Source organism: Segatella copri, from assembly GCF_026015625.1.
In the GTDB taxonomy this organism is placed as follows: Bacteria; Bacteroidota; Bacteroidia; order Bacteroidales; family Bacteroidaceae; genus Prevotella; species Prevotella copri_H.
In genome coordinates this window covers 1499462-1730147 of the sequence record NZ_JAPDVG010000001.1, presented here as the reverse complement: position 1 = coordinate 1730147, position 230686 = coordinate 1499462, and the positions used below count along the sequence as shown (strand labels likewise).

The 230686-nt window shown below is 46.2% G+C and carries 181 protein-coding genes, 1 tRNA gene and 2 pseudogenes (2 of these 184 cut by a window edge); 111 read left to right on the top strand and 73 right to left on the bottom strand.

Annotated elements, in window-relative coordinates; all coding sequences use genetic code 11:
• The 6 genes from ONT19_RS07680 to ONT19_RS07655 form a co-directional block, all read right to left on the bottom strand.
• Positions 1-353, bottom strand: the 5' portion of a protein-coding gene (locus ONT19_RS07680) for a GxxExxY protein (RefSeq protein WP_264952804.1). Its footprint begins 49 nt before the window's first position; only the first 353 of its 402 coding nucleotides appear in the window; it begins with the start codon at positions 351-353; its stop codon lies beyond the left edge, outside the window.
• Positions 354-423: 70 nt separating this feature from the next.
• Positions 424-1572, bottom strand: a complete 1149-nt coding sequence (locus ONT19_RS07675; protein ID WP_264953092.1) for an AIR synthase-related protein — start codon at positions 1570-1572, stop codon at positions 424-426.
• Positions 1573-1631: 59 nt separating this feature from the next.
• On the bottom strand, positions 1632-2378 hold the full coding sequence (locus tag ONT19_RS07670; RefSeq protein ID WP_006847236.1) for a shikimate dehydrogenase family protein: 747 nt from the start codon (positions 2376-2378) through the stop codon (positions 1632-1634).
• Positions 2379-2390: 12 nt separating this feature from the next.
• Positions 2391-3125 carry a bifunctional demethylmenaquinone methyltransferase/2-methoxy-6-polyprenyl-1,4-benzoquinol methylase UbiE gene (gene ubiE / locus ONT19_RS07665; protein WP_118078682.1) on the bottom strand — a complete coding sequence of 245 codons (735 nt, stop codon included), beginning with the start codon at positions 3123-3125 and terminating at the stop codon, positions 2391-2393.
• Positions 3126-3136: 11 nt separating this feature from the next.
• Positions 3137-4087: a phosphoribosylaminoimidazolesuccinocarboxamide synthase gene (locus ONT19_RS07660; protein WP_264952805.1), complete on the bottom strand. Its 951-nt coding sequence runs from the start codon at positions 4085-4087 to the stop codon at positions 3137-3139.
• A 114-nt stretch (positions 4088-4201) separates the two neighbouring features.
• Complete coding sequence (locus ONT19_RS07655) at positions 4202-5188, bottom strand: PhoH family protein (RefSeq protein WP_022120453.1); 987 nt, start codon at positions 5186-5188, stop codon at positions 4202-4204.
• A gap of 232 nt (positions 5189-5420) precedes the next feature.
• Here ONT19_RS07655 and ONT19_RS07650 point away from each other — a divergent pair, with 232 nt between their 5' ends.
• Positions 5421-6296, top strand: a complete 876-nt coding sequence (locus tag ONT19_RS07650) for a DUF5715 family protein (RefSeq protein WP_118189797.1) — start codon at positions 5421-5423, stop codon at positions 6294-6296.
• An 11-nt stretch (positions 6297-6307) separates the two neighbouring features.
• On the opposite strand, the gene ONT19_RS07645 is transcribed toward ONT19_RS07650, so the two are convergent.
• The 3 genes from ONT19_RS07645 to ONT19_RS07635 all read right to left on the bottom strand — a co-directional run bounded on the left by ONT19_RS07645 (position 6308) and on the right by ONT19_RS07635 (position 9952).
• A complete protein-coding gene (locus ONT19_RS07645; RefSeq protein ID WP_117727576.1) occupies positions 6308-8563 on the bottom strand; it encodes a cation:proton antiporter domain-containing protein in 2256 nt (751 codons plus the stop codon).
• Between the two features lie 57 nt (positions 8564-8620).
• Positions 8621-9844, bottom strand: a complete 1224-nt coding sequence (pepT, locus tag ONT19_RS07640; RefSeq protein WP_118064651.1) for a peptidase T — start codon at positions 9842-9844, stop codon at positions 8621-8623.
• A 34-nt stretch (positions 9845-9878) separates the two neighbouring features.
• Positions 9879-9952 (bottom strand) — tRNA-Arg (locus ONT19_RS07635).
• Between the two features lie 258 nt (positions 9953-10210).
• Between ONT19_RS07635 and asnA the strand changes: the two genes are divergently transcribed.
• Positions 10211-11248: an aspartate--ammonia ligase gene (gene asnA / locus ONT19_RS07630; RefSeq protein ID WP_264952806.1), complete on the top strand. Its 1038-nt coding sequence runs from the start codon at positions 10211-10213 to the stop codon at positions 11246-11248.
• Between the two features lie 681 nt (positions 11249-11929).
• Here asnA and ONT19_RS07625 read toward each other — a convergent pair.
• Positions 11930-13846 carry a DNA polymerase III subunit gamma/tau gene (locus ONT19_RS07625; protein ID WP_264952807.1) on the bottom strand — a complete coding sequence of 639 codons (1917 nt, stop codon included), beginning with the start codon at positions 13844-13846 and terminating at the stop codon, positions 11930-11932.
• A gap of 68 nt (positions 13847-13914) precedes the next feature.
• Between ONT19_RS07625 and ONT19_RS07620 the strand changes: the two genes are divergently transcribed.
• The 10 genes from ONT19_RS07620 to ONT19_RS07575 all read left to right on the top strand — a co-directional run bounded on the left by ONT19_RS07620 (position 13915) and on the right by ONT19_RS07575 (position 25960).
• Positions 13915-14262 carry an FtsB family cell division protein gene (locus ONT19_RS07620; protein ID WP_117691582.1) on the top strand — a complete coding sequence of 116 codons (348 nt, stop codon included), beginning with the start codon at positions 13915-13917 and terminating at the stop codon, positions 14260-14262.
• Positions 14246-14671, top strand: coding sequence for a hypothetical protein (locus ONT19_RS07615; protein WP_264952808.1), 426 nt, complete (start codon positions 14246-14248; stop codon positions 14669-14671). The genes ONT19_RS07620 and ONT19_RS07615 overlap by 17 nt, the downstream gene beginning before the upstream one ends.
• Positions 14672-14821: 150 nt before the next feature.
• Positions 14822-15646 (top strand): DUF4369 domain-containing protein, encoded by an 825-nt coding sequence (locus ONT19_RS07610; RefSeq protein ID WP_022120844.1) that lies wholly within the window; start codon positions 14822-14824, stop codon positions 15644-15646.
• Between the two features lie 69 nt (positions 15647-15715).
• The gene (locus tag ONT19_RS07605; RefSeq protein ID WP_264952809.1) at positions 15716-17050 is read left to right on the top strand and encodes a dihydroorotase; all 1335 of its coding nucleotides are present in this window, start codon (positions 15716-15718) and stop codon (positions 17048-17050) included.
• Between the two features lie 45 nt (positions 17051-17095).
• Positions 17096-17917, top strand: coding sequence for a vitamin B12 dependent-methionine synthase activation domain-containing protein (locus ONT19_RS07600; protein WP_264952810.1), 822 nt, complete (start codon positions 17096-17098; stop codon positions 17915-17917).
• Positions 17914-19131, top strand: a complete 1218-nt coding sequence (locus tag ONT19_RS07595) for a metallophosphoesterase (protein ID WP_264952811.1) — start codon at positions 17914-17916, stop codon at positions 19129-19131. Before ONT19_RS07600 ends, ONT19_RS07595 begins: the two co-directional genes overlap by 4 nt.
• Positions 19132-19183: 52 nt before the next feature.
• The gene (locus tag ONT19_RS07590) at positions 19184-19942 is read left to right on the top strand and encodes a lysophospholipid acyltransferase family protein (protein WP_118067259.1); all 759 of its coding nucleotides are present in this window, start codon (positions 19184-19186) and stop codon (positions 19940-19942) included.
• A 94-nt stretch (positions 19943-20036) separates the two neighbouring features.
• Complete coding sequence (locus tag ONT19_RS07585) at positions 20037-20777, top strand: polyprenol monophosphomannose synthase (protein WP_006847253.1); 741 nt, start codon at positions 20037-20039, stop codon at positions 20775-20777.
• Positions 20778-20819: 42 nt separating this feature from the next.
• Positions 20820-24230 (top strand): transcription-repair coupling factor, encoded by a 3411-nt coding sequence (gene mfd / locus ONT19_RS07580; protein ID WP_264952812.1) that lies wholly within the window; start codon positions 20820-20822, stop codon positions 24228-24230.
• A 368-nt stretch (positions 24231-24598) separates the two neighbouring features.
• Positions 24599-25960 (top strand): TrpB-like pyridoxal phosphate-dependent enzyme, encoded by a 1362-nt coding sequence (locus ONT19_RS07575; protein ID WP_118415633.1) that lies wholly within the window; start codon positions 24599-24601, stop codon positions 25958-25960.
• Positions 25961-26145: 185 nt separating this feature from the next.
• Here the strand turns inward: ONT19_RS07575 and ONT19_RS07570 are convergent, their stop codons facing one another.
• The 3 genes from ONT19_RS07570 to ONT19_RS07560 form a co-directional block, all read right to left on the bottom strand.
• The gene (locus ONT19_RS07570; protein WP_006847257.1) at positions 26146-26700 is read right to left on the bottom strand and encodes a glutathione peroxidase; all 555 of its coding nucleotides are present in this window, start codon (positions 26698-26700) and stop codon (positions 26146-26148) included.
• Between the two features lie 733 nt (positions 26701-27433).
• On the bottom strand, positions 27434-31432 hold the full coding sequence (locus ONT19_RS07565; protein ID WP_264952813.1) for a hybrid sensor histidine kinase/response regulator transcription factor: 3999 nt from the start codon (positions 31430-31432) through the stop codon (positions 27434-27436).
• 237 nt (positions 31433-31669) lie between these two features.
• Positions 31670-32878 (bottom strand): hypothetical protein, encoded by a 1209-nt coding sequence (locus ONT19_RS07560; protein ID WP_264952814.1) that lies wholly within the window; start codon positions 32876-32878, stop codon positions 31670-31672.
• Positions 32879-33297: 419 nt separating this feature from the next.
• Between ONT19_RS07560 and ONT19_RS07555 the strand changes: the two genes are divergently transcribed.
• Positions 33298-33909 (top strand): hypothetical protein, encoded by a 612-nt coding sequence (locus ONT19_RS07555; RefSeq protein WP_264952815.1) that lies wholly within the window; start codon positions 33298-33300, stop codon positions 33907-33909.
• Positions 33910-33947: 38 nt separating this feature from the next.
• Complete coding sequence (locus ONT19_RS07550; protein WP_264952816.1) at positions 33948-34646, top strand: hypothetical protein; 699 nt, start codon at positions 33948-33950, stop codon at positions 34644-34646.
• 73 nt (positions 34647-34719) lie between these two features.
• On the opposite strand, the gene ONT19_RS07545 is transcribed toward ONT19_RS07550, so the two are convergent.
• The 5 genes from ONT19_RS07545 to ONT19_RS07525 form a co-directional block, all read right to left on the bottom strand.
• Complete coding sequence (locus tag ONT19_RS07545) at positions 34720-35787, bottom strand: DNA/RNA non-specific endonuclease (RefSeq protein ID WP_264952817.1); 1068 nt, start codon at positions 35785-35787, stop codon at positions 34720-34722.
• 182 nt (positions 35788-35969) lie between these two features.
• Positions 35970-36221, bottom strand: a complete 252-nt coding sequence (locus ONT19_RS07540; protein ID WP_006847266.1) for a type B 50S ribosomal protein L31 — start codon at positions 36219-36221, stop codon at positions 35970-35972.
• A 321-nt stretch (positions 36222-36542) separates the two neighbouring features.
• A complete protein-coding gene (locus tag ONT19_RS07535) occupies positions 36543-38021 on the bottom strand; it encodes a hypothetical protein (protein WP_264952818.1) in 1479 nt (492 codons plus the stop codon).
• 53 nt (positions 38022-38074) lie between these two features.
• A complete protein-coding gene (locus ONT19_RS07530; RefSeq protein ID WP_264952819.1) occupies positions 38075-39409 on the bottom strand; it encodes a DUF5689 domain-containing protein in 1335 nt (444 codons plus the stop codon).
• Between the two features lie 212 nt (positions 39410-39621).
• Complete coding sequence (locus tag ONT19_RS07525; protein WP_264952820.1) at positions 39622-42222, bottom strand: TonB-dependent receptor; 2601 nt, start codon at positions 42220-42222, stop codon at positions 39622-39624.
• A gap of 344 nt (positions 42223-42566) precedes the next feature.
• Here ONT19_RS07525 and ONT19_RS07520 point away from each other — a divergent pair, with 344 nt between their 5' ends.
• Genes ONT19_RS07520 through udk form a run of 3 tightly spaced genes read left to right on the top strand, consistent with a single transcriptional unit; the run spans position 42567 to position 44883 of the window.
• Positions 42567-43637 (top strand): endonuclease/exonuclease/phosphatase family protein, encoded by a 1071-nt coding sequence (locus tag ONT19_RS07520; protein WP_118189779.1) that lies wholly within the window; start codon positions 42567-42569, stop codon positions 43635-43637.
• A gap of 37 nt (positions 43638-43674) precedes the next feature.
• Positions 43675-44244, top strand: coding sequence for a uracil-DNA glycosylase family protein (locus ONT19_RS07515; protein WP_118064619.1), 570 nt, complete (start codon positions 43675-43677; stop codon positions 44242-44244).
• Between the two features lie 15 nt (positions 44245-44259).
• A complete protein-coding gene (udk, locus tag ONT19_RS07510; protein ID WP_117691549.1) occupies positions 44260-44883 on the top strand; it encodes a uridine kinase in 624 nt (207 codons plus the stop codon).
• A 186-nt stretch (positions 44884-45069) separates the two neighbouring features.
• Here the strand turns inward: udk and ONT19_RS07505 are convergent, their stop codons facing one another.
• Positions 45070-46344, bottom strand: coding sequence for a hypothetical protein (locus tag ONT19_RS07505; RefSeq protein WP_117691547.1), 1275 nt, complete (start codon positions 46342-46344; stop codon positions 45070-45072).
• 224 nt (positions 46345-46568) lie between these two features.
• Here ONT19_RS07505 and ONT19_RS07500 point away from each other — a divergent pair, with 224 nt between their 5' ends.
• From ONT19_RS07500 to ONT19_RS07485, 4 genes are all read left to right on the top strand, one after another.
• Positions 46569-47417 (top strand): hypothetical protein, encoded by an 849-nt coding sequence (locus tag ONT19_RS07500; RefSeq protein ID WP_233338368.1) that lies wholly within the window; start codon positions 46569-46571, stop codon positions 47415-47417.
• Positions 47418-47533: 116 nt separating this feature from the next.
• On the top strand, positions 47534-49309 hold the full coding sequence (locus ONT19_RS07495; RefSeq protein ID WP_118153152.1) for a biotin/lipoyl-binding protein: 1776 nt from the start codon (positions 47534-47536) through the stop codon (positions 49307-49309).
• A gap of 11 nt (positions 49310-49320) precedes the next feature.
• Positions 49321-49857, top strand: a complete 537-nt coding sequence (locus tag ONT19_RS07490; protein WP_006847274.1) for an HDIG domain-containing metalloprotein — start codon at positions 49321-49323, stop codon at positions 49855-49857.
• Positions 49858-49873: 16 nt separating this feature from the next.
• Positions 49874-52738, top strand: a complete 2865-nt coding sequence (locus tag ONT19_RS07485; protein ID WP_118189778.1) for a putative LPS assembly protein LptD — start codon at positions 49874-49876, stop codon at positions 52736-52738.
• Between the two features lie 106 nt (positions 52739-52844).
• Here the strand turns inward: ONT19_RS07485 and ONT19_RS07480 are convergent, their stop codons facing one another.
• The 3 genes from ONT19_RS07480 to ONT19_RS07470 form a co-directional block, all read right to left on the bottom strand.
• Positions 52845-54581, bottom strand: a complete 1737-nt coding sequence (locus tag ONT19_RS07480; protein ID WP_118189777.1) for an AAA family ATPase — start codon at positions 54579-54581, stop codon at positions 52845-52847.
• A 107-nt stretch (positions 54582-54688) separates the two neighbouring features.
• The gene (locus ONT19_RS07475; protein ID WP_118189776.1) at positions 54689-57238 is read right to left on the bottom strand and encodes a transglycosylase domain-containing protein; all 2550 of its coding nucleotides are present in this window, start codon (positions 57236-57238) and stop codon (positions 54689-54691) included.
• Positions 57239-57265: 27 nt separating this feature from the next.
• Positions 57266-57919 (bottom strand): DUF308 domain-containing protein, encoded by a 654-nt coding sequence (locus tag ONT19_RS07470; protein ID WP_118189775.1) that lies wholly within the window; start codon positions 57917-57919, stop codon positions 57266-57268.
• 282 nt (positions 57920-58201) lie between these two features.
• Here ONT19_RS07470 and ONT19_RS07465 point away from each other — a divergent pair, with 282 nt between their 5' ends.
• The gene (locus ONT19_RS07465) at positions 58202-58708 is read left to right on the top strand and encodes a histidine phosphatase family protein (RefSeq protein WP_153080801.1); all 507 of its coding nucleotides are present in this window, start codon (positions 58202-58204) and stop codon (positions 58706-58708) included.
• Between the two features lie 86 nt (positions 58709-58794).
• On the top strand, positions 58795-59550 hold the full coding sequence (locus ONT19_RS07460; RefSeq protein ID WP_117587184.1) for an SDR family oxidoreductase: 756 nt from the start codon (positions 58795-58797) through the stop codon (positions 59548-59550).
• 91 nt (positions 59551-59641) lie between these two features.
• Here the strand turns inward: ONT19_RS07460 and ONT19_RS07455 are convergent, their stop codons facing one another.
• From ONT19_RS07455 to ONT19_RS07445, 3 genes are all read right to left on the bottom strand, one after another.
• Complete coding sequence (locus ONT19_RS07455; RefSeq protein WP_264953093.1) at positions 59642-60349, bottom strand: DUF6377 domain-containing protein; 708 nt, start codon at positions 60347-60349, stop codon at positions 59642-59644.
• Positions 60350-60480: 131 nt separating this feature from the next.
• Complete coding sequence (locus ONT19_RS07450; protein ID WP_117729106.1) at positions 60481-61941, bottom strand: IS1182 family transposase; 1461 nt, start codon at positions 61939-61941, stop codon at positions 60481-60483.
• A gap of 80 nt (positions 61942-62021) precedes the next feature.
• Positions 62022-63062, bottom strand: coding sequence for a DUF6377 domain-containing protein (locus ONT19_RS07445; RefSeq protein ID WP_264952821.1), 1041 nt, complete (start codon positions 63060-63062; stop codon positions 62022-62024).
• A 703-nt stretch (positions 63063-63765) separates the two neighbouring features.
• Here ONT19_RS07445 and rfbD point away from each other — a divergent pair.
• The 8 genes from rfbD to ONT19_RS07405 all read left to right on the top strand — a co-directional run bounded on the left by rfbD (position 63766) and on the right by ONT19_RS07405 (position 73872).
• The gene (gene rfbD, locus ONT19_RS07440; RefSeq protein ID WP_264952822.1) at positions 63766-64638 is read left to right on the top strand and encodes a dTDP-4-dehydrorhamnose reductase; all 873 of its coding nucleotides are present in this window, start codon (positions 63766-63768) and stop codon (positions 64636-64638) included.
• Positions 64639-64664: 26 nt separating this feature from the next.
• Positions 64665-65798, top strand: a complete 1134-nt coding sequence (locus tag ONT19_RS07435) for a dTDP-glucose 4,6-dehydratase (RefSeq protein WP_153113051.1) — start codon at positions 64665-64667, stop codon at positions 65796-65798.
• Positions 65799-66076: 278 nt separating this feature from the next.
• Positions 66077-67030 (top strand): PCMD domain-containing protein, encoded by a 954-nt coding sequence (locus ONT19_RS07430; protein WP_437183482.1) that lies wholly within the window; start codon positions 66077-66079, stop codon positions 67028-67030.
• An 18-nt stretch (positions 67031-67048) separates the two neighbouring features.
• Positions 67049-68224 (top strand): outer membrane protein assembly factor, encoded by a 1176-nt coding sequence (locus ONT19_RS07425; RefSeq protein WP_264952824.1) that lies wholly within the window; start codon positions 67049-67051, stop codon positions 68222-68224.
• 58 nt (positions 68225-68282) lie between these two features.
• The gene (locus ONT19_RS07420) at positions 68283-70025 is read left to right on the top strand and encodes a phosphoethanolamine transferase (RefSeq protein ID WP_264952825.1); all 1743 of its coding nucleotides are present in this window, start codon (positions 68283-68285) and stop codon (positions 70023-70025) included.
• A 150-nt stretch (positions 70026-70175) separates the two neighbouring features.
• Entirely contained in the window at positions 70176-71705 is a 1530-nt protein-coding gene (locus tag ONT19_RS07415) for a carbon-nitrogen hydrolase family protein (protein WP_118155096.1), read from the top strand.
• A 59-nt stretch (positions 71706-71764) separates the two neighbouring features.
• The gene (locus tag ONT19_RS07410; protein ID WP_264952826.1) at positions 71765-72892 is read left to right on the top strand and encodes an o-succinylbenzoate synthase; all 1128 of its coding nucleotides are present in this window, start codon (positions 71765-71767) and stop codon (positions 72890-72892) included.
• Positions 72889-73872, top strand: coding sequence for an AMP-binding protein (locus ONT19_RS07405; RefSeq protein ID WP_264952827.1), 984 nt, complete (start codon positions 72889-72891; stop codon positions 73870-73872). The genes ONT19_RS07410 and ONT19_RS07405 overlap by 4 nt, the downstream gene beginning before the upstream one ends.
• A gap of 33 nt (positions 73873-73905) precedes the next feature.
• Here ONT19_RS07405 and aroB read toward each other — a convergent pair whose 3' ends face one another.
• A complete protein-coding gene (gene aroB, locus ONT19_RS07400; protein WP_264952828.1) occupies positions 73906-74952 on the bottom strand; it encodes a 3-dehydroquinate synthase in 1047 nt (348 codons plus the stop codon).
• 217 nt (positions 74953-75169) lie between these two features.
• Here aroB and ONT19_RS07395 point away from each other — a divergent pair, with 217 nt between their 5' ends.
• The gene (locus tag ONT19_RS07395) at positions 75170-78139 is read left to right on the top strand and encodes a TonB-dependent receptor (RefSeq protein WP_264952829.1); all 2970 of its coding nucleotides are present in this window, start codon (positions 75170-75172) and stop codon (positions 78137-78139) included.
• A 154-nt stretch (positions 78140-78293) separates the two neighbouring features.
• Here the strand turns inward: ONT19_RS07395 and ONT19_RS07390 are convergent, their stop codons facing one another.
• On the bottom strand, positions 78294-78824 hold the full coding sequence (locus ONT19_RS07390) for a porin family protein (protein ID WP_040552888.1): 531 nt from the start codon (positions 78822-78824) through the stop codon (positions 78294-78296).
• Positions 78825-79096: 272 nt separating this feature from the next.
• Between ONT19_RS07390 and ONT19_RS07385 the strand changes: the two genes are divergently transcribed.
• A complete protein-coding gene (locus ONT19_RS07385; RefSeq protein WP_006847295.1) occupies positions 79097-79219 on the top strand; it encodes a hypothetical protein in 123 nt (40 codons plus the stop codon).
• Between the two features lie 42 nt (positions 79220-79261).
• On the opposite strand, the gene ONT19_RS07380 is transcribed toward ONT19_RS07385, so the two are convergent.
• From ONT19_RS07380 to ONT19_RS07370, 3 genes are read right to left on the bottom strand one after another with little or no spacing between them, the layout of a single operon-like run.
• Positions 79262-79684, bottom strand: coding sequence for an RNA-binding S4 domain-containing protein (locus ONT19_RS07380; RefSeq protein ID WP_022121567.1), 423 nt, complete (start codon positions 79682-79684; stop codon positions 79262-79264).
• 48 nt (positions 79685-79732) lie between these two features.
• The gene (pth, locus tag ONT19_RS07375; protein WP_264952830.1) at positions 79733-80305 is read right to left on the bottom strand and encodes an aminoacyl-tRNA hydrolase; all 573 of its coding nucleotides are present in this window, start codon (positions 80303-80305) and stop codon (positions 79733-79735) included.
• A gap of 51 nt (positions 80306-80356) precedes the next feature.
• Positions 80357-80962 (bottom strand): 50S ribosomal protein L25/general stress protein Ctc, encoded by a 606-nt coding sequence (locus ONT19_RS07370; protein ID WP_118152051.1) that lies wholly within the window; start codon positions 80960-80962, stop codon positions 80357-80359.
• A 284-nt stretch (positions 80963-81246) separates the two neighbouring features.
• Between ONT19_RS07370 and nusB the strand changes: the two genes are divergently transcribed.
• The 5 genes from nusB to ONT19_RS07345 all read left to right on the top strand — a co-directional run bounded on the left by nusB (position 81247) and on the right by ONT19_RS07345 (position 84752).
• Positions 81247-82308 carry a transcription antitermination factor NusB gene (gene nusB / locus ONT19_RS07365; protein ID WP_264952831.1) on the top strand — a complete coding sequence of 354 codons (1062 nt, stop codon included), beginning with the start codon at positions 81247-81249 and terminating at the stop codon, positions 82306-82308.
• Positions 82309-82386: 78 nt separating this feature from the next.
• Entirely contained in the window at positions 82387-82701 is a 315-nt protein-coding gene (gene yajC / locus ONT19_RS07360; protein ID WP_117587171.1) for a preprotein translocase subunit YajC, read from the top strand.
• A complete protein-coding gene (locus tag ONT19_RS07355) occupies positions 82694-83674 on the top strand; it encodes a CdaR family protein (RefSeq protein WP_264952832.1) in 981 nt (326 codons plus the stop codon). Before yajC ends, ONT19_RS07355 begins: the two co-directional genes overlap by 8 nt.
• A 44-nt stretch (positions 83675-83718) precedes the next feature.
• Entirely contained in the window at positions 83719-84291 is a 573-nt protein-coding gene (gene coaE / locus ONT19_RS07350; protein WP_181985914.1) for a dephospho-CoA kinase, read from the top strand.
• 11 nt (positions 84292-84302) lie between these two features.
• Positions 84303-84752, top strand: coding sequence for a DUF5606 family protein (locus ONT19_RS07345; RefSeq protein WP_117692165.1), 450 nt, complete (start codon positions 84303-84305; stop codon positions 84750-84752).
• 130 nt (positions 84753-84882) lie between these two features.
• On the opposite strand, the gene ONT19_RS07340 is transcribed toward ONT19_RS07345, so the two are convergent.
• The 8 genes from ONT19_RS07340 to ONT19_RS07305 form a co-directional block, all read right to left on the bottom strand.
• A complete protein-coding gene (locus tag ONT19_RS07340; protein ID WP_264952833.1) occupies positions 84883-86247 on the bottom strand; it encodes an MATE family efflux transporter in 1365 nt (454 codons plus the stop codon).
• 279 nt (positions 86248-86526) lie between these two features.
• Positions 86527-87480, bottom strand: a complete 954-nt coding sequence (locus ONT19_RS07335) for a phage antirepressor (RefSeq protein ID WP_264952834.1) — start codon at positions 87478-87480, stop codon at positions 86527-86529.
• A gap of 323 nt (positions 87481-87803) precedes the next feature.
• Positions 87804-88364 carry a DUF5675 family protein gene (locus ONT19_RS07330; protein WP_264952835.1) on the bottom strand — a complete coding sequence of 187 codons (561 nt, stop codon included), beginning with the start codon at positions 88362-88364 and terminating at the stop codon, positions 87804-87806.
• A gap of 14 nt (positions 88365-88378) precedes the next feature.
• Positions 88379-90955, bottom strand: coding sequence for a hypothetical protein (locus ONT19_RS07325; RefSeq protein WP_264952836.1), 2577 nt, complete (start codon positions 90953-90955; stop codon positions 88379-88381).
• A 281-nt stretch (positions 90956-91236) separates the two neighbouring features.
• Positions 91237-91632 carry a hypothetical protein gene (locus ONT19_RS07320; RefSeq protein ID WP_218435196.1) on the bottom strand — a complete coding sequence of 132 codons (396 nt, stop codon included), beginning with the start codon at positions 91630-91632 and terminating at the stop codon, positions 91237-91239.
• The gene (locus tag ONT19_RS07315) at positions 91614-91769 is read right to left on the bottom strand and encodes a hypothetical protein (RefSeq protein WP_022120246.1); all 156 of its coding nucleotides are present in this window, start codon (positions 91767-91769) and stop codon (positions 91614-91616) included. Before ONT19_RS07315 ends, ONT19_RS07320 begins: the two co-directional genes overlap by 19 nt.
• 429 nt (positions 91770-92198) lie before the next feature.
• On the bottom strand, positions 92199-94910 hold the full coding sequence (locus tag ONT19_RS07310; protein ID WP_264952837.1) for an ATP-binding protein: 2712 nt from the start codon (positions 94908-94910) through the stop codon (positions 92199-92201).
• Positions 94894-96258 carry a ligand-binding sensor domain-containing protein gene (locus ONT19_RS07305; protein WP_182429567.1) on the bottom strand — a complete coding sequence of 455 codons (1365 nt, stop codon included), beginning with the start codon at positions 96256-96258 and terminating at the stop codon, positions 94894-94896. Before ONT19_RS07305 ends, ONT19_RS07310 begins: the two co-directional genes overlap by 17 nt.
• Positions 96259-96273: 15 nt before the next feature.
• On the opposite strand from ONT19_RS07305, the gene ONT19_RS07300 reads away from it, so the two are divergent.
• From ONT19_RS07300 to ONT19_RS07250, 11 genes are all read left to right on the top strand, one after another.
• Positions 96274-96453: a hypothetical protein gene (locus ONT19_RS07300; protein WP_264963851.1), complete on the top strand. Its 180-nt coding sequence runs from the start codon at positions 96274-96276 to the stop codon at positions 96451-96453.
• A 91-nt stretch (positions 96454-96544) separates the two neighbouring features.
• Positions 96545-98011 carry a hypothetical protein gene (locus tag ONT19_RS07295; protein WP_264952838.1) on the top strand — a complete coding sequence of 489 codons (1467 nt, stop codon included), beginning with the start codon at positions 96545-96547 and terminating at the stop codon, positions 98009-98011.
• 50 nt (positions 98012-98061) lie between these two features.
• Positions 98062-101079 (top strand): SusC/RagA family TonB-linked outer membrane protein, encoded by a 3018-nt coding sequence (locus tag ONT19_RS07290; RefSeq protein ID WP_264952839.1) that lies wholly within the window; start codon positions 98062-98064, stop codon positions 101077-101079.
• Positions 101080-101136: 57 nt separating this feature from the next.
• Entirely contained in the window at positions 101137-102753 is a 1617-nt protein-coding gene (locus ONT19_RS07285) for a RagB/SusD family nutrient uptake outer membrane protein (protein ID WP_117729487.1), read from the top strand.
• Between the two features lie 97 nt (positions 102754-102850).
• Entirely contained in the window at positions 102851-104605 is a 1755-nt protein-coding gene (locus ONT19_RS07280; RefSeq protein ID WP_118200802.1) for a glycoside hydrolase, read from the top strand.
• Between the two features lie 68 nt (positions 104606-104673).
• The gene (locus tag ONT19_RS07275) at positions 104674-106233 is read left to right on the top strand and encodes a glycoside hydrolase (RefSeq protein WP_194252361.1); all 1560 of its coding nucleotides are present in this window, start codon (positions 104674-104676) and stop codon (positions 106231-106233) included.
• Positions 106234-106351: 118 nt separating this feature from the next.
• Complete coding sequence (locus tag ONT19_RS07270; RefSeq protein ID WP_264952840.1) at positions 106352-108718, top strand: beta-galactosidase; 2367 nt, start codon at positions 106352-106354, stop codon at positions 108716-108718.
• A gap of 875 nt (positions 108719-109593) precedes the next feature.
• Positions 109594-109878: a hypothetical protein gene (locus ONT19_RS07265; RefSeq protein WP_228112419.1), complete on the top strand. Its 285-nt coding sequence runs from the start codon at positions 109594-109596 to the stop codon at positions 109876-109878.
• The gene (locus ONT19_RS07260) at positions 109875-110339 is read left to right on the top strand and encodes a hypothetical protein (protein ID WP_228113134.1); all 465 of its coding nucleotides are present in this window, start codon (positions 109875-109877) and stop codon (positions 110337-110339) included. Before ONT19_RS07265 ends, ONT19_RS07260 begins: the two co-directional genes overlap by 4 nt.
• 119 nt (positions 110340-110458) lie before the next feature.
• On the top strand, positions 110459-113230 hold the full coding sequence (locus ONT19_RS07255) for a DUF3427 domain-containing protein (protein WP_264952841.1): 2772 nt from the start codon (positions 110459-110461) through the stop codon (positions 113228-113230).
• A 27-nt stretch (positions 113231-113257) separates the two neighbouring features.
• Positions 113258-113650, top strand: a complete 393-nt coding sequence (locus tag ONT19_RS07250) for a (deoxy)nucleoside triphosphate pyrophosphohydrolase (RefSeq protein ID WP_264952842.1) — start codon at positions 113258-113260, stop codon at positions 113648-113650.
• Between the two features lie 4 nt (positions 113651-113654).
• Here the strand turns inward: ONT19_RS07250 and ONT19_RS07245 are convergent, their stop codons facing one another.
• Both ONT19_RS07245 and ONT19_RS07240 read right to left on the bottom strand, forming a co-directional pair.
• Positions 113655-115394 (bottom strand): LlaJI family restriction endonuclease, encoded by a 1740-nt coding sequence (locus ONT19_RS07245; RefSeq protein ID WP_264952843.1) that lies wholly within the window; start codon positions 115392-115394, stop codon positions 113655-113657.
• A gap of 6 nt (positions 115395-115400) precedes the next feature.
• Positions 115401-117248, bottom strand: a complete 1848-nt coding sequence (locus tag ONT19_RS07240; RefSeq protein WP_264952844.1) for an AAA family ATPase — start codon at positions 117246-117248, stop codon at positions 115401-115403.
• A gap of 722 nt (positions 117249-117970) precedes the next feature.
• On the opposite strand from ONT19_RS07240, the gene ONT19_RS07235 reads away from it, so the two are divergent.
• Both ONT19_RS07235 and ONT19_RS07230 read left to right on the top strand, forming a co-directional pair.
• Entirely contained in the window at positions 117971-118135 is a 165-nt protein-coding gene (locus ONT19_RS07235) for a hypothetical protein (RefSeq protein ID WP_367399985.1), read from the top strand.
• 42 nt (positions 118136-118177) lie between these two features.
• A pseudogene (locus ONT19_RS07230) lies at positions 118178-118981 on the top strand (DUF1016 N-terminal domain-containing protein).
• Positions 118982-119163: 182 nt separating this feature from the next.
• Here the strand turns inward: ONT19_RS07230 and ONT19_RS07225 are convergent.
• Complete coding sequence (locus ONT19_RS07225) at positions 119164-119430, bottom strand: hypothetical protein (protein WP_153113032.1); 267 nt, start codon at positions 119428-119430, stop codon at positions 119164-119166.
• Positions 119431-119587: 157 nt separating this feature from the next.
• On the opposite strand from ONT19_RS07225, the gene ONT19_RS07220 reads away from it, so the two are divergent.
• The 3 genes from ONT19_RS07220 to ONT19_RS07210 all read left to right on the top strand — a co-directional run bounded on the left by ONT19_RS07220 (position 119588) and on the right by ONT19_RS07210 (position 120928).
• Positions 119588-119860 (top strand): hypothetical protein, encoded by a 273-nt coding sequence (locus ONT19_RS07220; protein ID WP_153081231.1) that lies wholly within the window; start codon positions 119588-119590, stop codon positions 119858-119860.
• An 81-nt stretch (positions 119861-119941) separates the two neighbouring features.
• A complete protein-coding gene (locus tag ONT19_RS07215) occupies positions 119942-120448 on the top strand; it encodes a very short patch repair endonuclease (RefSeq protein ID WP_264908874.1) in 507 nt (168 codons plus the stop codon).
• 27 nt (positions 120449-120475) lie between these two features.
• Positions 120476-120928 carry a hypothetical protein gene (locus ONT19_RS07210; protein WP_118192436.1) on the top strand — a complete coding sequence of 151 codons (453 nt, stop codon included), beginning with the start codon at positions 120476-120478 and terminating at the stop codon, positions 120926-120928.
• Between the two features lie 41 nt (positions 120929-120969).
• Here the strand turns inward: ONT19_RS07210 and ONT19_RS07205 are convergent, their stop codons facing one another.
• From ONT19_RS07205 to ONT19_RS07195, 3 genes are all read right to left on the bottom strand, one after another.
• Positions 120970-121281 (bottom strand): nucleotidyltransferase family protein, encoded by a 312-nt coding sequence (locus tag ONT19_RS07205; protein ID WP_264952845.1) that lies wholly within the window; start codon positions 121279-121281, stop codon positions 120970-120972.
• A 122-nt stretch (positions 121282-121403) separates the two neighbouring features.
• Complete coding sequence (locus ONT19_RS07200) at positions 121404-121871, bottom strand: DUF6575 domain-containing protein (protein WP_264900562.1); 468 nt, start codon at positions 121869-121871, stop codon at positions 121404-121406.
• Positions 121872-122041: 170 nt separating this feature from the next.
• Positions 122042-123349 (bottom strand): ATP-binding protein, encoded by a 1308-nt coding sequence (locus tag ONT19_RS07195; RefSeq protein WP_153081229.1) that lies wholly within the window; start codon positions 123347-123349, stop codon positions 122042-122044.
• A 941-nt stretch (positions 123350-124290) separates the two neighbouring features.
• On the opposite strand from ONT19_RS07195, the gene ONT19_RS07190 reads away from it, so the two are divergent.
• A complete protein-coding gene (locus ONT19_RS07190; protein ID WP_264952846.1) occupies positions 124291-124848 on the top strand; it encodes an HU family DNA-binding protein in 558 nt (185 codons plus the stop codon).
• A gap of 74 nt (positions 124849-124922) precedes the next feature.
• Entirely contained in the window at positions 124923-125021 is a 99-nt protein-coding gene (locus ONT19_RS07185) for a smalltalk protein (RefSeq protein WP_153113243.1), read from the top strand.
• An 88-nt stretch (positions 125022-125109) separates the two neighbouring features.
• On the opposite strand, the gene ONT19_RS07180 is transcribed toward ONT19_RS07185, so the two are convergent.
• The gene (locus ONT19_RS07180; protein ID WP_264952847.1) at positions 125110-125862 is read right to left on the bottom strand and encodes a NigD1/NigD2 family lipoprotein; all 753 of its coding nucleotides are present in this window, start codon (positions 125860-125862) and stop codon (positions 125110-125112) included.
• Positions 125863-125967: 105 nt separating this feature from the next.
• Complete coding sequence (locus ONT19_RS07175) at positions 125968-127737, bottom strand: outer membrane beta-barrel family protein (RefSeq protein ID WP_264952848.1); 1770 nt, start codon at positions 127735-127737, stop codon at positions 125968-125970.
• A gap of 273 nt (positions 127738-128010) precedes the next feature.
• On the opposite strand from ONT19_RS07175, the gene ONT19_RS07170 reads away from it, so the two are divergent.
• Complete coding sequence (locus ONT19_RS07170) at positions 128011-130467, top strand: C10 family peptidase (RefSeq protein ID WP_264952849.1); 2457 nt, start codon at positions 128011-128013, stop codon at positions 130465-130467.
• Between the two features lie 140 nt (positions 130468-130607).
• On the opposite strand, the gene ONT19_RS07165 is transcribed toward ONT19_RS07170, so the two are convergent.
• The 3 genes from ONT19_RS07165 to ONT19_RS07155 all read right to left on the bottom strand — a co-directional run bounded on the left by ONT19_RS07165 (position 130608) and on the right by ONT19_RS07155 (position 133646).
• Positions 130608-131516 carry an AEC family transporter gene (locus ONT19_RS07165; RefSeq protein WP_264952850.1) on the bottom strand — a complete coding sequence of 303 codons (909 nt, stop codon included), beginning with the start codon at positions 131514-131516 and terminating at the stop codon, positions 130608-130610.
• A 79-nt stretch (positions 131517-131595) separates the two neighbouring features.
• Positions 131596-132471: a carbon-nitrogen hydrolase gene (locus ONT19_RS07160; RefSeq protein WP_119227273.1), complete on the bottom strand. Its 876-nt coding sequence runs from the start codon at positions 132469-132471 to the stop codon at positions 131596-131598.
• Positions 132472-132500: 29 nt separating this feature from the next.
• On the bottom strand, positions 132501-133646 hold the full coding sequence (locus ONT19_RS07155) for an agmatine deiminase family protein (RefSeq protein ID WP_254971490.1): 1146 nt from the start codon (positions 133644-133646) through the stop codon (positions 132501-132503).
• 275 nt (positions 133647-133921) lie between these two features.
• On the opposite strand from ONT19_RS07155, the gene ONT19_RS07150 reads away from it, so the two are divergent.
• Positions 133922-134713 carry a Nif3-like dinuclear metal center hexameric protein gene (locus ONT19_RS07150; protein ID WP_118079310.1) on the top strand — a complete coding sequence of 264 codons (792 nt, stop codon included), beginning with the start codon at positions 133922-133924 and terminating at the stop codon, positions 134711-134713.
• Between the two features lie 66 nt (positions 134714-134779).
• Positions 134780-135607, top strand: coding sequence for a zinc ribbon domain-containing protein (locus ONT19_RS07145; protein ID WP_117692214.1), 828 nt, complete (start codon positions 134780-134782; stop codon positions 135605-135607).
• A 300-nt stretch (positions 135608-135907) separates the two neighbouring features.
• On the opposite strand, the gene ONT19_RS07140 is transcribed toward ONT19_RS07145, so the two are convergent.
• The 4 genes from ONT19_RS07140 to ONT19_RS07125 form a co-directional block, all read right to left on the bottom strand.
• Positions 135908-136759 carry a TerB family tellurite resistance protein gene (locus ONT19_RS07140; protein WP_117728079.1) on the bottom strand — a complete coding sequence of 284 codons (852 nt, stop codon included), beginning with the start codon at positions 136757-136759 and terminating at the stop codon, positions 135908-135910.
• Positions 136760-136762: 3 nt separating this feature from the next.
• On the bottom strand, positions 136763-137230 hold the full coding sequence (locus tag ONT19_RS07135; protein ID WP_006847353.1) for a MaoC family dehydratase: 468 nt from the start codon (positions 137228-137230) through the stop codon (positions 136763-136765).
• Positions 137231-137325: 95 nt separating this feature from the next.
• A complete protein-coding gene (locus tag ONT19_RS07130; RefSeq protein ID WP_301331980.1) occupies positions 137326-138579 on the bottom strand; it encodes a nucleotide sugar dehydrogenase in 1254 nt (417 codons plus the stop codon).
• A 338-nt stretch (positions 138580-138917) separates the two neighbouring features.
• A complete protein-coding gene (locus ONT19_RS07125) occupies positions 138918-139376 on the bottom strand; it encodes a type I restriction enzyme HsdR N-terminal domain-containing protein (protein WP_022120899.1) in 459 nt (152 codons plus the stop codon).
• A gap of 255 nt (positions 139377-139631) precedes the next feature.
• Between ONT19_RS07125 and holA the strand changes: the two genes are divergently transcribed.
• The 20 genes from holA (at position 139632) to ilvC (ending at position 165580) form a co-directional block, all read left to right on the top strand.
• A complete protein-coding gene (gene holA / locus ONT19_RS07120) occupies positions 139632-140660 on the top strand; it encodes a DNA polymerase III subunit delta (RefSeq protein WP_153081215.1) in 1029 nt (342 codons plus the stop codon).
• 1021 nt (positions 140661-141681) lie between these two features.
• Positions 141682-142227: a helix-turn-helix transcriptional regulator gene (locus ONT19_RS07115; protein WP_218434681.1), complete on the top strand. Its 546-nt coding sequence runs from the start codon at positions 141682-141684 to the stop codon at positions 142225-142227.
• 197 nt (positions 142228-142424) lie between these two features.
• Positions 142425-143201 (top strand): dihydroorotate dehydrogenase electron transfer subunit, encoded by a 777-nt coding sequence (locus tag ONT19_RS07110; RefSeq protein ID WP_264952851.1) that lies wholly within the window; start codon positions 142425-142427, stop codon positions 143199-143201.
• Between the two features lie 142 nt (positions 143202-143343).
• Positions 143344-144252 (top strand): dihydroorotate dehydrogenase, encoded by a 909-nt coding sequence (locus tag ONT19_RS07105; protein ID WP_117692223.1) that lies wholly within the window; start codon positions 143344-143346, stop codon positions 144250-144252.
• A 113-nt stretch (positions 144253-144365) separates the two neighbouring features.
• Positions 144366-144647 (top strand): hypothetical protein, encoded by a 282-nt coding sequence (locus ONT19_RS07100; protein ID WP_022120894.1) that lies wholly within the window; start codon positions 144366-144368, stop codon positions 144645-144647.
• 493 nt (positions 144648-145140) lie between these two features.
• On the top strand, positions 145141-145974 hold the full coding sequence (locus ONT19_RS07095) for a prephenate dehydratase (protein ID WP_006847366.1): 834 nt from the start codon (positions 145141-145143) through the stop codon (positions 145972-145974).
• A 36-nt stretch (positions 145975-146010) separates the two neighbouring features.
• On the top strand, positions 146011-147180 hold the full coding sequence (locus ONT19_RS07090) for a pyridoxal phosphate-dependent aminotransferase (protein WP_118079304.1): 1170 nt from the start codon (positions 146011-146013) through the stop codon (positions 147178-147180).
• Between the two features lie 27 nt (positions 147181-147207).
• On the top strand, positions 147208-148275 hold the full coding sequence (locus ONT19_RS07085; protein ID WP_117728074.1) for a bifunctional 3-deoxy-7-phosphoheptulonate synthase/chorismate mutase type II: 1068 nt from the start codon (positions 147208-147210) through the stop codon (positions 148273-148275).
• Between the two features lie 12 nt (positions 148276-148287).
• On the top strand, positions 148288-149085 hold the full coding sequence (locus ONT19_RS07080; protein WP_117728073.1) for a prephenate dehydrogenase/arogenate dehydrogenase family protein: 798 nt from the start codon (positions 148288-148290) through the stop codon (positions 149083-149085).
• 433 nt (positions 149086-149518) lie between these two features.
• Positions 149519-150991, top strand: a complete 1473-nt coding sequence (locus tag ONT19_RS07075; RefSeq protein ID WP_259297416.1) for an NAD(P)-dependent oxidoreductase — start codon at positions 149519-149521, stop codon at positions 150989-150991.
• Between the two features lie 495 nt (positions 150992-151486).
• Complete coding sequence (locus tag ONT19_RS07070; protein ID WP_151201998.1) at positions 151487-152146, top strand: hypothetical protein; 660 nt, start codon at positions 151487-151489, stop codon at positions 152144-152146.
• Positions 152147-152288: 142 nt separating this feature from the next.
• Complete coding sequence (ffh, locus tag ONT19_RS07065; protein WP_006847372.1) at positions 152289-153641, top strand: signal recognition particle protein; 1353 nt, start codon at positions 152289-152291, stop codon at positions 153639-153641.
• Between the two features lie 116 nt (positions 153642-153757).
• Positions 153758-154636, top strand: a complete 879-nt coding sequence (folD, locus tag ONT19_RS07060) for a bifunctional methylenetetrahydrofolate dehydrogenase/methenyltetrahydrofolate cyclohydrolase FolD (RefSeq protein WP_117587127.1) — start codon at positions 153758-153760, stop codon at positions 154634-154636.
• A gap of 169 nt (positions 154637-154805) precedes the next feature.
• Positions 154806-157400 (top strand): alpha-L-arabinofuranosidase C-terminal domain-containing protein, encoded by a 2595-nt coding sequence (locus ONT19_RS07055; RefSeq protein WP_264952852.1) that lies wholly within the window; start codon positions 154806-154808, stop codon positions 157398-157400.
• A 238-nt stretch (positions 157401-157638) separates the two neighbouring features.
• The gene (locus ONT19_RS07050; RefSeq protein WP_117692241.1) at positions 157639-158784 is read left to right on the top strand and encodes an OmpA family protein; all 1146 of its coding nucleotides are present in this window, start codon (positions 157639-157641) and stop codon (positions 158782-158784) included.
• Positions 158785-159167: 383 nt separating this feature from the next.
• On the top strand, positions 159168-160970 hold the full coding sequence (ilvD, locus tag ONT19_RS07045; RefSeq protein WP_040552905.1) for a dihydroxy-acid dehydratase: 1803 nt from the start codon (positions 159168-159170) through the stop codon (positions 160968-160970).
• 83 nt (positions 160971-161053) lie between these two features.
• On the top strand, positions 161054-162769 hold the full coding sequence (gene ilvB / locus ONT19_RS07040) for a biosynthetic-type acetolactate synthase large subunit (protein WP_118152122.1): 1716 nt from the start codon (positions 161054-161056) through the stop codon (positions 162767-162769).
• 104 nt (positions 162770-162873) lie between these two features.
• Positions 162874-163419, top strand: a complete 546-nt coding sequence (gene ilvN, locus ONT19_RS07035) for an acetolactate synthase small subunit (protein WP_117692246.1) — start codon at positions 162874-162876, stop codon at positions 163417-163419.
• Positions 163420-163535: 116 nt separating this feature from the next.
• Complete coding sequence (locus ONT19_RS07030; protein WP_153073194.1) at positions 163536-164339, top strand: acyl-[acyl-carrier-protein] thioesterase; 804 nt, start codon at positions 163536-163538, stop codon at positions 164337-164339.
• A 197-nt stretch (positions 164340-164536) separates the two neighbouring features.
• The gene (gene ilvC / locus ONT19_RS07025; RefSeq protein WP_089543564.1) at positions 164537-165580 is read left to right on the top strand and encodes a ketol-acid reductoisomerase; all 1044 of its coding nucleotides are present in this window, start codon (positions 164537-164539) and stop codon (positions 165578-165580) included.
• Positions 165581-165789: 209 nt separating this feature from the next.
• Here ilvC and ONT19_RS07020 read toward each other — a convergent pair whose 3' ends face one another.
• The 4 genes from ONT19_RS07020 to ONT19_RS07005 form a co-directional block, all read right to left on the bottom strand.
• Positions 165790-167703: a RecQ family ATP-dependent DNA helicase gene (locus ONT19_RS07020; protein ID WP_117727886.1), complete on the bottom strand. Its 1914-nt coding sequence runs from the start codon at positions 167701-167703 to the stop codon at positions 165790-165792.
• A 115-nt stretch (positions 167704-167818) separates the two neighbouring features.
• Entirely contained in the window at positions 167819-169540 is a 1722-nt protein-coding gene (gene recJ, locus ONT19_RS07015) for a single-stranded-DNA-specific exonuclease RecJ (protein WP_006847382.1), read from the bottom strand.
• Between the two features lie 259 nt (positions 169541-169799).
• Positions 169800-171011 (bottom strand): aminopeptidase C, encoded by a 1212-nt coding sequence (locus ONT19_RS07010; protein ID WP_022121917.1) that lies wholly within the window; start codon positions 171009-171011, stop codon positions 169800-169802.
• Positions 171012-171094: 83 nt separating this feature from the next.
• Positions 171095-172501: an aminopeptidase P family protein gene (locus ONT19_RS07005; protein WP_264904680.1), complete on the bottom strand. Its 1407-nt coding sequence runs from the start codon at positions 172499-172501 to the stop codon at positions 171095-171097.
• 208 nt (positions 172502-172709) lie between these two features.
• On the opposite strand from ONT19_RS07005, the gene ONT19_RS07000 reads away from it, so the two are divergent.
• Complete coding sequence (locus tag ONT19_RS07000) at positions 172710-173561, top strand: patatin-like phospholipase family protein (RefSeq protein ID WP_117727884.1); 852 nt, start codon at positions 172710-172712, stop codon at positions 173559-173561.
• 145 nt (positions 173562-173706) lie between these two features.
• Here the strand turns inward: ONT19_RS07000 and trmD are convergent, their stop codons facing one another.
• Positions 173707-174381, bottom strand: a complete 675-nt coding sequence (gene trmD / locus ONT19_RS06995; protein WP_006847387.1) for a tRNA (guanosine(37)-N1)-methyltransferase TrmD — start codon at positions 174379-174381, stop codon at positions 173707-173709.
• Positions 174382-174711: 330 nt separating this feature from the next.
• Here trmD and ONT19_RS06990 point away from each other — a divergent pair, with 330 nt between their 5' ends.
• The 3 genes from ONT19_RS06990 to ONT19_RS06980 all read left to right on the top strand — a co-directional run bounded on the left by ONT19_RS06990 (position 174712) and on the right by ONT19_RS06980 (position 178985).
• Positions 174712-176970: an aconitate hydratase gene (locus ONT19_RS06990; protein ID WP_264953094.1), complete on the top strand. Its 2259-nt coding sequence runs from the start codon at positions 174712-174714 to the stop codon at positions 176968-176970.
• Between the two features lie 34 nt (positions 176971-177004).
• Positions 177005-178351 carry a citrate/2-methylcitrate synthase gene (locus tag ONT19_RS06985; RefSeq protein WP_117727882.1) on the top strand — a complete coding sequence of 449 codons (1347 nt, stop codon included), beginning with the start codon at positions 177005-177007 and terminating at the stop codon, positions 178349-178351.
• A 271-nt stretch (positions 178352-178622) separates the two neighbouring features.
• The gene (locus ONT19_RS06980) at positions 178623-178985 is read left to right on the top strand and encodes a hypothetical protein (protein ID WP_147330125.1); all 363 of its coding nucleotides are present in this window, start codon (positions 178623-178625) and stop codon (positions 178983-178985) included.
• A 30-nt stretch (positions 178986-179015) separates the two neighbouring features.
• Here ONT19_RS06980 and hemW read toward each other — a convergent pair whose 3' ends face one another.
• Complete coding sequence (gene hemW, locus ONT19_RS06975) at positions 179016-180152, bottom strand: radical SAM family heme chaperone HemW (protein WP_264952853.1); 1137 nt, start codon at positions 180150-180152, stop codon at positions 179016-179018.
• Positions 180153-180380: 228 nt separating this feature from the next.
• Between hemW and ONT19_RS06970 the strand changes: the two genes are divergently transcribed.
• From ONT19_RS06970 to rprY, 3 genes are all read left to right on the top strand, one after another.
• Entirely contained in the window at positions 180381-182543 is a 2163-nt protein-coding gene (locus ONT19_RS06970) for an elongation factor G (protein WP_118065207.1), read from the top strand.
• A 238-nt stretch (positions 182544-182781) separates the two neighbouring features.
• On the top strand, positions 182782-184275 hold the full coding sequence (locus ONT19_RS06965) for a sensor histidine kinase (RefSeq protein WP_022121908.1): 1494 nt from the start codon (positions 182782-182784) through the stop codon (positions 184273-184275).
• A gap of 59 nt (positions 184276-184334) precedes the next feature.
• Complete coding sequence (rprY, locus tag ONT19_RS06960) at positions 184335-185033, top strand: response regulator transcription factor RprY (RefSeq protein WP_006847396.1); 699 nt, start codon at positions 184335-184337, stop codon at positions 185031-185033.
• Between the two features lie 60 nt (positions 185034-185093).
• Here the strand turns inward: rprY and ONT19_RS06955 are convergent, their stop codons facing one another.
• The gene (locus ONT19_RS06955; RefSeq protein WP_118139066.1) at positions 185094-185291 is read right to left on the bottom strand and encodes a hypothetical protein; all 198 of its coding nucleotides are present in this window, start codon (positions 185289-185291) and stop codon (positions 185094-185096) included.
• 189 nt (positions 185292-185480) lie between these two features.
• On the opposite strand from ONT19_RS06955, the gene rpsF reads away from it, so the two are divergent.
• The 7 genes from rpsF to ONT19_RS06920 all read left to right on the top strand — a co-directional run bounded on the left by rpsF (position 185481) and on the right by ONT19_RS06920 (position 192962).
• The gene (rpsF, locus tag ONT19_RS06950) at positions 185481-185825 is read left to right on the top strand and encodes a 30S ribosomal protein S6 (RefSeq protein ID WP_006847398.1); all 345 of its coding nucleotides are present in this window, start codon (positions 185481-185483) and stop codon (positions 185823-185825) included.
• Between the two features lie 2 nt (positions 185826-185827).
• Positions 185828-186097, top strand: coding sequence for a 30S ribosomal protein S18 (gene rpsR, locus ONT19_RS06945; RefSeq protein ID WP_006847399.1), 270 nt, complete (start codon positions 185828-185830; stop codon positions 186095-186097).
• 20 nt (positions 186098-186117) lie between these two features.
• Positions 186118-186648, top strand: coding sequence for a 50S ribosomal protein L9 (gene rplI / locus ONT19_RS06940; RefSeq protein ID WP_006847400.1), 531 nt, complete (start codon positions 186118-186120; stop codon positions 186646-186648).
• Between the two features lie 284 nt (positions 186649-186932).
• Positions 186933-187820: an ACP S-malonyltransferase gene (fabD, locus tag ONT19_RS06935; RefSeq protein ID WP_264952854.1), complete on the top strand. Its 888-nt coding sequence runs from the start codon at positions 186933-186935 to the stop codon at positions 187818-187820.
• 90 nt (positions 187821-187910) lie between these two features.
• Positions 187911-190103, top strand: a complete 2193-nt coding sequence (locus tag ONT19_RS06930) for an alpha-amylase family glycosyl hydrolase (RefSeq protein WP_117692268.1) — start codon at positions 187911-187913, stop codon at positions 190101-190103.
• Between the two features lie 1050 nt (positions 190104-191153).
• Positions 191154-191465: a helix-turn-helix domain-containing protein gene (locus tag ONT19_RS06925; protein ID WP_264952855.1), complete on the top strand. Its 312-nt coding sequence runs from the start codon at positions 191154-191156 to the stop codon at positions 191463-191465.
• A 6-nt stretch (positions 191466-191471) separates the two neighbouring features.
• Entirely contained in the window at positions 191472-192962 is a 1491-nt protein-coding gene (locus ONT19_RS06920; RefSeq protein WP_264952856.1) for a type II toxin-antitoxin system HipA family toxin, read from the top strand.
• 614 nt (positions 192963-193576) lie between these two features.
• Here the strand turns inward: ONT19_RS06920 and ONT19_RS06915 are convergent.
• From ONT19_RS06915 to ONT19_RS06905, 3 genes are read right to left on the bottom strand one after another with little or no spacing between them, the layout of a single operon-like run.
• Positions 193577-194518, bottom strand: coding sequence for an exonuclease domain-containing protein (locus tag ONT19_RS06915; RefSeq protein WP_089545256.1), 942 nt, complete (start codon positions 194516-194518; stop codon positions 193577-193579).
• A gap of 12 nt (positions 194519-194530) precedes the next feature.
• Positions 194531-195943 (bottom strand): HIRAN domain-containing protein, encoded by a 1413-nt coding sequence (locus ONT19_RS06910; RefSeq protein ID WP_153081199.1) that lies wholly within the window; start codon positions 195941-195943, stop codon positions 194531-194533.
• Positions 195944-195977: 34 nt separating this feature from the next.
• Complete coding sequence (locus tag ONT19_RS06905; RefSeq protein WP_089545254.1) at positions 195978-196475, bottom strand: hypothetical protein; 498 nt, start codon at positions 196473-196475, stop codon at positions 195978-195980.
• A gap of 789 nt (positions 196476-197264) precedes the next feature.
• On the opposite strand from ONT19_RS06905, the gene ONT19_RS06900 reads away from it, so the two are divergent.
• Positions 197265-198014, top strand: coding sequence for an Abi family protein (locus ONT19_RS06900; RefSeq protein ID WP_229775085.1), 750 nt, complete (start codon positions 197265-197267; stop codon positions 198012-198014).
• Positions 198015-198366: 352 nt separating this feature from the next.
• Positions 198367-199929 (top strand): ATP-binding protein, encoded by a 1563-nt coding sequence (locus ONT19_RS06895; RefSeq protein ID WP_264952857.1) that lies wholly within the window; start codon positions 198367-198369, stop codon positions 199927-199929.
• 152 nt (positions 199930-200081) lie between these two features.
• On the opposite strand, the gene ONT19_RS06890 is transcribed toward ONT19_RS06895, so the two are convergent.
• A complete protein-coding gene (locus tag ONT19_RS06890) occupies positions 200082-200399 on the bottom strand; it encodes a heavy metal-binding domain-containing protein (RefSeq protein WP_006847412.1) in 318 nt (105 codons plus the stop codon).
• A 133-nt stretch (positions 200400-200532) separates the two neighbouring features.
• Between ONT19_RS06890 and ONT19_RS06885 the strand changes: the two genes are divergently transcribed.
• Positions 200533-202620 (top strand): S9 family peptidase, encoded by a 2088-nt coding sequence (locus ONT19_RS06885; RefSeq protein WP_264952858.1) that lies wholly within the window; start codon positions 200533-200535, stop codon positions 202618-202620.
• Positions 202621-202714: 94 nt separating this feature from the next.
• Here ONT19_RS06885 and ONT19_RS06880 read toward each other — a convergent pair whose 3' ends face one another.
• Together ONT19_RS06880 and ONT19_RS06875 are read right to left on the bottom strand one after the other, a co-directional pair.
• Positions 202715-204286 carry an Rne/Rng family ribonuclease gene (locus ONT19_RS06880; RefSeq protein ID WP_217326545.1) on the bottom strand — a complete coding sequence of 524 codons (1572 nt, stop codon included), beginning with the start codon at positions 204284-204286 and terminating at the stop codon, positions 202715-202717.
• Between the two features lie 280 nt (positions 204287-204566).
• Positions 204567-204863 (bottom strand): annotated as a pseudogene (locus ONT19_RS06875) (HU family DNA-binding protein); the annotation flags it as partial.
• Positions 204864-205018: 155 nt separating this feature from the next.
• Between ONT19_RS06875 and ONT19_RS06870 the strand changes: the two are divergent.
• The 9 genes from ONT19_RS06870 (at position 205019) to ONT19_RS06830 (ending at position 217998) form a co-directional block, all read left to right on the top strand.
• Positions 205019-205843 carry a TPM domain-containing protein gene (locus ONT19_RS06870; protein ID WP_218434670.1) on the top strand — a complete coding sequence of 275 codons (825 nt, stop codon included), beginning with the start codon at positions 205019-205021 and terminating at the stop codon, positions 205841-205843.
• 53 nt (positions 205844-205896) lie between these two features.
• Positions 205897-206520 carry a LemA family protein gene (locus ONT19_RS06865; protein WP_022121474.1) on the top strand — a complete coding sequence of 208 codons (624 nt, stop codon included), beginning with the start codon at positions 205897-205899 and terminating at the stop codon, positions 206518-206520.
• Positions 206521-206778: 258 nt separating this feature from the next.
• Positions 206779-208233, top strand: a complete 1455-nt coding sequence (gene pyk / locus ONT19_RS06860) for a pyruvate kinase (protein WP_022121475.1) — start codon at positions 206779-206781, stop codon at positions 208231-208233.
• Positions 208234-208351: 118 nt separating this feature from the next.
• Positions 208352-209152 carry a polysaccharide biosynthesis/export family protein gene (locus ONT19_RS06855; RefSeq protein ID WP_022121476.1) on the top strand — a complete coding sequence of 267 codons (801 nt, stop codon included), beginning with the start codon at positions 208352-208354 and terminating at the stop codon, positions 209150-209152.
• Between the two features lie 52 nt (positions 209153-209204).
• Positions 209205-211109 carry a glutamine--fructose-6-phosphate transaminase (isomerizing) gene (gene glmS / locus ONT19_RS06850; RefSeq protein WP_117692286.1) on the top strand — a complete coding sequence of 635 codons (1905 nt, stop codon included), beginning with the start codon at positions 209205-209207 and terminating at the stop codon, positions 211107-211109.
• Between the two features lie 105 nt (positions 211110-211214).
• Positions 211215-213098 (top strand): amidophosphoribosyltransferase, encoded by a 1884-nt coding sequence (locus ONT19_RS06845; protein WP_153081196.1) that lies wholly within the window; start codon positions 211215-211217, stop codon positions 213096-213098.
• 75 nt (positions 213099-213173) lie between these two features.
• On the top strand, positions 213174-214250 hold the full coding sequence (gene carA / locus ONT19_RS06840; RefSeq protein WP_264952859.1) for a glutamine-hydrolyzing carbamoyl-phosphate synthase small subunit: 1077 nt from the start codon (positions 213174-213176) through the stop codon (positions 214248-214250).
• 11 nt (positions 214251-214261) lie between these two features.
• Positions 214262-217495, top strand: coding sequence for a carbamoyl-phosphate synthase (glutamine-hydrolyzing) large subunit (gene carB / locus ONT19_RS06835; protein WP_153081195.1), 3234 nt, complete (start codon positions 214262-214264; stop codon positions 217493-217495).
• A 212-nt stretch (positions 217496-217707) separates the two neighbouring features.
• Positions 217708-217998 (top strand): hypothetical protein, encoded by a 291-nt coding sequence (locus ONT19_RS06830; protein WP_181992672.1) that lies wholly within the window; start codon positions 217708-217710, stop codon positions 217996-217998.
• A 38-nt stretch (positions 217999-218036) separates the two neighbouring features.
• Here the strand turns inward: ONT19_RS06830 and ONT19_RS06825 are convergent, their stop codons facing one another.
• Together ONT19_RS06825 and ONT19_RS06820 are read right to left on the bottom strand one after the other, a co-directional pair.
• On the bottom strand, positions 218037-221171 hold the full coding sequence (locus tag ONT19_RS06825; protein WP_264952860.1) for a type III restriction-modification system endonuclease: 3135 nt from the start codon (positions 221169-221171) through the stop codon (positions 218037-218039).
• Positions 221172-221253: 82 nt separating this feature from the next.
• Positions 221254-223185 (bottom strand): site-specific DNA-methyltransferase, encoded by a 1932-nt coding sequence (locus tag ONT19_RS06820; protein ID WP_264952861.1) that lies wholly within the window; start codon positions 223183-223185, stop codon positions 221254-221256.
• Positions 223186-224013: 828 nt separating this feature from the next.
• On the opposite strand from ONT19_RS06820, the gene ONT19_RS06815 reads away from it, so the two are divergent.
• The 3 genes from ONT19_RS06815 (at position 224014) to ONT19_RS06805 (ending at position 225677) form a co-directional block, all read left to right on the top strand.
• Positions 224014-224328: a type II toxin-antitoxin system RelE/ParE family toxin gene (locus ONT19_RS06815; protein WP_117727890.1), complete on the top strand. Its 315-nt coding sequence runs from the start codon at positions 224014-224016 to the stop codon at positions 224326-224328.
• A gap of 7 nt (positions 224329-224335) precedes the next feature.
• The gene (locus ONT19_RS06810) at positions 224336-224680 is read left to right on the top strand and encodes a HigA family addiction module antitoxin (protein WP_264952862.1); all 345 of its coding nucleotides are present in this window, start codon (positions 224336-224338) and stop codon (positions 224678-224680) included.
• A gap of 334 nt (positions 224681-225014) precedes the next feature.
• A complete protein-coding gene (locus ONT19_RS06805) occupies positions 225015-225677 on the top strand; it encodes a hypothetical protein (RefSeq protein WP_118416736.1) in 663 nt (220 codons plus the stop codon).
• A 505-nt stretch (positions 225678-226182) separates the two neighbouring features.
• Here the strand turns inward: ONT19_RS06805 and ONT19_RS06800 are convergent.
• On the bottom strand, positions 226183-226935 hold the full coding sequence (locus ONT19_RS06800) for a YaaA family protein (protein WP_117727868.1): 753 nt from the start codon (positions 226933-226935) through the stop codon (positions 226183-226185).
• A 277-nt stretch (positions 226936-227212) separates the two neighbouring features.
• Here ONT19_RS06800 and ONT19_RS06795 point away from each other — a divergent pair, with 277 nt between their 5' ends.
• The 3 genes from ONT19_RS06795 to ONT19_RS06785 all read left to right on the top strand — a co-directional run bounded on the left by ONT19_RS06795 (position 227213) and on the right by ONT19_RS06785 (position 229131).
• Positions 227213-227716, top strand: a complete 504-nt coding sequence (locus ONT19_RS06795) for a methylated-DNA--[protein]-cysteine S-methyltransferase (protein WP_117727867.1) — start codon at positions 227213-227215, stop codon at positions 227714-227716.
• Positions 227717-227828: 112 nt separating this feature from the next.
• Positions 227829-228551, top strand: a complete 723-nt coding sequence (locus tag ONT19_RS06790) for a phosphatase (RefSeq protein ID WP_117727866.1) — start codon at positions 227829-227831, stop codon at positions 228549-228551.
• Positions 228552-228588: 37 nt separating this feature from the next.
• Entirely contained in the window at positions 228589-229131 is a 543-nt protein-coding gene (locus ONT19_RS06785) for a beta-class carbonic anhydrase (RefSeq protein ID WP_117727889.1), read from the top strand.
• 93 nt (positions 229132-229224) lie between these two features.
• Here the strand turns inward: ONT19_RS06785 and ONT19_RS06780 are convergent, their stop codons facing one another.
• The 4 genes in view from ONT19_RS06780 to ONT19_RS06765 are tightly spaced (at most 45 nt apart) and all read right to left on the bottom strand, a layout consistent with a single transcriptional unit that may run on beyond the window.
• The gene (locus tag ONT19_RS06780) at positions 229225-229731 is read right to left on the bottom strand and encodes an HD domain-containing protein (protein WP_264952863.1); all 507 of its coding nucleotides are present in this window, start codon (positions 229729-229731) and stop codon (positions 229225-229227) included.
• A 45-nt stretch (positions 229732-229776) separates the two neighbouring features.
• A complete protein-coding gene (locus ONT19_RS06775) occupies positions 229777-230040 on the bottom strand; it encodes a GlsB/YeaQ/YmgE family stress response membrane protein (RefSeq protein WP_006847444.1) in 264 nt (87 codons plus the stop codon).
• Between the two features lie 25 nt (positions 230041-230065).
• Entirely contained in the window at positions 230066-230617 is a 552-nt protein-coding gene (locus ONT19_RS06770) for a sugar O-acetyltransferase (protein WP_119227872.1), read from the bottom strand.
• A 9-nt stretch (positions 230618-230626) separates the two neighbouring features.
• Positions 230627-230686, bottom strand: partial view of a peroxiredoxin gene (locus tag ONT19_RS06765; RefSeq protein ID WP_118139131.1) — the end only. 402 nt of this gene lie beyond the right edge of the window; 60 of the gene's 462 nt are visible here — the last part of the coding sequence; the start codon falls outside the window, past its right edge; it ends in the stop codon at positions 230627-230629.

Here is a 230686-nt window from a genome sequence, read left to right as displayed (position 1 = left end):
ATCTTTCTTTTTACTTGTAAGGATAGGCCGAAATTGATGAGCAATCCTACTTCTGCCTGGCAGGCAGAGAGATAGTTTACTAACTGCCATTCATGTTCGGGATGCAAATCTTTAACGGCTTTTAATTCAATGATCACCTTCTCTTCTACGACCATGTCGGGAATGTAGTGACCAACGCATTCACCTTTGTAAAAAACATCTAAGTGTTTTTGGCACTCACACTTCAAACCACGTGATTTCAATTCTTTATACAGAGCATTTCCATATACAGCCTCTAGAAAACCAAATCCTAAGACTTTGTGTACTTCTTGAGCTGCACCAATTATCTGTTTAGTTAAATCTTCTTCCAGCATAACAATACTATAAATTAAGAAATGAAAGAATAAAAATCCGTGTAATCCGTGTAATCCGTGCCTAAAACAATTAGTATTCGAATGTTCCGAATTCGCTCTTGATGGTCAGGCTGCGCTTGCCTTCTTCGATGTGACCTACAATCTGGGCATCGATGTTGAAGCTCTTGCTGATGGCGATAACCTTCTCGGCAACCTCAGGACGTACGTAGATCTCCATGCGGTGACCCATGTTGAATACCTGATACATCTCCTTCCAGTCGGTCTCTGAGCAGTCGTGGATTGCCTTGAAGAGTGGAGGTACTGGGAACATGTTGTCCTTCACTACCTTACAGTTCTCGTCTACGAAGTGCAGAACCTTGGTCTGGGCACCACCGGTGCAGTGAACCATACCGTGAACCTCTGGGCGGAGCTCATCGAGAATCTTCTTGATGACAGGAGCGTAGGTACGGGTAGGAGAGAGTACCAGTTCTCCGGCATTGATAGGTGAACCCTCTACCTCATCAGTCAACTTATACTTACCGCTGTAAACCAACTCGTCTGGCACGGCGTGGTCGTAGCTCTCAGGATAGTTCTCTGCGAGATACTTGGCGAATACATCGTGGCGGGCAGAAGTAAGTCCGTTGCTGCCCATACCGCCGTTGTACTTCTTCTCGTAAGTAGCCTGACCTGTAGAAGAAAGACCTACGATGACATCTCCTGGACGGATGTTGGCATTATTGATGACATCGCTGCGCTTCATGCGGCAGGTAACGGTAGAGTCAACGATGATAGTACGAACCAGGTCGCCTACGTCAGCAGTCTCACCGCCGGTAGGATAGATGCCGATACCCATCTCACGCATCTCGTGGAGCAGGTCGTCAGTACCGTTGATGATAGCTGAGATTACCTCGCCTGGGATGAGCATCTTGTTGCGGCCGATGGTAGAGCTAACGAGGATGTTGTCTACGGCGCCTACGCAGAGCAGGTCGTCGGTATTCATCACGATAGCATCTTGAGCGATACCTTTCCATACAGAGAGGTCGCCCGTCTCCTTCCAGTACATGTAAGCCAAGCTAGACTTGGTACCTGCACCGTCGGCATGCATAATGTTACAATACTCTGGGTCGCCGCCCAAGATATCAGGTATGATCTTGCAGAAAGCCTGTGGGAAGATACCCTTGTCGATGTTCTTGATAGCGTTGTGAACATCTTCCTTTGCTGCGCTAACACCGCGCATCATATATCTATTGTTACTCATATTCTTACTTTGAATTTTGTTCTTTGAACTTTATGATATGCTTATTTTTCCTGGTGCCAGAAATCCCATGATGCAAAGGCTTGCAACAAGAGCATTTCCAAGCCATTCTTTACTGTGGCTCCGTGTTCTTTGCCCTTCTTCATGAAGAGGGTTTCGTCGGGATTGTAGATGAGGTCGTAGAGCAGGGTGTGGCTGTCCATTGCCTCGTAAGGCAGCGCAGGACACTCGTCTACGTGTGGGTACATGCCCACTGGGGTACAGTTTACGATGACGTTATACTCCTTGATAACCTCAGGGGTGATTTTTTCGTACTGGATAGTACCCGGACGCTCGTATCGACTCACGAAGGCTGTTTCCAGCCCGAGCGATTTCAGACCGAAGTTGATAGCCTTTGAAGCTCCGCCTGTACCCAGGATGAGAGCCTTCTTGTGATAAGGCTCGATATAAGGTTCGATGCTCTTGGTAAAACCGATTACGTCGCTGTTATATCCTTTCAGATAAACATCTTCGCCTCTGTGCTCTACCTTGATCACGTTGACGGCTCCGATAGCATTCGCCTCAGGGCTTACCACGTCGAGATAGCTGATCACTTTCTCCTTGTAAGGAATGGTGACGTTGAGACCCTTAAGCTCAGGATTTGAGTCGAGAATCTCGGTAAGATTTTCGATAGAAGGTATCTCGAAGTTGATGTATTGGGCATCGATGCCCTCGTTCTCAAACTTTTCGTTGAAATAGTTCTTTGAGAACGAATGCCCCAGAGGGTAACCTATGAGTCCATACTTGTCCATAATATTTTTGTTTTATTTGGTTGCGAAATAGAGTGTGCAGATGCCGAAGGTGAGTCGCTTGAACTCTGCCTTTGCGAATCCTGCCTTTTTGAACACCTCCATCATGACCTCGCCCTGAGGGAATGCCTCGATGGTCTTGTTGAGATAACTGTAGGCGCTCTGGTCTTTGCTGATGAGTTTGCCATACATCGGCAAGACAGTGTTGCTGTAGATGCTGAACAGCTGCTTCATCGGGAAACTGACCGGCGTGGTGAGTTCTACGATGCAGAGATGTCCGCCCTTTTTCAGTACCCGGCACATTTCCTTCAGTCCCTGATCCAGGTTCTGGAAGTTCCTGATACCGAAGGCTGCGGTTACAGCGTCGAAGCTCTCGTCCTGGAACGAGAGGTTGAGGCAGTCTTCCTTGGCAAAGGAGATGGTGTTTTCCAGTCCCAGCTGTTTTACCTTCTGTCTGCCTATCTCCATCATGCCTTCCGAGATGTCTGCTCCGATCAGCTGGTCGGGATGTAGCATCTGTGCGGCTAGGATGGCGAAATCGCCGGTACCGGTAGCGATGTCGAGCATTTTTTTAGGAGAGAAGGGCGCAAGACGCCTGATTGCCTTCTTGCGCCATCCCTTATCGATATCCCACGAGAGACGGTGGTTCAGGGTATCGTAGGTAGGGGCGATGTTATCAAACATCTCCTCTACCAACTTTCCCTTTTCTCCTGTGCCCTCGTAGGGCTTAATCTGTTCTTGCTTATACATTTATATATAGTTTACTTGTGTGCAGCAAGCCACTCGCTTACGTTCTTCTCGATGCGGGCAGCGATGTCGCCTTCCTCAGCAGCCTTGTCAAACTTCTCGCCGGTGATGTGCTCGTAGAGTTCGATGTAGCGGTCGGATACGCTCTCTGCATACTCGTCGGTAATCTCTGGCATAGTCTGGCCTGGCTCGTTCATGAAGTTGTGCTCGATGAGCCACTGGCGAACAAACTCCTTAGAGAGCTGGCGCTGTGGTTCACCCTTCTCAAACTTCTCCTCGTAACCGTCAGCATAGAAGTAGCGGCTAGAGTCTGGAGTGTGGATCTCATCGATGAGATAAACCTTGCCGTCGCGCTTGCCGAACTCGTACTTGGTATCTACGAGGATCAAGCCCTGCTTGGCAGCGATTTCCTGACCGCGGGCGAAGATGCGGCGTGTGTAGTCATCCATCACAGCGTAATCCTCTGCACTAACAATACCCTGGGCGATGATCTCTTCCTTAGAGATATTCATGTCGTGACCCTCGTCAGCCTTTGTAGTAGGGGTGATGATAGGCTCTGGGAAACGCTGGTTTTCGCGCATACCGTCTGGCAACTTCACACCGCAGATCTCGCGGCAGCCCTTCTGATACTCGCGCCATGCACTACCGGTGAGGATAGAACGGATGATCATCTCCACGCGGAAACCTTCGCACTTCAAACCTACGGTAACCATTGGGTCTGGAGTAGCCAACTTCCAGTTTGGACAGATGTCTGTAGTTGTGTCCAGGAACTTAGCTGCAATCTGATTGAGCACCTGTCCCTTGAATGGGATACCCTTAGGCAGAACAACGTCGAACGCTGAGATTCTGTCGGTAGCGACCATCACGAGGAGGTCGTCGTTAATGTCATACACATCACGTACTTTACCGTGGTAAACACTCTTCTGTCCATCAAAATGGAAATCTGTCTTTGTTAATGCTTTCATTTTACTTTGAACTTTGAATTTTGAACTTTGAACTTTATGATATGCTTTATTTATGATCTGCATTCTTGATGAAATCTATTTTTAAAGAATCATTCAGTTCATTCTTCATTCTGATTATTTTGAATTATCTTTTTCTGCTTTCTGAGCTTCCCGTGCTTCCGCTCTCTCCTTGTCATACTTATCGTATGCGTTGACGATGCGGGTTACGAGTTTGTGGCGCACGATGTCCTTCTGTCCCAGCTTCACCACTCCGATACCTTCCACACCGTCCAGAATCTTGAGCGCCTCCTTCAGTCCGCTTCGCTGTTCGCGTGGCAGGTCAATCTGTGTCAGGTCGCCGGTGATAATCATCTTGGTGTTCATGCCCATACGGGTGAGGAACATGCGAATCTGTTGGGAGGTAGTGTTCTGCGCCTCGTCGAGGATGACGACGGCATCGCTGAGTGTGCGTCCGCGCATAAAGGCGAGCGGAGCAATCTGGATAATGTGCTTTTCCATCATATCCTGCAGCTTTACGGCAGGTATCATGTCTTCCAGCGCATCGTAGAGCGGCTGGAGGTATGGGTCAATTTTGTCTTTCATATCGCCAGGCAGGAAACCGAGTTTTTCGCCGGCTTCTACGGCTGGTCGTGAGAGGATGATTTTCTTGATGGCTTTTTCCTTGAGGGCCTTTACGGCAAGGGCGATGCTGAGATAGGTCTTGCCGGTACCGGCTGGTCCCACGGCAAATACCATGTCGTTCTTCTCGTAAGCATCTATCAGCTGCTGCTGGTTTTCGCTGCGGCTCTTGATAGGTCGGCCGCTGATGCTGTATACCAGCACGCCTTTCACGCTGTCCGCCTTGGTCTGTTTTCCTTTCACGATGTCCAGGATGTCTTCATCATTGAGCATGTTGTATTTAAGCAAGTGCTTGCGCATCTGCTCAATATCCTCTTCCACCTTTGCCATTTCCTCCTCGTCGCCGAGCACACGAATCACGTTGTCGCGTGCCACGATACGCAACTTAGGATACAGCGATTTAATCATCTGCAGGTGGGCATTGTTCACACCGTAGAACATCACTGGATCGATATCTTCGAGTACAATATGTTTCTCTATCAAAATGTCTTAATTCTATAAAGTTTAAACTATCCTATCTAATATTTTGTTATATAACGCTGCAAAATTACTACTTTTCCATGAAATGAGCAAATTTCGGCGAATAAAACATTCTTTAAATATTAAAAAAGCTATTTTTTCGAGAGTTTTTGTTACCTTTGCAGCTAAATTTGGCGATGCGGTTCCCGTTTTGCCTGAAGAATATAGAATATTATTTCGTGAAAATAAGATAATTATGAAGATTAGTAAGAACAGATATTTACAGGGTTTTGGTATTGTGGTTTTGCTTTTGGCGCTGGTAAGAGTCATCTTCCCGGGAGTAGCAAAACCGAAAACGGCGGCTGCAGATGCGGCTGATTCTGCATTAGTGGCTGCGAAGGATTCGGCTGCTTCTGATGCTTCTACTGCTGAGATTTCTGATGCTCCCGCTGGTGCTGATGGAAATGTGGCTGAGGACCTGAAGAAGGATGAACTCTCTGTTATGCCTGATACGGTACAGAGCGGCAAGCCTTCTATCTTCTTCGACAAGAATGGCAAGGAAGTGAAGCATCGTATCTTCTCGGTGCCTCATTTCGGCAATACTTTCCCCGACCAGCAGGATGTGCAGATTCTGGCGGCTACTAAGCACGGCGTGAAACCGGTACAGAACCGTCTGGAGGCGGAGAACAGCAAGGGCAAGCTGGTGTATGTGGGCAGCAATCCTTTCTTTTATGTCGACAAGCTGAACAACAGTATTCCTTACCTGGTGCCTCGTGCCTCTGTGCTGCTCCAGGATATTGGTCGTGCCTATTTCGATTCGTTGCAGATCAAGGGTATTCCGCTGCATAAGATTATCGTGACGAGCATTCTGCGCACCAAGGATGATGTGGCGAAACTGCGTACCCGAAACGGCAATGCTACCGAGAATTCGTGCCATCTCTATGGTACTACCTTCGATATCTGCTACAACCGCTACAAGCAGATTCAGACCCGTGAACAGCCTCGCCGACAGGTGCAGAATGATACCCTGAAATGGGTGTTCTCCGAGGTGCTCCGCGATTTCCGCAACAAGAACCGCTGCTATATTAAATATGAGGTGAAGCAGGGTTGCTTCCATATCACCGTGAAGTAGTGGTGTTTCATTTAATTTTTGATTCTCTTCAAATCTGCTTCTTCTCCCACTATCCAGATGATGTCTCCCTTCTTGAAGACTCGGGTAGGGGATACGTGCGTCAGATTTTCCCGGCCCTCTTCCAGTCCTACCACCATACAGTTGTATTTATCCCTTATTCCGCTTTCTATCAGCGTCTTTCCCAGGAATTCGCTGCCGCCGCTGATGATGAGCTGGCTGAGCTTCATCTCGCGCTTTTCTATTTCAGCCTCCTCAGGCAGCAGGTCGCTCTGCAGGGCGGTGTTGAATTTCTGCAGCTGGTCGTCGTTGCCGATTACCTGCAGTTTGTCGCCCGGGAAGATGATCATGTCGCCGTTCGGGATGTTCAACCGGTGAGAGCCGCGGTGAATGCTGCTCATGTCAACACCGAAACGCTGGCGCAGATGCAGCTCTCTCAGCGATTTGCCAGTCCAACTGCTATCTTCTGGTACTTCAAATTCGCTGATGTGGATATCTCGGTCTAGCAGTCTGCCCTCGTAGAGCGGCCGCTTTTCGCCGTTCACCTGAGCCGCAATATCGCGCGAACGCAGGTTGTGAACGAAGACGCGCTCCATCACGATGCTACGCTTCTTGATGCGGCGGGATGCCAGCATCAGCATCACCACGGCGGCACCGATGCAGACAATCAGCGCATTGGTAAAGCGCGAGAGGAAATTGATGATATAGAAGATGAAAGCCAGTGCTATCATGAAGCGCACGAACACCGTAAAGAGCAGCGGCACGCGGTTGATGCTGCTCTCCACCCAGAGGCGTTTCCACTCGGCACTGTGGTTCTTCTTCATCACGATGGCGCGCAGGAACGGTGAGATGAATAGGACGGTGAGCAGACCGGTGATGGCGTTGGCATACCAGTGGAGATGCCAGCCGGGCAGCAGATTGCGCATCAGTGGCAGCACGAAGGTGAACATCAGGGCGATGACGGCTGCCGAGAGGATGGAGTAGGCGGTGGTGTTGACCAGCATCTGGCGGATCAGCGATTTCCACTTGCTCTGCTGCTGCGTCTGGGGATGGCTCATCGCGAAATGGTTCAGAATATGGATGAGTTTGTCGGGCAGATGTTTCTCCATCACCTGATAGGTAGGTGTGGCAAGACGAATCATATAAGGTGTAAGGAAGGTGGTGATGACACTCACTGCTACCACTACCGGATAGAGGAACTTGCTGATGACGCCGAGCGACAGACCCAGCGAGGCGATGATGAAAGAGAACTCACCAATCTGAGCCATCGAGAAACCGCAGCGCATCGCCGACTTCAGCGACTCGCCTCCGAGCATGAATCCGAAGGTGCCGAATATTGCCTGACCTACCAGTATCGTACCGACCAGGGCGAGGATAGGAACGGCATATTCTATCAGAATCTTCGGGTCTACCAGCATACCTACCGATACGAAGAAGATGGCTCCGAAGAGGTTCTTTACCGGTTCTACAAGCTTGATAATCTTCTCTGCCTCAATGGTTTCTGCCAGTATACTGCCCATGACGAAGGCTCCGAAGGCGCTGCTGAACCCCACCTTGGTGCTCAGTACCGCCATGCCGCAGCACAGACCCAGCGAAACGATGAGCAGGGTTTCGGCATTGATAAGTTTCCTCACCGAACGCAGGAACCACGGAATGGCGAAGATGCCCACGATAAACCATACGCCCAGGAAGAAGCCTATCTTCACGATAGAGGCAAGCATCTGCCCGCCGTCGGGACTGCTTCCGCTCGCTATCGCCGACAGCATCACCATCATCACGATAGCCAGGATATCTTCCAGTATCAGCACGCTCATCACCATCGAGGCAAACTTCTGGGTGCGCAGCCGCATATCATCGAATGCCTTATATATAATAGTGGTGGAGCTCATGGCGAGCATACCGCCCAGGAAGATGCAGTCCATCCTTCCCCAGCCGAAACTGTGGCCTACGCTGATGCCCAGCATCATCATGCAGAACACGATGACCACGGTGGCGATGATGGGAGAGGCACCCATCTTCACGATTTTCTTGAACGAGAAGTCGAGACCGAGCGAGAAGAGGGTGAAGATGACACCGATGTCGGCCCAGGTCTGGATATCCGTCTCGTCGACTACCGACATGGTGTAGGACATGTGTGGCGAAACCAGGAATCCCGCCATGATGTATCCCAGCACCAGCGGCTGCTTGAGCCTTTTGAAGATGAGGGTTACGATGCCTGCTACCATCAGGATGAGGGCGAGGTCTTTTACTAAAAATGGAATTTCAGCCATATTTTTCTGTTTATGAAAAAGGGGAATTTAGATGTGTCTAAATTCCCCATATCTGTATTAGTCATTAAATTCTTCTGTGATTTCCGCTATCTTCACGATGGTCTTCACTACCTTCTCCATTACCTGGATGCTCACAAACTCGTGAGGGCCGTGGAAGTTGACACCGCCGGCGAAGATGTTAGGACAAGGCAGACCTTTGAAACTCAGCTGGGCTCCGTCGGTACCGCCGCGGATAGGCTCTACGCGAGGTGGAACGCCGCTCTCCTGCATCGCTCTGAGCACGATGTCGATGACGTGCATGTTAGGATCAATCTTCTCCTTCATGTTATAGTACTGGTCGTAGATAACCGCCTTTACGGTTCCGTCGCCATACTTCTCGTTCATCTTGTTCACGCAGTCCTCGATGAAATCCTTGCGGTTTTCAAACTTGTTGCGGTCGTGATCTCGGATGATGTAGCTGAGTTTTGCCTCCTCGCAGCGGCTCTCGATGCCGATGAGGTGGTAGAAGCCCTGGTAGCCTTCTGTCTGCTCAGGAGTCTCGTTCTCAGGAATCATGTTCTGGAATTCCACAGCCAGTCGGCTTGCATTCACCATCTTGCCCTTGGCATAGCCTGTATGAACGCTCACGCCCTTGATGATGATTTTAGCTCCGGCAGCATTGAAGTTCTCGTATTCCAGGTCGCCTAGGTCGCCGCCATCTACGGTGTACGCCCAGTCGCAGCCAAACTTCTCTACATCGAAATGATGCGCACCCATACCGATTTCCTCGTCAGGATTGAAACCTACGCGGATATCTCCGTGCTTGATTTCGTCGTGGTCGCGCAGATAGCACATAGCCTGTACGATTTCAGCGATGCCCGCCTTGTCGTCAGCACCCAGCAGGGTAGTACCGTCTGTCACGATGATATCCTCTCCCTTGTGAGCCTTCAGCTCTGGGAAAGTCTCAACGCTTGAGATGATGCCCGGGCTCAGCTCGATGTCGTTGCCGTCATAGTTCTTGATGACGCGCGCCTTTACATCCTTTCCGCTGGCATCAGGCGATGTATCCATGTGTGAAATAAATCCGATGGTAGGAGTCTTTTTCTTGGTATTGCTCTTCAGGGTGGCATAGATATAGCCCATGTCATCCATTTCGACATCGCTCAATCCTTCGTCCTCAAGTTCCTTCTTCAGGTACTTGGCAAATTCAAGCTGTTTTGCCGTACTAGGCACGCTGGTCGATTCTTCGCTCGACTGTGTGTCGAATTTCGTATAGTTTATAAATCGTTCTACTAAATCCATGTTTTCAATTATTAATCATTTCTGTTGTTTCGGGTGATCTCGGTGGGATTCAAACCCACGACCTTCAGAACCGGAATCTGACGCTCTATTCAGCTAAGCTACGAGACCCTCTTTTCTGCCGCCCGTTTCTCCGCCTGAATGACATCGAATCGGGAAGTCGACTGCAAAATTACTGCTTTTATTTGAAATAACCAAATATTTGGGGCAGATTTTTTCATATATATAATGTGTATTTGTGAATAGTTCTACAAAATGCTACTAAAAAACTTAAAAATGCTATCATTTTGCGAAAAAATACGGAAAAATGCTTGCAGATTAATTATTATTTTGTACCTTTGCAGCGCAAATACTAAATATGAAATAAAAATGAGCAATTTGATAAAACCTGAAGGGTACAAGGCGCTGCTGGATATGCGCCAGACCGAAATGGGTATTAAAATGATAAAAGAATTCTTCCAGCAAAACCTGAGCACCGAGCTCCGTCTGTGTCGTGTTACCGCCCCTCTCTTCGTATTGAAGGGTTTGGGTATCAATGATGACCTGAATGGAGTGGAGCGCCCTGTAACTTTCCCTATCAAGGATTTGGGCGAAGCCGAGGCTGAGGTGGTTCATTCTCTTGCCAAATGGAAGCGACTGACGCTTGCCGAGTATGAGATTGAGCCTGCTTATGGCGTATATACTGATATGAACGCCATCCGTGCTGACGAGGAGTTGGATAATCTTCATTCGCTCTATGTTGACCAGTGGGACTGGGAGGCTGTGATTACCAGGGAAGACCGTACCATCGCCTTCCTCGAGAATATCGTGCGCCGCATCTATGGTGCCATCTTGCGTACCGAGTTTCTGGCTTGCGAGCATTATCCTCAGCTGAAGCCTTTCCTGCCAAAGGAGATTCATTTTATTCATGCGCAGGATTTGCTCGATATGTATCCAGACCTTTCTCCTAAGGAGCGTGAGGATGCTATCTGCAAGAAGTATGGCGCTGTATTTGTAGAGGGCATCGGAGGCAAGTTGAGCGATGGCAAGAAGCATGATGGCCGAGCTCCTGACTATGATGACTGGAGCACCGTGGCTGAGAACGGCAAGGTGGGACTGAATGGTGATATCCTTATCTGGTATCCTGTTCTGGGTCGCAGTTTCGAGCTCAGTTCTATGGGTATCCGTGTCGACAAGGAGAGTCTGCTGCGTCAGCTTAAGCTGGAGGGCAAGGAGGATAGAGAGAAGCTTTACTTCCATCAGCAGCTCCTGAACGACAAGTTGCCTCTGAGCATTGGTGGCGGTATCGGTCAGAGCCGTCTGTGCATGGTATTGCTTCATAAGGCTCACATTGGTGAGATTCAGGCTAGCATCTGGCCTGAGGAGATGCGCAAGGAGGCTGAGGAAGCGGGCATGAACCTCATCTAGGCCTTTCTGTCGGTGCGTCATGGTGAGTACTGTGATGTGCTGCATATTCAGTTGATCTTTTTAAGATAATAATAATTTGCTTACGAAGGCTCCCGGTGCTTTTCTGCATCGGGGGCTTTTTTTTGTTGTGTGTCGGTATGACACTAACCTAGTTGGTTCAAATTCCCCAGAACGCCCCGTTTCTGCCGTTTTCGGGGTCTTCATTGATGACCGGCGTCTGCCATCATTTATAACCCGTGTTGGTCTTAATAGAAGACTCGAGCGAGGCACAAAAGACTGTTCTTTCGATTGCCGGTGCAAAGATACGAAGATTTCTGGTATCTACCAAATTTAGGCATGTGATAAGGAACGATTTTCAGCAGCTTACGATTTGAAACTTAGTAAAGAGAAATAACTCTATGTTTCATGGAACGCATCTCTATGTTTTGCGGTGTAGAAAACTATGTTTTGCGCTATAAACCAGTATGTTACAAAGTAATAACCGATTACGTGGAACGTATTAAGTATTCAGTATTCAGTTTTTTTCGCTGTTGTTACCACTCTCTGTATAGATAGTATATTATATATATATAATATATATATATAATATAAAATATTTACTTACAATTTGTAACCATATAAAAGGTAACTATCGCGAAAAAAACTGAATACTGAATACTGAATAACCTCTTGGGCATCATTCTATGTCATGACCAGATCCAGGTCCTTTGTGAGTTTTTTCATCGCAGGGTTCTTCTCCATAAGAAGTTCCAGAACTTCATTCTTGGTCAGAACCTTGCCTACCTCTTCCTGGTCGGCAAGGCGATAGCTGATGCTCAGTTCGCTGTTGTGAAGACCTAAGACGAAAGTCTTGAGAATGCGGTTCTTGATGTTCAAAACGTCGTCTAGCAAGAGCTGGTTGTTGATGATAACCTCTATCTGCGGATAGTTGGTTATCTTCGGTACAATACTCTTCATGCGGTTGGCTAAGCCTATGAAATCCAGCTTGTTCTGCATTCTCATGCACATACTGAACCATGTTGCTTCCACCTGCTCCTGGGTGAACTCGTTCTGGTCGCCCGTGATGGTCGCTTTTTCCTCATTGGTATCATCATACGGACTGTGCAGGCGGCGCTGGTTCTCCTCCTTCTTCTTCAGGTTAGAGAAAGTCATGCCTATGCCGCCCAGCTTGATATTCTTGAGTCGTGGCTTGTGAGGCGATGCAGCATCAGTAGCAGCTCCGGCAGCGGCTGAGCCTTCTGGAGAGGCAGATGCGGCTGCGGTGGCAGATGCAGAATAAGATGCAGCATTAGAGGCTGCAGAAGCGGCTGTCGGTGCCCCTGACGAAGGCACAGCAGTAGCTGTAGCAGCAGACGCTCCCGGCTGTGAAGACCGTTTTTCGCTGCTGCCAGAAGGCTCAGAACCTGCACCCTGAGAGGCAAGCTTAGACTGAGCCAGGAGTTTCTGAAACAGGGATTTTAATCTATTGGGCGTACGCCCCGCACTAGGCACATCCTGATCCTCGGGCTGCGTAATCTGGCCTATCTGTATCAGGGTGAGCTCTACCAGTAATCGCTTGTTGCTGCTGGCGCGGTAATGGATATCGCACTGGTTCATCAGTTCCAGCGCCTTATATAAGAAAGGTGTAGGTGCCTTCTGGGCCTGAGCCTGGAACTTGGCTTTCTGGTCGTCGCTGGTCTCGAGCAGAGGCAGGGTCTGAGGGTCCTTCGCCATCATCACATTGCGCACATGCTGGGCAAGCCCCTGTATCATGTTGCCGCCATCGAAACCGCGGCTCAGAATGCCGTCGAGTGTTACCATCATCTCGGGCACCTTATTCTCCAGAGCCAGGTCTACCAGACGGAAATAGTTGTCGCTGTCGAGCACGTTCAGGTCCTCGATAACCTTCTGGTAAGTGATGTTGCCCATGCAGAAGCTGGCAGCCTGGTCGAAGATAGAGAGGGCATCGCGCATACCTCCGTCAGCCTTTTCGGCTATCACGGCGAGCGCCTGCTCTTCATATTGTATGCCTTCCTTCTCAGCCACCATCTTCAGGTGGTTGATGGTATTGGCTACCGTCATTCGCTCGAAGTCGTAAATCTGGCATCGGCTCAGGATGGTAGGCAGAATCTTATGCTTCTCGGTAGTGGCGAGGATGAAGATGACATGCTGAGGCGGCTCTTCCAGCGTCTTGAGAAAGGCGTTGAAGGCGGCTGTAGAGAGCATGTGGACCTCATCGATGATAAACACCTTATACTTGCCCACCTGAGGCGGAATGCGGGTCTGCTCCATCAGAACCTTAATCTGGTCAACACCGTTGTTGCTGGCGGCATCCAGCTCGAAGATGTTGTAGGAACGCTGCTCGTTGAAGGCACGGCAGCTCTCACATTCGTTGCATGCCTCGCCGTCTTCACGAGGATGCTCGCAGTTGATTGCCTTCGCAAAAATGCGGGCACAAGTGGTTTTGCCCACACCTCTCGGACCGCAGAAAAGATAGGCGTGCGCCAGCTTGCCGCTCTTCACTGCATTCTTCAAAGTGGTGGTCAATGCACTCTGTCCGACAACCGAATCGAAGGTCATCGGACGGTACTTTCTTGCAGAAACTATATACTCTTCCATTATTTTTTCTTAATTGATGATGCAAAGATAACAAAAAAATATTATCTTTGCAAACAAATTCGGAAGAAATGAGTAAAAAACTTGGTATTATATGGAATTATCTCGCTCATTATAAGTATCTTATAGTGATTGTAGCGGGTGTTCTGGTAGTTGGTGTAGTTGACGACAACAGTGTAAGACAGCACATTAAGTACCAGATAGAGATAGCTACGCTCCGTTCGGAGATAGAAAAATATCGTGAGCAGTATGAAAACGACAAGCATACCCTGCGTGATATGCAGCATGGTGTGCGGGCATTTGAGAAGATAGCCCGCCAGCGTTATTTCATGAAGGCTGATGATGAAGACATCTTTGTATTGAGTTCGGATATTCCGGAAAAAACTAACGAACAAGACGAAAATGAAACAATTGAGTAAACTGGAAAGTGCTATTTTCTTGCTGGGCGGCGTGCTGATGGTTGTCGGTGCGGCTTGCTTCGCATTTGGTTTTTCACATCCGCAGCTGGTGCAGGTAACGAGCTGGGGGTTCCTGCTGGGCACCATACTCTTCAGCGTGATGCAGGCGATGCAGATCTATGATGGACCTTCGCTGGTTATCCACCGCCTGAAGCGGATGCAGTATGTGGCAGACATCTTCTTCGTGCTCTCAGGCATCTCGATGGTAGATACGGTGTATGCTTTCCTGCGCCGCTGGTTTGAGAATTATGAGACCTATATCACCTATTTCTATAATAAGTGGGTAGTCTTCCTCCTCATCGCAGCTCTGCTGGAACTGTATACCACGCATCGCATCTCTCATGAACTGAAGAAGGAAAACAATCAGTAATATAGAAAGGACGAGAAAAAAGCTTTCGGTGGCCAATAGGAGTGCAAACAAAACATAAATCTTGTAAGAATGAATTAAATTGCTGCAATTTATTTCGTCAGTTCAAATTAAGATTGTACTTTTGTTCACCGAAAGTGATATAGATAGCTTATGAATAGAATATTTTACGCATTCATTGCCTTGATGGCACTAGCATCTTGTGCCAACAGTTACGATATCTCGGGTACTTCTAACGTAAGTACTCTGGACGGACGCATGCTGTACCTTAAGATACTGGAAAACAACGATTTCAAGAACGTGGATTCTTGCGATGTAGTGCACGGACAGTTCCATTTTCAGGGTTCTGTCGACTCTATGAAGATGGCGAATATCTTCATGGATGATGACCCTGTGCTGCCGCTGGTGCTGGAGAGTGGAAGCATTACGGTGAAGCTCGATGATACACAGCAGGTGGTAAGCGGTACTCCGATGAACGATAAGCTCTTCGGCTTCTTCAAGAAATACCAGCAGATTCAGAATCAGTTGCGCGAACTGGTACACAAGCACGACCAGGCTATCATGAACGGTAGCGATATGGTGGCTGTCAACAAGCATCTGAACGAGGAATCCATCCGCCTCTCTGAACAGGAAGACAAGCTCATCACTTCGTTTGTTACCGACAACTTCAATAATGTGCTGGGACCGGGCGTCTTCTTCCTCGTTACAATGGGCAACCAGTATCCGATGCTCTCTCCTTGGATTGAGGACATCATGAGCAAGGCTACCGACTATTTCAAGAATGATCCTTATGTAAAGGACTATTATAAGAAAGCTCAAGAAAATCAGGAGATTATGAACGGTACACGAGATGCGCAGAGCGGCATGCAGCCAGAGATGGAGGCGGCTCCACAGGTAAATCCTGATGCGGCTCCGGCACCTACAGCCAACGAACTGGCTGCGCCTACGATTCCTGAAAAACAGGAAGGTCAGGAGTAGAAACAGGGCTCTTTCAAGGTCTTGGGCATTAACATCTTGTAAAACTCTTCATTTTATAAGTTTAGTAATATGAAATTAATCAAGAATGGAACCATTATAAATGAGGGTCGCTCTTTTGTGGGCGACCTCTTGTTGGATGGTGAATTTATCAAGGAGATATATGAAGGCGAGGCACCCCGTGGCAATTACGATGAAGTCATCGATGCCTCGGGGTGTTTTGTTTTGCCGGGTGTGATTGATGATCATGTTCACTTCCGTGAGCCGGGACTTACGCAGAAGGCTGACATCGAGAGCGAAAGCCGCGCTGCTGCCTTTGGTGGTGTGACCAGTTATTTTGAGATGCCTAATACGGTGCCTCAGACTACCACTCTGGAGGCCTGGCAGGCAAAGCGGCAGCTGGGCGCTGAGAAGAGTCATGTGAACTACAGTTTCTTCTTTGGTGCTACCAATGATAATGTAAATGATTTTGAACAGCTCGATACGCATCGTGTTCCGGGAATCAAGCTCTTTATGGGCTCCAGTACGGGCAATATGCTGGTGGATAAATATGAGGCGCTGCAGGCTATCTTCAAGAAGGCGAAAGAACTGGATTTGCCGGTGATGACCCACTGTGAGGATACCGAAATCATTAACCGCAACATGCAGCTGGCTAAGCAGAAATGGGGTGAGGACCCTGCCGTAGAACATCATCCGGAAATACGCAGCGAGGAGGCTTGCTATGAAAGCAGCCGTCTGGCGGTGCAGCTGGCTAAGGAAAGCGGGGCGCATCTCCATATCGCTCACGTTACTACGGCTAAGGAACTGGAGTTCTTTGGTAAGGATGAAAATATTACAGGCGAGGCTGTTGTGGCTCATCTCATGTTCTCGGATAAAGACTATGCTGTGAAGGGCGCACGCATCAAATGCAACCCTGCAGTAAAGACCGCTGCTGATCGCGAAGCTTTGCGTAAGGCGCTGAGTAATGGTAAGATAACTGTAGTAGGTACCGATCATGCTCCTCATCAGTTGAAGGATAAACAGGGCGGTTGTGCCAAGGCTGCATCAGGTATGCCAATGGTACAGTTCTCGCTGGTAAGCATGCTGAAACTTGTTGACGAAAAGGTAATCAGTATCGAGCGCCTGGTTGAACTGATGTGCCATAATCCAGCCCGTCTGTTCCATATCAGTCAGCGCGGCTTCCTGCGTCCGGGTTATAAGGCAGATGTCGTTGTGGTGCGCAAGGGAGAGCCTTGGAAGGTGACCGCAGAGGTGATTCAGAGCAAGTGTAAATGGAGCCCTGTAGAGGGTGATGAGTTTGCATGGAAAGTGGAACAGACTTTCTGTAACGGTCATCTTATCTATAACAAAGGCGTGTTTGATGCTGCTTGCAGAGGAGAAGAACTGGAGTTCAGAAACAATTCCTGAAAAAGGGAAATCTTACGGGGATTGTAAAATAAAATATCGTATCGGATGCGGAGAATAGTATACAATATAAGCGAAATTGAGCCATATATCAACTGGCTATATTTCTATCATGCCTGGGGATTGAGCGGCAAACCTCGAGAGGAAAAGGAAAAACTGAAGGCAGAGGCGCTCGATATGCTCCATTCATGGGAAGGCGAATATCATACCTATGCCGTCTTCGGACTCTTCGAGGCGAACAGCGAGGGGGATGATATCTGGCTGGAAGGGCAGAAAGTCCGCTTCCCGATGCTCCGTCAGCAGCATCCGGCGGCTCAGGGAGAACCCAATCTCTGTCTGGCTGATTTCATCCGCCCTCTGGGCAGTGGAATATCAGACCGGCTGGGTATCTTCTGCACGACGGTAGATGGCGGTCTGGAGAAGAAATATCGCTCGGACGACTACCTTAATATGATGGCACAGACACTCTGCGACCGGTTGGCTGAAGCCACGGCAGAGAAGTTGCACGAAGAGGTGAGACGCATCATCTGGGGCTATGCTCCCGACGAGCAGCTGAGCATCGAAGACCAGCATCAGGAGCGCTATCAGGGCATCCGTCCGGCTATCGGATATCCTTCGCTGCCCGATACCAGTGCCAACTTCATCATCGACCAGCTCATCGATATGAGTCAGGTGGGCATCCGGCTCACCACAAGCGGAATGATGACGCCTCATGCCAGTGTTTCGGGGCTGATGTTTGCACATCCCAAGTCGCGGTATTTCGAACTGGGACGGATAGGAGACGACCAGCTTCGCGACTATGCACAGCGCAGAGGAGTGCCCGTGCAGGCAATGAAAACGTATCTTCAATCAAGTTTGATCAAGAAATGATAGCAAGAATATTAATACCCGTAGTGGTATTCACCCTGTTGCCGTATCTGTGGATATATAAAAGGTATGGCAAGTTACGGCTGAAGAGTCTCTGGCAGCGGGTGCTCTTCTGGTTGCCGGCTTTCGTGGTTATCGCCTACAGCGCGTATATCACGATACTGCCCAACTTCCTGCCACGCAATCCGGTGCTCATCGACATCTGGTTTGTGATGATGGCAGTATGTGCGGTTCCGCAGTTTGTCTTCAGCCTGTTCTGTGTCTTCGGTTGGTGCTGTATGCGGCTCCTCCACGGCCATTGCAACTGGGGCAAGCTCCTCGGACTGGTAGTGGGAGCGGTGGCGTTCTTCTGCTTTATCTACGGATTTACCGAAGGTTTTCCTAAGATGCAAGTCAAGCGTATCACCATCTATGTACCCAATCTGCCGAAGTCTTTCGAGGGCTATCGCATCGTTCAGTTCAGCGATATCCATCTCGGTTCATACTATGGCTGGCGTGGTCATCTGCCTCAGCGCGATATCGACAGCATCAATGCCGAGAAGCCTGATCTGATTTGCTTTACGGGTGATTTACAGAATGTTACACCCGATGAACTGCCTGAGTATCAGGCGCTGCTCAGCAGTCTGAAAGCCAGAGACGGCGTGATGAGTGTGCTGGGCAATCACGATTACACCTATTATATGGATGTAGATGACAAGCAGGAGATAGCTGCATTAGAGAAGCGGATGCAGGACTTCCAGCGGAGTTGCGGATGGCACCTGCTGATGAATGAGCATGTGGCGGTGCATAGAGGTACTGACAGTATCTATGTGGCTGGTACAGAGAACTATGACAAGCCAAAGCGAACCAACGTAAGGAAGGCGCTGTATGGCATCAGACCGGGCTCTTTCGTGCTGATGCTGCAGCATATTCCGAAGCAATGGCGCGAGACCTGGCCTTCTACTATCAATAAGGAGAAGGATGAGGATGGCGATGTGATAGGACCTGACAGGAAGGATTCGCTGGTCGTAGCACCGCAACTTACGCTGAGCGGTCATACGCATGCGGGGCAGATCAGTATCCTGGGCTTGCGTCCGTCGATGTTTACTCCTTATGATTACGGCCTCTTCGAAGAGGAGGGTTGCCAGCTCTATACCACATCGGGGCTGGGCGGTACCGTTCCAATCCGCATAGGGGCTACGGCAGAAATCGTGGTCATCACACTCAAAAGAAAATGAGGAGTGTTGAATGTTAAATATTGAGTGTTAAATTATTCATTCTTAATAAAAAATGAAGTACTTATATCGTCTGTATCAGCTTGTAATATGCTTGCCAATCCTCTTGTTGGCTAGCGTTTTAACCAGTGTAACTACTGTTTTGGGATGCATGCTGGGTAATGGTCATTTCTGGGGTTATTATCCCGGCAAGTATTGGTCCTGGCTTTGGGTCCGCATCCTCCTTCTGCCTGTAAAAGTAGAGGGACGTGAGCATCTCAAGAAGAACCAGAGTTATGTTTTCGTGGCCAATCATCAGGGCGCTTTCGATATCTTCCTGATATACGGTTTTCTGGGCAGAAACTTCAAGTGGATGATGAAGAAGGGCTTGCGCAAAGTGCCTCTCATCGGTATTGCCTGTGAGTATGCGCATCACATCTTTGTAGACAAGAGCGGACCTTCGAAGATCCGCGCTTCTTATGACCGTGCTCGCGAGGTGCTCAAAGAGGGTATGTCGCTGGTGGTATTCCCTGAAGGTGCCCGCACGTTTACGGGTCACATGGGCGTGTTTCGCCGCGGTGCTTTCATGCTTGCCGATGAACTGCAGTTGCCGGTATGTCCGCTTACCATCAATGGCAGTTTTGATGTGAAGCCTCGCATGAAGGACATCTACTGGGCTTTCTGGCATCCTCTGAAGCTCACCATTCATGAGCCTATCGAGCCGATTGGCAAGGGAGCTGACAATATCAAGAACCAGATGAACAAGAGCTATGAGGCGATCATGAACGGACTTGACAAGAAATATCAGGGTTTTGTAGAGAATCCGGACCAATAATTTCGGATTTTCGCTTGTTATTTCAAAAATAAGTTGTAATTTTGCATCTGTATTACATTATTTAGTATCAGAATCATTAAAATTATAAGAAGTTATGAGTGATAGCATAGTAATCATTCCTACATATAATGAGAAGGAAAACATCGAGAAAATCATCCGTGCTGTCTTCGGTCTCGAAAAGCAGTTTGATATCCTCGTTATCGATGACGGAAGTCCTGATGGTACTGCTGCCATTGTCAAGGGCTTGATGGCTAATGAGTTTGCCGGTCGTCTGCATATCCTGGAGCGTTCGGGTAAACTCGGTTTGGGTACTGCCTATATCATGGGCTTCAAATGGTCATTGAAGCAGGGCTATGACTTCATCTTCGAGATGGATGCCGACTTCAGTCATGATCCTAATGATTTGCCACGTCTCTATGCGGCAACTCACGATGAGGGGTATGATGTGGCTGTAGGCTCAAGATATATTTCGGGTGTGAACGTGGTCAACTGGCCTATCGGGCGCGTATTGATGAGTTATTTCGCTTCTAAATACGTACGTATCGTAACCGGATTTAAGGTGAATGATACCACAGCTGGATTCGTCTGCTACCGACGTAAGGTGTTGGAAACCATAGATTTGGATGCTATCCGCTTCAAGGGCTATGCTTTCCAGATAGAGATGAAATATACGGCTCATCGAATAGGTTTCAAGATCAAGGAGGTGCCTGTCATCTTTGTTAACCGTCGTGAAGGTGTGAGCAAGATGAGTGGTGGCATCTTCGGTGAGGCTTTCTTTGGCGTGATGCGACTGCGCCTGGATGGCTGGTTCAAGAAATATCCGAAGAAGGATTAATACTCTGTAATCACTACTCAGTAATCACTAATCAGTACTTGGATGGAAATCCAAAAGATAGAAAAAACATACGGGCGTTCGCCACAGGCGGATGCCCTCTTTGATTTGATGGGGAAGAAGTCGGTTCATTCCATTTTTCTCCAGGGTTTGCTGTGCTCTTCGGCTCCGATGTTCTTTGCTTCTCTGCAGGGGAAGATGAGGCGTTCGGTACTCTTCGTGCTGGATGATGCCGATGAAGCAGGCTATTTTTATAATGATCTCACTCAGATGATGGGGCAGGAGAAGGTCTTCTTCTTTCCTTCCAGCTATCGGCGTGCCGTGAAATACGGGCAGCGTGATGCAGCGAACGAAATCCTACGTACAGAGGTGCTGGCGCGCCTCTCTTCGGGAGGACATTTCCTGGTAGTCACTTATCCCGATGCACTGGCAGAACTCGTTGTGGCTAAGCAGAATCTGGATGAACGAATTCTGAAACTGACTGTAGGCCAGCAGATTGCCCAGACCGATGTGGTTCATACCCTGCGCGATTTCGAACTCAAAGAAACCGATTATGTTTATGAACCGGGCCAGTTTGCCGTGCGTGGAAGCATCCTCGATGTCTATTCCTACAGTTGCGAATATCCGTTCCGTATCGACTTCTTCGGCGATGAGATTGACACCATCCGTACCTTTGATGTAGAGACCCAGCTCTCGCAGGTGAAGCGCACAGAGATAGAAATCGTGCCCGAACTCGCTCATATCGAGAGCAACAAGCAGTGTTTCCTCAATTTCCTCTCCGAAAGTACGCCAGTCGTGGCGAAAGACCTTTCTTTCGTTTGCGACCGCATCGGTCAGATCTATACCGAAGGCTTCTCATCGCAGAGCCTTACCGAGCAGCTGGAGGGAGCTACTGAGGTAGAGGCTGAGCGCATCAGACATGACATGAAGACCGAACTCAACCTCGTTTCTCCGCTCGATTTCAAGAAGGCTGTAGCGGCTCATCTCCGCATCGAGTTCGGTAAGGTTGCTCCGTCAGAGAGTTCGGCTGTGATACCTTTCAATATCGCTCCACAGCCTCTTTTCCATAAGAATTTCAATTTGCTTTGTCAGACTCTGGAGGATTTCCTGCTCCAGGGTTACACCTTATATATATTGGCAGATAGCCAGAAGCAGCAACAGCGCCTGAAGGATATCTTTGAAAGCGAAGAACTAAAGCATTACGCCATCCGTTTTACACCGGTAGACAAGACGCTTCATGAAGGCTTTACTGACCATGACAAGAAGTGCTGTTTCTTTACCGATCATCAGATTTTTGACCGTTTCCACAAGTATAACCTGCGCTCAGATAAGGCGAGAGCCGGCAAGATGGCACTCACCATGAAGGAACTGCAGGAGATGGAAGTGGGAGATTTTATCGTGCATGTAGACTTCGGTATCGGCAAGTTCGGCGGTCTGGTTAGGGTTCCTACGGGCAACAGCTATCAGGAAATGATCCGCATCGTCTATACGAACAATGACAAGGTGGATGTTTCTATCCACTCGCTTTATAAAATCAGCAAATATCGCCGCAGCGATACCGGTACTCCGCCTCGCCTGTCTACACTGGGTACAGGTGCCTGGGATAAACTCAAGGACAAAGCTAAGAAGCGAATCAAGGATATTGCGCGCGACCTGATCAAACTCTATGCCCAGCGCCGACGGGAGAAGGGATTCGCCTTCAGTGCCGACAATTATCTGCAGCATACGCTGGAGGCTTCCTTCCTGTATGAAGATACGCCAGACCAGAATAAGGCTACTCAGGAGGTGAAGAAGGATATGGAGAGCGGCAGACCGATGGACCGTCTGGTTTGTGGCGATGTGGGCTTCGGCAAGACTGAGGTTGCCATCCGTGCAGCCTTCAAGGCTGCGTGCGACAGCAAGCAGGTTGCGGTGCTGGTGCCTACTACCGTTCTGGCTTTCCAGCACTATCAGACCTTCAAGAAACGTCTGGAAGGCATGCCTGTAAGGGTAGACTATCTCAGTAGAGCCCGTACAACGAAGGAAACCAGAGAGGTGCTTGACGCCCTGAAAGAGGGTAAGATAGATATCCTCATAGGTACGCATAAGCTGATATCAAAGACCGTGAAATGGCATGACCTGGGACTGCTCGTCATCGATGAAGAGCAGAAGTTCGGTGTGTCTACCAAAGAGAAACTCCGTCAGCTCAAGGTAAATGTCGATACACTCACGATGAGTGCCACTCCGATTCCGCGAACCCTCCAGTTCTCTCTGATGGGCGCCCGGGATATGAGTATCATGCGCACTCCGCCACCTAACCGTTATCCGATTCATACCGAACTGGTAACGTTTAGTAGTGAAGTTATCTGCGATGCCATCAATTTCGAGATGAGCCGAAACGGACAGGTTTATTTCGTATGCGACAGAATATCCAAGCTTCCGGAGCTCAAGATGCTCATCGAGAAGCATATCCCAGACTGTAGGGTAGCAATCGGGCACGGACAGATGAAGCCAGAGGATTTGGAGAAAATCATCATGGGCTTTATCAATTACGATTATGATGTACTGCTTTCTACCACTATTGTAGAGAACGGTATCGACATTTCCAATGCCAATACGATTATCGTGAGCGATGCTCATCACTTCGGATTGAGTGACCTGCATCAGATGCGTGGACGCGTAGGAAGAAGCAACAAGAAGGCTTTCTGCTATCTGATGGCGCCACCTAAGAGTGCACTTACTCCTGAGGCGCGTCGCCGTCTGGAGGCGCTGGAGACGTTCAGTGAATTGGGTAGCGGCTTCAATCTCGCCATGCAGGACCTGGATATCCGAGGTGCGGGTAATCTGCTGGGTTCTGAGCAGAGCGGTTTTATGGAAGATCTGGGTTATGAAACCTACCAGAAGATTCTCTCTCAGGCTGTCACAGAGTTGAAAAACGAGGAGTTCTGTGATCTTTATCAGGAGAAGATGGATGAAGGTGCCCAGCTTACGGGTGATGATTTCGTTGACGATTGTGGCATAGAGAGCGATCTGGAGATGTATTTTCCTCAGACTTATGTGCCGGGTGATAGTGAGCGCATGCTTCTTTATCGTGAACTGGACCGTCTGGAGGGCGATGAGGAAGTAGAGGCTTACCGCAAGCGTATGATAGACCGTTTTGGTCCTGTGCCTCATGAAGCTGACGAACTGATGCATGTGGTAGGTCTGCGTAGGGTAGGCAAGAAGCTAGGTTGCGAGAAGATTATTCTCAAGCAGGGCTATATGCAGATGCAGTTTGTAAGCAATGTAAACAGTCCGTTCTACAGAAGTCAGATGTTTAACCGCATACTCGCTTACGTTACCAGTCATATTCAAGATTGTGTTCTGAAGGAAAAATTCAACAAGCGAATGCTTCGCATTAATGATGTGAAGACAGTAGGGCAGGCTGTAAATCTGTTGAATCAGATATCGCAGATAGATTTAGGTAATGAAAAGTAATCAGTTTATTGCATAAAAAAAACATTGGAATCTCAATACCCCTATTGAGTTCCAATGTTTTATTTTTTGTATAAGTAAAAGATGATGATAAGCGTTTCACAACGCATTTTGAATTTTTCTGTTGCAAAGATACTATTTTTCATTATAATATTGGGTGTAATATTTGGTATTTTGTGGGGTAATATTTGATTAAATTAATAAAAATAACACTGAAAATATACTTATGTAACAAATAATACCTGTAGAATGAACTATTTTATTGGATAAAAATAAAAAAATAGTGGAAAAACGCATAAAAAAGTTCTTTATTTCATTTTTTATTTGTACCTTTGTTCAGGCATACAACAATTTTAAACATATATATAAACATGAGACAGAAAAAGTACATCTTAAGCGAGCAGGAACTTCCTACTCAGTGGTACAACATTCAGGCAGATATGCCTAACAAGCCATTGCCACCATTGAACCCTCAGACACACCAGCCAATGAATGCTGATGATTTGTCACACGTATTTAATAAGGAGTGCTCAAAGCAGGAACTTGATACAGAGCACGCTTGGATTGATATTCCGGAAGATGTGCTGGAGAAGTACACCTTCTACCGTTCAACCCCTCTTGTACGTGCTTATGCCCTTGAGGAGGCACTTGGTACACCAGCGCATATCTACTTCAAAAATGAGAGTACCAACCCGTTAGGTTCTCATAAAATCAATTCAGCGATTCCTCAGTGCTACTACTGTAAGCAGGAGGGTGATACCAATGTCACTACAGAGACTGGTGCAGGCCAGTGGGGTGCAGCCCTCTCTTATGCAGCAAAACTCTACGGCCTGGAGGCAGCAGTTTATCAGGTAAAGATTACCATGCAGCAGAAACCATACCGTTCCAGCATCATGCGTACGTTTGGAGCCACTGTAGAGGGTTCTCCTTCCATGAGTACACGTGCCGGTAAGAATATCATCACACGTGATCCTCATCATCCTGGTTCGCTCGGTACTGCCATCAGTGAGGCTGTTGAGTTGGCTACAACCACACCGGGCTGTAAGTATACGCTGGGTTCCGTGCTCAATCATGTGGCACTTCACCAGACCATCATCGGTCTAGAGGCAGAGAAGCAGATGGCGATGGCAGGTGAGTATCCTGATCAGGTGATTGCTTGTTTCGGTGGTGGTAGTAACTTTGGTGGTATTGCCTTCCCATTCCTCCGTCACAACTTCACAGGCGAGCGCCATACTGAGTTTATAGCTGCAGAGCCGGAGAGCTGTCCTAAGCTGACTCGCGGTAAGTTTGAGTATGATTTCGGTGATGAGGCAGGTTATACTCCATTGCTGCCAATGTATACTCTGGGTCATGATTTCAAGCCAGCCAACATTCATGCAGGTGGTCTCCGTTATCATGGTGCGGGCATGATTATCTCCCAGCTTCTGAAGGATGGTTATCTGCATGGTGTAGATATCCCTCAGCTGGAGTCATTCAAGGCGGGTATGCTCTTTGCACAGACCGAGGGTATCATTCCTGCTCCAGAGAGCTGTCATGCGATTGCAGCCACTATACGTGAGGCTCTGAAGGCAAAGGAAGAGGGCAAGGAGAAGGTTATCCTGTTCTGTCTCTCAGGCCATGGTCTTATCGATATGCCGTCTTACGATAGCTATATTAATGGCGATTTGCACAATTATTCAGTAAGTGATGAAGAAATCCAGCAGTTCCTCAAGGATGTGCCAAAGGTTGACTAATAGTTAACAGTTAATAGTTTATAGTTTATAGCAAACAGTTGACAATTATTCCTTGCGATATATTGAAATAACGATATCACATATAAAAGAAGCCAGGCTGCGAAAAGCAACCTGGCTTTTATTTTAGAGATTCTATTCTCTTTTTTTTAGAAATTCTATTCTCAGTTCGAGACTTCTATCTTTCATTAGAAGTTCAACCACTCTTCGATAGCCTTAGCGATGACATCGAAGCTTGTGGTAGGCTCGAAGCGGGCTACAACCTGACCCTTCTTGTTAACGAGGAACTTGGTGAAGTTCCACTTGATATCGGCACTCTCCTTGTAGTTAGGATCAGCCTCGCTCAACATCTTGTCGAGAACAGGGTAGAGAGGGTGGCTCTCGTCCCAACCAGCAAAGCCCTTACATTCTTTCAGAAATTTGAAGAGAGGGGCAGCATCGTCTCCGTTTACCTTGATCTTCTTGTAGCGCTGGAACTCTGTGCCGTATGTAAGCTTGCAGAACTGATGAATGCTTTCATCTGTACCAGGGGCTTGCTGACCAAACTGGTTGCAAGGAAAATCAAGTATTTCGAAACCTTGAGAATGATAGGTCTCATAAAGTTTCTCCAGTTCCTCATACTGAGGGGTGAAACCACACTTTGTGGCGGTGTTGACGATGAGCAGCACTTCGTTGGCATACTCCTTGAGGGAAACATCCTTTCCCTTTCTGTCTTTAACAGAAAATTCGTAAACAGTTCTCATTTTTTTTATCTTTATGTATGTGTTATCTATATTTCCGATCTCAACTTATATGATCTAGAGTGCAAAGATACTACTTTTCTCTTAGAATACTTCAATAGTTTTTTTAAAAATTCTAAAAATCGAACAAAATCATAGATGAAGGAATGAGCGTAATATATATAATGTAGATAGATATTGTATATCTGGGTAAACAGATACCATATACCTGAGTATAGATATCGGTTAGATATAGAATATAGAAGAATAAAATATGTAGACGATATACCTGCACAATATCAGTATGAAACAGCATAAAAAAATAAAAAATGCAGGATTTTCACAAACCCTGCATTCCTTTTTCTTTACCTCTTTTTCCTCAAAAAAACAAAGAAAAAGAGGTTTACGATTAATCTATCATTTAACTTTTCTAAGAACTTGTTGCAAAGGTACTACATTTTCTTGTAACACCAAACTTTTTCTCAGCTTTTTTTCAGTAAAAAGGGAAAATTAATCAAATACCCCCCCCATTTTTATACTTTTTTGCAATATTCGGTCAAAAAACTAAGCAAAACGGCTCAATTTTATGACTATTCTGCTTTTTTCCTTGCTTGAACGTTTTGCTGTGTACGATAACAAAGAAGGCTGTGCCCGACAACAACTGAAGATATGTCCTGTAATATGTATTACTTTTTTGTCAATACAGATAAAAGCAGCCATCAGTAATGATGACTGCTTTCATCTGTAATGATGCGGGCTATCCCTGCGTTCTGTTTCGGTATTCAGTAGGCACGATACCCGTTTCTTTCTTGAATACCTTCGAGAAATACTTAGGGTCGGTGAAACCTACTGCAAAGGCGATGCTGCTCAGTGTATCGTCTGTCTTGCGCAACATCTCGCATGCCTTCTTGATACGTATATGGCGAACGAAGTCTACCGGCGTCATTCCGGTCGTTGCTTTCACCTTATTATATAGTACGCTTCGGCTCATACCGATTTCGTTCGAGATATCATCTATCTTGAGTTCCGGGTTGCCTGCATTTTCAACAATAAACCTGAAGGCACGCATCATGGTTCTGTCCTGCATCTGTGCCGCCATCAATGCCAGCTCGCTGTTTGGGTCAACCGCTTCGCTCTCGGCACTAGTTTCAGCCTGGTTAAGAGCAGGCTGAGGAGCTGCTGCAGGCAGTATTCGCAGGGCTGCTATGGCATCTTTATCGCCAGTTTCCTTCAGCTTTCTGATGACATCCATCTGAATGTTGCGGCGCTGGGTGAGGATAGCCTCTATTCGGCCGAGCAGATAAGGGGTAGAGAATGGCTTGGTGATATAGGCATCAACACCTTCATCAAAGCCTCGCTGCTGATCTTCTACGCTTGCCTTGGCCGAGAGAATCATCACTGGGATGTTGTTGAGGGTGGTATCCTGCTTGATCTCGTGAATCATCGACAAACCATCCATCACAGGCATGGTAACGTCCGTGAGGATAAAGTCTGGTATCTCCTTGCGGGCCATCACCAAACCAGTCTTTCCGTTCTCTGCAAGCAGCACGTTGTAGGTAGGCGAGAGAATGCTGTAGAGGAACTTGCGCAGGTCGGCATTGTCTTCTACTACCAGTACAGTCTGGTCTTTGAGTTTCGTTTCTTCCTGTGCTTCTTTCTGTTCCTTGCCCATTTCTTCCAGGCGTTCTGCCTCTGCATCCTTTTCTTCTTTCTGTTTGTTGGTTTCTTCCAGATAGTCAGATGCATTGTGGTCGTCAATCTGGCCATTCGCTTTTTCTCTTTCTGCCAGGTCGTAATCTTCCTCGGTCAGACCGCTGTTCGTATGGAAGTCTGCCTTGTTGCCGTATCTCTGAACCTTGTCCAGCATTACCAGCATTTCGTTGGCATTGTCTACTACCATTCTCAGCAGTTCCTTGCCCTTTCGGGTGATACCCGGCTCGGTATCTAGAATGGTTTTTACCGGGGCTCCGATGAGCGTTAGAGGGGTTCTCAGACGGTTGGCAGCATCGTTATAGAACTCGTTCTTCAGCACGCTCATCTCGTGGGTTACGTTCTCGCGCTGGCGCTGGTTGTAGGTATAGAAGATTGCGCCTACGATACCGAAGAGCAGAAGCAGCATCAGAAATTTGCCCCAGATGCTTTCCCAGAAGGTAGGGCGCACTTCGATAGGCAGTTCTGCCACATACTTGCTCCATACACCGTGAGAGTTGGTGGCTCTCACCTTGAGTACGTAATCGCCATGACTGATACGGTTGAAGCCGATGGTATGGTTGCTTCCGTTTGATATCCACACGCCTGGAGCTGTATAACCATCTATGCGATAGAGGTATTTGGTCTGATACTTGCGCTGATAGTCGAGCGATGCGAAGTTGATGGTCAGGTTTCGCTTGTTGGCAGGAATCACTATTTTATCCTTGTGCAGGATAGGTTCCGACTCCTTCTCTCCGCTATAATGGAGGGAACAGAAGATGACTTTAGGCTGGTAGTTGCTCTTCTTCAGCGTAGCCGGATTGAAGGTAATCAGTCCCATCGGGGTACCTACCGAGATGTTGTTGCTTGCCGGATCGTGGTAAGGACGGCTTTGCGAGAACGACATGTTGAAGTCGAAATCGTTAGGTCCGAACACGTTGCACTGTCCTGTTTTCGGGTTTACGCAGTCGATACTCGATTCTCTGATTACCCAGATTCTTCCCTGGTTGTCTTCTACCATGCCCTGTACGATGCCTTCGTTAATATCGATGGCATGGAAGTATTTCGTCTTCAGGTTGTCTTGCAGGAGCGATTTGCTCACAATCTCTTCCATCACACCGCCCTGTTGCGAGATATACATCTTGCCGCTGGTGTGCTCCATGATATTGTTCATATCGTTTGCAGCCAGACTTGTTGTATCGTTCGGTATGTAGTAGGTCTTGTGGTAATTGATCTTTCTTGCGTTTGTAAAGGCATCACTGAAGGTGATGAGACCATCTGTAGTTCCTACGAGAATGGTTCCCGTAGTGGTGCAGCAGATGCGGCGTATGCGGTCGTAGTGCTGTTTCTCCCAAGGCAGTCCGTTTCGTTTACTGATGAAGCTGATACTGCCGTCTGCCGCCTCGTTAACAAGTGCCAGACCACCTCCGTAGGTACCTATCCAGATACGTCCGGTGCGGTCGGCTACAATGTCTTGTATCTTGTCGAACGGCAGCGATGACGGGTTGTTGGCATCATAAACAAAGTGTCTTACCTGCATTTTATCTATCAGATAGACACCATTTCCGTTGGTTCCTATCCATGCTCTTCCCTTGATATCGAAATGGATAGACATGATGCTCTTCTCGGCGAAGTTTACCTGCTGTGGCACAATCTGTCCGCTTGGCGACAGGTATCCGATGCTTTGGTAGGATGCGTTGAGCACCTGGATTATACCATTGTAATAACCAGCCCAGATATGTCCGTCTGGCGATGCATTCACCGAGAACACTTCGTCTTCGCCCACATCCAGCTTGTTGATAATGTAAGGGTGATATTTGAAGACTACCTGTGTCAGGTCGTGAGAGCCTGTCAGCCAGAGGATTCCCTGGTCTGAGAGTACATATTTCGTAATCTTCGGTATGCGGTAGTTGCCCGATGAATTGCTTCTCAGCAGATAAGGCACCAGTTTTCCTGCCTTGCGGTCAAAATAACTGAAGGTTCCTCCTCTAGGCACTACCCAGAGGGTCTTGTGTTCATCTTGTGTGATGAAATTGCTTTCGCAGGTTGTGCGGTCCATCGGGTCGTCCTGGTCGGCAAAGAGCCACTGCTTCTGTCCGGTCTTCGGATTGACGAGGGTTACTCCCATGCCGTCAGTGAATGCCCATACCATACCGAAATCATCGGTATAAATCTTCTTTACCTCTGCCAGAGGCTGACTCGGGCTCTGTACGTTGATGATATCAAACTTGAAGGTGCGCGGGTTGTAGATGACCACACCCAGATTGGTTGCCAGCAGGAGTTGGTAACCTGTATTTTTCAGTTGGTTGATACGGGTTACGCCTTCCGGCATTGGTATCATGGTGAGTCGGTTCTGCAGGTCATATTTTGCCAGTTTACCGTCTTCAGTTGCCAGGAACTCATCTTCTCCCACCCCTCTGAGCCATTTGAAAGGCAGCTTGCTTGGAATTTTCGAATGGTATATGTATGCGCCTTTATCGGTAAGCACCCATTCTCTTCCGTGTATATCTTGATGGATGTACCATACATTTCCGCTTCTGAGTCCCTTTTCTCCTACTTTGATGAGTTCTATGTTCCGCTCATCAAAGGTTCTTCCTGCTGATCGGATGATGTATTTTCCATTTTCTGAAGTAAACCATGTAGCTCCGTTTTTCATTGGGTATATCTGGCTCACGCGCAGGTCGATGTTGAACAGTTCGTTGAATTTCTGTCCTACAGCAAAGAACCGGCAGAAGTGGGTATCGTATACGTAGAGTTGGTGGTCGTATGTGATACACCACACGTTGTTATTATAGGATGGTTCTATTTGGAGTATACGGTTGGTTGACAGGACGTCAATATCATCGGGGTTGTCTCTGAAAGTATGAAACTTGTAGCCGTCATAGAACGACAGTCCGTTCCATGTACTGAACCACATGAGGTTGTCTTTACCTTGTTTCAGGTCTGAGATGGTATTGGCTGCGAGTCCGTCTGTGATAGAGAATTTTCTCACATCGCAGTAGGGTACAGCTACTGTCATAATGGTAGAGAGCAGTCCTAATAGGGTGATATATAATTTTCTTTTCATCATTTTTTATTCGTATACGTTTATTAATCGCAACAAAGGTAGTGAAAATTATTGAGAATACGTATTTATCAGGTGTATTTTTTATGTTATTGCATTAAATTATTCCACTTTTCATGTTATAGGGGTAATATTTGGTTGATTTGCTGGTGGTTCCTTCTTATGTTATGCCTAACAAAAAAACTCCCCCGATAAATGAATATCGGGGGGAGTAGTAGGGATATGTCGTTTTGAATTTGATTACTTCTGAATCATCTTCTTTCCGTTCTTGATGACTACACCCTTGTAAGCCTTGGTTACCTTCTGGCCTGCGAGGTTGTAAACAGGAGCGTTCTTTGCAGCTTCATCTGTTGTTATGTTAGTGATGCCGGTAGGTCCAAACTTTTCTACAGCCTTGATAGGGAGAACTTCAGGGATGTTTCTGAATATTACACCGAAAATACCGGTTAATGTATATTTCTCTCCTTCTGTTAAATTTGAAACACCACCAATACCGCTAAACTTGTCGTAAATCATAATCTTGTTTTCACCATCGTTAGCATAGTAGTTGAATTTACCTGTAGTATACTCTTCTTTGCTGAATGTGAACTCCTTAATCTTGATAAGGTCGTTGGTGTATTTGCCATCAAGGATGTCCTTTACAGTTGCAATAACAGGTTCAGCAGCTTCGTTGCTCTCTGTGATTTTGAGATTTTCGCCGTTTGTTTCCTTGCTTGCTGACAGATAAGGAATTCCTGCGTCATAAGCCAAATTTACCTTAACAGTACCGCTAATGATGCTGTTTACAGGCATATCGATTCCTAAAGTTCTCATTTCGATAGCAGTGTCACCTTCACGTACGTAAGTATTTACGGTTCCCTTGTAGCTGTTTACGTATAATACCTTTGCGTTTGTGAGTTTGAGATTGATGTAATCCTTAGCTTTTTTATTGTTAGCCAAGAGTTCCTTTACACTTGCTGCATCGGTGTACTCTATCTTGGTACCAGCGAGCGTAACTTTGATAGACTTGATTTGGGTGTTGCCAGCAATTGTATATACAACTTTGTTTGCATCACCTGTCCAAGAACCATTATTGTTAGTACCTACGTCAGCTTTGTTATTATCATTCCATTTTCCATTAATAATGTCGATAGAAGCAATCTTCTTGTCAGCAGGTGCTTGAATCGTAAGCGTTCCACTGTACATTCTGAGACGTGGTGACCTATTCCAGATTCGGTTTTCATTCGAACCAGAAGTTTTTGCAGAAACTGTTACAGAAATACCATTAGTTGTACATGTCATGGCTTTGGTGATATCTCCATCTTTAGAATCTGAAGAAGATGTACCTGTCAGTTCTGGGAAGAGTGTTTTGTAATCATTGTCAAAGTCAAAAGTTACTTCCTGTGCAAACGTAACGCTAGCTACGAATGCCAGAACCAATGATAATGAATAGCGTAAAAATTTGTTCATAACTTAATAATTTTAAAGGTTTAACGTATAATTAATAAACTGTTGAAACTCATTTTTTTGAGCGCATTCTTAGAATTTGCTTTGTGCTAAAAGTATGTTCTTTGAATAATTACTTATTTATGATGCAAAGATACGAAAAATATCGATACAATGTGTTAAGAAGGTGTTAAATATTTGATACAGAGAAAGAAAGACCATCAAAACCGAAAGAAATACCACTCTAGGCAAAGAGAAATATCATCAAAAAAGCAGTTGCTTTTGAAAGAATAGGGATTTCCCCCTCAGTTTGTATCCTTTTCCCCTTTGATGCAGACGAAAAATCCACTACCTTTGCATCGGGTTCAAGAAAGAATGCAGTTCTTCGAGAGCTCAATAATTAGAAGATATAAGAATATAAATAACTTAACTGATAAATTGATATGAAAAAGTTTACTACTCTTCTCACAATGGCTTTCATAGCTTTGATGAGTATCTCATTCACCTCATGTGATGAGGATTCTGATATTGCATACACCCTCGATGGTACATGGAAGGGTAATATGTTGGTAGAATACGGTAATTCCAAAGCCCTCTATTCGGTAATTCACTTCGACCAGAATGATGGCATCTATTCCGGTACAGGCTATTGGATCGATTACTTTAAGGGAAATTACTGGCATGGCAATAATTATATAGCAAATCATATTACCTGGACAGTACGCAACAGAAACATCTATATCACTCTTCTTGATGAGGGTAGCGATGTTGTGATTTACGATTATGCTTTGGGCGACCGTAAGTTCTCCGGATATGTAGAGGCTGATAACGGCAACCGTGCTTATTTCGAGCTTTATCGCGATTCTTACAGCTATAACTGGCGCGATTATGACTGGGGCTACGATTGGGATTACGATGACGGTTGGGGCTACAGTAAGCAGCATTCGGGCTTGGAGAACACCCAGATTGTTTCTCGCGGAGCTAAGGATTCTGTAGAGTATGTTAAGGTAGCAGATGATAATCAGAAGCCTGTTCGCCGCTTTGTAGTGAAGTAAGGCAATAAGGAATTTAGTTTGAAGAAAGGAAACAAGATATGAAAAAGTTTAAGCAGATATGGATGTGGATGGCGATAGCTGTTGCATCTTTCTCATTCACCTCATGTGATGATGATGATTACTGGTATGATGACTATAATCATGGTGGCTGGGGATGGAACCAGGGCGACTGGAACAACGGTTCTAACGGCTCTCAGGATGATGACCTGCTGTCGGAGGCTCAGACCCTTACAGGCGACTGGAGAGGCTCTGTGATGCTCTCTGAACTTGCTGAGGACGGCCAATCTCGCAATAACTACAGTTTCAATGCCGAGATGACGTTCTATCAGGCGGGTGATAAGGTTAACTCGCTCAGTGGTAATGGTGTAGAAGTGGATTATGCCGATGATGGAAGCAATGAATCCCAGACTCTGAAGTTTACCTGGTACATCGATAAGAATGGGGATATTTATATCCGTTATAATGATTCTGGTGCTACCTATGTGATGGATGCAGGTGCTAAGCAGTATGGTTTCTTTCTGGGTGATGAAAAGGGGCAGGATGTGTTCTATGGTTATATGATAGGAACAGGTAAGGCTAAGGGTGATGTGATGCAAATCGATTTAGTGCGCTACAATCCGAGTGGAGCCCGTAAGAAAACCCGTTCTGCTGCAACCGATTCCGTAGCTCCTAGCTTCGGTAAGGCTACTGGTAGGGCATTCATGCCACATGCAATCAAGAAGTTGCCAAGGAGATGATGATATAAACAAAAGAAATCCGCTCACTCATTGATTTGAGAGAGCGGATTTCTTGGTTTATATATAGCCTGATTTATTTAAAGCCCCAGAGTTTCTTGAGAGCTTCTGCATCTTGGTTTTCTACATCCTTCTCTATTTCATCAGGGAGATTACAGAAGAAGTCGATGCCGGTTTTGTCTTCCAGCGTCTTGATGTTTACGACATATTTGCCGAGCTTATCGCCCTTTTCAAATGCCTTGTTCTCGTGAGGAAACCAGTAGCCGAAAGCGCTGTATGTATACTGGTTGGTGATCTTGTTTAGCTCCTTTTTCAGTACAGCTACAAAGAAATACTTTGGTATTGGGATATAGCCTGGCTTCTGGGTTTCGCTAGAAGCACCATTCTTCTTCCAGCCCAGGAGATTACTCTCGCTGCCCACCGGGTCGATGGTACCGCCCTTCACGATGAAGAGGGTATCTGAGTCAATCTTCGGAGCTTTCTTACGAAGATCTTCCTCCATTTGATACCAGGTGCCACGCTGGTTGAAGTTGCTGTACTGTGGCTGCATGTTGGTCATGAAGAAAGTCTGTTTCTGCTGTGTCAGATTGAGTTTGCGGTCAGCAGAAGGGCAGATATGACCATGGTTAAAGCCTTGAGCTGTAGGAGTAGGATCTTCTGTAAAATCTGTAATTCCCCATTGTTCTTGCAAATCGGTATCCCATGGGTACTGGCGTTCTCCCTTAGCAGGTTTCCATCTGTCAACGTTAGATGCTGTGTTTCCTGTATGGAAAGTATAGCAGCTCCATCTCTGGCTCTTCATGTTATCATCCCATTCTGTAGAATAGTTCAACATACCTGTTGTATTATCCATGTGAACGATGGCATAGCTGCTGCCATTGTTCTTGAGCTTTGGAAACTCCAGACCGCCGATAGCGTTTCTTACCACTTGTGGCATGTTGGCAGTAGCCACATTCTTGTTTGTATTGTTCTTATCGGTTGATTCACCACCGGTATTGCCACCCGTGCTTCCGCCACCCGTATTACCACCACCCGTATTACCGCCATTTTCAGGATAATAGAACTGCAGGGTATCGTCTGTACCACAGGCAGAGAACGTCATCGCAGCAACGAGCGCGAAGATAAAAAACTTAGTATGCTTCATAATTCTCGATAATGTTTATTAAGTTAAAGATTTAGTGCTTTCTATATAATAATGTATGTAGAAATCGATTGTATGAGGATAGAATAGAGAAAAAAAGTGCATTCCTACGTATATGCAACTACGCTGGAATGCACTCAGTATCTTTGCGATAATAAATATATCCTTATAAAAAAGGTATATTATTACTTCTTCAATTTGCCGTAACGGTTCATGAAGCGGTCTACGCGACCCGCTGTATCAACGAGCTTGCTCTTACCTGTGTAGAATGGGTGAGATGTGCTAGAGATTTCAATCTTAACAACTGGATAAGTCTCGCCTTCGAACTCAACAGTGTCATTAGTCTTGCATGTAGACTGAGAGAGGAACATATCGCCGTTAGACATATCCTTGAATACTACAGGACGATAATTCTCTGGATGAATACCTTTTTTCATTTTTCTTTTTTATTTTTATTGGGTTATTAAAATTAGACGTCATGGGGATGCTTGTTGCATCATTTCGTGTCCCTTATCGGGGCATGCCCATTATAGCCTGTTATCAATTTCAGGCTGCAAAGTTACGCTTTTTTCCTGAAACCACCAAATATTTCTTCTTCTTTTTAAGAAATATTTTAGAAATGAGCATAATACGTAGGTTAGCGTTCCCTCCTGACACCTATGTTTTTAATGGATGAAAAGAAATCCCCATCGTCTCTGTTTGGGTAGAGGACGATGGGGATTGGTATTTTTTCTAATACATAATATCTACTAGGGGAATTACTTTGCGTATACGATTTCCATCTTGGCAATACGGAGCTGAACGCCACCGCCTGTACCGCTGAATGTATTTGTATAGGTTGCTGTATTTCCTGAGAATACTACAGTAGCAGTTTCGTTACCTACAGCATTCCAGTTCTTGTTTGTATCGTATGTGCATGTAAAGATAATCTTTGCGATAGGCTTGCTGGCTGTGAAAGTCATCTTGTTGTTTGCATAGATACGCAACTCATTAAACTTTGAGTTGTAAGCAGGAGCGTTTGTACCACTGTTCTTGTCAAATGCGATAACTGTGCCGTCAGACAATTTGATCTCTGTAGGAGTAGCATCAGGTTTCAATGCGCTGACGTCATCAATCTTAAGGCTTTCGCCGGCTGTTACACCGCTATTAGCCAACGTTACGGTCAGGCCGTTGATGGTAATGCCGTCTTTTGTAGCAGGAGTATCAGGCTTTGATGGAGTGTCTGGAGTTCCTCCTGTAGCCTCTTTCACTGAGAGATTCTTTACTTCCCATGTTCCAGATGAAGCTGCGCAGGCATAGTGGAGAGCGATAACTACATTCTTCTTGCCCTTGAAGGCTGAGAGATCGTGCTTGTAGGTTTCCCAGGTATTCCAATCCACACCTTCCTTCATTGTGCCAGTAATGTCAGTCCACTTGGTTGTTGCTGGGTCACCGGTGTAATTGTCTGTGATGAGAACCTGATTCTTTACTCCCTCAACGGCTGCACCATTTTTTGTAACATAGCGGAGAATGTAAGAGAACTCCAATGTCGCGCTTTTAGATGCAGAGAGGTCGATAGCCTTAGAAACAATGTAGCTTTCAGATGGAGTTGTTGTCTTAGAGGTATTATTGTAACCTGTAGCCTTTGCGTAGCCGTAAGAGTCGATAACCCATGCTGTACCCTTAATGGTCTTGGCTGTGAATGAACCGAAGCTCTTGCTGAATGTCTCATTGATGTAACCGTCAGCTGGAGTATCAGGGGTTGTAGACCCACTTGTCGGTTTACCATTGAGAGATACAAGATAGTTACCTGTATCATATTCGTTGGTTCCGTTGTAGTTCTTAGCCTTACCGCAGATAACAACCTCATCGCCTGGCTTCAGAGCATCTTCGCCTGAAAACTTTGTGCGATTTGGACCAGCATAGCCATTGTAAACATAGAACTGGTTAGCCGTAGTACCATCATCAGAAATATAATACTTCAAACTACCAAAACTGGCATCAAAGCTGCCTGCCTTAACTGATACCACCTTACCCTTGGTGTAAACTTCCTGATCTGCGCTACCGCCATCTTCGATATACTTAATGATACCGGCAATGTTGAATGGGTCTGCAGCAGTACCTGTACCCTTAGGCTCGCCAGCACTTGGAGCTTCAGGCTTGGTAGGCAATGTGTAAGGCTCTGGTACGTCCTCACAGCTGCTGAATGTGAAGGCAGCCATTGCCGCCATCAAAACTGAAAATATATACTTTTTCATATTATTGTCTTTTTAAATATTGTTACTATTTATATCTATAGAAGTGAACCCGGTTATTTTACTACGAAATTCTTAACCTCCCAGGTTGGAGCACCCGTTGGAGTACTGCTGTAGAAGAAACCGATGTAGATGGTTTTGCCACAATACTTCGTCAAATCTGCAGTAGATGAAACAAAGGTCCAGCTGTTTTCTGTAGGATAACCCTGTACGTCCAAGTCGGTCCATGTCTTTCCGTCTGTAGAAATCTGAACCTTGCATTCCTGCTTCATGTCAGAAGCAAAATTGATAGCCTGATCGAACATGAGTTTAGCGCTCTTGGCTGATTTCAGGTCGATGGCAGGCGATTTGAGACGTGACTGGAGTTCTTGTTTTGAACCGTTCACATAGCCTGAAGCCTTCATTCCGTAAGCTGCAGATGCCCATTTCCAGACAAATTCTACACCATCAGCCAGTTTGATGTTGTCGATGGTGAAATTGCCCTGGCTGGCATCAAACGGCTCGCTGAGATAGGCAAGAACTACCGATTTCAAATCATCCGTGTTGCGAAGCACAATCTGCCAGGTGTTATTGTAACGGGTGAAGATACCGGTGATATCGAATACACCCTGTGGAACCACCTCGTTGGCAAACTTAGAATAACCCGAGTTGCGCACTACCAGATTGCTGCTGCTGATCTTCTTGCCCGTTTCGGCATCAATCAGTTCCAGACTCGTATTGGTATCATCTGGTGCCCATACGTTAGTACCGTTGGCAGAGGCAAACTTCACCTTTTTCAGGGTCATCAGCTTGCCCACGTTAGCATCCATATAGGCTGCATCAGTAAGCTTTGTCAGGTCAAACTCCTCTGGCACTACCGTGCTTGCATCAGCCTCGCCAGGGTTCAGAATCTTGAAGTGCTCGTTCCAGATGGCACGCTCTATCTTGCCCATACTAAGCGTTCCGTCAGAGAGTTTGGTGTTTACACCGCCAATCTGAGGCAATTTTCTGTAATTTCCGATATAGAGTCCCTTCAGATTGATGAGAATCTCTTGGCCTACAGGAAGATAACCCGACAGGCCACTTCCGTTGATGGCAATGATGATAGCGCCGGATGCATCCTGTACGCTCACCTGGTTGTAGATATTGCCACTTATATCATTGCCCGTCACTACCGCCTTGATCATCATGTCTTTCTCAATCTGCTTGTAGCCATTGTCGCTGTTGATAACCGTAGCAAACTGGGTCTTCAAATCTGCTATGCTGATTACATTCTTCTCCCTCAGGCTGTTGTTGCCCCATGGAGATGCAGGCACCTTCTCGGTCAGGTCTGGGTCAGCATAACCGTCGCCCATACACGACCCCAGAGTCAGTGCCAGGAATGCCAATGCTATGAATTTTATCTTTTTCATTGTTCTTTCTTTTTATTGTTATTCAAGTTTCGCAAGTGAGGGAATTGATAGAAGTTAAAGAAGTTATCACTCCCTACGGTCGTTCGGGAAGTGAAGAGACAATAGTCATCTAGCGTAAAACGTAGGACATTTGTCCCTTAACTTCCCTCTAACTTCCCTAACTTCACTTAACTTCCCCACATGCGAAAGTTCAGTTAAAGAGAAACTGCTCTTTAGAATCTGTAAGATACCTGGAACATGCCGTTGGTACCCCAGGTGTAATACTTCTTAGGATTCTTAGAGAACTGGTAGAGGCGTGGATTCTTCACGTTGCCGTTAGCATCCAGTGTATAGCTTGAACGTGAGTTCTGCTCATATCCGCCTGTTACGATGGTCTGGTTGTTCAGCAGGTTGGTAATCATGAGGTTGAAGTTGAGAGAACCCTTCTTCAGTCTCACGCTCTTGCCTATGCTCAGGTCAACCATCCATCCTCCGTGACCCTTCTCCTGGGCTACAGCATCCTCAGTCCAGCTCATACCGTCGAGAGTAGTAGGAGCAAAGAGTTCAGGGAATGCCTTGTAGGCAGCCTGGCGGTTGGTCAGCACCTTCTCATATCTGTAGCTTGGAGAATAAGAGAGGTAGATGCGGTCGTAGTAGTTGGCATTGAGGTTGACGAACCATCCGTTTACGTGGGCATCGAGACCGATGCTTCCCACTGTGAGCGGTGTGCCACTCTCGCGCATATTCATCACGTAAGCCTTGTCCTGGTAAACCTCAGCACTCTTTGAGAGCATGTATACGGCGTTTACATTGTTGATGTTCTTCGCCTCGCTCATAGCGCCCAGAGTCTTCAGGTCGAGCCATGAAGTGAGCTTGAACTTAGCGCCCACCTCTACACCATAGTATTCCTTCTTCAGTCCGGTCATGCTCACGTAGGTGAATGAGTTCTCATCATCGTTGTAGAAGTTCTGCCATTCCGTAACGTTCTCCAGTCGGCTGTAGTAACCGCTCACGTTGGCACTCAGCCATGCGTTGCGATACAGGTAGCTGAATTCAGAGCTGAAGATGCGCTCGTTCTTGAGGTTAGTCACGAAGTCGTTGCTGATTTCAGGCGAGATGAAGGCTGTGCTTGCCATCGGCGCACGCAGCTCGTATCCGGCTCCGATGCTGAAGGCATGACCTCTGCCCATATCCACGTTCAGGCTTCCCTTTACGCCACCGTCCAGGAAGTTGGCTGTGCCGCTCTTGCCCTGGCTGTTGTTCGGTGCCATACCGTTGCGCATGTAGCCGCGGCGGTTCATTCCGGTATATCCGATACGTCCGCTCAGCATCGCCTTCATGTTGTAGAATTCGGCTGTATAGGTGCTCCATGCGTTTGCCTTGTTCACGTCGATGCGATAGTCGTAACCGAACTTGTCGCCCTCGTAAACCAGCTTGCCTGTGTTGTTAGGACCGGCTGTGTTCAGGTCGTACTGCACACGTGGGTCGGTCTTAGGATAATCGCCCAGGGCATAGGTGTTGATGTTGTGGAAGATGGCACCGCCCAGCATGTCTTCCAGTGTCTGATAGTGCTGGTTGGTACTCTTTCCGAGCATGATACCCGTAGCCAGGTTCGATTTCTTGGTCAGCTTGGTGTTCAGAACGGATGACAGGGTCAGGGTCAGGTTGTCGTTGTGCTTAGCCTGAACATAGTAGAGCAGATCCTGTCCGTTCTTGGCTGCCTGCTGGTTGGCATAGTACAGGCGGTCCCAGTTAATCTGTCGGTTCTGCTTGCTTGCCTGCCAGTAGTTTACGGCGTTGTTCCAGTTTTCCCAGGTATACATGTTGTTGCCGTTCTTGTAGTCGCCCCATACATAGTAGTTGGCAGATGGCATGTTCTTCCAGTAGTCTGGCTGTGGATTCTCTGCGTTGTTGTAGTTGAGCTTGGTGCTCTTGTACATAGAGTATTTTCCGAACACCGATGTGGTGAGCTTCATCTGGTCGTTGATTTCCCAGTCCCATGTAGCGATAGCCGAAGGGGCAAAGTCGTTCACTACGCGTGAGTTTCTCTTGTGTCCGTTCTGGTATCCCCAGTATGGGTTATACTGGTAGTCGTTTGCCAGCCAGTAAGCCTCGTCGGTAGATGCGCCCTGGGTGCTTCTTTCTGTCGGGTTACCCCATGTAGAGAAGCTCAGCGAGTGGCCGTTCATCCACTTCTTCTGCACGCCGAAGAAATAGGAAAGGGCGTTGTAGATGGTTCCCTCTACGTATCCCCGGTTAGCCCAGCGGTAGGTGAGACCGGCTGTAATGGCCCATCCCTTCTCGTTGAATCCGCTGGAGTAGGAATAGAGTCCGCGCAGGGTATAGTTGCGGTTGGCAACACCTACGCTGGCATACTGTCCTTCCTGCATGCTTCCGGCACGGAAATCATAGTTGTTGGAGCCTGCCATGCCCGTCATCGAATAGCCGTTGGCTTCGAAAGGCAGGGCGAAGTCTACGTTTCTGGAGAATCGGTTCAAACCGCCGATGTTGGAGAAACGGAACTGTCCGGTCTCCATATCGTTCATGGAAGCACCGTTGATATAGACATCGTTGTACTTCTGGTTGAAGGCACGGTAGCGGAAACGTGCTGGCGAGAACCGGTAACCTGCCTGGCTCGCGTATACGTTGCTGGTAGAATTGAGGATGGTGACATTGGATGACATGTCATCGTCCTCGCCCAACTGTGCCTCGGAGAAGGTGAAAGCATTCTCGTCGAGTCCCTGTGCTATGTTCTGGTCAGTCTTTTCGTTCTGAGCCATAGCCAATGAACACGAGAAGAGCGCTAACATTGCTAAGTTTACTTTCTTCTGCATAGTTTATATGTTTTAAATATTAATAGATCGGCAACAGTGATTTCTTTGAGCAGTGATGATATATTTATAGTCCCGTTGGATTTTGTTTAGGTAAACTGTAAGGGGGACTTATCATGGTTTCTGGTCTTGTGTCTTCTGTCCCGATCAAAAATAATTATAAGTGCTGCAAAGTAACAAAAAATTTTTTTAAAAGAGAAGTTATTTATGTTAAAAATGCATGAAAACTGAAAAAATATTCGTTTTTATGGAGATATTTCCGGTTTTTTAGGTATCTTTGCTGCGTATTTCCTTATGAATTTAAGAAATACATATATAATAAGGTATACATTAATAATTAATATTGTATGAGAAAACAATTGCTCTTGCTGGCTGCCCTCCTCATGATAGGGCTGGGCGCTACAGCACAGAAAAAGAAGTCGCAGACTTCAGGCAACAGGCAGTTTCAAGTGTATGCTGTAGGTTTCTACAATCAGGAGAACCTCTTCGATACCTGCCATGATGCCGGTAAGAATGATTATGAGTATCTCCCTGCTAAGGGATGGAATGGTATGAAATATACCAATAAACTCAAGAATATGTCGCGTGCACTTGCCGATATGGGTACCGATGTGCTGCCTAACGTGGGCTGCGCCTTCATCGGTCTGTCTGAGGTTGAGAATGCCAACGTGCTGAAAGATCTCACCGCGCAGCCGCCTCTCAAGGCAAGAAACATGCAGTTCTGCCATATCGAGGGTCCCGATAAGCGAGGCATCGATTGTGCGCTGCTCTATAATCCGGCACTCTTCACGGTGAAGAATACCCGATTGGTGCCTTACGTACAGGAACTTGCCAAGGATTCAGCCTACAAGACCCGTGGTTTCCTCACCGTACGTGGTGAGCTGGCGGGCGAGGATGTGGCGGTTATCGTATGCCACTGGCCAAGCCGTTTCTCCGGTTCGTTCTATCGCGAGAGCGGAGCACGCCAGACTAAGGTGGTAAAAGACAGTCTGCTCCGTCTGAACCCGGCGATGAAAGTGTTCGTGATGGGTGATATGAACGATGATCCTACCAACGCCAGCATGCACAAGGTGCTGAAGGCGAAGGCTGAAATCAGCGAGGTGGGTGCCGATGATATGTACAATCCATGGTACAACATCCTGGCTAAGGAAGGCAAGGGAACCCTGTTCTACAGCGGTTCATGGAATCTCTTCGACCAGATTGTCATCACGCCTAATCTCCTGAACAGGGATAGTAAGAACAAGGACTACAGTTCTCTGAAGTTCTGGAAGAACCACATCTTCCGCCGCGATTACCTCATCCAGCAGGAGGGTCAGTACAAGGGTGCTCCTTTGCGTACCAAGGCGGGTGGCAGATGGCTCAACGGCTACAGCGATCACCTGCCGGTAGTGATGTACCTGGTGAAGGAAAAGCTTTGATTTAGTTGATAGTTAAGAGTTTATAGTTAACAGTTGAATGGTTGAGAATCATCCTTTTGAGCCGTGGCTGCCGGGCAATGCCAAGTTGCTGATGCTCGGCACGTTTCCGCCTGCAGAGAAGCGGTGGTGCATGCCCTGGTATTATCCCAACTTCCAGAATGATATGTGGAGGATATTCGGGATTATCTACTTCCAGGATAAGCTCCATTTCGTGGATGTAGAGAAGAAGACCTACCGTCTCGATGCTATTAAGGAATTTCTCGGAGAGAAGGGCGTCGCCATCTATGATACCGCACAGCAGGTGATACGCACCAAGAATACGGCATCCGACAAGGATCTGCAGATCGTGCAGCCCGCCGATCTCGACGGCATGCTCCGCCAGCTGCCCCATTGCAGGGCGGTGCTCACAGCCGGCCAGCTTGCCACGAAGGTATTTTCAGAACACTTTGGCATCAAGGAAAAGCCTGAGATGGGAGGCTATGCAGAATTCCAGTTCGAGGGCCGCAGGCTCCGTCTGTACCGCATGCCCTCTAGTTCCCGTGCCTATCCTATGGCAGTGGAGAAGAAGGCTGAATTTTACCGCAAGATGTTTGATGAAATCTTATAGAAAAGAAGAAAGAATATGAAAGATAAAGTGACCGTTATTGGCATTGCGGGAGGTACAGGCTCCGGCAAGACCACTGTGGTGAAGAAACTCGTAGAAGTGCTGCCGCCTCATTATGTGGCTGTGGTGCCCCTCGATTCATATTATAACGATACCTCGCAGATGACCGAGGAAGAACGTCATCAGATCAACTTCGACCACCCGTCGGCATTCGATTGGAAGCTTTTGCACCAGCAGCTCGCTGATCTGCGTGCTGGCAAGGCGATAGAGCAACCCACCTATAGTTATATCAAATGCAACCGTGAACCGGAAACGGTTCACGTTGACCCCAAGCCGGTTGTGATCATCGAAGGCATCATGACGCTGGTGGACAAGAAGTTGAGAGACCTGATGGACCTGAAGGTGTTCGTGGATACCGATGCTGATGAGCGCCTGATACGCAACATTCAGCGTGATACCATCGACAGGGGTCGCACCGTATCGATGGTGGTAGACCGATACCTCAAGGTCCTGAAGCCGATGCACGAGCAGTTTATCGAACCCACCAAGCGCTATGCTGACATCATCATTCCTCAGGGTGGCGAAAACCTCAAGGGCATCGGTATCCTCTGCAAGTATGTAGAGGGACTGATAGAGAAATAAAAATATTTTTGCTCAAGCATTGCATTTCTATTGCAAAATAAAGATTTTTAGGAATAGAATAGGGCGGGCTTCTTCGCAAGAAGAGGTCCGTCCGAGTGTTTTATGGGGCCGTTATTTCTTAGCACTAAAAAACGTGCACACCATAAAGAATGGCATGCACGTTCCGATTACATATCTAATAAAAAATTATTCCTCTTCCTCCTTCTCAAAAGCCTCTACGAAAGGCTGGTGGAAACCCTGGAAGATGCGGAGATACTCGGCTCGCACCTCATCACTCTCCTCAAAAAGATTCAACTCGCCACGCTTGTGAGCCTTCAGCATACTGCTGTAACGGCGAATCTTACGCTTGTAGTTCCTTGCCATCAACGCATCTGCCTGAACAGGATTCTGACTGACATACGAAAAGGCACAAAGCTGCTTCATGAACATGTCGAACACCGGATTGTCATGACTCCAATCGTCCTCACTCAGCCAGAACCACTGGAAATGATACTTCTGCTCCAGTGCCATCAGATGCTGCCCCAGCTCGTCAATCTCCATGCCCTTCTGCATCTGCTCCTCAGCAAACGCTACCAGAGAGGCTGCATCCACATTCAACTCAACCTCGTGAGACAGCGTGGTGCCCTCAATCTGAATGCGCCAACGGTGATTCCTGTTCTTGATGAGCGCAGAATTCGTGTTCATCAGCAACTCAGAAAGCTTGCCCTCGGTAGGAATCTGATCTACTACCGAAAGACGGTCGCGCTGGTTGCGAACCACCAGCTGATGGTCCTCATGGCGCAATACACACATGTAAACCAGCCTGTTGCTGTCGAGCTGAAGGGTGAAACGGTCGTTGTTGTCATCGCCCACAAATTCGTAGGTGTAGTCATCTACCTTATCCTGCGGAATGCTCAGCTCGCCATGCACCTTGTTGCCCTCGGCATCGTAGAGCGAGAAACCGATATAAGGAATCTGAAGACGGAGGACAACCGGATTGCCGCCGTCCTCAGGAATCAGGGTAACAGCCAGTCCGTCATCGCCGAAATCATCCTTGCGGCATACGAATCCGTCATCCGTCTTCTCAGCCTTCTCCACCTTCACCTCGCCGTGGCGCCACCAGAAATCGAAGGTGATGGTCTGGTCGTCCTCAGCGGCTACACGGATGAAATCCTCGATGTCCTGACCCAGGTAAATCACCTTGGCAGGCTCAATCTCCTCATCGTCATCGCCCAGCGCTCGCACCCACATCTCGCCCGGAACAGGATCATCTTCCCATTCGGCATCAGTAGGGGCTGCAGTAGATTTGAAAACGAGGAAAACCATTCTTTCTTCTTCCCTCGTGCCATCTTCGCGGCACGTGAAGCACTTCGCCTCCTTAGGGATGAAGAATGGGGTTAACAGGTACGGGTTTTTGCATAATGCGGTATACTCTACCTCGGTCCATGCCGGGAGAGCGTGTGTATTTGTCTTGTCTGTCATATTCTCTTGTTGCATATAATTCTTGAGTTGGTCCTATTTCTTTTCATCATCCGGCGTGTGTGGCAGGACGAGGGGGATGTTGATCCCAAAAAACGGTTGCAAAGGTAATGCAAAATCGAGACACTACAAAATATATCACCTATTTTTTTAATTATTTTACGATTCAATATTTGGTGCTTCCAAAAAATAGTTGTAGTTTTGCATCTGAAATAATGAATAGAAAGATGAAAGTCAAGACAATACTCATACTGGCGCTAGCCGCCACAACCCTCGCAGCATGTCACAGGGGAAAGAAACCACCACGTATGGACAATTCGAAACTCGCCATCAGCCTCTCGAAACCGGCAAAGGGCGACAGGGCTATCTACGGACTTGCCTGCCTGGGCTGCTCGGATACCGCGCTGGTGCTGCTGCCCAACGGAGGTGGCGACCCCGTAAGATACAACATTCTGGATGCCACTCGCAACCATCAGGTGTTTGGAGATATAGAGGTGGGCGACTGGGTTTGCGTGATGCCATGCGAGGAGAAGGATGAGAAGAACCGTGCCGACATGGTGATAGACCTGGACCAGCTGAAGGCCACCTGGACCTATCCGGTGATGCCGAAGCTGCGCGATGTATCGCATCTGAGCAAGCGCCAGCAGGCGAGAATCCTTGCCAATATGCCCGACAGCATCGTAGAAACCTATATGGTGCCGCGCCAGTATGGCTTCACCCTGAAGCGAATGAGCGAGGCGATGGCCGTGGGCAGGGTGATGATAAATAAAGATGTGGACGACGACAGCCCCGTAGAATATCCTGATGTGCCTCAGTATACGGAATGGCATGCCTATAACGGCAAACTGATTCTGGTGCAGGGCCACCGCGAGCTGGATGGCGTGGTGATCAACGAAAAGACGAAGCGCGATACCTTCACCTTTGTATATATGAAGGGCGACAGTCTGGCCCTCTCTGATCGTGAGGGCCGCATCCAGGGTTTCCACCGCTCGCTCAATGCGATGAAGGCCAACGCCAAGGCCCATGCTGCAGCCGAGAAGCTGAACAGTAAGATGAAGAAGGAAATATTGAAGTAAATTACATAATAAATATAAAAAAAGAGGCGAATAGGACGATTTCTCGATTTTTTTGTCTAATTTTGCACCTTGGAATTTAATTCATACATCGAATATAAAGAAAAAGAACAAGAATAATGAAGAAGAAAATTCAGTTCAGTCTCGTTTATCGAGACATGTGGCAGAGCTCTGGTAAGTTCCAGCCACGCAAGGATCAGTTGGCTAAAATTGCCCCAGTTATCATTGAAATGGGATGCTTTAGCCGTGTAGAGACTAACGGCGGTGCCTTCGAACAGGTTAACCTCCTGGCAGGTGAAAACCCTAACGATGCCGTACGCGCATTCTGCAAACCTTTCAACGAGGTGGGTATCAAGACTCACATGCTCGACCGCGGATTGAACGCTCTTCGTATGTATCCTGTGCCTGACGACGTGCGCGCCCTTATGTATAAGGTAAAGGCTAAGCAGGGTACCAACATCACACGTATCTTCGACGGACTGAACGATGTGCGCAACATCATTCCTTCTATCAAGTGGGCAAAGGAGGGTGGCATGACTCCACAGTGTGCACTCTGTATCACCAACTCTCCTGTTCATACTCTCGAATATTATATGAACATCGCCGACCAGCTCATCGCTGCCGGTGCAGAGGAAATCTGCTTGAAGGATATGGCAGGTATCGGCCAGCCAGCATTCCTCGGCAAACTCACCAAGATGATTAAGGACAAGTATCCTGAGATCATCATCCAGTATCACGGCCACTCAGGTCCTGGTCTCTCTATGGCTTCTATCCTCGAGGTCTGCAACAATGGTGCCGACATCATCGATACAGCCATCGAGCCATTGTCATGGGGTAAGGTTCACCCAGACGTAATCTCAGTTATCAGCATGCTGAAGAACGAGGGCTTCGAGGTACCTGAAATCAACATGAGCGCTTATATGAAGGCTCGTGCTATGACTCAGGAGTTCATCGACGAGTGGCTCGGCTACTTCATCAACCCAGGTAACAAGATCATGTCTTCATTGTTGCTCGGTTGCGGTCTCCCTGGCGGTATGATGGGTTCTATGATGGCAGACCTCGGCGGTATGCGTCAGACCATCAACAACATCCGCAAGAAGAAAGGTGAGGAAGAGTTGTCTATGGACGACCTGCTCATCAAGCTCTTCGACGAGGTTGAGTATGTATGGCCACGCGTAGGTTATCCTCCATTGGTAACCCCATTCAGCCAGTATGTAAAGAACATCTCACTGATGAACCTCCTCACCATGGAGCAGGGCAAGGGTCGCTTCGTAATGATGGACGACTCTATGTGGGGTATGATTCTCGGCAAGAGCGGTAAGATTCCTGGAACTATCGACCCAGAACTCGTAGAGCTCGCCAAGAAGCAGGGCCGCGAGTTTACCGACGTAGATGCGCACACATTGCTCACCAACGCCCTCGACGACTTCAAGAAGGAGATGGACGAGAACGGTTGGGATTACGGTCAGGACGACGAGGAACTCTTCGAGCTCGCTATGCACCCAGAGCAGTATCGCAACTACAAGAGCGGACAGGCAAAGAAGAACTTCCTGGCCGACCTTCAGAAGGCAAAGGATGCCAAGCTCGGTACAACCCTTACTCCTGCACAGCTTGCAGAGTTCAAGCACGCCAAGGCAGATGCCATCGTGGCACCAGTAGCCGGCCAGCTCTTCTGGGAATTCCAGGGCGAGGGCGAGTGCCAGCCAGCTGTAGAGCCATACATCGGCAAGGAATATAAAGAAGGTGATGCCTTCTGCTATATCCAGGCTCCTTGGGGCGAGTTTGAAACCATCCCAGCTGCATTGGGCGGCAAGCTCGTAGAAATCAATGCCAAGCAGGGCAGCAAGGTGCGCAAGGGCGATGTTATCGCTTACATCGAGCGCGATGCGGAGTAAATATAATAGAAATGAATTATCAAGCTATTATTGATAAGTATTATCCTGAGGATAATGAACTTCGGCATATCCTCATCACACATAGCCAATCTGTAGCGCGAAAAGCGCTACAGATTGTTTCGTATCATCCCGAATTGCAACTCGATGCCCAGTTTATCGAAGAAGCAGCTATGCTCCACGACCTCGGCATCTTCATGACCGATGCCCCAGGCATACAGTGTTTCGGCTCGCAGCCCTACATCTGCCATGGACGACTGGGAGCAGAAATCCTGCGCAAGGAAGGATATGAGCGACATGCCCGCGTATGTGAGCGCCATACCGGTGCAGGCATTACAGAGGCACAGATCATAGCACAGAACCTGCCCCTGCCACATCAGGATTTCCTGCCGGAAACCATGGAGGAGAAGGTGATTTGCTACGCTGATAAATTCTTCAGCAAAACTCACCTCGACCGGGAAAAAACAATTGAGAAAGCAGAAAAAAGTCTCATGAAGTTCGGAGAGGAAGGAGTAAAACGCTTCCAGCAATGGGAACGCATGTTTGAATAGAATTCTAATTTATTGAATGAGAAAACAATCGACGATAGCTATGCTGCTGCTCGCTGCCATCTCGTGTATGATGGTGGCTAACCCAGGTACGCCCGATTCGAAAAAGAAAAAGAAGAAAACGGAGAAGACGGAAACCGTGGACAGCGTGGGTGACAGTGTGTTCGTAGACTCGCTGGGCAACGAAATAAAGTCCAAGCTGAAACAGGCTGACGACACCACGCAGATGGACTCGCTGCAGAAAGCTATATGGAAACATAATAAAGTGGTGGATGACAGTATCCGCCTCGACAGTATCGCCAGAAAGAAACAGGGTGGAGTAGACGCACCGGTTAACTATCAGGCGGACGACTCTCTCGTATACGATGCCAAGAACAAGGTGGCATATCTCTACGGAAACTCCAACGTGAAGTATACCAACATGGACCTCAGTTCCGACCGCATCTCCATGGATATGGACAAGAGCAACGTGAAGGCGATGGGTACACCCGACAGTACGGCAGAGGGAGGCATCAAGGGCAAACCTGTCTTCAAGATGGGTAGCGATACCTACGATACCGACACCATCAAATTCAACTTCAAGAGCAAGAAGGCCCTTATTAATAATGTATATACAGAACAGGAAGACGGATTCCTGACCGGTATGAAGTCGAAACGCGACTCATCGGGTGTCATCTATCTGCAGCACGGCAGGTATACCACCTGCGATGATCCGCATCCCGACTTCTACATCTCGCTCTCCCGAGCCAAGGTAAGACCGGGCAAGGATGTGGTATTCGGACCAGCCTATCTCGTGGTGTGCGATGTGCCTATGCCGCTTGCCATCCCTTACGGCTTCTTCCCGTTCACCAAGAGCTACAGCAGCGGTTTCATCATGCCAACCTACGGCGATGAAACGGCACGAGGATTCTATCTCAGAGATGGCGGATATTATTTCGCCATGAACGATAAATGGGACCTGAAGCTGCTGGGCGAGATTTATACCAAGGGATCGTGGGGACTCTCGGCAGCCAGCAACTACCGAAAGAGATACAAATACTCGGGTTCCTTCTTCTTCAGTTACCAGGATACGAAGAACGGTGACAAGGGAATGCCAGACTTTACCGAGCAGGAGAGCTTCAAACTACAATGGAGCCACCGCCAGGACAGCAAGGCAAACCCATACAGTTCGCTTTCGGCAAGTGTGAACTTCGCCACATCGAGCTACGAACGCAACAACCTCAATTCGCTCTACAATCCGCAGACGATGACGCAGAGTACGCGAACCTCATCTGTTAACTGGAGCACCTCGTTCTCAAGCATCGGTATGACGCTCAGTTCCACCGCCAACCTCTCGCAGAACATGCGCAATTCATCTATCGCCATGACGCTGCCCGACCTCAACATCAGCATCTCCCGCTTCTATCCGTTCAGAAGAAAGAAGATGGTGGGCGATGAGAAATGGTACGAGAAGATAGCCATGAGCTATACGGGACACATCTCTAACAGCATCAATACCAAAGAGGATAAGCTGATGCACAGTTCACTCATCAAGGACTGGCGCAACGGATGGCAGCATCAGATACCGGTGAGCGCTACATTCACGCTCTTCAAATATCTCAACGTGAACCCATCGTTCAATTTCACCGACCGTATGTATACCAACAAGGTGGAGAGATCATGGGATGAAGCCAGCCAAACGGAGAAATGTGATACCATCTATGGTTTCAACAACGTGTATAACTGGAACATGAGCGTAGGTCTCTCTACCAAACTCTATGGCTTCTACATACCAAGCCGCAAGCTCTTCGGAGATAAGATACAGGCTGTGCGCCACGTGTTTACGCCTACGGTGAGCTTCAGTTATGCCCCAGACTTCGGAGCTTCACGCTACGGCTACTGGGACACCTACCAGAAGACCGATGCCGACGGAAACGTATCGCTGGTGAGCTACTCGAAGTATGCCAATGCCCTCTACGGTGCGCCGGGCAAGGGTAAGAGCGGTAATATCTCGTTTACCCTGGGCAACAACATCGAGATGAAGGTGAAGAGCGATAAGGACTCTACCGGATACAAGAAACTCAGTATCATCGATGCGTTCGACATCAAGATGAGTTACAATACCGCAGCCAAGGTTCGCCCTTGGAGCGATATGAACATCAACCTCAGACTGAAGTGGTGGAAGAACTATACCTTCAACATGAACGCCGTGTTTGCCACCTATGCCTACGAGCTGGACGACCAGAACAATGTTTATGTGGGTACCCATACGGAGTGGGGCAAGGGCAGGTTCGGACGATTCCAGGGTATGTCGCAGAACTTCTCGTTCACACTGAACCCGGAGAAGCTGAAGAAACTCTTTGGCGGGGGCGATGATGAGGACGACAAGAAGAACAGCCAGCGCAATGATGATGACGATGAAGGTCTGGATACCGACATCGAAAGCAACGTAGACGACAGCATGGAGAAGGGTAAGACGGCAGCCAAGAAGGGCGGCAAGGCTGAAACGGATTCAGATGGTTATATGGCGTTTAAGATGCCATGGTCGCTGACCTTCGGTTATGGTGTAACGATGCGCGAGGATACGCGAAGAGAGAAGTTCAATGAGAAGACGATGCGCTATGCATACAAGTTTACCCAGACTCTGAACATGAGTGGTAACGTAAGAATCAGTGATGGCTGGAACATCAGTTTCTCATCCGGTTATGATTTTGACAACCACAAGATCAGTATGACCACCGCCAGTCTGGCTCGTGATCTTCACTGTTTTAACATGAGCTGTTCTGTGGTTCTCGCTCCATATACGAGCTACAACTTCACCTTCCGTTGTAACGCAGCCACCCTGACAGATGCGCTGAAATACGACAAGCGCAGCGGTTATTCGAACGCTGTACAATGGTACTAGATGAAAGTTTATAGTTAATAGAGCTTTTCAGCTTATAGTTAATAAAAAAACAGGCAAAATCATTTTGCCTGTTTTTTTGTTTTATCTATATTACTTTTTTACCCTTTTACTTTTTTACCTTTAAAAGCCTTTTTTTCGCCTCCGGGTGCTCAGGATAAAGGGTGAGGGCCTTGCGGTAATTCATGATGGCAGCCTCTTTCATGCCCTCTTTTTCGCACTCCTTCCCCATAATCACATACTCCGTGGCAAGGCGCTTGAGGAACTTCTGCTGCTTCTCCTTCTCTTCATCCTTCTTTCTTATTTCTTCACGCAACCGCTCGTTCTCTGCCTGAAGCTCGTTCACCCTGTTCAGCTTTTTGCGGATGAAACGCTTGGCAAGCGGCTGCTCGATGTCATAACGGCTGTGGATGGCAAGGAAGAAGTTGTCGAGAGTCGACTGCATATCGCCCCTGTCAAAGGCCTTGACGGCATCATGATACTGCTTGTCGGCCTTACTCTGGGTAAGCGCAGTGTTGATGGTGCTCTGGTCGTTGTAATGACGGGCAAACTGCTTGACATCATTGCGCACGAAAACATCACTCTGACGCAACGGCTCCTGAAGACTGATGCCCTCGAGACTGGTGCAGCGGGACAAGGCAACATACGTCTGTCCGCCCGCAAAGACACCACCCGTGAAATCAATCTTCACCTGGTTGAAGGTGAGCCCCTGGCTCTTATGAACCGTTATCGCCCAAGCCAGACGGATGGGGTACTGCTCGTATCTGCCAATCTCTTCCTCCTCAATCTTTTTCTCAACCTCATTGAAATGGTATCTCATGTTGCTCCATGCCGCAGGCTCCACCATCACATCCTTGCCTTCCTCGGTGCGCACATAAATCTTGGCATCCTCATCCTCATCAAAACCGATGATGGTGCCCAGCGTGCCATTCACCCACTGATGCTCGATATCATTCTTGATGAAGATAACCTGAGCCCCCGTCTTGAGGTAAAGTTCGATAGGGGTAGGGAGACTGCTCTCCGGAAACTCGCCCTGTATGTGGCCACGGAAGAGGCAAGGCTCTCCCGGAAGACGCTGGAGCTGGCTGTCGTTGATGTAATCTACCGTATCGCGGCGTGTAGAGAGGGTGATGGCAAGTTTGGAATCACCTTCATCGAGCTGGGCTCCCACACGCTGGTTGAGGCGCTGTAGATCCTGCATGGGCACCTGAGACGTGCGGATATGGTCGAGGATGCTGATGAAAACGGGATCGCTCTGACGGTATACCTTCTTGAGTTCGATGCTCACGAGTTTGAAGTATTCGAACACCTTGGCATCGAAGAAGAAACTGCTGCGGTAGAAGGGACTGAGCAGACGACGGTCGTCTTCCCTCACCACAGGCTCCAGCTGGAAGATATCGCCCACCAGAAGCAGCTGCTTGCCCCCGAAAGGCTCTCGCATGTTGCGGCAATATACCCGCAATATCTTGTCCAGGAAATCGATGATATCGGCACGAACCATACTGATCTCATCGATGATGATGAGCTCTACCTCGCGTATAATCTTTATCTTCTCTGAATTATACTTCAGGGTGTTGCGGATGTTGCGGACGGAATACATGCTGTCGTTGGGCAGCAGCGGGTGGAAAGGAAGCTTGAAAAAGCTGTGGAGCGTGCTTCCTCCGGCGTTGATGGCCGCAATGCCTGTTGGGGCAAGAATGATATGTTTCTTCTTGGTATTGGCGGCTATATAACGTAAAAAAGTAGATTTACCCGTCCCCGCCTTTCCGGTAAGAAAAAGCGAACGACGGGTAAACTGTATGATTTGGAGTGCATTCTGCAACTCCGGGTTGTCGAGATCAATCATTGTATTTAATTTATAGTTTATAATTTATAGTTTATAGCATAAGCCACATTAAATCGCCTTCTTGCTAAACGGTGTAGCCGCTATAAACTATAAATTATTAACTAAATTTAAAGATCATCGAAGTTGACAGGCTGCTCCGTTGGCTTGGCCTTCTTCTTCTCTTTCTTTTCTTCTGTGGTGGCTGTACCGTTGGCAGATTCGCTTTCAGCCTTCTTGGCAGGAACCTCGCGGATGATAGGGTTGCCTTCGTCATCGAGAACGATCTCTTCCTGGAAGGCGGTACTGTCTACCTTGGTGGTATCTACCTTTGGCTTTGGTGCATAGCTTGCACAGATGTACATATCGCGGGTGATATCGCTGTCCTGTGGCTTGTCAAACTTGCCGTGATACTGCTGGAAGGCTGGGTCGCCAAAGACACTCTGGAGGAAGTAACCGCACACAGGAAGAGCGGTTCTGGATCCCTGACCCAAGGCTCCGGTGCGGAAGTGGAGACAGCGGTATTCGCCTCCTACCCAGGCACCAACTACGAGCTTAGGGCTCACACACATGAACCAGGCATCGGAGTGGTTATTGGTGGTACCTGTCTTGCCACCGAACTCGGTATCACGGTAGTTGCCTACATAGCCCCAGAGACTCTGGGATGTACCTCCCGGCTCCTTCATACCGCCCTGTAAGAGCTGCTGCATGAGGAAGGCACTCTTGTAAGGTATCACCTGCTCGGAATCGGTAGGGCCCTCGTAAACCACTTTACCGTCGTGGTCTACAATCTTGGTAACCAATACCGGGTCGTGGTGCTTGCCATTGTTAGCAATGGTGCTGTAGGCGCATGCCATCTCCAGAAGGTTGACATCGCTGGAACCGAGGGCGAGAGAAGGGGTGTCATCCAGCGGACTGTTGATACCCATCTTCTTAGCTGTCTCGATGATGCGCTTGATGCCCATCTCCTGTCCTAATCTTACAGCCACAGAGTTGATACTCTTGGCAAAGGCACTCTTCAATGGGATGCTGTCGCCCGAGAACGAACCATTGGCATTGGATGGACGCCAGGTGGTCATCTCGTGCTTCTTCTTATCGTATACCTCCATAGAGATATATTCGTCGCGACGCTTGTCACAAGGGGTTAAACCCTGATTCATTGCCTCGGTATAAACAAAGAGCTTGAAGGTAGAACCAGGCTGGCGCTCGGCTGTAACCTTGTCATACTTCCAGTGGTCGAAGTCGATATCGCCCACCCATGCCTTTACTGCTCCGGTCTGTGGCTCCATGGCTACAAAGGCGCAGTGCATGAAGGTGGTCATATACTTGATGGAGTCTTCTGATGTCATGTTCATCGTGATGCTGCCCTTGTCATAATCGAATACCTTAACCGGGTGAATCCACTCCTTATAGTAATAGTTTACTGAGTCGGGATTGTTAGGGAAGCGGGCTATCAATGCCTTGTAGAATGGCTGGCGCTCGGCGATGCCCTGGATGAAGTTTGGTATCACGTTGTGGTTCTCATCCTGCCAAGGATCCTGACCCATCCAGTTGCCTTTGCCTGCCTGGGTACGGCGGATGCTCCAGTGGTTGTTGAAGTTCTGCTGTACCTGTTTCATCTGCTTGCGGGCTGCATCTTCTGCATACTTCTGCATGCGGGTATCGATGGTGGTATAAATCTTCAAACCGCTGGTATAGAGGTCGTAACCTTCGTCTTTACACCAGTCTTTCAGGTAGTTGGCTACTGCCTCACGGAAGTATTTAGCCTGTCCGTCGTAGTTTTCTTCTACCTTGAAATCGAGCTTGATAGGCTCATCTTTCAGTTCATTGTATCTGTCTTTTGAGAGATCGCCATGTGTCACCATATTATATAATACGGTGTTGCGGCGTGCAAGACTGTTCTCCGGGTTGGTGCGTGGGTTGTAGTAGGTGGTAGCCTTGAGCATGCCCACGAGCACGGCAGCCTGACCGGTGGTCAACTCCTTAGGGGTGGTGTTGAAGTAGGTCTTCGCAGCGGTTTTGATACCATAGGAATTGCTACCGAAATCTACCGTATTGGCATACATGGTGATGATTTCCTTCTTGCTGAACACCGTTTCGAGTTTAACCGCGATGATCCACTCCTTGCTCTTGATGATGAGCAGGCGGAGTACAGGAATCTTGCCCAGCAAACCGGTAGAATATTGCGAACGTACACGGAACATGTTCTTCGCCAGCTGCTGTGTGATGGTAGAAGCACCGCGCCCGTTATGATGGAGGAGTGCATCCTTGGCAGCAGCAAACACGCCGATAGGGTCGATACCGATATGCTTGTAGAATCGTTCATCCTCGGTATCTACCAGTGCCTTGAAGAAATCAGGTGTTACCTCATCATATTCTACCGGAGTACGGTTTTCGTTGAAATACTTGCCGATGAGCTTTCCATCAGCCGAATAGATTTCAGAGGCCTCTGAGGTCTGTGGGTCCAGGATGCCTGAGAAATAGCCAGGTGACTTGCCGAAGAGCCATAAGAAGTTGATATCTACTGCGCCCAGATACAAGATGAAGGCGACTATACAACTTGCCAAGGCAACGAGGGTCTTGGTATACCACGCCCTGCCCTGATACAATCCTTTGTACCAGGTACAGAATGCGCGAAACTTTTGCCATAACCAGGCAAAGAGAGACTTAATTTTATTCATATATGATGATATAATGATTTCGTTGTTTTACTCTTCGTTCTTCACTTCCTCTACATCCACATAAATCTCCTTTGAATCCTGTTTCTGCTGCTGCTGGTTTTTCAGCCAGATTCTCTTGTTATTGGAGATTTTAAAGGCGTTGAGAAGCTCTACTACTCCATAGATGAGCATACCCCAACCGATGATGAAAAGAGGAGCAGAGGCGATGGCTGAAGGCTTGATGATGGCGAGCAGCCCCAGCAGAAGAAGGGCTGAAGGGAAGAGCCAGAAGAGAATGCCTACGCGTCCCATCTTAGCTGCTGAAGCCAGATTGACAAACTGGGTCAGAGCACCCAGAATCAGGATGAATGCCAGGATGAACATCAGCCAGGCGATAAACACCTGAGGCATCAGGGCAAGCAGCAATCCCAGAATAAGACTGCCTACGCTCACAAGCGGGAATTTAGGCATCATGCCCATGATAGGCTTACCATTGGAATCGGACAGAATCTGACCCTGCATCTTCTCTGCATTGCGCTTGGCTGCCCAATAACTGGCAAGGGAGATGACACCTGAAAGGAAAAACAAGACACCGATGGCGACGGTTATCCAGGTGACGGTCTGCTCACGATATTGGATGAGCAGGACTCCTACGATGATGGCGCATACTGCGCGGAATATTGAACTGTGTATTACCTTCATACTAAAACTGATTTTGTTATTTCGGGGCAAAGTTACGAAAGAAATCCGAAACTAGCAAGAAGTTTTTTATATAAACTTAAATTATTGCTATATTTAACGCTAATTATTGCTATATTTAACGCAAATTATTTGTTGGTCTCGATAGAAAGCCGTAATTTTGTAAGCAAAATCAGAATCATGATGTCTTGGAAAGAGACTTAGTGAAAGTAAAAACTATGTCTGGAGTATAGACTTAGGAAAAGTAAAAACTCATTTTTGATATAGACGGAAAAAGTAAAGACAATGACAAAATTATATTTGGTGCGCCATGGTGAAACGGTGGATAACAAGGCGCAAATTATGCAGGGACAAACACCGGGAAAACTCAATATGAAAGGTATTGAGCAGGCTGAGGAAGTGGCCAGGAAAATGGCGGGTACACCTATCGGTGTTTTCGTATCGAGCGATCTCTATCGCAGTATACAGACCTGTGAAATTATCGCCGGCTCGCATCCCGTTGTCACCACTCCCTTGCTCAGAGAGCGCGATTGGGGCGATTTTACGGGCAAATTCATCCCTGACCTGCCGAAGGACCCAAAGGATTGGCCGGACAACATAGAGACGCTGGAAAAGATGAAATCAAGAGCCCAGAATTTCCTTACCTGGCTCAAGGTTACTTATCCTGACCAGACCGTTCTTGCTGTGGGGCATGGCATCATCAACAAGGCTATCCAGAGTGTTTATTATAAACGTCCGATGAACCAGATTGAGAAAATGGCGAATGCTGAGGTCAGAGTCCTTATTCTTTAAGTGAAGAGTGAAGAATTCAATTGCTTCGCTAATCATAAAGTTCAAAGTATCAAAAGTTCAAAGTATAATTCAAAGTATCAAAGAATATGAATAAAATTGCTCTTATTACAGGCGCAACAAGCGGTATTGGCGAAGGTTGTGCACGTCGTTTTGCCCGTGGCGGCTATAACCTGATTCTTACAGGTAGAAACACGGGAAAGTTGGAAATCCTGAAGAAAGAACTCGAGGCTGAGGGCGTTGAGGTGCTTGCCTTGGCTTTCGATGTGCGTAACCGTGAAGCTGCCAAGAAAGCGGTGGATTACATCCCTGAGGAGTGGCGCAATGTGGATGTGCTTATCAATAATGCGGGACTCGCACGTGGACTGGAACCTGAATATGAGGGCGATTTTGAGGATTGGGACCAGATGATTGATACCAATATTAAGGGACTCTTAACCATGACTCGCCTGATAGTACCTGGTATGGTGGAGCGTAATCATGGTCATGTAATCAATATAGGTAGTGTGGCGGGTGATGCTGCTTATGCGGGAGGTAATGTATATTGTGCTACCAAAGCGGCTGTAAAGGCTATTACAGACGGCTTGCGCATTGATGTGGCACATACGAAAGTGCGTGTTACCAATGTGAAACCGGGTTTGGTTGAAACCAACTTCTCTAACATCCGTTTCCATGGTGACCAGAACCGCGCAGACAACGTTTACCGCGGCATAGAGCCTCTTAACGGCGATGACGTGGCAGATGTTGCCTTCTATGCTGCAAGTGCCCCAGAACACGTGCAAATAGCTGAGGTGCTGGTTCTTGCTACACATCAGGCTAACGGAACCGTGATACACAGAAGCTAGTTAATAGTTTACAGTTAATAGTTTATAGTTTATAGAGGCTGCGCCGTTGAGCAAGATTGTCAAAGCGGTTTATGCTATAAACTATTAATTATTAACTATTAATGATGTGGCAAAGCTGATTGATATCTGATTCGAATGTATCTCGATTAATCGCTTTTGCTCGCATTCCAGACTTGTAGTTATAGATGGTCTGGGTGGAGTAATGCAGCAGGGTGGCAATCTCCTGGCTGTCGGTTACACCCAGTCGCATCAGGGCAAAGATGCGAATCTCAGTAGTCAGGTCGTGCGTAGTAGGAACTTCCATTTGACATTCTGGCAGCAGGAGCTTGTTCAACTCAGTAACGAAACCCGGATACAATTCCATGAATGCCTTATCGAACCGGTTGTAGAACATCTGTGATTCCTCTTCTTCCAATTTATTGGTGTTGAGACTCTTCAGCAAATCGGCGGTCTGGTTTGCCTTGATCTTACGGCTTACCAGTTTGCGGTAATCTGATAACTTGCTGATATAAGCCGCACTGATGTCCATAAAGAGGCGCATGTAGGTCTCTCGCTTGATATTGGTCTCTATCAGCTGCTGGTTCAGTTCGGTGAGCTGTGCATTCATCTCTTTCTGCTTCTCGTTCTGTTCTTCAATCTCAGCCTTGTTTTTCTTCAGCCTGTTCTTCTGTCGGTTATTGACGAATGAGAGGATGAGAATGATGACCAGCGCCATGCTTACACCAATGAGCCCCCAAAGAAAGCGGAGGGCACTGAAAAAGGTGCCTGTTTTTGGAAAAACAAATAAAAAAGCAGCCAGTTACTGTACTTCTGAGCAGTTTTCAGACGGACAGATTTTAAGTCTATTCTGCCTGACACAATGGCTTAGATACCTTTATAACGACTTACAGAGGGTTATATGAGGGCATATTCATGAGGATATCCTCTCTCTTATGCTTTATGCATTAATTTGAGGATTCTTTTGACATTTGCAGCGAAAATAGTCAATGCGCCCTGCATTTCCATGCACGACAAACCATATGACAGTGCTCTATCATATCCAAGGGTATTCTTAAGTTCCGAGTTCTTGGCCTCTATCTTGTATCGTTTCCTCTGAAGTTGAGCAAACTCAGGTGTCTTCTGATATTCAAGTAATTCTTTCTGAGCTTCAGTCTTTATTGTTACGTTAAAGCACTTAGATTTTGCTCCAGGTCTATAGCAGCCATTACGCAGAGGACAGACTTTACATTTGTCGATATCGAAGAAATAACGGAATCTATCGTTCTTATGAGCTTTATCATTTGTACGGAATTCCCTAGCCTTCCTTACAGCCATATGTCCTGCAGGACAAACATACATATCTGCATCTTTGTTATATTCAAAATTGAGCGTATTTTGGCGATTTCCTTTTTCTACTAAAGGATTCAATGGAGCTGCCAATTTTATATCTTTGGATTTTGTGAGTTCTATGTTTGATTTACTAGAATATGCAGTATCTGCAACAATAGCATCAATCTCCATTCCTGCAGATTCAGTCTTTTCTATGAGTGCTGGCAACTGCTGTCCATCGCACTTTTCGCCAGAAGTGACGGTAGCTGCGGTGATAATTCTTTCATCACTCATAGCCATATGCGTCTTATAACCAAAGAATGAAGAATTTGCTGTCTTATGCCCAATGCGAGCATCTTCATCTTTAGAGGTTATACTGCGTATCTCTGCATCCTCAATGGTTTCTTTCAGCATATTGAGACGCTCCTTGACTGCAGGCATATTGGCAGTTGCAGCGTCAGCTTCTACTGTAGCAACAATCGCCTTGGCAGCTTTCATGATAGAAGAATACTTCTTCTCTTCAGGAAGCTCTGGCAATACCATACTATCATCTATAGAATTTATGACTTTGATTACGGTCTTGCAATAGTACTCCAAACTCTTTGCTGCACTAATAGGGTTAGAACGAGAATATGTATGGGTAGCATCAACAATGACGGTTTTAGACTTTAGGACACCTACTTCTATAGCAATAGAAACTGTCTTTTTGATGAGCAGATCCAACAACTCCATATCCTTCAGGCGAAGTCGGCGGAATTTGGTCAAGGAACTAGGATTTATCAACTTAGTCTCCTCAGGAGTTAATCCTAAGAAGTACTTAAATGACATATCATAGCGAGCACGTTCAACAACATCAACATCAGATATGTTATAAATCACCTTCAACAGGAGATACTTGAACATACGGATAGGACTCTCTGCCGTACGCCCATTGTCATGACAATACTTATCCTGCAATTCCTGGTATACGAAACTAAAGTCCACCAGGTCATTAATCTGGCGGAGCAGGTTGTCTTTTGGTATAATCAAGTCATACAAACTTGAATAATCACTGAATGATATGGTCTGTTGTTGCTCTAGCATAATCCTTGTATTTTCCTACAAAGATACAAAAAATATTGCACATATGCAACTTTTAGGGAGGCTATTTTAAAAGCAGAATGTTAAACTACCATAACCCATGAAGGGACTTTTTCAGTGCCCTCAAAGCGGGTACGAGAGCGCTCGGCAGCCTGCTGGTTGGCTGAAGCGATGACTGGAAGGATATTGGAAATCTGCATCATGCGCAATTGGTTGTTGAAGAACTGGGCATCTTCCATCGTGTGCTGGATGTATTTGGCAGCTCTCTTGCTGTTGCTCGCATCCTTTTTAAAGAGGTAGTAGGCTAGCTTTTGAAGCGCAACAGTTTCTTTGAGTTGGCACAATCCATCGCTCACGGATGCCTCTACGAGAAATTCCTCGTAAAGGTCGAATTTGCCGTTTTTTTTGTAATATCTGGCTATACCATAAGCTGACATGGCATGGATACGGGATTTGGCTGGCGACATCTTCAGTGCCTTCTGATAATGGTTGAGCGATTCCTTGCTGGTAGGGTTGTTGAAATAGGCGTATTCGCCCATGAGATACTGATAGTAGGCAGATTTCTTACTGTTTTCGTTAAAACTCTGTATCAGGAGGGTCAAATAATGCTTCTTCTGGGCATGGAATTCTTCGGCGTAATCAGAGTTCTTTGCGTATGATGCCCAATAATTATAGAGCCAGGTGAAGGTGAAGTAATAGTATAGCTTCAACTGGTATGGCATCTCGTCGGGATTGAGCGATTGGAGTAAGTTTTCTGCTTTGTCATAAAACCCCCTTACCGAGAGTATGGATGCCTGGTTTATCTGGTTGCGTAAAATATAATAGGTGTTATGACATTTTTCTGCCAATTCAAGCCCCTGTTTCATATATGCGTATGCTGAATCGTAGCGGTAAGCGCTATAGGCATGATATATGCTGTCAAGAAACAGTAGTCGGGTTTGGTTGTCTTCAGCTTCATAAGCTTGCCGCTTCAGATGTTTCAATTCCTTTTCCTTGATTCCCTGATAATATTGGTCGTTTTCAATCATCTTGTCAATACGATCCAATAAAGTCTTCTCGTCCGTTTTGCCTTGAGCAGCCAATGGCATAGTAAGCAAAAGAAGTAAATATATAAGTAGTTTCATCTTTAATGCTTCTTTATAATTATAACAAAATAGTCTTTTAAATATTATTTTCGTCCTTTTGTCCGTTTTGTGGTGCAAAGATACAAATTTCCTTTCATATAATACCATTTACTTTAGATAAAAATAGTTAATAGATTAAAGCCTCTGATTCTTAAGAAGTTATCTAGTTCTTTAGTAGGCTGATTTTTTACCAAAATGCTACTTAGGTATACAACTTTGAAAAAAATAATATAACTTTGCAAACGAAATCAGAAAACAGTAGTTTTAATGGTTTAATTACCACTTCAAGTCTTCTAAAAGTATTTAATGATAAAGAAAATTCCTTTTGTTGATTTAGTATGTTGATTTAAATAGGAAAACAGGTTTAGTTTATATTAGGGAAAAAAGGATTGGTAATAGACTAGGCTACTTGATGATTCAAGTTTGCCCTTAAAGGCAAAGCTTATCTATTATGTTTTAGGGAAAACCGCCATGCTTTTGTGAAAAAGTGTGGCGGTCTTTGTTTAATATATGTTAGTTTCTTCTCTTTTCTTTGGTCAACTCAAATTATTTTTTTACCTTTGCCACATATTTATATATAGATGAATGGATTTATATATAGTAGTAGGAAATAGATTTCGAAAGAAAAAATCAGTTTTCTTCATGTGTAGAGGGAAATGGTAAGTAGACTTTAAAATATTATATTGAATAAAATATTAAAACAATGAATATATTAGTAACAGGCGCTAATGGTCAATTGGGACATGAAATGCAAATCTGTGCCCAAAAAAACAATCACAAGTTTGTCTTCACCGATGTGGCTGAAGGCTATGAAAAACTGGATATCACCAATCTTGACGCTATCAGAGAAAAGGTGAGGGAGAATGATATTCAGGTAATTGTTAACTGCGCTGCTTATACCAACGTAGATAAGGCTGAAACAGATTACGATCTGGCTAATCTGCTCAACAATACTGCTGCGGGAAATTTGGCACAGGCTATGAAGGAGGTAGATGGTACTTTGATTCATGTATCTACTGACTATGTTTTTCAGGGCGACAAGAATATACCTTGCCGTGAAGATTGGGAAACGAATCCTTTGGGGGTATATGGTAAAACGAAACTTGCAGGCGAAAAGAGTATTGAAGCTACTGGATGCAAGCATATCATCATCCGTACAGCATGGCTCTACTCGCAGTGGGGTAAGAACTTCGTGAAAACCATGCAGAGTCTCACGGCAAGCCACGACACCCTGAAGGTGGTCTTCGACCAGGTGGGTACTCCAACTTACGCTGGCGACCTGGCTGCTGTCATCTCACATATCATCGAAACTGACCAGTTGGATAAGACGGGCATCTACCACTTCTCTAATGAGGGTGTCTGCTCTTGGTTTGATTTCGCTAAGATTATCTGCGAACTGAGCGGAAATACTTGCGATATACAGCCTTGCTACAGCGAGGAGTTCCCAAGCCCAGTGAAGCGTCCTCACTTCTCTGTACTTGACAAGAGTAAGCTCAAGCAGACTTTCGGATTCAAGGTGCCATACTGGACTGACAGTTTGAAGAAGTGCATCGCTGAATTGGCGGCAGCAAAATAATTATTAATTATAAATTATTAATTGAAATGAAGAATATCATTATCACGGGCGGTGCTGGTTTCATCGGCTCACACGTAGTAAGACTTTTCGTGAACAAATATCCTGAGTATCACATCATCAACCTCGACAAGTTGACATACGCAGGCAACCTGGCTAACCTCAAGGACATCGAGGACAAGCCTAACTATACTTTCGTTAAGGGCGACATCTGCGATTTCGACCTGATGTTGAAGCTGATGCAGGACTACAAGGTGGATGGCATCATTCATCTCGCTGCCGAGAGCCACGTAGATAGAAGTATCAAGGATCCATTCACTTTCGCTCAGACCAACGTGATGGGAACCCTGTCTCTGCTCCAGGCGGCAAAGATTTACTGGGAGAGTCTTCCTGAAGGATACGAGGGTAAGCGCTTTTACCACATCTCTACTGATGAGGTTTACGGTGCTTTGCAGATGACTCATCCTGAGGGCGTTCCTGCTCCTTTCACTACCAAGGCATCCAGCGATAAGAACCACGAGGCTTACGGCGAGGAGTTCTTCCTGGAGACAACCAAGTACAATCCTCACTCTCCATATTCTGCATCCAAGGCAAGCTCAGACCACTTCGTCCGTGCTTTCCACGATACATACGGTATGCCTACCATCGTGACCAACTGCTCTAATAACTACGGTCCATACCAGTTCCCAGAGAAGTTGATTCCGCTGTTCATCAACAATATCCGTCATCGCAAGCCATTGCCGGTATATGGTAAGGGTGAGAACGTGCGCGACTGGTTGTATGTAGTAGATCATGCCCGTGCCATCGATATGATTTTCCACAAGGGTAAGATTGCCGAGACCTATAACATCGGCGGTTTCAACGAGTGGAAGAATATCGATATCATCAAGGTGGTAATCAAGACTGTTGATAGATTGCTCGGCAGAAAGGAAGGCGAGGATATGGATCTCATCACTTATGTAACAGACAGAAAGGGTCACGATATGCGTTATGCCATCGACTCTAGGAAGTTGCAGAAGGAATTGGGCTGGGAGCCATCTCTCCAGTTTGAGGAGGGTATCGAGGAAACCGTAAAATGGTATCTCGATAACCAGGAATGGATGGATAATGTAACATCGGGTGATTATCAGAAGTATTACGATAATATGTATTCAAACCGATAATAGCTTTTGGAGTAATCGGAACATGTTTCTATTGTAACCGGTGCATGTCTCTATTGTAACCGGTGCAAGAGATTCTGTTTTGTATATTGAATCAGGAGTCCTGTATTTGTTTATAACAGCAAATGCAGGACTTTTTTGTTTTATGGCAATTAAAATGCAGTAAATATATTATTATTTCTTAATTTTTTATGCTTTATGTCGAAGAAAACTGAAAACTAGAAAATATTTTTCTATCTTTGCAGCCTTAATAATATATAAAAGAAACAGATATGAAGAAAATAATGTTATCAGGCATCGTCATGGCGGTTGCTACCTTGTCGTGCCTTCCCGTTAAGGGACAGGAAAGGGTGGTTCCTTTTAAATATGGTAATATGGACCACTGGGTAATCAGGAATATCAAAGAATCAGGCATTATCGGAGGAAATCAGAAAACTGTTTATGCCGTTGGGCCTAATATGACTATCAATGGTAATATTCCTTATACCAATAAGGGTGGTTCGCCTTGGGGTTCCTCTAATGTCCTGGCACATGTATCGGGCATCTATAAGACGAATAACTCTGTGTTTCGTGATAAACATGGTAGTGGATATTGTGCCAAACTGGTAACCCATATTGAGAAAGTAAAAGTGCTGGGACTCATCAATATCAAGGTCTTGGCTGCCGGTTCTCTCTTTCTGGGTAATGTTCGTGAACCGATAACAAGTACCAAGGATGGTCCTAAAGCCATCAACTGGGGTATACCATTCACCGCACGTCCTAAGGCTTTGCGCTTTGATTATAAGACATCTCTCCCTCATGCAGCCAATCGTATCAAACAGAATGGATTTAGCGGAGCCTCTACGGTTGCAGGTCGAGATCATGCTATAGCTGTGCTCTATCTGCAGAAACGGCATGAAGATGCTAAGGGAAATATAACAGCTAAACGTGTGGGTACGATGGTAGTCAGATTCGGAAAGAGTACCGATAGATGGGTGGAAGATGCTACCTATACAATCCATTATGGCGATATCCGCCACATGGCAGGTTATCAGGCTGCTGCTATGGGACTGCGATCCACTGACTATGCCCGTAACAGCAAGGGTAAGAGTGTGCCGGTAAAAGAAGTAGGATGGGCGAGTGCTAACGAAACACCTACTCATCTGATTCTTCAGTTCTCCTCATCCGATGGTGGAGCCTATATCGGAACTCCAGGCAATACCTTGTGGATTGATAATGTAGCATTGGTGTATTAAAATAATAAAATCGACAAAATGAAGCATATTCTGACAATACTTATTATGATGTTGGCATTGGGCAGCTATGCCTCTGAGCCTTCTGTAACCGATAGTATCTCATCTGCAGAGAAGGTGGATACGACGACTTTACATGCCGGGAAATCATGGGTGAACCGGATTCTTGACTACTTTAATGATTCCAACAAAAACAAGAAGCATAAACGTTTCGATTTTAGTGTGATAGGTGGCCCTCATTATGCCTCTGATACCAAGTTTGGATTGGGATTGGTGGCAGCAGGACTATACCGTACTGATCCGAATGACAGTATTCTTCCTCCTTCTAATGTCTCGCTTTATGGTGATGTCAGTTCTGTAGGTTTCTACATGTTGGGTGTCCGTGGTAACCATATTGCTCCTAAAGGAAGATATCGCATCGATTATCACCTTTATTTCTATTCTTTTCCCTCTGATTTTTGGGGTATAGGCTATGAGATGGGCGATAACGATGCCAATAAGAGTGACATGAAGCGTTGGCAGGCTCAGGCTGAAGTTAGCTTCCTGTTTCGTGTAGCAGATAATTTCTATATCGGACCGATGGCGAGTTATGACTATGTAATAGGTAAACATATTGAGCGTCCGGAATTACTGCAAGGCATGGATCAGCATACTTGGAATGTAGGAGCTGGCGTTTCTCTGGTATATGATAACAGAGATAATCTTACGAATCCGCATCGTGGTATCTATCTGAATATCAATCAGATGTTCAGACCTGGATTTATGGGAAATGATTATGCTTTCAGTACGACGGCATTTCGTTTTGATGCCTATCAGCGACTGGGTAAGGGAACGGTTCTTGCCGAGGACATTGGGGCTAACCTCAACTTTGGTAATCCTTCGTGGGGAATGATGGCTGAATTGGGTGGTACTCATTCCATGCGTGGCTATTATGAAGGCCGTTATCGCGATAAACATTCTCTGGAAGCTACGGTTGAGTTGCGCCAACATGTATGGAAGCGTAATGGCATCGTAGTGTGGGTTGGAGCAGGAACCATCTTCCCGAAATTCTCGGCATTGCGCTCTAAACAGATTTTGCCGAATGCCGGTGTAGGTTATCGCTGGGAATTTAAGAAGAATGTGAATGTACGTCTGGATTATGGATTCGGTAAGTCGGGGCAGTCTGGTTTTCTCTTCAATATCAATGAAGCGTTTTAGTAATAATGCTCTTTATGTAGTTTGATAATGCTCTTTAAAGTGTTAATGAAAAAGTAGAATGAACAGTTTTACGGATATATATAATAAGGTGGTGTTGCCTATATATAATAAGGTGTCATCGGGCGCATTCCTTTACGGGTATGCTGTGGTAGCATTGTTGTTGCCTAATATAGCTCTGTGTTATACCGAATGTCTGGCTCCTTGGGCTTGTGGTGCCAATGTGTTGCTGCCTTTGGCACTCTACATGTGGTTCTTTTCGTTAACCAGATGCCCGGGTAAGATGATCTGGTGGGCTTTTCTTTTTGTTTTTTTCGCTGCCTTCCAACTGGTATTGCTTTATCTCTTCGGGACGGGAGTGATAGCGGTAGATATGTTTCTGAATCTTGTAACTACCAATCCTGGCGAGGTGAAGGAACTGCTTGGTAATCTGTTGCCTGCTGTGGTGGGTGTTTTTGTGGTTTATCTTCCTTTGCTGGTTCTGGCTATTGTCAATATCAGCAAGAAAGGGATGATAGTGGTTCAACTCCAGCATCGAGTGCGTCGTTGGGCTTTGGAGATAGCTGCTGTCGGTTTATTCTGTCTGCTGGCTTGCTATGTGGCTGTAGATGATTATCGTTTGCGCAACCAGCTTTATCCTGTTAACGTTTGCTATAATCTCTATCTTGCTTTCGAGCGTAATGCGGCTTCAGAGAATTACAGGGAGGCAAGCAGGAATTTCAGGTTTGATGCCAGGAGCGAGCACGATGCTGAGGCTCCCGAGGTGTATGTGATGGTGGTGGGAGAGACGGCGAGAGCCCACAATTTCAGTCTCTATGGCTATCCGCGCGATACCAATCCTTTGCTTTCCAAGACTCCTGGAATCATAGCTTTTCCCGATGCTACAACCCAGAGTAATACTACGCATAAGAGTGTTCCTATGCTCCTGTCGGCTGCATCAGCAGAGGATTTCGAACGTCTCTTTCATGAGAAAGGTATCCTGGCTGCTTTCAGGGAGGCGGGATTTCATACCGTATTTATCAGCAATCAGCTGCCTAATCATTCTTTTATTGATTTCCTTGGCGAACAGGCTGATGAACATTACTTCCTGAAGGAAGGTGCTTCTGCAAAAGAGAATCATTATGATAGTGATTTGTTGCAGAAGTTGGATGGGATATTGCGTGCGGCAGATGCTTCTTCATCCAAGCAATACCGTTATCGGAAACTCTTCGTGGTACTTCATACTTATGGCTCTCACTTTAATTACCAGGAGCGCTATCCCCGTAATTTCGCTTTCTTTAAACCAGACAGTAAGAGCGAAGCGAAGCCGGAGAACCGGCGTGACCTGCTGAATGCATACGATAATACCATCCGGTATACCGATTATATCCTGCATGGTATCGTAGAACGTCTGCAGAAATGGGAGAAGACTCAGGCAAAGACGGATGGGGTATATAGCCAACCTACATCGGCGATGCTCTATACCAGCGACCATGGAGAGAATATCTTTGATGATGACCGTCGCCTCTTTCTGCACGCCGCCCCGAAGGCATCAGATTATGAGCTGCATGTTCCTTTCATCATCTGGACATCAGATGGTTATGGAAAACAATATCCGGGAATACTGAAAACTTTGTCTGGTCATCGTACCCAACAGGTACAGACGAGTCTTTCGGCTTTTCATACGATGTTGGGGATAGGAGGCATCCTGACCCGTTATCGCCAGGATGAATATTCTGTGGCAAGTGAGAAGTATCATCCTGTGAAGTTGTTTTATCTGGATGATCATGATAAAGCGATTCCACAGGAAAATGCCAAATATTAGCATCTGATTTTAAGCGTAAACGCGCTCTTTGTGTAAAATACATGAAAAGAGTTTTCGTAAATGTCAATTATTTGCGAAAACTCTTTGTCGTATCTATAATTTGCTGTATCTTTGCACCCAGATTTAGATAATAATAAAAATACAGTTGTTATGGAACCAACTCGAAAAATCGAAAAGGTAGGCATGCGCAACCTCCGTATGGAGGATTATGATCAGCTTGCCAAGTCATTTAGGCGTATTTACGCAGACTCAGATGTATTCTGGACAAAAGAACAGATTAAGAAACTCATTACTATCTTCCCTGAGGGACAGGTGGTTATTATCGTTGATGATAAGATTGTGGGCTGTGCGCTCTCTATCATCGTTAACTATAATATGGTGAAGGGTGATCATACCTATGCTCAGGTTACGGGTAATGAAACCTTCAATACCCACGATCCTAAGGGAAACATTCTTTACGGCATCGAGGTATTTATCCACCCTGATTATCGTGGTTTGCGCCTGGCTCGCCGTATGTATGAGTATCGTAAGGAACTCTGCGAGAAGCTCAACTTGAAGGCTATCATGTTTGGCGGTCGTATACCAAACTATCACAAGTATGCCGATAAGATGCGCCCTAAGGAGTATATCGAGCATGTAAGAAACCGTGAAATCTATGATCCGGTTCTTACCTTCCAGCTTTCCAATGATTTCCACGTGCGCCGCGTAATCCGCAACTATCTTCCTAGCGATGAGGAGAGCGAGCACTGCGCCACCCTCTTGCAGTGGGATAACATCTATTATCAGCCACCTACGGATTCTTATGTAGACCGCAAGCCAACCGTAAGAATCGGATTGGTACAGTGGCAGATGCGCCCATACGCTTCGGTGGATGACCTCTTCGAACAGGTAGAGTTCTTCGTTGATTCCGTGAGCGATTACAAGAGCGATTTTATCCTCTTCCCTGAGTATTTCAATGCGCCTTTGATGGCTCGTTTCAACGACTTGGGTGAGGCGCAGAGCATCCGAAAGATGGCGCAGTATACCGAAGAAATCCGTGACCGTTTCCGCGAGTTGGCCATCAGTTATAACATCAATATCATCACGGGTAGTATGCCTTATCTTAAGGACGATTCCCTCTATAACGTGGGCTTCCTCTGCCGCAGAGATGGTAGCGTGGATATGTACGAGAAGATTCATGTTACACCAGATGAGCAGAAGTGCTGGGGATTGAGTGGTGGTAGCCATATCCAGACCTTCGATACCGATTGCGGTAAGATTGGTATCGTTATCTGCTATGATGTGGAGTTCCCTGAGTTGTCAAGATTAATGGCTGAGGATGGCATGCAGATTCTCTTCGTTCCATTCATGACCGATACCCAGAATGCTTACTCCCGAGTAAGAGTATGTGCCCAGGCGCGTGCCATCGAGAACGAGTGCTATGTAGCCATTGCGGGTAGTGTGGGCAACTTGCCTCGTGTTCATAACATGGATATCCAGTATGCCCAGAGCGCCGTGTTCACCCCTTGCGACTTTGCTTTCCCTAACGATGGCAAGCGTTCAGAGGCAACACCTAATACCGAGATGATTCTCGTATCAGATGTTGACCTGAATCTCTTGAATGAGCTTCATACCTACGGTGCTGTAAGAAATCTTCGCGACCGCCGCAAGGATCTGTATGAATTGAAACAGAAGAAGTAAGTGAGGAAGGATAATTCAACACTCAACATTCAACATTCAACATTTAACATTTAAATAAAGTGTATAAGATAGACATCTCGGAGCGCACGCTCCACTTCAAGCAGCCGGCAGGCACGTCTCGTGGCGTATATACCACGAGACACAGTTATTATCTCACTCTCACCTCTGATGAAATGCCGGGAGTAGAGGGAGTGGGAGAGTGTGCTACGCTCCCTGATCTCAGTTGCGATGCCAAACCAGAATATGAGATGACCCTGCGACAGGTTTGTCAGATGGTGGAGCAGATGGGACGCATTCCTTACGATATGATTCGTGCTTACCCTAGCATCACCTTCGGATTGGAAACCGCCTTTGCCTCGTTCTTCGATGCAGCAAAGAAGTTTTTGGAGATTGTTCCTGCTGAAGGAGCATCTTCTTCTTCAGAAATGTTGAAGCAGAAAGGGGTTTCTGTTCCAGCCGAAATGGAGAACCTGACAGATCTTTTCGATTCTCCTTTCGGAAGAGGTGAAGAAGGTATCACCATAAACGGATTGGTGTGGATGGGAACCTACGAGGAGATGCTGGCACGGTTGGAGGAGAAGCTCCAGGCGGGTTTTCATTGCGTGAAACTGAAGATTGGTGCCATCGATTTTTTCAAGGAACTCGATCTCATCAAGCGCATCCGTGATGTTTATACCAAGGAGCAGGTTGAGTTGCGTGTAGATGCCAATGGCGGCTTCTTGCCGGAGAATGCGATGAGCCAGCTGGAGGCTTTGGCTAAATATGACATTCATTCGATAGAGCAGCCTATCAAGCAGCATCAGTGGCCTAAGATGGCCCAGCTCTGTCGCGAAACACCGCTTCCTATCGCCCTAGACGAGGAGTTGATTGGTGTGAATGTGAGAAGCATGAAAGAGGCTCTGCTCGATACCATTCGTCCACAATATATCATCTTGAAGCCTTCACTTCATGGTGGCATCTATGGATGCAACGAGTGGATAGAACTGGCTAACCAGCGTGGTATCGGCAGCTGGATTACTTCTGCTCTTGAGAGTAATATCGGTCTGAATGCTATTGCTCATTATGCAGCTAAAGTATATGGTCCTAATGTCAAGATGCCGCAAGGCTTGGGCACCGGACAGCTCTTTACTGATAATATACCGATGCCTTTGGAGATTCGTGGTGACAAACTGTTTGTAGTAAAATGACTTTAGAAGAATTCCTTTCAGAATGGAATAACGGTAGCGACCGGGTGCTGGTGCATACCAGTGGCTCCACGGGAAAGCCCAAGCCGATGATGGTAGAGAAGAAGCGAATGCTCAACTCAGCCCGCATCACTTGTGATTTCCTGGGATTGAAACCTGGTGATAGCGCCCTGCTCTGCATGTCGCTCGATTATATTGCAGGTAAGATGGTGGTGGTGCGGAGTATAGAGCGCCATCTCCATCTTATTTCTGTTTGCCCAAGTGGGCATCCTTTGAAAGATGTAAATGAAGAGATTACCTTCGCTGCGATGGTCCCGATGCAGGTTTATAACACCCTGCAGGTTCCTGAAGAGCGGGCTCGTCTCTGCCGCATCAGGCATCTTATTATCGGTGGCGGGGCCATAGATGAGGCTCTCGAACAGAAACTGAAGGCTCTTCCCGGCGATATTGCCATCTGGAGTACCTACGGAATGACCGAAACGCTCTCGCATATTGCCCTGAGAAGAATTAACGGTGCTGAGGCTAGCGAATGGTACCAGCCTTTCGATAGTGTGAAAATCAGTCAGACCGATGAAGGATGTCTGGTGATAGATGCTCCGCAGGTCTGTGCTGAACCCCTGGTAACGAACGATATAGTGGAAATAGAATCCTATATATATAATAAGGTGGAAAAACTCCGTTTTCGCATCAAAGGCAGAAAAGACAATGTGATTTGCAGCGGAGGCATCAAGATACAGATAGAAGAGGTTGAGGCTCTGTTGAAGCCTTATCTCGAAAAACCTTTCATGATAGCCAAGAAGAAAGACGGGAAGTTTGGAGAGATAGCAGTTCTCCTGACGGAAGATGAGGAGATAGAAAAAGTAGAGGCGACTGTTCGCCGCCTCTTATCTGATCATAAATATTGGATTCCAAGGAAATTCCTTCATGTAGAGCATCTCCCGCTTACCGAAACCGGAAAGCCGAAGCGCTCTATCTTTCTTTAAAGGGATTCTCTGAAGAAAGATTCTTTAGCTGAATTATCCTTCTCTGAAGAAATCGAGTGCTTCCTTGATCTCTTCTGTCGTAGCTGTCTGGTTGATACGGATATCGCCTATGCCACCCAGCATCGTGAAGTTGATGATGCCATTCTGGTTCTTCTTGTCATGATGCATCAGTTCGATGAGCTCATCATAGTCATCGCAGGTAATATCCAGTGTACCATAGAATTCCTTGATGAAGTTTACGGTCTGGCGCATCTTCTCAGTAGGGAATCCGGTCTTGGCAACACTCAGATAGAGTTCTGGAATCAGACCGAATGCCACAGCGTAACCATGCAGGATAGGCTTGCGCTTCAAAGCCCAGCTCTCGAATGCATGACCGAAAGTATGCCCCAGGTTCAGCGCCTTGCGGATGCCCTGCTCGTGAGGATCCTGCTCTACAATGCGCTCCTTTACCTTCACGCTGTCGCCTACCATGCGCTGCAACTGCTTCAAATCAGGCTTGTCGAGGTCGAAGCTGACCAGTTCTTCCCACATTGCTTCTGTAGAAATCAGACCGTGTTTCAGCATCTCTGCATAGCCCGAACAGATGTTTTCTGCATCGAGCGTCTTTAAGAATTCTGTATCGAGAATAACGAACTTAGAATCGTTGAACACACCTACTTCGTTCTTCAGTCCGCCGAAGTTGATGCCTGTCTTTCCACCTACCGATGCGTCTACCATAGCCAGCAGGGTGGTAGGAATATTGATAAAGTTGATACCTCTCTTAAAAGTGCTGGCAGCAAAGCCACCCAGGTCGGTTACCATACCGCCGCCCAGATTAATCATACAGGAGTGGCGTGAAGCTCCTCCCTCCTGCAGTCCTTTCCATACCATCATCAGACTTTCGATGTCTTTATGGCTGTCGGTAGCCGGAATAGTGATGATATGGGCTTCCTTCATGCAGTAAAAATTCTGCAATACAGGCATGCATAGTTCCAATGTCGTAGTATCTGTAAGCACAAAAAGCTTGTCGTGCTCACACTCAGAAAGTGCACTTACCAGTTCGCTTTCCAGTTGGGGTGATATGATTACTCTTTGTTCCATAACATTCTAACGTATTAATTTTTGTGCAAAGATACACTAAAATGGAGACAATACAAAAAAAAAGTTGCTAAATTTGCGTTTTTTATCTCAGAATGCATTAAACCTTGGTGTATTTAACGCGTCAAAACAATCGAGTAACAAAAAATGATAATAGAATATCATAGCGATTATGTGTGAAAACACTCATAGTTGGAAATAATAACAAATAAAAATAAGAATGAAAAAATCGATTCTGACGATGCTGCTGCTGTTGATGGCAATAGCATCCTTTGCTCAGCAGCGACTGATATCCGGTCAGATTACCGACCGCGATACCAAGGAGGCCATTGAGCAGGTAACTATTCAATTGCTTAAGAGCGACAGCACGTATGTGGCTGGTGCCATCAGTAATGAGAACGGACTCTTTCATGTCACCGCTCCGGCTAATGGCAAGTATCTGCTCAAGATTTCGAGCGTAGGATACAAGGCTACCGTGAAGCATATCCAAATTTCTGATAACAAGGATCTGGCTATGGGTAAGATTGTGCTGGGTGCTGAGGCTATCATGCTGAAAGGCGCAGTGGTAACAGCTATGGCTCAGAAGGTAACCCTGAAGGAGGATACTTTCGTGTACAATTCTTCTGCCTATCGCACACCGGAAGGCTCGGTAGTAGAGGAACTCGTAAAGCGTCTGCCGGGTGCAGAGGTGAGCGATGACGGTACCATCAAAATCAATGGTAAGGAGGTAAAGAAGATTCTCGTAGATGGCAAGGAGTTTATGACGGGCGATACCAAGACTGCCCTGAAGAACCTGCCTACCAGCATCATCGAGAAAATCAAGGCATACGATGAGAAGAGTGATCTCTCTAAGGTGACCGGTATTGATGATGGTGAGGAGCAGACCGTGCTCGATTTCGGTGTGAAGAAGGGTATGAACAGAGGTTTGATTTCCAATATCGACCTGGGCGTGGGCAACAAGAGCCGCTACAATATGCGTGGCATGGGAGGTTATTTCAGTGATAACAACCGATTCATGCTCTTTGCCAATGCCAATAACACCAGCGACCGTGGTTTCGGAGGCGGTGGCCCCGGCAGAGGCTTCGGAGGTGCTAACGGTTTGAATGCCAGCAAGCTGATTGCTGCCAACTACAATTACGAACTGAAAGATAAATTCAAGTTCAATACTTCACTTCGCTGGAATCACAGCGATGGCGATATTTGGAGCCGTCGTTCCAGCGAGAACTTCATGGGTAGTAGCTCTTCGTTCAGCAACAGCTTGACTCAGAATTTCTCCCGCAGCAACAGCTGGAACGGCAACATCCGCTTGGAGTGGATGCCTGATTCCATGACCAATATCCTCTTCCGTCCTTCCATCTCCTGGAATACCAGCGACGGCAGAAATACCGGATTGTCTGCCCAGTTTAATGACGATCCTTACGAGTATGTAGATGATCCGCTTCAGGATGCTTTCCTGAAAGACCTCTCTACGGGTGAAAGCAAGAGTAAACTGAATGAACTCCAGAAACTGGTCAACAGCCAGGAAAACAGCGGCTTGAGCTATTCAGATAATAACAATATGAAAGGTATGCTGCAGTATAACCGCAAGCTGAACTCCCAGGGCCGTAATATCACGTTCCGTGCCGATGCCAAGTATACAGATAAGGACAGCAAGAGCATCTCGCTCAAGAATACCCGCTATTATCTTGCGGAATTGGAACAGGGCAAAAACGCATCAGATATCAACCGTTATAACCTGACACCTTCCAAGGATTACAGCTATGCGGGTCAGGTTACCTATAGTGAACCGCTCTGGAAGGCTACCTTCCTGCAGTTCAGCTATAAGTTTACTTACAGCTATTCCAAGAGTGATCGCAGCACCTACCGTTTTGATGATTATTCCTTTGATGGCATCACTCCTGTTTACCGCACCTGGGGCAGCTATCTCGACAGGGTAGGAAACAATTGGGAGGATACCAAGGATGATGACCTGAGCAAGTATTCTGAATATAAGAACTATACTCACGATATCCAGGTGATGATGCGATTCATCCGTAATAAGTATAATCTCAACTTCGGTGTGATGATTCAGCCACAGCGCTCCAACTTCATCTACGATTATATGGGCAATCATACGGATACCGTCCGCACAGTCACTAATTTCAGTCCTACGCTCGATTTCCGTTACCGCTTCTCTAAGATGAGCAACCTGCGCATCAACTATCGCGGTACAACCTCGCAGCCAAGCATCTCGCAGTTGCTGAATGTAGTGGATGACAGCGACCCGCTGAACATCTCGAAGGGTAACCCTGGCTTGAAGCCTTCGTTTACGCAGAACTTCCGATTGTTCTACAACAACTTCGTGCAGAATCATAACAAGGGTGTCATGACGTTTGTCAACTTCTCTACCACCCGAAACAGTATCAGCAATAAGGTAGAATATGACGAGAAGACGGGTGGACGCACCACAACCCCAGAGAATATCAATGGCAACTGGAATGTGATGGGAGCCTTCATGTTCAACTGTTCTATCGATAGTGCGGGCGTCTGGAATATCAATACCGGAGCCCATGCCAACTATAACAATTATGTGAGCTATCTGAGTGTTGACCAGAATTCAAGTTCACTGAAGAATACCACCCGAAGCCTTACATGGCGCCAGAATCTCTCTCTGAGCTATCGTAACGACTGGGCTGAATTCTCGCTCGACGGAACGCTGACTTATAACAAGGCAAAGAACAAGCTCCAGCCAACCAGCAACCTCAATACCTGGCAGTTCTCTTATGGTCCTAGCATGACGCTTACAGCGCCTTGGGGTACCAGTCTGAACTCAAGCCTCTCTATCAGCAGCCGCCGCGGTTATAGCGACAGCAGCATGAATACGGATGAGTTTGTATGGAATGCGCAGCTCTCTCAGGGTTTCCTGAAGGGCAAGCCTCTTACCATCATGCTGCAGTTCTACGATATTCTCCGCCAGCAGAGCACCTTCTCTCGTGCCATTTCTGCTACATCCCGCACGGATACGGAGTATAATGCCATCAACAGCTATGCGATGCTGCACGTGATTTACCGCCTGAATCTCTTCGGAGGCAAGGATGCCCGTAGGGGTGGACCTGAAGGTCCTGGTGGTCCTGGTGGCCGTCCAAACTTCCATGGCCGTCCATTCAATGGCGGTTTTGGCGGTGGTCGTCCAGGCGGCAGAATGTTCTAGAAAAGAAAATGAAGTAAGCTTCATTTTAAACGATAGTAAGCCTCACTTCATGTTTACGTGAGGCTTATTTCAAACAGATATGACGAGAAAAAAAATCCCCGCTCTTCGTAATGAAGAACGGGGATTGTTATTTTGTCTTATCAAGAGTTCTCGATTAGAGAGCGAACTTGTAACCTACAGTAATCTGGATTACGTTGTTGTAACCTTCGTCTGAGTGCTTGAATACCTTTGTGCAGCCGATGTTGTAGCGAGCATCGAATACAAGGTTAGAATACTCATAAGAGAGACCTACTGGTACAGAAAGGTCGAATGTCTTAACAAGCTCGTCAGGCATATCATCCTTACCTACCATGAAACCTGGCTGAATACCAGCCTTGAGAGCGAGACCCTGAGCTACATAGTAGTTCAATGTTACAGGTACGTTGATATATCCTGGAGTCCAAGTTACGTGATCAGACTTTGTTCCCTGAGCAGAGTAGAGAGCGCCAACAGCAAGACCTAACTTGTCTGTAGCCTGATACTGCAATTCAGCACCGGCTGCGAAACCTGCCTTCCAATCGCCGTCAGCGATAGTAGAAACGTTCAAACCTACCTTAGGCTGAATAGTTGTTGTACCTGCAGCCTGCTGTGCGAAAGCACCTACTGAAGACAGCACCATAGCTGCCATAACGAATAATTTTTTCATAATCTCTAATATTTTAAATTAATAGTTTATAATGCTCATATAGAGTATGATTAGTTATCAGTGTGTTGCTGATTCCATCATTTTTACTAGGTGCAAAGGTATGTTTTTTCTCTATTCGCTCCAAATATTTTAAGCTTTATTTTAAAATAAGTAGCCAAATATCACATATAAGTTTCTATTTCGTATATTTTTAGCAATAATTATCCCAATTTTCTTGCATCGTATCTTAAAATGTTTTATCTTTGCAAAGTAAAAAAGAAAGGAAAATAATTATGACTACACAAGAAATTAATTTCGCAATGATTTGTGGAGCACTCATCCTGATTTGTCTTTTTGCTGTCGGGTTGATTATTCACGAAAAGAGCCAGCAAAAGAAGAATGCTCAATGGGAATAAAAAAATCCCCTATACAGTGTAAAAGATGTATAGGGGATTCTTTTATTCTTCATCCTCGTCCCAGTCTTCTTCGTCAAATCCAAACATGGCGGGATCTACGAAGGCATCCAGGGCTCGGCGTTCTTTCTTTGTAGGGCGACCAGTGCCTCGGGCTCTGTCTACGAATCCGCTGATACGGCTCATCTCCAGGAGCTCGTATTGCTTAGGGTCGGTTACGTTTTTATAGACACCATACAGCATCTTGGCGCCTACGCGCTGCTCTATGCAGTCGAGAACCTCGAAAGAGTAGGTGATAGGGGCTTTCTTTACGCTCACCACATCGCCACGCTTGATGATGAAGGAAGGCTTTCTCGTTACGCCTCCCACCATGACGCGACCATTCTTACAGGCATCGGCAGCAATGCTGCGGGTCTTGTAAATGCGGGCAGCCCAGAGCCACTTGTCTATTCTTGCTGATTCTTTCATGATTTCTAATGCTTATGGAGATTAATCACTAATAATTAATCACTATAATTACTTCTTTCCTAGCTTATTGTATTGGTTCATGGTGATGTCGATACCGGCAAGGACGAAGCTCTTGATAATCTCTACACCCAGGTCGATGGCCGGCTGCAGCTGCTTCATGTCTTCCTCAGAATATTTGCCCAGCACCCAGTCTATCTGGCCGCCACGCGGATAATCGTTGCCGATGCCCATGCGCAGGCGGGCATAATTCTGACCGATAAGCTGCTGGATATGTCTCAATCCGTTATGTCCGCCGTTGCTGCCGTTCGCCTTCAGTCGGAAAGCACCCAGAGGCAGGGCTAGCTCATCGCTGATAACGAGCAGTCGGCTCTGGTCAATCTTTTCCTGATTCAGCCAATATCTTACCGCATTACCGCTGAGATTCATGAATGTGGTAGGTTTGAGCAGGAAAATCTTTCTTCCCTTGAGCGTAGTCTCGGCTACGAAGCCATATCGCTTATCCTCAAAATGAATATTGGACGCTTTAGCAAAAGCGTCCAATACCATAAATCCTGTGTTGTGCCTGGTGCCGGCGTATTCATCGCCAGGGTTACCAAGCCCACAAATCAAATATTTATCCAATGTTTGATAATGCTTTACTCAGGTTCGTAAAATCTCTAGATGACTCAGTGATTAAGCCTCTTCTTCCTCAGCAGTCTGAGCTGCGAGCTGAGCGTTACGTGTCATCTTGATAGAGCAAACTACGACAGCCTTGCTTGTAGCCAACTCGAGACCCTCGAATGAGAGGTCACCTACCTTGATGCTCTTACCGATCTTCAACTCTGTAACGTCGATATCGAGGTGCTCAGGAATAACCTGGTAAGGAGCTGTAACGTTGATCTTACGGATAGAGAGGTTCATACGACCACCATCACGTACACCCTGTGCAAGACCTGTCAACTTAACTGGAATACCGATAGTGATAGGCTTCTGGTCGTTAACCTCGTAGAAGTCAACGTGCAGAGGAGCGTCTGTTGTTGGGTGGAACTGAATCTCCTTCATGATAGCTGTGTGGCTCTCACCGTCGATGATGAGGTTGATAACGTATACATGAGGAGTGTAGATAACTTTACGCAACTCAGCGAATGGAACTGCGAATGACATAGCCTCAGGAGCACCGTTCTCGCCCTTCTTCTCACCGTAAAGGTTACATGGGATAAAACCTTCCTTACGCAATGTCTTAGAAGCTTTCTTGCCAAGGTCTGTACGCTTCTGACCTGTTACATTAATCTCTTTCATTTTGTGTTACTCTAAATTAAGTTATTAATAAAAAATGTGCCTTAACTCGCCATCACACGGATTAGCTTTGCTTAAAGCGGGTGCAAAATTACGAAAATTATTTGGAATGAGCAAACTTTTTGCCGAAAAACATGTTTTATATGCAGAAAAAATATTGAAAATACAATTTTTTGCTTAAATAAACTGAAATTTTTGCCCGTTTTCTTGTCTATTACCTATTTAATGTGTATTTTTGCAAGCGTATTAGGTAATTTAATAAATGAATCTTTTAAAAACATTAGAGAATGATTAATAGGGATTTGATAAGACGTAAGATTGTGCAGTTAACCTACGCATACTATCAAAACAGCGATCATAACATGGAGAACGCTGAGAAGGAGCTGATGTTTAGTCTCTCCAAGTCATACGATTTGTACAACTACATGTTGCAGCTCATCGTTGCCATCACCCAGGAGGCACGCAAGCGCTACGATGTAGATGTAGCCCGTGCCAAGAGAGAGGGTGAGCAGGAACCTTCACCACGTTTCGCATTCAATAAGTTCGCTCTGCAGCTCGAAGAGAACAAGATGCTGCTCGAATGGATAGATGTTAAGCATTCCAACTGGGATGAGGATATCGAAATGGTGCGCAAAGTGTATACTGCGATTACGTCTAGTGATCTCTATGCTGATTATGTCAGCGGTGCTATTGATGAGGAACTCGCCGATCTCGACGAGTACAGCCGCGACCGTGAGGTATGGCGCCGCATCTACAAGCAGTTCATTCAGAATAATGAAGAGCTTGATGCATTCCTCGAGGAGAAGAGCCTCTACTGGAACGATGACAAGGATATCATAGATACTTTCGTATTGAAGACTATCAAGCGTTTCGACCCGGAAGCTAAGGCCAAGCAGGAATTGCTGCCGGAATATAAGGATGCTGAAGACAGAGAGTTTGCACGCAAGCTCTTCCGTGCTACCATCCTCAACTGCGATACCTACCAGCGCTATATGAGCGAGGCTTTGCGCAACTGGGATTTCTCACGTCTTGCCTATATGGATGTGATTATCATGCAGATTGCCATCGCTGAGGTGATGAACTTCCCTGGCATCCCGGCTACCGTCACTATCAACGAGTATGTAGAACTCGCCAAGGCATACAGCACTCCTCGAAGCGGCGGTTATGTTAACGGTATGCTCGACAGCATCTGCCGCGAGCTCATCAGCCGCAACCTCATCCAGAAGGAGATGCCTGAGCGTAAGCCGCATGCACAGCACGGCGAACATGCCGGCAACCAGCGCCCAGCTTCTCAGCGCCCAGCTGGCCATCGTCCGCGCATTCACCGCGCTCCGGGCAAGGGTGAGTAAATAACGGAGGCCTTTCTTACAGGTCACACCTTATTTATATATAGAACATAAAATAATAATAGATAATACTTTAACGACATGACAAATTTAGTATTGCAAGCAGCTGCCGGTGGTAGCAGCATGAGTTTTCTCATCATGATGGTAGCTATCTTCGCTATCATGTGGTTCTTTATGATCCGTCCTCAGCAGAAGAAGCAGAAGGAAATCCGCAAGTTCCAGAATGCTTTGGCAGAGGGTACCAAGGTGGTTACAGGCGGCGGTGTTTACGGCACTGTTAAGCGTGTTAACCTCGAGGCTAATACCGTTGATGTTGAGATAGCTCGTGGCGTGGTAATCACTGTAGCTAAGGGCTACGTGTTTGCTGATGCAGCTAGTCAGACACCTAATGCATAGTATCAAGAGCATATTAAAAGCTGTCAGAAACTTCCTGTTCAGTGGTCTGAATAAGGAGTTTCTGATTTTTTTGTTCTTTCTCGCTCTCAGCGGCATCTTCTGGCTGATGATGACGCTCAATGAGACTACCGAGAGAGAATTCAATATTCCTGTGCAGTTAACCGGCGTGCCCCGCAATGCGGTGATAACCGGCGAACTCCCTGATACCGTGCATATTACGGTACGCGATAAGGGATTCACACTCGTTACCTATGCTTACGGAGGCAAGATTCATCCGCTCACATTCCGGTTTGCCAATTATGCCGACGAGGAAACGGGAACGGGACAGATTCCGATGGCTGATGTGCAGAAACAGGTGGCATCCCTGCTCTATGGCTCTACCAAACTGATCTCCATCAAGCCGGCAAAATACGATTTCTTCTTCACCTACGGCTCTTCCAAGCGAGTGCCTGTGGTGTTCAGAGGTAAGATTACAACCAGCAAGAGCTATTATCTGGCACATACCGAATTCCTGCCGTCTACGGTTACGGTTTATGCCAACAAGAAGCAGCTCGATGAGTTGGAATCGGTAGAAATCGAGCCGTTCAACCTGCGCAACCTGCAGGATACCATTCATCGCAACGTACCTATCAAGAAGATACGTGGCATGAAGATTGTGCCTCAGATGGTGCGTCTGGCGGTATATCCTGATGTGCTTACCGAAGAGTCGGTCGATGTGCCTGTTACGGCCATCAACATGCCTGATAACATGGTGCTCCGTACCTTCCCGTCTAAAGTGGCGGTAAAATTCACCATCGGAGCCAGCCTCTTCAGAACCATCAAGCCGAGCCAGTTTAAGGTGGTAGTAGATTATAACGATCTGGCTAACAACCCTTCTGACAAGTGCAAACTCCAGTTGCGCAGCGTGCCGCGCTCGGTGAGCAAGGCGCATCTCGAACTGGAAACGGTAGATTATCTGCTGGAACAGCAATGATAGTTGATAATTGATAGTTTATAGTTGATAGTTTTTCTACTATGATGAAGATAGCGATAACGGGCGGTATAGGTAGCGGAAAGAGCTATGTGTGCCGGATATTGGAGAAACAGGGCATCCGGGTCTACGACTGCGATGCTGAGGCTAAGCGGCTCATGCGCACCGATGCCCGCTTGCAGGCTGGTTTGAAGAAGCTGGTGGGCGAGCAGGTTTACAGCGCAGAGGGCGTTTTGCAGAAGCCCGTGCTGGCTCAGTTTCTGCTGGCTGGCGAGGCTAACAAGCAGGCTGTCAACGATGTAGTTCATCCGGCTGTGGCGCGCGATTTCGAGCAGAGCAGCTATGAGTGGATGGAGAGTGCCATCCTCTTCGATAGCGGTTTCTACCGCCGTATCCACCTCGATTTCGTGGTCTGCGTAACGGCTCCCGTCCCGGTCCGCATCCAGCGCATCATGCAGCGCGACCATATCCCGGCAGAGAAGGCGCAGCAGTGGATAGATGCCGTCATGCCGCAGGAAGAACTTGCAGCCCGCTCCGATTTCGAAATCGTGAACGATGGCGAGCAGGATATCGAAGCACAGGTAAGGAAATTATTGGATATCATTAATAATAAAGAATAATAGAAAAGACAATGGAAACAATCCTTTCAATTGCAGGCAAACCAGGCCTTTATAAATTGGTATCAAGAGGTAACAGAAACCTCATCGTAGAAACACTCGATGAGACTCACAAGCGTATCCCAGCTTTCGCTACCGACCGTGTAACAAGCCTTGGTGACATCGCTATGTATACAGATGCTGATGAGGTGCCACTCTGGGAAGTGCTCGACAGCGTAAGCAAGAAGGAAGAGGGCAAGCCTAGCACTTTCAACTACAAGAAGGCGCCTGTTGCTGAGCTCCACGCTTATTTTGCTGAGGTTCTTCCTAACTACGATCGCGACCGTGTTCACGACAGCGATATCAAGAAGCTCCTCCAGTGGTACAACATTCTTGCTAAGTACGGCATCACCGATTTCAAGGCTACTCTCGCTCCTACAGAGGGTGAGAACGTAGATGATCGTGCTGAGCAAACTGCTGAATAAGAATCATTTATCAGAGTTAGCATATAACAATAAAAAAGGCTCCTGCAACACTTGCAGGAGCCTTTTTCGTACATTTATTTCTTTTTCAATCTTCTTTCTCTCTTTTCTTTCTTTTTTTTACTTTTCTTTTTTACTTTTCTTTTTCAATCTTCTTCAGTTCCTTCTCAAATCTTCTGCGATACATTTCTCCCGCTATGGTCAGACCAAACGGAAAGGCTAACCAGATGCCCAGAATGCCTAGGCCGCAAGGGAAACCTAGGGTGTAGCCCAGCGGCAAGGAGATGACGAAATAGGCGATGAAGGCATAGAGCACCATCGGCTTCACACAGGCGATGCCGCGCAGCGCGTTGGCAAAGGTATACTGCAGTCCGTCGCCAAACTGATATACCATCAACAGGATAATCAGCGTAGCCACATACGCCTGCACCTCCACATTATCATTAAACCAGCCACCTATCTGATGGCGAAGCAGGAGCACCGGCAAACCCATACACAGCGAGAACAGCAGGTTCAGCCGGAAACCGTCGTAGGCATTGCGGCGAACTGCCCCGTAGTCCTTCTGACCCATAAAATGACTCACGCGGATAGCCAGCGCAGCCGCCATGCCCGAAAGCACGAGATAGAAGAGCTGCGAGAGGGTAATCATCACCTGATGAGCCGCCAGCGGAATGGTTCCCAGCCAGCCCACCATCACACAGCTCAGCGTGAAAGCAGCCGATTCCATGCCTAGCTGCAGCGCCACAGGCCAGCCCAACCGGTTCATCTCCCTGAAGTCAGCCTTGGTCAGAGAACTGTGCAGAATATCGCGTCTGTATTCCCCGAAATTCTTGCCCGTCATCAGTATGCCCACCATCGCCAGTGCCATCAGAATACGGCTCACCAGCGTCGAAATACCGGCTCCCAGCAATCCCAGTTCTGGGAAGCCCGCCACACCGTAAATCAGTACCCAGTTGCCCAGAATATTGATTACGTTGCCGCCAATCATCGCCCACATCGCCACCTTGGTCTGTCCGAGTCCGTCAAGAAATTGCTTCATCGTGAAGAAGATGCCCATGAAGAGCACCGAGGCGAGGTTTACCAGAAAGTAAGGACGGATGAGTGAGAGCAGCTCTTCAGGCTGTCCGATGCGCCCCAGATTCAGGTAGAGCACAATGAGGGCGAGGGTGAAGATGATGCCCGTCAGCATGTTGGCACAGAAGGCATTGCGCACTTTCTGTCCGATGCAGTCGGTCCGTTCCTCGCCGTAGAGCCGTCCGATGATTGGAGTGAGTCCGTAGGTGAATCCCATATAGGATACGAAAACGAGACCGAAGATATTGTTCACCAGTCCGGCAGCCGCCAGTTCGGGTGTACTGTGATGGCCAATCATCAGCGTATCAGCAAATCCCAGGATGATGGTACCCAGCTGTCCTATGATGATAGGAATGCCGATAGCCAGCAGTTCCCGGTAGTGATGTTTCTTGTTCGTCGTTATTGATGTCGTATGATTATTCATATTTGCTTTTAATTACTAATCTATTTCCTTTATTCTGCTTAAGAGCATGCAAAGTTACGGCTTTATTCACTAATTACCAAATTTTTCTCCCCTTTTTTTTTGAGGACCAGCGATGGAATCGCTGGGAACGGGGCGCAACGGGGCAGGAATAGGCAGAAAGGGGCAGGAAGAGGCTTTCCCCCTTCCTGCCCCCGTCCCCAGCGATTCCATCGCTGGTCCTCCTAAAAAAGGTAAAAAGAGCCCTAGCTAGCTTACCCCCGCTAGGCTCTTTTTACCTTTTTACTTTTTTACCTTTAATAGATGTATGAACTTCCTTCCTCTTTCTGTCCATACGAGGTAGGTGTGGGTGTAGGCGGTGCCCAGCTTCTCCTGTGCCCCATCGCAGTGAGGGTCGGGGAGGGTAGAGTAGCGGGTGCGGCTCTTCGCCAGGCCCATGTGGGCATAATCAGCATAGAGAAGATACTGGCCGCTCTGGTAGTACTGGATATGAAGGGCACAGAGCTGGCGGTTCAACTCCTGTGCCGTGATACCCAGCTCCTTCGCTATCTGCGTGGTGGTATAGCAGGAAACAGAGTTGAGCACATTGTCGGTGTAGAGCGCCTTCGGCAGAAGATGATCCACCTGATTCTCCAACTGGATGATGTTCTCACCGTTCTTGGCGATGCAAACCACCTGTTCGTCCACCACACCGTTCAGCCGACGAATCTCCGTATCCTGTTCTCCGATGAGTTTCTTCTGCTGATCAATCTGCACCTGCTGGTTTTTCAGCAGATTCTCCTTCTCCTTGAGTGTAGCTCTGAGAATCTCTTCAGCATGCCGGATCGTCTCCTCATCACTCTCGCCCTGCTTTACCGGAATATAACCGCCCGTCTTGCGAATCTGTGGCAGCACCTCGGAAGTAACCCAGTTTTTGAACTTCACCGCCGTTGGAAGCTTGGACCCGAGAACCAAAGCATAGAATCCGCTCTCGTTGACGAAAAGCACTTGAGACCATCGCTTAGCTTCACTTCCATCCTTCTTAATACCTGTCACTACCCATGCCCCTTGTTTTAAGGTGTCATGTGGGTTAACGAACTGATATACAGCGTTATAAGATTTCTTGTACCCCAGTATATCGCAGACATCCTTCGCACAGAACAAAGGCTCCCCGTTTTCATCGGTCTGAGTAAGAATCTTACCGAATTCAGGGTTTTCAAACACGACAGCATTCCCCGCTGTCTTTTCATTCTTCATCTCTTCTTTTTTTGTTTTATAATTTCTTTCCATGATATAAAAATGTATTAAAAATTAATCACTGAAGTTTCGCATGTAAGCTCCACACGCCCTGAAAGGGCAGAAGCTCCTAGCCCAGGGCATCGCCCTGGGTAATTACGGACGCAAACCTGTCGCCCTGTAAGGGCAAAAGCTTTAAAACTCCAGGCAAAACATAAAGCTTTTGCCCTTACAGGGCGCCTTACTGATTGCCATTATACCCAGGGCGATGCCCTGGGCTAGAAGCTTTTGGGCCTTCAGCCCGTACTTGAACCACATGCGAAAGTTCAGTTAATCACTAATCATTACAAAATCGTTCCCCAAATGCTCTCATCCCTGTCTCTCGCAGCGGTGATGGCATTGATGAGGCGGTGGAGCCAGATGCGGGAGTTCACAACCATGCCTTTTACACGGTTCTCACCCACCAGGATGCAACCCTGCGTATCATCGGGATAATTGCCGGCATGAATGCGGATGCCCTCAAAATTGGGGACACCCAGCAGCAGCGGCAACCACATCTTAAAACTCGGCGATTTGCTGATCACCAGCGGATAAGTACCCTCAGGTATCGCCGTCTTGCCCTTCATCTTCTGCGCCTTCTTGCCCGATACACGCCCCAACCGCACATTCTCCTCGGCAGGACTCAGCTCCACACCCAGAAGATTGCGCCAGCACGGCTCCATCGTATCACAGAAATACGAGTCCGCATTCAGCTTCTCCTGGGGCACCTCGCACACCGTCTTCAGCCCCCTGCACTTGTTCACACTCTCAATCGTGCGCTTCTTCACATCCTCATCCTTCAGGATGTAAAGGCGACCTATCGTGTAGGTCTTCTTCTTCGCTATACGTTTTAAAACTATCAGCATAAGTAAAAATAAATTTAAGATTTAATAACCATACCGTCGTGGCGGTACTTAAGCTTCTCAAAACTGTCACAACTGTCACAACTGTCACGCTTGCCCGTATACTGATACGCCCGCCTGATGTAATTCCGGTGCAGCCACTGCCTGATCATCATGTCGGTACCCTTCGCATCCAAACCATGCTCCAGCCGGATGGCAAGCAACTGTGCAGCCGTAAAGTTATCGGGCAGAATCTGTAAAAGATTCTGAGGCCCACGCTTCGAACTCCTCTCCGCCGTAAAGTTCTCCTTCGCAATCATGTCGCCGAAGAACCGCATCTTGCAGTACAGGTCATATTGCTCGCTCCAGCGGATAAACTCATCAATCTCCGGCTCCCACTTGCAACCATTGGCTACATACAGCACGCACGCCTTCAGGTAAGCGATGACGTTGGCACGGAACGAGAGATTCTCAAACGTTCTGTCCTGCGACAGCCGGGCAAACTCAGCATTCTCATCCTTCAGTTTGAGGGCAAGCTGAAACGCCTCCTTACACTCAATCAGACCCGTTACTTTGTTCAGATTTTCGATGTAAGGCCGCAGCGCCTCACGGTACGATTCATCATAAGTTCCGTAAACAGGCATATCTTCGCCGATTTCCCTTTCGGGGATGGTACAGAAGTTGATACGGCTGATAGGACCATCGGTAAGAACCTTAGAGAAGTAACGCTGACCTTTCTGGATGGTGGTAGATGCATTCCAGTTGAACCGGATGGTAACACGCTCCGTAACACTCATCGTTCCTACGCGAGTCTGTCCATATTTATTGCCTGGGTCTGCGGCAAGACACATGATACGGAACTGCTGGCTTCCGCTACCCTTGAGCGCATCAAACTGGTCTAGCTCATTGAGCGAAGTATAGAGGAAATGTTCCTGCGCTTCGGCCGTTCTCATCACGAAAGCCGGGTTTGTCATATCCGCATCAATCTCCTGGATAATCAGGTTTTCTGGTCTCTTGCGCTTATCCTTGTTGGCACCTTTGCGCAGCATCTCATCCTTCCACGCCTTTTCGCGCTTCAGGTTTTCAGCATCCCTCAGCCTGATATCCTCCATAATGAAATCGATGGGCCTGTTCACGCTGCTCTTACCCGCTCCGGTACCCGCAAGCAGCAGCGTCATCAGTCTCGCCTCGTGCTCCACGTTGTCAATATACCGGAACCTCGTCTTCCAGAGATGCGTAGCCAGCGGCGGGAAGATAGCGTGCGCCACAGCCGGCTTATAAATTTCCGGCGTCCTCGATATCAGCAGCTCCACCAGCTTCGGCAGTTTCTTCGGCATCTCCGGCGGGTCAGGATAATCCTCATCAGCCCTATTACCTGTTAACTGTAAACTATTAACTTGTTGCTCAGCCCTATTAACTTTCAACTGTAAACCATTAACTTGCTGGCTGGCCTTCTGCTCCGCAAGCGCATTCACCCTCATCACTTCCCTCGACATCGGCTTCGTATTGTCAGCATATTTCGCATAGAAGTCGTGAATCAGCTGATGGCAGTCGTTCTCCTGATAGTAGCTCGGCATTTTCACCCTCACCACCTTCATCAGTTCCTCTTCCTCCATCACCCTCGAAGCACCGGCGCTCATGATAGCCAGCAGCGAAGAGTGTCTCGATCCCACGGTATCAATCTCCATACCCCCGAGTCCGGCAGCCTGCGTAAAGAGGTCAAACGCAATCAGATTCTTCTCCCTGGCTCCCAGTCCGCCAGCATTCTGATTGCCTCCAGAATCCCCGATATGAGGAGCATCAGCACCATGGCTATCACCAGGGTGGGCAGGCTGAACAGCAGAGCCAGCAGAAACAGCAGGATTGCCGTCATTGCCCGATAGTCTATTATTTTCATTATTCTTGTCATTGCTATTAACTTTTAACTGTAAACTATTAACTTTCCCTCTTCCGTCCACGGTCAGTCCGCGGTCCAGATACGCCTGCCTTCGCATCAGAATCTCCTTCTCGCTCAGCACGGCGCACCACATCTTCGACCTGTAGATTTCCGAGTCCTTATCCGTAAGATAAATCATTCTCTCGGGTGTGATGCAGCTCTCGTCATACGGCACCCCCAGCGCCTCGCAATACGCCTTCTGCGTCTCCTCGATGGTCATTCCCACCGGCAGTCTGATACCGATGTGCAGTTTCTTCCGGGCACTGTAGCAGAGGTGCAGCAGCGAGCCGTTCCAGATGCTGTCAGAGCAGTTCAGCTCCCTTGCCTTCTCGATAGCCTTGTCTACATACTCCCTGTCATCCACGTCAATGATAGTCTGGAACATGAAGCTCTCGGGCTGGGCATTCTCCTGTCTGCGCACATTGTTCTTGAAGATGCCGTAGTGGGGACAGAAGAAAGGCAGTTCGCTCTTCAGCCTGTCCTGCGCCTTCTTCACCGCCTCCTCATCGTTGGCATTCACCTTCGGGATAGGCAGTTCGCCCCTGATCTGTTGAATCATCTTCCTGATTTCCGGCGATGCAATCACCTTGTCATACACCGCCATACTGTTGGAAAACACCTTCCCCTTATTGCCCTTGCGATAAGGGTTCAGTGCAATTACATGTTGTGTTTCTGTCATGTTATTTCGTTAATAAAAGATTGGTTTGTGGGGTAATGCCCTCTTCCGTTTTCACTACTCTCAGTCGTCTGTAAGAAGGATGACTGAACACATACGCTTTCACTTCCATCATTTTAAATAATTTAGAAGATTGGGGGCTCCCACCATGGTTGATGTGCAGATACACAAAAGCCCCCGAAACTCAAACCGCATTGGTTCTGAATTCCGGGGGCAAAGGTAAGGGAAATTTCTCACTTCTACCTAGTACGTACTATGTACGCGTACTAGTACTACCTGCCAGATTAACCTCTGATAGCAGGCATCACTTTTTCGAGGAAGGGAATCGTTTTCTTCTGATCCATTCCTCGGTTGTAGGCGGCTCTCATCGAGTTCGGATTAGGCCCCCAATAATTGCCGAATACGCTCCATATATTATCGATTTTCAACTCTGTACCTATCTGGTTGGCAAGGATGGCAGCTTCAGATGATGACAGTCCTGATGGCATGAAATTTTCGGTTACCAAGCCTATCTCTATCAGGTTGTTCTTTATCCTCTGAGCCTTTTCCGTTTTCAGCTCTTCCGGCATCTCAGCATTTCTGCATGAGTTTTGCTCACAGGCATTGCTGCCATAATAGTTCTCTACATGCTCGAAGTACGAGCTACCAGCGTTCATGATGATCATTCTTTGTCCAGACATTTCTCATCCTCCTTTCCCTGATAGTTGTTCATGTGCTCGATGTATTGTCCACCATTCATCTGTATGGTATTGTTGATAACGATGGTAAAGTGCTTTATTACGAAGCGAATAAATTTTCTATAGAAAAAAAGTTTCATCTTCTTTTATTGTTTTTATGTTGATTGTTAACTGTTTCCGCCTCATTTTAGTAGAGGACGCGTGTTTGCGCTAACGTTTTTAGCGTAAGCCGCTGGAGAACTGCCGAGCGCCTACTATCGTAAGGTGTGGGGGCGGGTAAGGTTGTGTTTACTTTCTGGTTGTTGATATGGCATTAAGTTGATACTTGGTCGCAGATACCTGGCATCTCGACCGATTATTAGTAATTACAGCATGCCACAGCTCGCTTAGGAGTTCTCCTAAGCTTCCGAAACACCTTTTCTTCATAAAGTCGAGGTGATTGCTGTTCATATGCTTCATTTTTTCATAATTTCAAAATTTCGTGCAAAGGTAATAAAAAACATTCAAATAACCAAATAAAAAGTGAGCGTTATGACGCTCACTTTAATTTAATGTTTATTATACCAATATTACATTTTCTGCAATTTTTTGAGATATTCAGAAGGAATCTCCCCATATTCAGCCTTGAAACACCGACGGAAATAAGCCACGCTATTCATACCTACCATAAAGGAGATCTCACTGATGCTATACTTACCCTCCAGAAGCAAATGCTCGGCATACTGCATCTTATACTTGCGGATATATTCGTTGGTAGATATACCCGTGAGCGCCTTCATCTTGCGATAGAGCGTACTGGTACTTACCGCCAAGTTACTGGCAATCAAGTTAACATCCACATCACCACTGATATTCTCTTCTATCAGCTTATTCAACTTGTCAAAGAATTCCTGATCTACCTTATTGAGCGATTCCCTCAACTGCTCTTTCTTCCGTGCCAAATTGGTTTCCTTCGATTCCTGTATCAGCATCTTGTCACGCCGACGCTGCTGCAAGAGGTTAAGGATTCGGCTACGCAAGAGCAAATGCGTGAAAGGTTTGGTGATATACGAATCGGCACCCGAATCATAGCCCTTCTCCTTGGCTTCGAAAGAATCCTTCGCCGTAAGAAGAATGATAGGAATATGACTCGTGCGTATATCTTTCTTCAAGGCCCTGCACATGGCATTGCCATCCATATTTGGCATCATGACATCTGAAATGATTACATCAGGCACCTTATTCAATGCCAAAGCCAATCCATCCCGACCATCACCAGCCTTCAACACATCAAACTCGTCAATAAACGATTCTGCCACATAGTCGAGTATCTCCCTATTGTCCTCTACCACGAGGAGCAACGGTTTGCCATTCTCCACACTGAGCACAGCTTCCTCCAAATTGAGGACACCAGATGCAGTATCATTACCCTGCAATTTAGCAGAAGCATTCTCATCACCTCGCAAGGCATCGGGATAAATTTCATTCTCATCCAGAGTGACGATGAAACTGGTACCCTGCTCCAGATTGCTTTCTACCTTCACTTCACCATGATGCAGGGTCACCAACTTCTTGACCAGCGAGAGACCGATACCTGTGCCGGAAGCCTGATGGGGTCCATTCTCCTGATAATAGCGATCGAAAATATGCGGCAATGCCGTTGCAGAGATGCCATGGCCCGTATCACTCACCGTGATATCTACCAGATGACGTTCCCCGCTGCGACGACGCTCCACACTGATATCAATATTACCCTGATCGGTATATTTGATGGCATTCGATACCAGATTATCCAAGATAATAGCGATGACCTCCTTGTCGATATACATCATAATCGGATTCTCTGGAGCCACAAACTTGATGGCTACGTCAGGCTTCTGTGCCAATTCCTCGTACTTCAAAGAAACCTCATGCACGGCATCCACCACGTTTGCCTTCACTACACGAAGCTGACGGTTGTCGGTCTCCGTCTTTCTGAATTCCAATATCTGCGTAATCAGTTCGTTCAATCTCACCGCACTCTGATATATCACCGCCAGCTTATGCTTCACGGCCTTTGTAATATCCGACGAATGCGAGATGTCATCGAGCGGACCGAGAATCAGCGTAAGTGGCGTGCGAAGTTCGTGAGTGATATTAGTAAAGAAGCGCAGGCGTTCCTCGTTGAGTTTCTGTTCCTTCTCATGGTTCACCTTTTCTGCTTTCAACTCGAATTTCAAGCGGAGATGACGCTGATATATTCTCAAAGCCAGATACACTATCGCCAAAACGAATAAGGTATAGCACAACTTAGCCCACCATGAAAGCCAGAACGGAGGCCGAACGATGATGGTAAACTCGGCTATTTCAGAAGACCATGGCTGGTTATGAAAGCGAGCTCGTACCTGCAACTGATAGGTTCCTGATGGAATATCACGTAAAGTAATGGTTCCATTCTGTGCTGTAATCCAATCATTCTGCAAACCAGAAAGCATATAGCTATACTCCACATAGTTCTCCATGGCAAAGTTCTTCACGGTAAAATTTATCGCAAAGGAATTTTCATCATACGCCAACGAGATATGGTTGCGTATGGCAAGATTGATGACACTATCAGTCTGCTCTATTCCACGAATCAGCCGCAACGAAGTTATAATCGTTTTAGGCGCTCGGTTGACAGACAAGACTTGTCTTGGCAGGAAACAGCATAATCCCTGAGCCGAACCAAAATAGATAACACCTTGCTCGGAACGAGCCACACTGCCATCGTTAAAATTAGCCTTAACGACATTATCTTTCTCATTAAAATTGATAAACCTACCAGCTTGTCCTGCCTTTAAGCAACTGATACCACGATTGGTGCTCATCCAAATGTTGTGCATCTCATCTTCTATAATGGCACGCACATGGATATTGCTCATTCCCTGTCTCTGGTCATAAATCACGTGTCTATCCTGATGCTTTACATCAAAGCAGATGGCTCCCTCGTTGGTAGCTGCCCAAATACGACCTTGGGAATCACGCATCAGTTGATTCACTGCGTTGGAAGGAATATATTCTTTTTCACCCTTAGTTGAATTAAACGCCTTGATCCGCTTCATTTGAGGCGAAAACACCTCAATGCCAATGCCGAAATAGCCCACCCAGACTCTATGCTGTGCATCCATACAGATGGCACGTACCATATCATTGCCAAGATGATAATTATTTACCACCTTCATCCGCTTGATATCAACCACATAGATGCCATGAGCGGTACCTATCCACATCTGCTGCTTGTCATCTTCATAGAAACATCTGACATCTTCATGCGCATCTGGCAAAACCTTGCGGAAACCTCCCCCCCCCCGCCATCTTTACGGTAGCACCCTGAAAGAAAGATCCAAACCACAAATTACCATTGCTATCTCGAGTTGCAGCTGCCACGATACTGCCACCTTCATGTTCATAGGTAGCCAATCGTTTTTTTTCTGGCGAGAAGACATTCAGTCCTTTACCATCAGTACCTACCCATAGCTGCCCATTCTTATCGAAAACCAATCCCATCACAGATTTCTCCGTAAGTCGTTCCAGCTGATCAGGAACACCAGCCCGAATGGTACTGAATGGTGCAACAGATTGAGTCAGGAAATTGATGCCGCTACCATAAAATCCTGCCCATACATTATTATATTTATCTAGCAATAGGCTTCGCACACTATTACCCGTAAGATTAAATTCTTCCAACCCCTCGCTGATGAAAGAACATGGAATTTGAGTACTTGCAGTAAATGATTTGTTGGCAACATCCAATACAGCTATACCCATCTGCTCGGTTGCTACAAGCATATTACCATTCGGCAATTCACAGAAATCAAAAATACGATGATTCTTGATGGTTTGATCCGCCACATGCAGAAATCGCTGGCTAAGTGGGTCGTAAATATCTATACCCATATTAGTACCGATCCATATCGTTCCTTTTTTGTCGCGATACAGACAAATTACCTCATTACCCGAAATAGAGTAGATGTCTTGGGCGTTGTGCTTAAAATTCCGGGCAGTTAAATGTTGGGTATCCATGATGGATAATCCACTCTTGACATGTCCCACCAAAAGATTGCCATTTCCCAAATCGAGCACACACCACAATTGGTTATCAGGCAAACCTTGCACTCTATCTTTATCAAAATGCACAAACCTGCCGGTTTCGGGATCAAACAGTTCTACACCTTTCCAATAGGTGGTAATCCAGAGTTTACCATTGGCAGAGGGTGTGATATGCGTAATATCATTCGTTGCGATGCTGGAAGGATTCTTGCCGTCATGCTTATAGCTATGCCATTCTTCTGTTTGATAGTTAAAGGAATTGAGACCATCATTCTTGGTTCCAATCCAGACAACAGGTTTCTTGGCATCATCAATCACACAGTTCAACTCACTACTAGATATGCCCTTTCTGTCTCTTTGCTTGTAATAGGTAAAGAAGCTATTACCATCAAACCGATTCAATCCTTCTTCGGTAGCAAACCAAAGAAAGCCATATTTATCTTGCGCTATGCTTACAACATAATTGCACGATAAGCCCTGCTCCAAGTCCAATGGTCTTACCTGATACTTCTGAGCCAAGGCAACAATATGCCCCATCAAACAGATGAAGACCACCCAAAGTGTCTTTTTTATTTCTATCATATTCATCGAAGGTATATGTTTTTTAATTTTCAATTTGCTGCAAAATTAACAAAAAAACGCCAAAAATCGGGCAAAAACAAGCAAAAAAACGAGAAAAACAGAGGCACAAATCCTTCACTGCACGATTTATGCCCCCTTTTGAATGATTTTTCTCCATTAATTCCTAATAATCGCCGTACATTTGCAACCGAATAAACAACACGCAAGTTGTTCAACTAACACAAAGTTACTCAACTAACGCATAATAAACAAAACAACAAATATAAATAACTAAAAAGAATGTTTTATGGCACATCAACCATTTAATCTAAAGAATGTCCTTTTATGGGCTGCAATTGCTTTGGGTGGATTCACATTCCAGGCATGCAGTAACGATGATGATTATCCTACAGTGGATGGTCAGAATCCAACGATTTCATTAACATCAGACCTGATTCATGCAGAACCAGGACGTACCTTCAACATCACAGGTAAGATTAGCGATGCCGACGGTATCAAGTCTATCCGACTCAAGAACGAGGGAATGTTCCTCGACAAGACCATCAACCTGCTCGACATCTACAAAGATTCCCTGCTCCATGAGTATAACCTTGACTATGCTTATACTCCTGCAGACGACTGGACCGACAACTCCAGCTTTCCATTGGAAGTGACCGTTGAAGACGTGGTGGGAAAAGTATCAACAGCCAACATCACCATCAAGGGTGACGGCGACTTTACCTTCCCGGTATTCACAGTAGCACCATCTAATAAGGTGAACGTGATGAAGGAAGACCCAATATTCCTGCTCAATGTTGCCGTATCCGACAACAAGTCGTTGAAGAAGTTGGTCATTGATATTCCTGGCATCAACAAGCACGACGAGGTAACACTCTCTGGTACCGAGTACGAATACAGCGAGGAATATACATTCCCATCAGAAGATGCCGATTACGAGATGAGCATCAAGGTGTATGACAGTATGGACAACATGACCGAGCAGAAGAGCACCATCATCGTCAGCGACTTGGTTGACTTTGAGAAGATGTATCTTGCAGATGTCAACTCAGCAGCAGAACTGACAAGCGATGTTTATGGTGTACCAATGCTGGTTGATCACGTAGGCGAATTCCAGTATCGTGCCCGCTACTACAACCAGAAGCCAGGCACAGGCATACGCTTCATTCCACAGAAGACTGATTTCGTTCCTCTCTGCTTCGGTGTTGACGAGAAGACAGGTTTGCTCACCCGCAAGGCTAGCGATGCAAAGCCTATCATCTTGGAAAAGGTGGGTTACTACGAAATCAACTTCAACATCATCACAGGTGAATACAAGGTAGAGGAATATACTCCTACAACCAAGAAGATGACCCTCAACGGTTCTACCACGATTGACTTCAACGACGGTTCTGGCGCACAGCCTGCACAGATTTGTCTAGCAGGTAAGGGTTACTTGCCAGAGGGAGCCGGCGAATGGACAACCAATCAGAACGCAGGTGCATTCATCTTGAATCAGGACGAGAACAACCCATATCGCCTCTATCGCGAAATGAACCTCAAGGCAGGTGATGAAATTGAATTCACCATCAGCCAGACTCACTGGTGGGGTTGGTGGCCAGAGCCTTACTGGCGCTTCGATGGTTCGGATGAGAACGAGGCCAACAAGCTCAACGGCGGTGACAACATGAAAGCGGTAAGGGTTCCTGCTACAGGAAAGTACCTCTTCGAGTTCGACTACGCTCTCTTGCGTTCTCGCATCATCCCTATCAAATAGTATAACACGTGTGAAAGAACAGTCATCTAGAATATTAGAAACATTGTAATATGAACAAGAAATATATCATAGCAGCCATGGCAACCAGTTTCGCCCTCAATATGAACGCTCAGAGCGTGAAAGTGACGGGTAATGTCGTGGACAGCAACAACGAACCAGTTATTGGAGCATACATCAAGGTGAAAGGTAGCAACAGAGGTGCTGTTACCGACCTGGATGGTCATTATGCCATCGATGCCGACAAGAACGCTACCCTCGTTATCTCATACGTAGGTATGGCAAACCAGGAAGAAAAGGTTGGCAACCGTTCACAGATCAACTTTGTGCTGAAGGACGATGCCAACGACTTGAACGAGGTGGTTGTCATCGGTTACGGTCAGGTAAAGAAGGGCGACCTCACCAGTTCTATCTCAGCCATCAAGGGCGACAAGCTGGAAAAGCTCTCTACCGGTAACGTGATGAACGCCCTTCAGGGTCAGGTGAACGGTGTACAGATCAGTGGCGCCGGTGGTCCTGGTGCTTCTCCTCGTGTCATCATCCGTGGTGTCACTACCGTGAATGGTTCTGATCCTCTCTACGTTGTAGATGGTATGCCTGTAGGTACCAACATCAACTTCCTCAACCAGAACGACATCGAGAGCATGCAGGTATTGAAGGATGCCTCTGCATCAGCTATCTATGGTACCCGTGCTTCGAATGGTGTGATTTTGATCACCACCAAAAAAGGCAAGAAGGGAGATGCCAAATTCAATGTCACAGCCACCGTAGGTCTCCAAACATTGAAGAAGCAGAATATGGCAGACTCTCAGGAATACAAGAAAGTGTTTGATACTCGTTATACCAACGATGGCAACGTTTCTCCTTTCAAGGGAAGCGCTGACACCTATACCGACTGGTGGAAAGAATGCATCAATGATGTAGCCGTACAGCAGAACTATGACCTTTCATTCTCTGGCGGTAACGACAAGATGATTTACTCTGGAAGCATCGGTTACTACAAGCAGGACTCTCAGTACAAGGTAGGTCAGTGGCAGAAACTCTCTGCACGTTTCTCTACCGAATACAATTTCAATAAGATTGTCAAGGCTGGTGTTGACTTCACTCCTCGCTACGAGCAGTGGGATGACACCCCAGGACTGATGAGTGCCATCATGGCGATGGATCCAACTACTCCAGTGATGCGACCAAAAAGCGAATGGACCAGCAATCCATACAGCAACTATGACCGTTCGCACAACAACCAGGAATGGAACCCAGTGGCTTCTATGGCACGTATGGACTCTGGTGCTAGCGAATATGGATTGCTCGCAACTCCATACGTAAGTCTCACCCCAATCAAGGGATTGACCATCAAATCAGCATTCGGCTTGAACGCCCGCTTCCGCAGAACCGATTCGTTCAACGTTAACTTCTTCATCGACAACCTGGAGCAGAACCAGAACAACAATGCTACCAGAAAGATGGAGAACTGGGTGGACTGGAACTGGACCAACACCGTGAACTACATGACAACCATCAACAAGAAACACAACATCAACTTGATGGGTGGTTACACTATGGAGCGCTTCCAGGACTACTGGGCTAATGCTTACTCAGAGAACATTCCAAATAATGATGAGTCTCTGCGCTACCCTAGCTCAGGAACCAAGAACCCAGCAGCTACGGGTACCGACAGATTCACTTCGCTGGTATCTTACCTGGGACGTGTGATGTACAACTACGCAGAGAAGTACTACCTCACAGCATCTATCCGTGTGGATGGTTCTTCCAAGTTCTCCAAGGACAACAAATGGGCTACCTTCCCATCTGTATCTGGAGCTTATCGCCTTACCGGCGAGGAGTTCATGAAGAACCAGAAGGTGTTTGATGACATCAAGATCCGTGCTGGTTGGGGTAAGGTTGGTAACCAGAACATCGACAACTCGGCATACCTCAGCTCTATCGGTACAACAACCTATGTATTCGGTGAAACTCCAAACCGCATCATCGGTTCTACTGTGAGCGGTATCGGAAACACTAACCTGAAGTGGGAAACCGTGGAGGACTGGAACGTGGGTCTTGACCTCGCTCTTCTCCAGAGCCGCCTGAAGATTACAGCGGATTACTTCGAGAAGACATCTCACGATATGCTGATGAGGAAAGACAACCTCCTCATCCTCGGTTACCCAATGTGGAACGGACAGATGTGGGAAAACGCAGGTAAGATGAAGGCTACAGGTTGGGAACTTGGCATCAACTGGAACGACCATATCCAGGACTTCACCTACGGCGTAGGTCTGAATCTTTCTCAGGTAAAGAACAAGGCAGTGAAACTGAATGGTGACTACATCTGGACAGGTGGATTCAGTGGCGACTACATCGTTCGCAATGCCGAGGGCGAATCTCTCAGCCAGTTCTGGGGTTACAAGACAGCAGGTATCTTCCAGAACGAGACAGAGGTGAAGTCATACACCAACGAGCATGGCGAGTCATTGCAGCCAAATGCCAAGCCAGGTGACCTCCGCTTCGTGGATTTGAATAATGATGGCGTCATCGACAGCAACGATAAGACTCATATCGGTAATCCTTTCCCAGACCTCATGGTAGGTTTGAACCTGAATGCGGCATACAAGGGCTTCGACCTCGTAGCCAACTTCTACGGAACCATCGGCAACGACATCTTCAACAAGAACATCGGTCGTTATGCAGGAACCGACGGTCAGAATGTATATGCCGGCACATACGACAAAACCTGGAGAGCCGACAACACAGGTGCAGAATTTCCTCGCCTCTCTGTCAACGATTCCAACATGAACTACAGGCGAGTAAGCGACTTCTTCGTAGAGGATGGTTCTTACTTCCGCTGCAAGTTGCTCCAGATTGGTTACACCTTGCCTAAGCAGTGGTTCAACAACAAGCTGAACTTGCGTCTGTCATTCTCAGCTCAGAACCTCTTTACCATCACCAACTACTCTGGTGCAGATCCAGAAGCAGCATCAATGGGTAGCAGTGTAACAGAGGCAGGTATCGACTACACAGGTTATCCTAACCCACGTACCTTCCTCTTTGGTTTGAACATGAGCTTCTAATCGCAGGGAATATACATTATTATAATATATGTAATCATTAAAATAAGAAACAAGATTATGAAAAGATATATCATAGGTTTGACCTTGGCTTCTGCCTTGACTATGGGCTTGACATCTTGCTCCGACTTCCTTGAGGAGCCTATCCGCGGTCAGCAGGATATGGAGAACTACTTCACCACCGAGGAAGAATGTGAAAAGCAGATTACCGGTTGCTACAACTTCATCGCATGTGATGACTGGTGGCAGATTTACAAATTCTACAACCTCTGCAACATTACCACCGATGATTGCTGGATGGGTAACACCACACAAGACCCTGGTGAATATAGAGCAGCAGCCATGTTTACCGGCAACACCATCGACTTGGGTAATGCCGTACAGAACTTCTGGCAGTATCGCTACAAGGGTATCACCCAGTGCAACATCGCCATCGAAAAAATTGCACAACTGAAATTCAACGACGAGAAGTATCAGAAGCGACTGATTGCCGAGGCTAAGTTCCTCCGCGGTTTCTACTACTTCGAACTGGTGAAGAACTTTGGCGGTGTACCATTGGTAATGTCACTCAAGATGCCTTCTGAGGTTCAGGGTATCACCCGAGCTACCAGCGCAGAAACCTACGCTCAGATTGAGCAGGACTTCAAGGATGCCCTCGCCGATCTTCCAAAGAAGGCAGAGTTATCTGCCAACGACATCGGTCGTGCTACCAGCGGTGCTGCCAAGGGTATGTTGGCAAAGGCATATCTCTACCAGGGTAAGTATGCTGAAGCTGAGCCTATCCTGCAGGAACTCACCTGCCGTGGCTCTCATGCCAGCGGAACACCGGAATATGAACTGATGGATGACTTTAGCCAGGTTTGGAACATCGACTACAACAATGGCAAGGAGAGTCTCTTCGAGATTCAGACCAGTGATGATACCCAGTATTCTCTGGGTGAGCGCTACTCTGTCTTGGTTGGTTCACGTGACGACGCTGGTTGGGCATGGGGTCTTCCTACCAGCAACCTGGAAAAGGCTTTCAAGGATGCAGGAGACGAGATTCGACTTCGCTATACCATCCTTCACGATGGACAGACAGAAGTTCCTGGTGACCCAACATGGAATGAGGACAACCCATACGTGATTTCAGCCAGCAAGCATAAGTCTGGCCGTTGCAACATGAAGCTCTTCATCCCAGTGAACAGGCGCCCTAGTCCATACGATGCACCTCACAATCCATTGAACATCCGCTTGCTCCGCTATGCAGAGGTATTGCTGATGTATGCAGAGACAGAGAATGCTCTCAATCACGACAGTGAGGCACAGTGGGCACTCAACAAGGTACGCCAGCGTGTTCAACTTCCAGAAGTTACCGCCACAGGTACAGCCCTTCGTGATGCTATCCGCACCGAGCGCCGTCTGGAGCTGGCACTTGAGGGAACCCGCCTCGACGACCTGCGCCGCTGGAAGATGGATGATGGAAAGACAATGATGGAACACGTATTCGGTCCTAACGGTACTTTCGTGAAGTACAACATGGAGGAATCTACCGACCCATACGAGACCACCAACCAGCAGGAGAACAGCAACGAGGGTATCAACTTCCAGGCACCTCGCGACCTTCTCTTCGCCATCCCTAACTCAGAAATTACCATGAGTAACGGAACCATCAAGCAGAACGAAGGTTACAACTAAAATATCAAAGGGGCAGGACAAATCTCTTGTCCTGCCCCTTTTCTTTCATAAAAATATTGTTATCCATACACCTTAATTATATATAAAGCCTCAGCAAATGAAAAAAACATCCATCTTCAGCCTCACAGCTGCCTTGATGATGACTGCCAACTTATATGCGCAATCATCATATAAGGTCACCGTAAACCCCAACATCTGCTATCAGACCATAGCAGACTTCGGATCAAGCGACTGTTGGACAGCCGATTTTGTGGGCAAATATTTCAGTGATGCAGAAAAAGAGAAATCGGCGAAATGGCTCTTCAGCCAGGAAATGGATGCCGATGGTAACCCAGAAGGCATCGGTCTCTCAATGTGGCGCGTAAACCTGGGTGCCGGTTCAGCAGAACAAGGCAGCCAAAGCGGCATCGAAGACATCACCCGACGTGGCTACTGCTATCTAGATGCCAATGGCAACTACGACTGGACCAAGTCGGCAGGTCAACAATACTTCATGCAGCAAGCCAAGAAATATGGAGTAGATCATTTTCTGCTCTTCTCCAATTCAGCCCCAGTACAGTTTACCAAAAACGGCAAGGCATGCGCCAACAAGGGTGTGAGCGGAAGCAATCTCGCAGACAATCACTATGCCGACTTTGCCAAATTCCTCACGACAACAACCAAACACTTCACCGACAAAGGCTACAACATAACCCTCATTGATCCGGTCAACGAGCCACAATACGATTGGACTGAAGGTCAGGAAGGTTCACCATGGACCAACGAGTGCATCGCCAAGCTCGCCCGAGAGTTGGACAAAAGCATTACCGACCAGGGACTCTCTGCCCAGATACTCCTGCCGGAAGCCTGCCAATGGAAGGCACTCTATCAAGACGGAACCGAGAAGAGAGCCAACAACCAGATAGAGGCTTTCTTCAATACCAGCAACAGCAGCACCTACATCGGCGACTTGAAAAACCTGAAAAGAGCCATCGCTGGTCATAGCTACTGGACCTTCGGCACGAATGCCGACCTGAAGGACATCCGTCAGAACGTATGGAACAAGGCTCAGGAATACAATCTCGATGTATATCAAACCGAATGGAGCATGCTCGATAAGGAGCCATCCACTTCAGCAGGTTTCCCTTCCAGTTACGATGCAGCCAGCTATATGGACATCTCGCTCTATATGGGTAAGCTTATCCACTGCGATCTCACCTACGGCAATATGGCATCATGGAGCTACTGGACCTCTTTCGCACAAGAGAAATGGGGACAGAAGAACCGCTTCTATCTCTTGCGAATGAATACCCAGGGCGATAACAACAACGAGAGCTATGGTGATATCCAGAACGGCGGTACCATCACCGACAACAGTAACCTCTGGGTACTCGGCAACTACAGCCGTTTCATCCGCCCTGGTTACAAGCGTATCGACCATATCACCAATAAGGAAGAAAATCTCAATAAGCTTCTGGGATCTGCCTATCTTTCTCCAGATGGCAAACGAATCGTTTTAGTATATGTAAACATGATGGCATCACAAAACAGTGTACGCATCAACATTGAGGGACAGAAGGCAGCCAAGGATATCAACGTTTACCGCACATCTGCGAAAGAAAACCTGAAGCACATCAAGAGCAGTTTCAGTCTGGATAAGCTGATTGCCATCCCAACCAAGAGCGTTGTAACCATCGTGATTGATTTCGAAGATGCCATCAATACTGGCATTAGCCATATCAAGGCAGATAAGGCCGGTAGCAATGACATCTACAGCATCGAGGGCAAATTGGTTCGCAAACATGCAGATTCTACAGAAGGACTCGCCAAGGGTATCTATATCCAAAACGGAAAGAAATTCGTGATAAAATAACAGCAAGTGCATCCATCTGCTTTTGAACAACTCATCAAACATAAAATTCTATTATGGCACATAATTATATGAAATACGGTGCTTTATCTGCATTGCTCATCGCCAGCATCAACATGCAGGCAGCACAGGAAGGAACAACCCGTTATACCATCCTTACCCAAAGCCCGGAGCAGCACATCCAGCACTTCGGTGCCAGCGATGCATGGAGTATGCAGTTTCTCGGTCTATGGTCAGAGAAACAGCAGGAGCAGATTGCCGACTGGCTCTTCTCTACCGAGAATGATGCCTTAGGCAAACCTAAAGGCATCGGCTTGTCTATCTGGCGATTCAATCTGGGAGCCGGAAGCGAGGAACAGGGAGAGGCATCGCAGATTCAGCCGGGCACAAGAACCCAATGCTTTCTCAATGCTGACGGCACCTACGACTGGAGCAAACAGGCTGGACAGCGCAAGTTTCTCAAGCTCGCCAAGCAGAGAGGTGTGCCTTATTTCCTCGCCTTCTGCAACTCAGCACCCGTGTTCTATACCAAGAACGGACTCGCAACCAACACAGGGCGCGGCGGCACCATCAATCTGAAGGATGATTGCTACGGCAAATTCGGAAAGTTCATCGCCACATCTCTCAAAGGCATCGAAGAGCACGATGGCATCCACTTCAACTACATCAGCCCTATCAACGAGCCGGATGGACATTGGAACTGGACAGGACCGAAGCAGGAAGGAACCCCAGCCACCAACCGCGAGTTTGCCAAGGTGGCAAAGGAGGTAAGCAAAGCATTGGTAAAAAACAAGCTCAACACCGAGATTCTCATCAATGAGTCGAGCGACTATCGCTGCATGCTTGGCACCCACATGGCTGACTGGCAGCGAGGCTACGAAATCAACTCCTTCTTCACCAAGGACAGTACGCAGACCTATCTGGGCAAGACCAAGCAACTCCTCCCTCTCATCGGTGCTCATAGCTACTGGACCAATACCCCTATCCCATACATGAGAGAAATCAGAATGAAGATTAGGGAAGCATGTAAGCAGAAGAACATCAAGTTCTGGCAAACAGAACTCTGCATCATGGGCAACGACGAGGAGATTGGCGGCGGAACTCCTTACGACTTCTCGATGAAGACAGCCCTCTATGTGGCTCGTGTCATCCATCATGACCTGGTATATGCCAATGCCGAGAGCTGGAGCTGGTGGCGTTCTGCAGGCGGTGACTACCGCGATGGACTCATCCGCATATACAGCAAGGATGGATGGAAGAGCGGCTGGGCAGTAGATTCCAAGTTGATGTGGGCACTCGGCAACTATTCCCGCTTTATCCGTCCAGGTGCCCAGCGCTTCGATATCGCTACAACTTCTGCCGACGGAAAGCAGATAGAGGAAGGCTACAACGACCCTTACGGAGTAATGTGTTCTGCCTATCAGAATGCCAACGGCAAATGGGTGATTGTGGCAATCAACTATTCTGAGGATGTGAAGCCTGTCAACTTCCAACTCGATAATCATGAGCAGAAAAATTGGCAGATGTATCGTACCAGTGACATCTCTTCCGAGAGTTTAGCGCCTATTGGAAGTTGCGATGGAACCACGCAGTTGGCTCCACGAAGCATTACGACTTTTATGCAAAAATGATTGAAATAGTCCCTTTTTAACGAAAAATCCCCTTTATTGAACGATTTTTATCCTTCATAAAGGAGATTTTCCGTTATCTTTGCAAATGTTTTATCAAGAATACTAAAAAATAAGTATAATGACAGTAACAACTTCAATCAAGACATTAGCCTTTGCCTCACTATTGGCACTGGCACCGGCTCAGATGATGGCGGCACAAAAAGGTGGCACCTTCACTACCGGCGACAAGACATTCCTTCTCAATGGCAAACCTTTCGTCGTTAAGGCTGCCGAGTTGCACTACCCTCGTATTCCTCGTGCCTACTGGGAGCATCGCATCAAGATGTGCAAGGCTCTTGGCATGAATACCGTCTGCCTCTATGTGTTCTGGAATATCCATGAGCAGGAGGAAGGCAAATTCGACTTCACAGGCAACAACGATGTGGCTGCTTTCTGCCGCCTCGCCCAGAAGAACGGCATGTATGTCATCGTTCGCCCGGGTCCATACGTTTGTGCAGAATGGGAAATGGGTGGTCTGCCTTGGTGGCTCCTCAAGAAGAAGGATATCCGTCTGCGTGAGCTGGATCCTTACTTCATGCAGCGAGTAGAAATCTTCGAGAAGGAAGTGGGCAAGCAGCTGGCTCCACTCACCATCCAGAATGGTGGTCCTATCATCATGGTTCAGGTGGAGAACGAATATGGTTCTTACGGCAAGGACAAGCCATACGTAAGTGCCATCCGCGACATCGTCCGCAAGAGCGGATTTGATAAGGTAAGCCTCTTCCAATGCGACTGGTCATCCAACTTCCTGAACAATGGTCTCGATGACCTGACCTGGACCATGAACTTCGGTACAGGTGCCAACATCGACCAGCAGTTTAAGCGTCTCGGTGAGGTTCGTCCGAATGCTCCTAAAATGTGTTCAGAGTTCTGGAGCGGCTGGTTCGACAAGTGGGGAGCCCGCCACGAGACCCGTCCTGCCAAGGATATGGTAGAAGGAATGGACGAGATGCTGAGCAAAGGCATCAGCTTCTCTCTATATATGACCCACGGCGGAACCAGCTTCGGCCATTGGGCAGGTGCCAACTCTCCTGGTTTCCAGCCAGACGTAACCAGCTACGATTACGATGCCCCTATCAATGAATGGGGATTGGCTACGCCTAAGTTCTATGAACTGCAGAAGATGATGGCAAAATACAACGACGGCAAGAAGTTGCCAGCCGTGCCTAAGGCTCCGATGCAGATCATCAAGGTGCCAGAGTTCAAGTTTACCGAATACAAGCCATTGAGCTACGGTATCGGAAAGGAGAAAGAATGCAACGCTCCTCAGTGCTTCGAGGATATGGATATGGGATGGGGTACCATGGTTTATGAAACCCAGGTTCCAGCCATCGAAAGTACATCAACCCTTACCGGCGAGTTCCACGATTTTGCCCAGGTATATGTGAACGGAAAGTATGTAGGCAAGATTGACCGTGTAAAGAATGAGAAATCACTCGAATTGCCAGCCATGCCACAGGGTGCACAGCTCACCATCGTAGTAGAAGGTATGGGAAGAATCAACTTCGGTCGTGCTATCAAGGACTACAAGGGTATCATCGGCAACGTAACCATCACTACACAGAAAGAGGATTGCGAACTTGCTCTCACCCCTACCCGTTGGAACAACAGCAGCATTGCTGATGATTACCAGACTGCAGTCAAGGCACTCACCATGCCAACCAACAAGATGCGCGGTCTCCAGACCAAGGCGGGTTACTATCGCGGCTACTTCAACCTGAAGAAGGTGGGCGACACCTTTATTAATATGGAGGCATTCGGCAAGGGTCAGGTTTATGTCAACGGTCATGCCCTCGGTCGCTTCTGGCAGATTGGTCCTCAGCAGACCTTATATCTTCCAGGCTGCTGGTTGAAGAAGGGCAAGAACGAGGTGATTGTTCTCGACGTTGTAGGTCCTAAGGGTGAAGCAGGAAAGCCAGGTTCTACTGTGGCTCCTACCGCTTTCTGCCAGGATCATCCGGAGCTCGACAAGCTGAATCTCGAAAAGAGCAACAAGCATAACGAGCCAGGTCATCGCATGGATCTCAATTCAGAGACTCCTGTATTGAAGGGCGAGTTCAAGGCTGGCAACGGCTGGCAGACCATCAAGCTCGACAAGCCTGTAACCGGTCGCTACTTCGCCATCCAGGCAGAAAGCAGCCAGAGCGGTGACAGCCAGATTGCCATCGCCGAGGTTTATCTGCAGGATGCACAGGGCAACCGCATCGACCGCAACAACTGGGTAGCCTTCTATGCCGACAGCGAGAAGGGCAACTCAACACTCGACAAGATGTTTGACTTGCAGGAGAGCACTTACTGGCAGACCGAGAAGGGTGCCAACTTTCCACACCTCGGCATCGTGGATATGGGCAAGGAAGTTACCATCTCTGCCTTCGAGTACTTGCCACGTGCCGAGCAGGGTGCTCCAGGCAGCGTGAAGGCATTCAAGCTCTATGTAAAGAAATAAATGAAAAGAGGGAGACGGAAAGTCTTCCTCTTTTTTTTATTGTATGCTCGGCATGAGCTTATTCTAATGGGTGCAAGTCCCTAACGAGCCCTAATAGCGGGAATCGTATAGCCAATAGCAAGGGTGTCCATCGTGAGGTGGAATCTGAAAGAAGCTGGCGGCAAACATCTGACCTAACGCACAGAAACTTCATACAAGGCATTTGACCATGGATGAGATTGCAAGACAAATCAAAGTCCCATAGCTATTCGGAATGGTTGGTGTAAATGAAGTGGGTATAAGATGGAAAGAATAAGCCCTTATCCGAGGAGGTCTCACGGACGCATGGGTGAAGATGAATAATTCGATGTACAATGACGGAGTAAAGCTTGCCGTGAGAAGTCAGCAGAGGTCATAGTACCCAAGGCACGTGTGCTTATAGGGAAGGACTGAATCGTGCAGTGCAATAGTAAATGAATGTTACCTTGTGAGACTCCTCGTCAGATGTCCGAAAGGAACTCTCTATCCAAGACGATAGGACGGAATCCGACAATAGGATAGAAGTGACGCTACTCATAGGGATAACTGAAATCAACTTGCCACACATCGCAAGATGAGAAAGCACGAAACCGCCGTATGCGGAACCGCACGTACGGTGGTGTGGGAGGTCGGTAAATGTGAAAATAGGAGGCAAATGCCTTTTATGACTAGCATTTACCTCCTACCCGATTGTTTTTTTATACATTATTATTCTACAATACTGTGTTAAATTAACATTTAATCGTCTGTAAATCAATAATTTATATTAAGAAATGCTTATGAAAACTTAACTATAAAAAGTTGGTCAAGTCGCAGTTTTTCAGTAACTTTGCAAATCACGACAAACGCAAAATTATATGAATACAGGACTTGACCAATATATGGATATCTTTAAAGATGCAGTTGAAGATTCGGCTGCAAAGTTAACAAAAAGTTTCGAGAAAATACTCATCGAGGTGATAATTTTGTTTATGGTAATACCAAGAAAGATAAATTTCACCCAAATGGGGAGGTATGGCTCGCATGTTGAGCAAACCTATCGCAACGCATTCGGCTTAAAAAAGTCGAAAAGCATTGACTGGCTCAAACTTAATGTCTCACTTGCCAAGCGCTTCTTTGGTAAACAGGGAAGATGGAGATGAAAGATATAGAAGGAACAGCTTATACTTTGATAGCCTATTCCAAGGCACTCAGGTGTAAAGTTAGACTTGTCATCTGGCAGATGCCGAATGGCAAGAAGAAACTATTCTTCTCTACAGACCCCTCACTTTCGGGTGAAGAGGTACTTCTTTATTATAGAACCAGGTTCCAGATCGAATTTTGCTTTCGTGACGCCAAAGGCTATACTGGTCTTATGGACTGCCAGGCTCGCGATAAGTGGAAACTCGATTTTGCTTTCAATGCTTCGTTCACATCACTAAATGTTGCCAAGGTAACTATGAAGGAGATGGGAATGGAATATTCTATGTCTTCATTCAAGTCACTGATGACCAACATTTATCTGGTGAAACGAATTTTTAAAGCAAGCGGGTACACCCCGAACCGAACTTTAATTAGCAAGATTTTCAAAGATCTCTCGTGCTTACAGCGTATAGCTGCTTAGCACATTATTGAATTATTAACGAACTATTGTAATAAATAAGCCGAAAAAAATAGGAGAAAAGATGATGTAAATGGATTCTTTTTTGTACTTTTGTACGCAATTAAAGAAATGCAAGACTTATGGAATCTAGATTCTTGACCAATTATACAGAGACAACCTTCCTGTCTACCATTCAGATGAACTTGCGCCGCTGCAAGTCATTTGCTTTTTCAGTCAGCTTTATCAAAAAAGCCGGCCTGGTACTCTTGGCTAAAGACATTAGTGCTGCTATAGAGCGTGGTGCTAAAGGAAGAATTATCACTTCTACTTATCAGAATTTTACCGATGTAGAATCGTTAAACTACTTCTTGAGTTTGGCACAACATCCTAATTTTGAGTGTCATCTGGACGATGAATGTTTCCACGATGAGAAGAACTATTTTACTAATGGTTTCCATTCTAAAGGCTATATTTTCGAACTGGAAAATGGTATAGAAATGGTTGTTGGTTCTTCTAATATCACACGCTATGCTTTGCTGAAAAACATAGAGTGGGATTTGGTGGTAAATTGCGAGCATGATACCGAGGCTTATCTTGATGCAATGAATGAGTTTGAAAGCCTATGGAATCAGACGTATGAATTATCGCAGGATAGAATTAAAGAATATTCTACCAAACTCAGTTTTGCTATTGAGCATTGGGATATGGATTATGATATGGCGGATTCTGAAATCAAACCTAATTATATGCAGCGCAAAGCACTTAGGGAATTGAACAGGTATCGTGCCATCGGTCAGGAGAGAGCTTTGGTGATTTCTGCCACAGGTTCAGGAAAGACGTATCTGGCAGCATTCGATGCGCTCAATTTTAACCCCGACAGATTGCTCTACATCGTACATGAAGGCTCTATTTTGAAGAAATCCCTGGAGACATTCCAAAAGGTCTTTGGTGGCTCTAAAACCTGCGGTCTGTATAATGCGGAGGCAAAGGAAACAGGTGAGGATTTCCTGTTCTCTACCAATGTTTCGATGTGCCGTTCGCTCGAACTCTTTGATAAGAAGGAATTCGATTATATCATCATCGATGAGTGTCACCATGCTGTAGCAGACAGTTATCGGAAAATCATCGACTATTTTGAGCCGGAGTTCCTGCTGGGCTTGACTGCTACCGAGAACCGAATGGATAATCAGGATGTAGTAGAGATTTTCGGCAATAATATCCCATACGAGTTACGGCTTCGTGATGCCATCATCAATGATCTGATTGTGCCTTTCCACTATTATGGTATTCGTGACGAACTGGTTGATTATGGGTTGACAGCATCTGGCGAACGCCGTTTGATTTCGCAAATCTCTACACCTGAAAACTGCGAGTTTATCCACCAGCAGATAGAGAAGCATCGAATGGGAAACCAGAAGCTGAAGGCGCTGGCTTTCTGTAGAAACATCCAGCATGCCAGAATGATGGCTGATAACCTGGGTGATTATTACCATACAGCTTTCTTGAGCGGTAAGAACAAGACCGGTGAACGTATTCGTGCTTACAATGATTTACAGGATGAAAACCGGGATTTGGAAATCTTGTTTGCTGTAGATATCCTGAACGAGGGTGTGGATATTCCTGGTGTCAACATGGTGCTCTTTCTGCGCCCAACGGAATCGAGTACCATCTTCTTGCAGCAATTGGGTCGAGGTCTTCGTAAGTATACAAACAAGCCTTATGTTACGATACTCGATTTCATTGGCAACAGCTATAAGCGTAGCGTTCATATAGCCTTGGCGCTAGGCAGTCTTTCCCGCAATTCTATTTTGGAAAAGAAACTCTTGAAGTTCATGGTAAGGAATGATTTCAAGAGCTTGGGCTTGGATAAATATGGCGTTGAGGTACACATCGATGACCTTTCCAAAGAGGAAATCATCGACAAGATTGAGAGCGAGAATTTCAACCGCATTAACTATCTGAAGATGGATTATCAGAATTTCAAGGCATATCTGAAAACTCCGTCTTATCCATCGCACATGGATTATATGAATAGTGATTATGCTCCTAATCTCTTGAAATTCATGAAGATAAAGATTGGCTCCAAGAAAACCAATTCTTATTATGGTTTCTTGAAGGGTATAGAAGAAGAGGGCTTGCCGGTATTCTCAGAAGAGCAGATTGCTTGTATCAATTATCTGTCTAGTCTTTTGCCTTTGGTAAGAGAACATGAGTATTTGGTAATCAGAAATTTACTGGAGGGAGAGTCTTCTTTATCTCGTATTGAAGCCAATATCCGGGAGGAAATTCCTGGTTTCAAGCATGAGCAACTGGAGCACGCTTTGCGATTCCTGGAAGAGGGATTTGCTGTGAAGATAGAAGAGGGTGAAGTGCAATTATGTGGCGAAAGAGAACAGGAATATGAGGCATATCTGCAAGATTTGCTTAACTATGGTTTGACGCAATATGAGGCAAGATATGCTGATACAAAAAAAGATTTTTTGTTGTGGCAGGATTATCGTCAGGACCAGGTGCTCTTGAAAATCCTGGAGAATCCGAAGCACAATCAGTATGGCACTTATTATAAAAATGGCAATATGTATATCTTTGCGGGTTTAAAGAAGGATGCCTCGCTGGATGAACATTTGAAGTATAATGACAAGTTCTTGTCGCCAGATGTTTTCCAGTGGGAGAGTATTGCTCGTATCTCTGCCAAGGATGAGGCTTTGCAGCGAACTGCCAAGAGGGTATTGGTGTTTGTGAGGAAGGTGAGTGCTGAGAATGGTATCACTCTGCCATATACTTATATCGGAACTGGTCATTTGGAGAATCCGAGAAAGGATGTAACGACGAATGGTTCTATATTGTATGATATCCACATGGACAATCCGTTGTCGCAGGAATTGCAGGAAGACTTCCAGTGGATGGAGTAAATGATATTTTAATAGGAGATAAGAACAATGAAACATTATAATGTGGTAGCAGCCGTGGTTTGCCATGATGGCAAGTATCTCTGCATGCAGAAAGGCAAGACAAAGTTTGAGTATACAAGCTATAAATGGGAGTTTCCTGGTGGAAAGATTGAGCCTGGTGAAACTCCTCAACAGGCGTTGGCTCGTGAGCTGATGGAGGAGATGGAATATCCTGTAGAAGTAGGAGAGGAGTTGGTAACTGTGAATCACGAGTATCCTGATTTCTCGATAACCATGACTGCCTTTCTGTGTACGTCAAAAGGCGATGCTAATGGGTTCAAGAGGCGTGAGCACGCTGATAGCAAGTGGTGCAGCAAAGATGAGCTGAAAGGGCTCAACTGGGCTGCAGCGGATATTGATGTTGTGGAAGGTATCTTATAATACGCTAGTCAATCTTGCTGTTAGTTGATAAGGCAAATCCCTCTATATAGAATTTCTCCTTAACATCGTTTATGATAGCTTCTTTCTGCTCCTCGTTGGAGTCTTCTTTCTCGAGCGCAAGTATCAGATAATCATTGAATTTCGTTGGTGAGAATATCTTGCCGATAAGCTTTCTGAAATTCTGGCTGACGAATTCTTCTACTTGCGTATCTTCTTTCGGCGTGAGGCGATAGAAGTCGTATCTTTCGTCCAGCATCTTCTGGATTTCATCACGGAACATCTTGCGAACCCGGTTTTTCCAGGCGAATTTCTGGTGCTCGTTATGACGGGCATACAGAGATACTACATAGAGGAAGTTGACATCGTAGTGGAAGACGAGAAGGGTGTCGCGGTCGAACAGGCGGTCGTTGAAATGCTGGGTGTTGAAGCACTTCTTTTCCCTGTCGGTTGACGAAATCTGGTCTGAGAAAGAGAGATTCTCTGCCATCTTTGCGCTGATGAAGAAGTTCGGAATGATGTTGTAGCCTTCCGTCAGGTCATCGCGAAGCTTGGGTACGTTGCCGAAGTTACGCTTGTCGTATTGCAGTTCTTCATCGTCCTTATCGTCGTTCATAAAGAGGTTCAGGTTCCACTGGATGAGGTTTCTGGCATACGTAAACTGCTTATACACAGATTCTTTGCCGATGGAATGACCTAACTTGTAATACTTGCTGTCTCCGATGTAATAAACTGGCTCCTGATTTCTTGTTGTAATCAGGTTCTGGTAGCTGTACAGATGGTCTATGCGCTTGCCGTCAGCCTGTTCTTTCAGTCCGGCTGGAATGTTCTTCTCGCCTAGAAGTTCATCAATAATGGCCTCGAAAACGATATTGAAACTCTTAACCAGAAGATACTCTTTGTGTTCCTGCTGGATGTTCATGCGCTTGGCATTATCAAAGAAATCGTAGCATAGTTGCCAGAGGTGTAAAGCCTTGTCTGAGAAGTATTTATACTTAATCTGGAGCAGCCTAGTCTTCCCTAATCCATCCAGATAGGTCTTGAAACGATAGCCTGTTATCAGCTGGAAATTGCAGTTGATATGATTGGCGAAGCCGTATCTTTCGCTGATATAATTCAGGATGGAATAGAAGATAATCAAGAGTTCTTCATCAAAATTAATCTGCTTTTTCCTATTGACAGGATGGGTATAAACAGGGCTGTTTTTGCTGATGATGGCACTCGTGGTGGCTATGGTCTTTGACCAATGAATGCGGTTGTAACCGGAATGGATGTTCTTCAGGATGAAGAAGATGAAATCCTGGTTATGCTTGTTGAAGTCGATGAGGGCCAGCAGAATATCGAGGAATGTGTTGTTGATTTGTCTGTTACTTTTACCGAGGCACGCTATTTTCTGGTGATAGACAATGCCGTTTCTGGTGGTATTGTTGTAAACCTCGATGGTGCGGTAAATCCAGACAGAGAACTCATAGATGAAGTCTTTCTCCTGTTGAGAGAGTGGGTTGTTCTGGTTCAGGTTGACGATGGTTTCCGGGGCGTATTTGCCGAATACTCTTTCGCCCTCAGGTGTATCTTCGAGCAGTACTTTCGGCAAAATAAAGACGCAATCGTTGAGCTGGGTATTGTAGTAATACCCAACGTAATTGATGCTGACGTTACCATCAATGTCCTGCATGGCGTCAATGCCGTGCAGGACATCCCTAATCTGTTCAGCCTGATACTGATGTTCTTCTATGAGGATTCTCATGTTATGTTATTCTACGGATTCAACAGTACATCCTTTTGATTTTGCTAATTCAATAATAAGATCGATATTATCTATGCCCCATTGTGTTGTAAAATAAAATTCGACGTTATCTATTGTTGTTAAAGGATGATCGAAGTTCCAACGTTTACCAGTGTCATTTTTATGTTTCTCTTTCCATTGAGGATAGTCCTCCACTTTAATAACTATTCTATCAGTCTTCTTCGGATTGATAAATCTGGTTATATCTGCTAAAATTTCAGAATATGTCTCTTTCTTATTATTAACCAGATATTCTATTACAGCAAGAGCCATTTCTTTCTTATTTAGGAGTTCGCTGCTTCCATTAACTCGATATTTCGTCTTGTCGTATGAACGCTGATTGCTATTGGTATTATTGTTAAGTTCCAAATCTGATTCGTTTTCGTATGAATCATCAGAATCCTCTTCTTCTGAAATGTATTCCTCTACTCCCAAATTCTCCAAGAACTGCTCAACGATAGCTATATCAACGTTAGTTTTGCCGTTCTTATCCTCATAGAATCTATCGAAAGACAGAATCTTGCCTTCTTCATCCTGAAAGTCCTTATCATCGAAACCATAGTCTTTAAACACATCATTCCAGAGATAGAAGATAACCTTGCTTACGAATAAATCGGCATCGATTTCGCCATCCTTTGCCTTGCAGAAGAAATAGCCGAGTTTCTTGTCTTCTGAATTGGTAAGTGAGCCAATCAGGTCGTTAACCTTTTTGATAAATGACCACCATTTGTACTGCTTATCTCCCGTGTTGATGTACCAGTTGAGATGAGCATTGGTTTCTTTGTCACGACCTTCGCGAATAGGTACATACTTCCAATCCCAGCGGCGTTTAAAGGCAGAGTCGATAGGGAAGAGACTCTGGTCGCTGGTGTTCATTGTAGCCCAAATATAGAGGTTTGAAGGCAGAACAAGGCGCTCTCCCTTCATGATGAGGTTTACCATATTGGCTTCGCCATAGAGCTGGTTGATTTCGTCTTTATTCGTAATCTCCCATCCTTCAAATTCCTTTTCGAGATACTTCTGCATATCCTTATCTGCAACGATAGGATAATCAGAAAAACCATATTCGTTGCGGTCGAGCAATTGGAACAGATCACCAAAGATTTGGGCACAATTGCCTCGGTTTATTTCCTCGATAATGAGAAATTGCTTTTTGCTGGAGCCTAGTTTCTTCCACGCTTCAACATAGGCTTCGAGAAAAGCCTGAGGAATGAACTTGTAGGCAATTCTTTCTTCCTTTACGACTTCCTTTGTATCGTCGTCGATGACCTTTTTGCCATAGCAATCTCGGAGATCAACTTCTTCTGTAATAGGTTTATAAGTACCTACAAAAGAGGCGTAATCTGAGTCGGGATGAAATGTAGTACGAATCACGCTCTCTCCGAAAGTCAAGTCCTTGATGGTCTTTGATTTACCTGTGCCAGGAGCACCATAGTAAATCTGCTGAAGGCCTGTAGTCTTAAGCAAATGGTTTTCTGCACGAGAAGATTCTGCTGGATTCCCTTTTCTGACGAGTTCGTTCTTTGGGTCAAGAACCATCTTAGCCATTGCTGTCAACGTAGCGTTGTAGCCATATTCATATTTATCAATGTCAGACAGTTCTTTGAGTTCTACTCTGGCATCCTCAGCCTTTTTGTTGGGATTCTTTCTATAGTAGTCTATAAATTCTCCCAGCAATTGCTTGGATATGGTACGAATACTAAAACTGCCTTTGCTCCCTGATTTTACCAGATAGCAAAGTCTGTCTTTATCAGCAATTATAATGCGCCCGTCTGTTGATTGGTCGCCAACCATAAGTTTATCGTAATCTTCCATGTTGTTTCTTTATTGAAATTTAGGCAAAAGTACAACTTTTCGGTGAAATGACCAAGTATTAATTCGATTATTTTGATAAATGTATGATATAAAGTAAGATTAGGTATATTTTTCTGCAAATTTTTAGGCTTTTTCTCAAAACTTCCGCCCTTACATAGAAGGGCTTCAAGGTATGCTTTCAGACGGACTATCAGGAAAAACTTAGGGGGCATTTCCACATAGATATCTACATCGCTGCCATCGTGGTGCTGTTTTCTTGCCTTCCCTTGTTTTCATTCTTAATATCCTTTTTAAAAAGGCTTTTGCCCTTACAGAGCGCAAGGTGGATTACGCTTATACCCAGGGTGTTACCCTGGGCTAGGAGCTTCTGGGCCTTCAGCCCGTGCCTGAACCACATGCGGAAGTTCAGTTCCTAACATAATTATATAATTTAAAATGTTTGTAATGCAAACGAGCACAATGAAAGCTGCTTTCAAATTGCCGAGTGCAGCTTTTCTTCTGCAAAGAAAATGCAAACGAGCGCAATGAAAGCTGCTTTCAAATTGCCGAGTGCAGCTTTTCTTCTGTAAATATATGAAATATTTCTCTTTTCTGCAAGTTTTTGGGCTTTTTCTTTTGTGTTTTCAAAGGAAAAATGTAAATTTGCAGAAAAATGTAGAACGTTTTAATGTAAAGGTTATGGCAGCAACGGTATTGAATAGTAACAAGTACACCTCTTGCAAATGTTTCAAGTAGATGATTCTCAGCAAGGTTTGGAAGAATTGAAGGAATTGTTGTATTCTTATTATTCAAAGAAAATGGATGAATCTCTGAATGAACTTTGGGATTCGGGCGTGCTTGACCAGAAAAGACTTGACGAAATCAATAATATGGATTTGCCAAAGTGAATACGGAAATGCTCAAATCGATCATTAAAAAAGACATAGAATATGGCAGGAAATATGACATTGGCAGGAAACAGCGAGTTCAAAAGTTGGGTTTCGCAGTTGAAGAAAGATATACGCCATGCACAGGTTAAGGCGGCAATCAAGGTTAACACAGAATTGCTCCGCCTTTATTGGCGTATGGGTGCAGACATCTGTGAAAAGCAGAAATCTGCATCTTGGGGCGATGGCTGGCTCAAAGAATTGAGCCGTGAACTTATGGCGGAGTTTCCAGATATGAAAGGGCTTTCATACAGGAATCTACAATACATTAGGCAATAGTATCTCTTTTATAATCAAGGAAATATAATTGTGCAACAAGTTGTTGCACAATTACAAAAAGGACATGGGCAACAACCTGTTGCCCAAATAAACGAGGACGTATTCTTCTCCGTTCCTTGGGGGCATCATCTGTATATCATATCGCAATGTAAGGATGTTAACCGTGCTGTGTTCTATCTGAATAAGACCGTAGAAAATGGTTGGAGTCGTGCTGTTCTGCTTAATTTCCTTGACACTAATCTGTATGAGCGACAGGGAAAGGCTGTGAATAACTTTAACAAGCTGCTGGCGGATTCTCAAAGCGAATTAGCAGCACAAACATTGAAAGACCCTTATAATTTCGATTTCCTCACACTTGACGGTGAGTATCGGGAGCGAGAATTGGAGCAAGGACTTACCCAAAATGTAACAATAGGCATCTCCGAATATCAGTTGTCTAAGCTCATGCCTGAAAACATACAAAGCCAGTTGCCTACAATCGAAGATATTGAAGCAACGCTTTCTGATATAAAGGAGACTAAGGATTGATACGTAAGATATCAATATGAAAAGCCTACGGCTGCGGATTGCAAATCCGCTTTAAAGTGGTCGAACCTTTTAGTCGGCATAGAAGACTTAAAGTCTTTCGGAAAGAGTTTGGATAGTTGATATTCTGATATTCCCATCGGTTCCTTGTATGATCTGATAAGGGTCTTTTGTTATCTGTTGCGCTAAGTCACTCTGCACAGCAGGGAGCGTGGATTGGAAGTTTGTGATGGCTTTGCCGTCACGCTCATAAAGGTCGGTATCAACCAGTTGAGAAGAGCGTCACGTCCCCAATTGTTCTCCCAAGTCTTTCTTACGAAGAACAGGGCTTTGTCCATATCGCCCTTACATTTATCGATGATACGGCGATGATGATCCCAAGGAATGGGAAAAAGCATCTTGAAATCGTCCGCAGCTTGCGGAACATTTAAGCTTATATTTTCCTTTGCCATCGTTCTTTCTTTTTATTTGCTGCAAAAATAAGCAATATTTCTCTTTTCTGCAAGTTTTTGGGCTTTTTCTTTTGTGTTTTCATGAGAAAAGATTAATTTTGCCAATGAATGGTGTTAATTGATATAAGAATTGTTTCTTCTAATAGAATTAAATAATATGAGTATATTGGACAAAATACCTTCTTTGGCAGAAAATGAACTCTTCCAGAAACTTGCTGCGATAGAGGACATTACTGCACTCTGCAAGGAAGATCAAGAGAAATATGATGATGCAATCAAGGTGATGCGTGACCATATTGCAGCTTATAAAGGAGCTATCATAGAGGCTAAAATTGAAGTAGCTAAGAATATGCTGATGGAAAACGAGCCTATTGATAAAATCGCAAGATATACAGGGCTTGCCAAGGAGGATATTTTAAAACTCAACTAATATTTGAACGAGGTTATTGGTAAGAGTGACCTCGTTTTTGTTTCTAAGTTACGTTAAAAGAAGTCTTTGTAAATAAAGAGTATGTCGGATCGTTTGACCATAGAACAGCGCCACAACAATATGGCGGCAATAAGGGGCAGGGATACCAAACCGGAGATTCTTGTCAGGAAATTTCTGTGGAGTAGGGGATTCAGGTATCGGCTCAATCACCCGCGGTTGCCGGGCAAGCCGGACATCGTGCTGAGGAAATATCGCACCTGTATTCTGGTGAACGGATGCTTCTGGCACGGACACGAGGGGTGCAAGTATTATGTGGTGCCGAAATCGAACACCGGGTTCTGGATGGAGAAGATCAGGAGGAACCGGGAGAGGGACCATGAGGTGCTGCACCGGCTGGCTGAAATGGGATGGCATACCATCGTGATATGGGAATGTGAACTGAAGCCGGCGGTAAGGGAGAAAACGCTGGAGTCGCTCGCCTTTACGCTGAACCATATCTATCTGGAAGATCATCATATCAGAAGATATGAATTGCCGGAAGAAGAGCCGGAAATGGTGGCGGAGCCGGAACCAAGGCGTCGTGATTAGTAACTACTATTATTGGGAATAAGGTTTATGAAAGATATGGATAAATATTGGAAGAGCGTGGGTTCACTTTTCGATTCTAAAGATAATCGAAAAGTGATTTGGATAGGTTATGCAGTTGGTCTTGTATTGGTTACTGCTTCCATATTTACGCTATGCCTTAGGTTATTGAGGCATGAAGAATTTACTTTCGGGAGAATGTCTTCATTAATTTTAGTGTTAATGGTAGGTCTTTCTTTGGTTTGTTTTCTTTTTTATAGGAAGAAAATATCGATTAAAATTAAGTTTTACCTGTTGTGTCTGATTTTTGTGTGTGGTGGCATCAATATGTTTCTTCATCCAAAAGTATCAAGAAAAATTCCATCTGAAACATATTGTCAGGTAGTGGGAATAGTGGGCTGTCTCTTCTTTGGGGGAGGCGGTTTGTGGGTATTGTACAATGACTACAAGTGGCATAGGAGGCGTAGAGACGAGGAGGAATAAAGTGTACCGATGCGCAGACCTTGCGGAACCTGTCGAGTTTCTTACCGCTCATTTCTGTTTGCTATCACTTCAATCCCATCTCTCTCAACTTCCTTGAGTAGGAAGGGATTGAGGTGTTGGTGCTTCCGGATAATATCTACAGGGCTGTCTAAAAGTTCTTCCAAGTATACCTTCAGGCGGACTACTAGAAAAAACTTAGGGGGCATTTCTACATAGATATCCACATCGCTGCCATCATGGTGCTGGTTTCTTGCTACAGAACCAAAGAGGCGCAGGGAGGTGATGCCGAAGGTGTTTTGCAGTTTTTCGGCATGAGATGTGATGAGGGTTATGTATTCTTCTCTTGTTTTCATTCTTAATATCCTTTTTTTAAAGGCTTTTGCCCTTACAGGGCGCAAGGCGGATTGCGCTTATACCCAGGGTGTTACCCTGGGCTAGGAGCTTCTGGGCCTTCAGCCCGTGTGGGGCAAGGTATCTAAAGTACCGCTGCACAGACCTTGCGGAACCAGTCGAGTTTCTTGCCGCTCATTTCTGCTATGGATAAGTTCTCTTTGTTCACATCTTCTGGCTCAAATTCATAATAAGAATCTTCGGTAGGGAGATAATCCTCTGGAAGATCTTCTATGGAGTGGGTCTGGAAGTTGTGATGATTGCCTTCTTCATCAATATCGACAGTATATACTATGTCGTCTAATGGCGAACTTAATACGTTACGCAATGTTTGCTTTTTATTCGTGTACTTTTGTATATTGTCGTAATCGGTTCTGATGAACATCCAACGATTGTTTGTATCATCTTGGTCTATCCAATAGAAGAGATAGTTGTCACCCTTGTTGGTAACGTAGTGTGACAACAATGGTCCATCGAAATATATAAGATCGGCCACTTTCTTGAATTTGTCGAAGTTGCGCTTCTTTATGCAAATACCTTTTATTGTTTTCATAATTTTCCCTCCTCTAGTTTAAATGTTTTGGAGTTAAGTTCCCCACATGCGAAAGTTCAGATACTTATATATTCCCATCTTTTTATATTTTAAATCTGCTGCAAAAATAAGAAATATTTCTCTTTTCTGCAAGTTTTTGGGGGATTTCTTTTGTGTTTTCGTGAGAAAGATTAATTTTGTATCGAATAAAATTCGAGACCATTTACCGCATAGAGCGGTACGTTAGTAACCCAATCTTCCTGCAGATAATCATTCATGGAGATGCGATAGGCCTTCTTTGACTGGTTGTCTGCAACAAACTGGCGCAGGCTCTTTGCCTTGACATTCGTCTCGGCTTTCACCTCCAGCGGAACAATCTCATCCTCCTCATCCTGGAGCAGAAAATCAATCTCCTGAGTACTGTTGGTCTTGGCATAATAATACGGTTCATACCTGAGAATTAGCTGCTGCAAAACATACTGTTCCGTCAATGCCCCTTTAAACTCTGTAAAAATACTGTTGCCAGCCACTATTGTCGCAGCCTTGAGATTAGACATCGCACCTAGAAGCCCGACATCCAGGACAAAGATCTTGAAGGCCGCCCGGTCTTCATAACTGGCAAGCGGCAGTCGGGGAGCCTTCACATTATATACCTTATATATCAGTCCGGCATCCAGCAGCCACTGCAAGGCCAACTCATACTCCCGGGCTCTTGCCCCCTCGCGCACCACTCCATAGATAAACTTCCTGTTTTCCTTGCTCAACTGGGCGGGCAAGGATTTCCACAAATCAGTAATACGGGGAATAATCTCCGATGGAGCATGCTTCGACATATCTCTCTGATAACTGTTCAGAATGTCCTTCTGTATGGTTCTCACCTCTTTCCAGTCACGATTCTGGCTAAAGCTCAATACGGCTTCAGGCATGCCTCCCACGTAGTAATAATACTTCAAGAGTTCCTGAAACTTGGGAGCAAACATCGTTATCATATTCCAATCCTTCGTCTGAAGCAGCTGCGCCAGATTCTTCTCCCCCATAGCCATCACGAACTCGATAAAGTTCATTGGATACAGAGAGAGAAAATCCACCTTACCCACAGGAAAAGATTCCCCCTGATGCAGTTCGATACCCAGAAGAGAACCTGCAGCTATGACATGATAGCCCGGCGCATTCTCTGCAAAATATTTGAGAGAAGTAACAGCATGAGGGGCAGCCTGAATCTCATCCAGGAATATCAGCGTTTCGCCCTCTGTGCAGGTTACATTCGTTGCAGCCCCAATAGCTGTAAGAATTCTAGGAATACTGAAATCCTGTTCAAATAGATTCTGCAGGATCTTCATCTCTTCAAAGTTCACATATGCCAGCTGCTTGTAATTCTGGCGGGCAAACTCCTTCACCAGCCAAGTCTTTCCCACCTGTCTGGCGCCCTCTATAATAAGAGGTTTACGATATTGTTTATTCTTCCATTTCAGAAGTTCATTGATAGCTAATCTTTCCATAATCCGTAGCTTAAAATCACATTTTATGAGGGAATAATCATCTATTACCCCACATTTTATGAGGGAATAACGCTGCAAATATACACATTTTATGAGGGAATCCTATCATGTTTTTGCACATTTTATGGGGAACACCTATTTTTTAACTGATTTTAAAGGATGAAAAATGAAGTAACTACTCAGCAGCACCCCCTATGGGCATGAGCGAATCTCCCTAATAACCTCCAGGGGGGTAGGATGATTTCTCTTTTCTTTACAAAATAGGATGAAGGGAGAAGAAGAAGAGAGGCGTTACAGTTGTGACAGTTGTGACAGTTGTGACAGTTTTCAGGGGAGGGGTATATGAACTCGGGCTGCTTTCAAATTGTTATTATTATATTTAACTTATAATATATATATATTTATATATATTATAAGTTACCTCTAAAGAGAGGGAGGTGGGGGTAGGCGCTGAAAACTGTCACAACTGTCACAACTGTCACAACTGTCACACTTTGGTGGTGGAAATGGGTTCGGTGGGTGATGATGGATTTCTTGCTTCCTGCTGTTTTCGGGATGAGAAAGCATAGAGAAACTTTTTACATCACATAGTTTTCTCGCACGATAAATTATGAGTTGGCAAGATTAACCGGATACGCCCGAAGTGTTAAATTCGTTTAACATAACTCTGCAGGGTGAAATTTGGTAGTATCAGAAAATTGCCGTACCTTTGCATCGTCGTTCGAAGAAAGGCAATCACAAATTTTAAAGCTTTTGCCCTTACAGGGCGACAGGGGGCGTCCGTAATTACCCAGGGCGATGCCCTGGGCTAGGAGCTTCTGCCCTTTCAGGGCGTGTGGGCAAAAACTTGCGCACCCCACCAAGTCAACATTCAACATTCAACATTCAACATTAAAAAGAAGCATTCAACATTAATATTAACCCTTTAATAATTTAAGATCATGGAACAGAAAGGAACATTGAAGTATCGTAAGTTGCAGCGTACACCACAGAGCGGCGAGAACGCAGGTAAGAAAAAGTGGTATGCCACTGCGGTAACCGACCGCGAGGTGGATTTCGAGGGATTCGTATCCCATATCTCCGACCACGGTTCGCCTTACTCCCGAGGTACTATCCACGGTGTGCTGATGGATGCACTCGACCATCTGCAGGAGTTGATTCTCGACGGTAAGAGTGTGCGTCTCTCTGATCTCGGTCTGTTCTCCATCGGTATGACTTCGAAGGCGGAGGATACCAAGGAGAAGGTAACGGCTGCCAGCGTAGAGGGTGTACACCTGATTGTGAGAAACACAAAAAGCTGGAGCAACTCTGAGCTGCGCAAGAAGTGCAAGATTCAGGAGTACGGCGGCTATACCGGCACCGACGAGGGTGGCACCTCTGGTGGTACCTCGGGCGGCACTGAACAAGGCGGCGACACCAGCCAGGGCGGCTCCGGAACTACCGGCGGCGGTACGCAGCCAGGCGGCGGCTCTCAGGAAGGCGGCGACGGGCTTGAATAAAGCCCTCGCCTGAGGGCAACCCCCAACCAAGTCAACATTCAACATTCAACATTCAACATTAAAAATTAGACATTATGAAAGCAAGTACCTGGAAAACAATTTTGCAGATTGCAATCTCCTTCCTTACAGCCATCGCTACCACCCTCGGTGTAACAAGCTGCAGCAGCTTTTAAAGGTAAAAAGGTAAAAAAGTAAAAAGGTAAAAAAAAGCCCCGATGCATCATGCATCGGGGCTTTTGCTTTTATCTGCTTTTTCTTCGTTTATCGGATATCTCTTCCTGCCTGGCTGTATCCTTCGAGCATCTTCGGGCTGCTGATAGGCTTGCGCGAACAGTAGTCGAAAGCTACCTTCTTGTAGCCCTTGCTGGAACGCCAGCGGATGGTGAGCTTCACCGTCTTGCCTTCGGTATCAGGCACGACTCCGTTCAGGTTGAACGCTACGAGGGCATCTCGCCAGTAGTTCTGAGGGTCGCCATTAACATTGTGGCGCAGCTCTACCTCGTAAGGATTCTCTGGATTCACACCCGTAACGAGGTTGATGTAATGCACCTTCTGACCGCCCCAGAGAGCACGGAAACGGAGGGTGAGATAGCCATCTTCTGCCACCGTTACCCAGTCGCGCACGATGTCGACCATGTCGTCGCCATACTTCTCGCGGTTCTCGGTATCAGAACCGAGCGATGGAACTGGCTTCTTGGTCAGGATGCTGTCTATCCAGTTGACGTGAATCACCTGGTTATACTTCTCGCTCTTCTCCGAGGTCTGCGTGTAGTTGACCAGGGCGCGAACCTCCTTACCGTCAAAGATGGTAGGTTTCAGGTTCTTGGCGAGCAGCGTGGTGTTGTCGTCGAGCTGCAGATAGCAGGCATCACCACTCTTCTTCACGGTTACCAGTGCGTTAGGGAAAACGCGGTCCCAATCGGTATCGTTATCGTTATCGCACGACTGGAATGTGAGGGCCGACAGGAGCATCATCGCTGCCAGCCCGATCTTCTTGAAATCAATTTTTCTCATATATAATGTTCCTTTCTTTTTTAAAATTTTCTTCTTTCTGATAATAAAATAAGAAAGGAACAGAAATCTTGCTTCTGATTTAGAAAAAGATTGTTAAAAGCTCAATTAAAAATAATACGTGCAGCCGATGGTGGCAGCGCGGTTGCCGAAGTGCTGGCTCGCCATATCGTGGAAGCGGCCTTCGAGCGTCCAGTGCTTGCCCAGATTCTTGTACACCCCTACCTCGGCATAGAGATTAGCCGGGGTGTAGGCATCGCTGCGGCGGCGGGTACACCAGATGAGATTGCCCGTAAAGCGCCAGCCATCGGCCATTGTGAGCTGCGGTGCCAACTTGAATACGGCAAAATGATTATACTCTGCATTGCGCTGCTGAGCCTCCTCTGAAGGGGTTTCGCTGCGCTGCCAGAAGTAGTTGACTCCGGCTGTGAGGCGAAGGATGCCCTTATGCCAGAAGGCGGTGGAGCCGATGCCGAGCGTATTGTCGTGAGTGGCACTGAACAGGTGCTGGTGGATGTTCTTCACCGAGGTGCTGAGCACGAAGGCAGGACGGCTGTAGGTATGCTTGAGCTCTACCACATTCGCCATGCTGTTGACGATATCGGCGGTATAAACCGGCTGCCAGGCGCCCTCCATATCGCCCGCGGTAACGAAATCGCCAAACTCGGGATTGAAGATGCGGCGGCAGTAGGTGGCCTGCAGGGTATGACCCGGCGTGAAGCTGTAATAGGCACTCGCCGAGTAGATATGGTTGCGCGTGGTATGCTTCCAGTGCTCTTCCGGCGCAATCTGCTTAGGACGGAAGTTGATGATGCGGAAGCGGTCGCCTGCCATGAATCCCCACTTGCCGATGTTGTAATCCAGCTGGGCGTAGAAATCCTGATAGTTGGAATGGTTGGTGTAACCGGCGATGCAGTTCTTCTCGATGGAGAGACCGCCCTCGAAACCTGCCGTAATCCAGAGATTGGAGGTGACGACCGGAGTGGCGTATTCTACCACCATGAAGGGGTAGGTAGAGTGGTTCTGATAGGGCGCAGTCTGGGTTTCTTCCAGCGTGCGGCCGTTGTCGCTGATATGCTCGGCACCGAGGGTAAAGAGGATGCTGGAGCCGTTGTCGGCGAGCGTGCGGGTATAGTCAGCCTGCAGATGATAGGCGCGCACGTAATCGGCTGGGGTGTGGGTGAAATGGTTGCGGGTATAGGTCTGCATCGCATCTATTTCGAGCACATCCTTCGCCGTAGGCGTCCAGAGCAGATTGAGCTTGGCACCCTCGTGGGAGTAGTGGTTCATGGTGGTGCTTGAGATGCCCTGGTAGGCATCCTTATCGCTGCTGGAGGTGCGCTGGAAGTTGCCTTCTACATGACTGAGCACACGGAGTTTATCCTGCTGGCTGATGACGCTGACGATGCCTTTTGCGCCGCCGTAGGTATCACCGAAGAGTCCCCATCTGCCGGTGGTTCCGTTCTCCTTCTTTCGCAGTGTGATGTCGATGACTTTCTTCAGACTGCTGCATCCCTTCATCACTTCGGCGTTCTGGCACACCTTGATGGTTTCTATCTCCCGAGCCTTGAAATGGTGGAGGAAGGTGGCGTAATCGAGTCCGTATTCCTGGTTGTCGATACGGATGACGAACTTGCCGTAGAGGTTGGCGAATGGATCTCCGCCGATGATGTTGTTGCCGTCGAGCGAGATGACTTCCGGGCACATCATGAGCACATCGAGGAGTGATTCTTCGCCTGTGAGTTCCATTTCTGGAATATGCATGATGTATCTGTCGCCGATATGTTCTATCGGGGCGGCCTGTGTCTGGTAAGTAGTGCTGGCCATCGCGAGTGCGATGATGAGCAGGCTTTTCTTCGTACTGTTGTTTATCTTCATTTTCTTCTAATTTATATTATTGGTAAAAAGGATTTCTTTGTGCCAAATCTATTTGCAAAGATAAGGCAAAAATCGGGGAATAACGAAAAAATGGAGATTTTTTTATCGTTCAATGCGTAAAAAAGGTGTCATTGCGTAAAAAAGTGGAGAACGGGGCAAAAAAAGAGGGCATAAAACTTGCGTGGTATTAAAAAAAACATTATCTTTGCAAAAGAACAAAGAATTTTCTAAGAACTATACTTATATAATAACCCTTAAAAAAGATAAGAACTTATGAAGCGACTATTACACATTCAATTTCTATTGGTATTGTTGCTGGCGCTGGGATACTCTCCTCTGCAAGCCAAGCGAATCACACAATGGCAGGCTCAGCAACAGGCCTACAGTTTCTGGGGAAAGCAGATGCCGCAGAAGGCGAAGGCGAAGAGCCGCACGGCTACTACTGCATCGCCATCGGATGCTTACTATGTATTTAACAACGATGCCGGCGGATTCGTCATTATCGCTGGTGATGATGCCGTAACACCAGTCTTGGGCTATACCTCAACGGGATCATTTGATGCAGAAAATCTGCCTGACGGACTGAAGGATCTGCTGAAGAGCTATGAGCGGCAGATTGCGGCGCTGGGCGACAATTATGTAGCGAACCAGACTGCTACAAGAGCCGGTTTTACAGGCGAAAAACTGCTCAATACCGCAGAATGGAACCAGATGGCTCCATTCAATAAGTATACGCCAAACAACTATGTAACAGGCTGTGTGGCAACGGCTGGAGCCATCGTGATGAAGCACCACGGCTATCCTGCCAAGGGTACCGGAAGCCATTCCTATACCTGGAACGGCAAGACCCTGACTGCCAATTTCGAGCATACCTACGACTGGGCAAGCATGCCTGCTATATATGACGGCACCAACGATGCCGCTTTCGACGGCGTAGCAAGACTGATGGCAGACCTCGGTGTGGCAGTGGAGATGCAGTATAATAAGGACGGAAGCGGTGCGTATATCGGCAACCTGGTAACCGCCCTGCAGAAGTACTACGGCTACAGCAAACTTTCGCATCTGATGGCAATAGAAGATGTGGGTGCTGAGGCATGGAACGGCAGACTGCGCGAGGAGATTGATGCCAACCGCCCTGTGCTCTATGCTGCTTCTGACCCAGCTAGAGGCGGTCATGCCTTCGTAATTGATGGATACAAGGACGAAAGCTTCAGCGTAAACTGGGGCTGGGGAGGCTATTGTGACGGTTTCTACCAGATAGGAGCCCTGAATCCGGAAAGCAACGGAAAACCAGAGGGCGATAAGTATAATGTAGGTCAATCGGCAGTATTCGGCATGGAACCTTCTGATGGTACGGAGAAAATCTCTGGCATGGGATTCATGACAAATGTAGGTAGGTTTCATATACTGAATATGAATATCACCGATGTGAAGAAGGGGCAGAAGGTTGGCATCTTCTGTGCGCCAATCGGTAATACGGGAGACCAGCCGTTTACCGGAGAAGTAGACGTAGCGCTGATGAATGCGAAGGGCGAGATGCGGAAAATCGTAACATCCATCCCTCTGACTGTTGATGATTTAGACCCTGGTTATTATTATTCGTCTCCGTCTTTCAATTTTGTGAGTACAGTGGATGCAGAACCGGGTGATTATCTGGCTATTGTGGCAAAGGAAAAAGGCTCTTCGGAATATATAGAGCTGTATGATTCGAACTTCGAGAGATTGCGTCTGCCGGCAACCGGATATGTGCCTCGTACATATGAAATCAGAACGAAAGTGGGAGAAGGTGCAACGATTAAGCAAGCAGAAACGTGGTATAATCCTTCCACCAATTTCTATAATGGCAAACCTGTTATCGGTGCCTATTACTGTTATTATCTGACGTTAGATGCAGGCATTGCGAACTGTTGCGTTGAATTGAATGGCGAACTGGTTAATGATATCAATTTGGGTACTGACCAGCCGAATTCTTTCAGAGGTATTGAACCGGTTTATACCCTTGAGGTTAAGACTTATCGCAACTATCAGGAAAAGGATACTACAATCAACCTGATGGGGGCTGGAACGCTGAAGCAAGCACTTGCCAACGGAAATCCTGACTATTTTGTATACAGAAATATCAAGGTGAACGGCGAGATTGACAAGCGCGACTTTGATGAGCTGGCAAGTCATTATTTCAAGAGCATCGACTTGAGCGGTGCCAAGGTGGTGGCTTATGATGGCTACAAGGCTGATATGGTTCCTGATTATGCATTTGATGGCAACACTTATCTGGAGCATTTCAAGATGCCAGCCGGTGTCAGGGAGTTAGGCTTCAACGCCTTCATGTCTACCAATCTGAAGGAAATTGATTTGCCTGAGACGATAGAGGAGTTCGGCCGCAATACATTCAATTCCTGCTTCGAATTGACGGATGTATATATGCGTCATAAGGAGGCTCCTTACTGGATAAGCTGGTGTGTATTTGCCAACAAGAGCAGTCGGTTGTATCGCACGCTGCATCTCTATCCGGGCAGCAAGGCAAAGTATGAGGCTCATCAGTATACCCAGAACTGGATAGTATACTTCGATAATGTGGTAGAGGACCTGGAGCCTACCGGCATCCATTCAGTAACATTGGATAAGGAGACTGGCAATAAGGCGATTTATGACCTGAACGGCCGCAGAATACAAAATGTTCCATCTAGGGGTATCTATATCCAGAATGGAAAGAAGATCAGCGTTAAGTAATGTTGAATGTTGAGTGTTGAATGTTGAGTGTTGATTATTACAATTAAAAGATAAGAATCCCCTGGTGCTCTCTGTGGCATCAGGGGATTTTTTTTTGCAGTAAGATACGTAAGTACGCCAGGCGTTTCACCCTTCCTGCATTACGAAAAGAGGAGGGTGATGAGCGGGATGGTGATGATGCTGCCAACCGTGGTGATGAACGTCATCTCGGTGATGAGAGAAGGATTGCGGCCGTATTTCAGACAGAACATCGTGCCGAAACTCGCTACGGGCATCGCAATGACAACCGTATTGATGTCGTTGACCTGATCGCTTACACCACATACCTTGAACAGGAAATAAATACTCAGAGGTACTACCACAAGACGCAAGAACGAGGAGAGGTATACCTTCGGACTGCCGATAATCTCCTTCACCGGCAACTTGGCCATCGAGGAACCGATAATCATCAGGGCTGCAGGAACCGTAATGTTGCCCACCATCGTTACCGGACGCGCAATGATATCAGGCGTATGTACCCCGAAAGCTACCAGGAGGGCGGCAACAAAGGCACCCAGAAGAGCCGGAGAAAACAGCACCTTAGGATTGAACAGCTTGATGCTGTACTCGCCCTTGATGAGCATGACACCTGCCGTAAAAATAAAAAAGGTGTTCGGCATGTTGAGCAGCGCGGCATAAAAAATGGCCTTCGGACCGAATATGCTTGAAACAATAGGGTAGCCGATGAAACCTACGTTGGCAAACATCAGCGCAAAACCTATCATGCCCTGGTCATCATGATTGCGCGTGATGAGACGCGGCACCCAGAAACCGAATACCAGCAAAAGGATGTAGGTAAGAAAACCTACGCCCAGGAGGGGAAGAATGAGCGTGCGGTCGGGCAGCTCATCGCCCATTACTGACGAGAGCACCAGCAGGGGGCAGGTGATATCTACCACCATGCTGGATAACTTCTTGTCAAACTTGTCGCCCATATATCCTAACTTGCAGGCGACGTAACCTAAAATCACGATGATGAAAAGTATCACCATCACTTCCAAATTCTCCATTTATCCTGAAAATCTATACCTTATATATATATATATGCCGGAATCCCGATATTCTCTCGGAATTTCCGGCAAAAATGGGTTAATCGATAAATCGCTTGGTAATATCTCCGTAGTTCTCGATGCGGCGGTCGCGGAGGAATGGCCACCAGCGGCGCACATTCTCGCTGTGCTTCAGGTCGATATCTACCACCAGGCTCTCTTCTTCCTGATCGCTGGCACGGTAGTAGAGCTCGCCCTGAGGACCGGCTACGAAACTGCTGCCCCAGAACTGGATGCCCTCGGTCTGACCGCTTGGATCGGGCTCGAAACCTACGCGGTTTACGGCGATGACTGGCAATCCGTTGGCTACGGCATGGCCCCGCATCACGGTAGTCCACGCCTCGCGCTGGCGCTGCTGCTCCTCCTCGGTATCATAGGTAGCGTAGCCGATGGCGGTAGGATAGATGAGCATTTCGGCTCCCTGCAGCGCCATCAGACGGGCTGCTTCGGGATACCACTGGTCCCAGCAAACCAGCACGCCGAGTTTGCCTACAGAGGTCTGGATAGGGTGGAAACCGAGGTCGCCCGGAGTGAAATAGAACTTCTCGTAGTAGGCAGGATCGTCGGGGATGTGCATCTTGCGGTATTTTCCGGCAATGCTTCCATCCTTCTCCATCACTACCGCCGTATTGTGGTAGAGCCCCGGAGCGCGGCGCTCGAAGAGGGAGGTGACGATGACAACGCCGAGATCCTTGGCAAGCTTGCCGTAGAAATCGGTTGAAGGGCCCGGAATAGGCTCTGCGAGGTCGAAGAGGTCAACATCCTCTACCTGACAGAAATAGAGGGAGTTATGAAGCTCCTGAAGCACGATGAGCTCTGCGCCGCGATGGGCGAGGTCGATGATGCCTTCTGCCAGGCGCTGCTTGTTGTTGGCGATATCTGCCGTATTATGAAGTTGTAATAAACCGACTTTCATTTTTTACTTTTAATGTTAAATGTTTAATGTTAAATGTTGAATGTTGAGTGTTGAGTGTTGAATTTTGAGTCTCTGAGGGCTCCCTCGGGCAACTGCATGGTGATGCAGTGGATACTGCCATGCTGGCGGATGATGGTCTGCGAATCTACACCGATGATTTCGCGGTCGGGGAAGGCGAGCTGAATCTGCTTGCGTGCCTCCTCGTCCTTTTCCGGCTGATTATAGGTTGGATAAATCACCGCCTTGTTGAGTATCAGGAAGTTGGCATAGGTGGCAGGCAGGCGGTCGCCCTCGCTCTCCGGGTTGGTGGTGAGGCAGTCGCCCTCATCATAGATAGGGTCGGGCATCGGCAGTTTGAGCAAGCGGTAAGGGTATCCCTCCCAGGTGAAGAGGCCCTTGAGCTGCTTCTCCAGCGCTTGGAAGTCTTCATACTGCTCATCTTCCGGATTATCGCAGCCTACATATAATAAGGTGTCGTGCGGAGCCACTCTCACGATGGTGTCGATGTGGCCGTCGGTATCATCGCCTATCAGATTGCCGTGATCCAGCCAGACGACTCGCTTGAGCTGGAAGAAAGTCTGCAGCAGATGGTCGATGCTGTCGTGGTCGAGCGGCTGGTTGCGGTGAGGCGCCAGCAGGCACTGCGAGGTGGTGAAGAGTGTACCCTTTCCGTCACTCTCGATGCTGCCTCCTTCGAGCACGAATCCCTGGTGGTTCTCTATATCGGCATTGAAGGCTGCCTGATAGTATAGTTGCAGGGTGATGGCATTATCCTTCTCCCATCTGAACTTTTCGCCCCAGCCGTTGAACTTGAAGTCGAGTATGCGGTAAGGCACCATCCAGGTGTTCTGCTTTTTGCGCAGCACCATCGTGAGGGGTCCGTGGTCGCGCACCCAGGTATCATTGCTTTCTACCTCGTAGAGCAGCACGCGGCTCATCTGTTCGGCAGAGAGCTTTTTCTTGAGCTGGTATCGGGTGGCAGGCACATCGGGTGTAGCCACAAGCAGCTGCTCGTAGCGCGTGATGATATCTGCCAGTTCGAGATAAGTATCTGTAATTTCAGGCAGATACGGCTTCCAGTCGGTGCCGGCATGTGGCCAGGTGAGCATGATGGCGCTCTGTGGCTCCCATTCGGCAGGGAGTGCGAAATCGCAGGGTAATGTAGATTGATGCATAAGCTATACTATTTTTATGATACGATGTTCTATACCAATTTATTATACTCTGTTCTTCATCGGGAACCTTTCCTTGGGGACGGGCTCCGTTCTGCTTTTATGAAGTATGCTTGCAAAATTAATAAAAAATCTACAACTATCGGCTGTTTTTGTGAAATATTTTGCGCAAAAGCGAAACTTTGTATTAAAAAAGTTTAAACAGAGGGCTGTATGGAGATAAAATCGGGGAAAAATGAGTAACTTTGCAGTCTAAAAATAAAATATTGAATAGGAGCGTGAAAATAAAACAGGTAGTTGATGCCCTTGAACATTACGCGCCTCTGCCCTTGCAGGAAGGATATGATAATGCCGGCCTGCAAGTTGGATTGACAGAGGCGGTAGAAATGTCAGGGGCATTGTTGTGTCTTGACGTTACTGAAGCCGTGGTAGACGAGGCCATCCAGAAGGGATGTAACCTCATCGTGAGTCATCATCCGCTGATATTCCGCAAACTGGCGAGAATCTCGGACGAGAACTACGTGCAGCGTACCGTGCGCAAGGCGATTAAGAATGATATTACCATCGTGGCGATGCATACCAACATGGATGCGGCTGCGGGCGGCGTGAACTTCAAGATTGCCGAGAAACTGGGACTGCGAAACGTGCAGTTCTTTGCAGGCGAGAAGGAAGTGGACGGCGTGAAGGGCGGCGAGGGCGTCATCGGAGAGGTGGCTGAGGACCTGGCAGCCGACGACTTGGTGCTGATGCTCAAGGAGCGGTTTGGCGTGGAGTGCGTGCAGTGCAACCAGTTGCTTCGCCGTCCTATCAGGAAGGTGGCGCTCTGCGGTGGAGCAGGTGCTTTCTTGCTCGACGCAGCCATCAAGGCAGGTGCCGATGCCTTCATCACGGGCGAGATGAGCTATCACGAGTATTTCGGCCACGAGCAGGAGATTCAGATCTGCGTTATCGGCCACTATCAGAGTGAGCAGTTTACGGGCGAAATCTTCCGCAGTATCATCCAGGAGAATTTCCCTGATGCCAAATGCTGCATCTCGGAGATAAATACGAATCCGATATTGTATTTATAGGTTGGAAGGGCGCAAGCCTCATTCAACATTCAACATTTAACATTCAACATTAAAAAAAATAAAGTTATGGCAAAGAAAGATCCTACAGATTTGACAGTGGAAGAGAAGTTGAAGGCTCTCTATCAGCTTCAGACCACCTTGTCTGCAATTGATGAAAAGCGTGCGTTGAGAGGTGAGTTGCCTCTCGAAGTTCAGGATTTGGAAGACGATATTGCTGGTCTTACCACCCGTATCGAGAAAATCCAGACCGATATTGAGCAGTTTGACCGCGCCATTGATCAGAAGCAGCACGAGATTGAGGAGGCTCAGGCTAGCGTGGAGCGTTATAAGAAGCAGCTCGAAATGGTTAGCAACAACCGCGAGTATGATACTTTGAGCAAGGAAATCGAGTTCCAGGAGCTGGAAATCGAACTTTGCAGCAAGAAGATCCGCGAGGCGCAGCAGACAATCAACGAGCGCCTGTACGACCTTCACAAGGCTGAGGACCAGAAGGCTGACCGCGAGAAGGGCTTGGTAATGAAGCGTTCTGAGCTCGAGTCAATCATGGCTGAAACCCGTGAGGAAGAGGAGAATTTGAAGGAGAAGGCATTCGAACTCGAGAAGAAGATTGAGCCACGTTTGCTCCAGAGCTTCAAGCGCATCCGTAATGGTGCCCGCAACGGTTTGGGTATCGTTTACGTGCAGCGTGATGCATGTGGCGGTTGCTTCAACAAGATTCCACCTCAGCGCCAGCTCGATATCAAGATGCACAAGAAGATTATCCCTTGTGAGTATTGCGGCCGTATCCTCATCGACCCAGAATTGGCTGGTGTTAAGATTGAGTCTCCTAAGACAGAGGAGAAGCCAAAGCGCAAGCGCGCTATCCGCAGAAGAAAGACTGAGGGTGAAGATTAAAAGATACAATGAAGGCTCGCCAAAATTGCTTGGCGAGCCTTTATTTTTTTCGACCTGTACGGTTTAAATTACCCAATACGCCCTGAAAGGGCAGAAGCTCCTAGCCCAGGGCATCGCCCTGGGTAATAATGAACGCAAACCCGTCGCCCTGTAAGGGCAAAAGCTTTAAAACTCCAGACAAAACATAAAGCTTTTGCCCTTACAGGGCGTCTTGCTGATTGCCATCATACCCAGGGCGATGCCCTGGGCTAGGAGCTTTTGGGCCTTCAGCCCGTACTTGAACCACATGCGAAAGTTCAGTTAGAGTCCTCTAGCCTTGTAAATGCGGTCTTTGGCGTCGTTGATTTCCTGGAATTTCTTCTCGGCTGCACGGCGCACATCTTCGCCTAGGGCTGCTACCTTGTCAGGATGATGCTTGAGCGCCATCTTGCGGTAAGCGGCCTTCACCTCATCGTTTGATGCATCCGGACTGATACCCAGAACACGGTAGGCATCATCCAGGCTGCCTGCTGAAGAAGCCCCGCTCTCCAGGTTCAGCATCTGGTCTACATCCTCGGCAGAAAGACCCATGTGGATGGCCATCTCCTTGAGTGCCTGAATCTCCTGAGAATTCACAACTCCATCGGCCTGGGCTATCATGACGAGGAAATTGAGCAACTGCAGGCGCTGCTCATACATCATGTTGGCACGTATCTGATGACAGCTGTCCTGTATCACCGAACGGTACTGCTGCATGCCCATCTGTTTCTGCTGTTCGAAGAGTTTGAGGAGGATTTCCTCGCCCTGCTGCTTGGCTGCCTCGCCGAAATTCTGACGCAGGAAGCGGCGCACCAGCTCCATCTCGGAATGCATGATCTTGCCATCTGCATTGATGATGTAGGAGCTGAGCACCAGCAGCGAAAACATGAAGGAGTTTCGCTCTCCTTCATAGCTCTGCTGGCGGCTGTAGCCCTGGTTGCCGAAGCCCTGACGGCCGTTGTGCTGCTGGCCGCTGTAGGCATCGTAGGCGTTGTTGTAATGGTGGTCGCCGTCGCGGTTTACCGCATCCAGTCCGTGCTCAAAGAGGGAACCGAGGGCATAGCCTGCCAGGGCTCCCAGCGGACCGGCTGTGATGAAACCGAGCACACCACCAATCCATTTACCTGCTGCCATCTTTTAGTTGTTGAAATAGTAGAGGAAAGAAGCGATGCCTGAGAGGGCTGGCTTGCGCTGACCTTCTATTTCGATGTCAAACTTGATGCTGGTCTTGCAGATGCCACGGATGTTCTGGATGTCGTGGAGAGTGGCTACCAGGCGCACGCGTGAACCGGTGATGACTGGCTGACCGAACTTCATCTTGTCCATGCCGTAGTTTACGAGCATCTTGAGGTTGTTTACCTCGATAATCTGCTGCCAGAGGTATGGGAGTACTGAGAGGGTGAGGTAACCGTGAGCAATGGTGCTGTGGTAAGGGCTCTCTACCTTGGCGCGCTCTACGTCTACGTGGATCCACTGTGGGTCGAGTGTAGCGTCTGCGAACTTGTTGATACGGTCCTGGTCAATCTGCAACCAGTCTGATTCTCCTAACTTCTCACCGAGGTGAGATGCAAATTCCTCATAGGAATTGATTACTAATTTTGCCATTTCTTATTTTTCTCTTTATTATAAATATTATTGTTTCCTATATTCCGTCTTCCGCTTTTAACTGTTAACTTTTAACTATTAACTTTCAGTTCAGATCAGTCTCTTCTGAAAATATCGCGGGTGTAAACCTTCTCTTCCACATCATCCAGGCATTTGTCATACCGGTTGGCGATGATGGCCTGACTCTGCTGCTTGAAGGCATCCAGGTTGTTTACGATGCGGCTTCCGAAGAAGGTGGTTCCGTCTTTCAGCGTAGGTTCGTAGATGATAACCTGTGCGCCCTTTGCCTTGATGCGCTTCATCACACCCTGTATGCTGCTCTGGCGGAAGTTGTCGCTGTTGCTCTTCATCGTGAGGCGGTATACGCCGATGGTGCAAGGCTTCTCTTCCTCCTCGCTGAAGTTGTTCTGGTTGGCATAATCGTAGTAGCCAGCCATGTTCAGCACGCGGTCGGCGATGAAATCCTTGCGGGTGCGGTTGCTCTCCACAATCGCCTGAATCAGGTTCTCAGGCACATCGGCATAGTTGGCGAGCAGCTGCTTGGTATCTTTCGGCAGACAGTAGCCGCCGTATCCGAAGGAAGGGTTGTTGTAGAAGGTGCCGATGCGAGGGTCCAGACCCACTCCGTCGATAATCGCCTTGGTGTCGAGGCCCTTCATTTCGGCGTAGGTATCCAGCTCGTTGAAGTAGCTCACGCGCAGGGCGAGGTAGGTGTTGGCGAAGAGTTTCACCGCCTCTGCCTCGGTAAGTCCCATGAACAGGGTTTCTATGTCTTGCTTGATGGCTCCCTCTTTCAGCAGTTCTGCAAAGGTGTGGGCTGCCTGGTCCAGTCGCTCGTCATCATTCGGTCTGCCCACGATGATGCGGCTCGGGTAGAGGTTGTCGTAGAGTGCCTTGCTCTCGCGCAGGAATTCAGGAGCGAAGATGATGTTCTTGCTGCCCGTCTTCTGGCGGATGCTTTCGGTGTAGCCTACCGGGATGGTGCTCTTGATGACCATGATGGCATCGGGATTCACCTGCATTACCAGGCGGATGACTTCTTCTACGTGCGAGGTATCGAAGTAGTTTTTCACCGGATCATAGTTGGTTGGTGTGGCAATCACTACGAAGTCGGCATCCTTATAGGCTTCTTCTCCATCGGTTGTGGCTTTGAGGTTGAGTTCCTTTTCAGCCAGATATTTCTCTATGTATTCGTCCTGGATAGGCGAGCGGCGCGAGTTGATGAGCTCTACCTTTTCGGGTATCACGTCTACGGCCACCACCTCATGATGCTGGCTCAGCAGGGTAGCGATGCTCAGGCCTACATATCCTGTTCCGGCTACGGCGATTTTTATCTTTTTATTCTCCATTTCTTTCTGTTCTTTTAGGCAGTCTATACCTTAATATATATATATTAGATGCAAAGATAATGCAAAAGGAGGAGACTACAAAATGAAAATGGGTTTTTTATTAAAAAATAACGCGAGAAAGGGGATGGGAGGAAAAGGAGTGCTCAAAAAGGGAGTAGAAAAGGAGTGCTCAAAAAGGGGGAGGAAAAGGAGTACTCAAAAAGGGAGAGGAAAAGGAGGCAGAAAAAGGCCTCCAAAATTCGCGAATTCTAAAACGGATGGCCGGTTGGGCGGAAATTCGCAAATTTTGAAGGCTGGGGAAACTCTGTTTAAAAACTTCCGGACTGGCCCCGATGCTCTCATAATGTCAATAAATCGGAATAATCGGGAATAGTCTCTAAAAATACATATTTTTTACTTTCATAATCCATCTTGCAGATGTAATGCTCCAGCCCGTTGCTCACCACCAGGAAGTCGACATGGAGCAGGAGATTGTAGACCGAAATCTGGTCGAACACTTTCTGTGTGATGGGGATGTGAGGGGCTTTGTACTCGATGATCATGCGGGGCTGCAGCTCACGGGAGTAGAGCACACTGTCGGCGCGCAGCACCTTGTCGCCACATTTCAGCTGGATTTCGTTGGCGAGCAGAGAGGCAGGATACCCCTTGTGCTCGATGAGAAAATGAACGAAATGCTGGCGCACCCACTCTTCGGGAGTGAGCGTGATGAACTTCCGGCGCAGCACATCCAGTATCTGGGGATGCTGTTTTGAGCCCGAAACCTTGATGTCGAAAGATGGCAAATTTAAGCGAATCATTTTTCTGTACCTTATTATATATATGGTTATATTTCTTTCTTTTCTGTTTTCGATATGGTTTCTTTTCTTCTTTTAACCATACCTCATTTTCAAAAACTACCTCTTTTATATAGGCAGTTCAATTTATTTTTTGTAACTTTGCAGTCGAAGTGCAGCTGAAAACTGCACCTCAGAAAACTGCGAACCTGGAGGCGGAGCAAATGCTTGTCCGCACCCCCGGAGTTTGCTGGGTGCAAAGTTACAAAAAATAATCCAATGGTAGAAAAGAAAAGTGCAATAAGTTACGAGTCAATCATGAAAGATTTGAAGGCTCGGAAGTATTCTCCCGTCTATGTTCTGATGGGCGAGGAACCTTTTTATATAGATAAGATCTGCGACTACATTTCAGAAAATGTGCTCCAGCCCGAGGAGCGTGACTTCAATCAGACGGTGGTTTTCGGAGCTGATGTTACGGGGGCGCAAGTGGCAGATTTGTGCAAGGGCTACCCGATGATGGCGGAGTATAGAGTGGTGGTTGTGAAAGAGGCTCAGAATTTGCGGAATTTGGAAGCGCTCGAGAAGTACCTCGAAAATCCGGTAAAAACAACCATCCTTGTTTTCTGTCATAAAAACGGCAAGCTCGACAGTCGTAAAAAGTTTTCTGCCCTCGCTGCCAAGGCGGGTGTGGTTTTTGAAAGCAAGAAGCTCTACGACCGAAATCTGCCGGGCTTCATCGAGACATATCTCAAGACCCGCAAGGCAACCATAGAACCCAAGGCTACCCAGATGGTGGCAGATCATGTGGGAGCAGATTTGCACCGACTCACTTCCGAGCTCGACAAACTGCTCATTTCTCTTCCTGAGAACGACCGGCGTGTTACTCCGGAGATTGTGGAGCGAGAAATAGGGGTGAGCAAAGACTTCAATGCCTTCGAGCTGAGAAGTGCCATCGTCAGCCGCGATGTGTTCAAGGCAAATCAGATAATAAATTATTTTGACAGCAATCCGAAGAGTGGTTCTCTCTTCACGCTTCTCCCGATGCTCTTTACTTATTTCCAAAACCTGATGATTGCTTATTATGCACCCAACAGGCAGAACGAAAATGAGCTCGCAAAATTCCTGGATTTGCGCGGAGCTTGGGCGGCGCGCGAATATATTACAGGAATGAGGAACTATACGGGCGTGAAAGTGATGGCGATTATTGAGAAGTTTAAGGAGGTGGATGCGAAGATAAAAGGACTGGATAATCCATCCACTCCGGTGGGTGAACTGATGAAAGAACTCATCTTTTTTATCCTTCACTGATGCTGAAGAGCGAGGTGGGGGAGAGTAGGCGAGCTCCTGCTGAGAGTTTTCTCTCGGCAGGAGCTCGTTTTTGTTTTCGGCCTTCTTTGCCGCCTGTTTCCAGAAAGCAGCCAACTAGCGTTTAGCATTATAAATTTGCCCCAAATAGGGGATTTTCAGCTCTTTTTGGAGCGTTTATCTGGGCTCATTTTGGGCGATTTTTGGGCAAAAATGGGGGATTTAAGCGATTTTTCGAGCTAGATGCCCATTTTTCTGTTTCGCCTGAAAATAGACTTAACTTTATTGGTTATCAGTAACTTACATAAATTAACCCTCTTCATTACTCGCGAATTTGCCCGTTTCCTTGCCGATGGGCTGGAATACGCTAGAAATGGAAAAATTTGCCATTTCCTGTTGCCTGAAATCGGTCGTTTGCATTTGTTAAGGTTTATGTTTTCTAAGTTTATATTTTTAAATTCATAAATCGAAACGGGTGATTTTGATTTATAAACGTAAATGCAAGAAAACTAAATACCCGAATTCATATTTTATATTTATAAAAATAAAGATAAAACAGGGTGTTTATGGTTATGAATGAATAAATATTCATGCTATATTTTGAATTTATAAGTAGCGGAAACTCAGTTAGTTATGTGCTTTAGTTGTTCTATAAACCATAGATTTTTACATAGGTGTGGGGTAAATATTGCATAAATCGCTCTATATGCCTTTATTTAGGTGGTTTATGGTATGAATAACCAGTGATTTAGCCTAAATTTATAAAGAAAAGATTCGTCATATATTTTGATTGATAGGTTTATATTTATAAAACTAAACCTAAAAACCGAACACAGGAGTGAGTAGAATTCAAATTTATAAACAGAAACCTAAAGTTTAAAAATCTAAATTTATTCAGAAATGTTTGGTTATTCTAAATTTTTGCTTTATCTTTGTAAAATCAACCGAAAAAGGGTCCAAAAGTGGCTTGTTCGGAAATAAAACATCGTATCAGTAGAAAAATGAACGCTAAAAATTTTAGAGCATGAAAGATAGAATCAGACAGCTGATGGAGGACCAGCACCTCACTCAGCAAAACTTCGCTCAGATGATCGGAATCTCGACCGCTACGCTGAGCAATATTTTCAACGGGAAGACTAATCCATCGCTTAGCATTGTGGATGGCATCCATAAGAGTTTTCCCCAGGTAAACGTTTATTGGGTACTCTACGGTACTCCTCCTATGTATCAGAACCAGGCTTCCCAGGGTGGCAGCGAAGAGGGTGCTGCAGACATGTATCAGAGCATTACGGATGGAGCAGCCGGTGGTGCTGAGGGGATGAAGCAGGGCAGTCAGCCTTCTGGAGCCGCCTCTGCCGAGCCTATGCTCGATTTTGGAGCCGAAGGAGCCACAGCCTCCCCTACTTCTCCCTCGCTCTTTGACCAGCCTCAAATGCAGGGTGTAAATCGTACACCTAAAAATATCGCCCAAGCGGCGGTAAAATATGTAGACAAACCGCAAAGAAAGATTACCGAAATCCGTATTTTCTACGATGATCAGACCTGGGAAACCTTCGTTCCTAAGAAATAAAGTAGGGATTGGAGAACCCTAAAACAAACACATAGGAGCGGCGATAAAGAAAAAATATCTCTTTTCTTTTCGTCAATTCGGATTTTTGATGTACCTTTGCATCGTAGAAACGTAGGTGGGCGTAACCGGAAGCTACGCGTACCTATTTTATAATATACGTACATTATATAATAAGCATATTAAAAATTAGCAATAAGATGAAAAAATATGTTCTCGACCTCAAGGTGGTTTCTGTAGAGGCGCTTAGCGATAAGCACGTTTTGATTAAGCTTACCGATGAGAAACCTTTGCCTGAAATCTTGCCTGGCCAATTCGTAGAAGTAAGAGTAGACCATTCGCCTACTACCATGCTTCGCCGTCCTATCTCCATCAATTTCGTGGATCGTGAAAATAATCAGCTCTGGCTGCTCGTAGCAATGGTGGGCGACGGTACCCGTCAGCTCGGACAGCTCAAGGAGGGCGACGTGCTCAACTGTATGCTGCCTCTCGGCAACGGCTTCACCATGCCTACCGTGAAGAGCCAGAAATATCTGCTCGTAGGTGGTGGTGTAGGTGTGGCTCCGCTCCTCTATTTCGGAAAACTCATCAAGGATTTCGGGGCTGAAGTTACCTTCCTGCTGGGTGCACGCAAGGCTACGGATCTGCTCGAACTGGATGAGTTTGCCAAGATTGGTAAGGTGTGCATCACTACCGAGGATGGCTCGGCTGGCGAGGTAGGTTTCGTTACCAACCACTCTGTTTTGGAGAATGAGAAGTTTGACATGATTTCTACCTGCGGTCCTAAGCCGATGATGGTGAGCGTGGCTCGCTTTGCCAAGAAGGCTGGCGTGGAGTGTGAGGTTTCTCTCGAGAACAAGATGGCGTGCGGTGTGGGTGCCTGCCTCTGCTGCGTAGAGAAAACTACCGAGGGTAACCAGTGCGTCTGCAAGGATGGACCTGTCATCAACATCAAGAAACTTACTTGGGAAATTTAAGTGAAGAGTGAAGAACGAAGAGTGAAGAATTCGTTTGGAAGCGAAGAGTGAAGAATTCGTTGGAAACGAAGAACGAAGAGTGAAGAACGAAGAATTCTCTTGTCTTTGTTTGTAAAACATTTTTAAGTAAAAACAGAAGATTATGGCTGATTTAAGTGTAAAGATAAAGGATTTGGAGTTGAAGAACCCTGTGATGACTGCATCGGGTACTTTCGGCTACGGATTGGAATTTGCCGATTTCGTTCCTCTGGAGGAGATTGGCGGTATTATCGTGAAGGGCACTACCCTGGAACCGCGCGAGGGAAACGACTATCCGCGTATGGCTGAAACGCCTCAGGGCATGCTCAACTGCGTAGGTTTGCAGAACAAGGGTGTGGAGTATTTCTGCTCTCACATTTATCCTCAGATCAAGGACATTGATACCAATATGATTGTCAACGTGAGCGGACATTCGCCTGAGAGTTATGCCGAGTGTGCGGCGCGCATCAACGAGCTGGATAAGATTCCGGCTATAGAGCTGAATATCTCCTGTCCTAACGTGAAGGATGGCGGTATGGCCTTCGGTGTAACCTGCGAGGGGGCAGCCAGCGTGGTGAAGGCGGTGAGAAAGGTTTATAAGAAGACCCTCATCGTGAAGCTTTCGCCTAATGTTACCAGCATTGCCGACATCGCCCGTGCCGTGGAAGCTGAGGGTGCCGATTCTGTTTCGCTCATCAACACGCTGATGGGTATGGCGGTGGATATTGAGAAGCGCCAGCCTCTCTTGAGCATCCGTACGGGTGGTTTGAGCGGTCCTTGCGTTAAGCCTGTTGCCCTGCGCATGGTTTGGGATGTGGCTCATGCCGTAAACATTCCGGTTGTTGGTCTGGGTGGCATTTCTTCTGCCAAGGATGCCATTGAGTTCCTGATGTGCGGTGCTACAGCCATTGAGATTGGTACAGCCAACTTCATAGATCCTGCGGTTACGAAGAAGGTGAAGGATGGAATCAATGAGTGGCTTGATGCTCACGGATGCAAGAGTGTGACTGAGATTATCGGGGCCATCAAGTAAATGACACCTTATTTAATAAGGTGTGGCTCATACTTTGACGCCCTGTTTTAGGGCGTCAAGTGTGTTAACTCATTGATATACAATAGAATAACTTTTCGTAAAAATATAAGGTTATGGATTTGAACCAGATAAACCCTGTTCTGTTGCTTGCTACGCTGACGCAGCAGATTGTAGAGCAGGAGAAAGAATTGGCAGAACAGAAGGATTCTGCGGAACACTCGTCTGTAAAAGCCTCTCTGAGCGAGAACCTCCTGAAGCGCGGCAATCTGCTGATGCAGATGGGCGACAAGGATGGTGCCGGAAAGGACATGAAGCGCTACCTGGAGCTGAACCCGGAGAAAGTAGGGGAGCTGACAGGAGAATTCAAGGCTGAAGGCAGAGAACATTGCAGATAAAGGAAGGGGCTTGCCTCACGGATTCCGGCGTTGCGTCTCTCCCTAGCGCCTAGCTTTTGAGTACATTTTTCTGCATTTTTCCGTATCCTGATGATAAAAATTGGGCGAAAATATGTTTTTTAGCATAAAATATAAGGAAAATGAAGAAAAATATATCAAATTGTTTGGCAATATCAAAGAAAAATGTTACTTTTGCAGTCGAGTTGAGATTTTTGCAAGTCGAGACTCGAAATCTGAGCACTACCTGCTCCTTATATAATAAAGGAGAAACGGGCTCGGAAAGAACAAAAGTGAGTAACATATAAAATGTAAAGACAATGAAGAAGTTTAACGCATTCTTTTTTAGCTATTACTTTTACTTTGCAAATAATTGTAAAGCGGGAAGTTGCGTGTAAATTTCAACTTAGGATATTAGATTCTTGAAATCATCGAAACGGTCCCGCTCTTATTGAGTAGGACCGTTTTTCGTAACATTAGACAAGATAAAAGAAACATGAAGAGAATAGCAATTCAAGGAGAGCTGGGATCTTTCCACGACATTACCGCCCACCAGTATTTCGAGGGCGAACAGATTGAAATCATCTGTTGTGCTACCTTCGAAGAGGTGTTCGAAAACATCAAGCGCGACCCTACTGTAGTAGGCATCTGCGCCATTGAAAACACCATTGCGGGCAGCCTGCTCCACAATTACGAACTGCTCCGGCAGAGCGGAACCACCGTGGTAGGCGAACACAAGCTCCATATAGAGCACAGCATCTGCTGTCTGCCAGAAGACGACTGGAGCACCCTGCAGGAGGTTCACTCCCATCCGGTAGCCCTCATGCAGTGCGGCAAGTTCCTAGCCAACCATCCCGACCTCAAGGCGGTGGAGGCAGAAGATACCGCAGGCTCGGCAGCCTACATCGCCCAGCACAAGGTAAGGGGATGGGCAGCCATCTGCTCTTCTTACGCTGCCCACATGTACGGCATGAAGGTGCTGCAGGAAGACATCCACGACAATCCGCACAACTACACCCGGTTTCTCGTGGTCTGCAATCCCCAGAAGGCAGCCCTGCTCCGTCCCATCGAAAAGGCCAACAAGGCGAGCATCGTCTTCAGTCTGGCTCACGATAAGGGATCGCTCTCCAAGGTGCTCACCATCCTGAGTTTCTACGACATCAATCTCACCAAGATTCAGTCGCTGCCAAACATCGGACATGAGTGGGAATACCTCTTCTACGTAGACCTCACCTTCGACAACCTGACCCGATACCGCCAGAGCATCGACGCCATTACGCCGCTCGTGAAGAAAATAAAGGTGTTGGGAGAATATGAGGAGAAGGAATAGTTGATAGTTAACAGTTAATAGTTAAAAATAAGAATTATGATACAACCAGCCAATAGAGTAACGGAAATACAGGAATACTACTTCAGCCGAAAACTGAAGGAAGTGGCTAAGCTTAATGCCGAGGGCAAAGACATCATCAGTCTGGCCATCGGAAGTCCAGACATGCCGCCTTCTAAGCAGACCATTGACAAGCTCTGCGAGGTAGCCAACAATCCCAACGCACACGGATATCAGCCTACGGTGGGCATACCAGAGTTGCGCAAAGCAATGGCTGGTTTCTATAAGCGCTGGTATGATGTAGACCTCGACTGGGCTACAGAAATCCAGCCCCTCATAGGTAGCAAGGAAGGCATCCTGCACGTAACGCTCGCCTTCTGCAACCCTGGCGACGAGGTGCTCATCCCGAACCCGGGATACCCTACCTACACCGCCATCAACAAGATTCTGGGTACCAAGATTACCTACTACGATCTGAGAGAGGATAACGGATGGCAGCCCGATTTCGACGCCCTGGAGAAGATGGACCTGAGCCACGTAAAACTGATGTGGACCAACTATCCTAACATGCCGACAGGCGGTGTGGCGAAGCGCGAAACCTACGAAAAGCTGGTGGCATTCGCCCAGAAGCACAACATCGTGGTGGTGAACGACAACCCATATTCGCTCATCCTCAACGAGCACCCAATGAGCATCATGCAGGTGCCGGGAGCTAAGGACTGCTGCATCGAGTTCAATTCTCTGAGCAAGAGCCACAACATGCCAGGCTGGCGTGTGGCGATGATTTCGAGCAACAAGACTTTCATCTCATGGATTCTGAAGGTGAAGAGTAACATCGACAACGGAAGTTTCCGAGGCATACAGCTGGCAGCTGCCGAAGCGATGCTGAACAACACGGATGAATGGCACCGCGAGAACAACATCCAGAACTACCGCCGCCGCCGCGACATTGCTGAGGAGATCATGAAGGTGCTCGACTGCCAGTTTGACCCTAACCAGGTAGGCATGTTCCTTTGGGGCAAGATACCTGAGAAATATGCTGATGTAGAAGACCTGACAGAGAAGATTCTGCATGAGGCTCGCGTCTTCCTCACCCCAGGCTTCATCTTCGGAACCAACGGCAAGCGTTACATCCGTATCAGCCTCTGTGCCAAGGATGAGAAGATGAAAGAGGCCCTGGAGCGAATCAAGAAGGTTTTTGAAAAGTAAAAAAGTAAAAAATAATAATATACGACTATGGAATTAGAATTAGAACCATTGAATTTTCCTAGTGATCAGGAACGCCCTTGCGTCATTGCCGGCCCTTGCTCGGCAGAGACAGAAGAGCAGGTTATGACTACCGCTAAGCAGTTGGCTGCCAAAGGTTGCCACATGTTCCGCGCAGGTGTGTGGAAGCCACGCACCAAACCGGGAGGCTTCGAGGGTAACGGTGAAACAGCCTTGCCTTGGATGAAGCAGGTGAAGGAAGAAACAGGCATGCTGACAGCTACTGAGGTGGCTACCCCAGAGCATGTAGAGCTCGCACTGAAATATGGAATCGACATTCTCTGGGTCGGCGCACGTACTTCTGCCAACCCATTCGCCATGCAGGCACTTGCTGACAGTCTTCAGGGCGTAGACGTGCCTGTGCTCGTTAAGAACCCGGTAAACCCAGACCTCGAGCTCTGGATCGGTGCCCTGCAGCGCATCAACCAGGCAGGCATCAAGAAGCTCGGTGCCATCCACCGCGGATTCTCAAGCTTCGACAAGAAGATTTACCGCAACCTCCCTATGTGGCAGATTCCTATTGAGTTACACCGCCGCATACCACAGTTGCCAATCATCTGCGACCCTAGCCACATCGGCGGCCGACGCGACCTCATCGCCCCTCTCTGCCAGCAGGCAATGGACTTAGGTTTCGACGGACTCATCGTTGAGAGCCACTGCAGCCCAGACGATGCATGGAGCGATGCCAAGCAGCAGGTTACCCCAGAGGTGCTGGATTACATCCTCAGCCTCCTCGTAGTGCGCGATGAGCATTATTCTACAGAGGGTCTGCACCAGCTGCGCGGTCAGATTGACGAGTGCGACAACCAGCTGATGGATCTCCTGGCTAAGCGTATGCGCGTTTGTCGCGAGATTGGTACCTACAAGAAGGAGCACAACATGACCATCGTTCAGACCAGCCGTTACAACGAGATTCTCGACAAGCGTGGAGCCCAGGCAGCCCTCTGCGGCATGAGCCCTGAGTTTGCCGCTCAGATTTTCGAGCACATCCATGAGGAGAGTGTCCGCCAGCAGTTGGAAATCCTAAACCAGAAGTAAAGGATACTGGCTATGAGAATATTAATTATGGGAGCAGGTAAGATGGGAAGTTTCTTCATCGACCTGCTCAGTTTCGACCACGAGGTGGCGGTTTACGAGAAGGATGCCAAGCGACTGCGCTTCACCTACAACTGTTACCGCTTCACCAAGATGGAAGAAATAGAGATGTTCCGCCCCGAACTGGTTATCAATGCGGTGACGGTAAAATATACGCTGCCAGCCTTCGAAGAGGTGTTGCCACATCTCTCTCACGACTGCATTATCAGCGACATAGCTTCGGTAAAGACCGGACTGCAGGATTTTTACGAGAAGAGCGGTTTCCGCTTCGTGAGCACGCACCCTATGTTCGGCCCGACCTTTGCCAATCTGAACCAGCTTTCAGAGGAGAATGCAGTCATCATCAAGGAGGGTGACTACATGGGCAAGATATTCTTCAAGGACCTCTACCAGAAGTTGGGGTTGAGTCTGCATGAGTATACATTTGATGAGCACGACCAGACGGTGGCCTACTCGCTGAGTATTCCTTTCGTGAGCACCTTTGCCTTTGCAGCAGTGATGAAGCACCAGGATGCTCCGGGCACCACCTTCAAGCGCCACATGCAGATAGCCAAGGGCGTGCTCAACGAAGATGATTACCTGCTGCAGGAAATCCTCTTCAACCCATACACATCGGGCCAGGTGGCGCAGATCAGAGAGGAGCTTGCTGAGCTCATCGACATCATCGACCACAAGGATGCGAAGCGTATGAAACTCTTCCTTACCAAGATACGTAATCATGTGAAGGAAGATATTGAGATTAAAGAAAAATAAAAATGTTGATTTAATGGGGGAGCCCTTATTATTATGTTCCCCCTCCAGTTGTTGGTGTTTTGCATGTGAATGCAGAACATTTAAGTTGTTTAAAGGCCTTGCATGTGAATGTAGGGTCTTTTTTTATGTGTTGCCGGAAGCGGAAAAGCTTAATGACCTTAATGACCAATGACCTTAATGACCACCCGCGGTTAGTGATTAATGATTAAAGATTAGTGATTAGGCAGGTGTGCGTCCCCGGTAAGGCGCCAGCAGGTGGATAATAAGGAAAAAAGGGGGCAAAATGAAAATATGTAAGGAGATAGGGGCGATTTCTGAAATATTATTTGTACCTTTGCACCCACAAATCAAAGGATAGATTGTAGAATCAGTAAAAAAGATTGTAGAATCAATAAACAGATTGTAGAATCAGTAAAAAGAGAGCAGTTCTATTATGAGCGAACAGAAAGAAACAAAGAATATGAAGAATGCTGCTGAGGCGCAGGTCCCTGAGCAGAATACAACAGAAACAGCAGCTAAGCAGAATGATGATGCTAAGCAGGCTGATACAACAGAACAGCAGGCGGATGCTGCTGCCTTCCAGGTAGTGAACGAGGGTTTTTCTACCCGCGAGGCCATTGAGGAGGCTAAACGCTGCCTCCACTGCAAGATTCCGCAGTGCAAGAAGGGATGCCCGATTGGTAACGACATTCCTGATTTCGTACACGAACTCTCTATGGGTAACATGGGTGCGGCGATGAGCATCATCAATGCCAAGAGCAACCTGCCGGCCATCTGTGGCCGTGTATGCCCTCATGAGAAACAGTGTCAGGGCAACTGCGTGCTCGGAAAGAAAGGAAAACCGGTACAGATCGGCAAACTGGAGCAGTTTATTGCCGATTTTGATACCAAGATGAACCTTTCGCGTGAGATGTTGCCACAGAAAACACGTGGCCGTGTGGCTGTCATCGGTTCGGGTCCAGCGGGTTTGACCGTAGCCGGCGATCTGGCGCGTCAGGGGTTCAACGTCACCATTTTCGAGGGCCAGGCTGAGCCGGGAGGCGTGTTGATGTACGGTATTCCTGAGTATCGCTTGCCTAAGTCGGTAGTACGCGATGAGGTGGCTAAGATTGCTGCCCTCGGCGTGCAGTTTATCACCAACTGCATGGTGGGCGAGAATAATGTAACCATCGACAGTCTGTTCCGTGCAGGCTACGACGCCATCTTTATGGGCACAGGTACCAGCGTGCCTCAGAACATGGACTCTACACCGGGCTCAAAGCTCCACGGTGTGAGCCAGAGTACATACTTTCTGCATAACGTGAATGCCTATAACGAAGGCGCTTTGACCCGCGACATGGTTCCGCTGCGCGACGGCGAGAAGGTGGGTGTCATTGGCGGCGGAAACGTGGCCATGGATGCTGCCCGTACCGCTATCCGACTGGGTGCCGACGTTACCGTGCTGTACCGTAAAACCCAGGAAGAGATGCCTGCCATCCAGAGCGAATATGAAGATGCTGTGAAGGAAGGCGTGAAATTTGAGTGGAAAACTACCGTCGAGGCCTTTCTGAAGGGCAAAAACGGCCGTCTGGGAAGCTGTGTGCTGAACACTCCTGAGGGTGAAAGGGTAGAAAAATTCGACAGAATCTATCTCGCCATCGGTTCAAGACCTGCCAACCGTATCGTTTCTACCACTGCTGGAATCGAGGTGGATGAGAAGGGATATGTAAAAGTTGTTGAACGTCCGTTCGGTATGACCACCCGTCGCGGTGTGTTTGCCGGAGGTGATGTGGTACACCGTCCGCAGACTGTAGTCCTGGCAATGAAGGCTGCCAAGGAGGTGGCTCAGGGCATCGCTCAGTATGTAGATGCCATCAAGCTTCTTGAAGAGGCTAAGAGAATCGAGCAACGTGGAATAGTAGAATAATGAAATGAACTCAATAGAATTAAGTGAATTATTTCTGCAGTAACGGAATTGCTTTTACTGGGATTTGTCACTAGGCTCGGCAGATGTGCTGACTGCAGTCGGCAGACCTGCTGACTAGGCTCGGCAGAGCTGCTGAGCCTAGTGGTAATATCTGGGAAGCTATGTGTTTTGACTTGGGAAACTATGTGTTTTGACTAAAAAGACTATATGCAAGAACTCTAAAGGCTATATGCTTTTACTTATAAAAATATTTCTTAGTGTTGAAAACACCATATCTTTCCTTTGAATGATACTATATACCTTTGAATGATACTATATAAATAGACCAACTGTTATAGACGCTTAATTTTTTTACATTACTCTTTAAATGAACTTAAACTTCTTGGGGAATTTAATGAAGTATCAGATTTAATCATTACTTTTGTATCAGATTCATATTAATAAGAAGAAGTAATTTGTCTGGTACAAAGAAAAGATATAAATCAGAGAAAAAGCATGAAGCGTATCATATTGATTTTAACAGTATTGCTTGCCATGTTAGGGCAGGTAGCCTATGCGCAGAAAACGTGTGTCATCGCATCGGCAGAAAATCATGTGCCTATTCGTGAAGCACTTATTCATACCAATAACAATCATTGGGCAAGAACAGATTATCGGGGCTATTGGACGATGCGCTATCAGTTTGATTCAGCAACCGTATCGAAACCTGGTTTTATGAAGGCAACTATCCGGTACAAGGAACTGCCGGATACTCTGTTTCTCTTGCCGGATGCCAAACAATTAGGCGAAGTGACAGTTTGGGGCAAGAATCAGGAAGGCATCAAAAACATGGAAGAGGATATTCAGGAGAAGATAAACTCTTTACCAACTTCATCTGCTGGCATTGGTTTTGATGCTTTCGGCTGGATGGATAAACAGGGTAAACGTGATAAGAAGCATCTGCAACAGGCTAAAAAGGTATTTGAAAAAATGGAACATAAGGATCCTGTGGTAGCTGCTTATGAAAAAGCAACGGGGAAAAAGTATGAATTGACTAATCCGTATGATGTCTCGGCTTTTAAGAAAGATCCTCCTTCTGAAATGGCTACAGAAGAGAAAAAAGCAACTTCTGATGCTGAATCAAAATCGAAAAAGAAGGAGAATCCTGAAAAATAAGCACAAGAGAAAACTGAAGAAATGAACTCGGGAAAGGCAGAGCGACAGCTATTTTAGCCGACGGGATAAAAAAAAGCATAAACAAGTTGGCTTTCTCGAAAAAAAGTCGTATCTTTGTAGCCAAAAATATAAAGAAAGAAAAATGTTTGAAAATTTAAGTGATAGACTGGAACGCTCGTTCAAAATCTTGAAGGGCGAGGGAAAAATTACAGAAATCAACGTGGCGGAAACCATGAAGGATGTGCGCCGTGCACTCCTCGACGCCGACGTAAACTATAAAGTGGCTAAGGAATTCACCAACAAGGTGAAGGAGAAAGCACTCGGCATGAATGTACTTACTGCCGTAAAGCCGGGACAGTTGATGATCAAGTTGGTGCACGATGAACTGGAAGAACTCATGGGCGGCGAAGAAGCCCCATTGAAGCTCGAAAGTCATCCGGCCGTCATCCTCATGAGCGGTCTGCAGGGTTCGGGTAAGACTACCTTCAGTGGCAAGCTTGCCAACATGCTCAAGACCAAGAAAGGCAAGAAGCCATTGCTCGTGGCCTGCGACGTTTACCGTCCGGCAGCTATCCAGCAGCTCCATGTAGTGGGTGAGCAGGTGGGGGTTCCGGTATACAGCGAGCCAGAGAACAAGGATGTGCTCAGTATCGCCGACCATGCTATCCAGCAGGCTAAGACCAACGGCAACGATGTGGTAATCGTCGATACAGCCGGACGTCTCGCCATTGATGAGCAGATGATGAACGAGATCAGCAATCTCAAGAATCATCTCCGTCCAGACGAAACCCTTTTCGTGGTTGACTCCATGACCGGTCAGGATGCCGTAAACACAGCCAAGGAATTTAATGATCGTCTCGACTTCAACGGCGTTGTTCTCACCAAGCTCGATGGTGATACCCGTGGTGGTGCTGCCCTCAGTATCCGTACCGTGGTAACCAAGCCAATCAAGTTTATAGGTACCGGCGAGAAGATGGACGCCATTGACGTGTTCCACCCAGCTCGTATGGCAGACCGAATCCTCGGCATGGGTGACGTGGTATCCCTCGTAGAGCGCGCACAGGAGCAGTTCGACCTGGAAGAGGCCAAGAAACTGGAGAAGAAGATCAGAAAGAACCAGTTCGACTTCAACGATTTCTACAACCAGATCCAGCAGATTAAGAAGATGGGTAACATCAAGGATCTGGCAGCGATGATTCCGGGCGTGGGCAAGGCCATCCGCGACGTAGATATCCCAGAGGATGCATTCAAGGGCGTAGAGGCCATTATCCAGAGTATGACTCCTAAGGAGCGCACCAACCCAGCCATCCTCAACACATCACGCCGCCAGCGCATCGCTAAGGGTTCGGGCACCAACATTCAGGAGGTGAACAAACTCATCAAGCAGTTTGACCAGACCCGCAAGATGATGCAGATGATGACCGGCAACAAAATGGCGCAGATGATGAGCCGCATGAAGGGTATGCCAGGCATGCCTAAGATGCCGGGAATGTAAATCAGTTAATAGTTTATAGCGGCTTTGCCGTATAGCAAACTTGCGATAGGCAAGAATGCCCATAAAGCAAGAATGCCCTATAAACTATAAATTATAAATTATAAACTAAAGAAAGAATGACGTTAATCGACGGAAAGGCGACGGCAGCCGCCATCAAGGAACAGATAGCCCAGGAGGTGGCACAGATTGTTGCCGACGGTGGCAAGCAGCCACACCTGGTAGCCGTGCTCGTAGGGCACGACGGAGGCAGCGAAACCTATGTGAAGAACAAGGTGCTGGCCTGCGAGAAGTGTGGATTCAAGTCGACCCTCATCCGTTATGAGGAGGATGTTACCGAAGAAGAGCTCCTGCAGTGTGTAGACAAGCTGAACCAGGATGATGATGTTGACGGATTCATCGTTCAGCTTCCTCTGCCTAAGCACATCGATGAGCAGAAGGTAACCATGGCAATAGATTACCGCAAGGATGTAGACGGATTCCACCCAGTAAACGTGGGCAGAATGTCGCTCGGCATGCCTTGTTTCATCTCTGCCACTCCGCTCGGTATCCTCACCCTGCTGCAGCATTACAATATTGAAACCAGTGGCAAGAAATGCGTCATTCTGGGCCGCAGCAACATCGTAGGCAAGCCAATGGCTCAGCTGATGATGCAGAAGCAGTATGGCGATGCTACCGTCACCGTATGCCACTCCCATTCCAAGAATTTGAAGAAAGAGTGTCAGGAGGCAGATATCATCATCGCAGCCATAGGCCGTCCTGATTTCGTGACAGCCGATATGGTGAAGCCGGGAGCCGTAGTCATTGATGTGGGTACCACCCGCGTGCCTGATGCTACGAAGAAAAGTGGTTTCCGACTGAACGGTGATGTGAAATTCGACGAGGTGGCAGAGAAGTGCTCTTTCATCACTCCTGTTCCGGGAGGCGTTGGTCCGATGACCATCTGTTCACTGATGAAGAATACGCTGGCTGCCGGCAAGAAGGAATATTACAGCTAGAAAGAAGATAATTATTTCAGAAAGAAGCAGTGCTTAAGTCACTGCATACTTGATTTTTTATAACTCTCTAATTTGTGGGGCAGGGTGCAGTGATGCACTCTGCCTTTTTATCAAGCCGAGAGAAATAGTGTAAAATGAACAAACAATATTAATCTAAAAATATAGAAACATGATAAAACTAAAGTACATATTTACATCAGCGCTGCTCGTGGCAGCTGCCAGTGCCAGTCAGGCTGTCAGCAGGCAGCAGATGCAAATAGACAAGGATGCTCCTGCATACACCATACAGGGCAAGGACTCCATCTGCCAGATATTCATCTATTCGCCAGCACCCAACCAGGGCTTGCATCTGGCTTATTTCACCGACGATGAGCGTTGGGTGGATGTAGGACAGCTCTGCGCCAGCGACTACGGTCCGTGGGGAGCTGAAAAGAAGATGTATAACCCCTTCGTGGTAAAAGCCAACGACGGCACATGGCGCGCACTCTGGAGCGTGAACCAGCATGCACCGCAGTTTGCCGTAGCCTATTCAGAAGACCTCATCACCTGGCGCCCGCAGGATTATCCCATCATCCGCGAAAAGGGCGTGAAGGATGTGGCTGCCTATCAGATGGATGACGGCAACTTCGACATCTATCTCAAGACATCCAAAGGCAAACGATACGTACAGGCAAGCAACGATTTCCGTACCTTCAAGGAAGATACTCTGGAGGCTTCAGCTGATGAGATACTCTGGCAGCGCGACACCGCAACCATAGGCGGAAAACTCTTCCAGGGCTGCGATTTCGAGGTGCCGGCCGTACATCTCAACTACATCCGTTCCTGGTTCCACGCCCTCTCTGAAGAGGCAAAACTCAACGCCCAGCCGATACCGAAGACCGATGCCGACCTCGCAGCTTATGCCAAGGACAATCACATCGACCTGCCGAAAGATTCGGAAATCCCTGCCAACCTCAGCATCAATCCACAGAAATCCCACCGCATCTCCAACAAGCTGATGGGTATCTTCTTCGAAGACATCAGCCGCGCTGCCGACGGAGGACTCTCTGCAGAAATGTTGCAGAACGGTGACTTTGAGTATAACAAGGAAGACCACCGCCACCAGTGGAATGCCACCACGGCATGGGTGGGGGTAGAGAAAGAGGGCATCGCCACCGAAAACGGGGTGAGCCAGAACAATGCCCATTATGCCGTTCTGGGCGCTACACCTATTTATAATATAGGTTGGGACGGCATCGCCATACGTCGCGGAGCTGCCGTTGAGGGCAAGGAGGGTAAGCATCAGCCAGCCATTTACGAGGTGAGCCTGCACGCCCGCTGCATTGATGCCAAGAAGAAAGACCTCACCCTGGCGCTCGTAAACCAGGAGGGATTGCCTGGATGCCAGACCAAGATCAAGGTGCAGGGCGCAGACTGGAAGGAATATAAGGCGCAGCTCATCGTGACCGATAAATATGAGGGCGAACTCGCCAGTGAAGCCACCACCAAGGAGGGCAAACTGGGCAAGAACATCCGGTTCGCCATCTTGCCTAAGGGCGAGCAGAAAGTGGCGGTAGATTTGGTAAGTCTCAAGCCACAAGATACTTACAAGGGTCATGGACTGCGTAAAGACCTTGCCGAAGCCATTGCCGACCTGAAGCCTCGCTTCGTGCGCTTCCCGGGCGGCTGCATGCTCCATGGTCAGGGGCTCAAGAACATTTACCACTGGAAGGAGAGCGTGGGTCCGCAGAAAGATCGCAAGCCAGCCTACAACATCTGGGGATACCATCAGACCCGCCAGCTGGGTTTCTATGAGTATTTCCAGTGGTGCGAGGATATGGGAGCCGAGCCGCTGCCTGTATTGGCGGCAGGTGTTCCTTGTCAGAACTCTGTGGCAGATGAGCGCGGAGTGGCTGGTCAGCAGGGCGGAATCCCGATGAGCGAGATGCCGCAGTATATTCAGGACGTGCTAGACCTGGTAGAATGGGCGAATGGCGACCCTGCCACCTCTAAGTGGGCTAAGATGAGAGCCGATGCGGGTCATCCGGCTCCGTTCAACCTCAAGATGATAGGCATCGGCAACGAAGACCTCATCTCTACCGATTTCGAGCAGCGCTATCTGATGATCTGCAAGGCAGTGAAGCAGAAATATCCTCAGATAGAGGTGGTGGGTACCGTAGGTCCGTTCCACTTCCCGTCTTCCGATTATATTGAGGGTTGGAAGATTGCCCGCGAAAACAAGCGCTGGATTGATGCCGTAGACGAGCATTATTACGAGCAGCCGGGCTGGTTCCTGAACCATCAGGATTATTACGATCATTACGACCGCAAGGCTCCTAAGGTTTATCTGGGCGAATATGCATCTCGCGGTGCCAATGCGGTAGACAATGCGCTGGCTGAGGGCATCCACCTCTGCAATGTGGAGCGCAACGGCGATGTGGTAGAAATGACATCCTATGCTCCTCTCTTGTGTAAGGACGGATACAGCAACTGGCAGCCGGACATGATTTACTTTGATAATAATAATGTACGCGCGAGCGAGAGCTACAAGATGCAGAAGATGTTCGGTCAGCATGCCGGTGACCTCTACATCTCATCCGTGCTCAGTCTGCCGGATGCACTGAAGAAATATGTGGGCACCAGTGTGGTGAAGGATTCTAAATCGGGCAAAACCTGGCTTAAAGTGGTGAATGCCTTGCCTCGCACGCTGAAACTCTCGGTTTCTGGCTTGGGCAACAAGCAGGTAACCATCGCAGGCAGAAGCGCTCAGGTTTTCGAACTTTAGCTTTCTTCAGAAGATGTTTTCTGATAGAAACGGATAGAACCAATAATGGCTCAGATTATTTATTTTTAGTAAAATAGAATGGAGAAATAGGATATTAAAATGTTCTTTTTCTCCATTTTTTATGTTTTACAGCATAAAATATGGCCAAAAATTTGGTAGTTAATAAATTTTTTTATTATTTTGCACCCTGAAAATGAAGTTTTAAGTAATTTATATAAAATCAAATTTTAGAGAGAAAATGAAAAAGTTAGTATTAATGTTTGCTGCTGCCGTAATGGCAGTATCTGCATCTGCTCAGACTACACAGGAGAGCAAGTTCTTAGACAATTGGTATCTTGGTGTAAACGTAGGAGCTGCTACAAAGACTACTCACAATGCATGGTTCAAGAACGTAAATCCTTCAGTAGGTGTACGTCTCGGAAAGTGGTTTACTCCAGTTTGGGGTGCTGCTGTAGAGGCTGACCTCTATGCTCGTAACCGCAACCTGCCTTTTACACATAAGACTTTGGTTCGTGGTGCAAGCGGTAAGTTCATCGGTACTATCAATGCAACAAACCTCTTCTTGGGTTACAAGGGTGAGCCACGTAAATTCGAAATCATCCCATTGGCAGGCATCGGCGGTTACCACTCTTTCAACCTTCATAATGGCAACCTCAATGCCCTCACAGCTAACGCAGGTGTTGACTTCGCATTCAACCTTGGCGCAAACAAGGCTTGGCAGGTATATGTAGAGCCATCTATGAATTGGTTCCTTCACGACAACAAGAGTGCTTGCAATGGTTGCCAGTTTGATGTTAACAAGTCTGCTTTCCAGGTTAAGGTGGGTGTTAACTACAAGTTCAAGGGTTCTAACAACTCTCACAACTTCACTATCGTAACTCCACGCGACCAGAACGAGATTGATGGTTTGAATGGTCAGATCAACAACCTCCGCAACGACTTGAATAGCAAGGATTCTGAACTCGCAGCTAAGGACAAGCAGATCAAGGATCTCCAGAATGCGCTCAATGAGTGCCAGAAGGCTCCTAAGTATGTAAAGCCAGCTACTGCTACCAATTTGCAGCCAACAGTATTGTTTACTGTAGGTAAGTCAAAAGTAGAGCGTAGCCAGATGCCAAACATCGAGATGATTGCTCAGTATATGAAGAATCATCCAAATGCTAAGGTTGAAATTAAGGGTTATGCATCTCCAGAGGGTTCTAAGGAACTTAACCAGAAACTTTCTGAGGCTCGTGCCAATGCTGTAAAGAACATTCTCGTTAAGACTTACAAGATTAGCGCAAATCGTCTTCAGGCTAAGGGTATGGGTGCTACTGACAAGCTCTTCAAGCAGGTTGAGTTCAACCGTGTTGCTACATTCAATGATAACAATGCAGCTGAATAAATAAATAAGTAGTTTCAGATATTTGGTCTTGTGACCAGGTCCTCCTAAACTTCGGTTTAGGAGGATTTTTTTTCTTCTTACCTTTCTTACATGTCTGGCCGCCTCGCTTTATACTTTTTCGTCAGGTAATCTTAATAAGATAAGAGTTCAGTGTGGTTAATAAGCTCTTTCTTGTTTTTTTGCACAAAATCAGCAGAAATGAGTATCTATCGTGATAAATTGTAAGCATTTTATTTGTTTTTCTAACAAAAAAACGAAGTTTTCTGAAATTTTATACGAAATTAGTTGGCTATTACATAAATTCTCTGTATCTTTGCAGTCAAATTATAACAAATGGGCTCGAAAGAGCCCTTTTAAGCAAGGAAATAAAAGAAAAAAAAGATATGAAACATCCATTAAGAAGCAGCGTCTGCACTGAAGGCAGAAGAATGGCAGGTGCCCGAGCACTCTGGGTAGCTGCAGGTATGAAACACGAGCAGTTTGGTAAACCAATCATTGCTATCGTGAACAGCTTTACTCAGTTTGTGCCAGGTCATACCCATCTTCATGAAATCGGTCAGATCGTCAAGAAGGAAATCGAAGCTATGGGGTGCTACGCAGCCGAATTCAATACCATCGCCGTTGACGACGGTATCGCAATGGGACACGACGGAATGCTCTATTCCCTCCCAAGCCGTGATATCATTGCCGACTCTGTAGAATACATGGTCAATGCTCACAAGGCCGACGCCATGATCTGCATCTCAAACTGCGACAAGGTAACCCCAGGTATGCTCATGGCATCTATGCGACTGAACATTCCTACCGTGTTCTGCTCAGGTGGACCTATGGAAGCCGGACGCTGGAAGGGTGAGAACGCCGACTTGATTACAGCTATGATTAAGGGTGCTGATACAAGCGTTTCTGACGAGGAGATGACGCAGATTGAGCAGTGCGCCTGCCCAGGTTGCGGTAGCTGCTCAGGTATGTTTACCGCCAACTCAATGAACTCACTCACCGAGGCCATCGGTCTGAGTTTGCCAGGCAACGGAACCATTCTTGCTACCCACAAGAACCGCATCCAGCTCTTCAAAGATGCTGCACGCCAGATAGTTAAGAACGCTTATGCATATTATGAGGACGGCGACGAGAGCGTATTGCCACGCAATATAGCTACCCGTGACGCATTCCTCAACGCCATGACCCTGGACATCGCCATGGGCGGAAGCACCAACACCGTGCTCCACTTGCTGGCAGTAGCTCAGGAAGCTGGCGCAGACTTCAAGATGGAAGACATCGACCAGTTGAGCCGCAAGGTGCCTTGCCTCTGTAAGTTGAGCCCTAACACCCAGAAATACAGTGTACAGGAGTGTAACCGCGCAGGTGGTATCCTCGGTATCCTGAACGAGCTGAACAAGGGCGGTCTGATCAACGGCGCCGTAAAGCGTGTTGACGGCAAAACACTCGATGAGCAGATGAAGAAATACGACATTACCGGCACAGAGATTGATGCCGAGGCTGACAGAATCTACCATTCAGCACCGGGCAGAAAGTTCTCTACCCAGATGGGTAGTCAGGATGCTCAGTGGGAGAGTCTCGACACCGACCGCGCCGAGGGTTGTATCCGCGACCTCGAGCATGCCTACACCAAGGATGGCGGACTGGCAGTGCTCTTCGGCAACATCGCCCAGAACGGTTGCGTAGTAAAGACAGCCGGCGTAGACCCAGTGCTCTGGCATTTTGAGGGTCCGGCCGTATGCTTTGATTCTCAGGAAGATGCATGCGAAGGCATCCTCGGCGGAAAGGTTAACTCAGGCGACTGCGTAGTCATCACCCACGAGGGTCCGAAGGGTGGCCCTGGCATGCAGGAGATGCTCTACCCAACCTCTTACATCAAGAGCCGTCACCTGGGCAAGGAATGTGCCCTCATCACCGACGGCCGCTTCTCAGGCGGTACATCAGGCTTGAGCATCGGTCACATCAGTCCTGAGGCTGCAGCAGGTGGCAACATCGGCAAGATTAAGGATGGCGATATCATCGTCATTGATATCCCTAGCCGCTCCATCAATGTGAAGCTCTCTGACGAGGAACTCGCAGCACGTCCACAGCAGCCGCTGAAGCGCAACCGCGTGGTTAGCAAGGCACTGCGCGCTTATGCCCAGAGCGTAAGTTCGGCAGATAAGGGCGGTGTGAGAATCATCGACTAGTCTTCGAGAGTCTTTGAAAAGACAGTTTTTAGAGTCTTTGAGAAAAGAAAAGTTTTTGAATTATTCAGAATAATAACATATAAATGGCAAAAGAAGTAATAACAGGAGCCGAAGCACTGATGCGCTCCCTGAAAAACGAGGATGTTAAAACCATCTTCGGATATCCGGGCGGCAGCATCATGCCAGTGTTTGATGCACTGTACGGTTACACGAGAGGTGAAAAGAAGATGTTTGACCACATCTTGGTACGTCACGAGCAGGCTGCTGCTCACGCTGCACAGGGTTATGCCCGAGTCAGCGGCGAAGTGGGCGTCGCTCTTGTCACTAGTGGTCCTGGAGCTACTAATACATTGACCGGCATCGCTGATGCCATGATGGATTCTACACCAATCGTAGTCATCGCCGGACAGGTAGGCGTAGGTGCCCTGGGTACCGATGCTTTCCAGGAGGTAGACCTCGTGGGTGTTACCCAGCCAATCTCCAAGTGGTCTTACCAGATACGCCGTGCCGAGGATGTGGCATGGGCTGTGAGCCGTGCTTTCTACATCGCCCGCAGCGGACGTCCGGGACCTGTGGTGCTCGACTTTACAAAGAATGCGCAGGTGGCTACATGCGAGTGGGAACCAGTGAAATGTGAGAAGGTTACATCTTACAACCCTTATCCTACGATAGATGAAAAGGCGGTGGCTGAAGCTGCCGAACTCATCAACAATGCCAAGAAACCATTCGCCCTCGTGGGGCATGGAGTAGAGCTTGGCGGTGCACATAATGAACTCATCGAATTCCTCGAGAAGGCAGATATCCCTGCCGGCAGAACCCTGCTCGGCCTTTCTGCCCTGCCTAGCAACCACCCGCTCAACATGGGTATGCTCGGCATGCACGGTTCTTATGCTACCAACATGAAGACCCAGGAGTGTGATGTGCTCATCGCCATCGGTATGCGTTTCAGCGACCGTATCACAGGCGTGCCTTCTAAGTATGCTCCTCAGGCAAAGATTATCCACCTGGACATTGACAAGGCTGAGATTGATAAGGTTATCAAGACCGATGTGGCTGTGGTGGGCGACTGCAAGCAGAGTCTGCCAGCCATTACCCGTCTGCTGAACAAGAATGTTCACCGCGAGTGGAGAGATTCCTTCGAGGAATACCGCCAGCAGGAACAGGAGAAGGTAATAGAGAAGGATATCCACCCTACAGAGGGACCGCTGCTTATGGGCGAGGTGACCAACGTGGTAACGGAAGCTACTCATAATGAAGCAGTTCTCGTAAACGACGTAGGTCAGAACCAGATGATCAGTAGCCGCTACTTCAAGTTTACCAAGAAGCTGAGCATCGTAACCAGTGGTGGCTTCGGAACCATGGGCTTCGGCCTTCCGGCAGCCATCGGTGCCACCTTCGGAGCTCCCGACCGCACCATCTGCTGTTTCTTTGGCGACGGCGGTTTCCAGATGAACATCCAGGAACTAGGCACCATCATGGAGCAGCAGGCACCGGTAAAGATGATTCTGCTGAACAACAACTATCTGGGCAACGTTCGCCAGTGGCAAGACCTGATGTTCGGCGGCCGTCACTCCTTCACCCACATGATGAATCCTCATTATGCAGAGATTGCCAAGGCCTACGGCATACCATACGATGTGGTAATAGACCGCAAGGACCTTCAGGCTAAGGTGGAGAAGATGATCAGCACCAAGGGTCCTTACCTGTTGGAGTGCGCCATCAAGGAGAATGAAGACATCGTTCCGATGACGCTGCCGGGCAAGAGTGTAGATGAGATGCAACTCGAGTTGAATTATTAAAAGCTTTCGGCTATATATAATAAGGTGTAAATTCCTTCATGAGGGAGCATCCTCCGAAAAGGAAAAACTCCGAAAAGTAACCGATTATTTTAAAATTTGGAAAAATGGAGAATAACAACGAAAAGAAATTATATACATTGCTTGTTTACTCAGAAAACATTGCCGGTATCCTGAATCAGATTACTGCCGTGTTTACTCGCAGACAGGTAAATATCGAGAGCTTGAATGTTTCGGCCAGTAGTATCAAGAATATACACAAGTATACCATTACGGTTTGGAGTGATGAAGAGCAGATTGAGAAAATCAACAAGGCAATAGAGAAGAAGATTGACGTGGTGAAGAGCGATTACTACTCTGACGACCAGATCTTCATCCATGAAGTGGCTCTCTTCAAGATTTCCACTCCGGTATTGCTCGAAAATCCAGAGGTTTCGCGCACCATCCGCAAGCATGATGCCCGCATGATGGAGGTGAATCCTACTTACAGCACCGTGCTCCTGGCAGGACTTACCGAAGACATCGCCGATCTCTTCCAGCAGCTCAACAGCTACAACTGCCTCCTTCAGTATACCCGAAGCGGCAGAATCGCTGTTACGAGAAGTTTTGACGAACCCATCTCTGATTATCTCAAGCAGAATTCAGAAGATTAGATTTCTTTCATATTTTGATGCCCTTTGTTCCCCTGGCTTCAAACTAGTGGAGCAGAGGGCTTTTTCGGTTTAAAACAACAAGACAAAAAACAAGATAAAAGGACGAGACAGATATTATGGAACAGAAAATATTAGATAAGGTAGGGCGTTACGAATTCCTATCTGAGCCTTTCCACTGCGATTTCAGCAGCCACCTCTTTATGGGGCATCTCGGAAATCATCTGCTCAATGCTGCCGATTTTCACAGCAACGACCGCGGGTTCGGTATGAACTACCTCATGCCCCGACACAAGACATGGGTTCTCAGCCGACTGGCCATTGAGATGACAGAGATGCCGAAGTCTTACGACCGCTTTGTGGTAGAAACCTGGTGCGAGAGTGCCATGAAATATTTCACATCCCGAGATTTCAAAATCTGCGGCAAGACATCATCATCAGAAGAAGCCAAGGTTTACGGTTACGGCAAGAGCGTGTGGGCAATGATTGATACGGAGACCCGACAGCCTGTTGATATTTTTGAAATTCACGACGGGCTTATCAAAGAATATATTGATTCGGAAAAACCTTGTCCTATCCAGGCAAGTTCGAGAGTGAAAATGGGCAAGGATGCCAAGCTGGTGAGAACCATTGACACCTATTATCATGATGTAGATGTTAACGGACACATCAACTCGGTAAAATACATCGAACATATCCTCGACCTCTTTGATCTGGATTATTACAAAAATCACTTTTTGCAAAGATTTGAGATAGCTTACGTAGCAGAAAGTCACCAGGGAGACCAACTTCATTTCTATTTGGAAGAAACAAGTGAGGCAGAAAAAATGCAAGAATACTGCATAAAGATAACAAAAACCGGCAAAAATGACGTAAATGAGGTGGAAGTTGTAAGAAGTAAGGCTAAATTTATTAAAAATTGAAAGAAAAATTTGGTAGTTTCATTTTATTTGCTTACCTTTGCACTCAGAAAATAAAAATAAACCCAGAGCCGCCTTCTTGGATAGGGGGTGGACGGATCAAACAGGCTCTCTTTGGATAAGAATACAGCTCGCATCCGTATGGACAAGTATAACCCGCGGCTCCACAAATGGCAAGCCGCACAAAAAAAATAAAAATTATGGCAGAAATGAATTTCGGTGGCGTAATGGAAACTGTTGTCACCAGTCATGAATTTTCATTGGAGAAAGCACGTGAAGTATTGAAGAACGAAACAATCGCAGTTATCGGTTATGGTATCCAGGGTCCTGGTCAGGCTTGTAACCTTCGCGATAATGGTTTCAACGTCATCGTCGGACAGCGTCAGGGTAAGACCTACGAGAAGTGTCTGAAGGATGGTTGGGTTCCTGGTAAGACATTGTTCTCTATCGAGGAAGCTGCTGAAAAGGGTACTATCATCTGTATGTTGCTTTCTGATGCCGGTCAGATTGCATGCTGGCCAAAGATTAAGCCACACCTCACAGCAGGTAAGACTTTGTATTATTCACATGGTTTCGCTATCAACTGGAGCGACCGCACAGGCGTTGTTCCACCAAAGGATATTGATGTAATCATGGTTGCTCCTAAGGGTTCTGGTACTTCTCTCCGCACTATGTTCTGCGAGGGTCGTGGTTTGAACTGCTCTTACGCTGTATACCAGGATGCATCTGGCAAGGCAGAGGAGAAGACTATTGCCTTCGGTATCGGTATCGGTGCCGGTTATTTGTTCAAGACAACATTCCAGCGTGAGGCTACTTCTGACCTCACAGGTGAGCGTGGCTCATTGATGGGTGCAATTGAGGGATTGTTGGAGGCACAGTATGACGTGCTCCGCGAGAATGGTCACTCTCCATCTGAGGCTTTCAACGAGACTGTTGAGGAGCTCACACAGAGCCTTGGCCCTCTCTTCGGTGCTAAGGGTATGGATTGGATGTATGCTAACTGTTCAACAACAGCTCAGCGTGGTGCTCTTGACTGGGCTCCTCGTTTCCGTGAGGCTATCAAGCCTGTAATGGAGTGGTTGTACTACTCTGTAAAGACTGGTAACGAGGCTCAGATTTCTATCGACAAGAACTCTCAGGCTGATTACCGCGAGAAGTTGAACGCTGAACTCGAGGCTATGCGCAACAAGGAAATGTGGCAGGCTGGTGTTACAGTTCGTAAACTTCGCCCTGAGAATAACTAATTTTTTTCTCGTACATAATGTTGAAAAGGGAATGGCCCGAGAGGTGTCGTTCCCTTTTTTCTGTTTATATGGGGGTATAAGTTGCTGGCATATACAAATCTCGCTGCTGGCGTATGCGAAATCCCAATGCTGGCATATACAAAAAGCCCTGAAAAGGCAAAAGCATCTCTCTTCTGAAAAGCTTTTACTCCTTCAGGACTTATAAGATATTAGGGCTTCATTTCCGGTTTCGGTTCAAGCCGGATTTCATCTTCCTCAACATTCATCATATTCTCCACAACCATTTCTTCAAGAACTGCAGCCATATCTTCTGAATCATATTTCAGTTGGTTTAGTTCTGTAATGTCATGTGGCTTTCCGTCTTTCAGCAAGTCTAGAATTTCTGATATAATAGTTTGCTTCTGGGGTATTTTGTGGTCTATGCAGACATCACATATCCCGCAGTCGTCCTTCATTTTCGTTTTTTCGCCAAAATAACTCAGAAGCTGGCGCGAACGGCAGATGCTGTCGTTCTTTGCATAACTGATAATGCTCTTGATGTGGGCAGTAAACTGTTTCTTGCGTACTTCCCATACCTCCTCAGGGATGATAACTCTGAAACCATCTTCCCTAGGACGCGTGTAGCTGATATAAGGTGTCTTGCGGCGGGGAATGAAGTCGATGATGTGGCGGGCACTCAGATTTTTCAGAATCATGTATACCTGCTGACGGTTTAGTTCGCTTACACGCTCTATCAGCGACTCATCAATGTAAACATAGTCGGTAAACAGACCGCCGTAATTACGCAGAAGCCCCGTAATAACAGACTCTTCCTTCTCCGAAACATTCTCTAGCAGATAGAGATCATTTCGGCTGATGTTAAATCTGATTCTTGCTTTTCCGTCAGGATTGTCCTCGTAGTGGATATAGCCTGAGCGCTCCAGAATGCGCAGAGCCGAGTCTACGCGAGTAGGGAAGTACTTGTAGGTGAAGCAGAACTTCTCTATCTCGAACATGAAAGTCTGTCCCATTCCGCTTCCAACTGCCACCTGGAAAAAGTAAGCAAGATGCTCGTAAACGTCTTTAATGAATTCTTTGTCTGGGAAAGTTTCGTCTATGCGTTTCATGAGTTTGTTTTCATCGCTCTGGTTGTAGAGCAGCACAGCATAAGCCTTTTCGCCGTCTCTTCCGCCTCGTCCCGCCTCTTGAAAATAGGCTTCCAGTGAGTCTGGACAATCTATATGAATTACCATTCTCACATCTGACTTGTCTATTCCCATGCCGAAAGCATTGGTTGCTACCATTACCCTTATCTCGTCATTTTGCCAGTTTTTCTGTCGGATATCCTTCACGTCGGAATCCAGTCCGGCATGGTAAAATGTAGCAGAAATACCTTGTTTGTTCAGAAGTTCTGCCATCTCCTTGGTTCGTTTTCGGCTTCTCGCATAAATGATTGCTGAGCCTTGGGTACACTGTAGGATATGAACCATTTCGGTCAACTTGTCGTTGGTGGTGCGCACCACATAGGCAAGATTCTTGCGGGCAAAACTCATTTTAAATACGTTTTGCTTCTTGAAGTGAAGCTGGTTCTGGATATCTTCTACTACATCGGGAGTGGCCGTAGCCGTAAGAGCAAGGACTGGTACACCGGGCTTCATATCTCTTATTTTTGCAATTTCGAGATAAGACGGGCGGAAATCGTAACCCCACTGGCTGATGCAGTGAGCTTCATCTACCGTGATGAAACTCACCGGAATGTGGCGCAATTTAGTTTGGAACAATTCTGAAGAAAGACGTTCTGGTGAAACATACAGAAACTTGATTTCACCGAAAATACAATTTTCCAATATTCGGAGAATCTCTTGGCGCGACAATCCTGTGTAGATGGCTTCAGCCAGGATGTTGCGGGCCTTGAGATGCTGTACCTGATCCTTCATCAGTGCAATGAGTGGAGTTACCACAATGCAGACGCCCTTTTGGGCAAGGGCCGGAACCTGGAAGGTGATGGATTTACCGCCACCTGTAGGCATAAGACCGAGGGTATCCTCACCTCGGGCTATACTCTCGATGATGTCTCGTTGTATGCCGCGAAAGTCAGGATACCCCCAATATGTACGTAGTATTTCTTGATATTTATCTGCCATTTTTTGAAACTTTTGCCCTTGCAGATTTCGATGCTTTTGCGTCCTGGCGGATTTGCTCTACAAATCCGTGTAATCCGAGTAATCAGTGCCTAATCCATGCATAGGGCTAAGTACCTCATCCTTCGTTTGGACGGATGTCTTCTATCTGAAGTTGAACTTGGTTTTTCTTAAAAATATTCTCTTCTATGGTGAAGGCTATGTCGAAACTTCGCTTACTCTTGATGTAGCGGGCAGCTGCACTCTGACCGAAAGCGATGCCGTTTAAGACCGTGCTCGATTTTGAGTCTACCAGTTCCAACTTGATGTGTTCCTGTTCTCTGCCCACCACCTTGCTGGTACCATAATCATATACCCGGTTGGTGCAGAAAATAGGTTTCTGGTTACATGGACCGAAAGGAGAGAAGCGTTTCAAGTCGGCCTGCAGATGCTTGGTAATGTCTTTAAAGTCAATTTCAGCATCTATGTTGAGCATCGGTTCTGTCTGTTGAGGCGAAATATGCTCTTCTACATAATGCTGGAACCTGTCTCTGAACTCTCTAACCTTATCCCACTTCAAGGTAAGTCCGGCAGCATAGGTATGACCACCGAAATTGAGCAGGAGGTCGCGACAACTCTTGATGGCTGAGTAGATGTCAAATCCCGTTACGCTACGTGCTGAACCTGTAGCCATATCACCATCCCGGGTCAGAACAATGGTAGGGCGGAAGTAGATTTCGGTGAGTCGGGAAGCAACAATGCCAATGACTCCCTTTTTCCAGCCTTCATCATAGAGCACGATGCTGGAATTGTGTTTCATGCTTTCCAAACGCGATACGATGCCGTTGGCTTCTTCAGTCATCTGCTTGTCTATGTCTTTGCGCTGCTCATTGTACTCATTGATGTGTCTGGCCATGCGCAGGGCTGAGGAATAGTCTCTTTCTACCAGCAGATCTACGCTCAGCTTGCCGTTCTCCATTCTGCCTGAAGCATTGATACGGGGACCAATCTTGAACACAATATCGCTCATAGAGAGCTCGCGTCCGTTCAGTCCGCAGATGTCGATGATGGATTTCAGACCGATACTTGGATTGGTATTCAGCAACTTAAGACCATGGAAGGCGAGTATTCTGTTCTCATCTACCACCGGCACAATGTCGGCAGCAATACTCACGGCGCAGAAGTCGAGCAGAGGAATGAGCCTGGAGAACGGAATGTTGTTGTTCTTGGCAAAAGCCTGCATAAACTTGAATCCTACACCGCATCCGCAGAGATGCTTGAATGGGAATGGATCGTCAGGACGCTTCGGATTGAGTATGGCCACAGCAGGTGGCATCACATCGTCAGGAACGTGATGGTCGCAGATAATGAAGTCTATTCCTAGACTTTTGGCATATTCTATCTCCTGAATAGCCTTGATTCCGCAGTCTAGAATAATAATCAGTTTTACACCAGTCTGATGAGCAAAATCTATTCCTTTCTTACTCACTCCGTAACCTTCGTCGTAGCGGTCGGGAATGTAGTAGTCGATGTTTGAATAGAATTGCTGCAAGAATTTGTACACCAGGGCAACGGCGGTGCATCCGTCTACGTCATAGTCTCCGTAAACAAGGATACGTTCCTTTCTACCCATAGCATCGTTCAGGCGGTCTACGGCAATATCCATGTCTTTCATCAGGAATGGATTGATGAGATCTGAGAGTTGTGGACGGAAAAACCGTTTGGCTGCAGACTCTGTCGTAATCTCGCGCTTGATGAGCAAATGGGCAAGAACTGGGCTCATATTTAGCTTGGCGCCTAATTCTTCAGCTGCTTTTTGCTGTTCAGGTGTTGGTGATTCGTAATTCCATTTAAAATGCATTTTAATTATTTTTTATTTCTGCCCCCAAAGTTACGAAAATAAAATGACAAAAGGAAATGTTTAGGGAGGAAATTTACTAAATTACCTAGAAATAAGTAAAAATAAGACTTGTTGGCAACCCAAAATAAGTAAATAAGAGATTTTCTTGGCAACAAAAAAGGCAGCAAACTCATCGGTTTGCTGCCCCTTGAATATTTTTGTTTAGGAGAATGTCCATAGAAAACCTATAGACTATAAACTTTTAACTATTAAAACTCTCCTAGATTCCGAGCTTCTTGCGGATGTCCTTAGGAAGGGCGTTCTTGTTAACCATGAAGTCCATAGTCTTGTAAGCTACGAAAGCCTTGGTCATGTACCAGGTTCCCTTGTAGTCACCATACTCGCCCCAAGAGTTCTTAACCATGTAGTACTCCTTGCCGTTCTGATCCTTAGCGATACCGTAGATGTGCATACCGTGGTCATCAGTTGTCTCCCAATTGTCGAATGCTTCCTGACGCATAGCCTGTGTAGGAACAATCTCAGGAGCATTTACGCCGAGAGAATCAAACTTCTCCTTCTTCTCGTCCTTAGAGAGCTTGAACCAATGGTCAGCATCTGTACCGGCCATAGAGCGAACCTTCTTTACGTCGTAAGCGATACCGAGACCCTTGCGAGTGAAACCGTCTTCTGTTACGTCACCGCCCCAAGCTACTGTGTAACCGTTGTTTACAGCGTTGTCGATGATCTTGCAGATGTCTTCCATAGGAACGTTGTAACTCAAAGGCCAGCGCCAGTTATCCTGTACCTCAACAGCAAACTTGCTCCACATTGGGTGGTGGGTGTAGCTGGTAATGGTTACATAATCATCAAGATTCAAACCGAGACTCTGGCAGAAGCTCTGTGGAGTATACTGCTTGCCCTCGTATGTAAACTTCTCAGGAGCCTTACCGATGTAAGAGTCGATGATGCCCTGAAGACCGCTCTTCCAGGCTGGAGAAAGCTTCTTAGCTGTGCTCTTTGCTACTGCCTCTACGTATGGAGTCATTACATTGAAGAACTCACCGAAGTTAGCCAAAGAGTCACCTGTCAATGAACCTGGTGCAGGCATGGCAGACTCAGGTACAATACCATAGTGCTGCAAAGCATAGAGTACATCGTAGGCGCTACCACCCTCAGAGAAGCTCACGTCGCCGTGCATTCTTACAGCCACTGTGGCGCGGTCCATATAAGTCTTGTTGGCTACGAACATTTCGCTGAGGTCGTAGGTCTTGCCTGTCTTCTTCAAGATTTCGCTCTCGAAGTAGCTGAGGGTAGAGTAAGCCCAGCACGTACCACTGCGGTTCTGGTCCTTGATGCTAGTGATAGGATTCTGCTTTACTACAGTAAATACAGGTTTGTTCTTTGCTACTTCTGCAGAGTCTGCAGCTTTCTTCGCATTTGCTCCTGTGGCTACCAAAGCCATCAAGGCTGCAACAATCATAGTTTTCTTCATGAATTCTTTTCTCTTTATATTAATGTTCTTGTTATATCTTCTCTCTGATTCCTTTTTCTGAAATGATTTCTCTTTCAGGAATTTTATTCCTTGTTGGCTGCCATGAACTCCTCAACATCTTTTGGATGATAAGGTATGCGGTCTTTGCCCAGGAATCTGCAACTATCTTTGGTGATGAGTACATCGTCCTCAATTCGGATACCACCGAAATCTTTATAGGTCTCAATCTTGTCGAAGTTGAGGAATTCTGCACAGTGACCGGATGCCTTCCAGTCGTCGATGAGGGCAGGGATGAAGTAAACTCCCGGCTCGTCGGTTACCACGAAACCTTCCTGCAGACGGCGACCCATACGCAGGCAGTTGGTACCGAATTGCTCCAGATTAGGGCGTACCTCTTCGTCGAAACCAACGTTAATCTGGTCGAGGTTCTCCATGTCGTGAACATCCATTCCCATCATGTGGCCCAAACCATGAGGCAGGAACATGGCGTGTGCTCCAGCCTTTACAGCCTCTTCTGTATCACCCTTTGCAAGTCCGAGCTCCTTCATGCGGTCGAAGAGCAGGCGGCAAACAGAGAAGTGTACGTCTGCCCATTTTACGCCTGGCTTGGCTACATCCAGTGCATGGTCGTGGCATTCTTCTACAATAGAGTAGATTTCCAACTGGCGCTGGCTGAACTTTCCGCTCACCGGCATGGTGCGGGTGTTGTCTGAACAGTAGTTGTTCATAGTTTCTGCACCTGCATCACAGAGTGCCAGTCTGCCTTCTTCCAGTACATTCATAGATGGATAACCATGCTGAATTTCACCGTGCTGACTGAAGATGGTTGGGAAACTGACCATGGCTCCGTAAGAGTGGGCAATGCCGCTTACCTGACCTGCAACATATTTTTCTGTCACACCCGGACGTACGAGCTTCATCGCTGTGGTATGCATCTTGTATCCGATGACAGCAGCACGCTCCAATTCCTCGATTTCTTCCTGGGTCTTAGTTGAACGCATCTTCACAACAGCCTTGATGAGGTCCATGCTGGCCTCTTCTTTCTGCTGGTTAGGATGGATGCCCAGAAGGTCGAATACCTGCAGCTTGATGTCGTAGCGGTAAGGTGGCAGAAAATGAATCTTGCGCTTCTTCGACATGGCGTCGTTGCAGATAGTCTTGAGTGTTTTCATAGGTGCTGAGTTGTGAACGCCTACCTGTGCTGCAAGATCATGAACACTGTCAACGCTTCCGTACCATACGATGTCTACGAGGTCGATGTCGTCACCAATCAGGGTTTCAATATCGTTGTCTATATCTATCACACCTACCAGACCGTCGCGCTGCAATCCGAAATAATAGAGGAATGTCGAGTCCTGACGGAAAGGGTAATATCCGTTATTAGGGAAATTACATGGTGAATTGTTATTTCCGAAAAGTATAATTACGCCGCTTTTCACAAGCTTCTTCAACTCCTGTCTGCGGCTGATGTAAGTCTCTTTGCTGAACATATTTTTAGTATTTTACATTATTTTGCTTGCAAAGTTAGCAATTATTTCCCAAAAAATACGTATCTTTGCAAGCAAAATTGAATAAAATGCGTAAATTTATAAATAATTAATATAAAAACGGCTTTTTGATAGACAAAATGTAAGAAAATTGTCTATGCTGCGAGCAAAATATAATTATTTTCAGAATTTTAAAAGCAGAGAGTGTGTTATGAAATTGAATTTGAAAACAACAGGTTTGGTTCTTGAGGGAGGAGGCATGCGAGGGGTCTTCACTAGTGGGGTACTGGATGCCTTCATGAAGCATGATGTTCATTTCCCTTATACGGTGGCTGTATCGGCTGGGGCATGTAATGGCATGTCGTATATGAGCCGCCAACCTCGGCGTGCCCGTATCTCTAACATCGATTATCTGGCCCGATACCAGTATATCGGTATTCGCCATCTGGTGACTCAGGGGTGTATCTTCGACCGCAAATTGCTCTACGATAAGTTTCCGAACCAGCTCTTGCCTTTCGATTTTGATACCTATTTTAAGTATGCCGATGGTTTCGAGATGGTTACTACCAATTGTCTTACGGGCAAGGCTATGTATCTTTCCGAGAATCATGACAGGCAGCGTGCACTGGATGTTGTGCGTGCTTCCAGCAGTTTGCCATATGTGAGCAAGATTGTGGAAGTGGATGGCATTCCGATGTTGGATGGTGGTATTGCGGACAGTATTCCGGTACAGCACGCCATTGACATGGGGTGGCAACACAATGTGGTTGTCCTGACTCGCAACAAAGGATGGCGTGATATGGGCAAAGACCATAAGATACCTTATTTATATAAGAACTATCCTCGCCTGCGTGTGGCTCTGAGTCACCGTCATCGGGCTTATAACGAACAGATCCAGCTTGTAGATGATCTGGAGGCTGCGGGTAAGATTACCTGTATCCGTCCAATCCGTCCGTTGGAAGTTGGCAGAATAGAGAAGGATACCGATAAACTGGAACGCCTCTACGAAGAAGGTTTCATGCTGGGTGAGGCTTTCTGCGAAAAATGCGTAGAAAAAGAATAATATTAATAAGGTGTAGTTGATAAATAAGGTGTAGAGTTTTAGTATATGGCTTGAGAATGAGTAGAACGGTGATTTTTAGGAACGGATTACACCGTGCCTAAAAATCACCGTTCTGGGTATGATAGTAATCAGCAATGATTTCTTCTTATTTCAGCAGGTCAGGGCGCAGGCGCTTGGTTCTTTCCATGGCCTGGTCGAATTCCCACTGGCGAATCTTGGCTTCGTTGCCACTGAGCAGAATCTCCGGAACCTTCCATCCCTTGTAGTCGGCAGGACGGGTGTAGATAGGGGCGGCAAGAATGTCGTCCTGGAAACAGTCGGAAAGTGCACTCTGTTCGTCGCTGATAACACCCGGAACCAGTCGGATGACGGCATCTGAGATGATGGCTGCGGCAAGTTCGCCACCCGTTAGCACATAATCACCTACACTGATTTCGCGGGTAATGAGATGGTCGCGCACACGCTGGTCAATACCCTTGTAGTGACCGCAGAGGATGATGAGGTTACCCTGCATCGACATTTCGTTGGCTATCTTCTGGTTGAAAGTTTCACCATCTGGCGAAACATAAATCACGTCATCATACTCGCGCTCTGCCTTCAGTGCAGCAATGCAGCGGTCTATTGGTTCACATTGCATCACCATGCCGGCACTTCCGCCGTATGGATAGTCGTCCACACGCTTCCATTTATCTAATGTGTAGTCACGCAGGTTGTGCAGATGAATCTCCGCTAGACCCTTCTTCTGCGCACGTGCCAGAATGGACTCATTGAAGAATCCCTCCAGCATCTCTGGTAATACTGTAATAATGTCTATTCTCATAACATCTGCAAAAATAATAAATAATGCGGAGAGTACCAAAAATTTTTGCTTTTTCTTTCATTTTAACTCCTCTTTTCTTCACTTTCCTTTCTTTTTTCTCTGTTTTCCTGCCTTTCTGTAGCCATTCTTGTCTTTTCATATCATAATCCTGCTTTTCCGGAGAAAGAGAGTGATTAACGTATAAATATGCAACAAAATTATCAAAAAACAGAAAAATCATATCAAAATGATAAATTTTCGATAAAACATGCTACTATTTGTAGAAAAAGTTGTATTTTTGCAAACAGAATTGCTCGAAAGAGTGTATAATTAATTAAAATTGTGAACAAGATGATATTGGACATTGAAATGCTGAGAAGCTTTTACGCTTCGTATTCGGAAAGTGTAGCCCAGGCTAAGGCTACGGTGAAACGACCTCTTACTTATGCCGAGAAGGTGCTCTTTGCGCATCTTTTCGACCCTACACAGTTGCGACCATATAAAAGAGGTATAGAATATGTTGACTTCCGTCCTAATCGCGTGGCGATGCAGGATGCGACTGCGCAAATGGCACTCTTGCAGTTCATGAATGCGGGTAAGGACAAGGTGGCCGTACCTGCTTCCGTACATTGTGATCACTTGATTCGTGCCGATGTGGGCGCAACACAAGATCTTCCTGAGGCTTGCAAGACCAATAAGGAGGTTTACGACTTCCTGAAGTCTGTTTCTCAGAAATACCATATCGGATTCTGGGGACCAGGTGCCGGAATCATCCATCAGGTAGTGCTCGAAAACTATGCATTCCCTGGAGGTATGATGGTGGGTACCGATTCTCATACTCCTAATGCCGGCGGTCTCGGCATGGTGGCAGTAGGTGTAGGTGGTGCTGATGCCGTAGATGTGTTGACCGGTCAGCCTTGGGAACTCAAGATGCCACGCCTCATCGGTGTGCATCTTACAGGCAAACTCTCTGGCTGGGCCACTCCTAAGGATGTGATTCTCGAAATCCTCGGCATTCTTACCGTAAAGGGCGGAACCAACGCCATCCTCGAATACTTCGGCGAGGGATTGGACAGTATCTCTACCACTGGCAAGGCTACCATCTGTAACATGGGAGCCGAATTGGGTGCCACATGCTCTATCTTCCCATTCGACCAGAATGCCAGCGAGTATCTCCGCAAGACAGGCCGTGAAGAAATTGCATCTCTCGCACAGATGAATGCAGCCGAACTCCGTGCTGATGATGAGGTGTTGGCAGATCCGTCTGCTTTCTACGACCAGATTGTTGAAATCGACCTTTCTAAGGTTGAACCTCATCTTAACGGTCCGTTCACTCCAGATGCAGCCACACCAATCTCTCACATGAAGGCAAAAGGTCCTGCCAACGATTATCCGATGGTAGTAGAAGTAGGATTGGTAGGTAGCTGTACCAACTCTTCTTATCAGGACTTGGCCCGTGCTGCCAGCATTGCCCGTCAGGCTTATGAGAAAGGTATTGAGGTAAAGGGACAGCTTATCATCAACCCGGGTTCAGAGCAGATTCGCTATACAGCCGAGCGTGATGGCATCCTTGATGATTTCAAGAAGATTGGAGCCCTCATCATGACCAATGCCTGCGGTCCTTGCATCGGACAGTGGAAGCGTCATACCGATGATAATTTGCGCAAGAATGCCATTGTTACCTCTTTCAACCGAAACTTCCGCCGCCGTGCTGATGGTAACCCTAATACGTTTGCCTTCATCGGCAGTCCAGAGCTCACCGTGGCTCTCACCATTGCGGGCCGTCTCGACTTCAATCCGGCTACAGATACCTTGCTGGATAAGGAGGGCAACAGCGTGATGCTCGATGCGCCTACAGGTTTCACCTTCCCACCTAAGGGGTTTGCCGTAGAGGATAAGGGATTCATTGCTCCAAGCGAAGAAAATGCCAATGTAGAGGTAGTCATTTCGCCTGACAGCAACCGACTCCAGAAACTTGCTCCGTTTGCTCCATGGGATGGAAAAGACCTGACAGATATGCCGCTTCTTATCAAAACCGAGGGCAAATGTACCACCGACCACATCTCTATGGCGGGTCCTTGGCTGAAGTTCCGTGGACATTTGCAGAACATCTCCGACAACCTTTTAATGGGTGCCGTTAATGCCTTTAACGGTGAGAGCAATAAGGTGAAGAACCAGTTGGATGGTGCTTATGTCGAGGTTTCTACCGCTGCCAAGGCTTACAAGGCAAAAGGCATCAGCAGCATCGTGGTGGCAGAGGATAACTATGGTGAAGGTTCTTCCCGTGAGCATGCAGCTATGGAGCCTCGTTTCCTCAACGTGAAGGTGATTCTCGCCAAGAGTTTCGCCCGCATCCACGAAACCAACCTGAAGAAGCAGGGTATGCTTGCCCTCACATTCTGCAACAAGGATGATTATAATAAGGTGCAGGAGGACGACCGCATCTCTTTGACAGGTTTGAAGGAGTTTGCTCAAGGTTCTAAACTCACCGTCACCCTGAAGCACAAGGATGGTTCTGAGGATAGTTTCGAGGTTGAGCATACTTATAATGATACACAGATTGCATGGTTTAAGGCTGGTTCTGCATTGAACTTTGCAGCAAAGAAATAATAGTTGTAGCCATGCAGCTAAAAAAGTAACGGTTATGAATAAAGAATATTTAATATATAAATTAAGCGATGAGGTAAAAAACTCATGCAAGATTGATAAGGATGCATTCAAGAAGTTCAATGTGAAGCGTGGACTTCGTAATGAGGATGGCTCTGGTGTGTTGGTCGGACTGACCAATATCGGTAATGTAGTGGGTTATGAGCGCGATGCAGAAGGTAAGTTGACCCCTACAGAGGGTAAACTTTATTATCGTGGTTATGAACTTGATGACCTGGTAACTCCTCTCTTGAAGGAGAAGCGTTTCGGATTCGAGGAAGTAGCCTTCCTGCTGCTCTCGGGCCAGTTGCCTGATAAGGAGGAATTGGATGCTTTCAGAGAACTCCTGAACGATAATATGCCGCTTGATCATCGTACGATTACCCATATCATCGAGCTGGAAGGCAGCAACATCATGAACATCCTGGCCCGTTGTGTGCTTGAAATGTACACCTTCGATCCGAATCCGGATGACATCAGCCGTGACAATCTGATGCGCCAGAGCATAGAGTTGATTGCCAAGTTCCCAACCATCATCGCTTATGCATACAACATCTACCGTCACTCTGTTCAGGGTAGAAGTCTGCATATTCGTCATCCTCGTGAGAATCTCTCTATTGCTGAGAACTTTCTTTATATGATGAAGCATGAGAACTATTCCGAACTGGATGCCCGTATGCTCGACCTGCTCCTGATTATCCAGGCAGAACATGGTGGTGGTAACAACTCTACCTTTACTGTACGTGTAACATCTTCTACCCGTACAGATACTTACAGTTCTATTGCTGCAGGTATCGGTAGTTTAAAGGGTCCTTTGCATGGTGGTGCCAATATCAAGGTTATCAATATGTTCCACCACTTGAAAGAAGCTATCAAGGATTGGGGTAATGTAACAGAACTTGATACTTACCTTAAGCGAATGCTTAACAAGGAGGCTTATGACAAGACAGGTCTCATTTATGGTATCGGTCATGCGGTCTATACTTTGAGTGACCCACGTGCCGTTGAACTGAAGCGCCTGGCAGGTGAACTTGCCAAGGAAAAGGGTAGAGAAGACGAGTATAATTTCCTGAAGTTGATAGAGCAGGAAGGTATCAAATGTCTGCAGGAACACCGTGGAGGCAGCAAGCCAGCGTGTGCAAATCTTGATTTCTACAGTGGCTTTATCTATGAAATGATTGGTTTGCCACAGGAAATCTATACACCTATTTTCGCCATGGCACGTATCGTGGGTTGGACAGCCCATCGTATTGAAGAACTCAATTTCGAAGGCCGTCGTATTATCCGTCCTGCATATAAGAATATTCTTGGCGAACTGGAGTATAAGCCACTTAATGAGAGATAAAATTCCTCTTTGTTATTATACAAGAAAGGCAATGCCCGTCGTTGGGTGTTGCCTTTTCCTGTCTATATACAAGCAGGCTATTGTCAAGTGATGCAGTGAAGTTCTTGTTTTGACCATTAGAATTAATATACGTTAAATATTCAAAGTAGTATGTTGTAATTTTGGAGAAATGAATAATTATTCTTATCTTTGTAGCCGAAAAGTATAAAGAAAAGTATAAGTATTGAAGTTTTAACCGTCTAGTTTTAAGACAAAACAGTAAATGGATTGCATGGAAAAAGAATTTGAAGATTACTGGAATAAGCACCAGAAAAGATTAATCTTGAATGCTCCAAAAGCACTACGCGATGAATATTTCGAATCAACCAAGCTTGACAGCCCGATAGATTGGGTCTGTTTTATCCTGCCTGTGGCTTTGGGCATTGGCCTCCAGCCAATTTTGGATATTCAGAGTGAGATTCTCTCTTGGGCAGTAGTATTGCTTATTGTGGTAGTTTGTTTTGCTGTGATGCAGCTGGTTAAGCCTATGTTGCAGAAAAAGAAATCTACCATACAAGTGGTCAAGAGCATTAAAGCTTTTTATTATGAAGTATACAAGAAAAATGGTTTAAAGAAATTAGAGCCTTGGAATTAGATTCCAAGGCTTTTTTGTTTGTTGAAACCATTATATAATCATGAAATCACTCATCACATCATCCGATATGTAAAGGCCTTCCCGAGTGAGGGAGAGCCTGCCGTTCTTTATTTTCATCAGCCCCCGGGTGATATGCGACTGGGCTTCCTGGAGCAGTCTGTCTGCCAGTTCTTTTCCGAATTCCTGCTCCATCTTCATGAGGTTTATTCCGTCGCTTGTTCGCAAGGCGGTTGTTATCAGATCGTTGTATCGGGTGGAAATATCTAGCTGTTCACTCTCAGAAGGCAGAATGCCATCGCCGATACTTCGAATATAAGTCTGGATATTTTCGATATTCCAGCTGCGCTGCTTCCTATTGTAGGAGTGGGCGGCTGCTCCTATTCCGATATATGGTACCTCGTGCCAGTAACTGCTGTTGTGGCGTGAACGGAACCCCGGACGGGCAAAATTGCTGATTTCATAATGTTCGTAGCCTGCTCCAGTAAGCTGGTCTATCAGGGTTTCATACATCTTGCGACTGGTTTCTTCATCTATTTCGCTAATCTTTCCCTGTTTCAGCATATGGTAGAGGGGAGTTCCCTCTTCGTACATCAGACTATAGGCAGATATGTGTTCCACATCCAGCTGTATGGCGTGCCTGATATCGCTCATCCATTGGGAAAGAGATTCTTCGGGGAATCCGAACATCAGGTCGATACTGATATTGCGGATGCCGATGTTGCGGAGTCGGTCGACGGCTTCTTCTACCTCTCTGGCGTTATGACGGCGATGCAGAAAGTGTAAGCGCTCATTGCTGAAGGTCTGCGCTCCCATGCTGATTCTGTTGACGGGGAGTTTCTTCAGCGTTTCACAGAAATCGCCGGTTACATCGTCCGGATTGCATTCCATCGTGATCTCCATATTCTCTGCCAGCGTATAGTTTTTTCTGATAGCAGAGAAAATCTGGTTGAGTTGGGAGCCGTTGAGCTGACTCGGGGTTCCACCGCCCAGATAGATGGTTTCGATAGTTTCATTGCTTCCGAGAGCGGCTTTTGCCGGGCGCATCTGCATCTCCCGGCAGAGAGCATCAGTGTAATCATCCCTTAACTTGAGGGAGGTGGTACTGTAAAAACCGCAGTAGATGCACCGGCTTTCACAAAAGGGGATATGTATGTATAGTCCTGCCATATTTCTGAACTTCTTTTTCTATATATAATAAGGTGTAAAGACAAAAACATGTCTAAACAAAGTGCAAAAGTACTAATATGTTTTAAAAAACAGAAGTTTTTTGCCCAAAACTTTTGGCAATGTGCGATTTTTTTTGTACTTTAGTAGCATGAAACAGAAAAACCGGTGGTTTGACTGTGGATTGCAACTAGCAAATTTAAGTATAACCCTTAAAAATCTATAAGCGTCATGAGAGTTTATCAGACAAATGAGATTAAAAACATTGCGCTGTTGGGCAGTGCGGGTAGCGGCAAGACTACACTTGCCGAGAGTATGTTATTTGAAGCAGGCGTTATCAAGCGTAAAGGCTCTGTAGAAGCGAAAAATACGGTGAGCGACTACTTCCCAGTTGAGTTGGAATACGGCTACTCTGTGTTCCCTACAGTTTTTCATGTAGAGTGGAACAACAAGAAGCTTAACATTATAGATTGCCCAGGTAGCGATGATTTCGTGGGAGGTGCCATTACATCTCTCAATGTTACCGATCAGGCAGTTATCCTTATTAATGGTCAGTATGGTCCAGAAGTAGGTACACAGAACAACTTCCGTTATACAGAGAAGTTGGGCAAACCTGTCATCTTCCTGGTAAACCAGCTCGACTCAGACAAGTGCGACTTTGATAATATCATAGCCACCATGAAGGACATTTATGGTTCTAAGTGTGTGCAGATACAATATCCTATCGAGACCGGTTCAGGCTTCAATGCTCTCATTGACGTCTTATTGATGAAAAAATATTCCTGGAAGCCTGAGGGCGGTGCTCCTATTATTGAAGATATTCCAGAAGAGGAAATGGAGAAAGCCATGGAACTTCATACGGCTCTTGTTGAGGCTGCAGCCGAGAACGATGAGGGACTGATGGAGAAGTTCTTCGAGAGCGAGAGTCTGACAGAAGATGAACTTCGCGAGGGCATCCGCAAGGGATTGGTTAGCCGTAGCATCTTCCCTGTGTTCTGCGTTTGTGCAGGTAAGTCGATGGGCGTTCACCGCCTGATGGAGTTCCTGGGCAATGTGGTTCCTTTCGTAAGCGAGATGCCGAAACTGCATAATACACGTGGTGAGGAAATTACGCCAGACAGCAATGGTCCTGAGAGTGTTTACTTCTTCAAGACTGGTATGGAACCTCATATCGGTGAGGTAAGCTACTTCAAGGTGATGAGTGGCTCTATCAAGAATGGTGACGACCTGACTAATGCAGATCGTGGCTCCAAGGAGCGTATCGGACAGATTTATGCCTGTGCGGGTGCCAACCGTGTGCCTGTAGAGCAGTTGAATGCCGGTGATATTGGCTGTACCGTGAAGATGAAGGACGTGAAGACCGGCAATACCCTTAATGGTAAGGGGGCTGAGTGGCGTTTCGACTTCATTAAATATCCTAATCCTAAGTATTCACGTGCTATCAAGGCTGCCAATGTTCAGGATACAGAGAAACTGATGGCTGCACTCCTGAAGATGCGCCAGGAAGACCCTACTTGGATTGTTGATCAGAGCAAGGAATTGCGCCAGGTAATCGTAAGAGGACAGGGTGAGTTCCATCTCCGCACGCTGAAGTGGCGTCTGGAAAACAACGAAAAACTCAATGTGACTTTCGAAGAGCCACGTATTCCTTATCGTGAGACTATTACCAAGAAGGCTCGTGCTGACTACCGCCATAAGAAACAGAGTGGTGGCTCTGGTCAGTTTGGTGAGGTGCATCTCATTGTTGAACCATACGCAGAAGGTATGCCTGATCCTACGTCATTTACCTTCAACGGTCAGGAGTTCAAGATGAATATCAAGAGCCGTGAAGAGGTTAGTTTGCCATGGGGTGGTAAACTGGTATTCCTCAACTCTGTGGTTGGTGGTGCCATTGATGCCCGCTTCATGCCAGCTATTCTGAAGGGTGTTATGGACTGTATGGAACATGGTCCGTTGACGGGCAGTTATGCACGTGATGTACGTGTCATCGTTTATGATGGTAAGATGCACCCAGTAGATAGTAATGAACTTTCGTTCATGCTTGCTGCCCGCCATGCGTTCAGCGATGCCTTCAAACAGGCTGGTCCGAAGATTCTGGAGCCTATCTATGATTTGGAGGTTTATGTGCCTGCTGATTTCATGGGTGATGTGATGAGTGATCTCCAGGGACGTCGTGCTCTCATTATGGGTATGGACAGCGAGGCCGGTTACCAGAAGTTGAGTGCCAAGATTCCTCTGAAGGAACTTGCCAGCTATTCCATCTCTCTGAGTTCATTGACAGGTGGACGTGCTTCATTCACTACCAAGTTTGCCAGCTACGAGTTGGTTCCTTCCGACATTCAGAGTAAGCTGATTGCGGATCATGAGGCAGAATTGGAGAAGGATGCTGAATAGCAATTGTTAGGTTAGAGAAAAATCTCTCTTATATAAATTAAAATTTTATGTTGATATGACCAATATGGGGAAGTGTGCATGTGATATGTATACTTCCTCTCTTTTTTTTTATGGAAAACGAAAATATAGTTTTATATACGAAACTAAAAATACCGAAAAATGTTAAAAACTAGAAAGAGTAAATAATTAATTAACGATTTTAAGTTAACTGATTAAGAAATTTCTTATCTTTGCCCCCATGAAGAAGAAAACGATTTGGACCATAGCCATTATCATGGGCTTTTCGTTCCTTGCGCTGCTGTACTTGCAGCTCAGTTACATCCAGGAGATGGTAAACATGAAGAAGGAACAGTTTGACGAGTCGGTCAACAGAGCCCTGTATCAAGCTTCAAGAAATTTGGAGCTTAATGAAACTCTGCGCTATCTCGAAAAGAATGTCAACGAGACAGAACGTAAGGCCAATAAAGATAAGAACAAGGGAGCGGCAGTTTATTCAACTTTCGAGCTGAAGACAAATGCCACACATCCTGGCAATATGCCGAAGGCGATGATACTGCGTAGCGATAAGAATTCGCTGACAGAAACACAGAAGTCGCTTCAGGAAATCGTGAAGAACCGCTATGTCTATCAGAAAGCGTTGCTGGATGAGGTGGTATATTCTATCCTTTATTCGGCATCAGACAAGCCGCTGAAGGAGAGAATCAACTTCAAGCAGCTCGATCAGGACCTCAAGGCTGAGATGATGAATAATGGTATCAACATTCCTTATCATTTCACCGTGACTACCCAGGATGGACGAGAGGTTTACCGCTGTCCTGACTATACGGACGAGGGTGAGGAATACAGCTACTCACAGGTGCTCTTCCGCAACGACCCACAGTCGAAGATGGGCGTAGTAAGGGTGCATTTCCCGGATATGAACAGCTATATCTTCTCCAGTGTGCGCTTCATGATTCCTAGTGTCATCTTCACGCTGGTACTGCTGATTACCTTCATCTTTACCATTGTGGTTATCTTCAGACAAAAGAGATATACAGAGATAAAGAACGACTTCATCAATAATATGACCCACGAACTGAAGACGCCGATAGCCAGTATCAGTCTGGCAGCGCAGATGCTCAATGATACCTCGGTGGCAAAGAGTGAACAGATGCAGAAACATCTGGGTAACGTGATCAACGATGAATCGAAGCGTCTTCGTTTCCTGGTAGAAAAGGTATTGCAGATGAGTATGTTCGACCGCAAGAAGGCGGTGTTCAAGAAGAAAGAACTCGATCTGAACGAGATGGTTGAGAATATTGCCAATTCCTTCTCGCTCCGCGTTGAGCATACTGGCGGAAAGGTCTATACCGATATTGAGGCTATCGATTCGGGACTCTATGTTGATGAGGTACATTTCCAGAATGTCATCTTCAATCTGATGGACAATGCCGTGAAATACCGCAAGCCGGACGAGCCGCTTAACATTACGATGAAGACCTGGAATGATGAAGAGCATCTGTATCTCTCAATCACGGATACTGGTCTGGGTATGAAGAAGGAGAATCTGAAGAAGATATTCGACAAGTTCTACCGCGTACATACAGGCAATGTCCATGATGTGAAGGGATTCGGACTGGGACTGGCTTATGTCAAGAAGATAGTAGATCTTCATGATGGTGAAATCAAGGTAGACAGCGAATTGGGAAAGGGCACAACCTTTACCATCAAGTTGCCGGTGATTCACAGTTAAGACTTGAAGAAACAGAATAAAGAATTAAAAGAATATTAATAATTTTAAAGAATAAAGATATGGAAGAGAAAATTAAAATCTTGCTTTGCGAGGACGATGAAAATTTAGGTATGTTGCTTCGCGAATATTTGCAGGCAAAGGGATTTACTACAGTTCTGTGCCCTGATGGCGAGGTAGGTTATAAGGAATTCAATAAGAATAAGTTTGATATTGCAGTACTCGACGTGATGATGCCAAAGAAGGACGGCTTTACCCTGGCACAGGAAATTCGTCAGACCAATGCCGACCTCCCAATCATCTTCCTTACTGCCAAGACATTGAAGGAAGATATCCTTGAAGGTTTCAAGATTGGTGCTGATGATTATATCACCAAACCATTCTCTATGGAAGAATTGGTGTTCCGTGTAGAGGCTATTCTCCGCCGCGTACGTGGCAAGAAGAGCAAGGAGTCTACCATGTATCACATTGGTGACTTTACCTTCGATACACAGAAGCAGCTTCTTACCATTGGTGAAAAGCAGACCAAACTTACCACCAAGGAGAATGAACTTCTTGCTTTGCTCTGTGCTCACTCTAATGAAATTCTGCAGCGCGATTTTGCTCTGAAGACCATCTGGATTGATGACAATTACTTCAATGCACGCTCAATGGATGTTTATATCACCAAACTCCGTAAGCATTTGAAGGACGATCCTCAGATTGAAATCATCAATATCCATGGTAAGGGATACAAACTGATAGTTCCTAACGAAGATTAAATGATTCTGTAATTGGGAAAAGATTCCCAAAGATATAAAAAGGATAAGTCGATGATCGGCTTATCCTTTTTTTAATGAATATACAAATCCGGCTACTCCCGCCAGAATGAAAAAGAGGCCAGCGAAGAGTACGCTGTTTCCCTGAATGGAAAACGCAAAGCTGGCCACCATCAGCAGGACGCCTAAAACGATGAAAGCCATGCCCATAGATGGTAGGGTATGGAGCAGAGTAATCAGTTTCTTGTTCATTTTTGCCATATTCTTTACAATTTAGAGGTTGTTTTTATACTATTAACAATTATTTTGTGCAAAAGTACGAAAAATATTTGGTTAATTCAAGAAAAAGTCGTAATTTTGCACCGCAATTCGTGAAAAGGCTGTGTTTTCGCACACATTTTCCGGTTTGCATGAGAATTTTTATATTAATATTTAATCATTTAAAGTAGTATGAATCAATACGAAACCGTTTTCATTTTGACTCCCGTTTTGTCTGATGAACAGATGAAGGAAACGGTCGCTAAGTTCGAGAAGGTACTCACCGATAATGGTGCTGAGATTCTGAACAAAGAGGCTTGGGGTTTGAAGAAGTTGGCTTACAACATCGAGAAGAAGACATCAGGCTTCTACAGCTTGGTTGAGTTCAAGGCTGAGCCAACTGTTATCGCTAAACTCGAAACAGCTTATCGCCGCGACGAGAAAGTAATTCGTTACATGACTGTTAAACTTGACAAGTATGCTGCCGCTTACGCAGAGAAGCGTCGTGCAAAGCTTGGTAAAAAAGAGGAGGCTTAATCATGGCAGATCAGAAATCAGAAATCCGTTATTTGACTGCTCCTTCTATCGACACAAAGAAGAAGAAGTATTGCCGTTTCAAGAAGAGCGGTATTAAGTACATCGACTACAAGGATCCAGAGTTCTTGAAGAAGTTCTTGAACGAGCAGGGTAAAATCCTTCCACGTCGTATCACAGGTACATCTTTGAAGTATCAGCGCCGTGTAGCACAGGCTGTAAAGCGTGCTCGCCAGATCGCTTTGCTTCCTTACGTAACCGATTTGATGAAGTAATTTAAGGAGGATAAAGAAGAATGGAAATTATTTTGAAGCAAGATATTATCGGTCTTGGATATAAGAACGATATCGTAAATGTAAAGAGTGGTTATGGTCGTAACTTCCTTATCCCTACAGGTAAGGCTGTTATCGCATCTCCATCTGCTAAGAAGCAGTTGGCTGAGGATTTGAAGCAGCAGGCTCACAAGCTTGAGGCTATCAAGGCTGAGGCTGTTAAGAAGGGCGAGGCTCTCGAGGGCATCGTTCTTACTATCGCTGCTAAGGTGAGCGCTACTGGTCAGCTCTATGGCTCAGTTAACGCTGCAACTGTTGCTGAGGAACTCGCTAAGAAGGGCATCGAGGTTGATCGCAAGATCATCACTATGAAGGATGCTAAGAAGGTTGGTGAGTACGAGGCTACTGTACACTACCACAAGGAGGTTGAGGTTAAGGTTCCAGTTAACGTTGTTGCTGAGAACGCTCCTGTTGCAGCTCCTGCTGCTGAGGAGGCTCCAGTTGAGGCACCTGCTGAGGCTGCAGCTGAGGAAGAGGCTCCAGCAGCTGAATAATCCTAGCTCAATCAATTTGTATGAAGTACGATATTTTTCGCACTGTAAAGCAAATTAATATAAAGATCCCTTTTGCCGAAAGGCATTAGGGATTTTTTTTTGTGCCTGTTCCGCATTCAGAATGGAAAGTTTTTACCATTCTTGTAGTAATTTAGAATATATAACTTTATTTTTTGATATTCTCTGCTGATTCTCAGAATTTTATTGTACCTTTGCAGTCGAATTCAGAGAATTCATATTCATTACAGGAATATTAATTATAAACTAAAAAATATAAGGATAAAATGAAAGCATTTGTTTTCCCTGGACAGGGTTCTCAGTTCGTAGGTATGGGTAAGGATCTCTACGATAACAACGCATTGGCAAAAGAACTTTTTGATAAGGCCGACGAGATTCTCGGCTTCAAGATTACTGATATCATGTTCGCCGGAACCGACGATCAGTTGAAGGAAACCAAGGTTACCCAGCCTGCTGTATTCCTCCATTCTGTTATCTCTGCTCTTTGCCTGGGTGAGGAGTTCAAGCCAGCTATGGTTGCTGGTCACTCTCTCGGTGAGTTCTCTGCATTGGTTGCTGCCGGTGCTATGGCTTTCGAGGATGGTTTGAAACTTGTTGCTGCCCGTGCCAATGCTATGCAGAAGGCTTGCGAGGCTAACCCTGGTACTATGGCTGCCATCATCGGTTTGCCAGATGAGAAGGTTGAGGAAGTCTGCGCTGAGGTGAGCACAGAAGGCAACGTGGTAGTTGCTGCTAACTACAACTGCCCTGGTCAGCTCGTTATCTCTGGTAACGTAGATGCTATCAATGCTGCTTGCGAGAAACTGAAGGCTGCTGGTGCTAAGCGTGCATTGCCTTTGAAGGTTGGTGGTGCTTTCCACTCTCCATTGATGCAGCCAGCTAAGGATGAACTTCAGGCTGCCATCGAGAAGACTACATTCTCTGCTCCTAAGTGCCCGGTTTACCAGAATGTAGATGGTAAGCCTCATACTGATCCAGCTGAGATTCAGCAGAACCTCATCGCACAGCTTACAAGCTCTGTACGTTGGACTTCATCTGTACAGGCTATGATTGCTGATGGTGCTGATGACTTTACAGAGTGTGGTCCTGGCAAGGCATTGCAGGGCATGATTGGCCGCATCGACAAGAGTGTTGCCGCTCACGGTATTGCTTAATCAACAATGACACTATTCAACGTTTTATCTTTTCAGCAAAGGCGTTGTTGGAAAGGTAAAACGTTTCATTTTTTTTAGTAAAGCCGCTAAATGAAGGAAAAAGTTATTATATACCAGGTTCTCCCACGACTCTTCGGAAATCAGAATACAACCTGTAAGGAAAATGGTACCATCGAAGAAAATGGTTGCGGAAAGCTGAATAATTTCTCAGATGAAGTTCTGGCTCGCATCCACGATATGGGATTTACACATATTTGGTATACGGGTGTGATTCGTCATGCCACTCAGACAAACTACTCTTCTTATGGAATTCCTACTCAGCATGCAGAGGTAGTGAAGGGAAAAGCAGGTTCGCCATATGCTATTACCGACTACTATGATATCGATCCAGACTTGGCTGTGAATGTCAGTATGAGAATGAAAGAGTGGGAGCAGCTGATAGAGCGTACTCACAAGGCTGGTATGAAAGTAATCATGGATTTCGTTCCGAACCATGTAGCCCGAGAGTATCATTCCATTTGCAAACCAACAGGTGTACGGGATTTGGGAGAAGATGATGATCCGAACATGCACTTCTCTACTAGGAATAATTTCTATTATGCATGGGGCGATTTGGATTTGAATGAAATCCGTCGTTCCAAACCAGAGTTCAAGGCTTTTTCTGCGAAAGATGCCAAGATTTATGAACCCTATACCGAGAGTCCAGCCAAAGCTACAGGAAACGATCGGTTTGATAACCATCCTGGCTGTAACGACTGGTATGAGACCGTGAAACTCAATTACGGTGTAGATTACTGTGATGCAGGAGGCAGAAGCTATCATTATGAACCAGTGCCAAACACATGGGGTAAGATGACAGGTATCCTCCTCTTCTGGGCAAGCAAGGGTGTAGATGGCTTCCGCTGTGATATGGCAGAAATGGTGCCAACGGCCTTCTGGGCATACGCTACAGGAATATTGAAGGCGAAGTATCCTCATATCGTCGTTATCGGTGAGGTTTACGATCCTAACCAGTACCGCAACTTTGTAAAGGCTGGTTTCGATTATCTTTATGACAAAGTAGGAATGTATGATTGCCTGCGTGGCGTGGTTCGTGGTGAGCGTCCGGCAGCCAGTATCACTCACGAGTGGCAGGTAGTGGATGATATCCGCGATCACATGCTCTATTTCCTTGAGAATCATGATGAGCAGCGCATCGCCAGCGATTTCTTCTGTGGCTCAGCCATGAAGGCGATTCCTGCTGCAGCCATGAGTCTCTTCTTCCAGAAGAATCCTTTCATGCTTTACAGCGGTCAGGAATTCGGCGAGAAGGGAATGGATAAGGAAGGATTCAGCGGCACGGATGGCCGTACCACGATATTCGACTATTGGAGTCCGGAAACTCTGGCGCATGCCTATCAGGATTCATCTGACTCGGCATTGAGTCAGGAGCAGAAATATCTGGCAGCCACTTATCGCCAGCTTCTTCGCTTCGCCAATGAAGAGAAAGCCATCCGCGAGGGTGAGACCTTCGATTTGATGTATGTGAATCCGGGTTCTGAGAATTTCGATCCCCGTACCAATTTCGCCTTCCTTCGCAAGAAGGATGATGAAGCCATGCTCATCGTACTTAACTTTGCTCAGGAGGCGCGCCAGTTGCAGGTTTGCATCCCTGGTCATGCTTTCGATTTCTTCCATATTGCTGAAGAGGAGGTGCTGGTAACAGAACTGTTCTCGGGTGGTAAGAAGAAGGTTGAATTGAAGAAGGATGGCGTGTTCCCGATATCAATGGATGCTAACGGAGTAAGAATCTATAAATTCAATGTCAAGATGGAGGAAAGTGATATCATATTGAATGAGCATCATAAGGAGGAGTTCCCTCCTGCTCATACGGCTGAGCATCTGCTCAATCAGTTGATGGTTCGCATGTTTGGCTGCGATCGCAGCAAGAATGCTCATATTGAGCGAAAGAAGAGTAAGATGACCTTCGTAGTCGATCACAAGCCTACCCGTCAGGAGGAAAAGGCGATTGAGACGGAGATGAATCGCCTGATAGAGCTTGATATGCCTGTTACTTACGAGTTTGTGGATCGTGACCACATTCCGGCTAACGTCAAGTTAGACCGTCTGCCGGATGATGCGAGCGAGACCTTGCGTCTGGTTCGTATCGGTGATTATGATGTTTGTCCATGTATCGGCAAGCATGTCCGTTCTACAGCCCAGATTGGCAAGTTCGTATTGCTTGGTACCAATTGGGATGAGCATGCGCATTCTTTGCGTATCCGCTTCAAGATTGTTCAGTAAATAAAATAAGCAGCAATGGAGTAGTAGCCATTGCTGCTTTTTTCTTTTATAATTACTGCTTTCTTCTTTCCTTTTCTTTCGTGCACATAAAAGTTTTTTCTCGAAAAAAGTATCAAAGTCTCATTATTTGTGGCTAAAACCGATGTATATGATTGATATGTAATGGTTTATAAAAATGAGACTTTTTGTTTATTTTACAAAGAAGTATCATAGAAGTATCATAAATTCAATAGAAGTATCATAAAATTCAGGTAAGTGGCTTGCAAAAAAGTCTTTTTTGAGGATTTATGTCTAGAAATACAGGCACAAAAACTAAAAAATGTCTAGTATTTCAGTTTTATAGAATTGATAATGTCTACTATTTCCGTTTTATAAAACTGATAGTGTGTCTACCTTTCTAGTTTATAAAGTATGCCAATATTAACCAGGAATAAGATGGAAAACAGATAACTGTAGTTAGGAATAAGCACATAGGTTGGTCTCTTAGTGCCCGTCACACGGTCACTAAGGGATCAAGTGACGGGCATCGGTAGACCAAGTGTTGGGTACTCATTGCCCGTGCTGCGGGCATTGAGTGCCCGTTTCATGGGGTGATTTTTGGGCACTAATTTGAGCAAGCAAATTGTAGTTTTTCTATATTTAGTTGACTATAATTTCGTGTTTTTTTATGATGCATCATGGTGATTTAATGATACTTCTATTGAATTTATGATACTTCTATGATACTTCTTTGTAAATATATTTGGAAGTATCATTTTGTAATCCGTTACGTATCAGTGATATACTTGTAAATAATGATACTTTGAGACTTTTTTCAAGAAAAAACATTTATGTGCGAGGATAAAGGGATGGGCGAATCTGCGTCATTTGTAAGCGACTCCGCATGTCATTTTCCTGTAAAATGCAGAAAGATAGAAAATAATCTCCAGAAAGCTTGCAAGTCTCATTCCTTTTTCTTATATTTGCAACCGTAAATATCAGTATATTGAAGATAAAGGCTTATATAATGGATAAATATCATTATAATGATAGATAAACAAATAGAAGATTATGGCAGATTTATATGAATATTCTACTCCTGAGTTGGTACGTTTACTGGGAGTAAGATTCAAGGAATATAGAATGAGATGCAATCTCACCCAGAAAGAGGTTGCCGAGCTTACTGGGCTTGGCTTGACCACCATCCACAAGTTTGAGAATGGTACAGCGGGCAATCTTTCGCTTTCCACTTTTCTCCTCTTGCTGAAGGTGGTGGGGCAGATTGATGCCATCAATGATGTGCTTCCAGAACTTCCTCCATCTCCTTATCTGATGAGAAAGGATGAGAAGAAAGCACAGAGAATTCGTCATACTAAATTATAACTGGCTATGGTAAATACTTTGAGAGTAATGCTTTGGGACGAAGAGATTGGTCGCTTGGCATGGGATAATCGCCGCAGGTTATCGTACTTTACATATAATCCTGAGTTCTTGAAGAAGGGAATTGATGTTTCTCCTCTTCAAGCTCCTGTGCGTGGTATTCGTGCAATGACACCCGTGTGGGGAGAGGATGCCAAAATGTACCAGAAACTTCCTGCATTTCTAGCAGATTCGTTGCCGGATGCCTGGGGTAATCAGCTTTTCGAGCTTTGGCGAATTCAAAATCATATTCCAAATGCTGATATAACTCCGTTGGATAAACTTTCTTTTATCGGTAAGCGAGGCATGGGTGCATTGGAATTCTTACCAGAGGTGGCAAAGACGGATAAGGCAGAAATGATAGATGTCAAGTCGTTGGCAGACTTGGCTGAGCGCATTTTCATCGAGCGTGAAAATGCTCACATCATGCCAGAGGAATCTATCACTATGCAGTCCTTGCTTACGGTGGGAACATCGGCTGGTGGACGCCAACCTAAGGCTATCATTGCCATCAATAAAGCTACTGGGGAGATACGAAGCGGTCAGGTGGCTGGGCTTCAGGATTATGATTATTATATATTGAAATTTGGCGATACGAAATACAGTTCTGCAGAGATAGAGATGACCTATTATGAGATGGCCATCAAGTCGGGAATAGATATGATGCCATCCAGACTATATGAGATTGATGGAAACCGGAATTTCATAACGAAGCGTTTCGATCGTGATGGTGAGCGGAAATTGCATACGCAGACTCTTGCTGCGATTTCTCCGGAAACCGATAGCTATGAGGGACTTATTGCTGTCTGTAGAAAATTACATTTGCCGGAGACTGATTGCCAGGAAGTATTTCGCAGACTTGTGTTCAATGTCCTTTCCAACAATACGGATGACCATACAAAGAATTTCTCTTTTGTGATGGACGAGGCGGGGATTTGGCGTTTGTCACCAGCCTATGACCTCACTTATATTATAGATACAGGAGGCTATTTACCTAATACGGGTCATTGTATGTATGTAAGGTCTAAGCTGCATCATATTTCTTACGATGATGCCATTCAGTTTGCCAAGGACAAGGGCATTCGGCGTGCTGATGCAATCATTAGGGAAGTAGCTGATTCTCTGCGGCAATTCCGTGACATAGCCAAGCGAAATGAGGTTCAGGACAGATGGATCAGTTCCATAGAGTCAGCGATAAATGTTCATCTCGTATCATGGGGGTTGGAGGATAAAGACAACAGTTCTGCTTCTTTTGAGATAGATGGCAAAAGTTGTACTGATGTTCGCATAGAGCAGGCTTACAAGGGCAACTTCCATTTGTATGCAAGCATAGATGGGCGAGAATGTAAGTTTATTATCGGAAAGAACAAGCCCGAATATGCTACGATTCAAGAGACGGGATTGTCGAATCTTCCGGAGACGATGCTCAGAAATTTGGTTGCGAAATATCTGCTGAGATAGAAGATATTTGATTTAAAATAGAAAAAGCAAAGAAATCCACTTTGCTTTTTCTATTTTCCTTCTAAAAAGTTTGTATAATCAAAGATTATTCGTATTTTTGCACCGTCAGTCCCCCACCAAGCCTCTCAACGATGCTCAAATGCGTGGGGTGTTTTTGTATATATATGTTCACTCTCAAAATACTCCAATGGAAAGATTACCGCACTTCACGAAAAAATAGATGAAGGGGGATTATCCTTGCCTATTTTAAGAAATTGACAGACAAGAAGAACTCCAAGTTGCAGCACGTCTTTAAGCACTTCGCATCTTTACACAAGACAAGGGTACCTTTGGGGAGATAAACGTGGACTTGTGCAACAGATTTCGTGAGTATTTGTTTACGGCACCGCAAAGACTGTACTAGAATAGATTTCTATATATCAACTCGGCGGCTAACTACAGGGAGGAGATGCCATGTCCTCTTGCTTAACAGATATTATTCTATTTTTTGAACGCTCCAGCCAACAATGGCAGAAGGAAAACTGCAACTCCTATTAGAGAGAAAAGAACAACGCCAACTCCTATAACCGCTAGGGCAGCGACAGTATAAGTAATAATCTTTTTCCACATATTTTTTATTGTTCGTCCCAAATACCAAAACGCTCATAGAACTCGTCTTCTGATAGTATCTCGACAGAACCTCCATTAGCAAGTAACTCCTCACATTTTATTTGTTTGCTGCTTTTCCCATCAGTTGTAAGATTGCTCGCTTTTTGGACTCCCTCAACAAGAATATCTACAGATTTCTTGAAACTATCAATAGAATGACCACCAATATTGTCAATCAAGGCTCTCATTTTTTCTCTATTGCCATACTTCATCTCGCCAGTAAACAACACTTCTTTACCATAGAAATAGTTGTCCTCGTCAAAATTGTCGGGATTGGCAGTATTGGAGTATTTTTTTGTTTTTCCAATATTTGTTGCTATACTTTTCTGTCCATTATGCAAACCTCCATTATAAAAGCCGTGCCTTATATTGATTTTGTGTTCAAGCCCTTCAAAAGAATCGACCTGAAGTTTATCCAAACATTTCAACATAACTTTTGCACAGGCATCAGCATCTGACTCTGCACGATGGATCTGCTCAAATGGAATACCTAAAGATTTGCATAGAGGCTCCAAGGAATATTTTAAGAGAGAGAATGCTTTTTGTGCAACTCTTAAGCTACAGAAGTAATTGAGGTTGGGCAATGGAATATTATTTTTAGTCAAAGCCTCTGCTATTGCAAACATATCGAAGGCCGTATTATGTGCTACGATAGTTTGATTCTCAATGTAAGGTTGAATCTCTTTCCATACTTCTGCAAGAGTTGGTTTGTCTTGAGTATCTGAAGGAGTGATGCCATGAATGCCTATATTTCTGTTCCAATACACGTTACCATCTGGCTTAATAAGCCAACTTTTAGATTCTTTTATTTCAGAATCCTTAACCACAGCAATTCCTATCTCACATATGGAACTGCGTTTGCCTGTTGCTGTTTCTATGTCTAATGCAACGAAAGAAAAACTTGCCATAATTATACACAGTTAAAGAGTTTCTATAAATTCACAAAGCTCAATAGATTGGCTACTACTATTGCCACCTTTAAACGATTTTATTTTAGTTAAATTGACTTCATTATTTTTGAAGGCATTAACGTCTATCATATCTTTCTTAATATCAACCTCTGTGTCTATCCAATTTTCGTCAATACGACAGATAGAGGCCTCAATCTGTCCTTTTGCCATAAAAATATGGGCGAAAGGTTGATCTTTTTTAGGGAGATAGCCAATGATGTTTCCTTCAAGGTAGAAAGCCAAAGCGTTTGGGTCGTATTCATTTGTTGGCTCTGGTTTTAGGATGACAGTTACTCCCTCTTTTATAGAAGACTTAAGCTCCTCATAATTGTCACGGTATTGAATACCAACGATGTTGAGATTCATTTTGCCATCCATAATAGTCTTTCTGCGATAGTCAAATTCTACTGGGTCAACAAGATAGCTCATTTCGTAATGGACTAAAGCGTTTGTTGCTCCATCATCAGATGTCTCTTTGGTATCTTCGGCAGGGATAATAAAGAGTTCAGCTTGTATATCAGTAACATCGTCACAATTGAATTTTAAGAATCCTGCTGCACCCAATCTGTGGTCAAGATAATCAGCAATTTCTTTGCTTTTGAAAGAATAAACCTCTTCAAGATTATTCTCATCAAGAAGATGAATCGTAGCCCCTTCTGCACGAGCAACATAACAAGATGCTGTTCCTGCTAATTGCTTGCCTAAATGATCGTGAACGAAGTGCAAAGTATCTAAGGCTCCAAATAAATGGACATTAAATTCTTTCTTGGGTAATGCATCTTCATCTTCTAGCTTGTTGTCCTTGCAACTATCTTTTGCCTTATTAAGGTATTCTTGATTATAGAACAATGTCCACACGCCAAGTTCAATGTCGCCCGTATCTATATCACGAGACATTATTATGCTGCAACCATCAATATCCCAACTAAAACTATCATAGTAGCTATCAAATTTTCCACGGAACTTTGTTGCAGCAGCAGTATTTGTATAATTGCCGTTATGAACTAAATCTCGTTCTATCAAATAGTAAATGTCAAAGGCATCGTCCCATGTATATGGACACTTGAAGAAGAAATTGGTAGCGGAGTTTCCAATCACTTTTGCTTTTACTGAAGAGAAGTAAACGTTGTGGATATGGTTGTTTGTGAAAATTCTGATTATATTCTTTTCATTATACTCGCATTCTCCTTCTATCCATAGCTCATTAGGCGATGATTTTAAGTCTATGCCAAAGAAGTTTTCCCAACTTGTCATGTTATTGTTATGAGCAGATTGAGACATAGAATTAGTGACTTGCAGCTCATGGTCTTCCTTATAGTTGCTGTTGATGTCGTTGGATGATTGAACTGTTGAATCTCCAAATAATTTCTTGAAAAATCCCATACTTTTATATTTTTATGAATATAGTTATTATTGCTTAATTATCAGGCTGAAACCCACTCTTATAGTCTACATCTATCCATTTTGTCTTTGGAAAATATGTTTTTATATTGTCTCTTGTTATGCGAATTGTGTCACTGCCACCACCCATGTAGTCTATGGTAACCATATGTGGAAAAGGTGTCGGTTTCTTACCAGATATATGATAAATACCAAAATGTCTTTTGTATGATTTTTTCGTCTCAAATGGACCAGTTGCTTGAATTAGTTGATATTTTGAAAACTTTGTATTGGCATTTACGCCACCAACAATGTCATCGCAAATTGCATCTCCGACTTGATTGACAGGACAGAAATGTACATTAACATATTTCAAGTTTCTCTCACTTGTAACCTTGAACTTCACCTCAAGTTGAAGTTGGCTAAAATCATATATGTTAGCCACGAAAAATTTAAATTCTGAAAACTGAATTTGTGCACTAACATTCAAACTTACTGCAATAGCTATGAAAGCTAACATAATTTTCTTTTTCATATTTCCATTTTTAAAGGGTTGTTGTATATGTTTATTAAGTACATATGGCTATGTTTATATTCGCTTATGTATACATAAAAAGCGTGGAGCCAGTCTTGTCACTCGTTCCACGCTATAAAGGCTCTCGCATTGCCCGACAAGTCGAAACGAGCAACGCCGAAAGCCCCACGCGAGTGTAAGAATATAGAATGCACTCATGACAACGAACGGCAAAATCGTTCGAAGCCAATAAGGGCTGTATATAATACACCTCATGAGGCGTTCTTTGTTGCTTTGTTCTTGACTTGTCGTTGAATTTGCGAGATTCTTATAGCGTCAAAACCAAAGCGTACAAAAACGCCTTTTACCATATGTATGTCTGCCCAACCTCTGCCCATTCGGGCTTTTCGGTATTGGTATAGACGTTACAAAGGTAACACTTTTATCTTGAAAACCACTTTGTTCGGCTGGAAAAATTTGATTTTATGGTCTGATTTAACACTATTAAATACAAATATATCAAAGAAATTTACTTTTGCGTGAATTTTCTTGTTCAAAAGTTTGTATTATCAATAATTATTCGTATCTTTGCAGCAACAGAATCCGCCACGCTTCCCATTTGAACAGCGAACCAGGGCGGGTCTTTTGCTTTTTATGGGTACATTAAGATTATACACTAAGCAGGCTCTTTCTATTTCGGAACAAATAGAACTACTAAAAAGTAGAGGCTTAAATATTGCTGATTCATCCAAGGCTGTAAAATTTCTTGGTGAGGTCAGCTATTTTCGTTTTGTTCAATACCTTCGTCCTATGGAGGAAGACAAAACTACACATCAGTTTAAGCCTAATAGTAGATTTGAAGATGCCGTAGCTCTCTATAACTTTGATATAGAGTTGAGAGATTTGATGTTCAAGGCTGTTCAACGATTAGAGATTGCTTTGCGCACAAAGATTATACAAGAGTTCTCTTTGGCACATGGACCATTTTGGTTCTTTGATACAAGCCTTGCTGACGATGAGCACAAGTTTATTGAGAATATGAACTCCATAGACCGAGAGCTTCAGCGTTGTAAAGAGGACTTTATCAAGGAACATAGGCGCAACTATGACAAGCCGATATTCCCTCCTGCATGGAAAACGCTTGAACTGGCATCTTTCGGTACGCTTTCAAAACTCTATTACAATTTCGGTGACAAGAAGTTGAAGAAGCGTGTAGCTCGTCAGTTCAATCTTCCACAGCATGAGGTGTTGGAAAGTTGGATGCGTAGTGTAACTGTCCTAAGAAACTGTTGCGCTCATCACTCACGACTTTGGAATCGTTATCTCTCCAATGCTCCACAAATGAATGCCTCTTTGCGTGGTGCATGGGTGAACATAGAAGGTGTTGATGCGAACAAAGTATATGCTATAGCCTGTTGTATTGCATATTGGCTTGATTCTATGGGATATGGATTGGACTTCAAGAATGAGCTCAAATCCTTACTCGTTTCTTATCCACAGGTAGATCCTGCAGCAATGGGATTCCCTGAAAATTGGATTTCCGAGCCCCTATGGAGATAACTTTATAGATAAAATACAAGTAAGCTTATGCTTAGTAAAAACTTGCAGGAAACATTATAAATGAAAAACAGCCAACTTTCAAATATGCTATTGAAGGTTGGCTGTTTTTTCTTGCTCAAAAGTTTGTATTATCAAAGATTATTCGTATCTTTGCAGCGCGAGAACCCGCCAAGCCTCTCAACGATGCTCAAATGTGCGGGTCGTTTTTTAAGGCCGTTACCGCCCCATTTCAAGCATATTTTGTTGAATTGCGGTTCTATTTTTGCAGTGATATATTGTTAATAATCAGAAAAATGCTTGTTTTCTGAAATATTATCTGTATCTTTGTACATTAATTATTAAGAGTAAGATTATGGCTTCAAAGAGATATCCTTTGGGAATACAAACGTTCTCCGAAATCGTGAAGGGGAATTACTTCTATGCTGACAAGACGGCTATCGTCTATCAGTTGGCTCATTATGCCAAGTTTCATTTTCTGAGTCGCCCACGCCGATTCGGAAAATCCTTGTTTGTATCTACTCTAAAGGCTTACTTTGAAGGTAAGAAAGAACTGTTCAAGGGACTTGCCATCGAAAAGATGGAGAAGGAGTGGACGGCATATCCTGTCATCCACCTGGATTTGAGCTGTGGTAAGTATTATAGCTTGGAGAATACATATTCAATTCTAAACGGAATACTAGAAGTAGAAGAGAAAAAATATGGTTTAAAAGTTAATCCAATAGATGAGAAGTCTTTTGGAGGTCGTCTTAAGAACATCTTGCTTGCAGCAGCTGCTCAAACAGGTAAACAAGTTGTTGTTCTCATAGACGAATATGATGCTCCTATGCATGATTCTGTCAGTGACGAAGACTTACAGAAGACCATCCGCAACATCATGCGAGATTTCTTCAGCCCTTTGAAGCAACAAGAGGGAAACATTCGCTTTGTATTCATCACAGGCATTTCCAAGTTTAGTCAGCTCAGCATCTTTAGTGAATTGAACAATCTCAAGATTCTCACGTTGAAGGATGAATACAGTAGCTGTTGTGGTATAACCAAGAGTGAATTGACTCAGTATTTCCGTGAGGGTATCGAGGAGATGGCTGAACATAATGGGCTTACTTATGAGGAGACCTTAGAGCAACTCAAGCAGCATTATGATGGCTACCACTTCAGTATCAATAGCGAGGATATCTTCAATCCTTACAGCATTATCAATGCTTTGGACGATAAGGAGTTTAATAGCTATTGGTTTACATCTGGTACGCCTACGTTCCTGATAGAACTGATGCAGCAGAAGAATTTGGATATGATGGACTTAAATGATATCTGGGCTAGAGCTAAACGCTTCGATGTTCCTACTGAGACGATTACTGACCCTGTGCCAGTCCTTTTCCAAAGTGGGTATCTTACGATTAAGGGATATGACAAGCAGTTAGGTATGTATTACCTTAGTTTTCCTAATCAAGAAGTTAGACAAGGTTTTTCGGAAAGCCTTTGCCAATATTATACCCCTTCAGAGGTAGGCGAACTTGATGCTATCGTATATGCTTATAAAAAGAATGTGCTCATCAATGACGACATGGGAGCCTTTATGCCTCATTTGAAGGCATTCTATGATAAGTTCCCATATACGATTATCAACAATAATGAGCGTCACTATCAAGCCGTGATATTCACCATCTTCACCATGCTTGGCGAAGATGTGAAGGTGGAGCATACCACTTCGGATGGAAGAATAGACCTTGTGCTCAAGACGGATAAGAGTATCTTTATCTTTGAGTTGAAATATAAGAAGTCTGCCGACATCGCCATGGCGCAAATCAGCGACAAGGACTATGCCAAGGCTTTTGCCGATGATGGGCGAAAGGTTGTGAAAGTGGGTATTAACTTCTCGGAAAACCAGCGAAGTATAGAGGATTGGGTGATAGAATAAATGAAATAGAAGAAAGTTGGTGACCTTCATCAGGTGTATATCACCACACTATTATAGATAAAAATATAACTGAACAGGGGCGGTAACTCGATTTTTAAGGCAGTTACCGCCCCATTTCAAGCATGTTTTGTTCTTTTGTACAGTCGCAGAACTTAGATAATCACCGCCGTTCCGCTGCATGTTACCATCAGCATGGAACCGCTGTTGCCTACGGTTTCGTAATCCAGGTCGATGCCCACGATGGCGTTGCAGCCCAGGGATGCGGCACGGTCGGCCATCTCTCTGAGGGCTGTATCCTTAGCCTCGCGGAGGGTGCTTTCGTAAGAACCGCTTCTGCCGCCGATTACATCACGGACACTGGCAAAGAAATCCTTTACAAAGTTGGTACCGATGATGGTTTCGCCGGTCACTACGCCACGGTATTCACGGATAGGGTGGCCTTCTATGGTTGGAGTGGTACTCAAAATCATTGTCTTTTCCTTTCTTTTTTATGTTATTATCAATGTTATTTATGGCTTAGACGATAAAAGTAGTGAAAAGGTTGCAGAAAATCCAAAAATAATTGTTACTTTTGCATCTGAAATATAAATATATATAGGTTATATGAACAAGAGATTGATGTTTTCGGCAGCACTCGTGATGGCGCTGCTTTCGGCAAACGCTCAGAAAAGGGCGTTTACCATCGAGGATTTGTACAGGGTGAAGGGCGTATCTTCGGTGAGCCTTTCGCCTGATGGTAAGACGGTTTGCTATACCGCCAGTTCTTCGGACCTGAAGAACCAGAAGTCTGGCTCCGACATCTACATCATGAATGCGGATGGCTCTCACACCAAGGCTCTTACCGAGGATGGAAAGAGCAGTTCTGCCGTATGGAGCAAGGATGGAAAGAGTATCTTCTTCACTAATTATGAGAAAGGGACGGCTCAGATCTTTCGCATGGATCTGACTACCTGCGAGACGGAACAGGTAACTGATTATGAGTTGGGTATCGGTAGTCCTGTCATCTCTCCGGATGAGCGATACATTGCCTTTACCGCAGAAGTATATCCCGACCTGGGAGCTGATGCCAAGGCTAACAAGGCACGGATGGAGAAAAAGGAGCAGGGACCTGTACAGGCGCATATCGCCGACAAGTTGCTCTACCGTCATTGGACGAGCTATAATGATGGCAGATGCAATCACCTTATCCTTTTCGATACACAGACGAAGACTTACAAGGATCTGACTCCGGGCAATTATTCGCTGATATTCGTGGTTGGGGGTGGAATCACCTATCAATTCTCTCCTGACAGCAAGGAGATCTGTTTCGTATCCAATCATGATGAGCATCAGGAGGCTAGCACCAATGCCGACCTGTGGACGGTATCTGTGAATGGGGGAGAACCGGTCTGCATCACGAAGGAGAACAAGGCTTGGGATGGTACTCCAGCCTATTCGCCTGACGGCAAGTATATCGCTTACCGCTTGCAGCAAGTACCTGGTTATGAGTCTGATCGCTTCCGTCTTGCTATCTACGACCGGGCTGCAAAGAAGTCTACCATCCTGACAGAGAAGTTTGACAACTGGGTAGATGATTACAAATGGGCTCCCGACAGCAAGAGTATCTTCTTCCTCGGTCAGGTACAGGGCGCTGAGCCGCTCTACAAGCTCGATATAGCCAGAAAAACCATCTCGCCGGTATTGACGGGCAAGGCCATCTCGGAGTTTGATTTCGATAATAAGGGTATGGTATATTATACCTATAGCACGACAGGCAAGCCATCGGCTCTCTATCGCCAGCAGATGAAGAAGTGGAATGGAACTCCTGTAGCAAGCGGCAAGGAACAGCAGATTACCTTCCTCAACCAGCAGTTGGAGGATGAGGTGGATATCCGTCCATCTGAGAGTATCTGGGTAGATGGCGCTGGTGGCGACAAGGTACAGGTATTCATCGTGAAGCCACACAACTTTGATGCCAGCAAGAAATATCCGCTTATCATCAATGTGCATGGCGGACCACAGATGCAGTGGATGAATTCCTTCCGTGGCGACTGGCAGGTTTATCCTGCTGCCGGTTATGTGGTGGCTTATCCTAATCCTCACGGTTCTACGGGATATGGTCAGGCCTTTACCCGTGCCATTTCCGGTGACTGGGGTGGAAAGGTATTTGAGGATGTGATGAAGGTTACCGATAAATTGGCAACCCTGGAATATGTTGACTCCACGAGGATGGGAGCGATGGGATGGTCGTATGGCGGTTATATGATGAACTGGCTGCAGGGACATACCAAGCGATTCAAGTGTCTGGCTTCCATGATGGGCGTATATGACTTGCGCTCTATGTGGGGCAGTACTGAGGAAGTATGGTTTCCTAACTTTGAGTTAGAGGGACAGCCTTATAATTCCGATCTCTACGAGAAGTGGTCACCATCCTCATACATCAAGAACTTCTCAACACCAACCCTCGTGATGACGGGCGAACTGGACTATCGTGTACCGTATACCCAGAGTTTGCAATATTTTACAGCTTTGCAGACCCTGAACATTCCTTCGCGACTGATAGTCTTGAAGTATGATGGTCACTGGCCAAGCAACCTGAAGTCGATGCCGCTCTATTACAATGCGCACCTTGACTGGTTCCATCGTTATCTCGGCGGTGCTCCTGCACCTTGGGATACAGAGAAGATGGTGAATAATGAGATAGAGTACTAAAATGCCCTATATATAATAAGGTGTAGAAAAACAAAATAAAAAAGCTCCATTCGCAATCCGATGCGAATGGAGCTTTTTTCTGATAATTAAAAACTTACTTTGTTTCCTGTTCTTCCTGCATATCCAGATACTGGTTGTCCTTGTCGTAGAATTCGTACTGGAGGAATGCCAGTTTCTGTGAAGGAATCACATTGAAGCCGAAACCATACTTAAACTGCCATCTGCGCTTCAGGGAAATGAAGCCCTTGTTGATGAAGGCAGCCACATAAGGATTCACATACAAAGTGAATTTCTTGACGCCGATCTTGTTGACTAGGCGGTCGATTTTTCTTTCCAACTGGTCGGTGAAGAGGATGCTAGACTTAATCTTGCCCGTACCGAAACAGGTAGGGCAGGTTTCATCTACATTCACATCCATAGCCGGACGTACACGCTGGCGTGTAATCTGCATCAGTCCGAACTTGCTCAATGGCAGGATGTTGTGCTTGGCACGGTCCTTCTGCATGTTCTTACACATGCGCTCATAGAGCAACTGTCGGTCTTCGGCAAGATTCATGTCGATGAAGTCGACAACAATGATACCTCCCATATCTCGGAGGCGCAATTGTCTAGCCAACTCATCAGCAGCGCCGAGGTTAACATCCAGTGCATTTGCTTCCTGACCTTTCTCACGAGTTCTGTTACCACTGTTTACATCGACAACGTGCAAGGCCTCGGTGTGCTCGATGATGAGATAAGCACCATGCTTGTAGTTAACAACACGACCAAAGCCAGCTTTAATCTGCTTGGTAATGCTGAAATTGTCGAAGATAGGCACCTTACCGGTGTAGAGCTTAACTATGCCCGCCTTTTCAGGGGCTATTAGAGAAACATAGTTCTTCACCTCTTTCATCACATCTTCGTTGTTCACGTAGATGTTCTCGTAAGATGGGTTAAACAAGTCACGCAAGAGAGCAACGGCTCTTCCGGTCTCCTCGAATGCAAGTTGCGGGCGCTGCTGGGTCTTCTGTACCTTGGCGATAGCATCCTCCCATCGCTTCACCAGGACTTTCAGCTCAGCATCGAGCTCAGCGACCTTCTTACCCTCAGCCACAGTGCGGACGATAACGCCGCAATTCTTTGGTTTGATGCTGTGAATGAGTTGTTTGAGTCGGGAGCGTTCTTCACCGCTTTTAATTTTCGACGAGACAGAAACTTTATCACCGAATGGCATGAGTACCAGGTATCGGCCCGCGAATGAAATTTCGCCTGTGAGTCGAGGTCCCTTGGTAGAGATTGGTTCCTTTACGATTTGTACCAGCACTTCCTGTCCTGCTTTGAGTACATTCTGTATGCTGCCGTCCTTTTCCAATTCAGGCATTTTGCTGGCTTTAGAGAATGGGAAAAGTTTCTTTCTGTCGCTCTGTACTTGTTTAAGGTACTTCTGGTAGGAATTAAAATGACTTCCTAGGTCAAGATAATGAAGAAAGGCGTCGCGTTCATACCCTACATCCACGAAGCAGGCGTTAAGACCCGGCATCAGTTTTTTTACCTTTGCGATGTAGATGTTGCCCACAGAGAACGATGCCTCACGAGGTTCGTTCTGGTATTCCACCAGCTGCTTGTCCTCCATGAGTGCGATAGAGATGTCTTTCTGTTGGACATCAATTACAACTTCGCTTGTCATATCTTCAATAATCTTTTAACTTTAAATTAATACAAAAAAAGGGTATGTCATTCCATATCAGAACTGACACACCCCCTCAGTCACGAACTGACCGAGAGCTATAGTAGACTAGCTACAATGCTAGCTTACTTGCTCTTATGTCTGTTCTTACGTAATCTTTTTTTACGCTTGTGAGTAGCCATCTTGTGGCCCTTCTTTTTCTTTCCGTTTGGCATGATTTTAAAATTTTAAAATATTGTTATTATAAAAAATGATATTTCTCTCTTTCTGTCCAGCAGTATTACTGAGCGTTCTGCATCTCCTCGATGAAGCTCTTTGATGGCTTGAAGCTTGGTAAGTCGTGAGCAGGAATGGTGATGGTTGTATTCTTAGAGATGTTGCGGGCAGTCTTAGCAGCACGATGCTTGATGTTGAAGCTGCCGAAGCCACGCAAGTATACATTGTCCTTCTTTTCGATGAGGCACTTCTTAACCTCTTCCATAAAAGCCTCTACTACAGTACCTACTTCTTTCTTAGGCATACCAGTAGCGATAGCTACCTCATTAATGATATCTGCTTTGGTCATTTCTTTATTTTTTACTAATTTTACTTGTTATTCTTTATTTCGGTGTGCAAAGATACAAGTTTTTTATGATATAACAAAATACTTAAGGCTTTTTTTGCAAAAATAATGCTCTAAGTATTTGCATATAAGGTTTTTATTGCGTATTTTTGCACCAAAATAGAGAAATTATGAGATTTAAGAGATATTTTTTGGCTTTGATGATGGTTGCCTTTCATGCATTGGCGTTGAAGGCTGGGGAGGTCTGGACGGCGAAAAATGTACCGATTCCTTTCCTCAGGGATTCTACGCAATATGTTTCCGACCCGGATGGATATGTTGATAAGGCTCAGAAGGATTCTGCCAATTTCTATCTTCAGAAACTGAAGTTGGAGTGTGGCGTACAGAATGTGCTCATCATTGTGGGAAAGGTTGACAACCAGGATGCCTTTCGGATGGCGCAGGATGTGGGCAACCAATATGGTATCGGTTACAAGAAGAGCCGGAGAGGACTGGTTATCGTCATCGCGGTGGAGGACCATAAGTACTTTATTGCTCCAGGAAGTGGACTGGAGGGTGAGTTGACCGATGTGGACTGCGATGATATTGCCCGAGCTTGCATCGTGAAGTATATGCGCGAAGGCAATCCGGGCGAGGCAGTAGCATCTGTAAGCCGTGCTATATATAATAAGGTGAAAAGTGGACGGACGGGAATTGCGGATGTTGATGAAGGTTCGGTTAATGACGAAGAGGACTGGTTCCTGGTCATTATCCTGTTTCTTATCTTCTTCGGTATTCCTATCTATCTGTTTATCAGGTATATTCTGGAGATGCTCGGTATTGTGAAGCCAAGACCGAAGAGCAATCAGAGAAACCAGTCTCGTAGGAGAAACAACGATGATGACTGGATACCTCCTTTCTTTATGGGAGGTGGCGGTTCTTCCGGCGGCGGTTTCTCGGGCGGTTCTTTTGGCGGAGGTACCTTTAGCGGAGGTGGCTCTGGCGGAGGATGGTGATGACTGATTATAGTTAATAGTTTATAGTAAATAATTAATTAATAATAATGACAATGGAACAGACAATGAATTCAAACATGCAACCGGCAAAGAGAGGTATAAAGAAAAGCTGGATTATTCTGGGCATCGTAGTTGTGCTGGTACTATGGATGTTCAGTGGTTATAACGGATTGGTAGAGAAACAGGAGTTGGCTACCACAGAGTTGGCTAATGTTCAGACTCAGTATCAGCGTCGTGCTGATATGATGCCACAGTTGGCAAAGATAGTAAAGGCTTATGCCAAGCATGAGAAAGAAACCTTTGCCGAGGTGACCAAGGCTCGTGCTGCTGTTGGTCAGGTAAAGCTGGATGCCAATAATCTTACTGAGGCTAGCCTGAAGAAATATGCTGCTGCACAGGGCGAGTTGGCGAATGCATTCTCCAAACTGATGGTAGTAGCCGAGAAATATCCTGAGTTGAAAGCCAGCGAGAACTTCAAGGCTCTTCAGGTTCAGGAAGAGGGTACGGAAAACCGTATCAGCGAGGCACGCCGCAAGTATAATGAAGCCGTCCAGAACTATAACCAGACGGTTAGAAAAATGCCAAGTGCCCTTATCGCCGGCCTCTTCAATTTCGATGTGATGCCTAAGTTTGAGGCAGCAGCAGGAGCTGAGAAGGCGCCAGACTTGGATATCTAATTTAGAATTGATCATTAAAAATCCTGTTTTTCAACGGGATTAATAGATTTGTTATCTAGTCAATGGGAACGAGAAGTGTCCCATTGGCTAGATTTTCTGTTTTATGCGCTTTCAATTTGAAAGTAACTCAATATTTTATATATATTTTGTATTTCAGATGTTTTTTATTTCAGAAATTCTTTGTATCTTTGCACGCAATTTAAGAAATATGGTAGAAATACCGCAAACATTGAAATTTCAATAAGGTAAATTACAAATATGAAACAAACAAAGATTGTCGCTTCCATCAGTGATCGTAGATGTGATCAGGATTTTATCCGAAAACTGTTTTTCGCCGGTATGAACGTTGTTCGTATGAATACTGCTCATGCCACAGAAGAGGGTATACGCACCATCGTAAAGAATGTAAGAGCCGTGTCTCCACATATTGGTATTATGATTGATACCAAAGGTCCTGAGGTGCGAACTACAGGTGTGAAGGAACCTATCCACTACAATGTTGGTGATGTAGTGAAAATCTTTGGACGTCCGGAAATGGAGTCTTCTCATGATATTGTGAATGTGAGCTATCCTGACATCGCAGCCGATGTTAAGGTAGGTGATGATTTGCTCTTCGATGATGGTGAACTCGATATGAAGATTATCGACAACCAGGGGCCTATGCTGGTTGCCGAGGTTCAGAACGAGGGAGTGCTCGGGGCTCACAAGAGCGTGAATGTGCCGGGAGAACATATCGACCTGCCTGCACTGACAGAGAAAGACCGCCGAAATATTGAACTCGCTATCGAGTTGGATATTGATTTCATCGCTCACTCTTTTGTGCGCAATGCAGCCGATGTGAAGGCAGTTCAGGATATCTTGGACGCTCACAACAGTGATATCAAGATTATCTCTAAGATTGAAAATCAGGAAGGTGTTGATAATATTGACGAGATTATTGATGCCTGCTATGGTATCATGGTTGCCCGTGGTGACCTGGGTATCGAGGTGCCAATCGAGAGAATTCCAGGCATCCAGCGCCGCATCATCTCTAAGTGTGTGAAGGCGCAGAAACCGGTAATCGTAGCAACACAGATGTTGCATACCATGATTAAGAATCCACGTCCTACTCGTGCTGAGGTAACTGATATTGCCAATGCTATCTTCTATCGCACCGATGCGCTGATGCTTTCTGGTGAAACAGCAAGCGGAAAGTATCCTGTAGAGGCTGTGCAGACCATGGCCCGTATTGCTGAGCAGGCAGAGAAGGATAAGTCTCCACTGAATGATATTGATCCAATGGAAGATGGTAAGATTGACCAGAAACTCTTCCTGGCTCATGCTGCCATTGAGGCTACTAAGAAGTTGGGTGTTGCCGGTATCATCACTGATGGTGAAACCGGTCAGACTGCACGCGACCTGGCAGCCTTCCGTGGTCCAAATCCGGTATTGGCAATCTGCTATAAGGAGAAACTCCAGCGCTGGTTGAATCTGAGCTATGGTATTATTCCAATTCATCAGAAGGATCAGGTTTCTACCAAGGCTATGTTTACCGCAGCGGTACGTATGCTTCGCCAGAAAGGCTATTTAGGTGAGGAGGATAAGATTGCTTATCTGAGCGGTAGCTTTGGAGAGGGTGGAGGCACAACCTTCGTTGAGATTAATAAAGTGAAGAAGATTTTCGATAACAGTTATAGCTTTAATTTGCCATCAAATGGCATCGAAGATAAGTAAAAAAGGCTATTATTTCAAAAAAAAATAGACGTAAATAGAATTATTGGTGCAAAAATTTGCAGTATTCAAAAAAATACCGTAATTTTGCACCAATATTTTAAAACGAAAATTTTAGAAAATGAAGAAACTCGTTAGTTCAGTTTTAGTCGCTTTGACTATGCTCTTAGTACTTGGCAGTTGTGGAAGTACTAAGAATGTAGCTTATTTCCAAAATGCAGATTCTATCAGCTTGGCTGCTTCAAGAATGCTTTATGAAGCCAAGATTATGCCTAAGGACGAACTTACAATTACAGTAATTACAACAGATCCAAAGGCTGCCATGCCTTTCAACCTCTCTGTCTCTCAAACATTGGGTACAGGCGGACAGCTGAGTTATGGTAGTGGTTCCCTGCAAGGATATCTGGTTGATAATGATGGTAATATTGAGTTTCCTGTTGTTGGAACCTTGCATGTAGGTGGTTTGACCAAGAAGCAGGCTGAAGATCTCATCAAGAATAAGGTGAAGCCTTATCTGGCAGAAAAAGAAAATCCTATTGTTACGGTTCGCATGGGCAGTTACCATGTATCTGTATTAGGTGAAGTAGAAAAGCCAGGAATTATTTATGCTCCACAGGAGAAGATGAGTATTCTTGAAGCTTTGGCACAGTGTGGCGACTTAACTATCTATGGTAAGCGTGACAATGTATTATTGATTCGTCAGGATGCAGCAGGAGAGAAGCATACTTATCGTATGAACTTGAATGATGCAAATATTATTAATTCACCATTCTATTATCTGCAGCAGAATGATATTATCTATGTAGAACCAAATAAGGTGAAAGCTCAAAACTCATCTATCGGTTCATCTACTACATTGTGGTTCTCTGCCGTTGGAACATTGATTTCTATTGCATCATTGATTGTCAATATCTTGCGATAGCAGGTAATAGAAGGGAGTACAATTAGGATACTACAAAAATAATAATATATATATGTGTGGCATTGTAGGATATTTAGGTAAGGGTGAGGCTTATCCTGCTCTTATCAAAGGTTTAAAGCGTTTGGAATATCGTGGATACGATAGTGCAGGCGTGGCTCTTATCAGTAATGATGGTGCTTTGAACGTTTACAAGGCAAAGGGTAAGGTGGCAGATCTTGAAGCGTTCTGCTCTGATAAGGATATTTCGGGACATGTGGGTATTGCTCATACTCGTTGGGCTACCCATGGAGAGCCTTCAGCTGTAAATGCTCACCCGCATTATTCCTCTAGCAAGAACCTTGCCATGATTCATAATGGAATCATTGAAAACTATGCCGATATCAAGAAGAATCTCATTGCTAAGGGAGTAGAGTTTAAGAGCGAGACGGATACTGAGGTTCTCGTTCAGCTGATTGAATATATTCAGATAAAGAAAAATCTCGACTTGCTGACTGCCGTTCAGGTGGCTCTCCGTCAGGTAATCGGAGCCTACGCTATCGCTATTCTTGATAAGCGTAACCCTAATCAGATCATTGCTGCCCGTAAGCAGAGTCCGTTGGTTGTAGGTATCGGAAAGGATGGTGAGTTTTATCTCGGTTCTGATGCCAGTCCTATCATTGAATATACAGATAAGGTGGTTTATCTGGAGGATGGTAACATCGCTGTGATGCGCCTCGGTGAGGAATTGCAGGTGGTGAACATCCAGAACGTTAAACTCAACCCTGAAGTACAGACCGTAGACATTGATCTCGGTCAGATAGAGAAGGGCGGTTTCCCTCACTTTATGTTGAAGGAAATTTTTGAGCAGCCAGAGTGCCTTCGTAACTGTATGCGTGGCCGTGTAGTTAGCCGCACAGTGGAAACTCGCGTAATGACTGATGGCGACGATACAACCAGCAAGAAGGAGACTGAGATGGGTGTCGTGCTCAGCTCTATTACCGACCATCGCCAGCAGCTTCTCAATGCCAAGCGAATCATCATCGTGGCTTGTGGTACATCATGGCATGCCGGACTTATCGGCAAGCAGATGATAGAGAACTATTGCCGCATCCCTGTGGAAGTGGAATATGCATCTGAATTCCGTTACCGTAATCCTGTGGTAACGAAGGATGATGTGGTCATAGCCATTTCCCAGAGTGGTGAAACCGCTGATACCCTGGCTGCCATCAAGCTTGCCAAGGAGAGCGGTGCGTTTATCTATGGTATCTGTAACTCCATCGGTTCTTCCATCGCACGAGAGACAGATACAGGTACCTATATTCACGTAGGTCCGGAGATTGGTGTTGCCTCTACCAAGGCTTTCACTGGTCAGGTTACCGTCCTTATCCTCCTGGCACTTGCCATCGGTAAGGAGAGGGGAACCATCAGCGAAAATGAATATCAGAAGATTACAGAACAGCTTTGGAACATTCCTGCCAAGATGAAGGAAGTGTTGAAGCTCAACAATAAGATAGCTGACTTGAGCCGTACGTTTACATACGCTCGCAATTTCATCTATCTGGGCCGTGGATTCCAGTATCCTGTGGCCCTTGAGGGTGCATTGAAGTTGAAGGAGATTAGCTACATCCACGCTGAGGGTTATCCTGCAGCGGAGATGAAGCATGGTCCTATCGCATTGATTGACAGCGATATGCCAGTGGTAGTTATTGCTACCCACAACTTCATGTACGAGAAGGTCTTGTCTAATATCCAGGAGATTAAAGCCCGTCAGGGTCGTGTTATTGCTATTGTCAGCAATGGCGATGAAACCATTTCCAAGATTGCCGATGAAGTGATTGAACTCCCTGAGACCTTGGAGTGCCTGGAGCCATTATTGGCTACCATTCCTTTGCAGCTCTTGGCTTACCATGTAGCTGTATGTAAGGGCAAGGACGTTGACCAACCTAGAAACTTGGCCAAGTCAGTTACTGTAGAATAATATATAAAGGGATTCGTCATTTCTTGACGTTTCCCTTTTTTTGGAGGGGGATCCCTCGGATAAGTATATTCAAATTTAACTAAATAAGATAAGGATAATAGAGAGATGGAACCATTGAAACATGAGTGTGGTGTAGCAATGATCAGATTGCTCAAGCCACTGGAGTATTACCAGCAGAAGTATGGTACTTGGATGTACGCACTCAACAAACTCTATCTGATGATGGAGAAGCAGCACAACCGTGGCCAGGAAGGTGCTGGTATGGCTTGTGTCAAACTGGGCGGTAAGCCTGGTCATGAGTATATGTTCCGTGAGCGTGCAGAGGGCAAGAATGCCGTGACCGAAATCTTCGGCAAGGCGAATGCCAACTTCAAGAGCCTGACTCCCGAGCAGCTTGCTGATGCAAAGTTCGCTAAAGAGGAACTGCCTTTCGCAGGCGAACTTTATATGGGACACCTGCGCTACAGTACCACTGGAAAGAGTGGCATTCAGTATGTGCACCCATTCCTGCGACGTAACAACTGGAAGGCGAAGAACCTCTGCCTTTGTGGTAACTTCAACATGACCAACGTAGATGAAATCTTCGAGGAACTTACCAAGCAGGGCCAGAGTCCTCGCATCTACAGCGACACCTACATCATGCTTGAACTGATGGGCCACCGTCTGGACAGAGAGGTGGAGCGCAACTTCGTAGCTGCAAAGGCGATGGAGATGCAGAATACCGATATCACCAACTATATAGAAGACCACGTGAAGATGAGCAATGTACTCAAGACCACGATGAAGAACTTTGATGGCGGTTATGTGGTTTGCGGTATCACCGGTTCGGGTGAAATGTTCTCTATGCGCGACCCTTGGGGCATCCGTCCTGCGTTCTATTACAAGAACGATGAAATCGTGGTAGTAGCCAGCGAGCGCCCTGTACTCCAGACCACCTTCGACCTGGAGGCAGAGGAAGTGCAGGAACTGATGCCGGGCACGGCGCTTCTCGTGAAGAAAAACGGCGAGTGTACCATCGAGCGCATCATGGAGCAGAAGGGCGATTCAGCCTGCTCATTCGAGCGCATCTACTTCAGTCGTGGTTCCGACAAGGATATCTATAAGGAGCGTAAGCAGTTGGGCGAGCAGTTGACCCAGCCTATCCTGAAGGCTGTGGATTATGATGTAGACCACACCGTGTTCAGCTATATCCCGAACACTGCCGAGGTGGCTTACTATGGCATGTTGAGCGGTTTCAAGAAGTATCTTAATGAGACCAAGATTGAGCAGATTGCCAACCTCGACCATGTTCCATCAAAAGAAGAATTATACGAAATCCTCGGCGACTTTGTCCGCTCAGAGAAGATAGCATGGAAGGATATCAAACTCCGTACCTTCATCACTGAGGGCAACAGTCGTAACGACCTGGCGAGCCATGTGTATGATGTAACCTACGGAAGCATCGAGCCGAATGTGGATAATCTTGTCATTATCGATGATAGTATCGTGCGTGGTACTACCCTGAAGGAGAGTATTCTCCGCATCCTCGACCGTCTGCATCCTAAGAAGATTGTAGTGGTTTCCAGTGCCCCTCAGATCCGATATCCGGATTACTACGGCATCGATATGGCAAGACTGGAAGAGTTCTGCGTGTTCCGTGCTGCCATCCAGCTCTTGAAAGAGCGCAAGATGGAAGACCTTATCGAGCAGACCTATGAGGCTTGTAAGGCAGAATTGGCAAAGCCAAAGGAGGAGCAGATCAATCCGGTACGCTCCATCTACAAGCCATTCAGCACCGAGGAAATCAACGAGAAGATTGTTGAGATGCTTCGCCCAGAGGGCATGACCACTCCTATCCAGCTTGTATTCCAGAGCATCGAGGGCTTGCGCGAGGCGATTCCAAACCACAAGGGCGACTGGTATTTCACCGGTCATTATCCAACCCCAGGCGGCACGAAGCTCTGCAACCAGTCGTTTGTAAACTACATCGAAAACGTTTATCATAAATAAGTGAATAGAGAAGAACGAAGAGTGAAGAATTCATTTGCTCTTATAAGTATGAAATAAAAGAATCAAATGTCAGATATGAAAAAAGTAACCTTAGTTTTGAGCGATGGAACCAAGTTCCATGGCAAATCTTTTGGATATGACGCTCCTGTAGCGGGCGAGGTTGTGTTCAACACAGCCATGATGGGATATCCAGAGAGTTTGACCGACCCTTCTTACGCCGGTCAGTTGATGACACTTACATTCCCTCTCGTGGGCAACTATGGTGTGCCACCATTTACTTTTGAGGAGAATGGTTTGCCAACCTTCATGGAGAGTGACAAGATTTATGCTTCTGCCATCATCGTGAATGATTACAGCGAGCAGTACAGCCACTGGAATGCAGTGGAGAGTCTTGCCGACTGGTTGAAGCGCGAAAAGGTGCCAGGAATCACAGGCATCGACACCCGTGAGTTGACTAAGGTGCTTCGTGAACATGGTGTGATGATGGGTAAGATTCTCTTTGATGATGAACCAGACAACATCCCTGAGGCTAACTACGAGGGTGTAAACTTCGTTGACCAGGTAAGCTGCAAGGAAATTATCCGTTATAACGAGGGTGCCGGCAAGAAGGTGGTTCTCGTTGACTGCGGTGTGAAGGCAAACATCATCCGTTGCCTCATCAACAGAGGCGTAGAGGTGATCCGTGTGCCATGGAATTACGATTACACCGATATGGACTTCGACGGATTGTTCCTGGCCAATGGTCCTGGCGACCCAGATATGTGCGAGGATGCAGTAAACATTATTCGCAAGCAGATTAGCCAGAGCCGCAAGCCTATCTGCGGTATCTGTATGGGTAACCAGTTGCTTTCTAAGGCAGCCGGTGCTACTATCTACAAGTTGAAGTATGGTCACCGTTCACACAACCAGCCAGTGCGCATGGTAGGAACCAACAATTGCTATATCACCTCTCAGAACCACGGTTATGCCGTTGATGCCAAGACATTGGGCAACGATTGGGAGGAGCTCTTTGTAAATATGAATGATGGCTCTAACGAGGGTATCCGCCACAGGGTGAACCCTTGGTTCTCAAGCCAGTTCCACCCAGAGGCTTGCTCAGGCCCTGTGGATACAGAGTTCATGTTTGATAAGTTTGTAGAAACACTTAAATAATTAGGAAAATAATGAAAGACGAAAATATAAAGAAGGTGCTCCTCTTAGGTTCTGGAGCCTTGAAGATCGGTGAAGCAGGTGAGTTCGACTACTCAGGTTCGCAGGCCCTGAAGGCATTGCGCGAGGAAGGTATCGAGACTGTGCTCATCAACCCGAATATCGCAACCGTACAGACATCAGAAGGTGTTGCCGACCAGATTTACTTCCTGCCAGTGCAGCCATACTTCGTAGAGCGTGTTATCCAGAAGGAAAATCCAGACGGTATCCTCCTCAGCTTCGGTGGTCAGACAGCCCTCAACTGTGGTGTAGAACTCTATCGCCAGGGCATCCTGGAGAAATATAATGTCAAGGTATTGGGTACTCCAGTTCAGGCTATCATGGACACTGAGGACCGTGAGCTCTTCGTAGAGAAGTTGGATGAAATCAATGTGAAGACCATCAAGAGTGAGGCTTGCGAGAACATCGAGCAGACCCGCAAGGCTGCTGCAGAGCTCGGCTATCCTGTCATCATCCGTGCTGCTTACGCCTTGGGTGGTCTCGGTTCCGGTTTCGCAGACAACGAGGAGGAGCTGAACAAACTCGCAGAGAAGGCCTTCTCATTCTCTCCACAGGTATTGGTAGAGAAGAGCTTGAAGGGCTGGAAAGAGATAGAGTATGAGGTGGTTCGCGACCGTTACGACAACTGTATCACAGTTTGTAACATGGAGAACTTCGACCCACTGGGAATCCATACTGGTGAGAGTATCGTCATCGCTCCATCTCAGACCCTGAGCAATTCTGAGTATCATAAGCTCCGTGCCCTCGCCATCAAGATTATCCGTCACATCGGAATCGTGGGTGAGTGTAACGTGCAGTATGCCTTCGACCCTAAGAGCGAGGATTATCGTGTAATCGAGGTGAATGCCCGTTTGAGCCGTTCTTCAGCCTTGGCATCTAAGGCTACTGGTTATCCTCTTGCCTTCGTTGCAGCCAAGCTCGGTATGGGCTACGGTCTGTTCGAGTTGAAGAACTCTGTAACCAAGACCACATCTGCCTTCTTCGAGCCAGCATTGGACTACGTGGTATGTAAGATTCCACGTTGGGACTTGTCTAAGTTCCGTGGCGTAGATAAGGAGTTGGGTTCATCTATGAAGTCAGTAGGTGAGGTAATGGCCATCGGCCGCAACTTCGAGGAGGCCATCCAGAAGGGTCTTCGTATGATTGGTCAGGGCATGCATGGTTTCGTAGAGAATAAGGAACTTGAAATCGATGATATCGATGCAGCTTTGCGCGAGCCAACAGATAAGCGTGTGTTCGTGATTTCAAAGGCAATGCACAAGGGCTATACCGTAGATCAGATTCACGACTTGACCAAGATTGACAAGTGGTTCCTTGAAAAGTTGAAGCACATCATCGACATCGACGAGGCGATGAAGAAGTGCAACATCAATACACTTGACCAGGATTTGCTCCGCACCGCTAAGGTTTACGGCTTTACCGACTTCCAGGTAGCCCGTGCCGTGGGCTTGGAGCAGGAGTTGGGCAACATGCACAAGGCAGCCCTCCTGGTTCGCAACAAGCGCAAGAGCTATGGCATCCTGCCTGTAGTAAAGCAGATTGATACCCTGGCTGCAGAGTATCCTGCTCAGACCAACTACCTCTATGTAACCTACGCAGGCGTGAAGAGCGACATCACCTTCGAGAACGACCACCGTTCTATCATCGTACTCGGTTCGGGTGCTTACCGCATCGGTTCTTCCGTGGAGTTCGACTGGTGTGGCGTTCAGGCATTGAACACCATCCGCAAGGAAGGCTGGCGCTCAGTGATGATCAACTACAACCCAGAGACCGTATCTACCGACTACGATATGTGCGACCGTCTCTACTTCGACGAGTTGACCTTCGAGCGTGTGATGGATATCATCGAGATGGAGCAGCCTCATGGCGTCATCGTATCTACCGGTGGTCAGATTCCAAACAACCTGGCTATGCACCTCGATGCACAGAACGTGCCAATCCTGGGTACTGCTGCCAAGGACATCGATAACGCTGAGGACCGTGCCAAGTTCTCTCAGATGTTGACCAACAACGGCATCAACCAGCCAGAGTGGAGCGCCCTGACCTCTATGGAGGACATCGACAACTTCATCGAGCGTGTAGGCTTCCCTGTATTGGTTCGTCCTAGCTATGTGCTTTCGGGTGCTGCGATGAACGTATGTTCTAACGAGGATGAGCTGAAGCGATTCCTGCAGTTGGCTGCCAATGTAAGTGAGGATCACCCAGTGGTAGTAAGTAAGTTTATCGAACATGCCAAGGAGATTGAGATGGATGCAGTGGCAAAGAATGGCGAGGTGATTGCCTATGCGATTTCCGAGCACATCGAGTTTGCCGGTGTTCACTCAGGCGATGCTACCATCCAGTTCCCTCCTCAGAAGTTGTATGTTGAGACAGTTCGTCGTGTAAAGCGAGTTGGTCGTCAGATTGCCAAGGAGTTGCACATCAACGGTCCGTTCAACATCCAGTTCATGGCTCGTGACAATGATATTCTCGTTATCGAGTGTAACCTTCGTGCCAGCCGTTCGTTCCCATTCGTAAGCAAGGTATTGAAGATCAACCTCATCGAGTTGGCTACCCGCGTAATGCTCGGTTTGCCTGTAGAGAAGCCACACAAGAACCTCTTCGATCTCGACTATGTAGGTATCAAGGCTTCTCAGTTCAGCTTCAACCGTCTGCAGAAGGCGGACCCTGTATTGGGTGTGGACATGAGCAGTACCGGTGAGGTAGGTTGCTTGGGCGACGATACATCTACCGCACTTCTGAAGAGTATGCTTTCTGTGGGTCATCGCATTCCAGCCAAGAACATCCTGCTTTCTACAGGTTCTGCCAAGCAGAAGGTAGATTTGCTCGATGCTGCCCAGATGCTGGTTAAGCATGGTTACAAGCTGTATGCAACCGGTGGTAGTAGCAAGTTCCTCACCGAGAATGGCATTGAGAACACCCGTGTGCTCTGGCCATCAGAGGAGGCAGAAGGCGGTGCGCCTAAGGCTTTGGAGATGCTCCACAACCATGAGATTGATATGGTAGTGAATATTCCAAAGAACTTGACCAGCAGCGAGTTGAGCAATGGTTACAAGATTCGTCGTGCAGCCATCGACCTGAACGTGCCATTGATTACCAACAGCCGTTTGGCGAGTGCATTCATCTATGCATTCTGCACCACCAAGCTGGAGGATATCGACATCAAGGCTTGGGGCGAGTATAAATAATGTTTAGTGATTATTTATTAGTGATTAAGAATTGACAGTTAAGTCATTCTTGACGATTCCCAATAGAAAAATACCTGCTGTAGGAAAGGCTTCCTATGGCAGGGATTTTTTATTTTTTTGTATGACTATTTTTGCACATATCCTCAGCTACCATCATGGCTACATTTTGCGTATTCGTAAATTTGCAGCAAAAACTATAATAATGAAGAGTTATGGAAGAAAAATTATCGACTATATATTTAAGAGATGGACGGAACGCCCTGCAATATGTTATGAGCCTGAGCGAAAAGTACAGGCAGATAGCGACCGAAGCGATATTCGAGTGTTTGAGACTGGGCTATCCACTCAACAATATGGAGATAACAGGCAAGGCAAGACAAATGCAGAGGAAGAGAAATGCCCCTCTATCAATTCAGTTGGGTGGTGTTGAAATCATCCAAAAAAAGATAAAGCGCACTTCCTCCTCTTTCTCCAGTTCCGCCTTCAAGGCTTCGAAGGCGTAGATGGTGAAAGAGGAGGCGATAACATTTAACATTACGAATTACTTCACCCATTCCATCAAGTCGTCGTAGTTGGTTACCTTATGATAGTAGATGCCCGAACCTGAGAGTTGCTCGAAGAGCCTGTCGGCACAGGCTATCTTGCCATCTTCTATGCCTCGCAAATCGAGGGTTGACATGCTGCCCTTGGTTTCGGCTACGAAATAGACATGCTTCACGGCACCATCCTTGAATGCTATCGCCCAGTCGGGAGAATAATTGCCCACAGGGGTAGGAATGTGGAAGCCTTTTGGCAACTTGGCATATACGGCAACGTCGGTACTCGTATCGAGGTCTTCTACAAACTTGCGCTCCACACTCTGCTTTGCCGTTCCATCGGTAAACACATAATCCACGATGCTCTTCCTGCCTTGGTAAGCCTTGTCGAGCGAGGTATGTTTCTCCTCCGTAAAGATGGCCGAATCGTAGCTTCCCTCTATCTCGTTGTAACTGATGTGATCTACGATGATGGTGGCTTTCTGCTCCAGTATCAGGCGGCTTACCCTGCGGATAAACTCTTCCGGATTCATCTTGTACATATTAAACTTTTCTGGCTTAATCTGACTCAGAATCCCGGCGATGGTCTTGCGGGTCAATCGGGTGTTGGCGGCTATCTTGCCCAGCAGGTCATACTTCACGGTGCTTACTACATCCGTTCTCAGGTCATCATGCTGCTTTTCTTCCTGCACCATCATGCTGCCCGCCTTCATGTCGTCATGCTTCAGTTCCGTCTTCTGCACTCCTCGGGTTACCACGTAGCTCAGTCTCGAAACTACCAGTTCCTTGTTGATGGCAGCAATGGCTTTCTCTATCAGTTCCTTGCTTTCGAAGTTCACCGTATAGGCATATTTGTGGTTGATGCGATTCCAGAGTTCCTGGAACTCCTTCTTCGTGAAGTTCTCATTCAGTCTGTTCTCCGGAGTCTGCGGCGTACTTCCGTTTTCTATCATACCGTCAAGGACAGAAGGATTCCATACGCCTTCTATCAGTTTGTGAATCCATTTGCCGTATGGCTTTACTTCATTTGGCAATGTTGCGAGTGTTCCCGATGTTGCGGCAGAGCGGTAAGCTTCGGTTACATGACTTTCGTCATCCACATAACCGTTCTTCACCAGATAGAAATATATCTTCTTGGCTTCTGCCGTTGTGATACTGTGCTTGCTGCCATTCTCAATCGTGAAGGTTTTTCCATCGAAGTAATCGATGTCGGCAACCTTCGGACGGTCGTAGAGATCTTCCGAAATATTCTTCTGCAGGTCGTTTACGAAATCAGCATAGCCCTCAGAGGCAATCACGGTAAGACGGTTAATCTGTTGCACCTGTCCCTGCAGGGTATCGGCATCCTGTCGCACTCCCTTGTTGTCAACGCAGAGTCGCAATCCTCGTCCCACTTCCTGGCGCTTCTGCGAGATGCTGTTAGCCTGTCTGAGCGAACAGATCTGGAAGATGTTCGGATTATCCCAACCTTCTCTCAAGGCAGAGTGGGAGAAGATGAAGCGAACTGGCGAGTAAGTTGGGTCGAGACTCAGTAGTCGTTCTTTATCTTTCATAATCAGGTCGTAAGCCGATACGTCGTCGCTTCCCACTCCCTTCTTCTCATCGCTGTCCTTGATGCGCTTGGTCTTGGGGTCGATGGAGAAATAACCCTCATGGGTCTTGTTGACAGGGATGCAGCTGAGATACTGCATATACTCCGGGTCATACATATTCTGATTCTCCCGTAGTTCTGCCTGGTATTCCTGTTCGAAGATTTCTCCATAACGTCCCAGCAGCGCATTGCCGTCTTCATCATACTGGCGATACTTGGCAACCTCGTCGATGAAGAAAAGGGAGAGGCACTTGATGCCACGATGGAAGAGCGCACTCTCTTTGCGGAAGTGCGCCTTGATGGTTTCCCTTATCTGGATGCGAGCCTTGTGGTCGGCAGTTACGTTGCCGATTACCTCCTTCAGCATCAGACTCTCGCCGTTGCTGAACTTCACCTGGCTTCGGCTTGGCTGACGGGCATCCACCACGATGTCGGTAATCATGAACCCCTTGTATTGCAGCATGTTTCCAGAGGCACTATAGAGGTCGTCGCCTTCGCCCAACTTCTTGTAAATTCGTTTGATGGCTCCCGTAGTGCTCTGCTGTTCTATCTCCAGCCTTACCTGTGGTGCCTTGTCTTTCGAAAGCAGCAACTCTGCAAAATAGATATAGCTATCGGTACCTTTCAGGTTCTTCAGTTCGAAACCTACTACCTCTATCTTCTTCACCAACTTGTGGTTGTAGGCATCAAGTGCATCGAGCACATACACCGTGTTGTGGTGCTCCTTGTGGGTAGCAGAGTAGTTCAATGTGAAAAGCGGATTGAAGGCTTTGAGTGCCGTCTGTGTAGCGGCACCTCCCATCTTCTGTGGTTCATCCAGAATGATGATAGGGTTGTTGGCAGCAAGAACGGCAATCGGCTTTCGGGAACCGAACTCATCACGTTCGGAGTTGATGATGCGTGCCGCCTTGTTCTTGGCTCCTTCCTTCATGGTGTTGAAGGCCTGGGTGTTGATGATCATCACGCTGATGTCGTTGCTCTGCGAGAAGGTGTCGATGTCGTTGAGGCTGCTGCTGTCGTATATGAAGTAGCGAGCCTTCTTGCCGTATTGCTCCATGAAGTGATCTACCGTAATGTCGAAGCTTTTCTTCACTCCCTCTCGGATAGCAATGCTTGGAACCACCACGATAAACTTGGTCCAGCCATACTGTTTGTTCAGTTCGAACATCGTCTTGATATAGACGTAAGTCTTTCCCGTACCGGTTTCCATCTCCACGTCGAGCTGGCAGGCTCCGAGTTTCTGACAGAGTCCTTCATCCTGATGGATGTTGTTCTCGGTCTGAATCTGTCGGATGTTGTCAAAGAGAGCCACCTTATCCATGGCAAGGCGGTTGTTCTTATAGCCCAGGCTATTGCCCGCATCATCGCTATCAGCAAAAACATTGGCTTGAACGAATTTGATGTCATGCTTCTTGCTGTCAACCACATACAGTTTTCCCTTATCCATCCTGTATTCCAGGTTGGCTTGGTTGGGCTGCCCCTTGAAGACGTTGATGACGCTCTCCACGGCATCGGTCTGATATTGTTGTATCTTAAACTTCAGTTTCATAATCGTAATCAGTAAAGCTCTTTTTACTTTTACAAGTTTCAAGTAAACACAGCAAAAATGTTCTTTTTACTTTTTTACCTTTCTAAAGGATTTTGGTGACCTTGTCAGGCGAATATGTTTTAAAGATCTGCTCGAAGTTGGTGGCGGTGGAATCGTCCTTCATGCTGGTGTCACGGAGCACGGCATAGGCTGGCTGCATCTGAGCGATGGATTTTACCACATTGTCGGTTACATCCGGGTCGAAGCAAGCCACAAGGTATCCTTCGGCAACGTTATAGATGGTCTTGCCAGCTACCATTGTCGTTTCTATCTTCGAATCCAGGGTTGCGCCGAGTTCAAGCATTACCTGGAAGAGCAGGTCTTCGCCAGTTCTATCCGGCTTTACATTATCCACCTGCGAGAAGAGGTCGGCTTGCGAAATATCCTTTGGAGAATAGTAGATGTCTTGCATATTGGTGGAATCGAGTTTCAACACACGAAAACCTGTATCGAGGTCTTGGGTGGTTAAAGGAGATTCCTCCTTGATTTTCTTGCCGGCACGACGGATTCGCTCCTTACCGATTTCGCAGATGTTCTTATAGCCTGCCTTGAAAGCTTCGCTCTTCTCTTCGGTCTTCTCAGGGAGCTGCACCATAATGAACTTGCGGTTGCCGCCGTCTTCGGAGTTGAGTTGCATGACGGCATGGGCTGTGGTGGCGGAGCCGCTGAAGAAGTCGAGGATAAGAGCATTCTTATCACAGTTTGCAATCTTCATACATTTACAGATTAGTTGATGAGGCTTTGCATATTCGAAAATCTTACTCTCAAAGTATTCAGCTATAAGCCTACTCCCCTGTGTTGTGTTTAGTTCGGAACTTGGAATGAAGTTTCTGTAAGCTAAACCTCGTTCTGTTGGTCGATTGCAATTATCAACTTTTTGGTATTGTTTAGTGTTTAGAGTCCACGAACCTTTGTTGTTCTTGACAAATTGGATAAAATCATTTTTTACGCCCCATTCATATTTAGCTTTACTCCATCTCCAATTCCAACCACCATCTTGTCTATGATTTTTACCACCAGGCCATAACTCGTTTCCGTCAGGGTCTATAACTGGATAATTTAACGCTTCTGTATAATGCTGGCTTGTCATGCGAAAATCCAGTTTCTTTAGCGTGTATTTTCCTCTTTCTTCTTCATGCTTATCTGTTAACTTATATTTGTCGGAGCTAGTTTCTGCCTCTTCTTTGCCAAAAATGGCAGAGTCTTTAGCTTTAGTATAGACAAGAATATATTCTGTAGCCTTGATAATATATCGTTCGTCAGCACTACCACCACTTTTGGAAACCCAATTGATTTGAGTGATAAAGTTCTGTTCTCCAAATACCTCATCGCAAACCTTTCTGAGGTTCTCCACCTCATTGTCATCAATCGAAATAAATATCACACCATCATCGGTCAGCAAGTCTCTAGCAACCTTCAATCTCGGATAAATCATGTTGAGCCAATCAGTATGGAATCTACCATTGCTTTCGGCATTGGTAAACATACGGTTGCCCTGCTCGTCAAACTGTCCTGAGTTGGCGAGGTATTCTTCTGAAGACTGAGCGAAATCATCTTCATAAACAAAATCGTTTCCGGTATTGTAAGGTGGGTCTATATAGATCATTTTCACCTTGTGGAGATAAGTCTCCTTCAGACATTTGAGAACATCGAGGTTGTCTCCCTCGATATAAAGGTTCTGGGTGTTGTCGAAATCAACGCTGTCTTCACGGCAAGGGCGAAGTGTGGCATTGATAGGAGAGTTGGCTAGGAGAATTGCCTTGCTCTTGTCGGGCCAGGTAAACTGGTAGCGTTCTGCTCTTTCTGATATTACGCTATCAGAAAGATTCTGCTTGAGTTTCTCGAAATCTATGAGGTGCTTTGGCTGGCCGTTTCTTTCATCCACAGTCTCCGTAACGCAGTCGGGAAACAGCTGCGCAATTTTCGTAATGTTGTCCTCGACACCATTACTACTCTGCATTCTTAATTTGTCCATTCGTAGCTCTTTTCATTGTTGGTTACTATATATAAAAAGGTATAGCAACAAACATTGAAGCGAACTCCAACGTCTTTTGCTATAGCTGATGGGTGCGTTTGGAACTAAATCATTATCGGAGTAAAACGGGCAGCGGACAGAAAGATTGGCAGAAAGCCATCCAATGAAAGCCTTGATGAAGTGAAGACAAAGAAGAAGCGTGAGCTTCCCTTATCTACACTTAGGCTTTTGCCGGGCCCGTACCAACGATAAGTTCCGCCCACGCTATAGCGTAGGCGTTTACAGAACTTACTCTTCGTTGGTACTAATACTTTAATTCTGGCAAAATTTAAGTGTATCCGAACAAATTAGTAAACGCAAGTTTATAATCTTACTATGTTATATCTTTCTTTTCTGTTTCTTATATTTCTTACTTTTTAAATTGTTATATATTCAAAATTCCTTGTTGGTCATTATGATGCAACAAGTTTTAAAGGATACCGGAATTTCATCCATAAGGAGTCTATTCGCAACACTATAAGGTTTCCATCCATGCGATAGCATCTTGAGCAGTGCCAAAGCACAGTGTTTCTCCGTTTGTATGTTCTTCTCTCGCTTTGTCAAGCTTCGCTTGCAAAACGGGAGTAATCGCATTAGTTGATGTGCTCATATCCTTTGTTTTAAATTGTTATTTGGGGCAAAGGTAATAAAAAATAATGAGAAATGAGGTGTTCTTGTGAATTTTAACACAGATAATCACAATTATAGTTGTTAAGCAAAAGTTTCCTTCACAAAATTTGTGAATATCGAATTAAAATATTATCTTTGCAGCATCAAAACATTAAGGTTATGATAGTAAATTTCAACGAGGATTATCTGCGTGATCTATATAGATCTGGCAAATCTGATAAAAAGCATCGCTTTCAACCGCAAATAGTTAGAAAGTATATTCGAGTGATAGACCTTATGATATCGGAAGATAACGTTCAAGGTCTATGGAAATATAATTCTCTCAATTATGAACGGTTAGAAGGAAATAAAGAAGGTTTGTCCTCGGTAAGAGTGAATGACCAATATCGAATAGAATTTGAAGAAGAATTTGAGGATGGTCAAACTATTGCAACCATATGTAATATAACTGAATTGTCAAACCATTATAAATAATATAGTTATGAGCAACGATAATAAAACAACAAAGGAAATGCGAGCAAACGAGATGACTCCAGCTTTTCCTACGCATCCAGGGGATGTTCTGAAGGATGAGATAGAATACCGTGGAATCTCTCAGCGCCAGTTGGCGGAGGAAATGGGGATTGCTTATTCTGTCCTGAACGAAATTCTGAATGCTCGTCGCCCAGTAACGGAAAAAACGGCCCTGCTCTTTGAGGCTGCACTTGGAGTGAATGCTGAGCCTTTGTTGAAAATGCAGATGAGATATAATCTGCAATCTACTAAAAGTGATTCTACTTTTATGACGAGATTGGCAAAAGTAAGAAGGGTGGCTGCAGCCTTGTAAAAACAGAAGATATAAATAGTGATAATATAGATTTTGTAACTTGTTGCATTGGCTACTTGTCTCGTTGCTTGGGATAATATAATCAGCAAGTATATCAACGTCTTAAGACTTCTGGTATACTTGCTGATTTGATTTTTTACACAGATAATCATAATGTAAAGAGTCTGATAACTCTATCTTTTATCATAAAATGCCCATTTATAACTCTATCTTTTGTCATAAAACTCCCTTTTATAACTCTATCTTTTAACAAAGTTAACATAAAATAATTGCATATCTCGTTAATAATCAGTATCTTTGTGCATTATCTTTTAAAGAATAAAAAACTAAGAATATGGCTAGAGCAACAGGTTCAATCAATTATTTGGAGCATCGCACGCCCTTGAAGGACGAAAGCGGTAAGTATCAGATACATCCGATGTTCGTGAAACGGGATATCGTTGACAGGGAGAAGATGGAGAAGCGTGTTCGCGATCATTGTGCGATGAACGTTTCGTCCTTTATCTCCGCATTGGAAACGCTAGAGGATGAAACGCTTTATGCCTTGGCTGAAGGCAACGAGGTGAGGGTAGGCGATATGTTTATCGTCAAGCCTAAGCTTGGGATGGTGAAGCATAAGGACAAGAATGGAATCGAATGGAAAAGGACCTATCATGAGGGTGATCTGATTCCAGCCAATGAGGTGGATATCTGCGGCTTGGAAATTCAGCCCACGAAGGAGTTTCTGGAAAGACTGAAGCGCCACTCTAATGGTTGCAGCCGACAGTATTGGAGTGTGAAATCTACTCCAAAAGAGGCGGATAAGGAGTTTGCTGATATTGTAGAGATTTGTCAGCAGCAGGGTTATATCACGGTGAAGGATATGATTCGTGAATTCGGTGTCACCCGCTATCATGCCAATAAGGTGTTGAATGATCTCTGTGAGGAACCGGCTGCCAGAATGTATGCTACCAAGGAAGGTCCTATAACGCTCTATCGTTTGTGGAAGCAGGAGTAACTAAGACGTAGTTGTTGAAACGGCTCTTTAGGTTGACGGAATCGGTTCCTTAACTTGAATGAAGCGTCTCTTCTCGTTGAATTAAGCGTATCCTTAACTTGAATGAAGTGTCTCTTCTCGTTGAAGGATGCGTCTCCGAGAGTTAAAAGAAGCGTTTCCTGGAGTCAGAATAAGCGTCTTTTAGAGTACAAGCATATACCTTCTCAGACATTGCCACTAGGCTCAGCAGCTCTGCCGAGCCTAGTCAGCAGGTCTGCTGACTGCAGTCAGCACCTCTGCTGAGCCTAGTGACAACACCTTTTAGTCGTACAGCTATAACCTGTTTAGTTGTACAACTGTATACCCTTTAGTCGTACAACTATAACCTCTTTAGTTGTTCAACTATACACTTTTTAGTTGTACAATCGTAAAATGATGATACTTCTATGAGATATATTGGGTGCTCTCATTCAATCCAAACATACAGCATCTTCCTTTTATAACGTTCGTTTGCTTTTGTTCTATTTCAACAAACGAAATGAGGAAAAGCTGCTTCTCCTAATTCTGGCTCATATTCAAAACCTTCGTAACTGAAGCCTGCCAGTTCCTCTGGAGTAAGAAGCTGATTATTCAAGATATATCTCACCATGGCTCCACGGCAAGATTTAGCCCATACAGCCTGCATCTTCAATCTGCCGTCTTTCTGGCGGACATAAAAGAGTGGCTGAATGACCTTTATCTCCTTACATACTCTCTTCCAATCGAACAGATGTTCATATTCCTCTGTAGAAAGATGGATGAGTATACCATCATCAGCTTTCACACTATCGATGAGAACATCTGTCAGTTTGTCTTTCCAGAACTGATTGATAGGCTTGTCGTTTGTAGCTTCGAGCGATACGCAATGCTCCATACGATAAGGTACGATGCCATCCAACGGTCGAAGCAATCCATAAAGGAAGCAGGTAATCCAGAGATGTTTCTGGGCATACTCTAACGACTCCTCGCTCAAAGAACTGGCACGCAAATGTTTGTATGCCTGACCATTGTAAGCCAGGATAGCAGGCATCTTTTCGGTTGCCATAAAATCATGATATCGTTTCCAGTTCGTCATTGCAATCTTGCTGCTGCAATCAAGTTGCTTAGCCAATTCCTCTACATTCATCATTGCCATTTCTTTGGCCAAGTCATTGGCAACTGATTGGAATAGTGGCACGGAGATAGGCTTCCTGTCTGCCTTCTCAAACATGATTTTGGCATTTGCCAATAATATCTGCATAATAATCAATCTTTTGAATTGTACTTGCAAAGATAAGAAAAAATCAATATACAATGCTAAATAGCCAAGAAAAATCCTATAAAATTAAAATTTTTTATAAAACGAGCATTATATAGTACTTTTTCTTGTGTAATCTATAAATATTTGTTACCTTTGCGTGAAAAGAACAATATAATACACTACTTAGTATGGCGGTTAAATATGAGATTCGTCAAACAGTTTTCTCATACCTCTTTTACCTGTATGATTTATGAACAAAAAAAATCAGTTTAAGACAATGAAGCAAGTAAACATTCAATATTACAATTCGCCTTGCGGAGAAATCATCTTGGCATCGATGGGTGACGAACTGTGCCTTTGTGATTGGAATGAAATGCCATGTGCAGAGCGCAATAAGCATCGGCTTTTGCGGTATATGAAGGCTGATTTCAAGATAGAAACATCCCCAATCCTGGATCAGACCAAAAGGCAATTGGATGAATATTTTGCCGGTAACCGCAAGATATTTGATATTCCGTTGCATCCTGTAGGAACTGATTTTCAGAAAAAAGTATGGCATGCATTGCTCGAAATACCCTATGGAGAGACAAGAAGCTATAAGGAAATAGCTATAAGTATAGGCAAACCTAACGGCATCAGAGCCGTGGCAAGTGCCATCGGAGCTAATGGCATCAGCATTTTCGTTCCCTGCCATCGAGTTATCGGAAGCAATCATTCCCTTACTGGTTTTGCCGGAGGATTGGACGCAAAGAGAAAGTTATTGGAGCTTGAAGCTGAATAAAACCAACATAAAATGGTGATTTATTATTAATTTAAATATCCGTAAAAACAAATTTTGATTAATTAATAGTTGTTTCTCTTACATTCTTAGTAAATATCATTACCTTTGCACCATGAAAACATTATTAGACGTTCATACACATACAATAGCATCAGGTCATGCCTTCAGCAGTTTGCAGGAAATGACCTTGACAGCAAAGGAGAAAGGGTTGGATATCTTGGGAATCACAGAGCACGGTCCCAATATCCCGGGTACCTGTGATCCTATCTATTTCAGAAACCTTCATTGTGTTCCACGCCAGCTCTATGGAATCAAACTGATGCTTGGAGCAGAACTCAACATCCTCAATACGAAAGGAGATATCGATCTCGATGAGGATTACTGGCGTATGCTGGATATCCGAATAGCAGGCATCCATAGCCTTTGCTGGCAGGGAGGAAGTAAGGAGGAGAATACGCAGGGGGTCATCAATGCCATGCGCAATCCCTTCGTGCAGATTATCTCTCATCCCGGCGATGGTACGGCAGAACTGGATTTCGAGGAACTCATGAAAGTTTCCAGGGAGACGCATACCTTGCTTGAAATCAACAACCATTCTATGGCTCCCATCCGCCACAAGACTGTGGCTGCTCCCAATAATCTGGAACTGCTGGAACTTGCCAAGAAGTATGAAACTCCAGTTATCTTCGGAAGTGATGCCCACTTCTCTGCGATGATTGCCGACTACAGCAACATTATGCCACTGGTAGAAAAAGCAGAGTTCCCGGATGAGCTGGTTCTCAACTATCAGCCAGAGAAATTCATGGCTTACCTCAAGCCAACCCCTGAGAAATAGGAAAATTTAGTTTCACATTTCAATTTACACGACTATGATTATAGAAGAAATCATCAAGTATAATGAAAACTTCGTAGCCAGTAAGGCTTACGAAAAGTATCTTACGAGTAAATATCCAGACAAGAAACTTGCCATTCTTTCCTGTATGGACACCCGCCTCACTGAGCTTCTGCCAGCAGCTTTGGGCCTGAAGAACGGAGATGCCAAGCTCATCAAGAACGCCGGTGGACTGGTTATCAGTCCTTTCGACTCTGCCATGCGTAGTCTCCTTGTAGCCATCTACGAATTGGGTGTAGAGGAAATCATGGTCATTGCCCACTCCAACTGCGGTGCATGCCACATGAACGGACAGCAGATGAAGAAATTGATGCTCAAACGTGGCATCCATCAGAATGTTATCGATACCATCGGGCTTTGCGGCATCGACCTCGACCATTGGCTGGAGGGATTCCACGACACAGAGGATTCTGTAAGGAATACCATCAATACGATCCGTACACACCCTCTCGTACCAAAAAACGTCAATCTTCATGGTTATATCATTGACTCACAGACGGGCAAACTGACAGAAGTGAAATAGAATAAAGGTATTATTTTAATTAAAACACATAACAGCAGTTTGTTGTACTTTCACCTTTCCTCTATGATGCTCATTCCAAGAAAGTAACTTTCGTTACAGCCCCCACATATCATTCAGCATACTGATAGCTGATTCCGAGCGGAATACATGGTCGCGGAAGGTGATGATGCCTTCGGGAGCAAGGTGGGCTTCGAAGGAATTCACCAGGAAATCTGCTTCGAGCAGAATGCGGTGGTCGAGGCTGGTAACATCTTGATAAGTATGATGATGGGCAATGAGCCAGCAGATTCTTTCTATTTGTGCGGCTGTGAATCCATCTACTGCTGACAGTACTTTTCTTGCCTCGTCAGGACCCAGTTCTTCCTGGTGCTTGCCATCGCAGTTGCCGTATCTGGCTTCTGAAACGTGAATGCCTACATCGTGAAGAATGGCTGCTGCTTCGAGCACGAAGAGCTCTTCCTCGTTCATTCCCTCTGCTATCGCAATCATACGGGCAAAATCGTGTACCTTTACGAAATGCTGGATGCGTGGCGCATCGCCACCATCATATTTTATCATCGCCCTCATCAGATTGGCGAGTATCAATTCCTTGTTTGTCATAATCTTATGTTTTTTTTAAATCAATATTTATATCTACTTAAGATGTTAATCGAAAAGCTTCTTCCAAATCCACAATACCGCTATGGCACCAATGACACAGAAGATGAAATTGGTAAGATAACCCTTGCCAAACAACTCAATGTTCAGCAGACTGCTGATGATGGCACCGGCATAACTGCCTACAATACCTATGAAGAGATTCATACAACATCCTTTTCCTTCACCGCTCATAATGCGGTTGGCAATATAGCCAATGAAAATACCAGTAAGGATTGGCCACGCTGTGAAATCTGCAATGTGTTCTAACATACTCTTTTGATTTTATTTTTTCTTGTTATCTGAGCTTTCTGATAACTCTTGCCGGATTTCCCACAGCCATGGAGTCATCAGGAATATCCTTGACCACTACGCTGCCGGCACCGATTACGCAGCGGTTGCCGATGGTTACTCCAGGGCAGACGATGACTCCTGCGCCCAGCCAGCAATCCTCGCCAATGGTGATGGGGAAGCCTGTTTCTACTGGCTTGCGTCGTTCCATATAATTGATGGGGTGGTTAGGGGTTACCAGCTGGCAGTTCGGACCTATCAGGGTGCGGTTGCCGATGGTAATCCAGCCTTCATCGAGCATCGTGGCGCCATAGTTGATGAATACATTCTCACCCACCTTGATGCCGTGACCATGGTCGCAGTGGAAGGGTGGACAGATGGTGGCTGAAGCTGGAATGCCAGGAATCAGTTCTTCGATAATGGTTCGATAGTCTTCATCAAACAGGGTTAGCGTCTGTAGGCGGCAGCAGAGACGGTTGGCGTGCTCTATGCTTTTCATGCCTTCCTTGTTGCTGAAATCATAGAGCTCGCTGTTTCTCATTTTTTCAAATTCTGTCATCTTTGTTCTCTATTGATGGATGTAATCCAGAATCTGCTCTGCATGAATCTTGGTCTTGATCTCTTTAGG

What these genes read in the sequence shown, in the direction of transcription:
- ONT19_RS07185 (WP_153113243.1), top strand. Translation starts at nt 124,923, where the DNA reads ATGAAAGCAAGTACCTGGAAAACAATTTTGCAGATTGCAATCTCCTTC.
- ONT19_RS07290 (WP_264952839.1), top strand. Translation starts at nt 98,062, where the DNA reads ATGAACAAGAAATATATCATAGCAGCCATGGCAACCAGTTTCGCCCTC.
- ONT19_RS07470 (WP_118189775.1), bottom strand. Translation starts at nt 57,919, where the DNA reads ATGAAGGTAATACACAGTTCAATATTCCGCGCAGTATGCGCCATCATC.
- ONT19_RS07005 (WP_264904680.1), bottom strand. Translation starts at nt 172,501, where the DNA reads ATGTTCAGCAAAGAGACTTACATCAGCCGCAGACAGGAGTTGAAGAAG.
- ONT19_RS07545 (WP_264952817.1), bottom strand. Translation starts at nt 35,787, where the DNA reads ATGAAGCATACTAAGTTTTTTATCTTCGCGCTCGTTGCTGCGATGACG.
- ONT19_RS07415 (WP_118155096.1), top strand. Translation starts at nt 70,176, where the DNA reads ATGGAACCAACTCGAAAAATCGAAAAGGTAGGCATGCGCAACCTCCGT.
- ONT19_RS07645 (WP_117727576.1), bottom strand. Translation starts at nt 8,563, where the DNA reads ATGGCTGAAATTCCATTTTTAGTAAAAGACCTCGCCCTCATCCTGATG.
- ONT19_RS07300 (WP_264963851.1), top strand. Translation starts at nt 96,274, where the DNA reads ATGTTTTTTAATTTTCAATTTGCTGCAAAATTAACAAAAAAACGCCAA.
- ONT19_RS07530 (WP_264952819.1), bottom strand. Translation starts at nt 39,409, where the DNA reads ATGAAAAAGATAAAATTCATAGCATTGGCATTCCTGGCACTGACTCTG.
- ONT19_RS07095 (WP_006847366.1), top strand. Translation starts at nt 145,141, where the DNA reads ATGAAGAGAATAGCAATTCAAGGAGAGCTGGGATCTTTCCACGACATT.
- ONT19_RS07225 (WP_153113032.1), bottom strand. Translation starts at nt 119,430, where the DNA reads ATGGCAAAGGAAAATATAAGCTTAAATGTTCCGCAAGCTGCGGACGAT.
- ONT19_RS07675 (WP_264953092.1), bottom strand. Translation starts at nt 1,572, where the DNA reads ATGATGCGCGGTGTTAGCGCAGCAAAGGAAGATGTTCACAACGCTATC.
- ONT19_RS07320 (WP_218435196.1), bottom strand. Translation starts at nt 91,632, where the DNA reads ATGTCTGGACAAAGAATGATCATCATGAACGCTGGTAGCTCGTACTTC.
- ONT19_RS07195 (WP_153081229.1), bottom strand. Translation starts at nt 123,349, where the DNA reads ATGGAAAGATTAGCTATCAATGAACTTCTGAAATGGAAGAATAAACAA.
- ONT19_RS07030 (WP_153073194.1), top strand. Translation starts at nt 163,536, where the DNA reads ATGGAACAGAAAATATTAGATAAGGTAGGGCGTTACGAATTCCTATCT.
- ONT19_RS06895 (WP_264952857.1), top strand. Translation starts at nt 198,367, where the DNA reads ATGGCTTCAAAGAGATATCCTTTGGGAATACAAACGTTCTCCGAAATC.
- ONT19_RS07020 (WP_117727886.1), bottom strand. Translation starts at nt 167,703, where the DNA reads ATGGCAGATAAATATCAAGAAATACTACGTACATATTGGGGGTATCCT.
- ONT19_RS06870 (WP_218434670.1), top strand. Translation starts at nt 205,019, where the DNA reads ATGAGATTTAAGAGATATTTTTTGGCTTTGATGATGGTTGCCTTTCAT.
- ONT19_RS07550 (WP_264952816.1), top strand. Translation starts at nt 33,948, where the DNA reads ATGAAAAAGTTTAAGCAGATATGGATGTGGATGGCGATAGCTGTTGCA.
- ONT19_RS06885 (WP_264952858.1), top strand. Translation starts at nt 200,533, where the DNA reads ATGAACAAGAGATTGATGTTTTCGGCAGCACTCGTGATGGCGCTGCTT.
- ONT19_RS07115 (WP_218434681.1), top strand. Translation starts at nt 141,682, where the DNA reads ATGAAAGATAGAATCAGACAGCTGATGGAGGACCAGCACCTCACTCAG.
- ONT19_RS07245 (WP_264952843.1), bottom strand. Translation starts at nt 115,394, where the DNA reads ATGAGAATCCTCATAGAAGAACATCAGTATCAGGCTGAACAGATTAGG.
- ONT19_RS07220 (WP_153081231.1), top strand. Translation starts at nt 119,588, where the DNA reads ATGAGTATATTGGACAAAATACCTTCTTTGGCAGAAAATGAACTCTTC.
- ONT19_RS07450 (WP_117729106.1), bottom strand. Translation starts at nt 61,941, where the DNA reads ATGCTAGAGCAACAACAGACCATATCATTCAGTGATTATTCAAGTTTG.
- ONT19_RS06930 (WP_117692268.1), top strand. Translation starts at nt 187,911, where the DNA reads ATGAAGGAAAAAGTTATTATATACCAGGTTCTCCCACGACTCTTCGGA.
- ONT19_RS07425 (WP_264952824.1), top strand. Translation starts at nt 67,049, where the DNA reads ATGAAGCATATTCTGACAATACTTATTATGATGTTGGCATTGGGCAGC.
- ONT19_RS07435 (WP_153113051.1), top strand. Translation starts at nt 64,665, where the DNA reads ATGAAGAATATCATTATCACGGGCGGTGCTGGTTTCATCGGCTCACAC.
- ONT19_RS07625 (WP_264952807.1), bottom strand. Translation starts at nt 13,846, where the DNA reads ATGGAAGAGTATATAGTTTCTGCAAGAAAGTACCGTCCGATGACCTTC.
- ONT19_RS07445 (WP_264952821.1), bottom strand. Translation starts at nt 63,062, where the DNA reads ATGAAACTACTTATATATTTACTTCTTTTGCTTACTATGCCATTGGCT.
- ONT19_RS07670 (WP_006847236.1), bottom strand. Translation starts at nt 2,378, where the DNA reads ATGGACAAGTATGGACTCATAGGTTACCCTCTGGGGCATTCGTTCTCA.
- ONT19_RS07660 (WP_264952805.1), bottom strand. Translation starts at nt 4,087, where the DNA reads ATGAAAGCATTAACAAAGACAGATTTCCATTTTGATGGACAGAAGAGT.
- ONT19_RS07345 (WP_117692165.1), top strand. Translation starts at nt 84,303, where the DNA reads ATGGAAACAATCCTTTCAATTGCAGGCAAACCAGGCCTTTATAAATTG.
- ONT19_RS07160 (WP_119227273.1), bottom strand. Translation starts at nt 132,471, where the DNA reads ATGAAAGTCGGTTTATTACAACTTCATAATACGGCAGATATCGCCAAC.
- ONT19_RS06780 (WP_264952863.1), bottom strand. Translation starts at nt 229,731, where the DNA reads ATGACAAACAAGGAATTGATACTCGCCAATCTGATGAGGGCGATGATA.
- ONT19_RS07595 (WP_264952811.1), top strand. Translation starts at nt 17,914, where the DNA reads ATGATAGCAAGAATATTAATACCCGTAGTGGTATTCACCCTGTTGCCG.
- ONT19_RS06970 (WP_118065207.1), top strand. Translation starts at nt 180,381, where the DNA reads ATGAGAGTTTATCAGACAAATGAGATTAAAAACATTGCGCTGTTGGGC.
- ONT19_RS07090 (WP_118079304.1), top strand. Translation starts at nt 146,011, where the DNA reads ATGATACAACCAGCCAATAGAGTAACGGAAATACAGGAATACTACTTC.
- ONT19_RS06800 (WP_117727868.1), bottom strand. Translation starts at nt 226,935, where the DNA reads ATGCAGATATTATTGGCAAATGCCAAAATCATGTTTGAGAAGGCAGAC.
- ONT19_RS07520 (WP_118189779.1), top strand. Translation starts at nt 42,567, where the DNA reads ATGAGAAAACAATTGCTCTTGCTGGCTGCCCTCCTCATGATAGGGCTG.
- nusB (WP_264952831.1), top strand. Translation starts at nt 81,247, where the DNA reads ATGATTAATAGGGATTTGATAAGACGTAAGATTGTGCAGTTAACCTAC.
- ONT19_RS07265 (WP_228112419.1), top strand. Translation starts at nt 109,594, where the DNA reads ATGAATACAGGACTTGACCAATATATGGATATCTTTAAAGATGCAGTT.
- ONT19_RS07105 (WP_117692223.1), top strand. Translation starts at nt 143,344, where the DNA reads ATGGCTGATTTAAGTGTAAAGATAAAGGATTTGGAGTTGAAGAACCCT.
- ONT19_RS07130 (WP_301331980.1), bottom strand. Translation starts at nt 138,579, where the DNA reads ATGGAGAATAAAAAGATAAAAATCGCCGTAGCCGGAACAGGATATGTA.
- ONT19_RS07260 (WP_228113134.1), top strand. Translation starts at nt 109,875, where the DNA reads ATGAAAGATATAGAAGGAACAGCTTATACTTTGATAGCCTATTCCAAG.
- yajC (WP_117587171.1), top strand. Translation starts at nt 82,387, where the DNA reads ATGACAAATTTAGTATTGCAAGCAGCTGCCGGTGGTAGCAGCATGAGT.
- ONT19_RS07505 (WP_117691547.1), bottom strand. Translation starts at nt 46,344, where the DNA reads ATGACAGACAAGACAAATACACACGCTCTCCCGGCATGGACCGAGGTA.
- folD (WP_117587127.1), top strand. Translation starts at nt 153,758, where the DNA reads ATGACGTTAATCGACGGAAAGGCGACGGCAGCCGCCATCAAGGAACAG.
- ONT19_RS07570 (WP_006847257.1), bottom strand. Translation starts at nt 26,700, where the DNA reads ATGAGAACTGTTTACGAATTTTCTGTTAAAGACAGAAAGGGAAAGGAT.
- pyk (WP_022121475.1), top strand. Translation starts at nt 206,779, where the DNA reads ATGAAACAAACAAAGATTGTCGCTTCCATCAGTGATCGTAGATGTGAT.
- ONT19_RS06905 (WP_089545254.1), bottom strand. Translation starts at nt 196,475, where the DNA reads ATGAAAAAGAAAATTATGTTAGCTTTCATAGCTATTGCAGTAAGTTTG.
- ONT19_RS07535 (WP_264952818.1), bottom strand. Translation starts at nt 38,021, where the DNA reads ATGAAAAAGTATATATTTTCAGTTTTGATGGCGGCAATGGCTGCCTTC.
- ONT19_RS07270 (WP_264952840.1), top strand. Translation starts at nt 106,352, where the DNA reads ATGACAGTAACAACTTCAATCAAGACATTAGCCTTTGCCTCACTATTG.
- ONT19_RS06790 (WP_117727866.1), top strand. Translation starts at nt 227,829, where the DNA reads ATGAAAACATTATTAGACGTTCATACACATACAATAGCATCAGGTCAT.
- ONT19_RS07275 (WP_194252361.1), top strand. Translation starts at nt 104,674, where the DNA reads ATGAAATACGGTGCTTTATCTGCATTGCTCATCGCCAGCATCAACATG.
- ONT19_RS07615 (WP_264952808.1), top strand. Translation starts at nt 14,246, where the DNA reads ATGAAACAATTGAGTAAACTGGAAAGTGCTATTTTCTTGCTGGGCGGC.
- ONT19_RS07525 (WP_264952820.1), bottom strand. Translation starts at nt 42,222, where the DNA reads ATGCAGAAGAAAGTAAACTTAGCAATGTTAGCGCTCTTCTCGTGTTCA.
- ONT19_RS07390 (WP_040552888.1), bottom strand. Translation starts at nt 78,824, where the DNA reads ATGAAAAAATTATTCGTTATGGCAGCTATGGTGCTGTCTTCAGTAGGT.
- ubiE (WP_118078682.1), bottom strand. Translation starts at nt 3,125, where the DNA reads ATGTATAAGCAAGAACAGATTAAGCCCTACGAGGGCACAGGAGAAAAG.
- ONT19_RS06900 (WP_229775085.1), top strand. Translation starts at nt 197,265, where the DNA reads ATGGAGGAAGACAAAACTACACATCAGTTTAAGCCTAATAGTAGATTT.
- ONT19_RS07190 (WP_264952846.1), top strand. Translation starts at nt 124,291, where the DNA reads ATGGAACAGAAAGGAACATTGAAGTATCGTAAGTTGCAGCGTACACCA.
- ONT19_RS07395 (WP_264952829.1), top strand. Translation starts at nt 75,170, where the DNA reads ATGAAAAAATCGATTCTGACGATGCTGCTGCTGTTGATGGCAATAGCA.
- ONT19_RS07370 (WP_118152051.1), bottom strand. Translation starts at nt 80,962, where the DNA reads ATGAAAGAGATTAATGTAACAGGTCAGAAGCGTACAGACCTTGGCAAG.
- ONT19_RS06815 (WP_117727890.1), top strand. Translation starts at nt 224,014, where the DNA reads ATGATAGTAAATTTCAACGAGGATTATCTGCGTGATCTATATAGATCT.
- rfbD (WP_264952822.1), top strand. Translation starts at nt 63,766, where the DNA reads ATGAATATATTAGTAACAGGCGCTAATGGTCAATTGGGACATGAAATG.
- ONT19_RS07555 (WP_264952815.1), top strand. Translation starts at nt 33,298, where the DNA reads ATGAAAAAGTTTACTACTCTTCTCACAATGGCTTTCATAGCTTTGATG.
- ONT19_RS07475 (WP_118189776.1), bottom strand. Translation starts at nt 57,238, where the DNA reads ATGAATAAAATTAAGTCTCTCTTTGCCTGGTTATGGCAAAAGTTTCGC.
- ONT19_RS07200 (WP_264900562.1), bottom strand. Translation starts at nt 121,871, where the DNA reads ATGAAAACAATAAAAGGTATTTGCATAAAGAAGCGCAACTTCGACAAA.
- ONT19_RS07080 (WP_117728073.1), top strand. Translation starts at nt 148,288, where the DNA reads ATGAGAATATTAATTATGGGAGCAGGTAAGATGGGAAGTTTCTTCATC.
- ONT19_RS07285 (WP_117729487.1), top strand. Translation starts at nt 101,137, where the DNA reads ATGAAAAGATATATCATAGGTTTGACCTTGGCTTCTGCCTTGACTATG.
- ONT19_RS07620 (WP_117691582.1), top strand. Translation starts at nt 13,915, where the DNA reads ATGAGTAAAAAACTTGGTATTATATGGAATTATCTCGCTCATTATAAG.
- ONT19_RS07500 (WP_233338368.1), top strand. Translation starts at nt 46,569, where the DNA reads ATGAAAGTCAAGACAATACTCATACTGGCGCTAGCCGCCACAACCCTC.
- ONT19_RS07315 (WP_022120246.1), bottom strand. Translation starts at nt 91,769, where the DNA reads ATGAAACTTTTTTTCTATAGAAAATTTATTCGCTTCGTAATAAAGCAC.
- ONT19_RS07255 (WP_264952841.1), top strand. Translation starts at nt 110,459, where the DNA reads ATGGAATCTAGATTCTTGACCAATTATACAGAGACAACCTTCCTGTCT.
- holA (WP_153081215.1), top strand. Translation starts at nt 139,632, where the DNA reads ATGGTAGAAAAGAAAAGTGCAATAAGTTACGAGTCAATCATGAAAGAT.
- ONT19_RS07515 (WP_118064619.1), top strand. Translation starts at nt 43,675, where the DNA reads ATGGTTGAGAATCATCCTTTTGAGCCGTGGCTGCCGGGCAATGCCAAG.
- ONT19_RS06810 (WP_264952862.1), top strand. Translation starts at nt 224,336, where the DNA reads ATGAGCAACGATAATAAAACAACAAAGGAAATGCGAGCAAACGAGATG.
- rpsR (WP_006847399.1), top strand. Translation starts at nt 185,828, where the DNA reads ATGGCAGATCAGAAATCAGAAATCCGTTATTTGACTGCTCCTTCTATC.
- ONT19_RS06910 (WP_153081199.1), bottom strand. Translation starts at nt 195,943, where the DNA reads ATGGGATTTTTCAAGAAATTATTTGGAGATTCAACAGTTCAATCATCC.
- asnA (WP_264952806.1), top strand. Translation starts at nt 10,211, where the DNA reads ATGAGCAATTTGATAAAACCTGAAGGGTACAAGGCGCTGCTGGATATG.
- ONT19_RS07205 (WP_264952845.1), bottom strand. Translation starts at nt 121,281, where the DNA reads ATGAAAACAAGAGAAGAATACATAACCCTCATCACATCTCATGCCGAA.
- ONT19_RS06820 (WP_264952861.1), bottom strand. Translation starts at nt 223,185, where the DNA reads ATGGACAAATTAAGAATGCAGAGTAGTAATGGTGTCGAGGACAACATT.
- ONT19_RS06775 (WP_006847444.1), bottom strand. Translation starts at nt 230,040, where the DNA reads ATGTTAGAACACATTGCAGATTTCACAGCGTGGCCAATCCTTACTGGT.
- aroB (WP_264952828.1), bottom strand. Translation starts at nt 74,952, where the DNA reads ATGGAACAAAGAGTAATCATATCACCCCAACTGGAAAGCGAACTGGTA.
- fabD (WP_264952854.1), top strand. Translation starts at nt 186,933, where the DNA reads ATGAAAGCATTTGTTTTCCCTGGACAGGGTTCTCAGTTCGTAGGTATG.
- ONT19_RS07585 (WP_006847253.1), top strand. Translation starts at nt 20,037, where the DNA reads ATGAGTGATAGCATAGTAATCATTCCTACATATAATGAGAAGGAAAAC.
- carA (WP_264952859.1), top strand. Translation starts at nt 213,174, where the DNA reads ATGAAAAAAGTAACCTTAGTTTTGAGCGATGGAACCAAGTTCCATGGC.
- ONT19_RS07215 (WP_264908874.1), top strand. Translation starts at nt 119,942, where the DNA reads ATGTCGGATCGTTTGACCATAGAACAGCGCCACAACAATATGGCGGCA.
- ONT19_RS07140 (WP_117728079.1), bottom strand. Translation starts at nt 136,759, where the DNA reads ATGGCAGCAGGTAAATGGATTGGTGGTGTGCTCGGTTTCATCACAGCC.
- ONT19_RS07155 (WP_254971490.1), bottom strand. Translation starts at nt 133,646, where the DNA reads ATGCATCAATCTACATTACCCTGCGATTTCGCACTCCCTGCCGAATGG.
- ONT19_RS06920 (WP_264952856.1), top strand. Translation starts at nt 191,472, where the DNA reads ATGGTAAATACTTTGAGAGTAATGCTTTGGGACGAAGAGATTGGTCGC.
- ONT19_RS06985 (WP_117727882.1), top strand. Translation starts at nt 177,005, where the DNA reads ATGAATAAAGAATATTTAATATATAAATTAAGCGATGAGGTAAAAAAC.
- ONT19_RS07380 (WP_022121567.1), bottom strand. Translation starts at nt 79,684, where the DNA reads ATGAAAGAATCAGCAAGAATAGACAAGTGGCTCTGGGCTGCCCGCATT.
- ONT19_RS06980 (WP_147330125.1), top strand. Translation starts at nt 178,623, where the DNA reads ATGGAAAAAGAATTTGAAGATTACTGGAATAAGCACCAGAAAAGATTA.
- ONT19_RS07180 (WP_264952847.1), bottom strand. Translation starts at nt 125,862, where the DNA reads ATGAGAAAAATTGATTTCAAGAAGATCGGGCTGGCAGCGATGATGCTC.
- hemW (WP_264952853.1), bottom strand. Translation starts at nt 180,152, where the DNA reads ATGGCAGGACTATACATACATATCCCCTTTTGTGAAAGCCGGTGCATC.
- ilvB (WP_118152122.1), top strand. Translation starts at nt 161,054, where the DNA reads ATGGCAAAAGAAGTAATAACAGGAGCCGAAGCACTGATGCGCTCCCTG.
- ONT19_RS07125 (WP_022120899.1), bottom strand. Translation starts at nt 139,376, where the DNA reads ATGATTCGCTTAAATTTGCCATCTTTCGACATCAAGGTTTCGGGCTCA.
- ONT19_RS06965 (WP_022121908.1), top strand. Translation starts at nt 182,782, where the DNA reads ATGAAGAAGAAAACGATTTGGACCATAGCCATTATCATGGGCTTTTCG.
- ONT19_RS06880 (WP_217326545.1), bottom strand. Translation starts at nt 204,286, where the DNA reads ATGACAAGCGAAGTTGTAATTGATGTCCAACAGAAAGACATCTCTATC.
- ONT19_RS07075 (WP_259297416.1), top strand. Translation starts at nt 149,519, where the DNA reads ATGAGCGAACAGAAAGAAACAAAGAATATGAAGAATGCTGCTGAGGCG.
- ONT19_RS06805 (WP_118416736.1), top strand. Translation starts at nt 225,015, where the DNA reads ATGGCTAGAGCAACAGGTTCAATCAATTATTTGGAGCATCGCACGCCC.
- trmD (WP_006847387.1), bottom strand. Translation starts at nt 174,381, where the DNA reads ATGAGAATAGACATTATTACAGTATTACCAGAGATGCTGGAGGGATTC.
- ONT19_RS07590 (WP_118067259.1), top strand. Translation starts at nt 19,184, where the DNA reads ATGAAGTACTTATATCGTCTGTATCAGCTTGTAATATGCTTGCCAATC.
- rprY (WP_006847396.1), top strand. Translation starts at nt 184,335, where the DNA reads ATGGAAGAGAAAATTAAAATCTTGCTTTGCGAGGACGATGAAAATTTA.
- ONT19_RS07490 (WP_006847274.1), top strand. Translation starts at nt 49,321, where the DNA reads ATGAATTATCAAGCTATTATTGATAAGTATTATCCTGAGGATAATGAA.
- ONT19_RS07340 (WP_264952833.1), bottom strand. Translation starts at nt 86,247, where the DNA reads ATGAATAATCATACGACATCAATAACGACGAACAAGAAACATCACTAC.
- ONT19_RS07605 (WP_264952809.1), top strand. Translation starts at nt 15,716, where the DNA reads ATGAAATTAATCAAGAATGGAACCATTATAAATGAGGGTCGCTCTTTT.
- ONT19_RS07070 (WP_151201998.1), top strand. Translation starts at nt 151,487, where the DNA reads ATGAAGCGTATCATATTGATTTTAACAGTATTGCTTGCCATGTTAGGG.
- ONT19_RS07085 (WP_117728074.1), top strand. Translation starts at nt 147,208, where the DNA reads ATGGAATTAGAATTAGAACCATTGAATTTTCCTAGTGATCAGGAACGC.
- ONT19_RS07175 (WP_264952848.1), bottom strand. Translation starts at nt 127,737, where the DNA reads ATGAAGATAAACAACAGTACGAAGAAAAGCCTGCTCATCATCGCACTC.
- ONT19_RS06855 (WP_022121476.1), top strand. Translation starts at nt 208,352, where the DNA reads ATGAAGAAACTCGTTAGTTCAGTTTTAGTCGCTTTGACTATGCTCTTA.
- ONT19_RS07420 (WP_264952825.1), top strand. Translation starts at nt 68,283, where the DNA reads ATGAACAGTTTTACGGATATATATAATAAGGTGGTGTTGCCTATATAT.
- ONT19_RS07280 (WP_118200802.1), top strand. Translation starts at nt 102,851, where the DNA reads ATGAAAAAAACATCCATCTTCAGCCTCACAGCTGCCTTGATGATGACT.
- ilvC (WP_089543564.1), top strand. Translation starts at nt 164,537, where the DNA reads ATGGCAGAAATGAATTTCGGTGGCGTAATGGAAACTGTTGTCACCAGT.
- ONT19_RS06845 (WP_153081196.1), top strand. Translation starts at nt 211,215, where the DNA reads ATGGAACCATTGAAACATGAGTGTGGTGTAGCAATGATCAGATTGCTC.
- ONT19_RS06915 (WP_089545256.1), bottom strand. Translation starts at nt 194,518, where the DNA reads ATGGCAAGTTTTTCTTTCGTTGCATTAGACATAGAAACAGCAACAGGC.
- ONT19_RS07600 (WP_264952810.1), top strand. Translation starts at nt 17,096, where the DNA reads ATGCGGAGAATAGTATACAATATAAGCGAAATTGAGCCATATATCAAC.
- ONT19_RS07460 (WP_117587184.1), top strand. Translation starts at nt 58,795, where the DNA reads ATGAATAAAATTGCTCTTATTACAGGCGCAACAAGCGGTATTGGCGAA.
- ONT19_RS07485 (WP_118189778.1), top strand. Translation starts at nt 49,874, where the DNA reads ATGAGAAAACAATCGACGATAGCTATGCTGCTGCTCGCTGCCATCTCG.
- ONT19_RS07295 (WP_264952838.1), top strand. Translation starts at nt 96,545, where the DNA reads ATGGCACATCAACCATTTAATCTAAAGAATGTCCTTTTATGGGCTGCA.
- rplI (WP_006847400.1), top strand. Translation starts at nt 186,118, where the DNA reads ATGGAAATTATTTTGAAGCAAGATATTATCGGTCTTGGATATAAGAAC.
- ONT19_RS06990 (WP_264953094.1), top strand. Translation starts at nt 174,712, where the DNA reads ATGATATTGGACATTGAAATGCTGAGAAGCTTTTACGCTTCGTATTCG.
- ONT19_RS07610 (WP_022120844.1), top strand. Translation starts at nt 14,822, where the DNA reads ATGAATAGAATATTTTACGCATTCATTGCCTTGATGGCACTAGCATCT.
- ONT19_RS07405 (WP_264952827.1), top strand. Translation starts at nt 72,889, where the DNA reads ATGACTTTAGAAGAATTCCTTTCAGAATGGAATAACGGTAGCGACCGG.
- ONT19_RS06770 (WP_119227872.1), bottom strand. Translation starts at nt 230,617, where the DNA reads ATGACAGAATTTGAAAAAATGAGAAACAGCGAGCTCTATGATTTCAGC.
- ONT19_RS07575 (WP_118415633.1), top strand. Translation starts at nt 24,599, where the DNA reads ATGAGACAGAAAAAGTACATCTTAAGCGAGCAGGAACTTCCTACTCAG.
- ONT19_RS07145 (WP_117692214.1), top strand. Translation starts at nt 134,780, where the DNA reads ATGGCAAAGAAAGATCCTACAGATTTGACAGTGGAAGAGAAGTTGAAG.
- mfd (WP_264952812.1), top strand. Translation starts at nt 20,820, where the DNA reads ATGGAAATCCAAAAGATAGAAAAAACATACGGGCGTTCGCCACAGGCG.
- rpsF (WP_006847398.1), top strand. Translation starts at nt 185,481, where the DNA reads ATGAATCAATACGAAACCGTTTTCATTTTGACTCCCGTTTTGTCTGAT.
- ONT19_RS07110 (WP_264952851.1), top strand. Translation starts at nt 142,425, where the DNA reads ATGAAAAAATATGTTCTCGACCTCAAGGTGGTTTCTGTAGAGGCGCTT.
- ONT19_RS06925 (WP_264952855.1), top strand. Translation starts at nt 191,154, where the DNA reads ATGGCAGATTTATATGAATATTCTACTCCTGAGTTGGTACGTTTACTG.
- ONT19_RS07135 (WP_006847353.1), bottom strand. Translation starts at nt 137,230, where the DNA reads ATGGCAAAATTAGTAATCAATTCCTATGAGGAATTTGCATCTCACCTC.
- ONT19_RS07050 (WP_117692241.1), top strand. Translation starts at nt 157,639, where the DNA reads ATGAAAAAGTTAGTATTAATGTTTGCTGCTGCCGTAATGGCAGTATCT.
- ONT19_RS07250 (WP_264952842.1), top strand. Translation starts at nt 113,258, where the DNA reads ATGAAACATTATAATGTGGTAGCAGCCGTGGTTTGCCATGATGGCAAG.
- ONT19_RS06865 (WP_022121474.1), top strand. Translation starts at nt 205,897, where the DNA reads ATGGAACAGACAATGAATTCAAACATGCAACCGGCAAAGAGAGGTATA.
- ONT19_RS07170 (WP_264952849.1), top strand. Translation starts at nt 128,011, where the DNA reads ATGAAGCGACTATTACACATTCAATTTCTATTGGTATTGTTGCTGGCG.
- ONT19_RS07010 (WP_022121917.1), bottom strand. Translation starts at nt 171,011, where the DNA reads ATGAAGAAAACTATGATTGTTGCAGCCTTGATGGCTTTGGTAGCCACA.
- ONT19_RS07100 (WP_022120894.1), top strand. Translation starts at nt 144,366, where the DNA reads ATGGATTTGAACCAGATAAACCCTGTTCTGTTGCTTGCTACGCTGACG.
- carB (WP_153081195.1), top strand. Translation starts at nt 214,262, where the DNA reads ATGAAAGACGAAAATATAAAGAAGGTGCTCCTCTTAGGTTCTGGAGCC.
- ONT19_RS07305 (WP_182429567.1), bottom strand. Translation starts at nt 96,258, where the DNA reads ATGATAGAAATAAAAAAGACACTTTGGGTGGTCTTCATCTGTTTGATG.
- ONT19_RS06795 (WP_117727867.1), top strand. Translation starts at nt 227,213, where the DNA reads ATGAAGCAAGTAAACATTCAATATTACAATTCGCCTTGCGGAGAAATC.
- ONT19_RS07465 (WP_153080801.1), top strand. Translation starts at nt 58,202, where the DNA reads ATGACAAAATTATATTTGGTGCGCCATGGTGAAACGGTGGATAACAAG.
- ilvN (WP_117692246.1), top strand. Translation starts at nt 162,874, where the DNA reads ATGGAGAATAACAACGAAAAGAAATTATATACATTGCTTGTTTACTCA.
- ONT19_RS07650 (WP_118189797.1), top strand. Translation starts at nt 5,421, where the DNA reads ATGAAGATTAGTAAGAACAGATATTTACAGGGTTTTGGTATTGTGGTT.
- ONT19_RS07330 (WP_264952835.1), bottom strand. Translation starts at nt 88,364, where the DNA reads ATGCTGATAGTTTTAAAACGTATAGCGAAGAAGAAGACCTACACGATA.
- ONT19_RS07355 (WP_264952832.1), top strand. Translation starts at nt 82,694, where the DNA reads ATGCATAGTATCAAGAGCATATTAAAAGCTGTCAGAAACTTCCTGTTC.
- ONT19_RS07055 (WP_264952852.1), top strand. Translation starts at nt 154,806, where the DNA reads ATGATAAAACTAAAGTACATATTTACATCAGCGCTGCTCGTGGCAGCT.
- ONT19_RS06890 (WP_006847412.1), bottom strand. Translation starts at nt 200,399, where the DNA reads ATGATTTTGAGTACCACTCCAACCATAGAAGGCCACCCTATCCGTGAA.
- ONT19_RS07325 (WP_264952836.1), bottom strand. Translation starts at nt 90,955, where the DNA reads ATGACAGAAACACAACATGTAATTGCACTGAACCCTTATCGCAAGGGC.
- ONT19_RS07000 (WP_117727884.1), top strand. Translation starts at nt 172,710, where the DNA reads ATGAAATTGAATTTGAAAACAACAGGTTTGGTTCTTGAGGGAGGAGGC.
- coaE (WP_181985914.1), top strand. Translation starts at nt 83,719, where the DNA reads ATGAAGATAGCGATAACGGGCGGTATAGGTAGCGGAAAGAGCTATGTG.
- glmS (WP_117692286.1), top strand. Translation starts at nt 209,205, where the DNA reads ATGTGTGGCATTGTAGGATATTTAGGTAAGGGTGAGGCTTATCCTGCT.
- ONT19_RS07240 (WP_264952844.1), bottom strand. Translation starts at nt 117,248, where the DNA reads ATGGAAGATTACGATAAACTTATGGTTGGCGACCAATCAACAGACGGG.
- ONT19_RS07235 (WP_367399985.1), top strand. Translation starts at nt 117,971, where the DNA reads ATGTTTCAAGTAGATGATTCTCAGCAAGGTTTGGAAGAATTGAAGGAA.
- ONT19_RS06955 (WP_118139066.1), bottom strand. Translation starts at nt 185,291, where the DNA reads ATGGCAAAAATGAACAAGAAACTGATTACTCTGCTCCATACCCTACCA.
- ONT19_RS07560 (WP_264952814.1), bottom strand. Translation starts at nt 32,878, where the DNA reads ATGAACAAATTTTTACGCTATTCATTATCATTGGTTCTGGCATTCGTA.
- udk (WP_117691549.1), top strand. Translation starts at nt 44,260, where the DNA reads ATGAAAGATAAAGTGACCGTTATTGGCATTGCGGGAGGTACAGGCTCC.
- pepT (WP_118064651.1), bottom strand. Translation starts at nt 9,844, where the DNA reads ATGGATTTAGTAGAACGATTTATAAACTATACGAAATTCGACACACAG.
- ONT19_RS07335 (WP_264952834.1), bottom strand. Translation starts at nt 87,480, where the DNA reads ATGAAGAATGAAAAGACAGCGGGGAATGCTGTCGTGTTTGAAAACCCT.
- ONT19_RS07385 (WP_006847295.1), top strand. Translation starts at nt 79,097, where the DNA reads ATGACTACACAAGAAATTAATTTCGCAATGATTTGTGGAGCACTCATC.
- ONT19_RS06830 (WP_181992672.1), top strand. Translation starts at nt 217,708, where the DNA reads ATGGAAGAAAAATTATCGACTATATATTTAAGAGATGGACGGAACGCC.
- ilvD (WP_040552905.1), top strand. Translation starts at nt 159,168, where the DNA reads ATGAAACATCCATTAAGAAGCAGCGTCTGCACTGAAGGCAGAAGAATG.
- ONT19_RS07495 (WP_118153152.1), top strand. Translation starts at nt 47,534, where the DNA reads ATGAAGAAGAAAATTCAGTTCAGTCTCGTTTATCGAGACATGTGGCAG.
- ffh (WP_006847372.1), top strand. Translation starts at nt 152,289, where the DNA reads ATGTTTGAAAATTTAAGTGATAGACTGGAACGCTCGTTCAAAATCTTG.
- ONT19_RS07165 (WP_264952850.1), bottom strand. Translation starts at nt 131,516, where the DNA reads ATGGAGAATTTGGAAGTGATGGTGATACTTTTCATCATCGTGATTTTA.
- ONT19_RS07565 (WP_264952813.1), bottom strand. Translation starts at nt 31,432, where the DNA reads ATGAAAAGAAAATTATATATCACCCTATTAGGACTGCTCTCTACCATT.
- ONT19_RS07540 (WP_006847266.1), bottom strand. Translation starts at nt 36,221, where the DNA reads ATGAAAAAAGGTATTCATCCAGAGAATTATCGTCCTGTAGTATTCAAG.
- ONT19_RS06825 (WP_264952860.1), bottom strand. Translation starts at nt 221,171, where the DNA reads ATGAAACTGAAGTTTAAGATACAACAATATCAGACCGATGCCGTGGAG.
- ONT19_RS07210 (WP_118192436.1), top strand. Translation starts at nt 120,476, where the DNA reads ATGAAAGATATGGATAAATATTGGAAGAGCGTGGGTTCACTTTTCGAT.
- ONT19_RS07480 (WP_118189777.1), bottom strand. Translation starts at nt 54,581, where the DNA reads ATGATTGATCTCGACAACCCGGAGTTGCAGAATGCACTCCAAATCATA.
- recJ (WP_006847382.1), bottom strand. Translation starts at nt 169,540, where the DNA reads ATGCATTTTAAATGGAATTACGAATCACCAACACCTGAACAGCAAAAA.